Annotated in this window: 190 protein-coding genes, 2 pseudogenes, 2 riboswitches and 1 other annotated feature (1 of these 195 cut by a window edge); of the genes and pseudogenes, 30 read left to right on the top strand and 162 right to left on the bottom strand. The window is 49.6% G+C overall.

Going from position 1 to position 212,593, the window contains the following annotated elements:
- Nucleotides 1-1,203, top strand: a 1,203-nt coding sequence (locus A3848_RS26070; protein WP_143192462.1) for an IS1182 family transposase, incomplete at its 5' end; no start/stop codon positions are given.
- 219 nt (nucleotides 1,204-1,422) lie between these two features.
- On the opposite strand, the gene A3848_RS26065 is transcribed toward A3848_RS26070, so the two are convergent.
- The 5 genes from A3848_RS26065 to A3848_RS26045 all read right to left on the bottom strand — a co-directional run bounded on the left by A3848_RS26065 (nucleotide 1,423) and on the right by A3848_RS26045 (nucleotide 7,986).
- Nucleotides 1,423-2,532 carry a GerAB/ArcD/ProY family transporter gene (locus A3848_RS26065; protein ID WP_074087785.1) on the bottom strand — a complete coding sequence of 370 codons (1,110 nt, stop codon included), beginning with the start codon at nucleotides 2,530-2,532 and terminating at the stop codon, nucleotides 1,423-1,425.
- A gap of 27 nt (nucleotides 2,533-2,559) precedes the next feature.
- Nucleotides 2,560-3,738 (bottom strand): Ger(x)C family spore germination protein, encoded by a 1,179-nt coding sequence (locus A3848_RS26060; RefSeq protein WP_074087783.1) that lies wholly within the window; start codon nucleotides 3,736-3,738, stop codon nucleotides 2,560-2,562.
- A 9-nt stretch (nucleotides 3,739-3,747) separates the two neighbouring features.
- The gene (locus A3848_RS26055) at nucleotides 3,748-5,265 is read right to left on the bottom strand and encodes a spore germination protein (protein WP_074087781.1); all 1,518 of its coding nucleotides are present in this window, start codon (nucleotides 5,263-5,265) and stop codon (nucleotides 3,748-3,750) included.
- 344 nt (nucleotides 5,266-5,609) lie between these two features.
- A complete protein-coding gene (locus tag A3848_RS26050) occupies nucleotides 5,610-7,316 on the bottom strand; it encodes a GMC family oxidoreductase N-terminal domain-containing protein (protein ID WP_074087838.1) in 1,707 nt (568 codons plus the stop codon).
- Nucleotides 7,317-7,326: 10 nt separating this feature from the next.
- Nucleotides 7,327-7,986 carry a hypothetical protein gene (locus A3848_RS26045; protein WP_074087780.1) on the bottom strand — a complete coding sequence of 220 codons (660 nt, stop codon included), beginning with the start codon at nucleotides 7,984-7,986 and terminating at the stop codon, nucleotides 7,327-7,329.
- 1,394 nt (nucleotides 7,987-9,380) lie between these two features.
- Between A3848_RS26045 and A3848_RS26035 the strand changes: the two genes are divergently transcribed.
- On the top strand, nucleotides 9,381-9,740 hold the full coding sequence (locus tag A3848_RS26035) for a winged helix-turn-helix transcriptional regulator (RefSeq protein WP_074087776.1): 360 nt from the start codon (nucleotides 9,381-9,383) through the stop codon (nucleotides 9,738-9,740).
- An 88-nt stretch (nucleotides 9,741-9,828) separates the two neighbouring features.
- Here A3848_RS26035 and A3848_RS26030 read toward each other — a convergent pair whose 3' ends face one another.
- The 8 genes from A3848_RS26030 to A3848_RS25995 form a co-directional block, all read right to left on the bottom strand.
- On the bottom strand, nucleotides 9,829-10,392 hold the full coding sequence (locus A3848_RS26030; protein WP_074087774.1) for an NAD(P)H-dependent oxidoreductase: 564 nt from the start codon (nucleotides 10,390-10,392) through the stop codon (nucleotides 9,829-9,831).
- 142 nt (nucleotides 10,393-10,534) lie between these two features.
- Nucleotides 10,535-11,722, bottom strand: coding sequence for an MFS transporter (locus tag A3848_RS26025; protein ID WP_074087772.1), 1,188 nt, complete (start codon nucleotides 11,720-11,722; stop codon nucleotides 10,535-10,537).
- Nucleotides 11,723-12,185: 463 nt separating this feature from the next.
- The gene (locus A3848_RS26020; protein WP_074087770.1) at nucleotides 12,186-12,416 is read right to left on the bottom strand and encodes a hypothetical protein; all 231 of its coding nucleotides are present in this window, start codon (nucleotides 12,414-12,416) and stop codon (nucleotides 12,186-12,188) included.
- Between the two features lie 462 nt (nucleotides 12,417-12,878).
- Nucleotides 12,879-14,321, bottom strand: coding sequence for an amino acid permease (locus tag A3848_RS26015; RefSeq protein ID WP_074087768.1), 1,443 nt, complete (start codon nucleotides 14,319-14,321; stop codon nucleotides 12,879-12,881).
- 223 nt (nucleotides 14,322-14,544) lie between these two features.
- Nucleotides 14,545-19,992 (bottom strand): diguanylate cyclase, encoded by a 5,448-nt coding sequence (locus A3848_RS26010; protein ID WP_074087766.1) that lies wholly within the window; start codon nucleotides 19,990-19,992, stop codon nucleotides 14,545-14,547.
- A 13-nt stretch (nucleotides 19,993-20,005) separates the two neighbouring features.
- Nucleotides 20,006-21,172 carry a small-conductance mechanosensitive channel gene (locus A3848_RS26005; protein WP_074087764.1) on the bottom strand — a complete coding sequence of 389 codons (1,167 nt, stop codon included), beginning with the start codon at nucleotides 21,170-21,172 and terminating at the stop codon, nucleotides 20,006-20,008.
- Between the two features lie 213 nt (nucleotides 21,173-21,385).
- Complete coding sequence (locus tag A3848_RS26000) at nucleotides 21,386-21,952, bottom strand: heme-degrading domain-containing protein (protein ID WP_083609558.1); 567 nt, start codon at nucleotides 21,950-21,952, stop codon at nucleotides 21,386-21,388.
- Nucleotides 21,953-21,963: 11 nt separating this feature from the next.
- Complete coding sequence (locus A3848_RS25995) at nucleotides 21,964-23,052, bottom strand: winged helix DNA-binding domain-containing protein (protein ID WP_074087763.1); 1,089 nt, start codon at nucleotides 23,050-23,052, stop codon at nucleotides 21,964-21,966.
- A 297-nt stretch (nucleotides 23,053-23,349) separates the two neighbouring features.
- Between A3848_RS25995 and A3848_RS25990 the strand changes: the two genes are divergently transcribed.
- Nucleotides 23,350-23,784, top strand: a complete 435-nt coding sequence (locus A3848_RS25990) for a VOC family protein (protein ID WP_074087761.1) — start codon at nucleotides 23,350-23,352, stop codon at nucleotides 23,782-23,784.
- Between the two features lie 186 nt (nucleotides 23,785-23,970).
- Nucleotides 23,971-24,375: a CBS domain-containing protein gene (locus A3848_RS25985; RefSeq protein ID WP_074087760.1), complete on the top strand. Its 405-nt coding sequence runs from the start codon at nucleotides 23,971-23,973 to the stop codon at nucleotides 24,373-24,375.
- Nucleotides 24,376-24,464: 89 nt separating this feature from the next.
- Here the strand turns inward: A3848_RS25985 and A3848_RS25980 are convergent, their stop codons facing one another.
- From A3848_RS25980 to A3848_RS25925, 12 genes are all read right to left on the bottom strand, one after another.
- The gene (locus A3848_RS25980) at nucleotides 24,465-24,752 is read right to left on the bottom strand and encodes an STAS domain-containing protein (protein WP_244169763.1); all 288 of its coding nucleotides are present in this window, start codon (nucleotides 24,750-24,752) and stop codon (nucleotides 24,465-24,467) included.
- Nucleotides 24,745-26,730 (bottom strand): methyl-accepting chemotaxis protein, encoded by a 1,986-nt coding sequence (locus A3848_RS25975; RefSeq protein ID WP_178382082.1) that lies wholly within the window; start codon nucleotides 26,728-26,730, stop codon nucleotides 24,745-24,747. Before A3848_RS25975 ends, A3848_RS25980 begins: the two co-directional genes overlap by 8 nt.
- Before the next feature lie 45 nt (nucleotides 26,731-26,775).
- Entirely contained in the window at nucleotides 26,776-27,168 is a 393-nt protein-coding gene (locus A3848_RS25970) for an ATP-binding protein (RefSeq protein ID WP_074087833.1), read from the bottom strand.
- A gap of 15 nt (nucleotides 27,169-27,183) precedes the next feature.
- Complete coding sequence (locus A3848_RS25965; protein ID WP_074087757.1) at nucleotides 27,184-28,614, bottom strand: SpoIIE family protein phosphatase; 1,431 nt, start codon at nucleotides 28,612-28,614, stop codon at nucleotides 27,184-27,186.
- 185 nt (nucleotides 28,615-28,799) lie between these two features.
- Complete coding sequence (gene map, locus A3848_RS25960) at nucleotides 28,800-29,546, bottom strand: type I methionyl aminopeptidase (RefSeq protein ID WP_074087755.1); 747 nt, start codon at nucleotides 29,544-29,546, stop codon at nucleotides 28,800-28,802.
- Between the two features lie 242 nt (nucleotides 29,547-29,788).
- On the bottom strand, nucleotides 29,789-31,513 hold the full coding sequence (gene cysI, locus A3848_RS25955) for an assimilatory sulfite reductase (NADPH) hemoprotein subunit (RefSeq protein ID WP_074087753.1): 1,725 nt from the start codon (nucleotides 31,511-31,513) through the stop codon (nucleotides 29,789-29,791).
- Nucleotides 31,514-31,552: 39 nt separating this feature from the next.
- Nucleotides 31,553-33,424 carry an assimilatory sulfite reductase (NADPH) flavoprotein subunit gene (locus A3848_RS25950; protein WP_074087832.1) on the bottom strand — a complete coding sequence of 624 codons (1,872 nt, stop codon included), beginning with the start codon at nucleotides 33,422-33,424 and terminating at the stop codon, nucleotides 31,553-31,555.
- A 313-nt stretch (nucleotides 33,425-33,737) separates the two neighbouring features.
- Entirely contained in the window at nucleotides 33,738-34,223 is a 486-nt protein-coding gene (gene lspA, locus A3848_RS25945; protein WP_256702553.1) for a signal peptidase II, read from the bottom strand.
- Nucleotides 34,224-34,493: 270 nt separating this feature from the next.
- Entirely contained in the window at nucleotides 34,494-35,468 is a 975-nt protein-coding gene (locus tag A3848_RS25940; protein WP_074087751.1) for an aldo/keto reductase, read from the bottom strand.
- 84 nt (nucleotides 35,469-35,552) lie between these two features.
- Entirely contained in the window at nucleotides 35,553-38,810 is a 3,258-nt protein-coding gene (locus A3848_RS25935; RefSeq protein WP_074087750.1) for an ATP-binding protein, read from the bottom strand.
- On the bottom strand, nucleotides 38,788-39,168 hold the full coding sequence (locus A3848_RS25930; protein WP_074087748.1) for a response regulator transcription factor: 381 nt from the start codon (nucleotides 39,166-39,168) through the stop codon (nucleotides 38,788-38,790). The genes A3848_RS25935 and A3848_RS25930 overlap by 23 nt, the downstream gene beginning before the upstream one ends.
- A gap of 47 nt (nucleotides 39,169-39,215) precedes the next feature.
- A complete protein-coding gene (locus tag A3848_RS25925) occupies nucleotides 39,216-40,853 on the bottom strand; it encodes a diguanylate cyclase (RefSeq protein WP_074087747.1) in 1,638 nt (545 codons plus the stop codon).
- Between the two features lie 238 nt (nucleotides 40,854-41,091).
- On the opposite strand from A3848_RS25925, the gene A3848_RS25920 reads away from it, so the two are divergent.
- The gene (locus A3848_RS25920; protein WP_074087745.1) at nucleotides 41,092-41,361 is read left to right on the top strand and encodes an ACT domain-containing protein; all 270 of its coding nucleotides are present in this window, start codon (nucleotides 41,092-41,094) and stop codon (nucleotides 41,359-41,361) included.
- A 49-nt stretch (nucleotides 41,362-41,410) separates the two neighbouring features.
- On the top strand, nucleotides 41,411-42,766 hold the full coding sequence (locus tag A3848_RS25915; RefSeq protein ID WP_244169765.1) for a PFL family protein: 1,356 nt from the start codon (nucleotides 41,411-41,413) through the stop codon (nucleotides 42,764-42,766).
- Between the two features lie 162 nt (nucleotides 42,767-42,928).
- Here the strand turns inward: A3848_RS25915 and A3848_RS25910 are convergent, their stop codons facing one another.
- From A3848_RS25910 to A3848_RS25900, 3 genes are all read right to left on the bottom strand, one after another.
- A complete protein-coding gene (locus A3848_RS25910) occupies nucleotides 42,929-43,822 on the bottom strand; it encodes a sigma-70 family RNA polymerase sigma factor (RefSeq protein ID WP_074087828.1) in 894 nt (297 codons plus the stop codon).
- 87 nt (nucleotides 43,823-43,909) lie between these two features.
- Nucleotides 43,910-44,356: a carboxymuconolactone decarboxylase family protein gene (locus A3848_RS25905; protein ID WP_074087741.1), complete on the bottom strand. Its 447-nt coding sequence runs from the start codon at nucleotides 44,354-44,356 to the stop codon at nucleotides 43,910-43,912.
- Between the two features lie 436 nt (nucleotides 44,357-44,792).
- Nucleotides 44,793-46,256, bottom strand: a complete 1,464-nt coding sequence (locus tag A3848_RS25900; RefSeq protein WP_371916102.1) for an MFS transporter — start codon at nucleotides 46,254-46,256, stop codon at nucleotides 44,793-44,795.
- 264 nt (nucleotides 46,257-46,520) lie between these two features.
- On the opposite strand from A3848_RS25900, the gene A3848_RS25895 reads away from it, so the two are divergent.
- Entirely contained in the window at nucleotides 46,521-46,946 is a 426-nt protein-coding gene (locus tag A3848_RS25895; RefSeq protein WP_074087826.1) for a MarR family winged helix-turn-helix transcriptional regulator, read from the top strand.
- A gap of 156 nt (nucleotides 46,947-47,102) precedes the next feature.
- Here the strand turns inward: A3848_RS25895 and A3848_RS25890 are convergent, their stop codons facing one another.
- The 8 genes from A3848_RS25890 to A3848_RS25855 all read right to left on the bottom strand — a co-directional run bounded on the left by A3848_RS25890 (nucleotide 47,103) and on the right by A3848_RS25855 (nucleotide 58,054).
- Nucleotides 47,103-48,779, bottom strand: coding sequence for an extracellular solute-binding protein (locus tag A3848_RS25890; RefSeq protein ID WP_074087738.1), 1,677 nt, complete (start codon nucleotides 48,777-48,779; stop codon nucleotides 47,103-47,105).
- A 5-nt stretch (nucleotides 48,780-48,784) separates the two neighbouring features.
- Complete coding sequence (locus tag A3848_RS25885; protein ID WP_074087736.1) at nucleotides 48,785-50,182, bottom strand: response regulator transcription factor; 1,398 nt, start codon at nucleotides 50,180-50,182, stop codon at nucleotides 48,785-48,787.
- Nucleotides 50,175-51,920, bottom strand: coding sequence for a sensor histidine kinase (locus A3848_RS25880; RefSeq protein WP_074087825.1), 1,746 nt, complete (start codon nucleotides 51,918-51,920; stop codon nucleotides 50,175-50,177). The genes A3848_RS25885 and A3848_RS25880 overlap by 8 nt, the downstream gene beginning before the upstream one ends.
- A gap of 135 nt (nucleotides 51,921-52,055) precedes the next feature.
- Nucleotides 52,056-53,891 carry a type 2 periplasmic-binding domain-containing protein gene (locus A3848_RS25875; protein ID WP_074087735.1) on the bottom strand — a complete coding sequence of 612 codons (1,836 nt, stop codon included), beginning with the start codon at nucleotides 53,889-53,891 and terminating at the stop codon, nucleotides 52,056-52,058.
- A gap of 107 nt (nucleotides 53,892-53,998) precedes the next feature.
- Complete coding sequence (locus A3848_RS25870; protein ID WP_074087733.1) at nucleotides 53,999-54,892, bottom strand: carbohydrate ABC transporter permease; 894 nt, start codon at nucleotides 54,890-54,892, stop codon at nucleotides 53,999-54,001.
- A 15-nt stretch (nucleotides 54,893-54,907) separates the two neighbouring features.
- Nucleotides 54,908-55,867, bottom strand: coding sequence for an ABC transporter permease (locus tag A3848_RS25865; RefSeq protein WP_074087732.1), 960 nt, complete (start codon nucleotides 55,865-55,867; stop codon nucleotides 54,908-54,910).
- A gap of 282 nt (nucleotides 55,868-56,149) precedes the next feature.
- The gene (locus tag A3848_RS25860) at nucleotides 56,150-57,058 is read right to left on the bottom strand and encodes a fumarylacetoacetate hydrolase family protein (protein WP_074087729.1); all 909 of its coding nucleotides are present in this window, start codon (nucleotides 57,056-57,058) and stop codon (nucleotides 56,150-56,152) included.
- A 120-nt stretch (nucleotides 57,059-57,178) separates the two neighbouring features.
- On the bottom strand, nucleotides 57,179-58,054 hold the full coding sequence (locus A3848_RS25855) for an SMP-30/gluconolactonase/LRE family protein (protein WP_083612381.1): 876 nt from the start codon (nucleotides 58,052-58,054) through the stop codon (nucleotides 57,179-57,181).
- A gap of 175 nt (nucleotides 58,055-58,229) precedes the next feature.
- Between A3848_RS25855 and A3848_RS25850 the strand changes: the two genes are divergently transcribed.
- Nucleotides 58,230-58,856 (top strand): GyrI-like domain-containing protein, encoded by a 627-nt coding sequence (locus A3848_RS25850; RefSeq protein ID WP_074087727.1) that lies wholly within the window; start codon nucleotides 58,230-58,232, stop codon nucleotides 58,854-58,856.
- Nucleotides 58,857-58,903: 47 nt separating this feature from the next.
- On the opposite strand, the gene A3848_RS25845 is transcribed toward A3848_RS25850, so the two are convergent.
- From A3848_RS25845 to A3848_RS25800, 10 genes are all read right to left on the bottom strand, one after another.
- The gene (locus A3848_RS25845) at nucleotides 58,904-60,376 is read right to left on the bottom strand and encodes an MDR family MFS transporter (protein WP_083606839.1); all 1,473 of its coding nucleotides are present in this window, start codon (nucleotides 60,374-60,376) and stop codon (nucleotides 58,904-58,906) included.
- Between the two features lie 104 nt (nucleotides 60,377-60,480).
- Nucleotides 60,481-61,149, bottom strand: coding sequence for a hypothetical protein (locus A3848_RS25840; protein ID WP_074087724.1), 669 nt, complete (start codon nucleotides 61,147-61,149; stop codon nucleotides 60,481-60,483).
- Complete coding sequence (locus A3848_RS25835) at nucleotides 61,142-61,828, bottom strand: hypothetical protein (protein ID WP_074087723.1); 687 nt, start codon at nucleotides 61,826-61,828, stop codon at nucleotides 61,142-61,144. The genes A3848_RS25840 and A3848_RS25835 overlap by 8 nt, the downstream gene beginning before the upstream one ends.
- A 230-nt stretch (nucleotides 61,829-62,058) precedes the next feature.
- Entirely contained in the window at nucleotides 62,059-62,673 is a 615-nt protein-coding gene (locus A3848_RS25830) for a 50S ribosomal protein L25 (protein ID WP_074087721.1), read from the bottom strand.
- Nucleotides 62,674-62,930: 257 nt separating this feature from the next.
- Nucleotides 62,931-63,896: an ABC transporter ATP-binding protein gene (locus A3848_RS25825; protein WP_074087719.1), complete on the bottom strand. Its 966-nt coding sequence runs from the start codon at nucleotides 63,894-63,896 to the stop codon at nucleotides 62,931-62,933.
- Nucleotides 63,889-64,872 carry an ABC transporter ATP-binding protein gene (locus A3848_RS25820; protein ID WP_074087717.1) on the bottom strand — a complete coding sequence of 328 codons (984 nt, stop codon included), beginning with the start codon at nucleotides 64,870-64,872 and terminating at the stop codon, nucleotides 63,889-63,891. Before A3848_RS25820 ends, A3848_RS25825 begins: the two co-directional genes overlap by 8 nt.
- A gap of 14 nt (nucleotides 64,873-64,886) precedes the next feature.
- Nucleotides 64,887-65,792, bottom strand: coding sequence for an oligopeptide ABC transporter permease (gene opp4C, locus A3848_RS25815; RefSeq protein WP_074087822.1), 906 nt, complete (start codon nucleotides 65,790-65,792; stop codon nucleotides 64,887-64,889).
- A gap of 34 nt (nucleotides 65,793-65,826) precedes the next feature.
- Entirely contained in the window at nucleotides 65,827-66,780 is a 954-nt protein-coding gene (locus A3848_RS25810; RefSeq protein WP_074087715.1) for an ABC transporter permease, read from the bottom strand.
- A 61-nt stretch (nucleotides 66,781-66,841) separates the two neighbouring features.
- Entirely contained in the window at nucleotides 66,842-68,602 is a 1,761-nt protein-coding gene (locus A3848_RS25805; protein WP_074087713.1) for an ABC transporter substrate-binding protein, read from the bottom strand.
- A gap of 236 nt (nucleotides 68,603-68,838) precedes the next feature.
- Complete coding sequence (locus A3848_RS25800) at nucleotides 68,839-69,741, bottom strand: ArsR/SmtB family transcription factor (RefSeq protein WP_074087711.1); 903 nt, start codon at nucleotides 69,739-69,741, stop codon at nucleotides 68,839-68,841.
- Nucleotides 69,742-69,950: 209 nt separating this feature from the next.
- On the opposite strand from A3848_RS25800, the gene A3848_RS25795 reads away from it, so the two are divergent.
- The 3 genes and pseudogenes from A3848_RS25795 to A3848_RS25785 all read left to right on the top strand — a co-directional run bounded on the left by A3848_RS25795 (nucleotide 69,951) and on the right by A3848_RS25785 (nucleotide 72,410).
- Nucleotides 69,951-70,229 (top strand): GNAT family N-acetyltransferase, encoded by a 279-nt coding sequence (locus tag A3848_RS25795; RefSeq protein WP_074087710.1) that lies wholly within the window; start codon nucleotides 69,951-69,953, stop codon nucleotides 70,227-70,229.
- Between the two features lie 50 nt (nucleotides 70,230-70,279).
- On the top strand, nucleotides 70,280-71,131 hold the full coding sequence (locus A3848_RS25790) for a GNAT family N-acetyltransferase (RefSeq protein ID WP_178382081.1): 852 nt from the start codon (nucleotides 70,280-70,282) through the stop codon (nucleotides 71,129-71,131).
- A 208-nt stretch (nucleotides 71,132-71,339) separates the two neighbouring features.
- Nucleotides 71,340-72,410, top strand: a pseudogene (locus tag A3848_RS25785) (SDR family oxidoreductase).
- A gap of 66 nt (nucleotides 72,411-72,476) precedes the next feature.
- On the opposite strand, the gene A3848_RS25780 reads toward A3848_RS25785, so the two are convergent.
- The 5 genes from A3848_RS25780 to A3848_RS25760 all read right to left on the bottom strand — a co-directional run bounded on the left by A3848_RS25780 (nucleotide 72,477) and on the right by A3848_RS25760 (nucleotide 75,697).
- Nucleotides 72,477-72,845 (bottom strand): winged helix-turn-helix transcriptional regulator, encoded by a 369-nt coding sequence (locus A3848_RS25780; protein ID WP_074087707.1) that lies wholly within the window; start codon nucleotides 72,843-72,845, stop codon nucleotides 72,477-72,479.
- An 83-nt stretch (nucleotides 72,846-72,928) separates the two neighbouring features.
- On the bottom strand, nucleotides 72,929-73,705 hold the full coding sequence (locus A3848_RS25775) for a hypothetical protein (RefSeq protein WP_074087706.1): 777 nt from the start codon (nucleotides 73,703-73,705) through the stop codon (nucleotides 72,929-72,931).
- Nucleotides 73,706-73,707: 2 nt separating this feature from the next.
- Nucleotides 73,708-74,160, bottom strand: a complete 453-nt coding sequence (locus A3848_RS25770) for a flavodoxin (protein WP_074087704.1) — start codon at nucleotides 74,158-74,160, stop codon at nucleotides 73,708-73,710.
- 200 nt (nucleotides 74,161-74,360) lie between these two features.
- Nucleotides 74,361-74,732, bottom strand: coding sequence for a VOC family protein (locus tag A3848_RS25765; RefSeq protein ID WP_074087702.1), 372 nt, complete (start codon nucleotides 74,730-74,732; stop codon nucleotides 74,361-74,363).
- 98 nt (nucleotides 74,733-74,830) lie between these two features.
- Nucleotides 74,831-75,697 carry a helix-turn-helix domain-containing protein gene (locus A3848_RS25760; protein WP_074087701.1) on the bottom strand — a complete coding sequence of 289 codons (867 nt, stop codon included), beginning with the start codon at nucleotides 75,695-75,697 and terminating at the stop codon, nucleotides 74,831-74,833.
- Nucleotides 75,698-75,963: 266 nt separating this feature from the next.
- Here A3848_RS25760 and A3848_RS25755 point away from each other — a divergent pair, with 266 nt between their 5' ends.
- Nucleotides 75,964-76,827 (top strand): class I SAM-dependent methyltransferase, encoded by an 864-nt coding sequence (locus A3848_RS25755; RefSeq protein WP_074087700.1) that lies wholly within the window; start codon nucleotides 75,964-75,966, stop codon nucleotides 76,825-76,827.
- A gap of 12 nt (nucleotides 76,828-76,839) precedes the next feature.
- Nucleotides 76,840-77,577: an RluA family pseudouridine synthase gene (locus A3848_RS25750; RefSeq protein ID WP_074087820.1), complete on the top strand. Its 738-nt coding sequence runs from the start codon at nucleotides 76,840-76,842 to the stop codon at nucleotides 77,575-77,577.
- 260 nt (nucleotides 77,578-77,837) lie between these two features.
- Here the strand turns inward: A3848_RS25750 and A3848_RS25745 are convergent, their stop codons facing one another.
- From A3848_RS25745 to A3848_RS25710, 8 genes are all read right to left on the bottom strand, one after another.
- The gene (locus tag A3848_RS25745; protein ID WP_074087699.1) at nucleotides 77,838-78,299 is read right to left on the bottom strand and encodes a MarR family winged helix-turn-helix transcriptional regulator; all 462 of its coding nucleotides are present in this window, start codon (nucleotides 78,297-78,299) and stop codon (nucleotides 77,838-77,840) included.
- Between the two features lie 348 nt (nucleotides 78,300-78,647).
- Nucleotides 78,648-81,089 carry a DNA gyrase subunit A gene (gyrA, locus tag A3848_RS25740; protein WP_074087698.1) on the bottom strand — a complete coding sequence of 814 codons (2,442 nt, stop codon included), beginning with the start codon at nucleotides 81,087-81,089 and terminating at the stop codon, nucleotides 78,648-78,650.
- A gap of 454 nt (nucleotides 81,090-81,543) precedes the next feature.
- Entirely contained in the window at nucleotides 81,544-83,526 is a 1,983-nt protein-coding gene (gene parE / locus A3848_RS25735; protein ID WP_074087697.1) for a DNA topoisomerase IV subunit B, read from the bottom strand.
- A 65-nt stretch (nucleotides 83,527-83,591) separates the two neighbouring features.
- Nucleotides 83,592-84,581 (bottom strand): ABC transporter permease, encoded by a 990-nt coding sequence (locus tag A3848_RS25730; protein WP_074087696.1) that lies wholly within the window; start codon nucleotides 84,579-84,581, stop codon nucleotides 83,592-83,594.
- Complete coding sequence (locus tag A3848_RS25725; RefSeq protein WP_074087695.1) at nucleotides 84,574-85,554, bottom strand: ABC transporter ATP-binding protein; 981 nt, start codon at nucleotides 85,552-85,554, stop codon at nucleotides 84,574-84,576. The genes A3848_RS25730 and A3848_RS25725 overlap by 8 nt, the downstream gene beginning before the upstream one ends.
- A gap of 52 nt (nucleotides 85,555-85,606) precedes the next feature.
- On the bottom strand, nucleotides 85,607-86,512 hold the full coding sequence (locus tag A3848_RS25720; RefSeq protein WP_074087694.1) for a GDSL-type esterase/lipase family protein: 906 nt from the start codon (nucleotides 86,510-86,512) through the stop codon (nucleotides 85,607-85,609).
- 324 nt (nucleotides 86,513-86,836) lie between these two features.
- Nucleotides 86,837-87,601: a CAP domain-containing protein gene (locus A3848_RS25715; protein ID WP_074087693.1), complete on the bottom strand. Its 765-nt coding sequence runs from the start codon at nucleotides 87,599-87,601 to the stop codon at nucleotides 86,837-86,839.
- 286 nt (nucleotides 87,602-87,887) lie between these two features.
- A complete protein-coding gene (locus tag A3848_RS25710) occupies nucleotides 87,888-89,849 on the bottom strand; it encodes a WG repeat-containing protein (RefSeq protein ID WP_074087692.1) in 1,962 nt (653 codons plus the stop codon).
- A 124-nt stretch (nucleotides 89,850-89,973) separates the two neighbouring features.
- A riboswitch (purine riboswitch) is annotated at nucleotides 89,974-90,073 on the top strand.
- Between the two features lie 56 nt (nucleotides 90,074-90,129).
- Here A3848_RS25710 and ade point away from each other — a divergent pair.
- Both ade and A3848_RS25700 read left to right on the top strand, forming a co-directional pair.
- On the top strand, nucleotides 90,130-91,884 hold the full coding sequence (ade, locus tag A3848_RS25705) for an adenine deaminase (protein WP_074087691.1): 1,755 nt from the start codon (nucleotides 90,130-90,132) through the stop codon (nucleotides 91,882-91,884).
- A 50-nt stretch (nucleotides 91,885-91,934) separates the two neighbouring features.
- Nucleotides 91,935-92,750 carry a GNAT family protein gene (locus tag A3848_RS25700; RefSeq protein ID WP_083612377.1) on the top strand — a complete coding sequence of 272 codons (816 nt, stop codon included), beginning with the start codon at nucleotides 91,935-91,937 and terminating at the stop codon, nucleotides 92,748-92,750.
- Between the two features lie 330 nt (nucleotides 92,751-93,080).
- On the opposite strand, the gene mglC is transcribed toward A3848_RS25700, so the two are convergent.
- From mglC to A3848_RS25655, 9 genes are all read right to left on the bottom strand, one after another.
- The gene (gene mglC / locus A3848_RS25695; RefSeq protein ID WP_074087690.1) at nucleotides 93,081-94,088 is read right to left on the bottom strand and encodes a galactose/methyl galactoside ABC transporter permease MglC; all 1,008 of its coding nucleotides are present in this window, start codon (nucleotides 94,086-94,088) and stop codon (nucleotides 93,081-93,083) included.
- Between the two features lie 14 nt (nucleotides 94,089-94,102).
- Entirely contained in the window at nucleotides 94,103-95,614 is a 1,512-nt protein-coding gene (locus tag A3848_RS25690; RefSeq protein ID WP_074087689.1) for a sugar ABC transporter ATP-binding protein, read from the bottom strand.
- A 124-nt stretch (nucleotides 95,615-95,738) separates the two neighbouring features.
- Entirely contained in the window at nucleotides 95,739-96,815 is a 1,077-nt protein-coding gene (locus A3848_RS25685; RefSeq protein WP_143186237.1) for a galactose ABC transporter substrate-binding protein, read from the bottom strand.
- Nucleotides 96,816-96,956: 141 nt separating this feature from the next.
- Nucleotides 96,957-97,973 (bottom strand): substrate-binding domain-containing protein, encoded by a 1,017-nt coding sequence (locus A3848_RS25680; RefSeq protein ID WP_074087687.1) that lies wholly within the window; start codon nucleotides 97,971-97,973, stop codon nucleotides 96,957-96,959.
- Nucleotides 97,970-99,793, bottom strand: a complete 1,824-nt coding sequence (locus A3848_RS25675) for a sensor histidine kinase (RefSeq protein ID WP_083612375.1) — start codon at nucleotides 99,791-99,793, stop codon at nucleotides 97,970-97,972. The genes A3848_RS25680 and A3848_RS25675 overlap by 4 nt, the downstream gene beginning before the upstream one ends.
- 3 nt (nucleotides 99,794-99,796) lie before the next feature.
- Entirely contained in the window at nucleotides 99,797-101,446 is a 1,650-nt protein-coding gene (locus A3848_RS25670; RefSeq protein WP_074087686.1) for a response regulator, read from the bottom strand.
- A gap of 200 nt (nucleotides 101,447-101,646) precedes the next feature.
- Nucleotides 101,647-102,111: a GNAT family N-acetyltransferase gene (locus A3848_RS25665; protein WP_074087685.1), complete on the bottom strand. Its 465-nt coding sequence runs from the start codon at nucleotides 102,109-102,111 to the stop codon at nucleotides 101,647-101,649.
- Complete coding sequence (gene purT / locus A3848_RS25660) at nucleotides 102,101-103,291, bottom strand: formate-dependent phosphoribosylglycinamide formyltransferase (RefSeq protein ID WP_074087684.1); 1,191 nt, start codon at nucleotides 103,289-103,291, stop codon at nucleotides 102,101-102,103. Before purT ends, A3848_RS25665 begins: the two co-directional genes overlap by 11 nt.
- Nucleotides 103,292-103,438: 147 nt before the next feature.
- Nucleotides 103,439-107,119, bottom strand: coding sequence for a dynamin family protein (locus A3848_RS25655; RefSeq protein ID WP_143192460.1), 3,681 nt, complete (start codon nucleotides 107,117-107,119; stop codon nucleotides 103,439-103,441).
- A 251-nt stretch (nucleotides 107,120-107,370) separates the two neighbouring features.
- Here A3848_RS25655 and A3848_RS25650 point away from each other — a divergent pair, with 251 nt between their 5' ends.
- Both A3848_RS25650 and A3848_RS25645 read left to right on the top strand, forming a co-directional pair.
- Entirely contained in the window at nucleotides 107,371-107,796 is a 426-nt protein-coding gene (locus tag A3848_RS25650; protein ID WP_074087683.1) for an SRPBCC family protein, read from the top strand.
- Nucleotides 107,797-107,799: 3 nt separating this feature from the next.
- Entirely contained in the window at nucleotides 107,800-108,132 is a 333-nt protein-coding gene (locus tag A3848_RS25645; protein WP_074087682.1) for an ArsR/SmtB family transcription factor, read from the top strand.
- Nucleotides 108,133-108,243: 111 nt separating this feature from the next.
- On the opposite strand, the gene A3848_RS25640 is transcribed toward A3848_RS25645, so the two are convergent.
- The 9 genes from A3848_RS25640 to A3848_RS25595 form a co-directional block, all read right to left on the bottom strand.
- Nucleotides 108,244-108,510 (bottom strand): hypothetical protein, encoded by a 267-nt coding sequence (locus A3848_RS25640; RefSeq protein WP_020432793.1) that lies wholly within the window; start codon nucleotides 108,508-108,510, stop codon nucleotides 108,244-108,246.
- A 32-nt stretch (nucleotides 108,511-108,542) separates the two neighbouring features.
- Complete coding sequence (nth, locus tag A3848_RS25635; RefSeq protein ID WP_074087681.1) at nucleotides 108,543-109,226, bottom strand: endonuclease III; 684 nt, start codon at nucleotides 109,224-109,226, stop codon at nucleotides 108,543-108,545.
- A 211-nt stretch (nucleotides 109,227-109,437) separates the two neighbouring features.
- Nucleotides 109,438-112,191: an S-layer homology domain-containing protein gene (locus A3848_RS25630; protein ID WP_178382080.1), complete on the bottom strand. Its 2,754-nt coding sequence runs from the start codon at nucleotides 112,189-112,191 to the stop codon at nucleotides 109,438-109,440.
- 81 nt (nucleotides 112,192-112,272) lie between these two features.
- Nucleotides 112,273-112,932, bottom strand: a complete 660-nt coding sequence (locus tag A3848_RS25625) for a GerMN domain-containing protein (RefSeq protein ID WP_074087679.1) — start codon at nucleotides 112,930-112,932, stop codon at nucleotides 112,273-112,275.
- Between the two features lie 111 nt (nucleotides 112,933-113,043).
- Entirely contained in the window at nucleotides 113,044-114,483 is a 1,440-nt protein-coding gene (locus A3848_RS25620; protein WP_074087678.1) for an N-acetylmuramoyl-L-alanine amidase family protein, read from the bottom strand.
- Nucleotides 114,484-114,645: 162 nt separating this feature from the next.
- Nucleotides 114,646-116,241, bottom strand: coding sequence for an N-acetylmuramoyl-L-alanine amidase family protein (locus A3848_RS25615; RefSeq protein ID WP_074087677.1), 1,596 nt, complete (start codon nucleotides 116,239-116,241; stop codon nucleotides 114,646-114,648).
- Nucleotides 116,242-116,418: 177 nt separating this feature from the next.
- A complete protein-coding gene (leuD, locus tag A3848_RS25610; protein ID WP_074087676.1) occupies nucleotides 116,419-117,021 on the bottom strand; it encodes a 3-isopropylmalate dehydratase small subunit in 603 nt (200 codons plus the stop codon).
- Nucleotides 117,022-117,048: 27 nt separating this feature from the next.
- Nucleotides 117,049-118,473, bottom strand: a complete 1,425-nt coding sequence (leuC, locus tag A3848_RS25605) for a 3-isopropylmalate dehydratase large subunit (RefSeq protein ID WP_074087675.1) — start codon at nucleotides 118,471-118,473, stop codon at nucleotides 117,049-117,051.
- A gap of 484 nt (nucleotides 118,474-118,957) precedes the next feature.
- Complete coding sequence (locus A3848_RS25595; protein ID WP_083612373.1) at nucleotides 118,958-119,359, bottom strand: hypothetical protein; 402 nt, start codon at nucleotides 119,357-119,359, stop codon at nucleotides 118,958-118,960.
- A gap of 601 nt (nucleotides 119,360-119,960) precedes the next feature.
- Between A3848_RS25595 and A3848_RS25590 the strand changes: the two genes are divergently transcribed.
- The 6 genes from A3848_RS25590 (at nucleotide 119,961) to proC (ending at nucleotide 126,702) form a co-directional block, all read left to right on the top strand.
- Nucleotides 119,961-120,914 carry a hypothetical protein gene (locus A3848_RS25590; RefSeq protein WP_074087674.1) on the top strand — a complete coding sequence of 318 codons (954 nt, stop codon included), beginning with the start codon at nucleotides 119,961-119,963 and terminating at the stop codon, nucleotides 120,912-120,914.
- Between the two features lie 416 nt (nucleotides 120,915-121,330).
- Complete coding sequence (locus A3848_RS25585; RefSeq protein ID WP_178382079.1) at nucleotides 121,331-121,762, top strand: hypothetical protein; 432 nt, start codon at nucleotides 121,331-121,333, stop codon at nucleotides 121,760-121,762.
- A 133-nt stretch (nucleotides 121,763-121,895) separates the two neighbouring features.
- Complete coding sequence (locus tag A3848_RS25580) at nucleotides 121,896-122,807, top strand: LysR family transcriptional regulator (RefSeq protein WP_074087672.1); 912 nt, start codon at nucleotides 121,896-121,898, stop codon at nucleotides 122,805-122,807.
- A gap of 531 nt (nucleotides 122,808-123,338) precedes the next feature.
- Nucleotides 123,339-124,442 (top strand): glutamate 5-kinase, encoded by a 1,104-nt coding sequence (proB, locus tag A3848_RS25575; protein ID WP_074087671.1) that lies wholly within the window; start codon nucleotides 123,339-123,341, stop codon nucleotides 124,440-124,442.
- 68 nt (nucleotides 124,443-124,510) lie between these two features.
- A complete protein-coding gene (locus A3848_RS25570) occupies nucleotides 124,511-125,758 on the top strand; it encodes a glutamate-5-semialdehyde dehydrogenase (RefSeq protein ID WP_074087670.1) in 1,248 nt (415 codons plus the stop codon).
- A 77-nt stretch (nucleotides 125,759-125,835) separates the two neighbouring features.
- Complete coding sequence (gene proC / locus A3848_RS25565) at nucleotides 125,836-126,702, top strand: pyrroline-5-carboxylate reductase (RefSeq protein ID WP_074087669.1); 867 nt, start codon at nucleotides 125,836-125,838, stop codon at nucleotides 126,700-126,702.
- Nucleotides 126,703-126,838: 136 nt separating this feature from the next.
- Here the strand turns inward: proC and A3848_RS25560 are convergent, their stop codons facing one another.
- The 23 genes and pseudogenes from A3848_RS25560 to A3848_RS25455 form a co-directional block, all read right to left on the bottom strand.
- Nucleotides 126,839-127,606, bottom strand: coding sequence for a DnaD domain protein (locus A3848_RS25560; protein WP_074087668.1), 768 nt, complete (start codon nucleotides 127,604-127,606; stop codon nucleotides 126,839-126,841).
- Nucleotides 127,607-127,626: 20 nt separating this feature from the next.
- Entirely contained in the window at nucleotides 127,627-128,922 is a 1,296-nt protein-coding gene (gene asnS / locus A3848_RS25555; protein WP_074087667.1) for an asparagine--tRNA ligase, read from the bottom strand.
- A gap of 21 nt (nucleotides 128,923-128,943) precedes the next feature.
- The gene (locus tag A3848_RS25550; RefSeq protein ID WP_074087666.1) at nucleotides 128,944-130,152 is read right to left on the bottom strand and encodes an acetate/propionate family kinase; all 1,209 of its coding nucleotides are present in this window, start codon (nucleotides 130,150-130,152) and stop codon (nucleotides 128,944-128,946) included.
- Nucleotides 130,149-131,021 carry a 3-hydroxyacyl-CoA dehydrogenase family protein gene (locus A3848_RS25545; protein WP_074087665.1) on the bottom strand — a complete coding sequence of 291 codons (873 nt, stop codon included), beginning with the start codon at nucleotides 131,019-131,021 and terminating at the stop codon, nucleotides 130,149-130,151. Before A3848_RS25545 ends, A3848_RS25550 begins: the two co-directional genes overlap by 4 nt.
- A 132-nt stretch (nucleotides 131,022-131,153) precedes the next feature.
- The gene (locus A3848_RS25540) at nucleotides 131,154-132,656 is read right to left on the bottom strand and encodes an AAA family ATPase (RefSeq protein WP_074087664.1); all 1,503 of its coding nucleotides are present in this window, start codon (nucleotides 132,654-132,656) and stop codon (nucleotides 131,154-131,156) included.
- Nucleotides 132,649-133,191, bottom strand: a complete 543-nt coding sequence (locus A3848_RS25535; RefSeq protein WP_074087663.1) for a hypothetical protein — start codon at nucleotides 133,189-133,191, stop codon at nucleotides 132,649-132,651. The genes A3848_RS25540 and A3848_RS25535 overlap by 8 nt, the downstream gene beginning before the upstream one ends.
- A gap of 471 nt (nucleotides 133,192-133,662) precedes the next feature.
- Complete coding sequence (locus A3848_RS25530) at nucleotides 133,663-134,181, bottom strand: cell wall elongation regulator TseB-like domain-containing protein (protein ID WP_074087662.1); 519 nt, start codon at nucleotides 134,179-134,181, stop codon at nucleotides 133,663-133,665.
- A 46-nt stretch (nucleotides 134,182-134,227) separates the two neighbouring features.
- A complete protein-coding gene (locus A3848_RS25525) occupies nucleotides 134,228-135,529 on the bottom strand; it encodes an amidohydrolase (RefSeq protein WP_074087661.1) in 1,302 nt (433 codons plus the stop codon).
- Nucleotides 135,516-136,169: a redox-sensing transcriptional repressor Rex gene (locus A3848_RS25520; RefSeq protein WP_074087660.1), complete on the bottom strand. Its 654-nt coding sequence runs from the start codon at nucleotides 136,167-136,169 to the stop codon at nucleotides 135,516-135,518. Before A3848_RS25520 ends, A3848_RS25525 begins: the two co-directional genes overlap by 14 nt.
- Before the next feature lie 186 nt (nucleotides 136,170-136,355).
- Entirely contained in the window at nucleotides 136,356-139,217 is a 2,862-nt protein-coding gene (gene dinG, locus A3848_RS25515; RefSeq protein ID WP_074087659.1) for an ATP-dependent DNA helicase DinG, read from the bottom strand.
- A 116-nt stretch (nucleotides 139,218-139,333) separates the two neighbouring features.
- Nucleotides 139,334-139,975 carry a tetratricopeptide repeat protein gene (locus tag A3848_RS25510; RefSeq protein WP_074087812.1) on the bottom strand — a complete coding sequence of 214 codons (642 nt, stop codon included), beginning with the start codon at nucleotides 139,973-139,975 and terminating at the stop codon, nucleotides 139,334-139,336.
- A 107-nt stretch (nucleotides 139,976-140,082) separates the two neighbouring features.
- The gene (gene panD / locus A3848_RS25505; protein WP_074087658.1) at nucleotides 140,083-140,466 is read right to left on the bottom strand and encodes an aspartate 1-decarboxylase; all 384 of its coding nucleotides are present in this window, start codon (nucleotides 140,464-140,466) and stop codon (nucleotides 140,083-140,085) included.
- Nucleotides 140,459-141,349 (bottom strand): pantoate--beta-alanine ligase, encoded by an 891-nt coding sequence (gene panC, locus A3848_RS25500; RefSeq protein WP_074087657.1) that lies wholly within the window; start codon nucleotides 141,347-141,349, stop codon nucleotides 140,459-140,461. The genes panD and panC overlap by 8 nt, the downstream gene beginning before the upstream one ends.
- A gap of 1 nt (nucleotide 141,350) precedes the next feature.
- A complete protein-coding gene (panB, locus tag A3848_RS25495) occupies nucleotides 141,351-142,217 on the bottom strand; it encodes a 3-methyl-2-oxobutanoate hydroxymethyltransferase (RefSeq protein WP_074087656.1) in 867 nt (288 codons plus the stop codon).
- 423 nt (nucleotides 142,218-142,640) lie between these two features.
- Nucleotides 142,641-143,441 (bottom strand): biotin--[acetyl-CoA-carboxylase] ligase, encoded by an 801-nt coding sequence (locus A3848_RS25490; protein ID WP_074087655.1) that lies wholly within the window; start codon nucleotides 143,439-143,441, stop codon nucleotides 142,641-142,643.
- On the bottom strand, nucleotides 143,431-143,925 hold the full coding sequence (locus tag A3848_RS33160) for an HD domain-containing protein (protein WP_256702552.1): 495 nt from the start codon (nucleotides 143,923-143,925) through the stop codon (nucleotides 143,431-143,433). Before A3848_RS33160 ends, A3848_RS25490 begins: the two co-directional genes overlap by 11 nt.
- A gap of 90 nt (nucleotides 143,926-144,015) precedes the next feature.
- Nucleotides 144,016-144,822 (bottom strand): annotated as a pseudogene (locus tag A3848_RS33490) (CCA tRNA nucleotidyltransferase); the annotation flags it as partial.
- 41 nt (nucleotides 144,823-144,863) lie between these two features.
- Nucleotides 144,864-146,021 (bottom strand): N-acetyl-alpha-D-glucosaminyl L-malate synthase BshA, encoded by a 1,158-nt coding sequence (gene bshA, locus A3848_RS25480; RefSeq protein WP_074087653.1) that lies wholly within the window; start codon nucleotides 146,019-146,021, stop codon nucleotides 144,864-144,866.
- Nucleotides 146,022-146,108: 87 nt separating this feature from the next.
- Nucleotides 146,109-146,828, bottom strand: coding sequence for a bacillithiol biosynthesis deacetylase BshB1 (gene bshB1 / locus A3848_RS25475; RefSeq protein ID WP_074087652.1), 720 nt, complete (start codon nucleotides 146,826-146,828; stop codon nucleotides 146,109-146,111).
- Entirely contained in the window at nucleotides 146,825-147,247 is a 423-nt protein-coding gene (gene mgsA / locus A3848_RS25470) for a methylglyoxal synthase (protein WP_074087651.1), read from the bottom strand. The genes bshB1 and mgsA overlap by 4 nt, the downstream gene beginning before the upstream one ends.
- Nucleotides 147,248-147,262: 15 nt before the next feature.
- Nucleotides 147,263-148,066 (bottom strand): 4-hydroxy-tetrahydrodipicolinate reductase, encoded by an 804-nt coding sequence (dapB, locus tag A3848_RS25465; protein WP_074087650.1) that lies wholly within the window; start codon nucleotides 148,064-148,066, stop codon nucleotides 147,263-147,265.
- A gap of 37 nt (nucleotides 148,067-148,103) precedes the next feature.
- Nucleotides 148,104-148,625, bottom strand: coding sequence for a tetratricopeptide repeat protein (locus tag A3848_RS25460; protein WP_074087649.1), 522 nt, complete (start codon nucleotides 148,623-148,625; stop codon nucleotides 148,104-148,106).
- A 59-nt stretch (nucleotides 148,626-148,684) separates the two neighbouring features.
- Complete coding sequence (locus A3848_RS25455) at nucleotides 148,685-149,014, bottom strand: nucleotide pyrophosphohydrolase (protein WP_074087648.1); 330 nt, start codon at nucleotides 149,012-149,014, stop codon at nucleotides 148,685-148,687.
- Nucleotides 149,015-149,221: 207 nt separating this feature from the next.
- On the opposite strand from A3848_RS25455, the gene A3848_RS25450 reads away from it, so the two are divergent.
- A complete protein-coding gene (locus A3848_RS25450) occupies nucleotides 149,222-150,097 on the top strand; it encodes a YitT family protein (protein WP_074087647.1) in 876 nt (291 codons plus the stop codon).
- A 94-nt stretch (nucleotides 150,098-150,191) separates the two neighbouring features.
- Here the strand turns inward: A3848_RS25450 and A3848_RS25445 are convergent, their stop codons facing one another.
- From A3848_RS25445 to A3848_RS25350, 20 genes are all read right to left on the bottom strand, one after another.
- Nucleotides 150,192-151,229, bottom strand: coding sequence for a glycosyl hydrolase family 18 protein (locus A3848_RS25445; protein ID WP_074087646.1), 1,038 nt, complete (start codon nucleotides 151,227-151,229; stop codon nucleotides 150,192-150,194).
- A gap of 37 nt (nucleotides 151,230-151,266) precedes the next feature.
- Entirely contained in the window at nucleotides 151,267-152,571 is a 1,305-nt protein-coding gene (locus A3848_RS25440) for a 6-phospho-beta-glucosidase (RefSeq protein WP_074087645.1), read from the bottom strand.
- Nucleotides 152,561-153,550 (bottom strand): N-acetylglucosamine kinase, encoded by a 990-nt coding sequence (locus A3848_RS25435; protein WP_074087644.1) that lies wholly within the window; start codon nucleotides 153,548-153,550, stop codon nucleotides 152,561-152,563. The genes A3848_RS25440 and A3848_RS25435 overlap by 11 nt, the downstream gene beginning before the upstream one ends.
- Before the next feature lie 21 nt (nucleotides 153,551-153,571).
- Nucleotides 153,572-154,636, bottom strand: a complete 1,065-nt coding sequence (locus A3848_RS25430) for a LacI family DNA-binding transcriptional regulator (protein WP_074087643.1) — start codon at nucleotides 154,634-154,636, stop codon at nucleotides 153,572-153,574.
- A gap of 47 nt (nucleotides 154,637-154,683) precedes the next feature.
- Nucleotides 154,684-155,619 (bottom strand): carbohydrate ABC transporter permease, encoded by a 936-nt coding sequence (locus tag A3848_RS25425; protein WP_167374673.1) that lies wholly within the window; start codon nucleotides 155,617-155,619, stop codon nucleotides 154,684-154,686.
- A 13-nt stretch (nucleotides 155,620-155,632) separates the two neighbouring features.
- The gene (locus tag A3848_RS25420; RefSeq protein WP_083612371.1) at nucleotides 155,633-156,535 is read right to left on the bottom strand and encodes a carbohydrate ABC transporter permease; all 903 of its coding nucleotides are present in this window, start codon (nucleotides 156,533-156,535) and stop codon (nucleotides 155,633-155,635) included.
- Nucleotides 156,536-156,558: 23 nt separating this feature from the next.
- Entirely contained in the window at nucleotides 156,559-157,914 is a 1,356-nt protein-coding gene (locus tag A3848_RS25415; protein WP_074087642.1) for an extracellular solute-binding protein, read from the bottom strand.
- 270 nt (nucleotides 157,915-158,184) lie between these two features.
- Complete coding sequence (locus A3848_RS25410; protein ID WP_074087641.1) at nucleotides 158,185-159,078, bottom strand: sporulation protein YpjB; 894 nt, start codon at nucleotides 159,076-159,078, stop codon at nucleotides 158,185-158,187.
- A gap of 56 nt (nucleotides 159,079-159,134) precedes the next feature.
- Complete coding sequence (locus A3848_RS25405; RefSeq protein WP_074087640.1) at nucleotides 159,135-159,782, bottom strand: DUF1405 domain-containing protein; 648 nt, start codon at nucleotides 159,780-159,782, stop codon at nucleotides 159,135-159,137.
- Between the two features lie 93 nt (nucleotides 159,783-159,875).
- Nucleotides 159,876-160,751: a menaquinol-cytochrome c reductase cytochrome b/c subunit gene (locus tag A3848_RS25400; RefSeq protein ID WP_074087639.1), complete on the bottom strand. Its 876-nt coding sequence runs from the start codon at nucleotides 160,749-160,751 to the stop codon at nucleotides 159,876-159,878.
- A gap of 30 nt (nucleotides 160,752-160,781) precedes the next feature.
- Nucleotides 160,782-161,453, bottom strand: coding sequence for a menaquinol-cytochrome c reductase cytochrome b subunit (qcrB, locus tag A3848_RS25395; protein ID WP_020427667.1), 672 nt, complete (start codon nucleotides 161,451-161,453; stop codon nucleotides 160,782-160,784).
- Between the two features lie 5 nt (nucleotides 161,454-161,458).
- A complete protein-coding gene (locus tag A3848_RS25390) occupies nucleotides 161,459-162,013 on the bottom strand; it encodes a Rieske (2Fe-2S) protein (protein WP_074087638.1) in 555 nt (184 codons plus the stop codon).
- 224 nt (nucleotides 162,014-162,237) lie between these two features.
- Nucleotides 162,238-162,657, bottom strand: coding sequence for a DUF2487 family protein (locus A3848_RS25385; RefSeq protein ID WP_074087637.1), 420 nt, complete (start codon nucleotides 162,655-162,657; stop codon nucleotides 162,238-162,240).
- A 192-nt stretch (nucleotides 162,658-162,849) separates the two neighbouring features.
- Nucleotides 162,850-163,029, bottom strand: coding sequence for an IDEAL domain-containing protein (locus A3848_RS25380; RefSeq protein ID WP_020427670.1), 180 nt, complete (start codon nucleotides 163,027-163,029; stop codon nucleotides 162,850-162,852).
- A gap of 18 nt (nucleotides 163,030-163,047) precedes the next feature.
- Nucleotides 163,048-163,554, bottom strand: coding sequence for a gamma carbonic anhydrase family protein (locus A3848_RS25375; RefSeq protein ID WP_074087636.1), 507 nt, complete (start codon nucleotides 163,552-163,554; stop codon nucleotides 163,048-163,050).
- 107 nt (nucleotides 163,555-163,661) lie between these two features.
- Complete coding sequence (locus A3848_RS25370) at nucleotides 163,662-164,747, bottom strand: hypothetical protein (protein WP_074087808.1); 1,086 nt, start codon at nucleotides 164,745-164,747, stop codon at nucleotides 163,662-163,664.
- A gap of 90 nt (nucleotides 164,748-164,837) precedes the next feature.
- Nucleotides 164,838-165,425, bottom strand: a complete 588-nt coding sequence (locus tag A3848_RS25365; RefSeq protein WP_074087635.1) for a histidine phosphatase family protein — start codon at nucleotides 165,423-165,425, stop codon at nucleotides 164,838-164,840.
- A gap of 156 nt (nucleotides 165,426-165,581) precedes the next feature.
- Nucleotides 165,582-166,028 carry a hypothetical protein gene (locus tag A3848_RS25360; RefSeq protein WP_143192073.1) on the bottom strand — a complete coding sequence of 149 codons (447 nt, stop codon included), beginning with the start codon at nucleotides 166,026-166,028 and terminating at the stop codon, nucleotides 165,582-165,584.
- A gap of 152 nt (nucleotides 166,029-166,180) precedes the next feature.
- A complete protein-coding gene (locus A3848_RS25355; protein WP_074087633.1) occupies nucleotides 166,181-166,768 on the bottom strand; it encodes an RNA polymerase sigma factor in 588 nt (195 codons plus the stop codon).
- 639 nt (nucleotides 166,769-167,407) lie between these two features.
- On the bottom strand, nucleotides 167,408-167,980 hold the full coding sequence (locus A3848_RS25350; RefSeq protein ID WP_074087632.1) for a TetR/AcrR family transcriptional regulator: 573 nt from the start codon (nucleotides 167,978-167,980) through the stop codon (nucleotides 167,408-167,410).
- Between the two features lie 209 nt (nucleotides 167,981-168,189).
- On the opposite strand from A3848_RS25350, the gene A3848_RS25345 reads away from it, so the two are divergent.
- A complete protein-coding gene (locus tag A3848_RS25345) occupies nucleotides 168,190-169,131 on the top strand; it encodes a ketopantoate reductase family protein (protein ID WP_074087631.1) in 942 nt (313 codons plus the stop codon).
- A 105-nt stretch (nucleotides 169,132-169,236) separates the two neighbouring features.
- On the opposite strand, the gene A3848_RS25340 is transcribed toward A3848_RS25345, so the two are convergent.
- The 39 genes from A3848_RS25340 to A3848_RS25155 all read right to left on the bottom strand — a co-directional run bounded on the left by A3848_RS25340 (nucleotide 169,237) and on the right by A3848_RS25155 (nucleotide 203,762).
- The gene (locus tag A3848_RS25340) at nucleotides 169,237-170,331 is read right to left on the bottom strand and encodes a prephenate dehydrogenase (protein WP_074087630.1); all 1,095 of its coding nucleotides are present in this window, start codon (nucleotides 170,329-170,331) and stop codon (nucleotides 169,237-169,239) included.
- Between the two features lie 48 nt (nucleotides 170,332-170,379).
- Entirely contained in the window at nucleotides 170,380-171,477 is a 1,098-nt protein-coding gene (gene hisC, locus A3848_RS25335; RefSeq protein ID WP_074087629.1) for a histidinol-phosphate transaminase, read from the bottom strand.
- A 55-nt stretch (nucleotides 171,478-171,532) separates the two neighbouring features.
- Nucleotides 171,533-172,354, bottom strand: coding sequence for a tryptophan synthase subunit alpha (trpA, locus tag A3848_RS25330; RefSeq protein WP_074087628.1), 822 nt, complete (start codon nucleotides 172,352-172,354; stop codon nucleotides 171,533-171,535).
- Nucleotides 172,354-173,550 (bottom strand): tryptophan synthase subunit beta, encoded by a 1,197-nt coding sequence (gene trpB, locus A3848_RS25325; RefSeq protein WP_074087627.1) that lies wholly within the window; start codon nucleotides 173,548-173,550, stop codon nucleotides 172,354-172,356. The genes trpA and trpB overlap by 1 nt, the downstream gene beginning before the upstream one ends.
- Nucleotides 173,547-174,227, bottom strand: coding sequence for a phosphoribosylanthranilate isomerase (locus tag A3848_RS25320; RefSeq protein WP_074087626.1), 681 nt, complete (start codon nucleotides 174,225-174,227; stop codon nucleotides 173,547-173,549). The genes trpB and A3848_RS25320 overlap by 4 nt, the downstream gene beginning before the upstream one ends.
- The gene (gene trpC / locus A3848_RS25315) at nucleotides 174,220-175,050 is read right to left on the bottom strand and encodes an indole-3-glycerol phosphate synthase TrpC (protein WP_074087625.1); all 831 of its coding nucleotides are present in this window, start codon (nucleotides 175,048-175,050) and stop codon (nucleotides 174,220-174,222) included. Before trpC ends, A3848_RS25320 begins: the two co-directional genes overlap by 8 nt.
- Nucleotides 175,040-176,080, bottom strand: a complete 1,041-nt coding sequence (gene trpD, locus A3848_RS25310; RefSeq protein WP_074087624.1) for an anthranilate phosphoribosyltransferase — start codon at nucleotides 176,078-176,080, stop codon at nucleotides 175,040-175,042. The genes trpC and trpD overlap by 11 nt, the downstream gene beginning before the upstream one ends.
- A gap of 53 nt (nucleotides 176,081-176,133) precedes the next feature.
- Nucleotides 176,134-177,687 carry an anthranilate synthase component I gene (gene trpE, locus A3848_RS25305; RefSeq protein WP_074087623.1) on the bottom strand — a complete coding sequence of 518 codons (1,554 nt, stop codon included), beginning with the start codon at nucleotides 177,685-177,687 and terminating at the stop codon, nucleotides 176,134-176,136.
- 356 nt (nucleotides 177,688-178,043) lie between these two features.
- On the bottom strand, nucleotides 178,044-178,403 hold the full coding sequence (aroH, locus tag A3848_RS25300) for a chorismate mutase (protein ID WP_074087622.1): 360 nt from the start codon (nucleotides 178,401-178,403) through the stop codon (nucleotides 178,044-178,046).
- On the bottom strand, nucleotides 178,397-179,503 hold the full coding sequence (gene aroB / locus A3848_RS25295; RefSeq protein ID WP_371916101.1) for a 3-dehydroquinate synthase: 1,107 nt from the start codon (nucleotides 179,501-179,503) through the stop codon (nucleotides 178,397-178,399). Before aroB ends, aroH begins: the two co-directional genes overlap by 7 nt.
- Nucleotides 179,503-180,672 (bottom strand): chorismate synthase, encoded by a 1,170-nt coding sequence (aroC, locus tag A3848_RS25290; RefSeq protein ID WP_074087621.1) that lies wholly within the window; start codon nucleotides 180,670-180,672, stop codon nucleotides 179,503-179,505. Before aroC ends, aroB begins: the two co-directional genes overlap by 1 nt.
- 197 nt (nucleotides 180,673-180,869) lie before the next feature.
- Nucleotides 180,870-181,031 carry a hypothetical protein gene (locus tag A3848_RS32485; protein ID WP_167374672.1) on the bottom strand — a complete coding sequence of 54 codons (162 nt, stop codon included), beginning with the start codon at nucleotides 181,029-181,031 and terminating at the stop codon, nucleotides 180,870-180,872.
- 117 nt (nucleotides 181,032-181,148) lie between these two features.
- A complete protein-coding gene (locus A3848_RS25285) occupies nucleotides 181,149-181,952 on the bottom strand; it encodes a CheR family methyltransferase (protein ID WP_074087620.1) in 804 nt (267 codons plus the stop codon).
- Between the two features lie 26 nt (nucleotides 181,953-181,978).
- Nucleotides 181,979-182,422: a nucleoside-diphosphate kinase gene (ndk, locus tag A3848_RS25280; RefSeq protein ID WP_074087619.1), complete on the bottom strand. Its 444-nt coding sequence runs from the start codon at nucleotides 182,420-182,422 to the stop codon at nucleotides 181,979-181,981.
- Between the two features lie 105 nt (nucleotides 182,423-182,527).
- Complete coding sequence (locus A3848_RS25275; RefSeq protein WP_074087618.1) at nucleotides 182,528-183,496, bottom strand: polyprenyl synthetase family protein; 969 nt, start codon at nucleotides 183,494-183,496, stop codon at nucleotides 182,528-182,530.
- Nucleotides 183,493-184,353 carry a menaquinone biosynthetic enzyme MqnA/MqnD family protein gene (locus tag A3848_RS25270; protein WP_074087617.1) on the bottom strand — a complete coding sequence of 287 codons (861 nt, stop codon included), beginning with the start codon at nucleotides 184,351-184,353 and terminating at the stop codon, nucleotides 183,493-183,495. The genes A3848_RS25275 and A3848_RS25270 overlap by 4 nt, the downstream gene beginning before the upstream one ends.
- Nucleotides 184,350-184,958 carry a UbiX family flavin prenyltransferase gene (locus tag A3848_RS25265; protein WP_074087616.1) on the bottom strand — a complete coding sequence of 203 codons (609 nt, stop codon included), beginning with the start codon at nucleotides 184,956-184,958 and terminating at the stop codon, nucleotides 184,350-184,352. Before A3848_RS25265 ends, A3848_RS25270 begins: the two co-directional genes overlap by 4 nt.
- Entirely contained in the window at nucleotides 184,955-185,830 is an 876-nt protein-coding gene (locus A3848_RS25260; RefSeq protein WP_074087615.1) for a UbiA-like polyprenyltransferase, read from the bottom strand. Before A3848_RS25260 ends, A3848_RS25265 begins: the two co-directional genes overlap by 4 nt.
- Nucleotides 185,823-186,575, bottom strand: a complete 753-nt coding sequence (locus A3848_RS25255; protein ID WP_074087614.1) for a demethylmenaquinone methyltransferase — start codon at nucleotides 186,573-186,575, stop codon at nucleotides 185,823-185,825. The genes A3848_RS25260 and A3848_RS25255 overlap by 8 nt, the downstream gene beginning before the upstream one ends.
- Nucleotides 186,576-186,578: 3 nt before the next feature.
- Nucleotides 186,579-187,448, bottom strand: a complete 870-nt coding sequence (locus A3848_RS25250; RefSeq protein ID WP_074087613.1) for a heptaprenyl diphosphate synthase component 1 — start codon at nucleotides 187,446-187,448, stop codon at nucleotides 186,579-186,581.
- 112 nt (nucleotides 187,449-187,560) lie between these two features.
- Nucleotides 187,561-188,100, bottom strand: coding sequence for a hypothetical protein (locus A3848_RS25245; protein ID WP_074087612.1), 540 nt, complete (start codon nucleotides 188,098-188,100; stop codon nucleotides 187,561-187,563).
- Nucleotides 188,101-188,210: 110 nt separating this feature from the next.
- The gene (gene mtrB, locus A3848_RS25240) at nucleotides 188,211-188,459 is read right to left on the bottom strand and encodes a trp RNA-binding attenuation protein MtrB (protein WP_025709321.1); all 249 of its coding nucleotides are present in this window, start codon (nucleotides 188,457-188,459) and stop codon (nucleotides 188,211-188,213) included.
- A 114-nt stretch (nucleotides 188,460-188,573) separates the two neighbouring features.
- Nucleotides 188,574-188,846, bottom strand: coding sequence for an HU family DNA-binding protein (locus A3848_RS25235; protein WP_019909963.1), 273 nt, complete (start codon nucleotides 188,844-188,846; stop codon nucleotides 188,574-188,576).
- Nucleotides 188,847-189,224: 378 nt separating this feature from the next.
- Nucleotides 189,225-190,703, bottom strand: coding sequence for a stage IV sporulation protein A (gene spoIVA / locus A3848_RS25230; protein WP_074087611.1), 1,479 nt, complete (start codon nucleotides 190,701-190,703; stop codon nucleotides 189,225-189,227).
- Nucleotides 190,704-191,081: 378 nt separating this feature from the next.
- Nucleotides 191,082-191,774, bottom strand: a complete 693-nt coding sequence (locus tag A3848_RS25225; RefSeq protein ID WP_256702550.1) for a DUF3939 domain-containing protein — start codon at nucleotides 191,772-191,774, stop codon at nucleotides 191,082-191,084.
- Between the two features lie 104 nt (nucleotides 191,775-191,878).
- The gene (locus A3848_RS25220) at nucleotides 191,879-192,247 is read right to left on the bottom strand and encodes a 2Fe-2S iron-sulfur cluster-binding protein (protein ID WP_074087609.1); all 369 of its coding nucleotides are present in this window, start codon (nucleotides 192,245-192,247) and stop codon (nucleotides 191,879-191,881) included.
- A gap of 89 nt (nucleotides 192,248-192,336) precedes the next feature.
- The gene (locus tag A3848_RS25215; RefSeq protein WP_074087608.1) at nucleotides 192,337-192,516 is read right to left on the bottom strand and encodes a DUF2768 family protein; all 180 of its coding nucleotides are present in this window, start codon (nucleotides 192,514-192,516) and stop codon (nucleotides 192,337-192,339) included.
- 196 nt (nucleotides 192,517-192,712) lie between these two features.
- Nucleotides 192,713-192,988 carry a stage VI sporulation protein F gene (locus A3848_RS25210; RefSeq protein WP_074087607.1) on the bottom strand — a complete coding sequence of 92 codons (276 nt, stop codon included), beginning with the start codon at nucleotides 192,986-192,988 and terminating at the stop codon, nucleotides 192,713-192,715.
- Nucleotides 192,989-193,056: 68 nt separating this feature from the next.
- Nucleotides 193,057-194,097: an NAD(P)H-dependent glycerol-3-phosphate dehydrogenase gene (locus tag A3848_RS25205; RefSeq protein ID WP_074087606.1), complete on the bottom strand. Its 1,041-nt coding sequence runs from the start codon at nucleotides 194,095-194,097 to the stop codon at nucleotides 193,057-193,059.
- Complete coding sequence (gene plsY, locus A3848_RS25200) at nucleotides 194,090-194,707, bottom strand: glycerol-3-phosphate 1-O-acyltransferase PlsY (RefSeq protein WP_074087605.1); 618 nt, start codon at nucleotides 194,705-194,707, stop codon at nucleotides 194,090-194,092. The genes A3848_RS25205 and plsY overlap by 8 nt, the downstream gene beginning before the upstream one ends.
- 11 nt (nucleotides 194,708-194,718) lie before the next feature.
- Nucleotides 194,719-196,044: a ribosome biogenesis GTPase Der gene (gene der, locus A3848_RS25195; RefSeq protein WP_074087604.1), complete on the bottom strand. Its 1,326-nt coding sequence runs from the start codon at nucleotides 196,042-196,044 to the stop codon at nucleotides 194,719-194,721.
- Between the two features lie 174 nt (nucleotides 196,045-196,218).
- The gene (gene rpsA, locus A3848_RS25190) at nucleotides 196,219-197,556 is read right to left on the bottom strand and encodes a 30S ribosomal protein S1 (RefSeq protein WP_244169760.1); all 1,338 of its coding nucleotides are present in this window, start codon (nucleotides 197,554-197,556) and stop codon (nucleotides 196,219-196,221) included.
- Nucleotides 197,557-197,721: 165 nt separating this feature from the next.
- The gene (locus tag A3848_RS25185; protein WP_074087603.1) at nucleotides 197,722-198,309 is read right to left on the bottom strand and encodes a lysophospholipid acyltransferase family protein; all 588 of its coding nucleotides are present in this window, start codon (nucleotides 198,307-198,309) and stop codon (nucleotides 197,722-197,724) included.
- Nucleotides 198,306-199,016 (bottom strand): (d)CMP kinase, encoded by a 711-nt coding sequence (gene cmk, locus A3848_RS25180; RefSeq protein WP_074087602.1) that lies wholly within the window; start codon nucleotides 199,014-199,016, stop codon nucleotides 198,306-198,308. The genes A3848_RS25185 and cmk overlap by 4 nt, the downstream gene beginning before the upstream one ends.
- Before the next feature lie 183 nt (nucleotides 199,017-199,199).
- Nucleotides 199,200-199,853 (bottom strand): flagellar brake protein, encoded by a 654-nt coding sequence (locus A3848_RS25175; RefSeq protein WP_074087601.1) that lies wholly within the window; start codon nucleotides 199,851-199,853, stop codon nucleotides 199,200-199,202.
- A gap of 162 nt (nucleotides 199,854-200,015) precedes the next feature.
- Nucleotides 200,016-201,374: a germination protein YpeB gene (gene ypeB, locus A3848_RS25170; protein ID WP_074087600.1), complete on the bottom strand. Its 1,359-nt coding sequence runs from the start codon at nucleotides 201,372-201,374 to the stop codon at nucleotides 200,016-200,018.
- Between the two features lie 333 nt (nucleotides 201,375-201,707).
- The gene (gene prsW / locus A3848_RS25165) at nucleotides 201,708-202,403 is read right to left on the bottom strand and encodes a glutamic-type intramembrane protease PrsW (protein WP_074087599.1); all 696 of its coding nucleotides are present in this window, start codon (nucleotides 202,401-202,403) and stop codon (nucleotides 201,708-201,710) included.
- A gap of 96 nt (nucleotides 202,404-202,499) precedes the next feature.
- Nucleotides 202,500-203,114, bottom strand: a complete 615-nt coding sequence (locus A3848_RS25160; protein ID WP_074087598.1) for a genetic competence negative regulator — start codon at nucleotides 203,112-203,114, stop codon at nucleotides 202,500-202,502.
- Between the two features lie 231 nt (nucleotides 203,115-203,345).
- A complete protein-coding gene (locus tag A3848_RS25155) occupies nucleotides 203,346-203,762 on the bottom strand; it encodes a hypothetical protein (protein ID WP_074087597.1) in 417 nt (138 codons plus the stop codon).
- Between the two features lie 85 nt (nucleotides 203,763-203,847).
- On the opposite strand from A3848_RS25155, the gene A3848_RS25150 reads away from it, so the two are divergent.
- Nucleotides 203,848-204,786 (top strand): polysaccharide deacetylase family protein, encoded by a 939-nt coding sequence (locus tag A3848_RS25150; protein WP_074087596.1) that lies wholly within the window; start codon nucleotides 203,848-203,850, stop codon nucleotides 204,784-204,786.
- Between the two features lie 110 nt (nucleotides 204,787-204,896).
- Here A3848_RS25150 and A3848_RS25145 read toward each other — a convergent pair whose 3' ends face one another.
- The 3 genes from A3848_RS25145 to A3848_RS25135 all read right to left on the bottom strand — a co-directional run bounded on the left by A3848_RS25145 (nucleotide 204,897) and on the right by A3848_RS25135 (nucleotide 206,712).
- Nucleotides 204,897-205,682, bottom strand: a complete 786-nt coding sequence (locus A3848_RS25145) for a metallophosphoesterase (RefSeq protein WP_178382077.1) — start codon at nucleotides 205,680-205,682, stop codon at nucleotides 204,897-204,899.
- A gap of 62 nt (nucleotides 205,683-205,744) precedes the next feature.
- Entirely contained in the window at nucleotides 205,745-206,122 is a 378-nt protein-coding gene (locus tag A3848_RS25140) for a hypothetical protein (protein WP_074087594.1), read from the bottom strand.
- The gene (locus A3848_RS25135; protein ID WP_074087593.1) at nucleotides 206,119-206,712 is read right to left on the bottom strand and encodes a CPBP family intramembrane glutamic endopeptidase; all 594 of its coding nucleotides are present in this window, start codon (nucleotides 206,710-206,712) and stop codon (nucleotides 206,119-206,121) included. The genes A3848_RS25140 and A3848_RS25135 overlap by 4 nt, the downstream gene beginning before the upstream one ends.
- A gap of 65 nt (nucleotides 206,713-206,777) precedes the next feature.
- On the opposite strand from A3848_RS25135, the gene A3848_RS25130 reads away from it, so the two are divergent.
- The 4 genes from A3848_RS25130 to A3848_RS25115 form a co-directional block, all read left to right on the top strand.
- Nucleotides 206,778-207,683 (top strand): hypothetical protein, encoded by a 906-nt coding sequence (locus A3848_RS25130; RefSeq protein WP_074087592.1) that lies wholly within the window; start codon nucleotides 206,778-206,780, stop codon nucleotides 207,681-207,683.
- Nucleotides 207,684-207,795: 112 nt separating this feature from the next.
- Nucleotides 207,796-208,024, top strand: a binding site (T-box leader).
- Between the two features lie 243 nt (nucleotides 208,025-208,267).
- On the top strand, nucleotides 208,268-209,860 hold the full coding sequence (gene serA, locus A3848_RS25125; RefSeq protein WP_074087591.1) for a phosphoglycerate dehydrogenase: 1,593 nt from the start codon (nucleotides 208,268-208,270) through the stop codon (nucleotides 209,858-209,860).
- A gap of 288 nt (nucleotides 209,861-210,148) precedes the next feature.
- The gene (locus tag A3848_RS25120) at nucleotides 210,149-211,399 is read left to right on the top strand and encodes a methyl-accepting chemotaxis protein (RefSeq protein ID WP_074087804.1); all 1,251 of its coding nucleotides are present in this window, start codon (nucleotides 210,149-210,151) and stop codon (nucleotides 211,397-211,399) included.
- 498 nt (nucleotides 211,400-211,897) lie between these two features.
- Nucleotides 211,898-211,991, top strand: a riboswitch (cyclic di-GMP riboswitch).
- Between the two features lie 138 nt (nucleotides 211,992-212,129).
- Nucleotides 212,130-212,593 carry the 5' end (the start) of a thiamine pyrophosphate-binding protein gene (locus A3848_RS25115; protein ID WP_371916014.1) on the top strand. 1,150 nt of this gene lie beyond the right edge of the window, so 464 of the gene's 1,614 nt are visible here — the first part of the coding sequence; its start codon is at nucleotides 212,130-212,132; its stop codon lies beyond the right edge, outside the window.

The raw sequence follows: 212,593 nt of genomic DNA, 5'->3' as shown, positions 1-212,593 counted from the left end.
CTTCAATTTCTTGCGGACGAAAAATACATTTCCCTAGAGCATTACTTCGTGGATGGCACCAAGATCGAGGCCAACGCGAATCGTTACACCTTTGTGTGGGGCAAAGCGGTTAGTAAGCATAAGGCCAAACTCCAAGAAAAGGTACATGCTTTGTTTGTCGACATTGAGGCCGCAGAGAAACGAGAAGAACAGGAACACCGTGGCCAGGACCTGAACGAACTCGGCGAGTCCGCCGAGATTGACAGTGCGAAACTGGAACAAATGACTCAGGCGCTGGAGTCGCAACTGCTGGAGAAGCCTAAAGACAAATCCTTAAAGAAAGCTGTTCGGAAGCTTCGTAAAGACCTGCTTCCAAGGCTTGTTAAATACGAACACTACCAGAAGCTGCTCGGGGACCGAAACAGCTTTAGTAAGACCGATCCGGATGCCACCTTCATGCGGATGAAGGAAGATCACATGCGAAACGGTCAACTCAAACCCGGATACAACGTACAGATTGGGACCGAAAATCAGTTTATTTTGGCGTACAGTCTACACCAAAGACCCACCGATACCCGCTGTTTGCAACCGCATTTGGAAAAGGCAAGGCAGATCCTGGGGGAGCATCCGAAGGTGGTGATTGCGGATGCAGGCTACGGCAGTGAAGAGAACTATGCATATTTGGAAAATGAACACGTAAAGGCCGTAGTCAAATATAGCAGCTACCACAACGAAAAAAGCAAAGCGTGGAAAGAGAATATCGGAAAGATAGAGAACTGGACGTACGACAAAGCCAAGGATACATGGAAGTGCCCAGCCGGACAAACACTGCATTTCCGGAAAGAAAGCAAGGAAGTGCTGGAGAGTGGCTATGAAATTCGAAAACGTCATTACCGCAGCCAGAGCTGTGAAGGCTGCCCATTGAAGGAACGTTGTACAAAAGCCGCAGGAAACCGTGAAGTCGTCGTTAGTCTGGAACGAATACGGTACCAGAACCAGGCTCGTGAGATTCTACGGAGTGATGAAGGTTACGCCTTGGCCGTGCGCCGGATGACGGAACCGGAGAGTGTGTTTGGACAACTGAAGAACAACCGGGGCTTCCGACGATTTCTGCTTCGCGGCATCGAAAAAGTGACGCTTGAAGTCGGGTGGCTTTCACTTGCCCATAATCTGCTGAAGCAAGCCACCCATGACCAAAAACGCAAAGCAGCGATCCTCCAATAACGGGAGAATCGCTGCTTTGCTCACTTTTTGTGGTCTTAAGAATGAAGAAAGCTGTCTAAATCATAGAAAACCCACTTATGGGACAGCCCCGTTTTTTATCTATAATCTTTGCACCGAGTATTGTGATTCTACTTCCTATACCCCCACCGATGAACTGTCTTTAGGCTATACGTATAATTTGTACGGCGGTCCTGCCAAATCTCCTCTGAACATACGGTCTTAAGCATGATCTGCAGCAGCCGGCCGTTTCTTTTGTCTCCATTTACCTACTACAAGCAAGAGCAAGGGCAGGCCGAGCATATTCACTGGCATGGCAAACGGCACCCAGTAACGCTGCAAATAATTTGAAGTCGCCTCCGTTACATCTTGGGGAATTAACGCAAATACAAACATCACCGGTGCAATGAACCAAATCAGATTCCTCCAGTTGCGGACATGCAAAAATTGGGCAGTACCATAGCTCATCAGGAAGAGCATCACAGCAAATTTGACAAATACGCTGGCAAGCCATACGACGACCGGAATCGCATCGAAATTATCGATAAAGCCGAACAGTGATATTTTTTTGGTCATTTCGAAAAAAGGGTACCACGTGTTAGAGGAAAGATTGACCCCTAAAGTGAAGATCACCATCAGCGTTGTTATCAGTACAAAGAATACCGAGGTCAAGACGGCCCCGAACGCGTACACCGCCCCCTTACGCGGCTGGGTCAAAAATGCGGCAAACATAAGGTATTCAACAGAATGACCGAGGTAGGAGGCTGGTGCCAGCGCTCCACCCAGTATTCCCGTCATTCCGCTATCCGCATAGACCGGGAGGATGTTCCTCCATTGAATATTGTTGGCGCTAGCGATCAGGACAAGGCTGATCATGAGCAAGATGATCGGCCCCAGAACCTCGCCACAGCGGGCAATGCCTTCAATTCCGCCGGCATAGGTTGCATAGACAATCACGATGATCATCAGAAGCATGACTGCTTCTTTCGGTGTTCCGTGAAGCAGCATGACTTGGACCAAATCGGAGAATTGGCGGAGAATAATGGGGGTGATTGTATACCATTGAATCAAGTATATTACGATTACAGCTTTGCCGATCCATCTCCCAAGAATTATATGACTGTATTCGAAAAAAGTCTGTCCGGGGTAAAGCTTCGCGGCTTGCGTCGCCAAGAGTGCGATCAGCGAAGCGATACCTCCGGCAACGACAACGGAAATCCACGCATCCTGTTTTGCCTGTAGGCTTGGGGTGACCGTCATGACCAATGTCATCCCGAGATCCATGATAAGGATGATCCAGAAAACCTGTAGACCCGTCAATTTCATCTTCATCGCAAGCAACCCCTTTTCCAGTTGAGATTAGTCCCTTTTTTCTTTATGTGCGGGGGAGTGCGTTTTGCCCGTTCGTTCGATCTTGATGTGGGCATCGACAGTCACGGGAACCTCAGGAAAAATATCAAGCCATTTATCTCCCATTTTTCCCCATGCATACGGATGCTCGATGTGGATGTTCTCTCCGATGCCGAGGATATCCGACTTGAGCACTTTTTGTACATGCGTTATCATGCTCTCTGCCTCGCTTTGAATTTGATTCGACAACAAGGTTTCGACACGTTTCATATGATTCACTTTGCTCAGGTCCAGCTCCGTATCGTTATCGACCGCCCGGACGGAGGCATGTAACGACACCTTTACTTTGGGGAGGTCATTCTTGATTACCGAGTGCATTTTCATGCTGCTATGCAACAGTTCAACACCTACGGTCCCTCCGTATTGTTCGTTCTCAGGTTCCATTTGCACACTAAACCTCAAATGGTGTGTCTTTCCTGTCCACCAACGTAATAGTTTTACTTCATCGGATGACAGGTATCCGGATAATTGATTTCTATGGTAAACTGCAGCCCGGTCAATCGTGAACGTTTCCTTATCAGTGCCTTTATGAATGACCCTTATGGCAGCGGTAACCGGTGATCTGTCTTGTGAGGACAGGGCATTCAAGAATTCGTCCATTTTGACAGGAAAGCTTAATTTGCTGGATTGAATTTTGTTGATGCCGATACCCGGAATGAGTTCAAGCTGATAAGGGGTGTTCAAAATTTCTTTGGCTGTCCCTCCATAAGTTGTTAGCACATAGCTATTGGAGCGGCTCTCAGGGAATCTGGTAAATGTATCCACTACCTTATTGATACCATGCCGGGCGAAATGTTCTCCGAAAATGATGACGCCTCTATGCCCGAAATAAATGGTACGAGACAGTTGCTGCTGCAATTTCCCTGTCACTTCCGATGAGTTCTTCCCGTTGGCCGAGATGACGATGACTGATTTCTTGCCTCTCCCCCCGGACTGTACGGCACTGGGGATTCCCGTTGGAAGGGCGATCTGAAGGGTTATTTCGAGCTGTCCATCATCTGTAAGATCAATTCCGCTTGCCATGACCAAAGCGAGATCGTCCATTTCATTGCGGTCCCAGCAGCCGGTCGTCAATCCGAGAATAACGAAAATAACCAGGAACCTGAATGTCCGGAGTATTCTGGTCATTTGCTCCTTTCACTCCATTCTTCGCTGTGTTTGCTGTTGACGCCTCCGCATTACCCGCCATGGGGCACGGATCAAAGTATCCGTTAGTCCTGTGGGGTTAAATGGTGCAATTGGTGTCATATAGGGAACACCGAAGGATTTCAGGGTTACCAGATGGATCAAGATACAAATCAAGCCAATCCCAACTCCATACAGGCCGAAGCTTGCAGCGAGAAGCATAAGCGGAAACCGTATAATACTGATCGCCTGGCTCATGCCCGGGTTCGGGATGAGAAAGGAAGCAATACCTGTAACGGATACGACGATGATCTGGGGAGCGGAAATAATACCTGCCTGAACCGCAGCCTGTCCAATGACAAGTGCGCCCACAATGCTGATCGTCTGGCCTACTGGACGGGGAAGGCGGATTCCTGCTTCGCGCAGCGCCTCAAAGGTAATTTCCATGATCAATCCTTCCGCTATTGCCGGAAAAGGAACAACTTCCCGCGCCGCTGCAAGGCTGAGGGCCAAGCTTGTCGGGATCATTTCCTGATGGAAGGTCGTTACGGCAATATATAAGGAGGGGAGCGCCATCGCTAAAAAAGCGAATAAATATCTGAGCCATCGCAGCATCGTAACGTATATGAAATTAGTATAATAGTCCTCGGCTGACTGAAACCCGAACCAGAATGTGATCGGGAGAACAAGTACCATCGGCGAGCCGTCAATGAGGACCGCTATTTTACCTTCGATCAGTGAACCTGAAACCAAATCGGGCCGTTGAGTCGCCTGCATCAGGGGAAACGGTGAGTAGGGATGATCGCTAATCAATTCCTCGATATATCCGGATTCCAGTACGCTGTCCATATCGATGCTGGATATCCGTTTTTTCACATCTTCAACTACGCTTTGTTCTGCTAGATTATCAATATATACAATCATTACGTCAGTCTGAGAAAGTCTTCCTACACAGAGCTTTTCCGTCTTTAGCAGGGGCGTCCGGAGTCGATGGCGAATGAGGGCAATGTTGATATCGAGCTTCTCATTAAAACCGTATCGAGGACCGCGAATGACTGCTTCCGTTGCCGGTTCCTCAAGCGGACGATGCAGCTTGTCGCTTAGCCCAAAGGTGAACGCCTCTGAGGAAGATTGGGCGAATAACACGACTTCTCCCCTAACGATGCTTTGAACGATTTCATTCATGTTCGTGACGATACGGGGTTGTACAATGGAAGCCAATTTGAAATTCAGTATTTCATAGAGCTGACGGGGGTTGTCAATAGATACGGCCTCCGGCTGCATCAAAGGCTCCAAAAAACCGGCATCCCAAAGCTGATCGTCAACTAAAACCTTCAAATAAACCACCATACCGGGAATGGAGCCTAACATATGTAGTTTGCGCACGACCAGATCGGAGCAATTAGCAAACAATTGAGTGATGGTAGACTCATTGTCATCCAACTTGCCGGAAATCTTCGATTCAATTGTTTTTTCTAATTCTTTCAGCCTGTTTTCGAAAGGACCAGATACTCTTTTTTTCGCTTTCATATGCCACCCCTTTCAAGATATAACATCCCCCATCCATTATTGGATTATTCGGAATTAAATACCATGAGTGAGAGGCAAGTTGAAACGGCTTATACAACATATAAATTCTTATATTTCGAAAAAGGGGCTATCCCTTCTGCTTTTTCCAAAGCTTTTGAGATAGTCCCTTAGTGGGGGCTCCATTGAGGTATATTTTCCCTGCCGCCGTGCATACTTCATGCATAACAAAAGAATGCATATGGAAGGGGTGCAAGAACAATGAAAGTGCTCGGAAAAGCAGCCGCCTTTTTGCTTATTATCGCTTTATCAGGAGCCGTCCTGTATTATGCCACCGCAATGGGTGGTTAGCTGAAATACTTAGTGACAATCTTCTCTGCCGTCCGGGTAGCCAGCGCTTGTGTCGTGAGAGTAGGGTTAGGGCCGCCGATGCCATTGAAGTGCACACTGTTGTCGGCTATGAACAGGCGCCTCACTTGATAAGCCTCACAGTTCGTATCGGTGACATATCCCATCCGCATCGTGCTTTCGAGATGGATCATGGAGCCAAAGGGAGTATCTGAGCGGATAATCTTTCTGGCACCGGCTTGCTTCAGCGTTTCCGAAGCGTATCTCGCCAGTTGATCCCTCTTCTTCAGTGTCTTCGGGCTAGGAGTATAATGTATGATCGGAATCGGACCGTTCTCGTCTTTCAGGAGTGGATCGACCTGTACCCTGTTACGATAGAGTGTCTCGTCATCCGTAAGAATCAGCATGCTCATCGTCCGGGAATAGTTCATCATCAGCTCTTTGAGCTGAGGACCAACGACACGGCCGTGAATATCCCACGGCGCTCCCGGCTCCGGCGGATTAAGAGCGTCATATCCCGCTTCACTGAACCCATAGGTCAAGAAGGCCATTAGACCAGGGCTTAGGCAAGAGACTTGAAAAATCCCGGTTCCCGGAATATCGACCCTGGCCCCCGAAGTATGGCCGACATACGGATAGACCGCTGGCTGTCCAATAGTGCGCATCAGATCCTTTTCATCAAAAACGCCTGCAACCCAGTCAAAGCAATGATTGGTTAGTCCTCTTCCCACCCATTCGTTAAAGGGTAGCCCCGAATTCAGCCAGAGACGCGGAGATTCGATGCAGCCAGCGGCCATAACAACCGTTCTAGCCGTTAACTCGCCGATTTCTCCCGTCCACGTATCCCGAAACTGCACACCAGTTGCGCGAAGTCCTTCTTTCGGATCTTGCGCCGTCAAGAGCTTGATCACGAAGGAGTTCGGCCGGATTGCAACGTTTCCGGTTTTGAGAGCGAGTGGAACGTAGCTGACAAGGGTGCTCCTTTTGGCGATCTTATCCACAGAAGGCCCGGATGAGCAACCATTGACACAATTCCCCTTCAAGGTACATCCTTCCATGTTGGACAGTTGCTCAAGCGAGTAATTGGGGTCCATCAGATGCTCGTTGGTGGGAAGAATGGCATTCGGATTGGGACGGTAACCCGGGGTCGTGACATTCAGCGTCGGATTCAGCTGCCAGCCTGACCTTTTGGCACCGTAGAAAAAAAGCTCTTCCTTGGGCGTTGTAGGCGCGAACTGGACCGGCAGCGTGGCTTCGGCCTTTTCGTAATAAGGAATCAGCTCCCGATAGCTGATCGGCCAAATATTGTCGACCGCAAGGGGGAAAGCGCGCGGTGACTGCGACCAATAAAGCTGGGTCGTTCCCCCTACCCCAGATAGCTGCCAGATGTCACCTTTCTGGCGCATGACCCGGTGCCACGGTGTGCGGCGGCGGTCGGCAGGCCCAAAACGGAATACGCCGGACACAAAATCATTCATATTGTTTTCATATGCATTGAAGATCTTCTTGTATATCCCTACATCCAAATCCTTATACTCGGAGCTCCACTCTCCGCCCCGCTCGCTGTTCGGATTCGCCCATTGTTTGTTTCCGTACCATGGTCCGGCTTCCAATACCAGCACTTTCAAGCCTGCCTCCCCAAGTTCCTTCGCTGCAACGGCACCTCCACCGCCTGATCCGATCACGATGACGTCCGCATCGAACATTGTTTCTGCACTATTCAATGGTGGATTCCCCTCCCTTGCGTTGGATGGTCAGCATATATCCAATGAGCGCCCGGTATCCCGGCACAACTCCAGGATATTCCGCCTGCTTCCATGAGACCGGGAAATATTCCAGCCTTCGTTCGGTCGGTGTCCTAAGCCGGGTCGTTCCGTATGCCGACCACTCCGAATAGTTGCCAAACATCGTTTGCCGGTTAAGAAAGTCAATCATATACCGGGTAAACCCCAAATCGTTCCGGTATGGAGAAGGCAAAACCCCTGGGTCAATAATCCCTTGCTCCAGCATAGCAAGAACACGAATCCGGTCAGCCGGGGATATTGCGCTGAATGGTCCGCTTTCCCAAAGCAGGTGATTGGGGGGATACTGCAGCTGTCCCAAGGCGGCTAAATGGAGGGCACCAGCATTAAGCAATCCTGCGGTGGAACAGGACAATGGAATGTCCGTCAAACCCAATCCCAATACAAGAGACAGGCTGTGGTCCAGCTCCCAGATCATATACTCGTGTATGCACAAATCAGCTGCTCCTGCAGTCAGCTCCAGCGGATATATGGCAGACACTGGTGAATCAGGTATGATTGCCTCAACAAGTGCTCGAAATGTTGCAAGGGTATGGGAATCGACTGTTGCAGCATAGATTGCAGACGGATGCATACTAATTCCCCCTTTAGTGACAGGTATTGGTCATTGAACTAAAACCCGCATCACCAATATCTATTCGCCTGGAGGACTTCTCAGACGCTGCCCGGCAACAAAATCTGCACGTAAGCAAATTCAAAAAAAAACTACTACAGCAAGATTAACTAGCAGGTTTCCAGTCTTTTGTCGAAGGTATATAGGTCAGAATTTACCCCAGGAGATGACCTTCATGCTTGAGAAAAATAGATTGGGTGCCGCGCTCAGAGTTTACTTCAGACCTGAGTTTAAAAATGGTCCACACTGTGAATCTAAATTGCGGAGAACCCATACCGCATGGGAGAAAAGATTATCACAAGAGACGGAATCATCCATGCATGGAGCATGGCTTATGCTTGTAAAAATCCAGACTGTGCACACGCAGGCGTTGCGTATAAATCTGCTGAAGCTGAGATGCTTAGCTTGAAGCATTCCTCGTATGGATATGACGTGCCAGCTCTCGTTGGGGAACTACGCTTTAAGCAACATCGAACGGTTCGGAAGTTGCCGAAGCAGTGAACGAACAAGGCATTCCAACGGGTGAAAGACATGCTCAAAATTTGTACGAACTGCTAAGGGATATGTGGCAGCCGTTCGAGCTCTGCTCCTTGAAGATGGAGATCCACCATTGGGGCTTCCTGGATTAATTATTTATGAACGTGCACAAGCCATACAAGCTTCCTTACAAAGATGCTTGAGGAAAAAAAGAGCTTAATTTACTTCAAGGTGTTGTCAGATTATTCAGTAAAAATTGAAGAATTAAAACCTAGTCATACAGCCGTTTCGCGGCTAGTGAAACCCTTGGAACATATCGCTAGCCTACTCACTCCTGAGGAAGACAAAAGTAGTGAGACGGCTGAGTGGTAACTGTCCCTGCTACTGGAATGGGTGAAACAAACCTATACGCATCAGAGTGACGAGCTAATGGTTAACAATTTACTTAACTTTTCCAGAGGGTTTTGGAAAGGCTTTTTCACTTGTTATGACCATTACTACATTCCAAGAACGAACAATGACTTAGAGCAATTCTTTCGACGGACGAAGGCTAGTCACCGTCGTATTACGGGACTTCTATTTAGTTAAAGGAAGGACAGTTAAACCCAGTTCAGACATTGTCATAGAGGGTTATTTAGATACATTCTCCATTGTGAATCGAATATCTGAAGAAGTAACAAAAAGGTTATCTTTACTGAACTAACCGGTTCCTGTTTTGGCCATCACTCGCCCACCGCGTTCGCGCTGCCATCGTTCCGGTCCCATTTCATTTCTAAAATTTATTATAGCGATTTACATCCTTTCAATAAGATTGCATAATGATGTATTATAAAGTATGCATATTTATATCATATACTTACCAAAAGGAGAGTGTACTTGTGCGCGAAACCTATATTCCAACTGGCGTGAAACTAAAAGAAACTGGCTTTGGATACACGTTGTCCTTAATAGGCGGTAAATATAAAATGATCATTATGTATTGGCTGTCTGAAAATAAGGTAATGCGGTTTAATGAGCTGAAGCGATGTATCGGTACCATTTCCTTTAAAACGCAAAGCATCATGTTAAAAGAGCTGGAGGCAGATGGGCTTATCATACGCAAGGAATTTCCCCAAATACCTCCAAAAGTTGAATATTCATTATCTGAAAGTGGTCTTTCTCTCATTCCATTGTTAAATATGATGTGCGAGTGGGGAGAGAAAAACAGTTTGCCAGCTCTGGAGGCTGTACAGCGGTAGGCAAAGTTGTTTTGTTTATATTACAAAGAAGTATCTCCTGAACAGGGAAATACTTCTTTTTTTATAGCAGTCTTAATAAAGCTAACTATTACAGATTGTCAAGAAAACTCAAATAATTTAGTGTGCTTTTTTCCAATTCGCTTACAGACGGCTCATTTTCTGTATCAGGCACATTTTCACCAGTCTCGTTTTCCGTACCATAATACGCAAAGAACGAACGGTAATTTGCATTGCAGTATAAGAAGGTAGTTTCAAAAGGAGATAATAAATAATCAAGTACATAGTGATATCTTCCATCTTCACTATAATCTTCTTTTTTACTTCCGGCAGATACAGCTAAAGCAGCTTTGCGATTCTTTAATTTATCTCCTCCATTTGAACCATGAGCCCACCCATAAGTTAAAACATCGTCAAGCCATTTTTTAAGGAGAGGCGGACAATTAAACCAATATATAGGGAACTGCAAAATAAGATTACCATGTGATTCAACCAATTTTTGTTCTTTTTTCACGTCTATGCTTCCATCAGGGTAAGCCTTATGCAATTCGTGAACAGTATACTTTTCAGGATGTTTTTTGAGTTCTTCTACCCATCGCTTATTAATTACGGATGTTTCTATGCTCGGGTGTGTCACGACAACAAGAGTTTTCAAAGATTTGTCCTCCTTATTTCTTATATAGCCTCTCGGCACTCGCCGACACGAAAATTCGTATTGCCGGTTAATCAACTGGATCGCTTGAGCGATTTTGTGCGCTTTGGATTTTGCAGTTGGCTAAGCACTAACCTTTTAGATATTAGTTTCTTCCTATAGCTTTACTAAGTTCTAATGGAGCTTTGGAGCCGGTTACTCGTAAATATACCATAACGGTTGTTGCAGCGATGGCAACAACCGCAGCTCCAATCCAGCTAATCGAAGCTAAGGAAGCTTGTTCCACTACAACGCCTCCAATTCCTGCACCAGCACCCATAGCAAGCTGTAAAACTGAACTATTCATACTCACCATAATGCCTGAAGCCGCCGGAGCAAGCGTCATTAAGTGATATTGCTGAGTTGGACTTGTTGACCAAGCGGAGAGAGCCCAAAATATGAGCACAAGGAAAACGATAGCAGACGAGTGGGCTGATAATGACAGTAGAACTAAGGCTACTACATGCAGTACCATACTGACAAATAAAGTACGAGGGAATCCCCATTTATCCGTACTATAGCCGCCAAGCTTTGAGCCGAATAAGCTGGCAATCCCGAAAGCGAATAAAGCAATGATAACTGTTTTACTGTTCATCCCTGTAACCGACAGTAGGAAGGGAGAAATGTAGGTGTAGACAATAGAATAACCAGAAATCCATAAGAAAGTGATCATTAGGGCTACAATTATTTTCGGTTGCTTAATTAAAGCAAGCTGTTTGCGTAAGGGAACCGACTCGTCGCCATTTGAGCGTGGGATGACTAAGAGTATAACGATCATCGCAAGAATACTAAGTGCACCGATTCCTCCGAAGATCAATCTCCAATCATAAGCGGAAGCAATAACTCTGCCTAGCGGAACACCGATAATCAACGAGGTGCTAAAGCCCATAAGGATTGTTGCAATTGCACTTCCTTGTTTATCAGGTGGAGTCATCTTGGTAGCGACAGTAAAGGAGGTTACAACGAATACTCCCATGCTTAGTGCAAGAATAACGCGTGAGACTATAAGAAATTCAAAGCCAGGTAAAACTACGGCGATACTATTTCCAATCACAAATACGCCAAGTGAATAAACTAAAAGCTTGCGCTGCTCCATTCGTGCTGTAAATGCGATAAGGAAAGGTGTTCCAAAAGCATAGGCGAGTGAAAAAACAGTAATGAGCTGACCAGCAGCAGCGACAGAGACATTAACGTCTCTTGCAACTGTGTCGAGAATCCCTGCTATGATATACTCGGATGTTCCAAGCAAGAAGCTAACAGCGGCTAATAAGTAAACTTTCCAGGCATTAGACATATAATTATCCCTCTTTCTTAAGTTTCTATATTTCCGGGTGTATAGAAATTTATTTATTTCGTTCTTTGAGTATAAAGATTGCACTCTAACTATGTAAGTACGCACATTTAGTACAGGTACTGTCATAAAGGTAAGTGTCACCCTGAGCATATACACTAAATTTTATTAACACCATTATGCTTATTAAACTCCCTCGGGGGAACTATAGTTCAACATCGTAAGGGCTGCCGCGTGGCAGCCCTTCGCTCAGCTAACGGAGTATAGTTTATTAATCTAAGATTGTTGTTGAAGTGATAAAAGTTCTTACCTAAGCACTGACGGTTGCTGTCCCGGCATACCGATTGCTGAATCCATACTTTAAGAATCTCAAAACCAATGAAAAGGGACCCCGGTTCAAAATTCATTTATTCGCGACAAAAAAACGTGGACACTCATGAGGTGTCCACGTTTCTCATTGGAATTTTTAAACACGGATTACTTGGTACTTAGGGTTGATGACTTCAGTTGGGCAATTCACATTGACTTGCAATACCATCTCTTGCGGCAGCTTATGAACAACCGTCATGAACGCGAATACCCCCTCTGGCTCGCCTTGATCGGCGACCCCTGTATCCAGTTTATTACCTTTAGAATCCGTAAGGTAGAACGGCAGATTATCAGCGTTAGGATTACCAAAATTTATGAACGTGCACAAGCCATACAAGCTTCCTTACAAAGATGCTTGAGGAAAAAAAGAGCTTAATTTACTTCAAGGTGTTGTCAGATTATTCAGTAAAAATTGAAGAATTAAAACCTAGTCATACAGCCGTTTCGCGGCTAGTGAAACCCTTGGAACATATCGCTAGCCTACTCACTCCTGAGGAAGACAAAAGTAGTGAGACGGCTGAGTGGTAACTGTCCCTGCTACTGGAATGGGTGAAACAGACCTATACGCATCAGAGTGACGAGCTAATGGTTAACAATTTACTTAACTTTTCCAGAGGGTTTGGAAAGGCTTTTTCACTTGTTACGACCATTAAAAATTTAATCGCAATAGCGCAGGCTACCTCAACGACTTAGAGCAAAATGGAATTCACTTATACGGTGGTTAATTTTGCTGTCGTAGAAAAAAAGGAATCCCGTAAGCTGAACTAACCGCTCTGAGGATCCCCCTTCCCTATTCATTCATAGTATCCTGCTCTTTTTTCCCTTCCAGCTCCTCTGCCGCCTCCATCTGGGCCCTTATCGCTGGCACCTGAAAAGGCTGTCTCCGAAATCCGGTCGGTTCCCTGGCCTTCCGCATGACTCCAAGCGCATAAATCCCGGAAAATAACACAACAAACATCACACCCGCCGCGAGTCCTCCGCCTTGTCCCGGGATCAGCGGCATACTGGCAAGAATCGCTACCAGACTTACGATCGCAATCCATGAGGTGTAAGGATATCCGCGCAGCCCATGCTGCCCGGTCAGTGGACTGCCATGACGCTTGCGCAGCCGGTAATGGCTGGCCATGATGATTACATAGGAGAACAGCAACGAAAAGCCGCCTGAGCTGACCAGAAAGAGATAGACCCCCTGCGGCAGCAGCATTCCCATCCAGAGTCCTGCCAGCATCGCGGCCCCGGAGATCAGGATACCTCTAAAGGGAATGTCCGCACGGTCCCGCATCCATTCGGGAGTATGCCCCTCCTCAGCCAAAGAACGGAGCATTCGGCCCAGACCAAATACCGAAGCCAGCATCGTAGACAAAATGGCAGATACCAGCACGATATTCATCACGGTCCCGGTCCACCCCAATCCGTATAGGCTTAGTGCAGATACGAATGGACTAATCTGTTCAGATACCCGTGCCGGGGGCAACAGCAGGAACAGAGCGGTTATTGCTGCCAAATACAATCCGACCAGGAGCACGATGGTATACCGGATCGCCCGTGGAATAGTGATTCCCGGATTGCCCGTCTCCGATGCCGCCAGACCGAGCACCTCAAAGCCTGCATAAGTGAACATCACCATCAGCATGCTCCCCGCGATTCCGGCAATCCCTCCAGGCATCAAGCTCTGCCCGCGGGCAACGCCAAGACCTACCGGACCTGCACCTCTTGTACCCAAGCCCACAATTAAAGCAACGGCAATCAGCACAAACGCCACAATGGCGAGCAACTTAAATGCGGCGAGTCCGCTCTCCAGCTTGCTCAGCCGTTTTGCACCCAGCAGGTTAAGCAGGGTCACCCCCACGATAATCCCCGATCCGAGGAGTGCAAGCGGCAAGGCGGGAAACCAGCCCCGCAGCAGAATGGACACTGCCGTAGCTTCACTGGACATCGCAAGCACAAGTCCTGTCCAGTAGACCCAGCCTACCGTGAATCCTGCGCCGCGGCCAAAAGCCTGTTCCGTATAGGTTCGAAAGGACCCCGCAACCGGATTAGCTACCGTCATCTCCGACAATGCGGACAAAATAAAATAGACAAGAATCCCTCCAATTACATAGGACAGCAGCACAGACGGTCCTGCCGCACGGATTGCCACCGACGATCCCAGGAAAAAGGAGCCGCCGACCACCGTCCCCAGTGCAAGCATTGTCAATCCCCACACCGATAATCCTTTATTCCCCTGCCCCATACTGCTGCCTCCTCGCGTTTTACGGAGAGTATCTGCAATATGCGGGAATTTACCCATGGAAACAAGTAGAAACGGCTACGCCATCCTTATAAGGACGGCATCCGTTTCAGCGAGAAAGAGAAGGATCATCTATAGCGTGAAACATATACATTTTTATCTTTTTAAAAAGGCCGCTCCGGTAACGGTTAACCCGTCTCCGGCACGGCCAATATTGTTACAACTTTTATAGATTGGCGGCTCCCTCTGGCTCCTGAAACAGGGTAACGCAGTTTCTGCCATTGGCTTTGGACTGATACAGCGCATCATCACTAAGCTTGTAGAGATCGCCTTCGCGGATAAAGTCCACATGAATTGTAGCCACACCAATAGAAACGGTAATGATTCCATAATCCGTACTCAGCGCATGCTCGATTCCCAGATCAGCAATGCTTCTTCTGATGTTCTCGGCATATTCCCTGGACTGCTGAGGGGTGAAACCGCTGACTATGATCCCGAACTCTTCCCCGCCCAGCCGAAACGCGAATCCACCCGCACGTTCGGACAGCTCTTGCAGCAGTCTCCCGACTCTGCGCAATACAGTATCACCCTCAAAATGCCCATAGGTGTCATTATATTTCTTGAAATAATCAATATCGAGCATCATATAGGTCAGATATTGTTGAGCCGCTGCAGCTTTTTCCACTTCAATCACTAGGAGCTTATTAAAATATCTGCGGTTATAGAGACCTGTAAGCTCATCGGTGATGGATATCTTTTCAATCAGCTGAATGTACTTATTCAACTCTTCATTATTCAGCTCCAGCTCCTTGGTCCGCTCAGCTACCAGCTCCTCCAGATGCTCTTTATGCCTTAGAAGCTCCTGCTCCGCCTTCTTCCGTTCAGTGATGTCCTTGACGGTACCCTGAATGGCCGGCTGGTTCATATAATTGATCCGTGTGACCTTGTGGATCACTATGACCTCACGGTTCTGGTCTTTGTGAATCAATTTAGTCTCATATTCAAATGGAACCGGTTTCCCTTCAACCCTTCTGGCATAATAATGCAACACCTTATCCCGTTCAGGAAGACTCACGAATTTCTCAAAAGGCTGCCCCACCATTTCTTCCGCTACATAACCGAGCATCTGTGCCAAAGCCCCATTGACATATTTGCATATTTTGTCTTGGGTAATAAAGACGCCGTCCTGCAAATTGTAAACCAGTTCCCGGTACTTTTCCTCTGAGCGCTCAAGCTCGGAATACAGAGTGGCATTTTCCAGCGAGAAGACCATTTCCCGTGACAGCAAATTAATAATCTTCATCCGTTGCTCAGTAAATACACTTGTCATCAGGTTGTTTTCAAGATAAATGACTGCAATGGTCTTGTTCTGGTTGATCAGCGGCATGCAGACCATCGATTTAGGGCGGTGTTTGACAATATAGGGATCATTTACGAACGGCGTTTCAGAGAACGCATCATTGTAGATCACACTCTCGCTGCTTTCCTCTACCTGCTTCAGGATAGAATATGGCAAATGGTCGTACCTTGTCCGGTCATGCACCGCTACCGTAATCCGGTCTTCAACCGGCCGGTATTCCCCTTCGACGAGCAGATTGGTTTTGGAGGTCATCACGATGCAGCCTCTTTGCGCTCCTGCATTCTTTATGACGATTTGCATCAGCGCTTCCAGCAGATTGTTCAGCTCGATTTCCTTGGAGATGGCCTGTGAAGCCAGAATCATAGAGTTCAGATCCAGACTTTCTGTGTAATCCGTTATCGTGCGGCCGCTCATGAACTCTTTGGCATTAATTCTTGTGATCATATCCGGGTATCTTTCATTGAGAAAGGCAATTTTACCTTTCGCACCCCATACGGAATAATAATACTCCGACTGTCTCAGCAAGTAACCGGCGAACTCCTTGAAGTCCTTATGATAATAAAAGCGGGCAGCCAGCTCATTACTGAGTGCCTTGTACCGTACAAACCCTCCCTGATCGCTGGCCTCGATCGCCATATCATAATACTGTCCAGCTTCATCGTCACGTCCTGCCATTCTGGCCCATTCAGCCTTCATCAGCACCTCATGCTGTCGGAAGGTTTCGGGAGCATGCTTGGCCCATTTGAGCACCCGGCGATACTCCTTGCGCATTCTGGCTTTGGCTTGCCTCTTCCGCTTAGTGCCCAAATCTTTATAGGCATAGGCCAAATTCAAGAACGTATAGAGGGCGAACTCTTCCATAAAAGCTGATCCGGCAAGCGTGCCGATGATCGGGTATGCTTTGTCGATATAGGTCAGAGACTCGGTGTAGTTCTCATAGGTAAACAGCAGTTTCATTTTATAAATATAGTAGATTGCGATCCCGGAGTAATACTTGGCTGCCTCCAGCTCCTCCAGATAGGCCGCTTCACTGAAGTCTGCACTGTCAAAGGATAAGCGGTCCTGCAGCTCGCCCGATAGATTCAGCAGGTATTGCCGGGACAATTGTGCGGTGGCTAAGGACTCCTTGTATTTCGTGTTCTCGATCATGGCAATCATTCTTAAGCTCTCCTGCAGATTCGTGGGAATATCCATCCCGGGATTCCAGAGGTTCACATAGTAGCAGGAATGGGCCAGATAGAGTAAATCTCCTGTGCGCAGACTCGCCTCAATGGAGGTAGTGTACCACTCATGCAGCGTATCCCAAGGTTCGGTCCAGGTATGACAGAATAGCGTATATAGCACATACGCCGCGCCTTTCCATTGCAGATCGTTGAACTTGTCATTGATTCGAATACCTAGACGGCCATAATCAAAAGCTCCCTTGGAATCTCCGAACCCGGACAGCAGCATCGCATAACCGATGAACGCGAGCGCTGACTCTGGAGCATTGCCGTGCTTCAAGGTAAGTCCCACCTTCTTCAGAACAACCAGCCCGAACAGCGAAGTTTCTCCGGAAATAAAGGCTGGAGGAATAAAGTTGATCAATAGCCGCATCACCAGCTTCATTTCCGGGTCTTTCATCTCTTCGGCTTCAAAAATATGATCAACCGTTTTTCCCCGCAGCGCGGTTTTAATCCTCACGAGCTCCTTAAGAACGGATGCCATGCCTACCCGGGCAGGAATATGAACGCCCAGTGTAGATAACCCCAGCCTTCCAGAGGCTATGGACTCTTTCATCATTCCCAGGTACATGTAATGATTGGCCTGCATTTCATAGATTTGGGCGAGGGCCAATCTGTCTCTGGTATGCCTGATCAGGACCCCACATGCCGAATCAGCTGCTTCAACCTGATGAGTAAGATATCCGCATTCCGCATATAGCTGGTAAATCTCAGCCGCACGCGTCCCGTCCTCTTCCCAGGATGTCTCTCCCATCAGCCCGATATTCGCTTCCAGCAGCCGGAAAGCCGAGTCATAGCCGAAGGCTGCCTTGGCCTTGCGCGCGGCTCTTAGATTAATCCTGACCACTTTATCGACTTCCGCCTTGCCGGACAGCCTGTCTAGCCCTTTATTCAGGTGTGCGGCAATATCAACGATAATCCCTTCGATCTCCCCGTGACTCAGGCGTTCAAGCAGCAAACGGCCGATGGCCAGATGCAGAGCGGCCCGTTCCTCTTCGTCAAGCATCTGGTAAAACGACTGCTGAATCCGGTCATGTGCAAATTTGAATCGGATATCCAGATTCTGCAATGCCTCTTCTTCCGGTGCCGACAGGAAGCTGGACATCCGGGCGTACCGGTAGTCCTCGGGTAAGATAAACTCTTTTTCCACAGCTGTGGCTATGGCATGAGCAACCACCTCAAGCGGTTCATCAGCAATCAGGGCCAATATCCCAAAATCAAATACATTACCCACTGCTGCGCTAAGCATCAGTATTCTCCGCACATTCTGCGGAAGCTCCTGCTGCTTCAGCATCAGGAAGTCGACCACGCTCTCGTTCACCGGCAAGCTGACAATCCGCTGCGTCTGCCAGGCCCATAATCCTTCCGACTCGTCAAAGTACAAATACCCATTCCTGTACAAATCCTTGAGAATTTCTTTTACAAAAAAAACATTTCCTTTGGTCCGCTTATAAATTACTTCGGAAAGTTCCTGAACCCGGGAGGGTGTAGTGAACAACGTATCGGATACCAGACTGCCAACCTGTGCCTCAGTTAAGGAGTTTAGGATTATGCTTCCAACCTCACGACTAACTTCAATCGCGGAGATCGTACTGATCAGCGGATGCCCCTCATAAATTTCATTCTGCCGGTAAGAGCAGACAATAAGAACCTTTTGCAGCTGATGACCCAGCAGCAGCTTCTCGATCAGCTGCAGACTGGAATAATCCGCCCACTGCACATCATCCAGAAACAGCACTAAGGGTTTCTCGTTATGCGTAATTCCTTCGATGAACTTGGCAAAGGTAAGATAGAACCGGTTGGTTTCTTCTGCCGGATTCAGCGATTCCATCTCCGGCTGAATGCCAATCCAGGTGTCCAGTTCAGGAATCAGACCGGCAATCAGATTGCCATTCCCATCAAGAGCCTTGGCTAATGCCTCCTTGAGATAGGCCTTGTGATTCTCATCAGGACTATCCATCAACTGGCTGATTAATCGCCGAAACGCCTGAATAATGGCACTGTAAGGGATATTCTGGTTATACTGATCGAACTTTCCTTCTGCAAAAAGTCCCTTCTCCTGACTTATGTACTTGTGCAGCTCATGGACCAGTGCGGTTTTACCCACCCCGGCTTCTCCGGTGACCAGCATCAGTTGTGTACTGCCCTTGACACTTCTGCGGAACGAATCCACGAGACGTCCAAGCTCCTGATCGCGTCCATATAACCGCTGCGGAATCCGAAAGATATTCAGCCGGTCTTCTGCGCCAACTACGAAGTTCTCCTGGCCAGCCAGACATTTCTTCAAGTCCGCTTTAATTCCATATGCGCTGCGGTACCGGTCCTCCGAAGACTTTTCCATTAGCTTCATTATTACTGCTGACAGACTGCTTGAGACCCTTCCCCCAGTTGCCTTATATGGAGGAACTGCTTCTTTGGCAATAATGGAGTAGATCTGCTCCAGCATCTCTCCCGCATCATAAGGCTTCTTGCCCGTCATCATCTCATAGAGGACTATGCCCAAGGAATAATAATCACTTCGGTAGTCCACATTGCGGTTCATTCTGCCGGTCTGCTCGGGTGATATGTACAGCAAGCTGCCTTCCAGTACACCATTGTTCTGAAAATCCCGCTTCTCCCTGGACAGCTTCACGGCTAGGTCGAAATCAATAATTTGTACAATATTCTGATCCCTGTTCCAAATGATATTGGAAGGCTTGATATCCTTGTGGATGACATTCCGCTCGTGAATCGCCCCCAGAATATCTACGATCCGAACCGCCAGCTGTATCAGTACCTCTGGCTCCGGCTGATCCTCTGCCATGATTCTTTTGAGCGAACGTCCGTGAATATCCTCCAGCACCATAATGTAGGAGTTATTCTGCTCCTCCAGCCTGTATGGCTTGATGACACCGCTCGTGTTCTCGCTCAGCTCCTTGAGCAGCTTGTACTCCTGCTTGAACCTCATCACTGCTTCCGTTCCGGCATATTCCGGCTTAAGTACTTTCAGAATGACCGATTCACCCGTTACGGAATCGATACTTCTGTATACGGATTTTATATATTGATCAGAAATCGTCTCCAGTACCTCATATCGGTCAAACACAACCATACCCACTCCACCTTTAGCTCTGTTCTCCCGTCACTTCAATATCCGCATCAAACTTAAAGATATAGGCAGCAATCAGCCAAATAATCCAGCAGTTCAGCCCAAAAAAGAGATATCCGAAATACCCCAGGACGGGCATCTCTGAGAATATATGAAATTTGTCCAAATAAGGTACCGAGTACTTCCAGTAGTTAGGATTGGTTGGCATAGAATCATGGAACCACTCGCTGCCGAAATTCCAGAACTCCCAAAAGAATCCGTTAAACAGTGTGGCAAGCCCAATCAGAATGACACTGGACCAGTCCCCGTTCTTAACCGGAGTAAAAGGCGTCCAGAATCCCACAAGTGCCATTGCCGCGGAGAGCATCGGGACAAGTGCCACCCACAACACCCAGAACAGCAAATATGGATAATAACCCATCCCAAAAGCCAATATCAGCCCTATCACATAGTAGATGATCAGAAAAATCCGGGAGACGTTGAATTTCGGACCATACCGATAGCGGTTCCTGAACGCGCTAAAAGTCTTAAGTAACAGGTACCATTCAAAGATTGCCGGAAGCACCGTCGTATACGACAGTGAGAACCAGAACACATTGCCAAAGTTCGAGAACACCTCATTATTCGGATAATACCAGTTCTCAATCACAAAGAAATTAAGATATTCAAAAGCAAACCAGCTGAAGCAGGACACTACAGCCAGCAGCTGCATCACATGCGGTTTGCGCGATATGATCGAAGCGCCTTTATTTCTTTTATACACCAATCCGTCTAGAATTAATATGAATGACCACCATAATGGTACAAAAGTGTAGTATTCGAACGAAATGAACAGCTTGACCCGGGCCCACATTAGGAACCAGCTGATGGCAAGCACTGGCAGGCTCCACCAGAACCAGACCGGAAAAGGAGTTACCCCTTCTTTCGGTACGGGTGTTTCGCGGACCTTTTTGAAGCCAAACCACCGGGGAAAAACCAGAATCAATGTAATCAGCAGCGCGACAATGCAGGCCAGGGAAAAGTACAGCAGGCTGAAACCAGGGTCTGCCTCTACTTTTTGAGCGGGAAAATCGCCATACCCCGGCAGCTGCCCCTTCCACTTGACTAGGCTCCCAATCAAGGGAAGCAGAAAGATCAGAGCAAAAGTCAGGATCAGGAAGAACGTTTTATTTTTTTTAAACATGGCGGTAACCCCTCTTATAGTTGAAAAGTCGAATTTTGTGATGAACGAAACTATTCGATATCAGTCCAGATTATTCCTGCTTTGTTTATAACCATTCCCACCATTTTCGTACCAGCCTGGAAGCTCACAAGCAAAAGGCGCTCACACGGCCAGGGATATGGCTGTGGAACGCCCGTTTAATATGGAAATAATGTAATTTATTATCAGAATAGATTAATCCTGCTCCGCCTTAAGAAAGGGTTCAAGAACACTGACTATCATCTCATGATCTTCCTCACCAGATAATCCGGAGACCGAAATCGTTCCGACCTGACCTGCGTTCCTGATATATACAGGGAAGCATCCGCCCTCAGCGGCATACTCCATCGGATCAACGAAGGCATTGTCCTGAATCGTAGTGTTCCATGATTTATATAGCACATGCATATAGTATGAGCAGTGGCCGAAATGGTTGGCTGTGTTTATTTTGCGGGCAATCCAGCGGTCGTTGTTCGGACCTGTGTCATTCATTTTGGCATGGAACAGAACTTGGCCATTCTTGCGGATATCCACCACGATTAGCTTATCCATTGCCACAGCTCTCTCCACAATGGCATTGCCCAGCCGGATGGCTGTCTGATTTGTAAATGTGCTGAATTGCAAATTCCGCTCCTGCTGCAAAAGCTGTTCCAATAATAAAGTATAATCTTCCAAGGTCCACACTTCCTCTTCGTTGGGTTGCTGATAGCCAAGCGTAAGATCAAAATCAGAGCTGAAGATGATAGCTTTCGCTGAATTCACTCATTACTCCTCTATCTTGTTATTGTAAGGACAGGAAGTCCTAGAAAAGAAGCATACCGCTCAGCGGCCAACATCAGCCTCTCTTCTTGGTCCTGTGCCAGCTTGGTAAAGGGACTGAATTTCAGGTCAACCCCTTTGGTCTTGACGGTTCGTTTCCATGTGCCGATGATCTGCCCGCCTGCGGCAATCGTCGGAAGAAACACACCATTATTACCCGGTACGATAAGCGGGGCGGTCTCAGGCTCAAGCACAGCACTGCGGTCGCCATAGCCGAGAATATATTCATCGAAGCCGGGAAGCAAATGAATCTCAGAGGCTGTTGACATGTGTCCTCCGGATGAAGCTGGACTCCAGTACTCCGTGCCAGAGAATACACCGGTCTCAAGTTTGCTCTTCACTGCGTCCAGCCCGGCTCTGGCTTCTGTTAGCGTTAATCCGGCCCACCAGGCAAAATCTTGTACGGTAGCCGGTCCATGGGCTGTGAAATAGCGCAAAGCCAGCTCGGAGAGCGATTCCTCGAAGGACAGCTCCCGGGAATGCTCCACCCACTGGTCTAGCAGCACAAAGGTTTGCTGTTTCCCGCTGCGCGGACCAAAGCAGATCAGCCCATTATAAGCACTATGCCACAAAATATGATAACCGCGCTGCCCTCCGGTGCGGATACCTTCTGCCTCAAGCAGGGCAAGCACATCCGGCCGCCGTAGACTTCCGCCATTCTTAAGTGCGTTATAGATGATTTTCCTGGCGCGTCCCAGGGTCTTCTCATCCAGTTCCAGCTGCTCCATTCTCCGCACAGCCTGCCTTAAGAGACGCGGAGCACATAGCTGAAGCAGCCATTTCACATCCTCCGGCGGCACGAAATGAATCGTTCCCCGCAGCGTCCAGGTTAGCGCAATCTTTCGCTCTGCTACTGCCCGTTCAACCTGGGCCAGCGTGGCGGAAGGCGTCCGGAGGCCAATCGCCCACACAGCCTGCAGATAATCCTGGGCCTGCAGAGCCCCTAATCTCCGGACAACCTCCTCCGGCTCCATAGAGACAGAGCTGTGAATAAACTGATTAGCCAGTCTTCGGTCCGCGATGTCCGTATTCACGATTTCCATCCTCCTTTGCCTCAGGTCCTAACATCAGTTCCCATACTTTCCTCCAGTATATTGAAACCATCCGCAGGTTGTCCATCTGAAGACAGAAAGGCGCCCATATCTAATGATATACAGATCATCCGCGAGGCACTAATCCACGTAATCTCACAGTGAGTCCTTCCAGCGACCTTGGTTCCCACTCTGTTCCGGCGGCAAAGACTGTGCACTGCTCGTATATTTCTAAATGGACAAGTACATGATACAATGTGGAAATATTGCGTTTGCCTTTACAATAACCACTTTAGAGGAGTGAAGCCTGTGGCAATTAATGTGTACTTCAATTTTAACGGAAACGCACGTGAAGCTGTAGAGTTTTATGCAACAGTGTTTGGAACAGAGCCCCCGCAGATCATGACTTTTGGTGAGGCACCTCCGGACCCTTCCCACCCTCTTCCCGAGGAAGCCAAGCATCTGGTCATGCACGCCATGATGTTCATTGACGGAAGTCCAGTGATGTTCTCGGATGTCTTCCCCGGTATGCCTTATACTGAAGGAAATAATATAAATCTCACCCTGATGAATGCTGATACCGGCAAAATCAAAGCATGGTACGACAAGCTCAAAGAAGGCGGTACTGTTATCATGGAACTACAGGAGACCTTCTGGAGCAAATGTTACGGCAGTCTGAAGGACAAATTCGGGATCATCTGGCAGCTAAGCCATGAAGACGGCCAAAGCGGCGACAACGCTTAACCTCCCGCCCCGGTCATCCAAATACTGTTAAGGATATAGTTCTCTGAGCCATTTGGGAGATGCTGTATCCTTTTTTCATGCAGATTAAAGTATCACGAATACCATTTTTTTATGCGCTTTCAGCCCAATCTGTGTTTTAATAAGTATACCGCTATCGGCAAATTCCGCTGTAAAGGAGCCTCACTAATGGAAATATCCGCTTTTTTGCTGCCCAAGGACCAGGTATCGTATATTACCTCCTCCATTACCATGCTGGAGGCCCTGGTACAACTGGAGAATCATTATTATTCTGCCATCCCCATTATTGATGGAGAAGGTAAATATGTGGGAACCTTATCCGAAGGGGACTTGCTGTGGAAGCTGAAGGATACGGCAGGATTAAGCTTTGAGAACATGCGGGATGTGACCGTAGGCGATATTCAGCGTCATGTTCACAACGAAAGTGTCGGGATTCACGCACAGATGGAGGATATGCTAACGCTGGCTGCAGATCAGAATTTTGTTCCGGTTGTCGATGACAAAGGCATCTTCCTGGGCATTATCCGCCGGAAGGACATTATTGAATATTACACCCGGAATATTACCGATTAGCAGACATTCATGTACGCCATGATACACAAGCAGCGGCTGTGCAGTCCCGGGTGGGACCGCACAGCCGCTGCTTGTGTGAATAGCTTTTCTTAGAGAATCTCAAACACATGGGTCAGACGGGTAAGTTCGAATATCTTCCGCACATTGGCATTCAGCGACTGGAGCTTGATTGTGCCGCCGTTCTCCACACACTTCTTGTAGGAGCTGACGATTACTCCAAGCCCGGTGCTATCGATAAAGGCACATGTACTGAAATCAAGAACAAAGCTGTAGGTCCCCTTATCAATATATTCCTTAACCTTTTCTCTGAAGTCGCTGGCTTCTTCCACGGAGAACATCTCCGGCATTTCGATGGTAATCTCGCTCAAGCTATTCACCCCTGATTATAAATTTCTCTACGAGCGTTTCCAGTTCATACGCCATGGCACTTACTTCCTGGGCAGAGGCCGCAAAGTTTGTGACCGTTGCCGCCTGTTCTTCTGTAGCACTTGATACATTCTCACTATTGATTGCCGCCACTTCCGAAATGGTCCCCATCGAATCAATCAGTCTGATAATCTGATCTGAGGTAGCTACCTCGTCCCGGGTAATATCCAGAATCTCGCGGACACTGCCTGTAATAAGCTCCACGGAATTGATAATATGCACGAAAACGTGATCCGTCTCAGTCACTTCGCGAACACCACCTTCAACCGCCTCTGAAGCACCTCTCATGGAGGCTACAGCCTGGGTAATCCGTGTGACCATATCATTCACCAGAACTGAAATTTCACTGGCCTGCCTGTGGGTTTCATCGGAGAGCTTCCGCACTTCTTCAGCTACCACACTGAAGCCCCTGCCGTCCTCACCGGCTCTAGCGGCTTCAATGGCTGCATTCAGGGCCAGCAGGTTGGTCTGACCGGCGATAGCGTTAATCGTACCGATAATTGATGATACCTTGCCTGAGAGTTCACTCACCTCCTGCAGCTGATCTTCGGTTTCCTGTGTGCTGCTGCTGATAATGTTCATGGCTTCGACCGTATTCATGACCTGTTTTCTTCCGCGCTGGGCCGCCTGATTGGTCAGATCGGCATTACCGGAAGTAGCAGACGCCTTACTCTGGGCCAGCTGCACCAGACTGGAGAGCTGTACAAGAACCTGGGAGGCATTGATTACGGACTGATTGTTATTCTCTGCGCCGGCGGCAATCTCCTGAGTACTCGAGCTGATCTCCTGAATCGATGCGCTAATCTCCTCCGACGAGGCCGCCATTTCTTCCGACATGGAAGTCAAGGAGATCGAGCCTGCCCTTACTTTCTCGATGATGGCATCCTGTTTGTCAATCATCGTATTAAATGCCTCACTCAGTTCCTGCAGCTCGTCTCCTGTGCGGATAGAGGTATGTACAGTCAGGTCCCCTTCTCCCGCAAGAGACATCGCCTTCTCCAGCCTGATAATCGGATTGACAATGCTGCGGGTGGTGAAAAAATAAGCCACAAGCAGGGCGATTACTATACAGGCTAGAGTGATAATAATAGTCATGTTGCGGATATTAATCGCTGGAGCCATATAATCCTGAACATTGGCGGTAGTGGCCACTATCCAGTTTCCGGCAGGCTGAAAGGATACATACTTATGAACACCTTCATAAGTGTAGAACCCGTCGGCAGCCTTGCCGTTTTTCATAACCTGAAAGATTGCACTAAGTTCCTTATTACTGTTACCGTCAAGCGTCTCCTTCAGAATCTTCTCCTTCTTGGGATGATATATAATCAGGCCAGTGCGGTCGACCATATATCCATAGCCGCTGTCTCCAACCTTGACCTTGGCTACTGGAGCGGTAAGGTTATCGAACAGAACAGTTCCGATCAGCACCCCTGTAATTTGTCCATTCTGCTCCAGCGGGCGGGCAATAGCCACAATATTATGACCGCTTTCTTCAGAGACGAGAACTTCGCTCTCTGTTTCTTTTCCCTGCAGGGCTTGTTTGAAATATTCCCGGTCCTTAACACTAAGATCCGGATTCACAGAGCTGCTGGTCAGCAATACCTGTCCGTCATTGCCGGCTATGATGATAGATTCCAGCAGCTTCGCATGATCCTTCTGTAAGCCGGAGATATAAGAATACGCCAGGCTTTTCGCTGTCTTGCCTGCCGGATTACCCGCAAAGCTTGCCAGCGTATCATTTTGGCCGGCAATCCCAAGATAATTACTTACGGCCGTTAGCTCCGAATCGACAGATTGGGCAGTTGAGGCAGTGGTATCGCGCAATTCCTCCTCGATCGTTTTTTGCAGCGCATTAGAGGCTTGATTATACGAAATGATACCCGAAATGGACAAAGGCACACTAATAATCAAAAATAGCAGAATACTCATTTTAACTTTTAGACTTAACTTCACGGGATTCTCTCCTTCTTCTGTCTACGAGGGATTTACGCATTTGCTGATGTACATCGTGTTGTGAATCATATCCACTTGATCGGAGAAGCAGCGGATCAGGTACAGACCTCTCCCGCCTTCATCAAGCAGCTCGTCACTGCTGATCATGTCCGGGAATACCAATGTACCTGCTCCTTCCCCGGAGTCTTCCACCTGAAGTTCAAGCTGCTCGCCGCTCAGCAAATACCGGATAATAATCGGCTTGCTAGCATCGCTATGATTACCGTGGTAATAAGCATTGGTAATGGCTTCGATCAGAATCAGCCGAATGTCAAACGCATAAGCCTCCAGATGAAGCTCTTCTATAATTCCGTCAATAATTCGCTGATGCTGCTCCAAACCATGGATTCGAATTTCCTTCTGAACAGCTCTCATAATCCGCTCCTTCATTCACTTAATAGATAGGCTCAGCCAGGTGCAGTCATCCTGTAATGAAGCTCCCGCAATCCGGTCGGTCAGATATTCGTAGCTGCCGCTCAGTTCCTGGCTGTCAAAGAGAAGATCCATCCCGTCGCTGTAAAAGCAAAAACGGTCTCCCGATTGAAAGGATATGGATTTCTCCTCAAATTCACTGTCTCCGAACATGCCTAGCGGCGCGCCTTTGACGGTAATGCATTGGCCCTCCCGGTCCTTGGGCACATAGATGAATTCATTGATCCCTGCACCCGCTGCCTTCAGCAAGCCGGTTCCAAAATCCAGACAAAAGCAGCAGCCCGCAATATAATCCTCGCCCAGATGCAGTATAGCTTTCTGGTTCAATTCCTTCATGACCTGCAGCGGATCATCAGTAACCTCCATACAATCCGCAAACAACACCCTAAGGGCAGAGATGTTCAGTGCGGCGGTGATTCCCTTGCCCGTCACATCACCAATCATTCCAACTACCCTTTCCTCATCAATCTTATGAAAAATGAAGAAATCGCCACTCAGTGTCCGGGCCGGAATATACAGCTTCTCCAGTTCTGCCTTGTCCTCCAGCGGAAAAACTACTGCATGCCGGTGATCCTGCAGCTTGACTGCCCGCTCCACTTCCTTTTTGCTCTCCGTGATGTCCCTCAGCACCAGCTGTAACGCCTTTTCTTCCTCATAAATGATCGGTACACCTGAAATCTCAACATCGAAAATACGGTTATCATGCCGGATGAACCGCTGTTCGAAGCGAAATCTCTCCTTGGCGATGGAGCCCCAGGTCATAAGCTTGTTATATTTGGCGCTCCTTATGTATTGCTCGCTAAAAAAGGACTCTATTCTCTGTCCAATCAGCTCCTGTTTCTTTTTACCGAACATTTTTTCGGTTTGTTTGTTGGCAAACAGGATGGTGCCTCCGCTATAGACCATGATGGCTTCGGGACAGAGCTCAACCAGATCCCTGTATCTCTCTTCACTCTCACGAAGCCGCTGCTCCGAACGAACCCGCTCGCTGATGTCATGAACAACCATGTAGATACTTGACCTCCCGAGCATGGACATCATGCCGGTATGAATCTCCACATCAATTACCTGCCCCCCCGCGAGCAGATGCCTGTCCATAAAGACCCTGTTAGCCCCATGTTCGTCACCAGGCATTCCTTGTACAATGAAATCTTCCAATCCGGCATACGGGTCGGCCTGCAGATCCGTAATATGAAGTTTCCGAAAAATACGGATAGGGTAGCCGTAGAATTCACAGGCTGCCCTGTTGGCATCGGTAATCGATCCGTCTACCGGATTCACCAGCAAAGTAATCAGATGGTTGTTTTCATAAATGCAGCCATAATGGTCCATGCACTGCTCGGGGCTGGGTGCCCTGTGCAGATTTTTGCAATGTTTATCTACTGCCATTCTTCGTCCTCTATTCTGATTCAGCTTTGAAACCTTACCATTATATGCATTTAATTTTCATTCAGCCGTGAATTCCGACACACACACAGCAAAAAAAACTATCAGAAGCTCGATCCGTGTCAAAAAAACAAAAACCCGGACGTTTCCTTACAAGAAGGAGAACGCCCGGGTTCGGGTATGGCAGTTTACAGTTCAGTCAGGATAATTGTGCCCTGCGGAGTGATGGCCAGTGTATGCTCATACTGGGCTGACAGGCCGCCATCAATGGTGCGGGCCGTCCACCCGTCCGCATCTACTTTCGTACGGTAGCTTCCGGTATTCAGCATCGGCTCAATGGTAAATACCATGCCTTCTTTAATTCTTGGTCCTTTCCCTGCGGGTCCATAGTGAGGTACCTCAGGCGCTTCATGCATTTCAGAACCAATGCCGTGACCAATGAAATCACGTACGACCGAGAAGCCGTTCGACTCGGCATAGACCTGTATCGCATGGGCAACATCCCCGATCCGGTTACCGGCGACCGCTTGCTCAATACCTTTGAACAATGACTCTTTGGTCGTATTCAGCAGTTTCTCCGCCTGTTCGCTAATATTGCCGATGGCGTAGGACCAAGCCGAATCTGCCAGCCAGCCATTCAGGTTCACAACCATATCAATGGTTACGATATCGCCGTCTTTCAACTCCTCATGCTTCGGAAATCCATGGCAGATCACATCATTTACAGATGCGCAGGTCGCGTAAGGATAGCCGTGATAGCCTTTTTGCTCCGGGGTAGCTCCTTGGGAGAGAATGAATTTCTCTGCAAACTGGTCAATTTCCCAGGTTGTGATTCCGGGCTTAATGATTTGGGCGATTTGCCGGTGGCATTCCGCAAGAATTTTGCCGGCTGCCCGCATTTTCTCGATCTCTTCCATCGTTTTCATGATGATCATTCGTTTCGCCTCTTCTGTACAGAACACATTACTTACAATAATGGCTCTTGGTTATAGTTTGGTCGTTCTTCTCTATATTATGAAAGATATTCGCCGAAAATCCAAATTTAATCTGAATTCACAAGCAGAAACGGCAATAGAAGGATAATTTAATGCGTGAAGCATATAAATTCTTATATTTTCAAAAAAAGAAACGAACCCTGCCTTCTTAAAGAAGGAAACGGGTTCGTTAAGTTCATGAATCAGTCGTGGAAATGAAGTCCAGAGGTAACCGCCTTGACGTATCCGCTGCGGATTACAAAATCCCCAAAGTGCTCGCCGCTTTGGCGCTCCCTGGCGTATTGATGGAGGATTGGTTCAAGCGTTGCCAGAATTTCCTGTTCATCGATATTTTCCTTATACAGTTTATTCAGACGGTCGCCGGTAAAACCTGCTCCCAGATACATATTATATCTGCCCGGAGCCTTCCCGATGAACGAGATCTCCCCCAACGCCGGTCTGGCGCAGCCATTCGGGCAGCCCGTCATGCGGATCACAATTTCTTCCTCCCGAAGTCCTGCTTCGTCAATGATCAGCTCCAGCTTATCCAGCAGCAGCGGCAGATAACGCTCTGCCTCGGCCATGGCCAATCCGCACGTCGGCAGCGCTACACAGGACATCGAGCTGCGCCGCAGAGCCGAATGATGCGCACCCTCTGTCAATCCATACTGCTTGGCGAGTTCCGTAACCTTACGTTTCTTCGAACTGCTGACATTGCCTATAATCAGATTCTGATTGGGGGTCAGCCGGAAGTCTCCGTCATGGATTTTGGCGATTTCCCGCAGGCCTGTCATGAGCTTGCTGCTCTCCGTGTCATGAATCCGTCCACTCTGGATATATAGCGTCAGGTTCCATCTGCCGTTTACACCTTTCACCCAGCCGTAACGGTCACCGTTATGGTCGAAGTGAAAGCCCCTTGCCGGTTCAAGCTCCCACCCTAACCGGTTCTGCAATTCACCGGTAAACCATTCCAGACCATGACGGTCAATGGTGTATTTGAAACGGGCATTTTTGCGGACCGAGCGGTTGCCGAAGTCGCGCTGAATCGTAACGGTTTTCTCCGCCAGATCAATCATTTGCTCCGGCCGGCAGAAGCCTATTACCCGTCCAAGCTGCGGATACGTACTTGTATCCCCATGAGTCATCCCCATGCCGCCGCCAACCGTTACATCGAATCCTGCCAGCTTGCCGTTTTCCAGAATTGCGATAAAGCCAAGATCCTGGGAGAATACATCCACATCATTGGATGGAGGGACCGCGATGCCGATTTTGAACTTGCGGGGCAGATAGACCGGGCCGTAGATCGGTTCGACTTCTGCTCCGTCTTTGCTGTCCACTACCTTTTCACCGTCCAGCCAAATTTCATGGTAGGCAGGGGTACGCGGTGCCAAATGATCGCTGATCTTGCGTGCCCACTCATAGACCTCGGCATGAACTTCGGACTGGTACGGATTGGGACCGCTCATCACATTGCGGTTAACGTCACCGCAAGCAGCGAGGGTCGTCATCAGCGTATCGTTGATAGTCTTGATGGTCTTTTTCAAATTCCATTTGAGCACTCCGTGCATTTGAAAGGCCTGTCTTGTCGTCAGCCGCAAGGTACCATTGCCGTATTTGTGTGCCAGTTCGTCCATGACCAGCCATTGTGCCGGGGTAGCCACACCACCAGGTGCGACCACACGCAGCATGAACTGAAAGGCCGGCTCCAGCTTCGAGCGTTCCCGTTCACTGCGCAAATCCCGGTCATCCTGCATGTAGCTGCCGTGGAACTTAAGCAACCGGTTATCATCCTCAGGCAGACCTCCGGTGATCGGGTTCTTCAACGTCTCCACAAGGGCTCCCCGCAAATAATTGCTCTCGAGCTTAATATGTTCAACATCACTAGGCGGGCCGCCGATGGGCTTCACCACTGATTCATTATTCGCCATTGCTGCAAGTCTCCTCCCGCATTCACTGTATGTTAATGTTTAGTACACATCGCGCTGGTAACGCTGCTCCTGCTGCAGATTGTCCAGATAGGCTGCTGCTGCTTCGGGGCTTAGTCCGCCTTCCTCCTGAATAACGCTGATCAGCGCTGCGTGGACGTCGTGGGCCATATGCTTTTCATCCCCGCAGACATATACATGGGCGCCTTCCTGCAGCCAGGCATAGAGCTCTTGACTATGCTCCAGAATGCGGTGCTGCACATAGACTTTCTCTTCTGTATCCCGGGAGAAGGCCACATCCAGCTTATTCAGCACGCCGTCCTTCAGCATCCGCTGCCAGTCTGTCTGGTAGAGGAAGTCTGTCACAAAATGACGGTCTCCGTAGAACAGCCATGTCTTGCCTTCTGCACCTTGCTCTTCGCGTTCCTCGAGGAACGAGCGGAACGGTGCGACTCCTGTACCGGGTCCGATCATGATCACTGGCACATCGGGATTTGCCGGAAGCTTGAAATTCGGATTGTTCTGGATGTATATCGGCAAAGTGTCTCCTGGCTGCACACGCTCCGCGCAGTGAACCGAGCAGACACCATAGCGTTCTCGTCCATGGGACTCATAGCGTACCGCCCGCACGGTAAAGTGAACCTCCTCGGGATTGGCATTATAGCTGCTGGCGATGGAGTATAGTCTTGCCGGCAGCTTGCGCAGGATGGTTACGAAGCTGCGGGCGGGTACATCCCATGGCGCGAAATCTTGAATCAGGTCGAGCAGATCGCGACCCTGGATATATTCTTTCAACTGCTTGGAACGGTCCGGCAGCAGCAGTTCATGCAGCGCGGGAGCCGCTGACAGCTTCGCTGCCTGCTCCAGCAGCGGTTTGGTCAGGACGGTTATTTCATAATGGCGGAGAAGCGCTTCATGAAGGGTGCCCTCCTCACCTTTTTTGTTCAGGGGGACGGCTTCCCCGGTGTTCCAGCCCATGGCGGTAATGATCTCTTCTACCAGCCGGGGATGATTCTCGGGATAGACTCCCAGCGAGTCACCAGGTTCGAAGGTCATGTTAGAACCTGCCAGCGACAGCTCCAGATGGCGGGTTTCACGATCCGAGCCGCGTCCGTTCAGATTCAGATTCTCCAGCACCTCTGCCTGGAACGGATGATTGCGGGAATATGCCGATTGCAGCGATTCCGCGTGTTCGGCCGCAAGGACAGCCTCTTCAGCAATAGCGGGGGCACTCTGGGCACCGTTAAGGGCGGTAATCACTTGTTCTATCCAATCAGCGACCGGCTCGTCATAGTCCAGATCGCAATCTGCACGGGGGCTTAGACGCTGGCCGCCCAGCTCTTCCAGCTTCTGGTCGAAATCCTTGCCCGTCTGGCAGAAGTATTCATAAGAGGTATCCCCGAGTGCCAGCACCGAATACCGTAAATGATTCAATTGGGGCGCTCTTTTGCTATAGAGAAATTCGTGAAGCGAACGCGCATTATCCGGTGGTTCACCTTCACCATGCGTGCTGACCAGAATCAGCAGGTTCTCTACTTTCTTCAGTGCATTCGGCTTAAAGCTGTTCATCGCAGATACGGTGACCTCGAATCCCTGCTCCTTCAGCTTGCCTGACAGGCTGGAAGCGAGACGCTGGCAATTGCCAGTCTGTGATCCGAAGAGTACGGTGATATCGCGGGAAAAGGACGGCTGGGCAATCGCAGCTGAAGCAGCTGAAGCAATTGCAGCACCCGGAACGGGTGTTACAGGCACAGCCGGCGCAGTAGTGGAGTCAACGGATATGCCCTGCAGTGTTATTGCGGATATATAGCCGCCGAGCCAAATCTGCTGTGTCTGCGTCAGTGACGGCAGAAGGCGGTTTAGAAGATCAACCTGTTCCTCGGTAAAAGGACTGTTCGTAACATGTAATTGCAACACTATCGACCTCTCCTCGCATGAAATCTGCTTCCCTCTTAACAACATAAATTCAGGCTATCACAATTATATGAAACGATCAACGAGACACCAGGCTGCTAAATTTACACTTATAATCCAATAAATTCAATAAAACGCAGAAAAGCCGCTTAAATCAGAGTAAAAAGCTCTGATTTAACCAGCTTCATTACATTTTATGATAACTTCTATTAGATAAAATGATAATTAATAATCGATAAAGCAGCAAGAATTTCACAAAACCTGCCTAATGATATGCCGGATGGTCATTCCAAGGACATTCAGCCCGAAGGTCTTACCTTTTTAAAGAAAAACGCTTCAGCGGTTTCTTGAGCAGATGTACCAAAACCAGCAGCCCCCCGGCGTTGATCGCCAAGTCTGCAAGGTTCAGAATGCCGCCACGGCTGCCGAAGACCAGAAAATCCGTTACCTGATGGTAAATGACACGATCCATGGCGTTGCCGATTGCCCCGCCTACCAAAAAACCGCTCGCCGCTTCCAGTAAAGGCCCCCTCAGTTCTCCCTTTCGTCTGTAATAGAACACCGCAGCAACAAAGGCTACCGCAACAATGGCGAAATACGGGCCGAATCCCTGAAAAGAGCTGAACGCTGCACCACTGTTCTCGTAATACGTAAACTGCAGATGCCCGCTCCACACAGGAATGGTTTCCCCCAGCTGCATCTTGGAGCGTACTGCCCACTTGGCGGCCTGATCCGCTATAACGACCAATATGGATATTAAGTAAAAAAGCGTAATGGCCACCCCCTCTGCACTCGGCAAAAATAGCGATACTGTTCATTCTTACTGTTCAGCTTATCACAGGAAGACCCTGGATTCATCCTTGCCAGCCTCCGCAAAACAATCTGGACTTTGAGGCGACGCCCGGTGATTACTACGCCCACGGCTACACCCGCTTTTTTTAAGGACAGCGCTGCCTTAGCGAGAAAAATAAAAAAACGCGGGAATATCCCAAAGGATGCTCCCGCGCTGTCCAGCTCCAGTATTAAACTTACGGCAGCCGGTTTCCTATATTGATTCCCGCCGGAGCATTTACCAGGCGTAGGCTTCCGGTGCCGGACGGCCCGGTCCCGGGAAAATCTCGTCCAGCTTCTTCAGCGTATCTGCATCGAGCACGATCTCGGTGACTCTCAGCGAGTCTTCGAACTGTTCAATCGTCCGTGGCCCGATAATCGGTGCGGTAACGGCAGGATTGGCCAGTACCCAGGCCAGCGCCACTTGGTCTTCATGCTCCCCAAGCTCCTTACAGAGCGCGGAGAATTGCTCCAACTGGCTCCGGTGCTGCTCCAGCTTGGCCGAACGGGCGCTGCGCACACCACTTTTGGACAGCGCATTGCGTCCCAGCAGGCCGCCAGCCAGCGGACTCCATGGGATCACTCCCAGACCCAGCTCCTGCGAGGCTGGAAGGACCTCCAGCTCCGGCGTCCGCTCCAGCAGGTTGTACAGATGCTGCTCGGAGACAAGCCCCAGGAAATGGCGTTCTTTGGCCTTTGCCTGGGCAGCGGCAATATGCCAGCCCGCAAAGTTGCTGGACCCGATGTAATCGGCTTTGCCCTGGGAGACCAGAATTTCAAATGCGCCCCACAACTCGTCCCAGGAGACATTCCGGTCAATATGATGCATTTGATACAGTTCAATGTGATCCGTCTGCAGACGTTTCAGTGAGCCTTCGAAATGACGTCTGATCTTGTATGCTGACAAACCTGCACCTGAATTGGGGCCGTCCTGCTCGTCGAACATGTCACCGTAGACTTTGGTAGCCAGAACAACCTTCTCGCGCCGGCCGCCTCCCTGCTGAAACCATCGGCCGATAATTTCTTCCGTCCAGCCGCGACGGTCATTGCCGCCGTATACATTGGCTGTATCAAAAAAGTTGATGCCCGCATCCAAGGCAGCGTCCATAATTCTGAAGGCTTCCTTTTCCTCGGTTTCCGGGCCAAAATTCATGGTACCCAGACATAGTTGGCTGACCTTCAAACCGGATTTTCCCAAATAACTGTATTTCACTCGCATTTCCTCCCTTGCATTCCTGATTGGTTGTCTGCTGCAAGATCACTATATACCTTAGAGTCTACTGTAAGGCAAGCCATATTAGCAGTCATTATCCGGAAAGAGGACTTCTCCCGACTTCAGCTGTATCTCCACAATTTCCTGTAGTGTGTTCGATAGCTCTCCCGGCGGATACGGCTTCGTCAGATATGTCTTCACGTTCTCAAGCATACTCTTATCCGTCTTGTCCAGCGCCGAGGAGATCACAATCGGCACCTGTTCGGTCCGGGGATCATTTTTGAGCATACGGATCAGATCCCAACCGTCCAGCTCCACTCCCAGCATCAGATCTACGACAATAGCCACAAAAGATGACTTCAGCGCCTGGTCGAATGCTTTTTGGGGATGGTAATGATGGGTGACCCGGAAGCCCTTGCCCTTCAGCTCTTCCGAGAGCAGCAGGGACAGGCTGTAATCATCTTCAACAATCATTACATTAGGCTTCTGTTCCTTATCAGCGCCCCACTTGGCAGACTCCTCCACATGCCCGCTGTCTTCTGCCAACTCCATAGGCAAGCTGAACCAAACGGTAGTGCCTTCACCCTCCACTGACTCGATGCCGATGGTCCCTTTGTGCTTTTCAATAATTTCCTTGCAGATCGCAAGCCCTAGTCCGGTTCCTCCGATCCGCTTGGACGCGCTGTTATCCACTCTTCTGAATTTCTGGAACAGCTGGCCAATCTGATTCTTGGGAATACCCAGCCCCTGATCGTGGACCCGCACTATAATCCGGTTCGGTTCATTGTGGAGCAGTACTTTGACTTCATGGCTTCCCGGTGAAAATTTGATGGCATTGCTAAGCAGGTTGGTAAGCACCTGAATGATCTTGTCTTTGTCAACAGCCACCTCATCTTGCACTGCATCGTCTTCCAAAAGGATATGGTGAGTACTGCTGAGCTTGTATTGGTCAATAACGCCGAGCACAATTTCACTGAGATGTGCCGGTTCGACATTATACTGCTGTGTCCCCGATTCCATTCGCTGCAGATCCAGAAAGTCATTAATCAGCTCGGTCAAACGTTTCGCTTCCTTGTGAATTGTCTCCAGATATTTCAGCTGCTTCTCCGGCTTCATGGTTTTGGACAGCAGCAGCTCCGTGAAGCCAAGAACACTGGACAGCGGAGTCCGCAGTTCATGGCTGACTGTGCTGACCAGCTCGGACTTCATCAGGTCAAGCTCATATTCACGTGTGATATCGCGGTGTACGAACAGCGTCCCGATCCGGTCTTCACGGCGGAGGACCGGAATTGCATAGACATCGACATGCTGAATCTCCTCGGTGCCCAGTGAATATTTCATTGTGCTGGAATCCATGGCCGATTCGGACATCGCATGCTCGTAGAATTGCCGTAGCTCTGCAGATTCATTGGACTTGCCGGTGAATGCTTCCAGCCAATCCTCCGCAGGAACCAGCGAACCCTCGGTCCAATCGCTATAGCGGAACAGCTCACTGAGCGCCTTGTTGATATGCTGCATTACGCCTTCGGTATTGACGAACTGGATACCCTCATTTACATTGTTGACGATATCCCGGTTCAGCTTGCGTCCATGTTCGATTTCCTCATACATCATGAGCCGCTCGATCGCCAGCGCCACCCGGCTCATCAGCCCCTGGATCTCGCTGAGTTCTTCTTCGGTAAAGGTACGGCCGATCCGGCTGCCGCAGAAGACCGCCAGAATCTCATTACTGCTGCCCACTACCGAAGTGTATAAATCATAACAGTAGACTTCGTCAGGAGAGATGCCCTGTTCCCGCGGCGAGCCTACTCTTTGGATAATATAGGATTGCTCTTCTCCCAGGCGGTGCAGAATCTCGGAATGGTGATGATCGAGGTACCGCTCCACATTCGCTTGCGGCACGCCTTTGACAACGGTAATCTTATCCTGAACAAGCAGGAACAGACTGGAATCAAAGTCATAGATCTGATTCATGAACCCGCTGAATTTCTCGGCGAATTCCTGTTTGTCCAGCGTGTAGGTAAGCTCATGATTCAACCGGTTATAACGCTCCAGCATGAAGGTAGTCTGCTCCGTATTCTGGAGGGTAACCGCCAGCTGCTGCTGCACACTTTTCAGGGAGGTGATGTTGTTCGCGATGAGGATATATTGGTAAACCTTGCCCTCATCGTTCAAATAAGGCATGACCGTCATATGGAGCCATACGGACTCCTGGCCATCCTTCACCAGAACTTCAATTTCCCCGCTCCAGTTTCCGCCGGTGGATAATTTACTGATAATCTGCTCCATCTGGGAGGAAGTCATATTCAGCAGTTCGAATAGCCGGAAAGGGTAGCCTATAATCTCGGCATTTCTGTAGCCTGTATAGCTGCTAAGATTGTTATTCGCATAAGTGAACAGCCCTTTATCCGACAGAATGCCGACAGCCGAGGTCTGATCGAGCGCCTTCATCATGCTTTCAATTTCGCTTAATGAACGCTCCAGCTTGAACTGCTGGTCCTGAAGCTCATCCTGCTGGGCATATAGCTCCTCGTTCTGCATCGTTAATTCTTCTTCCTTGTCCTGGATGCTGTGGGCCATGTTCAGGAATGCCTCGTACAAGCGTCCAATCTCATCCTGCTTTTCCAGTTTTCCGAGCAGAACCGTCTCCCCCGCAGCAAGTGAATGGGTAGCCTCCTCCAGCCGGACAATCGGATCAATCAGAATCTTCAACCCCCGCCAGATCATTAAGGTAAAGAAGAGCAACAAAAAGGCACTGATGCCGAAGGCCGCAACGGTATAGCTGTCAGCTCGAAGGATAGAACGGTCTGCCATATCACTTAGCTGCTGATCTGAGCTCTCCTTGAAGGCCTTCGTATAGGCGAGAAAATCATTCAAGGACTTCGTGCTGCCGCTCTGCGAAAGGGTTCGGATCCCTTCATAGTCATCATTTCCGACCAGTCGCATCACCTTTGGCAGCGTTTGACTCTTGTAATTCGTATAAAAAGCGGATAAAGCCTCCCGATACTCCGCCTCTTCCGGTGACAGATTCAGCCCGGCGTATTGATTCAGAATACCATCCAGATTCTCAAGTGCCGTATTCAGCAGACCCAGTTCGTTGGTGCTCTTCAAGGCGATATACCCTCTGGCCCGGAAAAACACTTCATTCAGCGTCCCGGCCAGTTCATCTATGATATTCGCTTTGGTCTGCAGGACCTCCCGTTCCGACTTCAGTCTGCTCTGCTGGGTATTAATAAAAAAGAAGAGGACACTCACTGTCAGGACAATGAGCACGAACAACAGCGTAATAATCTGGTAATATTTCGTTTTGATGCTGGTATTAGAGCGCTTCGTTGTTCTCACTGAGAATGCCCTCCACAATCTGCAGGAGCTCCATGGGGCTGAAGGGTTTCGGCATAAAATAGCGGGCGCCGGCCTCGCGGGCTTTACTGCGGTCGTTCTCCTGCGCCTTGGCGGTCAGCATCAGGATGGGCATGGCGTTTTTTTGTTCTTTTTCCAGCGCCTCGAGAACTTCAATTCCAGTCATCTCGGGCATCATATAATCCAGAATGACCAGATCATACAGCTCCTCCGACAGCTTGGTCAGCGCTTCTGTGCCATTCTCGGCGGTATGGATCTCTACATTCTCCAGATCCTCCAGCGTGTCTTCAATCAGCATGCGCAAGACCTCTTCATCATCGACTACAAGTACTTTTTGCATTCAATCCTCACCCTTCTGTTCCTCCTGATGTTGTGTTGGCTTCTGTTCTAGAACAGAAATCTGTGGGCCAACCGCTCTATACGGGTCAGCAGCTCCGGCAGATGAAATGGCTTCACTACATAATCATCGGCTCCCATCTGCAAAGCATGAATAATATCGCGCTGGTTATTCCTTCCTGTCAGCATGATTACCAGAATATTCACTTCAGGGTAGTTGCTGCGAATCCGCTCCAGAACCTCCAGACCATCCAGCTCCGGCATGATTCCATCCAGCAAAATAATATATTTGCCGCCTTGCGCATACCAGTCCGATTCCAGAAACAGCGGACCGCTGGCATAGCTGCTGACCTTCACAGAGTCGATACCAGCCGGGTCCCAGGATGCAAAATGATGAGTCACAATCCGCCGGATCAGCGCATCGTCGTCCACAACAATCACATTCAGCAGAGATTCGGCTTTGCCTGTGTCCAGCTTGTCCGTATACAGGGTGGTCCGATTCCGTCCCGTATTCTTGCTGACGTAAAGTGCCTGGTCCGCTTCCCCGATCAGCCTGTCCGGTTCATTTACTACCTCACGAACCTCCGTAATACCACCCGAGAAGGTCACTTGAAACTCCTCTTTTTTCGCGGTAAAGGTTCTTGCGGCAAGCTGCTGCTGGATCCGGTCCACGACCAGTAATGCAGAACCTGCATCCGTGTTTGGCATGAACAAGGCAAATTCTTCCCCTCCGAAGCGGCAAAAGGTATCTTCTACCCGAATCGAATGGCGCACGACCTCCGAAAAGGTCTGTAGTACTTCATCCCCGATCAGGTGGCCGTAGGTGTCATTCACCAGCTTGAAAAAATCAAGGTCCATAAGGGCCAATGAAAATATCCGGCCGGTCCGGCGGAAGTCCGACACCAGCTGCTTCATGGTCTGGTTGAAATATCTGCGGTTGAATGCTCCGGTCAGCTCATCTACGATAATCGATTCCTGCCATTCCCGCTTCAGGTCAAATCGGTTCTTAATCAGCACCAGGAATAAATCGATATCCAGCGGCTTCGGCATATAATCCATCACGCCCAGTGAGTAGGCATACATCTGAATATCCTTGGCGTGCTCACCACTGACGATAATAATGGGAATCCGCTCTTTCTTCGCCTTGCCGATGATTTGCTTCAGCACATCAATCCCGCTTTGGTCCGGGAGCAGAACATCGAGCAGAATCAGATCCGGTTTGCCCTCATAAAATATCTTCAATCCGCGTTCCGCGGATAAGGCAATACTTACATAATAGGACTGCTTCTCCAGGGATTCCCGCAAAAAAGCAACCAGTTCTACATCGTCATCAATGATCAGAATTTCTTGCTGGATCGGCATGCCGTGAATATGCCCGGACTCCTGCGAACGGGAGCCAAGCAGCCCATCGTGTGCATCCATATCGTCGCCAAAAAGCTCCAGCAGGGGGTATAGATAATCTCCCCATTCCTCTTCCGGCCAGCAGCGGTGGATATCCTCCGAGAAATAGAGCAGTGTGCTGTCTGCCAGCTTCTCGACTTTGATAAGGCCTACTGTTCCGGCGGTCCCTTTCAAGTTATGGAGGAAGCGGTAAATATCCTTTTCACTTACGAATTCCTGTGCAGACCATGTTTGGAGGGTTTGTCTGGTACGCTGCTCTACCAGCTCTTTGTATTTTCTCGTTGTCATCATAACTCCTTCGAGCTGCTAATATAGTACAAGCCAGTAACCATAGCTTCTTAACTCTGTCAACTGTATTCTATGTAAAATGGAGCTTAAGATCAAATCTGTAATCAGATGGACAAAAAAACTTCGGTTGTCGATTCCCCTTTCCTTTGCCATAATAATTGAAACGGTTCATTCCGTTAAAGCGGCGGATGGACAAAGCACTAGAAAAATATTAACTAAATAATAGGAGGCTTTTTCATTGAAGGGGATTATCACAGTACTGGGTAAAGACAAAGTTGGTATTATCGCTAAGGTATGCACCTATCTCGCAGGCCACAATTTGAACATTCTGGACATTTCACAGACGATTGTACAGGATTATTTCAATATGATGATGATCGTGGATATTTCCGCGCCCAGCAAATCTTTTGAAGAGATTGTGGAAGATCTGCAGCATGTGGGCGAAGAGATCGGTGTGGAAATCAAGCTCCAGCATGAAGATATCTTCAATATTATGCACCGGATTTAGACGGCTGAAGATAATAGATGTGACTATAATTTAAGGAGTTAAACCTATGATTTCAATTGGCGAAGTGCAGGAAACGAATAAAATGATCCGGGAAATGAATCTGGATGTCCGTACGATTACAATGGGGATCAGTCTCATGGACTGCGCCCACACGGATATGCGCGTGTTCAACCAAAATGTCTACGACAAAATCACCCGCTCCGCTGAGAAGCTGGTTAAGACCGGTGAGGATCTGGAACGGCAATTCGGGGTACCCATCGTCAACAAGCGGATTTCGGTGACCCCGATCTCCATCGCCGCTGGTGCAATTCATACCGACACCTATGTGCCGGTGGCCGAAATTCTGGACAAGGCGGCAAAAGAGGTCGGTGTAAACTTCATCGGCGGCTTCTCCGCACTGGTCCAGAAGGGCTGTACCAAAGGTGACCGGATTCTGATCGACAGTATCCCTGAAGCGCTGGCAGTTACGGAAAGAGTCTGCTCCTCCGTGAATGTCGGCTCCTCGCGCAGCGGGATCAATATGGACGCAGTGAAGCTGATGGGCGATATTATTCTTCAGACTGCAGAACGTACCAAGGACCGCGATTCCATCGGTTGTGCCAAGCTGGTGGTCTTCTGCAATGCGGTTGAGGACAACCCGTTCATGGCGGGTGCGTTCCACGGGGTCGGTGAACGCGAATGTGTAATCAACGTAGGTGTCAGCGGTCCGGGTGTAATCAAGCGGGCACTGGAGGAAGTGAAGGGCCATGACTTCGAGACTCTTTGCGAGACGATCAAGCGGACCGCCTTCAAGGTTACCCGTGTGGGTCAGCTGGTAGCCCAGGAAGCATCCAAACGGCTGAACGTACCTTTTGGCATAATCGATCTGTCGCTGGCACCCACTCCGCTGATCGGTGATTCTATTGCTGAGATCTTCCAGGTCATGGGGCTGGAGGAAGCGGGGGCACCCGGCACAACAGCCGCGCTCGCCATTCTGAATGACAATGTCAAGAAAGGCGGCGTTATGGCTTCCTCCTATGTGGGAGGACTCAGTGGCGCCTTTATCCCGGTCAGTGAAGACCACGGCATGATTCAGGCGGTGCAGCGCGGGGCGCTGACGCTGGAGAAGCTGGAAGCAATGACCTGCGTCTGCTCGGTCGGGCTCGATATGATTGCTATTCCTGGCAGCACAAGCAAAGAAACTATCGCAGGAATCATTGCGGACGAAGCCGCTATCGGCATGGTTAACAACAAGACTACAGCGGTCCGCGTGATTCCGGTCATCGGTAAGGAAGTCGGCGAAATGGTTGAATTCGGCGGGCTGCTCGGCTATGCGCCAGTTATGGCCGTGAACCAATTCGACTGCTCGGGGTTCGTGAACCGGGGCGGCCGTATCCCCGCTCCGATACACAGCTTCAAGAATTAGATCCATGAAGAAGCGCCGCCTGCCCGGGTAACGGGGAGACGGCGCTTTTTTTTGACCTGACGATTATGGAGAAGCCTCCAATGCTCATGCTCATAGCAAGGTCTCTATGAACATTGAGTTAAAAACATAAACGGCTTGTGCGTAGCCCTGTTAATATGCGGTTCAAGGCGTCACATGACCCAGCTTGCTGGCAGCCATCATCAGATATAATTCCTGAATCTGTTCTCCACTCTTGTCCAGTGCCAGGCAGAGTACTGCTCTAACCACTCCCTGCTGCTTGAACACAAGATTCTGCTCACCGTTGATCCAGTCCATTGCAATTTCCCATTCGCGCATCTGTTTCAGTACCCGCCGTGAGGTCAGAAGAGCCAGCACGCCCTTACGTCCTGCCATAGGCCTAAGAATGGTATGCACTTCCTGTCCGCCTCCATCGCCGATAAGTACAGGCTGCTCAGCCAGCAGCTCAAGCATTCCGCCAACATCATATGCAGTAAATGCCTCTGTGAACCTGCGCAGCAGCTGTTCTCTTGAAGCATCATTGCCGGCAGCCGGTTGCAGTGCCGAAGACGGTCTGGCTTGAAGCGTCCGCTTCGCCCGGCTAAAGATTTGCCGGCAGTTGCTCTCAGATTTGCCGACCATTTCTGCTATGGCATCATATTCGTACTGAAAAGCCTCCCTCAGCACAAACACAGCTCTTTCGGTTGGGGTTAGACGCTCCAGCAGCACCAGAAAAGCATAAGACAGCGTATCCTTCCGTTCCGCCGACGCTTCAGGCCCGTCATCCGCCTCACTTACCGGCTCCGGCAGCCACTCGCCAACATATGTCTCCCTGCGGCTGCGCGCCGAGCCAAGCATATTCAGGCAGCGGTTAGTGATCCCCTTGGCCACATAGGCCTTCATATTTTGAATACCGCCGGGTTCCCGGCGCTGCAGCTCTGCAAAGCAGTCCTGTACGGCATCCTCCGCATCCGCAACAGTTCCGAGCATTCTATAAGCAATCGAGAAGGCGTAACGATAATAACTGCGGTACAGCTCCTCCATGCGGCTCCCCGCCATTGTCTCCGTACCCGTTCGAATACCCGCCTTGCTTCCCCGGTCTTTCACTGCTGTCCCTCCTGTGCTTAATGACTCGCCACTCCTATTTTAATTAAAACAACCGGGATACATTCCGGTAGAAATCGCGATCCGGTTCCAGTTGTTGATCGTATTGATCGCCAGAATCCAGTCCACATATTCCTCCTGGCTGAAATGTTCCATAACCTTGTCGTACAGTGCCACGGGAACCCCCCCTTGACTGATAAGGGTAACAGCCTCAGCAAACTCAAGCAGCACCTTTTCCTTTTCTGTAAACAGCGGAACTTCATGCCATACACTAAGCAGCAAAATATGGTCTGCATAATCGCCCAGCTTCATTAAGTCCTTGGCGTGCATATCCAGACAGAAGGCGCAGCCGTTGATCTGGGAGACCCTGATTTTCACTAATTCATATAATACCTTATCCTGGATCCGCCCGCCCGCATGCTGCTCCATGGCCATCATTGCCCGAAAGGCCTGTTCATTTGCCGCTCTGTAATTAAATCTTAAACTCATTCTAATCGCCTCCATAATGTGTGTACATAATGAAGACAATGTGGCGTGGTGATTTGTGACAAACCGCTCCAAACACATAAAAATCAACCATGTAGTGCCCTAGCGGTGCTTTCAAAAATCCACTATATAAATTAAACTAGCAATTTTTCTGTTTTGGGATTGGCCGTGACTCCAGAGAATGTTTGGACTTCCGGCCGCTGTTGTCTGCAGATTTCTTGATTGTATACCGTTTATAACGGGTGAAATCCGCAGACAAAGGCGGTCGCTATCGCTCCTCCAGTTCCAAACTTCTCTTCCGCCACTTCTCCCTCAATAGGTGAGCCTGAGCTAGCGTACTAGGAAAAGCCTCCCGGCCTGACTCAGGCTGGAAGGCTTTTGCTTAAATATGGCTTACGAAATGAGCATCCCTGTACTGCAGTATCAGGCTGCCAGAATATCAGACCGCGGCATTCTTTGCCCTTTTGGCTTTTTTGATCGTGATCATCCGCCAGCCAGTCAGCAGAGCCGAAACTAGACAGATAGCCGACGAAGTCATGAATACGACATGCATGCCAGAGAGGAAAATATCCGGACGGTCCGGAATCAGGCCGGTTACCCGGTAGCCCGCTTTATTGCTCATTACATGAAAGAGTAGGGTCGTAGCAATGGTGATCCCGACTACCATCCCCACATTACGGACCAGTGAGTTGACACTGCCTGCCGATCCCAGCTGGGTTCGCGGCACTTTGGACATGACCAGCGAGTTGTTGGGCGACTGGAACAGACCACTGCCGATTCCTAGCATGGCGATCCACACACCCACCAGGGCTACCGCGCTTCCGTCATGCAGACGGGCCAGGCCGAATTGAGCGATGACCATCACAATCAGTCCGGCGAAGGTTAGGAACTCTGAGCCGATTTTATCAGACAAGGCCCCGCTCAGCGGAGCTACAACGACCATGGAAATCGGGAACAGCATGAGCAGGAAGCCGGCATAGAATGGTGACAGGTTCAGCATGTTCTGTGCATAGAACGGGGCAATAATGTTAAAGCAGAAGTTCGCCACGAATACCAGAAACGCACACAGGATGCTGAGTGAAAATAAGGGGTTCTTGAACAGCGACAGCTGTAGGAGCGGCTGGGTCCGGCGCAGCTCCACAATAATAAACACAATAAAGGCTGCGGCTGCGGCAATCAACGCCGATAGAATCCGGCTGTCCCCATATCCTAGCTGCTGTCCAAGCAGCAGACCGGCGAACAGGGTCACTATGAATATAGCGAACAGCAGGCTTCCGGGAAGATCAATTCTGGATTTCACCCGGACCAGGTCCTTCGGAAGAACCTTCCACCCGAGCACAATAGCGATTAGGCCAATCGGAACGTTCACCCAGAAAATATATTCCCAGCCCAATGCGGAGACGATAATGCCGCCCAGGCTGGGACCTGCTATACTGCCGAGCGAAACGAAGGTCCCGATCAACCCAAGCGCTTTGCCCCGCTCCGTGGCCGGGAAAATGTCTGTGACAATTCCCTGGCTGTTGGCCATGGTCATTGAAGCGCCAATCGCTTGAATGACCCGGGATGCAATCAGAAACGGCAGACTTGCACTCAGGCCGCAGAGCAGTGATCCGATGATGAAGATAACGGTTCCGGTCTTGAAAATCCGGATCTTGCCGGCGATATCCCCCAGCTTTCCAAAGAACAATATGGCTGCGCAAATCGCCATCAAATAGCCGGTTGTAACCCACTCGACCTGTGCCATCGGCAGCTGCAGCTCCTTTACGAGCACTGGCAAGGCAATATTTACAATGCTTCCGTCAAGTGTGGACATAAAGGTGAACAAGTTCAGAACGATTAAAATGATCCAGCGTTTCTTCTGAACCGCCGCATCCTCCTGATAGGTTGCACTGATTGTACTCAAATTTAACACCCTCTTCGAACATTTTTCGCATATAGTTGCGTCCGCAACGAATAGATCTTTCCCAGTGTACTCCAATTTAGTTGCATGCGCAACTATATTAATGTACTATCAAGTGGAAACGGCTTCGCCGTCCTTTTAAGGGACGGAATCCGTTTCAGCGAGAAATAGAAGGATGATTTATAGCGTGAAACTTATAAATCCTTATATTTTTGAGTTGAGTCTGCTGACAGCAGGATTTTGACCAAAGAGGGGTGCAGGTTGAATATGAAAAGAGAACCCATCGGCAAGCTGATCTCCCAGCTTCATCGCCAGCACCAAAAGTGGCTGGTCAAAGAACTGTTGCCTTATGGCATCGGCAGCGGCGGGCAGCACAGCTTCTTGAAGCTGATTCTGAGCCATCCGGGCATCACACAGGATCAAATGACAAGTGAAATGAAATTCGATAAAGCCACTACCGCCCGCTCAGTGAAGATGCTTGAGGAAGCCGGATACATTGAGCGCAGAACCGATCCCAAAGACCGGCGTTCGTCCCTGCTCTATCCGACAGCCAAGGCATTGGAGTTCGCCCCGGTTCTGCAATCGGTTCTGGCAGAGCTAAACCGCAAGCTTACCCTCGACTTCACTGCGGATGAGGTAGACCAGCTTGTTATTTTACTGCAAAAGGTCTATAAAAATTCAGAGAACCTGTGAACGAAAGTGCAAGCAACGTAAGCGCCGCATCATGAGTATAGCTACAGGCCGGAGTCCTCCTCAAGGGGACTCCGGCCTGTGTCTCTGCTATATGGGAAATCATACTTCAGTGTTCAGTTCTTCCAACGTCATTTAACGGACTGGTGCCGAATGTCGCTACTGGCTCGTGTAAGTGGTGCCCGCAAGCTTCGTAACCTCTTGGGTTATGTCCTCTCCGCCCATTCGTTTCCACTTGGCTACAAAGAGGTCAAAATCACTGAGAGGCGAATCACCCACGATGATATTCAGGAAGGTTTCGCTCTCCAGCTTCTGCAGTTCAGGCCACTTGCTCCGCATATGCAGTGTACTTCCGTAAAAGACACTGCGTACTCTCTCGATCGCTGTCGTAGACAATACTGCGACTCCGTATTTGTAGGCATTTGCCGCTTTCCAGCCCTCCAGATTTTTTTTGGGCTGCTCCTCCTCTGCAAGCCAGTGCTCATAGAGCACTCTGGTGTCAGGGTCCAGTGAATCCGGATCGATCTTGCCGTGAACCGCCTGCTGCACATCCGCATAATGCTTCTCGATAGCGTCTGCATAATCAATCAGCAGATCGAACGGGTAATACGCCCGAGGCTGAATGCCGGTCTGCGCCGAGAAATCATCCAGGCTCCGAACCGCCTCCTCATTCGGATCTCTTCTACGCTCCAGCCGGGTGAAGGCATTCAGCAGCTTCACTACGGCTTCAGGATGCTCATAACCCTTGCGGACAACCAGATAGCGGTCGGTGACCGGAGCCATATGGGTCACGAATTTGCCGGATGCATCAAGCGGGGCGGCATAGGCCCGCCACTCCGCCTTGGTATCCGCAGCAACAGCCTCCGACAGCGGATAGTAAGGCATCCACCACGGGCCGAAGAACATCCCCGATTTACCGGAAATGATCGGTTCCTGCGTTTCCTTATACAAGGCAAAGTCAGGATCAATGAGTCCCCGCTTGTACCAGTCAGCCAGCTTGCCCAGTGCCTCCTTGGTCTCCGGGGTAATCGAACCATAAACAATATGACCCTGGCTGTCCTTGATCCAATTGGTGGGAAAGGCATGAAATGCGCTGAATAGGGCATCTAATCCGTTGACATGGGGTTTTGTGCCGTACACGATATTGTTATAGGCGCTTAACCCTACGGTGTCCCGCTTGCCGTTTCCGTCCGGGTCTTTCTCGATAAATGCCTTGGCAATGGCTTCAATATCCGCAAAGGTACGCGGAGCCGGCAGCTCCACCTTGTCCAGCCAATCCTGACGGACCCACAGCAGGGACGGCGAATCCGCGTTAATTGCCACGTTGGGCAGACCGTACAGCCTGCCGTTCCGGGAGGCATCCCGAAGCGCTTCACCTTGGGTGGAATCATACATATCCTTGATCAGCTCGGAAGCATACTCCTTGTAGGTTTCGGTCAGATCCGCAATCATATCGCTGTCCATCAGCGTTTTGAGCTGGTCCCTGTCGACCACCATCGCGTCCGGTAGATCGTTGCTGTCGATCGCCAGCTGTACTTTTTGCGTAAAAGTTTCTTCACCCTTCGCTTCCCAGGAATGAATGACCTTAATATTCGTCAGACTCTCCAAATAACGTGAAATCGGGTTATTGTCGTTGCTGTCTCCCGTATTAAGCCGGGAATCGGGCACTTTGAAACCTATCCGCATCATTACCGGATTCTCGTATCTCCCGTAAGCAGCCGCATCTGGATGATTTGCCGGATTTGCAGCACTTGCTGAGCCGGCAACCGGCATACTGCCTCCCCGGCAAGCCGTCAGGGAGAGCAGAGCCGCGGTTGCAAGAACATATTTCACCATTCTCCTCACCTCTCCATCCCCTCCGCACGATATTCGCTTGGCAGCTTACCGACATGTTCACGGAACAGCCTGCTGAAGTAGCGGTCATCCTCAAATCCAGATTTGCCTGCGATTTCACAAACCGGATAATGGGTCTCCAGCAGAAGAGTTTTGGCCAATTCCAGACGCATGCTCCGCAGGCTCTCGCCAAAGGTCTCCCCGGCAAAACGGGCAAAACACTGGCTGAAGTAGCCTCTGCTCATATTGATCTCGGCGGCAACATCCCCTTGGTTGATTTTATCTCCTGCATGGGTTCTCATGAAGCGGACTGCACGAATCAGACAGAACATGACCTCTTTGCTCAGTCCGAGCTCAAGCATCCGCCGCTGGACACACCCGGAGAACTGCCGGAGCCAGTTTTTCCATTGATACCAGTTCAAGTTCCCGGCAACAGATATTTCCAGTTGTTCTGATTCTTCTGCCTTCAGGATCAGTCGGCTCCAGTCCTGGAGCAGCGACTGACTGAATGCTGTAATGTGTTCATGCCCCGGCTGAAGCTGCTGCACCCTGGAGGTGAACACTTCCCAAGCTTCGTGGTCCAGCGTCCATCTCAGATTCAGCCCTTCAGCCAAAATCTCTTCTCCGGCGGGATGCCGCTCACCGGCCATTCGCTTCAGTTCACCAAAGTTCAGTCGGGCAGGCTCCTCCGCCCCGCTATAGTAAAAAAGCGCTTGCCGCAGCGTCTTGCCCAGCACATCTTCAACTTCCTGAAGCTGCCGGTCTCTCAGCCCGCTAACCAGCGCCGCCCGCCACCGTCCGCCTAGTTTCCTTGTGAATTCCAGACAGGCTTCATCCACAGTAAAACGGCTGAGCAGCGGGGTCATCCACATGTCCTGAATAGGGATTAGCGGATTATTCTTCGTTACTGCAAGCTGAAACAGTTCTTCTTCACTGCCACCCTGCAGCCGTGGAAGATAGATCAGCGCCAGGTCAGCAGCCACCACCCGGCCCTCTCCACGTGCCAGCAGCTCCCTCGTGCTGTCTTCCCATTTCACACGCTCAACCAGCCGGCGGATGGTCTCATCGGCATTCTCCACCTCCAGCAGGGTTTTGACAATGTAATCAACGGCTCCGAGGCGCAGTGCCTCCTGCACATAATTAAATTCATGATGGCAGGTCAGCACCACACAGCGAATAGCCGGAAAGCGCTGGCGCACTTGCCGGATCAGCTCAAAGCCGGACATACCGGGCATGGTCAGATCGACAAATAAAAGGTCTGTCTCCTGCTCCAGGAGCAGTGACAGTGCGGCGTTGCCGTCACCGGCTTCGCCGACGATCACCACCCCGAAGGACGACCAGTCAATCAGCGAGATAAAGCCTTTGCGCACCAGGCGCTCGTCATCGACTACAACAGCTTTAATCATCGAAGTCCTCCTTGCCTTTAATGGGAATGATAATGGAGATGATGGTTCCTTCCCCTACTGCACTGTGAATCTGTAGGGTCATCCGCTCTCCGTAATACGTCCTCAACATACGCATGACGTAGGAGAAGCCAATCCCAAGCCCGCGCTTGCCAACTTCACCGTCAGCCAGCAGCTCCCCGATCTGGACCTCATCCATACCTGTTCCGTTATCCCTGACACACAGCTGTACTTCCCCCGGACCATGGGCCGTAATAATGACATCTACCCTGCCGTTGTCGCTGAGTCCATGATAGATCGAATTTTCAACCAGAGGCTGGAGCAGAAAGCGCGGAACCGCTGCACTCAGCACCGCTTCTTCTGCCAGCACATTGAATTCAAACTCATAATCATAACGGATTCGCTGCAACTCCATATAATTGCGGATCGCTTCAATCTCCTCGCCAATCGTAACGATAATACTCTGTTTGCCAAGATTATAATGGAGCACCTTCACCAGCAGCGTAACCAGCTTGTCGATCTCCTTCTGGCCGTTCAGCCGTGCAAGCCATTGCACTGTATTCAGTGTGTTATGGAGAAAATGAGGGTTGATCTGGCTCAGCAGCTTCTCGATTTCAAATTGGCTTTTCTGCTTCTCATTGCGGGCTACAGCCAGGATCAGCTCGTTGACCTGATCCTTCATCTGCTGAAAGTTCGTCAGCACGAAGTCGAACTCCTCTACATTAGTGAAGGCTACCGGAGCCGTTACATTCTCTGCCATACGGATAATTTCGAGGTTCACCTTACGTAATGGGCCATAGATCCTTCTCCAGATCAGCCAAGCCAGCATTCCGGCAAACAGCAGCGTTAACAGGGCGAGCAGAATCATTTTGTAGAACCAGGTATAAATTTCGCTGTTAAATACTGATTTCTTAACGACAGCTACAAGCTTCCACCCTTGCGGACTCTCGTAACGGAACAGATGATAGCCGTCAAGCTCCTCATGGGCAGCCCCTGTGCTTGTGCCGGCAGCATCCACAACCCGTGCAGGCACTTGGCCGTCAATGATATTCGTAGCCGTGCCATCCTGGTTGACGAGCAGATGTTTCACCTGCATCCCGTAAGCCTGCGGATTAAAAATTTTGCGCAGCAGACTGTAGTTCGTCTCCAGATAAACATACAGATCATGCTGGCCGTTCACCCGGACGATTCTCCGCTCCGAAAACACAACATTGTCGCCAACCGCATACATCGTCCCATGGGGCCCGTAATAATCAGCCCCGTTGTAACGCATAAAGGATGGGAGCCGGCTGATATCAAAATTCCGCCGTGTGCTCATATTGGTGAACAGCACCGGGTCCTCGCTGCCCGGCATAATATAGGCCGTCAGACCGATGTAGGGATTGGTGAAGTTCACGAGATTAATCTTCTCATTGATGGAATTCATGATCTGGGATTTGCGGTAGATCTGCTTCTCCTCCAGAAAGGACGACATCTCTGCTACGATTTGACCGTCCAGCGCAAACTGCTTGGAGGCGAAATCCAGATTATCGATGGCATTCTCCAGGCTGAGCGCTTCCTGCCGCAGACTTGCGCTGATGCCGCTGCCGATTTTGCCGGAAAGAATGGAATAGATTGAAGTATACGAGACCATTCCGACAATAAGCAGCGGCAGCAGAGTTCCGACCAACAGGTAGATCACTAAGGTCGTCCGCAGGGAATGGCTTGCCGGAGCATGCCTTCCCCCGTTCTTTTTGAGCATCCGCACGTCCTTTTTCTCCTCCAATGAAAGCGTTTTATCCAATACTGATAGAATACCAGATTTACGCTAACTCGAACAGAATAAGGCAGAGCAGCTTCATCACCGCCCTGCCTTGCTCCTAGTTGTCAGAATGGCTTATTTTACACTTTTACGGGCCTCAAACAGTTCCTGTGCTTTCTTGACGGAGAAGTCCATCACATCGGCATACCCTAGGCCGTTCACCTTGTCATGCATTTCTTTGTTCAGTTTGTCGAATTCAGCCTGGTTCTTGGCAAAGACCATTTTCCAGGAAATTTGCTGAATCACCGTACCGATTTGCTTATTCTTCTGTTCCAAAGTTTTATCCATCGTCAACGGTTCTTTCCCGGTGAAGCCCTGAGGGGCAACGGCAAGCAGATTATTTTTCTCAAAATATTCCTTCGCCGTCAGCACGCCCATCTTTGCTCTCCAGTCACTGTCCAGCTTCGACGGGTTGCGTTCCAGGGATGTTTTCCACAAATTGTGGTCATATGGCTCGCTGGTCTGCGGATTCACCATGGCCGGAACCACGAATGAGAAGTTCATCTGATTCGAGCCGTAGTAGTAGTCCCCGCCGCCATATTCATCCGGAACCTTGGTGTTCTGCTGATCAGCGTATGCCTTCCAGCCAAAGTCAGTAACGACCGGTTTGCCGCTGCTGTCGATATCCCAGGTCAGTCCCTTCGGTCCATTCGGTACCGCCGTTCCGCTGCCTGCTGAGATCATTGCGCCTTCCGGTGTATACATCCAGTTGATAAATTCCATAATCCGCGCCGGGTCCTTGGCCTTCGCACCGATGGAGATGATCCCGTTACCGCCGTATACATTGAAGCCTGTGGAATACATCAGCTCATCCTTGAACGGTACAAGAGCGAAGCCCTTGCCTTCCGCCGTTCTTTCCGGTGTATTGTAGTTGGCAGCACCCAGCCACGGGAACCAGGAGAAGAGCAGACGGCCATCCTTGTACTTGGCAACCACATCATCAAATTTCTGTGTCAGCGAATCGGGATCAAGCAGTCCCATCTGATTGGCCTCAAAATACAGCTTGAGCGATTTCATATACCAGCTGTCGTCGGAGAGAAAATCATAATACTTCTCTTCATCCGCTTTGACATATAGGGCAGTGTCAGGAATTTCATCATAGCCCATCATATTGGCGAACTGTTTCGCCAGTGTCATTTTATAATTGCCGTCCCAGTCGGACCAGAGTGAGAACGCATAGGTTTTTTTACCCAGCTCATTCTTGGGTTCCAGCTCCTGCATCTTCTTCAGCACCGGCAGATAATCCTCGATCTTGCTGATTTCCGGAGCTCCGATTTGCTGATAGAGATCCCAGCGCAGGTCCGGTCCCCAAGTCATATCCTTGCCCTCGGAAGGTCCAGACGGGTTCGTCGCCACACTGTTTCCCATCCCGTAGACCGCGCTGCCTCCGCCAAAAGCGACCTTTGCTTTCTCAATGGCTTTGGGAAATTGCTTCGCAATATCCGGGGCGTACTTGTCGAGCAGCCCGTCTTTGGTCCAATCCAGCAGCAGGTTGCCCTTGATGGCATTCGGATAGTGGTTCTTGTCATCCCCGAAGATGATAATATCGCCGAGATCACCGGAAGCCATCATTGCTGAGATTTTGGTGTCACCGCCAGTCAGATTGGAGGCTACGATTTCCAGCTCAATATTGAACTTGTCTTTGATCAATTTGGCGAACCAGCCGGTCTGCGGGCCTGCATAGTTAGCTGTGGTCGAGAATACCGTCAGCTTCAGCGGCTTGGAATGGTCGGGTGCCCCGTCACTAGGCGCTGTCGTTTCCGCTGCAGCATTGGTTGCTTCAGCCGTAGGCTTATCAGTAGCCTTCGCTGTGTTCGTCTTGCCCGAATTCCCGTTCCCTCCGCCGCAGGATGCCAGAACCAGCACCAGAACCATGCTCAGCAGAAGAAGCGGCAGCTTATTTAATCTCATTGCGTCATACCCCCTAATGAATTGGTAAAAGGTGAAGAGTGCTCCTAAGTTAAAGCTCCGCCTGCCGGCAGAGCCGAACTCCAGCCATACCTGCTTTTACGGACCGGTCAGCCCTTGACGGCGCCGATCATGATGCCTTTGACAAAAAAACGCTGGAAAAACGGATATACAATCAGAATGGGCAGCACAACGATCATCGTCACCGTCATCCGCACAGAGGTTGGCGTCTGCATGTTCTGCACACTGGCCGCCATATCCGGGGAACTTCGGATGAGTGCGGCCAGCGAGCTGGACTCATTCAGGTATCTCCAGAGCAGGAACTGCAGCGTGAAATATTTGGTGTCCGTCATCAGGAATGCCGTATCAATGAAGGAGTTCCACTGGTTGACCGCCGAGAAAATCGTAATGGTTGCCAGAATCGGGGTGGTCAGCGGAACGATAATACTCCAGAAGGACCGCAGATACCCTGCGCCGTCCATGGCTGCCGACTCCTCCAGCGAGGGAGGAATCGCCTCGACGAAGGTTTTGACAAGAATGATGTTGAACGGAGTAATGATCGTCGGCAAAATATAGGCCAGATAGTTGTTGGTTAAATGCAGGTTGTGCATCGTAATATACCAGGGAATCAGCCCTGCGCTGAAATACATGGTGACGACGACGCTGCGGTACCAGACCTGCCGGCCCCACATCTCCTTCTTCGTGAACAGATAACCGAGAAAGGCGGAGGCGCCCACCGTGAGCAAGGTACCCACTACAGTCCGGTAGACCGAGACCAGCGCCGCGTGGCTGAGCCCGCTGATCCGCAGCACCTTAGAATAGTTGTCGAAATGGATCTGCTGCGGATAGAACTTGATGTAACCCGCCGCGCTGAGATCATTGGAGCTGATGGTGTTAATGAACAGGTAATAGAAGGGATAGATGCAGCTCAGGGTGAACAATCCAAAGAGCACATAGATGATTCCCTGGAACAGGACATCGCCGGGTTTTAGCTTTTTACGCAACTGGAATCACCGTCCTTAAATAATCGATTCATCGCGCACAACCTTAGACAGCGTGTTAGCCGCAAACAGCAGAATGACACTGACGACCGACTTCAACATGCTGACTGCTGTGGCAAACGGAAAATTGTTGGCAAACGCGATATTGTACACGTACAAATCCAGCACCTCTATCGCATCCTTGTTCATGGCGTTCTGGAAGGCAAAATACTGCTCCATGCCGTTGTTGACAAAGTTCCCGATGGAGAGCAGCAGCAGTACGAAGAACGTCGGAATGAGGCCGGGAACGGTGATATGCCAGATTTTGCGGAACCGGCTGGCCCCGTCTACTTCTGCCGCTTCATACAGCTCCTGGTCGATGCCGGCAATGGCCGCCAGATAGAGAATAGCTCCCCAGCCCAGGGACTTCCACCAATACCAGGCAATCATCGTCACCCAAATATGCGAGCTGGAGGCCAGAAAATTGAATTCCTCATTCACGAAGCCCAGCTGTATCAGAATGTGGTTCACCACTCCGTTGTCGACCGAGAACAGTGAGAAGGCCAGGGCATAGACCAGAATCCAGCTGATAAAATTCGGTATCGTCGTCAGCGTCTGCACGAACTTGCGGTACCAGCCTGCCCGTATCTCCGTAAGGAGAATAGCGAAAATAACCGGAAAGACGGAAGTCACCAGCCCGAGTGAACTCATGGCTACCGTATTCTTCAGTACGCGCAGCACCTCTGCTGTCTGGGTAGGATTGGCAACTATGGTCCTGAACCACTTCAGCCCTACATACGGTGTGTCCGACAGCGGAATACCGGGGATGAAATCATAAAAGGCGTAGATCCACCCGCTAACCGGCAGATAATAGAAAACAAAGGTCACTACAAGAAAAGGAAGCGCCATAAGAAACAGTTTGTATTTATTCTGCAGCTTCCTGCGGGATGGCCGGACCGGACCCACACCGCGGAGCAGCTCGCCTGAAGGTACCCCCATATCAAATCTCCTCTACCCGGATTTTTGTTTACGCTTTCATCTTAGTTCATAACGAATCTTCGCCGGGAGAGAGCGCCGGTAGGCCTTCTGCGAGAGCGGTAATACAGTTCCGGACCATTTTCACAGGTCAGTGGACCAATTTCCCGTTACATTTATTGCTGTCAAAAAAAAGGAACCGGCCATCTGCAAGCTCTGCAAATGAACAGTTCCTTCTTATTTACCTCCTATATCCATGCGAACGCGAGGGTGCAGCGCTTGTCTCTCTGCATCGCCTCTCCCCACTTAAGCCTTGTCAGCAATCATGCGGTTCGTTAGACTCCCTAGCTTCTCGATCTCCACCGTAACCTCGTCACCCGGCTGCAGGTAAATCTGCTGCTCCGGCGGATATCCCATCACAACACCTTCCGGGGTTCCTGTAAGAATGATATCCCCTGGCGTAAGCGTCATACACCCGGAGATATAGCTGATGATCTGCTGGCAATTGAAGATCATATCCGAGGTATTGGAGTCCTGCCGGACCTCCCCGTTCACCGAGCTTCTAATGCGCAGTAAACCGGGGTTCTCCACCTCGTCTTTCGTTACCACATAAGGCCCAGCTGGAGCAAACCGGTCGCACGATTTGCCTGCAAGCCACTGGCTGGTGCGCGTCTGCAGATCACGTGCGGACAGGTCATTTGCAGCAAAATAACCAAACACCACATCAAGCGCCTCTTCTTCACTTACGTTCTTGGCTGTCCGACCGATCACAATGCCCAGCTCAGCTTCATAATCGACCTTCTGCGTGGTGCCCGGAAGCGGAACTTCCATGCCGTGTCCGGCCAGGCTATTCGTAAATTTGCTGAAAAGAATCGGATATTCCGGCAGCGGCATTCCGGTCTCTTCGGCATGTCTGCGGTAGTTCAACCCGATACAAATGATTTTGCCGGGATCTGCCACACAAGGCGCGAATTCAAGCGAGTCTTCCTCTTTATAAAAGGCGCCTTCGCCCTGGACAGGCAGATTACCCACGAATTCGCGCAAACGGCCGAGCGCTGCCTCTCCTCCGTCCAGCAGTTCTCTTAGCGTTGCCGGAACAGCTTCTGCAGCCCGCTCTGGCACCGAATGCAATGCCGCCGCCACATCCAGGATGCCTTCTGCCTGTTTTACACCGAGACGCAGCGTTCCTGATTCCCAAAAATTCAATAGCTGCATATCCGTCCCTCCCCCAAATTCAGAATATCGTTCCAAGCTCAGTTCATCTTACACGTATGTATCCCCGGCTTCATGCTTCATCAGCAGGAGAGCCGGACGGACGGCTTCCCGCTGTGCATCTCAGCCTGCAAAACGGTTGCCCTTTAATCCCTTCACGCCCGTGTCCGCCTTGAACAATCCGCCGGCTAAGGGCCAGCGTTGCAGTTCCTCAGCACTCATGCCAACCCGGGCAGTGGTAATATAGAGCTCGTCCAGATGTTCACCTCCGAAAACACACGAGGTCACGAACGGTGCGGGCACTTCGATCTTCCCGATCTGCTCCCCGGTGTGCGGATTCCAACGTGAGACACAGCTGCCGTTCCAATGGGCAACCCAGATCATTCCCTCGCTGTCAATGGTCATTCCATCCGGTCCGCCTGCGCCTTCCGGGAACTCCACCACAGTTCTGCGTCCGGTTACAGTGCCATTCTGCAGATCATAATCCATTACATCGACTCTCCGGGTCAAGGTATCAATGTAATACATCAGACCGCGGCTATCGTCCCAGGCCATGCCATTGGAAATTCCGATACCAGACAGCACCTTACGCACTTCGCCTTCCGGCTCCATCACATATAAGCTTCCCGCATCCCGTTTGTCCTCCATACTCATGGAGCCGAACCACAACCTGCCCTTGCTGTCGCATTTGGCATCGTTTAACCGGTTCCCGGATAGCTCTGTCTCCACCGAAGCCAGTAATTTCAGAGACCCATCTTCTTGAAATTTGTAGATCCCGTCCTGCAAGGCGACTACCCAGCCGCCACCAACGGATGGAACCGCCGCACTGATCATTTGCGTGAAGGTATAGATCTTCTCATTCAGCGTCCGGGAATCAACAATCCGCAGCTGCTTCCCTTCAATATTTACCCATAACAACTCTCCTGCCTCAGGGTCCCAATGGGCACCCTCGCCAAGCTCCGCTTGGGCGTCCAGCACCAGTTCAGCCTGTATGATCAATGGATATCCTCCTCATTCACTCCAGAATATGACACTTCCTTTTCCATTCTACCTTCACTGAGTTTAATTATCCACTTTCAATGAATATGACAGACACCTGTCCAGTTAGGCATGGTATTCTGAAGGCAATCATAAATCATAGCGGCCAACCGCTATATACTACGGAGGGATATCCATGAAATACGAGTGGAAAAAACAAGAAAAAGCGTTCTATTTGCCCCCATCAGAACCTACGCTGATAACGGTGCCCGCCTATCCATACTTCATGCTGTCAGGTGAAGGCAATCCTAACAGTGAAGCGTTCGCTGAGGCGGTTGGAGTGCTGTATTCCCTATCTTATGCCATCAAGATGCTGCCCAAGAAAGGTCCGGCACCCGAAGGCTACCATGAATATAGCATCTTCCCCCTGGAAGGTGTATGGGATCTCAGTGAACAAGGACGCTTGAAGGCAGGACTCGACAAGGACGAGCTGGTCTACACCATAATGATCCGGCAGCCGGACTTTGTCACACCTGCCCTTGCTGCCGAAATTGTGGATAAGGTTAAGCGCACGAAGCCGCAGCCGTTACTGGATAGGGCCACCTTCGGGAGCTACGAAGACGGTCTTTGTGTACAAATGCTGCATTCGGGACCCTACGATGATGAGCCGGCGAGCTTCAGCAAGATGGAGCAATATTGCGTGCAGCAAGGACTTCGGCGGATCTCCAAGACCCACCGGGAAATATATCTCTCGGATGCCCGCAGAACGCAGCCGGAGAAGCTGAAGACTGTCCTGCGTTTTCTGGTTTCACGGGAGGAGTAGCAGCCTGGTATAAGAGCGTTCTCCGAAGGTTATCTTCGCAGGCAGTCTCAGTGTCCGGAAGGTACCTTCCCTTCCGCTGAAGCATCCATTCTCTGGCGGCCCATGAAGCATGCCGCCAGCAGCGCCAGCAGGGCTGGTATGACAGCCCAGGCGAAAGTGGTAGTAATGGAGAAAGACAGACCCTTAGTAATTTTGTCCAGAATTTCCGGTTGAATCTGAGCCCGGGTCTCCGGGGACAGCAGCGCATGCGGGTCCTTAAAATTGAGTGGGCCGCCTGAGGGATCTCCTCCGCTCCACCACCCTATATCAGTTAACAGCTTCGAGCTTAGATAATGGCTTTGAATGATCCCGAAGGTCGTAATTCCAATGGTCATGCCGAGCGAACGAATAAAGTTCATGGTCGCGCTGGCCGAACCGCGCTGCTGCGGTGTCAGGCCATGGATCGCTGCTGTTCCGAGCACCGAGAAGGATGCCCCGACACCGAGTCCAATGAGGATCATGTACAGCGTCAGGAGGAGGCGCGAGGCATCCGGTGCAAGCGTTGCTACAAGTCCAGTACCCAGTACAAGCAGGGCCAGTGTCGGCACCATCAGGCTGCGGTAGCTGGTTTTGGCCATCAGGAAACCGCCAGTTGAGGCTGTGATGACCGAGGCAACCATCATCGGCAGCAGCACCAGCCCTGAATTCGTAGCCGATCCGCCAAGCACGCCTTGGATGAAGATGGGGATATAGACCGAGGCGGCGATAAAGGCCGCACCGCTGAATAAGGCGCACAGAATACTGGTGGCATACAGTCTTTGCCGAAACAGGGCAAAAGAAATAATAGGCTCCTTTGCCTTCGTCTCTGTGAACAGAAACAGCACCGTCAGGACGGCAAACGCTGCGAATAAGCCCAGAATCAGCCCGGAGCTCCAGGCGTATTCTTTGCCGCCCAGCTCCAGCGCGAACATTAAGCTGATCACTGCACCAAGCAGTGTTCCTGCACCCAGCCAGTCAATGGGCTGCTTCGAATGCTCCACCGATTCCCGGTAGAAGCCCACGACCATAACCAAAGCAACCAATCCCAGCGGCAAGTTGATGTAGAAGACCCACTGCCAGGCAATATGATCCGTAATATAAGCCCCAAGCAGGGGACCGAAGATACTGGAAAGACCGAACACCGCTCCAAAAGCGCCGCCAAGCTTACCGCGTGCCTCCAGCGGGACCGCATCGAACATAATGGCAAAGGCAATCGGCACCAGCGCGCCGCCACCTATTCCCTGAATGGCCCGGTAAGCAGCCAGTTGGGTAATTGTCTCCGCAGTACCACATAACGCCGAGCCGGCCATAAATACAATAATTCCAAAGATAAAAAACTTTTTGCGGCCGTACATATCCGACAGCTTGCCGAAAATGGGCATTCCCGCCATTTCGGCAACCAGGTACGCCGAGGTGACCCAGACAAATTTGTCCATCCCGCCCAGCTCGCCGACAATGTTGCCCATCGCCGTGGCGACAATCGTGCTGTCCATAGAAGCCATAAGTATACCTAACAGCAAACCGGCAATGACAATGCCCAGATTGGGTGTTTTTGAAGCTGAGCTCACAGGTTCCACTCCTTATCCCTTGATTCTAATTGATTACTTTACAGCTTCACTTGATTCCTTACTGTAGCATTCCTATGAATGTCCAGAGAATCCCGGTATTCCACTATGTCAATTTCACAGCCGGTACCAATGACAACATTTCCGCCTCTGACTGTTCCTGCTGTCGTCCCCTGCAGTTCCACCTGATCTCCTTCGATCAGGCCCGCGGTAAACCGCAGACTTCCCGGATGTCCCGGACGAATCAGCTTCCCGCCAAGACTGCGTTTGATCTTGATGCTTCCGCCTCCGACTTCGGCTGCCCTGCTAGGACCGAACAGCGATATTTCCAATGTCTCTGCGCTTAGCACTCCTTGTACCTGGAGTGCACCGCTGATGTGCATGTCCTCTGCATCGCAATCGCCTGAGACGCTAAGATTTCCAGTGAATTTAATGCCTTCCACGTGAATACTTGCAGCCTTGATATCCCCTTGTCCACGCATGGATTCACCCTCAATACCACCCTTTACGGCACATTCACCAGTAAGCTTCATACTCTCCATAACCAGTCTGCCATTGACCTCGGTTTCGCCCATCAGCGTCATTTTCCGGCAATCCACATCACCATTAAATGTACATTCCCCGGTCACCTTCACGTCCAGGAAGTATCCACCCGCTGAGGTTGAATTCCCCAGTACTTTCAGATTCGTCCGCTCTTCTGTATCATTCACCGGTCTTCACCTCCATCCCTACTGTGGCTCCAGGGTGTACAGTTAATCCTTCACGGTATTCCACCCGGCCGATGCTGCAGCCTTCTCCGATAATCACTATAGCCCCTCTTACCACATCCGCTGTCGTATACTCCAAATCAATAAAATCACCATCTATTACACTCGTCTGAAGCTCTGCCCTGAGCTTTGGTATAACGCCACCCGCAAGCTTACTCCAGACCCCCGAGCCCGCCTTGCGGACCACCAGGCTCTCTACCCCTATCTTCTTCACTCGGGTCTGCCCTTGCAGCGCAAGCTCCACATGCTCTGCGCTAAGGAAGCCGCTGATGGTAACTGAACCCTCAACCGTGAAATTCCGCAGCTCACAGTCTCCTTTGATACCGATGACCCCGCTCAATGTACAGTTTTCTCCTCGCAGGCCGCCATCCATTTTCAGGAGCCCGTCATGCTTCATCGTTCCCATCTGCAGGCCTCCGCCTACTTTGAGATCACCATTCGTCTCCATTTCATCTACGGTAAGGCTTCCCCCCAGCCTCATGAGGCCGTTCCCCTTGAAAGTTCGGGCGCGCACCGGACCACCGATCCGGCTCACTCCCTCCAGATTAACATGATGGTACGTTCCTCCAGCTGCCCCGCCTATCCCGGCAATCACTAAATCTGCCGCCGTTGCCTGATCCATAACCTGACCCCCTCTAATGATTGACCGAATGCCTCATATCCCCATCCTGTACTTCCGATTGTATTCCACAACAATACAGCGGACCTCCGCCCTCAGGAGGATTTCCGCTCATTCTTCCAGACTATTCTATGGCCCCTTGCCAACAAAAAGGAGCAGACAGCTCCTTGGTAAGGATATGTCTGCTCCTGTTAGTTACGTATATTTATACGCCCATGTAACTGTGATTAGAGTTATTCCACTGTCTTCGCTTCCTCGGAAGCTACAGCAGCTGCCGGGGTATCCGAATCTGTATCAGCAGGTTCTTCCAGTGCTACCGGAGGTGCAATACGGATAATCAGCGTATCTTCGGGAGTGAGCACTTCCCAGCCCTCATGCTTCGGCAGATCCGAGACCAGCAATTGGTCCCCAATGTCGAGGCCGGTGATATCCACTTCAAATGTCGCGGTCAGCTTGTCCGGCAAGGTGCGGATATCCAGTTCATACAGCTCTACCTGCTGAATACCGCCGCTCTTCACGCCTACAGGATCTCCGCTGAAGTGAAAAGCAACCTTGGTGACCAGTTCAGCCTTCATATCAATCTGGTGAAGATCCACATGCAGCAGCTTGCGGGACAACGGCTGGCGCTGCACTTCCTGGATCACCACGTTTTTGGAGCCGGAATCCGGGAGTTCTACCTTAAGGATGGCCCGGGGGTTTTTGCCGAGTATTTCGTTCAATGTCTTCGCATCTGCTGTAAAGGACTGGCTATCTGAACCTGCACCGTAGACGACAACCGGTACAAAGCCTTTGCTCCGCTGTGAAGAGGTCGAGCCGGATCTTTCAGTCAAACGTACTGTGGTATTCATGATATTCCTCCTAAAATTTTTTTAGCGCAACACCCGCGATTCAGCTTCGGAAAAACTGCCTCGGAAGCATACGCCAAGTTTTGTCAGCTTAGCTGCATTGAGTAGTTCTTGGCACAAAATAAAAAAAGACCCATTAGATATGCAGGTCTAATTAGTCTCTTATTAACCATATATGCCTACATTGGAATCAGTATAGCACTGCGTACCTGGCAAGTCAAAATAGGGTATTATTCAATTTTAATCCATTTTCATCTAAACTAAACCAAATGACATGCCACAAAATGTCCGCCTCCGGCGTCACGGAAAACAGGGGTTTGCGCCTTACAGACCTCCACGGCAAACGGGCAACGGGTATGAAATTTGCAGCCGGAAGGCGGATTCGCCGGACTTGGAATATCACCTTTCAGCACGATCCGTTCCCGTTTCAGTCTAGGAATCGGCACAGGCACTGCAGATAGCAACGCCTTAGTATACGGATGCAGCGGGCTGTGGAACAGCTCGTCCCGGGAAGCGGTCTCCACCATGGAACCAAGGTACATCACGCCGATCCGGGAGCATAAATGCTCGACCACACTCAGATCATGGGAGATGAACAAGTAGGCCATTCCCTTGCTTCTTTGCAGCTTGCTGAACAGATTGATAATCTGGGCTTGAATTGACACATCTAGCGCCGAAACCGGCTCGTCGGCAATGATTAGATCCGGGTTCAGAATGAGTGCCCGGGCGATGCCAATCCGCTGGCGCTGCCCTCCGGAGAATTCATGCGGGAAGCGGTCGATGTGGTAAGCGGACAAGCCGCAGGCATCGAGTGATTCCAGCACCAGCTCCCGCACCTCATGCCTGGAGCATAATCCATGGTCCAGCAGGGCTTCACCGATCGCATCACCCACCCGTACACGCGGATTAAGCGCGCTATAAGGGTCCTGGAAAATCAGCTGCATTTGTGGCCGAAGCAGACGAAGCTCTGCAGAGGAGAGGCTGTGGATATCCTGACCTTTGAACTTCACTTCACCCGCTGTCTTTTCGGTCAGACGCAGAATTGTCCGTCCTACTGTGCTTTTGCCGCTGCCTGATTCACCGACCAGTCCGAAGGTTTCACCAGGTTGAAGGGTAAGACTGATGTCATCCACGGCCTTCACCTGTCCGACCGTGCGGTTCAGCAGCCCTTCTGTAACCGGAAAATATTTTTTCAGATGATTAACTTCAAGTAACGCCTCAGACATGGACTTCCGCCTCCTCATACAGCCAGCAGGCTGCCTTCTGTCCGCCGTCCAGCTCCTTAAGCTGCGGCTGCCGGCTGCGGCAGACGGGCAGACACTGCTCGCAGCGGTCATGGAAATAACAGGAGGGCTCGAGCTCCAGCGGATTCGGCACCTGGCCCGGAATCGAATACAGCTCCTCCAAACGCTGACCCACCACCGGTTTGGATTTCAGCAGCCCCTTTGTATAGGGATGTTTGGGATTGTTGAACAGCTCCACGACTCCACCCTCTTCAACGACTTTGCCGGAATACATCACGATCACGTAATCGGCCATTTCGGCTACAACGCCGAGATCGTGGGTAATGAGCAGAATAGACATCCCTCCGTTTGCTTTAAATTCCCGCAGCATATCGAGAATCTGCGCCTGGATGGTCACATCAAGCGCTGTGGTCGGCTCATCGGCAATCAGCAGCTTCGGGTTACAGGAGATGGCAATGGCAATCATAATCCGCTGAAGCATGCCACCGCTTAATTCATGGGGATAGCTGTCAGCGATTTGATCCGGGCGCGCAATGCCAACTTGCGTGATCAGCTCTATGGCCCGGAGACGTGCTTGTTTCTTGTTCAGCTTCAGATGCACCATCAGCGGCTCCATGATCTGCTCCCCGATCTTCATCACGGGATTCAGCGATGACATTGGCTCCTGAAAGATCATGGCAATCTCATTGCCCCGGATCGCCCGCAGGGTATTCGGGTCCATCCCCAGCAAATCTTCACCCGCAAAATCGATCTTCCCTCCAGCCACCTTCCCGCCTGGCGCTTCCACAAGACCCATTATCGACATAGCGGTTACACTCTTGCCACAGCCGGATTCACCAACAATGCATACCGTTTCTCCTTCTCGGACCTGAAAGCTTACATGATCAACGGCAGCTACTTTCCCTTCTTCTGTATAGAAAACGGTACTGAGACCTTCTATATTCATTAAATGCTTCATCAGCAGCTGGCCACCTACCTTTTCTGTTTGGGATCAAGCACGTCTCTGAGGCCGTCACCAAATATATTAATGGCAATCACTGTGGCAAAAATGGACAGTCCAGGAGGAATCCACAGCCACGGATGATCCTGAAAATCAATCATATTGTTCGTTGCATCAATCATGTTGCCCCAGGTCGGCGTAGGCGGCATGACGCCCAGCCCGAAAAAGCTTAGCACTGATTCGCTTAATATCGCTCCGCCGATGTTGAGTGTAGCCATGACGATCAGCAGCGGAACTACATTCGGCAGCAGATGATGGAACAGCTTCCGGCTGTCCCGCAGGCCCAGCACTACCGCCGCCTGCATAAATTCGCGTTCCCGCAGGCTGAGCATTTGCCCCCGCACCATCCGGGCAAGTCCCGGCCAATTCACAATGCTGAGCATCAGCATGACGATATACATCCGGTAATCCGCCCTAACCTTCCATTCCGAGAGCAGCGCCCCGAAGATAAAAAGCAGCGGCAGACTGGGAATCGTCATCAGCAGATCGGCGATCCGCATAATCACCTGATCCGCGATACCGCGGTAATAACCGGCTATTGCTCCGAGCAGAGCGCCAATAAACACGGACAGCACCATTGAAGCCAAACCAACCGTGAGCGAAATCCGTCCGGCCTGCATCACCCGCGTGAGAATGTCCCTTCCAAGTGCATCTGTTCCCAGTAAATGCTGCAGATTGGGCGCCTTGTTCATCAGGGTCATATTAATTTTGTTATCCGTATATGGTGAAAAGAACGGCCCGATGAAACATAAGACAAACATAAACACAACCACTCCAAAACCTGCAACCGCCAGCTTGTTCTTCATCAGCCTCTTCAGTGACTGTCTGAACAGTGAGGACTTCTGCCTCGGTACCCGTGATTCGCGCAGCTCGGTCATCCTGCTGTTAGCTTCCAAAATGGTATCCTCCTCCCTATAACCGGACGCGCGGATCGGCAACCCGGTACAAAATGTCCGAGAGCAGCGTTCCGATGACGGTCAGAATGGCAATAAACATGGTAAAGCCCATTAGCAGCGGATAATCACGGAGCCCGAAGGACTTCATATACAGCTGGCCGATTCCCGGCCAGTTGAAGATTTGCTCGATAATCAGCGAGCCGCCGAACAGTGCCGGGAGCTCGAAGCCGACTAGTGTAATCGCCGGCAGCAGAGCATTGCGCAGGGCATGGGTAAACAGCACCTTCCGCTCCTTCAGCCCTTTGGCCCGCGCTGTGCGGATATAATCCTGCTTCAGCACATCAATCATATTGCTGCGGAAGTAACGGGTTAGCGAGCCCAAGCCGAGCAAGGTCATCACCACAACCGGGAGTGCCATATGCCGCACCACTTCCTTCAGATATGCCAGCCCCGTGGCATTGCTGCCCGTTGTAATCATCCCGCCCGGCGGGAGCCACTTCAGATCCACAGCCAGAATCTTGATCAGGAATAAGCCGATAAAAAAGGACGGAAGCGACATTGCGGCAAAGATAGCCACCATCACCAGCGTATCGAACCAGGAATACTGCTTATAGGCCGAGATTACCCCCACAATGACCGCAATCACCCAAGTTAGAAAAGTGGACACGGCGGCCAGCAAAAAAGAATTCCAAATATAATCGTTGAACAACTGAAGTACCGGCTTCTGCTGGGCAAGCGAATACCCGAAATCCCCGTGAAAAGCATTGTTCATCCAGATGCCGTAGCGTTCAAGCATCGGCTTGTTGAGGCCGTAGATTTCCCGCAGTTCTGCCTTGCGTTCCGCAGTCAGCTTAATATTTCCTGTAATGAAATCCCCGGGTGTAGAGGCATAGAGACAGAAGATCAGCAGCGAGGCCGCAAACAGAATAACGAGCATGTACAGCAGTCTTTTCGTCAGATAGGTACTCATGACCCGCTCCTTATGGATCGTCCCCTGCCCATGACAGCTGAAGCAGGGGACGAATGTGTAATTATTTCAGCGTCCACTCCGGCAGGCTTCCGGCAAGCCCGATGAACGGGCTGACCGTCAGATTCTGGATGCGTCCATTGTAGGCATAGACTGTTTTTTTGTAGCTGGTGAACAGAATCGGGAGCTCATCATTGAAAAGCTGGTACAGCTCCTTGTATACGGCCTTGCGCTGTTCAATATCCGTTGTAGCAAGCGCTTTGTTGTACAGTTCAAGGAATTTCGGATTATCATAATCGGTGATTTCCCCGTCAAAGAACTGCATGAACCCGTCCGCCGGATCGGTCAGCATACTGGTCGAGAAGGATACCAGATCATAGTCTCCGCCTTCCACCTTGGACACCAGTGAGTTGAAGTCTGCAAAGACCTCCGGCTGGAATTCAATGCCAAGTGCTTCAAAATTCTCCTTGGCTACAGCGATGAAAATATCGGTGTTCTTGCTTTTCGAGCCGAGATAATGGATGGACAGCGGCTTGCCGCCTTTTTCGCGAATTCCATTTGCACCTACGGTCCAGCCGGCTGCATCCAGCAGTTGTTTGGCTTTTTCCGGATCATATTTGTAAGGATTAATGCCTTCCTCGGTATAGGCCCAGGAGATTGGCGAAGCCGGAATATTGGCAATGGCGCCTGCTCCCTGCTGGGCATCAACATAAATGCTCTGACGATCAAGCCCGTACATAATCGCCTGTCTGACCTCTTTATCCTTAAGCTGCTCATGCTTGAGGTTGACTTGCATGTAACCATAAGTGCTTGGTGTATAAGGAATGATGTTCACAAATCCAAGTGCTCTCAGCTTCTCAATATTCTCTTCCGAGGCACTGAAAGAGGCATAATCAACCTCTCCGGTCTCCAGGAACTGCCAGACATCGCCTTCCGATGTTTTGTAGATGAAATGCTCCGTCTTAGGTTTGCCTTTGAAATAATTCTCATTGGCCGTAAGGCGTACTTCCTGCCCAGGCAGGAATTTCTCCAGCTTGTAAGGTCCGTCGCCAAGCGGGTGCTCATGCAGCTTCTTGATATAGTCCAATTGGCCGAACTTATAGTCCTTGCCATAGTAAGCCTTGGACAGCACGTTAGAGCCGAGTGTCACCAGCGCCGTCGCATTCGGCTTCTCCAATGTCACAGAGATCGTCTGCGGATCAATGACCTTGATGCCTTCGACTGTTTTGGCCGTGCCCTCTTTATAGGCTTTGCCGCCCTTCACATTCAGGGAAGGCAATGAGGAGCCGCCGTCATAGGCTTTGTCGTATTGAATCGTCCAGGTAAAGGCTACATCATCTGCTGTTAGCGGCGAACCATCGCTGAACTTCAAGTTTTTTCTTAAGTGGAAGGTGTATGTAAGCTGATCATCCGATACATCCCAGCTCTCGGCAAGCTCAGGCGTTGGGACCCCTTTGTCATCCACAGTTACCAGGGAAGCATACAGCAGGGAGGATACATTGCCGTCATAGCCGCTCTCCTGAAAATAAGGTGTAAATGCCCCGCTGGGATCCGTAAGGCCAACGATAATCGTATCTGTGCGGTTCTGGGCTACAGCCGGAAGCTTGGTTAAATCCGTTGCCGTAAAAGGTTCGCTTAGCGCACCCGCTGATACTGGCGCCGGGGATGCTGTCGCCTCCGTTCCAGCCGTCCCGCCCGAGTCAGCTGTTGCAGACGCCGGGACATTCCCCGACGCTGTATTGCTGTTGTTATTGTCCGAGCAGGCCGCAAGCAGCATTGAACCTGTAATCAGCAGCGTGGACAATACAAGCGTACTTTTTCTCATAATAAATCATCTCTTTTCTCACCAAATTTTAATACTCACAATTCCTACCCACTAAGTATGTTTAAGACCGATAGTTCACATTATAGGAATTTATTGTGGTTCTGTAAAGAGAGAACTAAATATTTTTTCTTCACAAACAGAATTTATGCGAAAACCTGCAAAACAAAAAGCCAAAGCATTCTCTCCCCTAAGAGATCACTTTGACTTGGTGTAATACCGCTCAAACGGCGTTAAGTTTATTTTAAATATTCGAACAGCTGCTCATTCATCCGGTGAATTCCTTCCAGACGCAGACTGTAGGCGGTAACGTTCTCCCCCTCGATATAGGCATTCAGCAGGCCCGCACAGCGCAGGCTGAAGATATGGTCATGCACAATCCCCTTGGAGATTCCGGCTTGCTTGGCGATTTCGGTAAAGGTTCTGCGTCCGCCGCCCAGCGACTGTAGAATCTTCAGACGGCTTTTTTCACCCAGACTGCGCAAAGTTCTGTACATAAAAGGTGAAATCTCTTCGTCTGTTACCGAGACTCTCGCCGCATAATGGCAAATTGTCAGTGGACCGAAGCTGTAAATAATATTGGCAGGCTGAAAATGGAACTGCGGGATCAGCACCAGCTTGCGCAATCCGTCCACCGGAAGAAAATAAAATCCGTTCGTTGTCCTGTTCACAAAATCAGAAACAGCACTCTTGTCCAGCTCCAGGCTTCGTTCGTCCGCGTGCTGACGCAGTCTGCCGCTGATCTCCGGACTGCAGTCCCTGAAATATTGCCTGTTCCACTCAGACAGCAGAAAATGCATCCGGCTGCGGAATTGATCCATTTGCACCGGGAACACGCTGACGTATTCTGCAAGTGTCTCGTACATCTCTCCTACCGGCAAATGCTGCAACCATTCCAGCACCTGATCTACGCTCTCCTTCACCGGACATTGGTGAATCAGCAGATTCAGCAGCTTCCAGTCATTACCGAGGCCTGTCTCGTCCAAAGCGGACAGCAGTTCCGGGCTAAGCCTGCCTCCCACATCAGCAGACCATGAGGCACCCAGATCCATCTTCTTATTGGATTTCTTGCATATAAACGTATGTATACTGCATACCAGTTCAAAAACCGGCTCAAACTGAACCTCAACCTCATACTCCATGGCCATTCCCCCTGATGCAACTTCTATTCATCACAGCGTTAGTGTAATCTTATGGTATTTTACAGAGCATGCGCAAGTTATATAGATTATCTGACCCTTAGAGATATATAGGTGTAACCTAATTACATACATCTGCATGTCCATATCCTCGCTTTTTCCAGATCACGGTAGTAAAATATAGTCACAATAACCTGATTGGAGTGAAGAATATGGGACAGATTGAACAGGGAGAAGGACGTTTTTATATTGCTGGTGACGGTAAGGACCTTGCCGAGATTACATACAGAACGGAAGAGGCCACAGGGAATTGGGTGATTGACCATACCTTTGTCTCCGAAGATCTGCGGGGCCAAGGTGCCGGTGAGAAGCTAGTGCGTGCGGTTGTGGATAAAGCCCGCGCCGAACAGGTTAAGATTGTACCCCAGTGCCCTTATGCTGCACATCAATTCAAGATACATGCGGAATACGGGGATGTTCTCAGCAGCTGAACCCGGTTATTGAGACCATTGCGGGATTAAATTTTCAGGAGGATATGCGTTTGACTACAGCTGATACATTAAGGGATATAGAGCAATTGCAGCAACGTTGCGAGCAATATGAAGGGATCAGCCTGAAGCTCAATTGGGACATGCTGCGTATGTCTCCAGAATCCGGGGGAGCCGAATGGCTGGTAACTTATGAGGAAGAAGAACTAATTGGTTTTATAGGGCTGTACGGTTTCGCCGGCGAAATGGAAATCTGCGGAATGGTGCGGCCGGGATTCCGGCGCAGAGGCATTTTCACCTCGCTATGGGTACGGGCACAGAGCATCATCAAACGTAGTAATATCAGAACACTGCTGCTCAATGCCCCGGCAAGTTCGGCCTCGGCAGCCGGTTATCTGAAGACCCTGCCCCTGGTATTCAACCATGCGGAATATCAGATGAAATGGGATGGGGCTGCTGTACCGCAAGGTTCCGTCGAAGCCAGTTCAGCTGCAGGAACCATAGTCCTGCGGCCTGCACGCCAGGAAGATGCTGATATTCTGGTCGAGCTGGACTGCGGAGGATTCGATATGTCGCGGGAGGACGCCGCAGAGATGTACACACTGCAGATGAATGACAATCAGCAGGAACACATCGTGATTGAAATGAATGGACAGCCCGCCGGCAAGATGCGGCTATGGACGGAGGACAACGAAACCTGGATCTACGGGTTTACGGTGGACAAAAAGCTGCGTGGACTGGGTATAGGCCGGAGCGCGCTTTTGCAGACGATTGAACGGGAACGGCACAATTACAACGGTGTGAATCTGGAAGTGGCTCTCGACAATCCTAATGCACTGAAGCTGTATGAAAGCTGCGGCTTCGTCATTCTGAACAAACAGGATTATTTCCGCTATATCGGCTAAAGCATATCACAATCTGAACAGCACCTTTTCTTTTGGCACAGTGCCTTAAGGAAGGGTGCTTTTACGTATGACCTTTGGTATCCGCACAATCATAGAAGGAGTCATTGTTACTTACAGGTGCCTATATAACCTCAAAGTGCGTACTATCCGCTCCCCTGTCCAGCAGACATAATGAGGGCATACACAAGTTGAAGGAGAGAACCCGCTTATGAGACTAGATGACGCTGGAATACGTAAAACCGCACTGGTTGTTGGTGCAAACGGAGTGATCGGACGCAATCTGATCGAATACCTGGTAACCCTGCCTGAATGGGATATTATCGGAATTTCACGCCGGGGCGGAGAAGATACAAGCCGTGTGCGCTACATCGCGGCCGATTTGCTGAGTCCTGAGGACTCACGACGTAGGCTTGAGGCCCTGCCGGAGGTGACGCATATCTTTTACGCCGCCTATCAGGAGCGACCAACCTGGGCGGAGCTGGTCCCTCCGAATCTGGCCATGCTGGTGAATGTTGTTGAGGCCATTGAGCCCCGTGCCCATCATCTGCAGCACATCAGCCTGATGCAGGGCTATAAGGTGTATGGAGCCCATTTGGGACCCTTCAAAACCCCTGCCCGGGAGACAGATGCCAATCATATGCCGCCAGAATTCAATATCGATCAACAGAACTTCCTGGAGAAGCAGCAGTTGGGCAAATCCTGAACCTGGTCGGCGATCCGGCCGTCTGTGGTCTGCGGCTTCGCTCTCGGCAACCCGATGAATCTGGCAATGGTCATCGCTGTCTATGCCTCCCTCTCGAAGGAGCTGGGACTTCCGCTCCGGTTCCCCGGAAAGCCGGGTGCCTACCATAGTCTGCTGGAAATGACGGATGCAGGCCTGCTTGCCCAGGCAACCGTATGGGCGGCGACAGACACCCGCTGCGCCAATCAGGCCTTCAACATTACAAATGGCGACCTGTTCCGCTGGGATGAACTCTGGCCGAAGATTGCGGCTTTTTTCGGGCTCGATACCGCACCGCCGCTGCCCATGTCTCTCTCGGTAGTGATGGAGGACAAGGAACAGCTGTGGAATGACATGGTAGAGAAATACGGGCTGGAGCCGAACAGCTACCAGGACGTTTCGTCATGGGGATTCGGAGATTTTGTCTTCTCCTGGGACTATGATTTTTTTGCCGATGGAAGCAAGGCACGGCGGTTCGGATTCCATGAATTCATCGATACCGAAGCGATGTTCATGCGTATCTTTGCAGATTTCCGCAGCCGTAAAATCATCCCGTAACCTCCAAATTCATTAAGCCCTAAACAGCGTGAAAAGCCTGACCCCATCCTTCCGGGTCAGGCTTCTTTATTCTTTCGTTTGCGGCTGGGCCAGTACAGCGGCTTGATCACCGTAGACCCGCTCAATATGGGTATCGCCCCACCTGCACATCAGGTGCAGAATTTCCTTGAGGCTCCAGCCGTAATCGGTCAGCTCATACTCGACTCTGGGCGGCACTACATTGAATATAGTCCGCTGGATAACGCCGTCCTCTTCCAACTCTCTCAGCTGCTGGGTCAGCACCTTCTGGGTAATAACAGGCATCAGGCTCATGAACTCACCGTTGCGTTTCTTGCCGAAGGTAAGAAAAAATAGGATCACCGGCTTCCACTTGCCGCCGATTACCTCAAGCGTGGCCTCCACAGCGGTGTTATATGTTTTGATTGGTTCCGGCATGGTTTTGAACACCCCCTGTTCTTAACCATATCGCCTTGGCCGTCTGCTTGCAAGCGCAGGCTATACTGCAGGCAGACTCACGCTCACATCAACCCATACCCCCGGTGAACCAGTTCTTCCTGTTCGCTTCTGCGCACTCCGTATTTCAGCAGCTTCCCTGCAGACTCCTCCCGCCCCAGGAATACGGACAATAACCGCACATAATCCATGGATTCCTGGAGCGGGATTCCCGCACCATCAAATATATGCCGGCGGCTGTCCAGGAGAGAATAGACCTCCACCTTCTCGGCCGGCATCCCATAAGCCTGATGGCAGAACACATTAGCCATATGCAAAAATCCGGTGATTACGTCTTCATTTCCGTTCACCATAAATTTCTGGATGCTGAGGCAGCGTCCTGGAACTATAGAGTGCCAAGCCAGCTGAAAAATCATCGCCAGCTCGATATCAAGCACTGGTACCGGTACATGCCACTGCTCATAGAGCAGCACCGGGACCTCCAGCAGATGATTCACACTAACGATCCGCATCAGTTCGTCGGCGACGGCTGTCTTGACCTCCCAATAGTGCAGCAACGATGGAAAAGCATCCCCTTTGGGCGGCCAGCGCCGCTCCAGCAGGAACTGAATCGGCGTTTCCCTGCGCACCTCGGGCTGCAGACTGTAGAAGTCATTCAGCGTATGCCCAACCGCATACTGCACCTGCTGCCTCCAGCGCGGCAGCCCGGTGGATGGCCCGCTGCCGGAAATTTCCGCTCCTCCCAGCATAATATGCTCCATACGAAAATCATTCAACCGGCTGTATTGCAGGGCATATGCATCGCGTTTCCCTGCTGTCCTGCTTCCCGCCGCGCCGCCCATTCCTAAGATACCGCCGCGCAGGTTTCGATAAATTGGCGGCCAAAGCTGCGGCAGACTTCTTTTTCCGCTGCGTTAGGCCCGTATTCAATCTTCAGACTTTCCTGAATAATTTCTGCTCCGCGCCCCCTCAGCTTCTCCTCAATCTGATTCACCGCACCGCAGTAAATTTCATAGCCCGTATCTCCGCTTCCGAAGGCTGCAGCCTTGCAGGCTGTCAAATCCAGGTCATCCATCTCTTCATAGAAATCCAGGAATTCATCCGGCAGCTCGCCATCTCCCCAGGTATATGCCCCCAGTAGTACAGCCTCATAGGCTTTGATCTCATCCGCATTGCAGTCGGTGACCGATTTCAGAACAGCCTCACCTCCGGCCTGGCGTATCCCCTCCACAATCAGTTCAGCTATTTCTTCCGTGTTGCCAGTCAAACTGGCATATGCTACAAGCACCTTAGCCATGTATGGTTTCCTCCCAAAGTAAACACAATGTTATACGATTATTACAAGTTAAAATTCAAACCAAGTATTACTTCCTTCATTCTATTTGATAATGATTCTCATTGTCAATATTAAGCACGCAAAAAAAAGGCCCTCCGGTTCCCTTACCGGATAGAGCCCGCGTTCAACGCTTCGATCATATGCTTTTCACAAGTGGTACGTCATGCGCAATAAGCGCCTTCCAGCAGGGTAATCCCGTTGCCGTCCGGATCACGGAAGTTCATTTCTTTTCCCCCATACTCCATGGTGGCCGGCGGCTGACAATCCAGACCCCGGGCTTTCAGCTGCTCATAGGTCTCGTCCAGACTACTGCAGGAGAACACCAGATTAACAACTCCAGTGGTGTGCTTGCCCCATTTGTTCTCATCCCAGATAATCAGCCCTGGCAGACCCCGGTCAAAACCGATCTTCGCGCCGTCATAATTGCCAAATCCCTCAAAAGGAACCGGAACCCCCAGCAGTTCAGCATAAAATTTGGCCAAAGCGGCCGTATCCTTGGTATACAGGTTAATGCCTTCAAAAGAAGAAATCATCGGTTCGCACTCCTTTAAGATTATTATCCAGCTGCACATTGGCCCGCTGACAACAGTGTACCCGCTGCTGCCATTTTTGTATTGCAAAAAAACGACATCTACCTCCGCGCATAAGCCAAAGCCTCCAGCGGCGTTCTGCCGGCAAACTTCTTGAAGCTGTTGATCATATGCGACTGGTGGCTGTAACGGTAATCGTATACCATATCCTGCATCGCCCTTGCTGGCGGAGGTGAACGATATAAATCAAGCCATACATTTTGAAAGCGGACCAGATCTGCTGTCTTTTTCGGAGAAAGGCCGATGTATTCGCGGAAAAGCCTCTCCAGTTGACGGCTGCTTACCCCAGCAGTGCTCTCAAGCGCTCTGGCATCAACGACACCTCTCTGCTTAAGAATACTGTAGACGGCGTTCAGCAAGCTATCCCGGCTATGCACGGTCCGTTCCAGACGCTTAAACAGATACTCTTCCGCCACAGTGATACGTTCTGCGTAGGTAAGGGAAGCGCCCAGCCTGTAACCCAGTTCTCTGCGAAAAGAAGCGAAATATTGCTCCACCGGAACATGAACATTAAGAACATCCCTGAGGTGATCATCCGCGAACAAATGCACGGCCCAGAAATGAAAACGGATAGCGAAATACACTCTGCCGGTTGACTCCGTGGCTTGTCCCACTTCAAACGGCGCATCATTGATCCCGCAAAAAAAGCCTTCAGATTCTCCCGTACGCTCATCCCATTCCCAAATAATATCCATGCACGTATCCGGGATAATCACTTCCGGCTCCGGAGATAAAGAAATTGACTCGCCAATTAGGGCGGTCTTTGGTAAGAGTCCACTTGTCTCTGGCAGGGCTGCAGTTCCCCAGAAGCAGCGGATATATGACCGCAATGCCTTGCAGGGCATTACCTCACCGGCTCCGGCAGGTTTTGCCGTAATCGGATAATACAGCTGGGAAAGGTCAAACATCCGATTCCGCCTCCATTCATTTAATTCTTTGATCATACACAATCATTGCCAGTAGCGCCAGAATGACAGCTATCTATATTCCGCTGCGAATTTTTTTATCTGCGATATCGTCCTCCCTGATCTCTTCAATTATTGGAATTATTATACATAAATGAGTATTGGGGCAAAATAAGAATAGTCGCAGCTTTGCAACCATTTAGATTGTAGCTGCAAGGCAAAATGTTGTACAATAAAGGCTAAATGACTTTTTGAAGGATGGATTAATCATGTATATAGCAAGTGATTGGAAGGACTACGAAGTAATCGACACTGGCGGCGGAGAAAAGCTGGAGCGTTGGGGAGATATCATCCTGCGCCGTCCGGACCCGCAAATCATCTGGCCGCTGGCGAATGAGACGGCGAAATGGCGCGATGTGCATGGACATTATCACCGCAGCTCCGCCGGAGGCGGACAGTGGGAAATGAAGAAGACTATTCCTGACGATTGGAAAATCAGCTACGGGAAGCTGAATTTCCACCTGCGTCCCACCAACTTCAAGCATACCGGACTATTCCCCGAACAGGCAGCCAACTGGCGCTGGATGATGGACAAGATCGCTGAAGCGGGCCGTCCGATTTCCGTGCTCAATCTTTTTGCCTACACCGGCGGGGCTACTGTTGCTGCCGCCAGCGCAGGAGCTTCTGTCGTTCACGTGGATGCTGCCAAAGGCATGGTCCAATGGGCAAAAGAAAATGTACAGCTGTCCGGCCTGGCAGAACGTCCGGTCCGGTTCATTACCGACGATGTCTTCAAATTCGTTCAGCGCGAGCAGCGCCGCGGCAGTAAATATGATGCGATCATCATGGACCCGCCTTCTTATGGCAGAGGCCCGGGCGGTGAGATGTGGAAATTGGAGGCAAGCCTGTATCCGTTTCTGGAGAGCTGCATGGAGATTATGAGCGACAGACCGCTGTTCATGCTAATTAACTCCTACACGACCGGTATTTCTCCAACCGTACTGCGCAACATGCTCTCGATGACGATGGGCAAACGCTACGGCGGCAAGCTGACCTCCGGTGAAATCGGCCTGCCGATTACTGCCTCCGGTATGAACCTGCCTTGCGGTATTCTGGGCCGCTGGGAGGCGTAAACCATGTCAGAAATGACACCTGGTACGATAGACGAATCCGGCAGCGGAAGCTCCCGGTTCGAGATCCTCTTCGAAGACAATCATCTGCTTGGCATCGTGAAGCCTGTCAATATTCCGGTGCAGGAGGACGCAACAGGTGATCCTGATCTGCTAAGCCTGCTCAAGGAGGACGTGAAGGAGCGCTTCAACAAACCGGGCAATGTATATATGGGCCTGGTTCACCGGCTGGACCGTCCGGTTGGAGGAGCCATGATCTTCGCCAAGACCTCCAAAGCTGCTTCACGGTTGTCCGAGAGTGTCCGCTCCCACAGCTTCCATAAAGTCTATCTGACCGTGGTTCACGGCAAGCCTCCAGCTGCGAAGGGCCGCCTGGTCCATACACTGCTCAAGGATGCCAAGACCAATACAGTGACGATTGTACGCCAGGGGACACCCGGCGGCAAGGAAGCTATTCTGGACTATACGGTGCTCGGCAGTGCCGAAGGCTACAGTCTGCTGAAGATCGACCTGCTCACCGGACGTTCCCACCAGATCCGTGTACAGCTCAGCGGTATTCGCTGTCCCCTGTATGGTGATCAGAAATACGGGGCCGCTGTGAACAAGCCCGGCCAGCAGATTGCTCTGTGGTCCGCACTTGTCGGCTTCCCCCACCCCGTCACCAAAGAAGAAGTTGAATTGATCTCTCTGCCTCCGCAGACTCATCCCTGGAGCTTGTGGTCGCAGCATACACAAAAGCAGGCCATCCGGTAACGGAGGCCTGCTTTTTGTATGTGATATAGGCATTATATGGCTGATTGCCCGCTTTTATCATGTAAAAAAGACATAGGAGTTATGTACGGATAATCACCTGAAATAGGCTTGATGAAGGGGCATTAAGCGTTCTACAGCCCGTTAGTCTAGCAGAGTACGCTAAAGCGAAATTATAGGCTGTACGTTCCGTAGCGGTCAGGAGAAGTGGGGCAGCAACCATTTTGGAAAAAGAGCTTTCGGTTTTCTAAAACCCTGACTGGTCAGGGGGTTGAGCCCTCGGGTGCCGGTGTTGGTGCCGATGTTGATGTTGGTGTTGGTGTCACCACCATCTTCCCCATCAGATACAGGAGGAGCTGCTGATTATGGGAAGAGATGGGGTCCAGCGCCTCAGCAAAAAAATCACTGCGGATCTGAAGTCCGCGTTCGGTCTCTTTCTTGCCCGTCTTCGTAATACTTACCCATACGATTCGCCGGTCAGCAGCATCACGCTCCCGGACAATCAGACCATGCTTCTCCATCCGGTCCAGTAGCATCGTTACTGCTGCAGGGCTGGTCGCCAGATGCGGAGCCAGATCAGAAGGCTTCATCGCGTCACGTTCCTGCAGTAATTCCAGTACAGTGAGTTGGGCGTCTGTAAGTGTAGGGGCAAGCTTGCTGTCCATATGTAACTTATAATCCTTTAATATTTTATGCCAGATCTTACTGAATTCAGTGGAGTGCACACGTATTCCTTCCTTTCTTGAAATATAAGAATTTATATGTTTCACACAATAAATTATCCTTATATTTCTCGCTGTAACGGATACCGTCGTGATAAGGACAGCGAAGCCGTTTCTACTTGATCAATAAGGATGGTATCTTTTCGGGTCGCCATATCTACATTTTCGCGAGAAAAATTCCATTTCCTGCAAAAGGGAAAAATAAATAACCCAAAGCCATACAGAAATGCATCCTTTGAACTAAGATTAACGTACGGTATATCTATCATAAAACGGTGTCCCTATTCTCCACAAGGAGATTCGGGACACCGTTTATTTCTTCATAACTTGCAGTCATTATGAAGCCTATACCTATTTAATTGCCGGGAAAAGGCTTATAATCTCGTCCTTTTTCTCAACAGACACCAGCTGCTTGCCTATCGAACGCCGTTCGCCGAGCGGAGCCGATTCAGAGGAGAAGGTATACATTGAGCCATCACGGGTTAATGCCACCAGTTCAAGTGGTTCGCGGCAATAGAAGGCACCTGAAATTCTGCTGCCGTTCGGACGGACTCGCTTGCCCTCTTTGAATTCAAAGGTCGGCAACCCTTTTCCGCCACGGCTCTGAGACGGGTAATCCAGCAGCAGGGTACGTTTGGCATAGCCAATTTCGGTTACCGACAGGATTTCGCCTTCATCTTCACTGACCCAGAAACAAGAGACCACTTCGTCTCCTTCACGCAATTGAATTCCCCTTACACCACTAGCCACACGGCCCATAGGGTTCACTTCGCTCTCGCGGAAACGGATGCTCATACCCTCACGAGTCACCAGCACGATCTCCTTGTCACCGCTGCTCAGGGCCACTGTGATGATCTCATCCCCATCAGCCACTTTGCATGCCGCAACAGCCCCTGAACGGCTCGTGGAGTATTCCTTGAGCTCGGTACGCTTGACCTGCCCCTTACGGGTGATGAAGACCAGGCTGGCCTGAGTATCCTCCATATTGCCGACTGGGAGAATGGTGACAATTCCATCGCCTTTAGCAAGAGCTATCACGTTCACAATCGCTGTTCCGGGGTCCTTCCACTTGAACTCCGGTATCTGATGCACCGGCAGCAGGAAATACTGCCCTTTGCGGGTGAACACAAGCAGGCTGTCCCGGGTATTGAGGTCCATCAGCTTGATGATATGGTCGCCTTCCTTCACGCCCGAAGCATGCCGTTCACCGCCTGAACGTGTGAAGGATGGCATACCGGTACGCTTGATGTACCCGTCAGCCGAAAGAGCAACAAGGACATCCTCGGCGTTCACGAGCACTTCAAGGCTGACCTTAAGCTCCTCGACTTCACCCTGAATGAGGGAGCGGCGGTCTATACCGTATTTGTCGCGGATTTCAATAAGCTCTTTCCGGATTACAGCGATCAATTTCTTATCACTGTCCAGAATCCCCTGAAGCACAGCGATACGCGCGTGCATCTCGTCCAGCTCCTTCTGGAGTGAATGAATCTCCAGATTGGTTAGTCTGTACAATTGCAAGGTGAGAATGGAGTCTGCCTGTCTTTCGCTGAAACCGAACATCCAGACCAGATTATTCTGGGCATCCTGGCGGTTCTTCGACGCCTTGATGGCGGCGATGACCTCATCCAGAATATTCAGGGCTTTAACCAGTCCTTCCAGCACATGGGCACGGTCTTCTGCTTTTTCCAGATCGAACCGCGTGCGATGGGTAACCACCTCGCGCTGGTGGGCAATATAAGCCTCCAGGATGGCTTTTAGACCAAGCTGCTGCGGAGACTTGTTGACAATAGCCACCATGTTGAAATTATAAGTGATCTGAAGATCTGTTTTTTTGAGCAGATAGGCTAGGATCCCCTGGGCATCCGCTTCCTTCTTCAGCTCGACTACGATCCGCAGGCCATCACGTCCGCTCTCATCTCGGACTTCTGCGATGCCTTCGATCTTTTTCTCCAGCCGGATATTCTCCATTGAAGTGACCAGCCGGGATTTGACGATCTGGAACGGTACCTCGGTAATCACAATCTGCTGCTTCCCGCCCCGGAGCGTTTCAATCTCCGTCTTCGAGCGCAAATAGATGCGCCCTTTCCCGGTGCGGTAAGCATCCATAATGCCGTCGCCGCCCATAATCGTGCCGCCTGTCGGAAAATCAGGGCCTTTGATAAAGGTCATGATATCCTCCAGTTCAATATCCGGCTTCTGCATGACTGCGATGCACGCGTCAATTACCTCGCGCAAATTATGCGGTGGAATTTCCGTCGCAAAGCCAGCTGAAATGCCGCTGGTCCCATTGACCAGCAGATTCGGATAACGGGAGGGCACAACGACTGGCTCTTTGGCCGTGTTGTCAAAGTTATCCTTGAACAGCACCGTACGCTTCTCGATATCGCGCATCATCTCCATCGCGATCGGTGACAGCCGCGCTTCTGTATAACGCATCGCTGCTGCCGGGTCATCGTCCATCGAGCCCCAGTTCCCGTGTCCGTCTATTAGCACATGGCCCATCTTCCAGGGCTGTGCCATCCGCACCATACCTTCGTAGATGGAAGAGTCACCATGGGGATGATAATTCCCCATAACGTCCCCTACCGTTTTGGCAGACTTGCGGTACGGCTTGTCCGGGGTATTACCGGAATCGTACATGGCATACAGAATCCGGCGCTGTACAGGCTTCAGCCCGTCACGGACATCCGGAATCGCCCGGTCCTGAATAATATATTTGGAATACCGGCCAAAGCGGTCACCGACGACCTCTTCCAGAAAAGCCGGCAAAAACTGTTCTGATAAACTGCTCATTCGCTCACCTTCTGTTCCTCAATCTGTCCGCATTTTAATGATTGGTGATACCTGGCGGCTACGCTGCTGGAAATTCTTCAGGTTTATTGCCTGAAATGTTCAAAGGTAAAACTGGGCTGATTGGTGTCCGGCGTAACTACGGAGAATGTTTGGACTTACGGCCGCTGTTGTCTGCAGATTTCTTGATTTATACCGATGTTATCGGTTGAAATCTGCAGACAAAGGCGGACGCTAGCGCTCCTCCAGTTCCAAACTTCCCCTCCGTTACTTTCCACCCCATAAGCTTCGCTTTACTCTGTAGAACCTGGCAAAGACAAAACCAGAGAATGTTCCCTTTTGCTTCGCATAAAAGGATCACCAAAAAATAAAAACAGCGGAAGTAATCGTCACTTACCGCTATACATAACCCATCCCGCGCAAATCGCAGCACCTCGTAGATATCCTGCCGCTCTTGCTATTCCTCAATCTCAGTGAAATCGACGTTCTCCACAATCCAGCGCTTGCGCGGGTCGACCTTGTCTCCCATCAGAGTGGATACGCGGCGCTCCGCCTTAGCAGCATCCTCAATCTGCACCTGGAGCAAATTGCGTGACTCCGGATTCATCGTGGTCTCCCAGAGCTGATCCGGGTTCATTTCACCAAGTCCTTTGTAGCGCTGCAGCTCGAAATTCTTGCCGAATTCCTTCAGGTAGTTCGCCAGCTCCTCGTCGCTCCAGGCATAACGCACGGTCTCAAGCTTGCCCGATTTGCGCGTCAGCTTGTACAGCGGCGGCTGGGCGATAAAGACTTTGCCGGCATCAATGAGCGGCTTCATATACCGGTAGAAAAAGGTCAGCAGCAGCACCTGTATATGCGCACCGTCGGTATCGGCATCGGTCATGATAATAATCTTGGAATAATTGCTGTCTTCTACGGCAAATTCCGGTCCGATTCCCGCACCGATGGTGGAAATGATCGCCTTGAATTCGTCGTTCTTAAGCACATCCAGCAGCTTGGCCTTCTCCGAGTTCATTGGTTTGCCCTTCAGCGGCAGGATCGCCTGAATCTTGGAATCCCGTCCCTGCTTGGCAGAACCACCTGCAGAATCGCCTTCGACGATGAACAGTTCAGTACGTGTTACATCTTTGGACTGTGCAGGCGACAGCTTGCCGCCAAGGTTCGAGCTTTCACTGCGTTTCTTGCCGCTGCGGATTTCATCGCGGGCCTTACGCGCAGCTTCCCGCGCCTTGGAGGCCTGGATCGACTTCTTCAGGAGGCTCTGTGCCACCTGCGGATTTTCTTCCAGAAAACGCGCCATATTCTCGGATACAATATAATCTACTGCACTGCGGGCAGACGCGCTTCCGAGCTGATCCTTCGTCTGGCCGACGAACTCCACCTCGGACATCTTGACACTGATAACCGCCATCATGCCTTCGCGCAAATCGTTACCCTCGAGGTTCTTATCCTTTTCCTTGAGCAGCTGTGTCCGGCGGGCATAATCATTCAGAACCCGGGTATAGGCTGTCTTGAAGCCTGTCTCATGCGTGCCGCCGCTGCGGGTAGGAATCGAGTTAACGAAGGAAGCAATAGTTTCGGTATACCCGGCATTGTACTGCAGGGCCACTTCAACCTCAATTTCGTCTTTTTCCGAGCTGAAATGAATTACATCATGCAGTACGTCCTTGCCCTCGTTAAGGAATTGTACGAACTGGCTGGCCCCGCCTTCATAAAAATATTCATCCTGCCGGCCACTGCGTTCATCCGTCAGATTAATGCGCAGCCCGGAGTTCAGAAAGGCGATCTCCTGCACCCGTTCCGCCAGCGTATCATAGTTCAGGGCAATACCGTTTGGAAAGACACGAATATCCGGCTTGAAGGTGATCTTCGATCCGGTCTTATTGGTATTCCCCAAAACCTCAAGTCCGGTCACTGGCTCACCGACATGTTCTTTGCCGCTTTTGTCCACCCAATATTCAAAGCGCTGCCGGTGAATCTTGCCATCCCGGTATATTTCTACTTCCAGCCACTCGGACAAGGCATTGGTTACTGAAGCTCCCACGCCGTGCAGACCGCCGGATTTCTTGTAGCCTGAGCCTCCGAATTTGCCACCCGCGTGCAGAATCGTAAATACCACCTGCGGTGTGGGTACTCCTGTCTTGTGCATTCCAGTCGGAATTCCGCGTCCATTGTCGATTACGGTCACCGAACCGTCCTTGCGGAGTGTAATATCAATTTTCGAGCAAAATTTGGCCAAATGCTCATCTACGGCGTTATCAACGATTTCCCATACCAGATGGTGCAGTCCCGAGGCACTCGTACTGCCAATATACATGCCGGGCCGTTTGCGTACTGCAACCAGACCTTCGAGCACCTGAATGTCGTCAGCATCGTATCCAGTCCGGGCGGTATCGCCGTTCTTGGAGACTTTTGCAAACATATCGATCTGTTCGAGCATTCATGCTCCTCCTTCTTTCTCTATCTGCGAAATGCAAACAAACGTTTTGGTTCACTTTGTACATTCTAATTCAAAATATCCCGTTTCGTAAAGACGGCGAATGAAATGATCACCGAAAGAATTCCCCAAACGGCCAGCACCCCCATAGAAAAGGACAGTGTCATCCCCTCAATAGGGGCGGGCGAACCGGATAAATAACCAGTCAAGCCCAGGTTGACCATAAATAAATATTTGGCCGTAGTCCATGCTGAAGCCATATTTGTCAATATGGTGCCGGCAATCAGTGCCGCCATCATCACTACAATACTCGCGGCTGTGCTTCGCACGAGCACTGATACCATAAAAGCCAGGAGCGCAACAACTACACTCACGAACCAGATCAATCCGCCCTGCATCAGCAAATATTTCCATTGCGGCACCGCATGCACGCTAGACATATCCACTGTATCTCCATTCAGCTGAAACCCCGTAAAGACAGGGACATTAAATCCTTTATACCCAAAGGCAAGACCCGAAACGAGATAGCTGATCAGAAAAGTTGAGAGCACGATCAGCGAGACAAACATCAGCAGCGCCGCCATTTTGCTGAACAGCACTTTCCAGCGCTTCACCGGCCGGGTCAGCAGCATTTTGATGGTTCCGGTGGTCCGCTCTCCAGAGACCAAATCGGAGGCTACAGCCATAATCAGCAGCGGAATAAACAAGGATACCGAATTGTCCAGAAACTCACGGGTGAAGGTTACTCCGCTAGGCTCATTCGGATTCACATCGTGATCCAGATAATATTGCAGCTGCTGGACAAATATTTTCCGGTAAGATTTCCACTCCTCAGGGATCCGGTCACTGCCGAGTGAATTCTGATTATCTGTGATTTGCTGCTGAACCTCCAGCCTCCAGTCCGAGTTGAACTTATCCCGGCTGCGCTCGGCAATCCGCATCTGTGCATAGGTAAACATAGGCACAAGTACAAGCAGAATAAGCAGAATAATGTAGAAGCGCTTCTTTTTAATAATCTTCAGGCACTCATTGCGGATCAGCGGTATTAGGCTAGTCAATAGTTTCACCTTCCGTTAACTTCAAGAATAGCTGTTCCAGTGTAGGGTTGATTTTATGCACGGCCCGGACTTCCACCTCATCTGTAACAAGTACGGCTACAATCTCCGGAATCAAATCCTCTTCCATCACAGTGATCAGGGAATTCGCCCCCATGCCGGCAATAACGGAATCATCCAGGGTCACTTCATCCAGCTCCAGTATTGAAATATCCGGGCGGCCGCCAAGGAGGTTCTTTGCTCTGCTTAACGGATCCAGCTCCCATAGCACATATGGCGAGCTCTGGGCAACCAGATCATCGACTCCGCCCACGGCGAGCACCCGACCTTTGCTGATAATGGCTACCCGGTCGCAGAGCAGCTGAATTTCGCTCAGCAGATGGCTGGAGACAAATACGGCAAGACCTTCATCGGCCAGCCGCCGGATGAACTCACGCAGTTCCTTGATTCCTTTGGGATCCAGCCCGTTCGTGGGTTCGTCCAGAATCAGAAGCCGGGGGCGTCCAAGGAGTGCCTGGGCAATACCCAGCCGCTGGCGCATGCCAAGGGAATACGTACTTACCTTATCGTGTATCCTCTGATCCAGCCGGACAATATCGACTACCTCGGCGATACGGTCTTTACCTACTCCCGGCTGCATCCGGGCAAAATGCTGCAGATTTTCCCATCCGGTCAGATAGGTGTAGACCTCTGGATTCTCTACAATGGAACCAACATATTGCAGCGCTTTTTCGGGCTCACGGTTTACGTTGTAGCCACATACGGTGATTTTCCCTTCGCTGGGGCGGATCAAATCTACCAGCATGCGGATAGTCGTCGTTTTGCCGGCCCCATTCGGACCGAGAAAACCAAATATTTCACCTTCACGCACATCAAAGGTTACATCATCAATAATCCATTTGCGCCCTATCTTTTTACGGACACCGTCGACAGACAGCACTACCGTACCGGAGCCGTCTCTTGGGTTTGATGTCATCCTTGCAGCTCCCTTCTGTTGATTTTTTTGCCCTGCTGACAACTGTCCCGGCTTATTGCAATGCCTGTATGACCCGCTCACTGATCCGCTGGTAACCGTTGCCATTCGGGTGAAAATGATCGCTCGACAGATACTTGTCCAGATGCCGGTTGAACAAATCAAAGGTGGGAACAAGCGTCATGTTGCTATGCTTATTAATAATATCCATCGCTGCGTTATTCCAGGCCGTTACCGCTTGATTACCAGGCACGAGCAGCTCAGGAACATCTCCAAATGGATTATAGAGCCCCAGATAGTAGATCTGCGCCTCAGGATTAATCTCTGAAATACGTTCGAGAATGGTATTAAGCCGTTTCGCCGCTTCAGGCAATGCTGCCAGCAGGGAATCAGGAGATATTTTATCATTCCCTTCTGCGATACCCGCACCTGTACTTACACCTGTACCTTCCTCCATGCTTCCAGCTTTCTGACCTTCCGTATCCGGTACCGCAATCTGCTGGCCTTCACTGCCGCTTCCCAAAAGGTCAGCCCCTCTGAAAAGGTCATTCCCGCCTATGGACACCAGTATCACGTTAGACTGGCGAAGCGCATATTTCACGCCTTCCTGCTGCAGCTTGCTCTGCAGACCTGCTGTTGTCAGACCGTTGATCCCCATATTGCCGATCAGACTTGTCTTGCTTCCTTTTGCTGTCAAGCCGTCTAACGTGCGCTTCACATACCCGCTGCCTTCATTATCGCCTGTTCCTTTGGCCAGTGAATCGCCTAATGCCACTATTCTGATCGTTTCTCCGGCAGCAGAGACTGGAGCAGCGGTCTGCTCCGGTAGAATAGTTAGTGTGGCTGCTCCTTTTGGGTACAGCACATCTTTTACCGCATACACAAACCCGACGAGTAAAATGATTGTAGCCGCTATGGAAATCAAGCTGACTGCGCGCCAGGTCCATTTGGAATCGTTCAAAGCTATCCCTCCGTGTGCCGTTCTATTCTGTATTGTTCCACATTTTACAAACTTCTTAACTATGTAGATAAACATAATTCTTCTATGTTCAATTTGCAAATACTGAATGCAAGCGGAAACGGATACCCCCCTTCAAAGGACGGTACCCGTTTCAGCGTAGAAATATAACCATGATTGATACCTTAATACATATTAATCCTAATATTCTTAAAAAAACCGCTCCCCGGCTGCGCCGGAGAACGGTTAAATGCTGATACAGCTGCGGTTTCTCTTGGGATTGAAAGAGGAACCGTTATACCTTGCAGGGATTGAAGCTTTTGAAGCTTACTTGCCGATGAACTCTTGTACCCAGTAGTTATTGTCAAAACCAACGCCGATATAATTGAAATTCGCACTAAGAATGTTGGCCCGGTGCCCGGTGCTGTTCATCCAAGCGGTCATGACTTCCTGAGGTGTTTTTTGTCCCATAGCGATATTTTCACCTGCATACTGATAAGTCACGCCGAAAGAAGACATCATGTCAAAGGGTGATCCATACGTTGGAGACGTGTGGGAAAAGTAATTGTTCGAACGCATATCTGTTGCCTTGGCTGCCGCTACCTTGTTAAGGCTGGCTAGTGCTGCTACAGGCGCAAGTCCAGCTGCTGCGCGTTCCTTATTGACCAATGTTACGATCTGCTGGGTAAATGCAGCAGTTCCGGACGTATCTGCCACTATTGGCGCAGCTGTTGCTACAGGTTTGGCTGTTGCTACGGGTTTAGCCGTTGGTGCTGGTGTTGCCACAGGCGTTACGGGCTGAACCGCAGGCGCTGGTGTTGCGGCAGGCTTCGCTGTAGCTGTTGGAGCTGCTGCTGCCGGATTTGTAACAACAGGCTGAAGCTTCGTAAAAGTTACCGTGGAACCGTCCAACGAAAATCCGTTTGTGCTGTATTGTTTCAGATATTCCATGAATTGTGCAAAGTTAGTGGTCTTTATGGTCATCGTCTGAGTTTCCGATGCTGCATTTGCTTGTAATGGAAGAGAGATGCTAAGCGCCATAACAGCCGCTACACTTCCACCAATCACTGCTCTTAAAGTCTTGCTCTTCATTCTGCCATCTCCTTGTTCTTGTTGTAGTGTGGTCTTCTGCCAAGAGTCGCTGAATCAAATATTACAAAGTTGTAATTTGTTCCTTAGTCATTGTAACACAAATCTATTTGCTGTGCGCTTCTAAATTCTGGGGATTAGTAGAGTTCAGACCGCTTGTCCCGTCTAGCGGCAGACTGTATAAGGCTTGTATTCCGCGAAAAAAAACGGCAACACCGCTCCTTCTGGAACGGCAGCCGTATATTTTGTTAAATTTTCTTACATTATATACCGGGACAGGGAGCTCCTCTTAGTGAAAAGACTGCCAGAACTCCCCCTCGGTTGAGATGAGTCCCATAATCTCCGCATAAGGAATACGGAACGTAGGAAATCCGGCAGCATACGGCGCAATTTCATAAGGGGCAAAATACAGATATAGTGCCTCTTCATCCACGTAAAACGGCTGGTCTGCGGTAATGCCCTTATAGGTATTGGGAAATACATAGGAGTACTGGGGATCATTCGCAATCTGCTTACCGACAATATCACTAAGCTTCTGCACATATTTACTGCCCGGTTTGAACAAATCGCCGAGCCTATAAAATTTACCGTTTCGCAGATTGATATGCGTATAGATTTTTGTCGGCATCCCGTGTGCTGCTCCGAATGGGAAGCGATACCCGTTCAGCTCCAGGACCAGGAGATTTTTACGGAAGAAGGATACGTTAAAATCACCGGTATAGCTGAAATCCTGAGCCGCACCGCCTGTCCCTGCACCCTCAGCCAGAGAAAGGCTGCGCAGCTTGTCGTTCACTCCTCTGGACACATCCGTAATAGCAATGCCTTCCACCACGGGATAATAGACCAGATAGTCTTTGTTCGGCTTATATTTTTTCTCCAGTACGGAATATGGCGGCCGAAGCGGAATCACACTGTTTTGTCTCCATACCTGTTTGCCGCTGCGGTCATAATAAGACGTGCGCAGATCTACATCCGCCCGGATCAGACTGCCGCTGAAGGACAGAGTGCCAGCACCAGGGATAACGGGGGGCTGGGCGGCCTTTTGGCCGCTTTTATCGATAAAATAAGTCTCTTTGGCATCATATACGGACGCCAGGCTATTCTGATAATTGTTCACACCGAGCAGGGGATGATTGCTGAGGATCCTTCCAGTTACCGCATCTGCGATAACATAACGAGACCCGATGTAAGGCCGGGCAGCATCCAGGGGGGTTCCGAGTGCAACGCGATCCTCGCCAAGCTGCAGCACCTCGTAATAGGTGGCCGGGATGATCTGTTGTCCCTTCATATCAATCAGCCCGTAGGCATTACCGTAATCAGCTGCTGTATTGATGACCGCTCTTCCCCCGGAAAAAGGCAGTGCAGCGGTAAATTGCGGCTGTATTGCAATCGTTCCATCCGTGCGGAGATAGCCGTATTTGCCGTTCTCTTCTGCCTGAAACGCCAGCAGACCGTCCCCCGGATACCCCACAAACGGATAGTGATAAGAATGCAATACTGCTCCCTGCGGATCGATCAGTGCAAATTCTCCATCCTTGATTTTGACGAGTGCCGTTCCACCCATAAAATCACCAGCATCCTCATATACGGCAGGCAGTACCTCTTTGCCCTGAGCATCCCAGTAGCCATAGCGGGAAGTACCTGTGGTGCTCTGTCTGGAAAAAAGCGCCCGTCCTTCATGCAGCGAATTCAAATAGTCTGCGCGGGCGGAAGTGACCTCTTTGCCTTTTTCATCAATCAGGGTATACCCTTTCGCATCGGAGACTACAGCCCGGCCCTCGGAAAAGGGGGCAATAAAGGAATAGACGGGTTTTACCTTCTCCTTTCCGGTGCCGTCAATCAGCCCGCTTCTGTCTTTACGCTGCACTATAGCCAGACCGTTCGGCTGAAAATCCTCGGCATAATCGTATCTGGGCTCAATGGCTGTCCGGCCTTCATTATTAATGTACCCCCACAGTGTGCCCTCTTTCAGCTTGAAAGGCGCAGGGTGCAGCAGATCAGCCCTCAGCGCGCTCTCCTCTACTTCTGGGAGTACAATCTGCGGTTCGGGAGGTTTACGGAAATAGTCCACCCGGTACAATCCCTCTATTGCGGGGATCGTTACGAACAGCTCGTCATCTGCCCGGATAAAATCCTCATCCTGCTGGGGAATGCACTCGTTCCAGCCGATTCCGTCCCACCGCCATACTTCAGTCTGGACGAGGCCGTTGTCCCAGCCTTTACCCAGCTCATTCAATTTGATCCTCAGCATCCATTCGCTCCCCTTTACCATAACCTTATACCTACAGGATATGGGCAGGGGCGGATTTATGTGCCTAAGCAGGTAGGGTTCTATATAACATGTGGTGTGATCTTGAAATTCATGGCGACCTCGCATACTATAGACATAACATTTTTGTATAACTTCGGCGATAAGGGCCGGGGGTCTCTACCAGGAACCGTAAAATCCTGATTACAAAAAAATGCCGGTGTGCATTTTTTTGTGATCAGGATTTTTGGCATACCTTAACACAGATAAGGAAGTGAAACCTATGAGTAACAGTACGAAGTCCCTGCTCACAAGACGTATTCAGGTGGCAGGCAAGCAAATCCCGGCGGACCTTGTAATCAAAGGCGGAACCATAGTCAATGTATTCACTGGTGAGCTAATGGAGGGCGATATTGCCATTGTGGATGGATATATTGCAGGAATCGGCTCCTATGAAGGCAAACGGACGGCAGACGCCTCCGGAAAATGGATTATTCCCGGCCTGATCGACGGGCATGTACACATTGAGAGCTCCATGCTGACTCCCAAGGAATTTGCCAAAGTGGTGTTGCAGCATGGAGTGACAGCAGTAGTCACCGATCCGCACGAAATCGGCAGCGTGGCCGGGGTAGAGGGTATTAAATACATGCTGGAGCGCTCCAGAGACCTGCCGGTGGATATTTACGTCATGCTCCCCTCTTGTGTGCCGGCAACGAAGTTCGAGAGCTGTGCAGCCCGGCTGGAGGCCGCTGACCTGAGCCCGCTGTATGCCGACCCCATGGTGCTGGGACTCGCAGAAGTAATGGATTTCCCCGCGCTGGCAGGGCCTGACACTGGGATGCTGGATAAGCTGGCCGGTGCACTTGACCAAGGGAAACGGATCGACGGGCATGCTGCCGGGATTGCCCGGGAAGACCTCAACATCTTCCGTGCAGCCGGCATCCGGACAGATCATGAATGTGTCCATGCGGAGGAGGCCAAACAACGCCTTGACCTGGGCCTGTATCTAATGATCCGTGAAGGAACCGCCGCCAAGGATCTGGAAGCCCTTTTGCCCGCCGTCACTGCAAAGAATGCGAGACGCTGCCTTTTCGTGACCGACGATAAATTAATCGATGATCTGCTGGAAGAAGGCAGCGTGGACCATAACATCCGGCTCGCCATCCGCAGAGGCCTTGATCCCATCACAGCCATCCAGATGGCAACGCTGAACACAGCGGAATGCTTCGGGCTTCAAGACAGGGGCGCCATTGGACCAGGATACCGGGCGGATCTGGTGCTGCTGGATGATCTGAATTCACTCTCCATCTCACAGGTCTTTAAACAAGGCGAATGTGTTGTTGACAATGGCGGGCTTGTTACAGGAGCTTTCACAGAAAATACAGCGGCTGAGGTTCAAAGTTCAATTGCCGAGAGCTGCCGCCTGGCCAATGTGGATATCGGTGATCTGACCATCCCTCTAGAGTCCGGCAACTGCTATGTTATCGGGATTATTCCGAATTCCATCGTAACCCGTCACCTCAAGGAACAGGTTCAGATTCGAGATGGCTGCTTCGCCCCTTCCGTTCAGCAGGATCTGCTCAAATTAGCTGTAGTGGAAAGACACAACCGTACCGGGAATATCGGTCTGGGTATCGTAAAAGGCTTTCAGTTCTCCAAAGGTGCCATCGCGGCAAGCGTAGCTCATGATTCGCATAACATCATCGCCGCCGGAGTCTCGGATCTGGAGCTGCTCACCGCCATCCGTCACATCGAAGCTATGAACGGCGGACTGACTGTAGTATCCGGTGACAAAATTCTCGCCTCCCTGCCGCTTCCGGTAGCAGGACTCTTATCCGAGCAGGGGTATGAACAGGTCTATGCCGAGATGAAGCAGCTGTACGCCGCCCTTCGTGAGATCGGTGCACCGGATCACTTCAATCCTTTCCTGACCTTATCCTTCCTGGCCCTGCCGGTCATTCCTGCGCTCAAGCTGACAGACCGGGGTTTATTCGACTTCGCCTCTTATTCGCATATCGGGATTGAGGTAATAGACTAGGGCATGTTTGCTTAGATATTAAGAATTAATTTGGAAGGAGTGAATATAACTTGCCATTCCCTGTTGTCACCAGAGAGCTTGCTGAACGGATCGAAAAATCAGAAATTGATTATATGGTTTCCAGAGTAGAAGCCTTACGTGAACGAGCGGGCAACCCTGAAGGAGCCGAGATAGAGAAATTTGGTAATACAACGGCGATATATGTTAAAACAATGCCATGGGGGGCTTTTAATACCGTTAAAGGCATCACACTTGATGATATAGACCAAGTGGATGAAATTATTCATTTTTATCATGAACGTGACAGACCTTGCCAATTTGAAATTATCCCTTCTAAGTCCAGCCCTGAGCTACTTCAGTATTTATCCAGTAAAGGTTTTTATCAAAACACGTTCCATACATCTATGTATGGTATTCCAAATGAGGTTTATCCGGACTATCCATCCAATATATTCATTCGTGAAATAAATGAAGACGAATTCGAACTATATGGTAAGTTACATTGTTTGGGAAGCGGTTTAGCGGAAAGTGGTTCAAAGTACGTTGCAGCAAATAATAAAGTATTATTCAATCGCTCCGGATGGCGTATTTTCCTTGGATTCGTAAATGAAATTCCTGCCGGGGTTGCGGTAATGTATATCCATAGCGGGATTGCATCCTTGACCTTTGCCGCCACGCTTCCTGAGTTTAGAGGACAGGGTCTGCAATCAGCATTTTTAGGTAAGCGCATGTACGAAGCAGCATTACAAAAATGCGAGTTAGTTGTAGGTCAATGTGCGTATACTTCGACAAGCCAGAACAATATGGAAAGAGCAGGAATGAGAATTGGCTACATCAGAGCTAATTGGGTGAAGAAAGGAACTTGATGCTGCTTTTCACGCCTTAATCACCTCACTGGCATCATGTTCCAATAGACTCCCTCAGCACTACAAAAAAAGCGTTTGCCGGATACCCAGCAAACGCTTTTTATACTGCCCCTCCCCCTCGCGAAGCGGGGAGGGAAACTACCTAAGGTGATGTAAGTGGCGGAGGGGAGGTTTGGAGCTGTAGGAGCGAATGCGTCCGCCTTTAGGTTTGGATTTCTACCGCGACCAGCGGTTTAAATCAGGAAATCCAAATCTAACAGCGGCCGAAAGCCCAAACACTCACCGTAGCCACGCCCCAATCACCTTAAGTAGTTATTGTTGTTGTTTCGCTTACTTCTTCGACGAATATTTCCGCATATCAAACGATACCGCCGCAATAATGATCAGACCTTTGATAATCAATTGGTAGTAAGGGCTGATGCCGATAAAGGTTAGACCGTAGTTGATCAGGGTGAAGATTATTACACCGACGAGAACGCCCGGCACCGTACCGATACCGCCTGTAGTGGATACGCCGCCGACTACGCAAGCCGCGATGGCATCAAGCTCGTACATGTTACCGTAGTTGTTTGTTGCGCCGCCTGTTCTGGCAGCCTCAAGCACACCAGCCAGACCGTACAGGGCACCAGCAATAGCGTAGATGTAGATCAGGTTCTTGGATACGTTGATCCCGGATACCTTGGCAGCCTGCATGTTGCCGCCGATAGCGTACATGTTTTTGCCCAGCTTGGTTTTGTTGAAGAGCACCCATACAATGGCGGCGACTACAAGGGCTATGATGACAATGTACGGAATAGAATATTTTCCTTCACCTATAAAACCGGAGCCTATTTTGGTGAAGTCAGGACGCAGACCGCCGATCGGCTGCGATTGGTTCGGGTCCATATCAAAGTACAGAGAGTTCAAACCGTATACAATCAGCATCGTACCAAGTGTAGCGATGAATGGTGGAACATTTAGCTTGGAGACGATAATCCCGTTAATGAGACCACAGAGCAGACCGGCAACAATAGCGATTAGGATTGGAAGCCATACCTGCACCTGCGGAAGATCAGGGAAGAACCGGCGAGAATAATCCGGAATTTGCAGCATCGAAGCGGAGATAACCGCCGTGAACCCTACAACACGTCCTGCGGATAAGTCCGTACCGGCTGTGATCAGAATAAAGGCCACACCCAGAGCGATAATTACACGTGTGGAGGATTGAATCAGGACGTCACGCAGCGTATTGATGGACATAAAGCTTGGCTCATAGATGATAATACCCATGATCAGCAGTACGAGTACGATATAGATCGCGTTTTGAGTGACAAAGGATTGAGCTTTTTTAACGTTCATTAGTAGTTTCCCCCTTAATGCTGTGCAGCGAGACGCATAACTTCGGTTTCCGTAGCCTGCTCGCCTTCTAGTATTCCTGTCAGCTTGCCTTCAGACATAACCATTACGCGGTCGGACATTCCGAGCAGTTCCGGCATTTCCGAAGAGATCATGATGATGCTTTTGCCTTGCTTCGCCAAATCGGCGATGATCGAATAGATTTCGAATTTGGCCCCGACGTCAATCCCGCGGGTTGGTTCATCCAGCAGCAGTACCTCAGGCTCGGTAAGCAGCCATCTGGCGAGCAGCACCTTTTGCTGATTCCCCCCCGATAAATTCATAATCTGCGTTTTCGTGGTGGGTGTCTTGGTACGCAGCTTTTCAATCATCTTATCGACTTCAACCTTTTTCTTCTTGCCGTCAAGCAGCAGATATGGCGTCTGGTAACGGTCCAGATTGGCAATAGCCCCATTCTCATGAACGGACAGCACCGGGAAAATACCTGTTACCCGGCGTTCCTCGGTAAGTAGTGCCAACCCGTGTTTTTTGGCGTCCTGCGGCGACTGAATATTAACCTTCTTGCCAGCAATGGAAATGCTTCCGGATTTTATTGCACGAAGTCCGAACAGAGCCTCGATAACCTCCGTACGCTGTGCGCCGACCAGACCGCCGACACCCAGAATCTCACCGCGTCTGAGCTCAAAGGATACATCCTTGAACGATCTCGGTTCTGGCGATGTAAGCCCTTCCACTTTCAGGAAAACCTCACCGGGAACGTTGGAGCGTTCAGGGAACCGGTTCGTGAGGTCGCGGCCGACCATTCTGGAAATAATCAGATCTGTTGTCAGCTCTGCTGAAGGCCAGGTACCGATTTTTTTGCCGTCACGCATGATCGTCACTTCGTCAGAAATCTCGAGGATTTCCTCCATTTTATGGGATATATAAATAATGGACACGCCTCTTTTTTGCAGATCCCGGATAATCCGGAACAAATGCTCCACTTCCACACTGGTCAGCGAGGAGGTAGGTTCATCCATTACAATAACGCGTGAATGAAAAGAGACGGCTTTCGCGATTTCGATAGATTGGATTTTGGATACAGACAGTTTGCCTACCAGGGTTTCGGGATTCAGATCGATATCCAGATCCTTGAAAAGGTTTTCAGTGTCAGTAAACATTTTCTTGTGGTCAATGAACTGAATCGGTCCGAACCCTTTCGTCGGAAAACGCCCCAGCCAGATATTCTCCATCACATTGCGGAACGGCACAGGATGCAGCTCCTGGTGTATCATAGAGATTCCGTGACCCAAAGCATCATTGGAGTTGGTGATATTAGCCTTTTCACCATCCAGAAAAATCTCACCGGCATCCGGTGAATAGATCCCAAACAGACATTTCATGAGTGTAGACTTGCCTGCGCCGTTTTCACCCATCAGTGCATGGACCGAACCCGGCCTAACCTTCAGGCTGACGCCGTCCAGCGCCTTTACACCGGGAAATTCTTTGGTAATATTGTTCATTTCCAGCAAAAATTCAGTTTTTGCCATGTTGTTACGCCCCCTACGCTATTTTTCTTTTTCCATGAGAGGCACAGCGGTTCCCTTCTGCTTCCTACCCGTAAGGAATTCCGGGGAGCAGTTTTCCACTCCCCGGCTTTATTTGTATTAAGCTTTATTTCGCGTCAGCTACATTATCTTTAGTGATTTTTTTGTAGGAAATCCATACGTATTGGTTGTCTGTGATGTTAAAGCCCACATTTTCTTTGGTAGGCGTTTCACCTTTGGCCAGCAATGCAGCCAATGTGATTGCAGCTTTACCTTGGTTGTTGGCATCATTCAGCACCGTACCAAGCATGGTTCCGTCTTGCAGCGCTTGAACAGCTGGAGCCGTCGCATCTACCCCTACAACCGGCATATACTTGTTGCCAGTGAAGTATCCCGCAGCTTTCAGAGCTTCAATCGCACCGAGGGCCATATCATCGTTGTTGGCAAGAACGGCTTCAATCTTGTCACCGTGGGAGCCGAGGAAGGCTGCCATTTTTTCTTGTCCTTTTACACGATCCCACATGGCTGTGTCTTCAGCCAGTTTCTCTACCTTGATGCCGGCATCTTCGATGGCCTGGATGGAGTAGGTGGTACGCAGCTCGGCATCCTGGTGTCCAGGTTCGCCTTTCAGCATTACATATTGGAGCACGCCGTCTTTGTTCTTATCAGCTTCTGGATGAGCCTTCCAGTAGTCTACAATCAGCTGGCCGGACATCGTACCGGACTCTTCAGCCTTAGCGCCTACGTAGTATACTTTATCCCATTTCTTCATATCTTCTGGAAGCGGTTCGCGGTTCAGGAATACTACCGGAATATTTGCTGTTTTGGCTTTATCGATAATTACGCCTGCTGCTGTGCGGTCAACCGGGTTGATCAGCATGCCGTCGTATTTCTTTGTGATGAAAAGGTCCACCTTGTCGTTCTGTGTAGGCTGTGAGTTTTGGCTGTCTACGATGTCTACAGTAGCGATGCCTTTGGCAGCTGTGTCAATGGCATTGCGGACACCGGTCATGAACGTATCGTCAAATTTGTAGATAGCCACGCCGACCTTTGGAGTCTTACCAGCAGCACCGGAGTTTGCACTGTTGGTAGCTTTTGCAGCGTTGCCTGTATTGTCAGTCTTAGCATTATTGTTGCCGCCGCAGCCTGCGAGAGCTGCACCCAGCAAAGCACTGGCTAGTAAAACGGAAGTGATTTTTTTCATAATTATTTGACCTCCTGATATATGTTTCTTTTTAGTTGTGCCCAGTATGTCCCGGGTACATCCTTATTATGCCCGACGTGAAAGCGGTTGCGAATATAAAATCCTACTCATTTTTATAAAAATTCTAATGATGTGAGCCTTCTACCGGACAAAGGGAAATAATAACTTCTGGTTCTCCGGCCATAACATGTTCTCCAGGTCGATCAGCTTCGTGCCGGTATCCACACGTTCAGGCACTTCAATGCCTTCAGAGGCTTCTACGGCATATTTGACGGCTAAATATCCGTTGCTGAAGGGATTCTGGATGACGGTGGCCTGAACCGTCCCATTCTGCAGCAGCTCCATCATGGACGGAGAGCTGTCAAAGGCGACCATCTTCAACTGGCTGAAGCCCAGCTCCTGAATCACATTGCCTGCACCCTGTGAAGCCGTTTCATTCAGGGTGGCAATGCCCCGGAGATCAGGATGGTTCAACAGCATATCCCGGGTCAGTTGTTCAGCGTCGCTAGTATTGGATGAAGTATAGGAAATCTGAACGACCTCAATATTGGGAAACCGGGCAGCATAGTTCAGAAAACCCATCTCCCGTTCGTTCGCATCCCGTGCACCATAATCAATCGATCCGGATGAGCCCTGGTGTCCGGTGGAATTTGTGAAATTGATGATGCCGATCTCCCCGTAGCCATTTAAAAGCTCAATCAGCCTTTCTGCAGATTTCTGCCCGGCTTCATAGCCGTTTGAGCCCACATAGGTTTTGACCTTGGCTGAACCTACCTCCGCATCTACCGAAATTACAGGAATCTTATAATATTCGGCCTGGTCCACCACCTGCGCGAGCCCCATATAACTGCTGGCTGCAAGTATAATTACATCAGCCTTCTGCTTGATGGACTCCTCTACCATCGAGATTTGCTCGTCGATGTCGCTCTCCGAATCCGGCGCTTTGAACGTCAGCTTCACATTGAACTCCTTGGCTGCGGCCTCCGCACCCAGCTTCACGGTGTTCCAGTAGTCGCCTTTGTTCATTTTTACAATCATATGGACGTTGTGTGTTTTAGTTGTACTGATGTATGCCGGAGAAGTACCCAGGCAGGAAGTGACCGTAAACCCCAACACTAAGCACACCAGTAAAACAACCCCTAAGCGTAAGTTTCTCATTGTACGGATTCCTCCTTTCCTTCTTCTGGCCCCTCCTGGGCCCGGACCGCAGGAAAGATGACCGTAACTGTTGTCCCTTCTTCAATCTCACTCTCAAAGGTGAGTCCGTATTCCCGTCCATAGACAAGACCGATCCGTTCGTTCACGTTCCGGACTCCTACACCTGATCCGCTGCTGGTTTTACCGCCGCTCAGAATCGTTTTCAGTGTCTCCTGATTCATGCCAAGCCCGTTGTCACTGATCCGGATAACAATCATCCCCTCCTGCAGCTCTGCAGTAATAGTAATCAGTCCTTCATCGGGCATCATTTCAATGCCATGGTAGAGGGCATTCTCCACAATCGGCTGCAGAATCAGCTTGATCGTCTGGTACGTCAGAACCTCGTCCTGTGCCTTAATCTCATAGCGGAATTTGTTTTTGAAGCGGAAGCTCTGAATGACCAGGTAATGCCGGATATGATCCAGCTCCTCCTGCATGGTAATCATATTTTTCCCTTTACTGAGACTGATGCGGAAAAATTTCGACAGGGATTGGATCATCGTCACCACTTCATCCGTTTTGCCTCTTTCCGCCAGCCGGATGACCGAATTCAGTGTGTTATATAAAAAATGGGGGTTAATCTGCGATTGCAGCACCTCCAGCTCACCCTTTCGCTTGGTTTCCTGCTCATAGATAATCTGGTCCATGAGTTGCCTGATCCGCTGCAGCATCATGTTAAAGCGCCGGGACAGCTGTTCAACCTCATAAGCACCGCTGACGTCAATCGGTGTGTTCAGATCCCCTTCTCCAACCAGCTTGACCGTCCGTTCCAGCTTGCGGATGGGACTGGCAATCAGCCAGGACAAGAAGATAGATAACACGATTACACCTAGGATAACGAAACCCAAAAACCAGATCAAAAAATGGTTCAGGTCGCGCTTGGTCGTCACAATCTCATCGTAATAGGCCACACCGACGATCTTCCAGCCTGTCTGGGCCAGTGTGCGTACTGTGATAAAACGTTTCTCCCCGGTAGATTCATCCAGATAGCTGCGGTATTCATACGCCAGCACCGGCTCTACATTCTCGTACTTCAGCCCGGCATAAATCAGCTGCTGCTGTGGATGGTAAACAATGTTGCCCTGCCGATCAAGAATGTAAGCATACCCTCTGTTACCCAACTTTACCTGTCGGCTGAGCTGATCAATCGTACGGAAATTGAAGTCGATCAGCAGAACACCCGTTTTGGTAAGCCCGTTTTCTTTGTATTCAATCATCTTGCTGATGGAGACCACCCAGGTATAACGCCCCTTGAACAAATTCTGTATATGTGGAGCAGAGTAGGAAATCTCAGAGCTTTTGATAGCCGAAGTGAACCAGCTTTGACTTTGCAGCTGGGTGTTGAGCCGCATATTCTGGCCCGGTGTGCCGACCACATATTTACCTTTAGGGGTGAACACCGCTACAGAAACGAGATCTTCACGGCTGCTCATCAGCGTATCCATCCGCTCCCCTAGCAGGGAAGAATCAATAGAAGGACTGGCTGTAATCTGCTTCTCCGCTGTTTCAAAAATACTTCCCATCCCTTTGACATACAGCTCCAGGTTATAATTCACCTGCTCAATAATCTGCTGCATGTTCATATTGGCATTCTTTTCGGCGGTTGCAGCAAATTTGTTGTACAGCATAAAACTAACGATCACTGCAATAAGGACAGTGACCGCCGTAAAGGTTAACGTAATAATGAGCTGGATACTCCGCAGCTTGGAGGACAAACGAAGCTTGCCCCGCTTGCGCGGCTGCGGGCGAAGCGGAAAAAAATAGGCCTTCGGCTTGTTCATAGCTTATCCTCCCCGTGAGCTGTTTTTGTACTCTTTTGGCGATTGACCATATTTCTTGCGGAAGCAAAAGCTGAAATAGTTGGGGTCGGCAAAGCCGATTCTTTCGGCAATTTCAAACGCCTTAAGCTCTGTCGAACGCAGCAGCTCTTTGGCCGCTTCCAGACGGATCTGCAGCAGGTAGCTGACAAAGGTCATCTTCATTTCTTTCTTAAAAATGCTGCTGAAGTAGCCGGTGCTGATGTGCAAATGCTGGCAGACTCTGCCGATAGAAATATCGGATTCCTCATAATGGCTGCGGATATAATCCTTGGCCTGGTCGATTAGTTGCTTGTAGCTGGACTGCCGCTCCGAGGCAATGGAATCCATGAGCCGGCTGCACACACCGATAATCCATTCCCTGGCCTCACCCATATTGTTGAATTTCTGAATCTCTGTCAGGGAGGAAAATCCCAAGCCGTTAAAATCGCTCATCTCACTGCCCGATTCCTTGGCTACCCGAAGTATCGTGGTGATGATCTCCAGCAGAAAAATCTGATATTCCTGCGTGCTCACCAGTGCCGCATCCAATCCGCCAAACAGCTCGTCCACTACCTCTCTCAATTCCTGGAGGGTACCCAGCTTGATCGTACGGATCAGCGACTGCTGGGTCAGCTCGTCATAAGCCAGCATACGCCCAACCCGGGATTCTACGTCTTCAATCCAGATCACTCTATTATTTCCAAGAATCAGACGATAATCCAGCGCCTGCAACGCATCGTTGAAAGAATGGGACAAGAGAGCTGGTGAATGGCAGGCCGTACCTGAGCCCGCTGTCACAGTAAGCTTAAGAAAACGCTGCACATTCTGGCGAATTTCTTCGAGAATAGCATAGGTTCGGCTGGTAATCACAGCTTCATCCCTGTCTTCGCTGACCGAGAGCAGCACCACATCATCGCGGTAGATGAATACTTTGCCGAAGCCATGCTTTTGGCAGATTTCTTCAGCAATATTCAGTACGGCAAAGAGCTGAAGATTACGTTCACCCGTATCTCTGAGCGATACAGGCCGTTTGGTTGCCACGGTCTCTTCTCCGCCCTCGCGGATATAATCCACACGGATCACGGAAGCCTGAAACCGCGCACCGCTTAATTCTATACCGTATTCAGCGCTCTTTTCAGCAATCTCTGCAGCTGGGAGCCTGCGGGAGACCAGAGAGGAGAGAAACTGCTCACGGAGCACCGGCAGACTTTTGCGGTAATGCTCGCTGAGTACAAACACATTCTCTTTCTCGGCAATCTCCGCCTCTATCGTTACCCTTACCTTAAGCAGAACGTCAATCAGCTCCTGTGCAGAAAACGGTTTCAAAATATATTCATCTATTTGCAGCTTGATTGCCTTCTGGGCGTATTCGAATTCATCATATCCGGTCAAGATAATTATCTTCGTATTGGGGTGACGGCTACGGATCCATTCCGCCAGCTGCAGCCCGTTCATAAATGGCATCTGGATATCGGTTACGACTACGTCCGGCAGCAGCCGGTCAATGGAGTCCGCGGCTTCCCGCCCGTTCTCTGCCTGATCCACAACCTCAAACCCGTAGTGCTCCCAGTCGATTTGCGCGATAATCCCTTCTCTTACATCTTCTTCGTCTTCGGCTAGAATCAATTTATACATTTTTCATCCCTCTTTGGATCAGGTTTAGGTCATTCTACACCCATTCTATCTGATTCGAACGACTCAATCTATGGTTAAGTTAAGGAAGGTGGATTGGCGAAGGCAATACATAGAATGCGTATGTGTATGGAGAAATAGAACATATGGGCAAAAAAAACCATCCCGCTTGAACCGGGATGGGGATGATTGGTGCGTATGGTCTATAGCAATGATTTGTTGAATCGGTAGCCGGTGGTTTTCTCAAATCCGATATGACGGTAGAAAGCATGTGCCGGCGCACGTTCCACCCGATTACCGCTTCTCAGGAAAAGCTGGCAGCATCCCTGCTGGCGTGCCCAGTCTTCTGCTGAGGCCACCAGTCTTTTGCCAAGTCCGTTGCCCCTAAGCTCCTCTGCTACGATCAGTGCGGTAATCTCCATAATACAGTCTGCATGCTTGTAATAGGATCTTACCTTCCGTAGTCCAACCATTCCCACAACTTCATTATCCAGTTCTGCAACGAGAGTGCAGTGGAACGGATCATTCTCCATGTCTTCCATTCTTTCTTTCATCACGCTAAGCGTTGTCGGATAGCCGAATTCCCGCAGAAGGGCTGTCACTCTCTCCAGATCATTCAAGCCGCATTTGCGAATTTGCAGTACCTGCTCCTGAGTACTACTGTTCATCCTCAATTACCTCCACTTTTAGCATAGACGCCGCCTGCTTGGCTGTCGTCCGCGCGATTTCCACATCTTCCGCTGCACTTAACGCTACGGCCATCCGCCGTCCAGGGCGGATCTCCGGTTTGCCGAACACACGGACCTGTGTACGGGGAAGCGCCAGCGCTTCGCCAATACCGGTTACCCTAAAAGCTTGTCCGGCTGTTTCTGCCTTCAATGTTGCTGATGCGCCCGGTGACAGCAATTGCACCGAGTCGAGCGGAAATCCAAGAATGGCTCTGACATGCAGAGCAAATTCCGATAAATCCTGTGTAATCATAGTAACCATGCCTGTATCATGCGGTCTCGGTGAGACTTCGCTGAATAATACACCATGATCCGTAAGAAACAGCTCCACGCCAAAAATCCCATACCCGCCAAGCTGGTCTGTAACTGCGCGGGCGATTTCTTGAGCCTCAGCCCACTCGGCTGCATTCATCTGATGAGGCTGCCAGGACTCCACATAGTCGCCGTCCTTCTGAATATGGCCGATCGGAGGGCAGAATAGCGTACCGCTGACCGAACGTACAGTTAAGAGTGTGATCTCACTCTCGAAGGTCACGAAGGCTTCTACAATAACCCGGGTTCCTTTGGCACGTGCACCTTCCAGTGCCGTATTCCAGCAATGCTCGGCATCCTCAGGCTTCTTGCATACGCTTTGTCCTTTGCCGGACGAACTCATGATCGGCTTAATCACACACGGGGTGCCCAGGATCTCTACGGCCTGACGCAGCTCGTCCAGACTATCCGCGAAACGGTAGGCTGCAGTTGGCAGGCCCAGTTCCTCGGCGGCCAGACGGCGAATGCCTTCCCGGTCCATTGTCAGCCGCGCTGCACGTGCTGTAGGAACTACAAAGAATCCTTCTTGTTCCAGCTCCTGCAGTGCATGTGTGGCAATGGCTTCGATCTCCGGAACAATCAGATCCGGCTTTTCTTCACGAATCAGTTTTTTTAGTGCTTCCGCGTCAAGCATATCAATAACATGGGAACGATGGGCCACCCCCATCGCCGGTGCATCTTCATAACGATCCACAGCTACGGTCTCTACGCCAAGGCGCTGAGCTTCGATAATGACTTCCTTGCCCAATTCCCCGCTGCCCAGGAGCAGCAGCTTACGGCTCTGGGCTGAAAAAGGAGCTCCCCACATTGTCGATTCCAACCTCTTTCGCCAATTTGATTGCTGCGTTCTATGTTTCTGTAAACGACGCAATGCAAACTGTAAATTTTCAGGCTCCTTTATTTTCTTCCATCATCCGTCAGAATGCAAGTGTTCTTCGACATTTTCCTACAAACTTCACAGATCGTTGTCCACGATATCGCCTAAAGCTTGTTCAAGTTCCAGCAATTCACTGCTGAGAAGACTCCAGTGCTCTGCAGAATCACCCCCTCTCAGGAGCTCTGTGATCGCTGCTTCCCGCTCGGACAGATTCTCACTCAGCTCCTTCACTACCTGGGACAAAGCGGCATCCATACGTTCTGCATAGAAATCCAGCAAAAAGCTTTCCTGTTCTTCAACAGCCCCTGCCACGGATTCCTTCATCCCAGGCTCGGCCCCTGCTCTAACCTCATTGCGGCCGGTCCCTTCGAAGAAGTGGCGGGGGGATTTGAAGCGGCTCCACAGTGCCGTCCAGTCGAGCGGCTCCAGCCTGACTTCCAGCTTGGCCGGAGCAGACCAAGACTCCCTATCATTCTGAAGAAAGTGTAGCTCTTCCGGAGGTATGGATAGCTCTTCAGCGGCAGCTGCTGCCGCTGAGTGCACCAGACGGCGCCCGGCAGCCTCCAACCGGAGCGTGGTGGCCCACAGCTCCTGCTCCAGCTCTCGCTGAGTCGTCCGTTCCAGTTCTCTTCCACAAGCTGTAAAGATGTCTTTGAGATGACCGCCGTCTTCACGGAGCAGAGAGGGATGGAACGATTCCTGAAAGAAACGCCCAAAGGAGAAAGAGATCCGCTGGCGGACATGATACAGCAATTCCTCACCTTCCCTGCGCAAATCCCGGCGCGGCCGCTCCTCGGCGGCCAATAGACCCAACCGCCGCTCTGCCTGACTCCGCTGCTCCTGCAGTTCCCTCATTTGCACTTCACGCTGCCCCGCCGCCTGACGTGCCTTTTCCTGCCACTCTTCCGTCCGGCGCCGGATGGTGCCGAGGCTGTCTCTGGCCCCTGCCAGTGACAGCTTTGGCAGTTCCCCGCCCGCGAAATGTGCAAGTGCCTGCTCGAAGCTGCTGAACCGGGAAGCTTCATAGATCTCCCGGTTATTTGCCGTTTTCCCTTCTAGTGCAAGCAGGCTCGAGAGGGAATACATCTGTGGTGCATTCAGACCGCCGGCGCGCAGATTCTGCGCAACATGCTGCTGAACCTCCTGTAGCTCTTCTTCATCCGAGGCCAGATCAGAGGCATTGATGATGAAGAACATTTTATCCAGCGCAAAGCTGTCTTTGATCCGGCCCAGCTGGGCCAGCAGGCCCCTGTCCGCCTTGGAGAACGCATGATTGTAATAGGTCACAAAACATATCGCATCGGCATTCTTCATGTAACCAAAGGTTACTCCGGTATGACGCGCATGCAGTGAATCCGCCCCAGGGGTATCGACCAGTACGATACCGCCGGCTGTCAGGGGACAGTCGTAATAGAGATCTATTCCCTGAATGAAGCAGGCCCGTGTCTCTTCGGCGACCAGCTGGCGGTATTCCTGCAGATCGACCGTGCGTACGGTTCCAAGCAAGGGTTCTGCTTCCTGCCAGCCCGCCGCTGCCGCCCGCAGAAATCCGGCATGCGGCAGTGCAGAAGGATGGAGCCCGCTCACCTGGAGATTCCCAGCGCTCGTAGTCCAGTTCTCCGGCTGCGGCGCGTCAAGCTGCAGCACACTGAAGGAATGGAGGATATCCTCCCAGAAATCCTCCATGCTCTTCATGGTGACCACCGCGCTGGCGTGACGGAAGTCCCCTTCCGGCGCCAAAATGCGGTTCACCGCCGCTGTGGCGGGATGCGGAGACACAGGCAGCACATCTTCGCCCAGTAAAGCATTGGCGAAGGAGGACTTGCCGGCGCTGAACGCTCCGAACAGCGCCAGGGTGAACCGGCCGCCGGCGAGATCCGCCGCCCGCGCCGTCAGGCTGCGCGCTGCCGATGCCATGGCCGGCTCGCTGCGCAGCAGCTCCGCCGCAGCGTCCAGCACCGCTGCAGCCTTCCCGAGCCGGCGGCGTCCGCCCGCCGGCGATGCCGTACCCGCCGCAAGCCCTGCGGCGGGGCTTCCAGCCGCTGCGCCCTGCGGCGGCCGGGTCTCCCGCGGCGCGGCGCCGGGCGCGCCCGCCTGCGGGGTAACCCTCACCTCCGGCAGCGTGCCGGGGGTGAGGGTGCGGCGCTGCGGCAGCAGCGCCGCGAGCTCTGCCGCGCGGGCGTCCGCCGCGAGGTCAAGGGCGGCCAGCGCGCTGAGTGCGCGCGCCTGCCGCTGCAGGGCTGCCTCGCGGCGCGACACATCCGCGAGCCGCTCGTCCAGGAGCGGCGGCAGCTTCGCCAGCAGCTCATCGCCGACGCCTAGCGCAGCGCGGCGGAACTGGCTTTTCATTTCAGCCGCAAGTGCGCGGCAGAAATTGAGCAGCGCTTCGCCGCTGAAGCCGGTTCCCGGCTTGACGGCAGCCGCCAGCACCCCGGGGCTGAACGCCGGGAACGCCTGCTTAAGTGCCGTCTCCGCCGCCTCGTCCCAGACTCCGAGGTCTTCTCCCCACTGCCGCACCAGCTGGAGCAGATGCCATTCCAGCTGGGCGGCAATCTCCCGTCCCTGCAGCACATGCCAGGCGGCCAGCCGTTTCTGTTGTTCCTTCTCCCGTTTCGCAGCCGTGAAGAGCAGTCCCTTGCGGAAGCCGGGACTGACGCTTTCGGCATAGGCCCCGGCAGATTCCCGGACCTCTGCCGGCATCAGGCTGCTGTTGCCCAGCAGTGCATCCAGACGGGTTCGCAGCTGCTGGCGCGCTTCTTCAGCCAGCCCCAGAGCCTTTGCCCGCTCATCCGCGCATTCGAGGAGCTCACGCTCCACGTAATCCCGCTCCTCCGCTGTTCCTGCATCCTCAAGAAGATGCTCCCGTTCCTCCCGCTGTCCTTCTCTGTAGGCTGTCAGGGCTGCATCTGCGGTATGATAAAGGGAACGGGACAGACTGTACTGAAGCAGTTCATCCCGTTGCTCCAGGAGTTTCTCAATCAGATTCAACAGATCCTTCCACTGGTTCAATGGATGCTCCTGAACCTTGAGTGAAGTAAAGAGAATTCCCGCCGGCTGAATCCCCCATTGACCGAAAGCGCTTACTAATTGCTTCCGGTACACTTCAATGGTAATTTCCTGTTCACGGTGCTTGTCAATCTGATTAATGATAAGATACAAGGGTTTGCCCCATTCACTCAGTGTTTTGGCAAAGGCCAGATTATTCTCGGACTGCACATGATTATAATCCATCACATAAAACACAACATCCGCCAAATGGAGTGCGGAATGTGTTGCCGCCTGATGCCCGTTGTCGGTGGAATCCACCCCCGGTGTATCCATTAGAACTCCATAACTCCCCAGCAGCGGTACGTTCTCCCATACCGATATGGCGGCGTATTCGCCCCCTCTGCGGCAAAAATCCTGCAGTAGTTCCGGTGTTGTCTCCCATGGGGCCGGTTGGGTTCCGGCTTCTCTAGTTGGCGGATACAGCAGAACACGAGGGGTTCCACTGCGGATGGATACGATATTCGCACTGGTTGGAACCGGTCCGGAAGGCAGTACAGGCCTACCGCACAGTTGATTAATCATACTCGATTTCCCTGCCGAGAAATGCCCGCAAAAGGCAAAGGTCAGCTCACCCGCAGCAGCTTTTAACTCCAAATCCGAGATAATTTGTTCTGCAGCCGGATCGCCCCATTGTTTCATAAGCTTGCTGAGCTCAGAATAGGACGGTTTCTTCAAGATTTCTTTCTCCATTTTGGCCCGTTCCGCTCCCACGTTTACTCCCACCTTCGCTGCTTCGTGTATCGTTTGTCTACCAAGAATAGAATAATTACATTTTATCACCAGTTTGCCACAATTCAAATCAGAACTATTTACAAATTCCCCTATAATCCCTCACGAATCTCACAAATCCAGGTATTTCTTTACAAGCTTGTTGAAGTTCTCAATGGCTATTGAAATACAACACCTTATGGTGTTACAATCAATTACGAAACCAAAAGGTGTTACAAAACAGGAGGTAACTTATGCACAGTGAAAAGACATTGCCCGAAATTCGCAAAACTGTAGTTCTTAAAGCTCCCATTGAAAAAGTATGGACAGCTGTGTCCACTTCCGAGGGGATTGCGGCCTGGTGGATGGACAATACATTCGAACCGGTCCTGGGTAAGGAGTTTATCCTGCGTTCAGGCCAATTTGGTGATTCTCCTTGCACAGTAACTGAACTTACCCCGCCTCACCGGCTGGGTTTTGATTGGGGCAAAGACTGGCATCTGGAGTTTGAATTAAAAGAGCTGGACAATCAGCAAACAGAGTTCACCCTGATTCACTCGGGATGGGATGAAACAAAGGCTACCGAGTTCGGACAACCTCATTCGATGATCCACGGCATTATGGACGGTGGATGGGAAGGTATTGTCAACAAAAGTCTCGTTCGTTATACAGAGGCTTAAGCGGTGGCTGCCCCAGCAATCAAGCATGATGTATTTCAAGCGATCGCCGATCCCACCCGCAGAAGCGTGTTACAGCTGCTTGCCCGTAATGATATGCCGATTGTGGCCATATCGGAGAACTTCCCTCTTTCGCGTACAGCCATTAACAAACATCTGCATATTTTATCTGATGCTGGTCTTGTCAGCTCCAGACGGATTGGCAGGGAGACAAGGTATTCACTTCACCCGGAGCCTCTTGCAGAACTAAAAGACTGGCTTGCCTTCTTCGAGACCTATTGGGAAGACAGACTGTCGCTGCTAAAAGAATTCGTTGAGAATGACACGAACCCGCAATAAGAGCAAAATCAGCAGAAGTTGTTTTCTTTGCATACCAAAAAGCCGGCCCTTGGGCCGGCTTTCTCACATCCGATTTGGGTGACTCTTGCTTATGAAATCAAGCTGAGTGGCTTAAGCAGTTTCCAGAACTGGCAACAGAATTTCAAATACCTTGCCATGCTGTAGAATGGTCAGGCCACGGGATTTATCTCTCATCACAACTACTTCAGGTTTTTGGGACATACGTTCCAGGTAATGCTCAGGTACATCGCCGGAGTGGCTGATCGTGATGCCTTCCACTTCCTGTTCTTCGTTTTCCTCAAGCGGACTTTCCACTACACGTTCAAAAATATCGGAGAACGCTTCAAAATTATCGGTATATACAGAAATGCACTTCATCTCTATCCCATCCTCTTCTTCATCTCTAACTCTTAATTACTTGTTTCCGTATGATTCTTAGCTTTCCTAATTACAGTAGTTTTCATACGTTTCTTACCCTCCCGGCACACATCCAAGAGCGGGCACACCTGACATTTGGGATTCTGTGCCTTGCAGTGATAGCGTCCAAAAAAGATCAGCCGGTGATGCGTGAGTGTCCACTCGTCACGCGGCACCGCCTTCATCAGCTTCTTCTCCACTTCCAGCACAGAATCTTTCCAGCCAGCAAGGGCAAGCCTTTTGGCCACCCGCTCTACATGCGTATCCACCGCAATGGCCGGAACTCCAAAAGCGTTGGATACTACCACATTAGCAGTCTTGCGCCCCACACCCGGCAAGGTTATTAACAAATCATGTGCCTGAGGCACCTCTCCACCATACCGCTCAATCAGGATTGAGCAGAGACTTTGAATATGCTTCGCTTTGTTGTGGTACAAACCGATGCGCCGGATGTCGCTCTCCAGTTCCTCTATGGGTACTGAAACATAGTCGAGCGGGGCTTTATACTTTTGGAACAGGTCCTCGGTTACTTTATTCACTGTTGCGTCCGTACATTGGGCTGAGAGCAGCACGGCTATCGTCAACTCAAATGCGTTGCTGTGGTTCAGCTCACAATGCGCATCAGGGAACAACTCTCCGATGGTATCCAGGATGTGGCGGACCTCTGCAACTTTCATAGTGTCCCCTCCACGGAGTGTTACCTCTCACCGCCTGCAGTGAGTGTAACTTCTCAATTGTAAAGAAATATAAGCAAAGTATGTATTGTAACGTACACGTTCATACATTATTAACGAACACATCACCAGCTGTATATTTCAAAAAAAACGTCTTGATGCAGGCAAAACGCCTGAATCAAGACGGTGTTTCACACGGAAAATCACCAAGCACTTATTGTTTCACTATCTCAACAAGAATATTATTATTGAAATACATTATAATATTATCATTTTCTTTGAGAGATTGCACGGATAAAGTCGTGTCACCTTGATGAATATATACATTTGCACCCAGCGCAAAGCGGTAATTGTTATCGTCAAGACTTGCGCGTTTTACCAAAATCTCATTCGTTCCGCTCTCGTATCGCGAGAAGGCATGTGACTGCTGGCTCAATACACGAATAATAGTGGACCCATCGGAGTCCTTGCGCACTTCCACACGATCTGCAGTAGTAAGTGAGCCGAGCGTAGTTGCAGTAGACCCGTCACGGATAATCTTGACCCCACCAGTCGCCGTGATGGTCTGAGTACCCGCTTTGTAATCCTTCACAGTTAATGTTCCTGTGCTAGCATTCACAGCTGTCAACTGACCCGTACTAAGCTTAACCGCTTGGAGAGAGAGCGGTGTGCTGCCATTAAATGAGGCATTCACAAAGTCTCCAACCTTCAAATCACTGATCTTAATGCTTTGTCCAGTGTCGCCTGTCATTGGCAGTGTCAGGGTGTACAATTCGGATGTCACTCCCGACCATTTTACTCCCAGCTTGTTTGCGGCTGCATCCAGGGTAATAATCTCGAACTGGACAGAAGAGTTCACCCGCAGAACTGAAACCACGTTCTGGTTACCGGCAAGTACGGCAGTTACCGCACTGTTAAGAGCCACATCGGTGATTGCTAAATTAGAGCGGCCATAGATGTCCACGGACTGCGGATATGGCAGTGTCAGGAGCTGTCCATTGGAAAGCTTTATCGTCATTGTTTTATTGGTTGTACTCACAGCGGTCAGTGTACCATCATATTTGCTGCTCGTCTCCACAGAAATGGCTCGCTGTCCAGCAGCCACAACATCTACTTTGCGGCCTTCGGTCAGTGCATATCCCATATTAGTTAACGAAGTATTCGCCACTCCATCTGAAGCGAGCTTTGTAGTGGTATCGAGCTTCACCAGATGGGCTTTGCCACTACTGTCCATAACCGTCAGCAGTTGGGTTTTCACACTATAATCAACCACTGTCGCACCAGTGAATTGATCAATTTGGCGGCTCAGAACTTCAATTTTCGTCACCTGGTCACTGCTGTTCAAAGTGATCTGCACATTATCTCCGGCAGAGGCGTCGGCGATCAGATCACCAATGACAGGAGTGGTAACACCTGGAATGACGATGGCTGGCGTTGATCCAAGGAGCTTCACTTCACGCGTGCCATCGGATTTTTTGTAGACCACTGTGGAGCTGGTCAGTTCAGTGATCGCCCCCTGCACGGTGCGTTCTACCCCTGAAGTCACATCTACGGACCGGATCATATTATCCTTAACAGAATATTTGACCGAAGCCCCCACCTTGAGATCGGCTGGCAGCAGCACCGAGCTTTGAGAGCTGAACAGGGTGGTGCCATCCTCCCATTTGAAGGATTCCGTTGCCCCATCAGCTGTTTTGAATGTAATGCTCTTGGCTGTAGTATCGACGCTTTGAATGGTTCCGGTGGCTGTTTTGTTCACAATACCCGAGGTTACCTGTACCTTAACCAGCTTGCCTGCACCACTATAGGTCTCCCGAAGCAGGGAAACTTTGCTGGCAGCGGTAATGGAGGCAGGGGTAATTACTGCCCCGTTCACATCCACAAAGGAGGTGCTTCCATCATAGCTGTACTGATCATATCCGGTTGGAGAATCCAGCCAGATTGTACCCGGTGTGATTTTGGCAAATACGCCTTCAATGGTCTGAACCTGCTGAGCTGGATCTGTTACTTCTACATAAGCGGCATTATAGGTAGCACCGATAACAGTCACTTTGGTATAAGGCTTGATATCACTGAAATTGATTCTAGTTTCTGAAGTGCTGGTAAAATAGGCGGTACTGTAAGTCAAATCGAATACAGTTGTTCTCCCGTTATTGTATAGTGTCAGCTTGCCGTTCTGAAGGGCACTGATGTTGCCTTTGACGGTATTATCGTATTCCAATGTATTGTGAGCTTCTGCACGGCTGAAGAAAGTAGCCAGCTGCGCACGGGTCACAGCACCTTGCGGGTCAAACCGGTTACCGTCCAGACCATTGGCTAGACCCAGATCCACTGCGGTCTTAATGTATCCCCGTTTGTTCGCAGTAACTTTGGCGTCATCGGCAAACCCGGTCGGTTGACTGGATACAGCAGCAGCATCCGCATTTTTGCCTAGTGCCCGGATTAGAAGCTCGGCTACCCATTCTCGGCTGGCCTTGCGTTCCCCCCAGGAGGTCTTCAGATTATCGGCAGCCATTTCCACCGTCTTGTCCAGCAACCCCTGCTGGAAAGCAAGGACTACATATGGCTTATAGTAATTGGTTACTTTGAAATCTGTCGGAAGCACAACATCGGTACCGGTATTCACATTGCCCTGCAACTTCATGAAACGGAGTGCCATGAGCACCGCCTCCTGCTGGGTAACGGAATCCCCCGGACGGAACAGACCGTTGTTCCCTACAACAATCCCTTGAGAGGCCAACTTATAAATATGTTTTTCGGCCCAAAAGCCGCTTTTCACGTCAGTAAAAATTCCTGCTGCCGCTGCCGGAGCAGTTACATTAGTCACTGCTGAGGTTGTCACCGGTGCAGCCGTGTCGGCAAACGCGGAAGCTGCTCCGCCAAGCACCATCGTGCCGGCCAGAATTACGGTTGCCGCTTTGCTGGAATAAGTATGAATAGAACGTTTTGACCTTTTTTGCCCGGACAATAGGTTATTCCCCTCTCTGTGGATCATATAAAATACTAGTAAATCATTTCTCCGGTTAACCGGATTATTCCTGCATCTTCCTTACAAACCGCTGTTTTCTCTGGTCATTGGATGTTCGAGATCCACATGGCCCATGAGACTTTCAACTTTTTCGCCATCTACAAGAACCTCTATACTCTTCACTTCTTTAAATTGAAACAGGGTCTCAGCCAGTGCGCTAATGGCAAAAGCCTCACCGCCAGCACCAAGCTGGGCTTCATCCGGTTTATGAATGTCCATCGTAATCTGGCCGTCCGCAAATTTAAGCGATTTAAGTTCAATTTTACCCCATAAAGGAATCTGGTCAGGGTTGGTGCTGCTCTGCAGGGCTTTGTAAGCTTCGCTGTACTTCTCCACATCATTTGCATAGCTTATGTCAGCTTTAGCGGGGACCAGCTCCATTTGCTGAGGATCAGTGAAATACACGGATATGTTCAGACTCTTTTTGTCGGGTGCAGTGGGCTGCTCTGTCGCTGCAGGCGAAGGAGTAGCAGGTTCTGCGGTCGGCTGAGCGGTTGCAGTGGCTATAACGTCCTCGCCGCCCCCGTTGGTGCTTTTAGCAGTACTGCCAGCGCCGTTCACGACCGTTGTGGAATCTTGTCCAGCGTTATCAGCCGGTGCTGCTGCAGGTTTATCGCCGCATCCAGCGATCACAAGCAAAAGCAAAGCTGAAATACCTGCATAGGTCCATTTCTTGTTCATCAACAATTACCCCCTCTGGATGAATATGGGCAGACAGGGCCGCAAAGCCTTTTTGACCTGATGCTACGGCCGAAGCTGACTTTGCGGCCCTGCTCTGCCGCTTGACTGCTGCTATAATTTGAGATATTCCTTAATACCGGCGACAATCCCTGCAGCTACTTTATTCTGCAGATCCTCAGTGAACAACAGGGATTCATCGCCTTTATTGCTCAGGTAACCGACTTCTAGCAGTACGGCAGGCATAGTCGTTTCACGTATGACGTGAAAGTTCCCATACCGGACACCCCGGTCACTTAATCCGGTTGCCTGGACAAGATACTTATGCATTACGTTCGCCAGCGCCTTGCTGGCATCCCGTTGAAAATAGGTTTCCGATCCACTTGATACTGATGAAGCACTGCTGTTGGCATGTACAGAAATAAAGAGGTCCGCTTTGAGATTATTGGCCATGCCTGCCCGATCCTTGAGTTCCAGGAATGTATCATCACTCCGGGTTAGCACGACATCGATGTTATTTTCCTGCTTCAGCAACGCAGCAGCCTTCAGTATCACTGCCAGATTAAAGTTCTTCTCATATTTTCCAGTTACCCCGATTGCGCCTGAATCCTTGGCTCCATGGCCTGCATCCAGCACGACAAGCTTACGTCCGCTATTGCCGGGCAATGTCGCAGTGTCATTTGTGCTTTGTGCATTCAGATCAATAACGACAAGCTTGGAGGTATCTCCTGACACATCAACACTATAGTTTTTGGCTTGATTCAGATCAATTACAAAACGAACCGTATACGGATTAGTGCTGTATAACGAGTAGCGAACGCCCGATACATCCGGATAATTAGTTACATCAAGTTTGCCGTTCAAATTCGGGTCAAGAACCTGGCCTGTCCCGAATGCATCCGAGAATGTGGCGTTTGGCAAATCAATCACGATCCGATCAGGTCCGGATACCTTGGACACCTTCGGCTGGGAACTTCCATCCATTGCAATGCTCAGCCTGTTCTCGCTAAAGCTGACGCCATTAACCATGGTTAAATCGGCCGTCGGATCTGTCGGAGGTACGACTACACCGCTCCCGCCGTCTACCGTACTTCCCCCTGAATCATTGTTACTCTCAGGTATTTCCGGGGTAATAAGATTTACAACCTTGGCTGTGTTATCCCATTTGACCGTAAGGCCGAACTGTTCTCCGATGAACCGGATCGGCACCAGTGTCGTGTCGCTCCTGAGCAGCGGTGCTGTTGTTAGAATCATGGTCTTGTCATCTACGGATGCCGCTGTCTGATCCACAATCAGCTTAATAGTCTTGCCCTGTTGTTCAATCGTAACCGTCTTGCTCTTCTGATCCCAGTCCACCTTATATCCAAGGTTTTCGGCAATCATCCTAAGCGGTACCATGATAGAGTTGTTTACATTCTCAACAGAAACGTCCTGTCCTGCGGTGAGCTCCTTGTCATCCAGAAAAATCTTGCTGGTCCCGGAGGCGGCATGTCCTTGCTCCGGCAGAACCAGTACAAAGAGCAGCAGCAACAGCATAAAAGCAAATTTCTTCATTCTTCACCTCTAAGAATCTAGTATTCCGCCTAAAAAAGCGTTCATGCTGACAATCCGACTGACAACCTTCGACAATCATTAGACTCCGGCTGCCCATAAAAGTTGCGAATATCTGCCATACTAAAACACATTTCCTTACCTCAATTTAGCGGGGCGGCCACTCTACAATCCGAGATACTCCTTGATTCCGGCAACGATTTCCCGGGCCAGATTATCCTGTAACAGATCACTGTAAAGCGCCGATTCGTTACCTGGATTGGTAAGATAGCCTGCCTCCAGTAATACAGCAGGCATACTCGTTTCTCTAGTAACATGAAGACTTTTATTTCTTACCCCATTATCTTTAAAGCCCGTTCCAGCTACCAGATGCTTATGCATGATCTGAGCGAGAGGCAAGCTTTCCGTCCGTGAATAATAAGTCTCACTGCCATTGACCTTGTCTTTGTTCGGATAATCAGCAGGTAAAGAATTGGCGTGCACGGAAATAAACAAATTAGCCTTTGCCGCTTCCGCAATCACTACACGGTCCTGCAGTCCAAGTGTGCTGTCCGTGGTTCGCGTGTAGACAACGGTAACCAGTCCCTCCTGATTCAGCAGTGCTCCTACCTTTTGAATCACAGCGAGGTTAAAGTTTTTCTCCAGTTTGCCCGTCAAGCTGACGGCACCGGATTGCGACCCGCCATGCCCTGCGTCAAGGGCGACTATCGGCTTCCCGGTGATTCCGGTTCCTCCTGTAGTCGGGGTTCCAATACTCCCAGTATTCAAATCAATGGTTACTAGCCCTGTGCTGTCATCCGTACTGACTTTATACGGCTGGCTGCCAACGGTTTGTATAACAAATCTGACAGTGGGCGGGCTTACACTGAATAGTGCATATCTCACATCGGTAATCAGCGGATAGCCGCTTACATCGAGCTTGCCCTGTGGACTCCCGCTGGTGGAAACACCAGGAAAGCTCCCGACAAAATCGGATGCAAATGCAGCGCCGGGAAAATCTATGATGATGCGGTCCGGACTGCTAATCTTGGTCACAGAAGGCTTGGCTCCCCCAGCCGCTGCGATGATTAACCTGTTCTCGCTGAATACAGCGCCCATTACCTGAGGCGTAGTAGCCACGGTACCCGCGCTTCCCGGAATAGGGGTAGGTGTAGGTGCAATCACTCCGGTTACAATATCTCCGCCTGTCCCTTGACCGTCTGTAGGGACGGGGCTTGCTTGTGATGTTGGTGTTGGCGCTGGAATTGATGTCGGTGCTGGAATTGGTGTTGCAGTCGGCTGTGGAACGCTTGAACTGCCTGGTTCGCCAGTTATTCCGCCACTCAAATAGACCGTTTTGTCACTGTTGTCCCATCCAACCTTAAGGCCAAACTGCTCGCTGACAAAACGGATAGGCACCAGCACTGTGCCACGGGTTTGTTTCGGTGCTGCATTCAGCGGCAGAGACACTCCATCAGCTTCGGCTGTTTTGCTGCCTACAGCCAGTTGGACGCTTTTCCCATCCTGCTGTACGGTGACTTTATGTGACTTCTGCTCCCACAGCACCTCAAATCCCAAATTCTCAACCACCACACGGATAGGAATCATAACGCTTCCATTTACGTTTTCCAGGTTAATTCCCTTGGGAAGCTCTAACTCCTTGTTGTCCATTACAATTCTGCCCGTGCTGTTCCCGGCAGCAGCGGCATCATGGCCGGCGAATGATAGCAGTAGCAGTGGCAGCAGCAATAGAAATAGCACCCGTTGTCCGGCTTTTCTCATCCTTTCCTCTCCTTCTGGCAAATGATAAATACATAGATAAGATTAAGACGACAGAAAACTCCAAAAGTTGCCTACTCCGGCAATGAATATATCGATTATAGCAAAAAAACTTCTATTTCCGACACCCGGAAATAGAAGTTTTGTGTAAATATTGTAAAGTTTTCGTATTGACTTCTCTTAAGAAAACAGCTTAGCCGCGTGGCGCTCCTCATAGGCCGCGATTTCATCCGCATGTTGAAGCGTAAGCCCGATATCATCCAGTCCCTGCAGCAGGAACTGGCGGCGGTGCTCATCCAGCTCAAACGTAATACTAAGGCCGTAATCATCACTAAGTTGGTTATTTTCCAGATCCACCGTCAAATGATAACCTTCATGCTCTGCCGTACGTTTAAACAACTCATCTACCTGTGCTTCCGAGAGCTTAATCGGCAGAATACCGTTTTTGAAGCAGTTGTTATAGAAAATATCCGCATACGAAGGTGCAATCACGACTCTGAAGCCGTAATCCATAATCGCCCAAGGTGCGTGCTCACGTGAGGAGCCGCAGCCGAAATTGGCCCGGGAGATCAGAACCGAAGCCCCTTTATAGCGGGGTTTGTTCATTTCAAATGCCGCATTATCATTTCCAGCTTCATCAAAACGCCATTCGTAGAACAGAAATTGTCCAAACCCCGTACGTTCGATCCGTTTCAAAAATTGCTTAGGGATAATAGCATCCGTATCTACATTTACCCGGTCCACCGGGGCAACGATTCCGGTTAATTTCTTGAATTCATCCATGATTATATCCTCCTGCTCTCTCAAGTTCTATGCGTTGACGGCTTCCGTCTTGTAGTTCCAGTCACGGACATCAGTAAAGTGACCCTTGATCGCAGCCGCAGCCGCCATAGCAGGAGAAACCAGATGCGTGCGTCCGCCGCGTCCCTGACGTCCTTCAAAGTTACGGTTCGAGGTAGATGCGCAGCGCTGTCCAGGCTGCAGAACATCCGGGTTCATAGCCAGGCACATACTGCAGCCGGCATCCCGCCATTCGAATCCTGCTTCTGTGAATACTTTATCGAGCCCTTCCTTCTCGGCCTGAAGCTTCACGCGTCCAGATCCCGGAACCACTATTGCAGTAACCTGATTAGACACTTTATGTCCCTTTGCTACCTCAGCGGCAGCCCGCAAATCTTCAATGCGTCCATTCGTGCAAGATCCGATGAAGACATAATCGATGCCGATTTCGGAAATCGGTGTTCCTGGCACCAAATCCATATACTCAAGCGCTTTTTCAGCGGCTTTGCGTTCATTTTCTGTTGTGAAATCTGCCGGATTCGGCACAGTGGAGCTGATATCCGTACCCATACCCGGGCTGGTTCCCCAGGTTACCTGCGGAATCAAAGTCTCTACATCGAATTCAACAATCGTATCGTACTCTGCACCTTCGTCGCTGACAAACCCTTTCCAGGTTTCAACGGCAGCTTCATAAGCTTCACCCTGCGGCACGTATTGGCGTCCGCGCAGGTAGTTGAAGGTAGTTTCATCCGGCGCAATCAGACCGGCTCTTGCCCCGCCTTCGATCGACATGTTGCAGACGGTCATGCGCTCTTCCATCGACAGTTCGCGAATCGCTTCGCCTGTATATTCGATAACATAGCCAGTAGCAAAATCCGTACCGTATTTGGCAATCACACCGAGGATCATATCCTTGGCAGTAACACCGGGATTGCGTCTGCCGGTGAAGCGGACTTCCATCGTTTTGGCCTTCGATTGCTGCAGGCACTGGGTGGCCAGCACATGCTCTACTTCACTGGTACCGATTCCGAAAGCCAACGCGCCGAATGCCCCGTGTGTGGAGGTATGGCTATCGCCGCAGACGATGGTTTTACCAGGATGAGTCAATCCGATTTCCGGACCCATTACATGCACTACACCTTGGTCAATATCATTCAGATCGAACAGTCTTACACCAAAGTCACGACAGTTCTGCGACAGGGTATCAATCTGCTGCTTGGAAATAGGATCCGTGATATTGTAGCGGTCCTTGGTAGGCACGTTATGATCCATAGTTGCAAAAGTAAGACCCGGACGGCGAACCTGGCGGCCGCTGAGACGAAGACCTTCAAAGGCCTGCGGGGAAGTAACTTCATGCACCAGATGCAGATCGATGTAAATGATACTTGGCTTGCCTTCCTCCTGATGGATTACGTGATTGTCCCAAATCTTTTCAAACATTGTCTTGTTGCCCATGTTTTCACCTCATATAGTAGAATCGTTCATTGGAAGAGAAAGTGGAGTCTCTCTTGAATGCTCTAAATATAACATCGCCACGTTTATAATTCCAAGATATGATTTCTATAAAAGCCATAGGTGGAGCCTATAAGTCTGGATAAGAATAGAGGAATATTGATGAATTCCTTCCGCTTCCGCCACATAATTGATATGCAACTGATCCCTGACCGATCCCACCTTAAGCTGCAGCAGGTCAGAAACGCGTAGGCTGCTGTGAATGCCCATGCAGAAGAAAATATTATTTCGAAAGCTGCTCACCTTCAGATAATTTCATATCTGGATTATGCCAGCAATGTCCCGGATCGGCGGTACCTCGTTCATAAAACCACCTCGGATTGAACAGCAACCAATAAACCCACCACGGCACAAAAAAGGACACTCCAAGAAAAAAATTAAGGAATGCCCATCATTTTAGTAATAAACTTACCAGCTCAATTTTCAATTAATTATTTTTCGGATGATCAATATTACCTACTTGTTGATTTAGCAGACTTACTAATTCCTTTGAATTATTACTCATTCCGTCTTCAACATTCTGATTCTTTTTAGAATTGAAAAGTAGCTGCGAATTGTTTTCTGTACTTGTAGACTCGTTCTCAGCTTGTTTTATTTCACTCAATAGAACCTTTGAACCGTCTGAATTAACAATGTACTGTCTAATATAAGCGCCTTCCTTTGCTGTAACCAGGTGCCCTTTTTTTTCTACCGGTTTGTCTTTCTTTTCTTCTTCTTTCTTTTCATTTGTTTGTACGAGTAGCGTAGATTCAAACAAATCTTTATTCCTTGATAGATTGTTGCGTTGGTTACTATAATAATCGCTAGGACTAGAATTGTTAATACGCATGCTTCCACATCCTCTTCCAATAGATTTTATTTATCATTAAATATCGGTATCTTTTATTGAGAAATGAATGCAAACTGGATTTTTTCCCCAAATCACCTTCTCAGGCGCTCTCGGAGACACCTTATCTCCATTTCACTCTTCCTTCGGATAAAATATAGAAGAACAGTTTACACCCCATATTCGCAAACACTTGGGAAAATGAATACCGTACACCACCAAACCCATTATTAAAGGTTGCCAGCATACCTCTTCTTGCGTTCATTTATCCGTGAGCACATCGGATATAAGCTCCTGTAGCCGGAAGCGATACGGCTTATTACAGGCCATGATTCAACTTAGCGAGTCAAGTCCTTTTCTGCACAAGGCAGATAGGTTATATGTGAAGCACCCTTGTGTACTGAGCCAAGTGGTACTTGGCCGTCGTAACGCCCATAGAGGCGCTTGTCACTGATTTCAAAATATTCAGTGTATGCTGCTGGCATACTACGGATTTGAGCGGAGAGTCAATGTGTGCTGTGGACATGGAGCGGACATGAATATTTTGGATTAATATTTCTCATGAATTAATGCCAAAATACCTTTAAAAAATGGGGTGACTATTATGTCAGATGAAGATTTTCAATGGGGACCAGCTATTCAAAAGGGGGCTGAAGCGGCTGAGGTTGCATTTGGCCAAGGTATTGGCGCCGCAATTGCAACACAGTTGGCAGCAACTTTATTCGATAAAGGCGGTGAGGATAAATTTGCTGATGCAATAAAGGACTTGAAAGTTAGTATTCATGAAATGATTGACCAAGCATTTTTGGATCAAGATGTAGCTCAATTAGTTGGCTTAGGAGCAAATTTAAAAGCATACCTTGTTACTTATGCTTACAATCCAAATAAGGCAGATCACGAATTGATTGCTGGTGTTCATCTGTTGCTTCCAGGCTTACTAAATGCAATTGCGAAAAAAAATTCTTTTGAAGCATTGACTGCATTGGTTTACGGTGTCAATGTTTTTATTCAAACACTCATTGCACGGTCAATAGAATTTCCGACATATAGAAGTGAAGCGAAATCTAATTTGATTTATTACTCTGACTTAATTGAAAAAAAGTGTGAAGCTTTCAGAAATCAAATTAATGATACTGTAAGTCCTCCAGAAACAGAAACTTTGATTTGGAATATATTTGAGGTTAAAGACGCATTACTTCAAATCAAATCAGAAAGACCTTTTCAACCCGTCACCTATGCAAACGGATTTACCTACAAATTACAAGTTTACTTTTTGGATCTGCATATCCCTCACATGCGTGAAGAAACGGGGCAACAGGTCTATCCTTTTAGAGGAATAAGGAACTCACAGGATTTAATTGGTGGTGCGGCGTACAGACAATTTACACTTGAAGATATTAAAGGGACAAATTCATATCTTGAAATTGAGAAGAATCGAAGGGAGATTATGCAAAAAAGAATTGATAATTTGAATTTTTTATTAGAACCTACCAGTAAAGCAATTTCAAAATGGAGAGAAATATCAAAAGCAGCTACAGAACCAGTACCAACAAATTAAGATAAGAAAGAGCAGTGTAATCAATCAAATTTCACTGCTCTTTCTCCCCTAATCCTCCAGTAGGATCATCAGACCCAGCATACCTGCCAGTCTATAAATGGCCATTGACTTAAATTCGTCGGTAATGTCGGTTACTGAATCCCAGTTCCTCAGCCGGTTCCGTGTTCATCACATCATCATCATTGATGCATCTTATACGGACAAGCTTTCTGCTGCCGGGTCCCCTGCAATACCTAGTATATCAAAGGGTTTTTGCCTGATATATTCTATAAAAGCCATAGGCTTGACCTATAAGCAGCAAGATGGCCCCTCGTATTTATTTAATTTTGTCCAAGCACTCTATCATCCCCTCTCATAAGCTGTGTCAACTACATGAGAGGACTGGTGAATAACAAATGAGCATTCAGTTTTTAGATATGCGGATTTCCCAGGACAGTGTTACGGATCAGCCGGGCGCTTCACTATCTTCTTCTTCATCCCCCTATATTTTTGGTGATATTGGGTTGCAGACGGCTGGTATTGCCCCTGGTAATGTAAGTTTGGTGCGTGTGACGCTTAATGCCTATGCCCGTCTGACTATGGCTATCTCGTCCAACCCTACGATCGTTCCTGATGCCACTTTTACAATCCTCCGAAATTCGATCCCTATCTTTACTACGGTCTATCAAAAGCCAGCGTCTCAATCGATGACGGAGCTGACGTATGAGATGGCCGGTATTACAGCTGTTGATTTCCCTCCCTCTGCCGATGTGCTCGCAGGTCAAATCCGATATATCATAAGCGTGACTACAAATTATGGTGTCACTTTGGGAGCTAGATGCTTCTCTGGAATTGCAGTTGCAGGCTAATGGATACCATTGGGGTTGAGCATCGGCTATCCTACTTCCGGTAATCCTTTTTGGCAATACCACTTATATTAATAACAATATTTATAGGTTATACTTATAAGTAACAATCTATTTAAAGGTGTGGAATCTGTTTATGGAACTCAGACAGCTGCAATATGCATTACAGATAGCAGCAGAACGTAACTTTTCCCGTGCTGCAGACAAGCTGCATATCGCTCAGCCTTCACTCAGCCAGCAGCTTTCGAAGCTGGAGAAGGAGCTGGGCGTTCTTCTTTTTCAGCGGAATACCAGCTCAGTGGAACTTACTCATGCCGGGGAGAAATTTGTGGAGCAGGCGCAGACGATTATTGATGCTGTAGAGCTATTACGGCAGGAGATGTCGGATATCTCCCAGTTGCGGACCGGACATGTAGTTGTAGGGAGCATGCCCATCACCGGTGCGCATTTGCTGCCGCATGTGCTGCCTGTGTTCAAAAGGAAATTCGCCGAGGTTGAAATCACGCTGCTCGAAGACTCCTCCATGAATCTGGAAAAACTCACGGCCAGCGGTCAAACGGACTTAAGCCTGCTTTCCTTGCCTCTGGAGATCCCGACACTCGCTTACGAAGTGCTGGGTGAAGAGCGGATCGATCTGGCCGTCCCGCCAGAGCACCCGTTCGCTTCAAGGAGTGCAGCTGGGATTCGCACCTCTCTGGAGGAGCTTAAGGATGAGCCATTCATTGTTCTAAAAGAAGGCCAGGGCTTTCGTAAAATGACTGTCGAATTATGCCGGGGAGCCGGATTTGAGCCGCGTATCGTATTTGAGAGTAATAATATGGAGACCGTTCAATCACTCGTCGCTACCGGAATGGGAGTAACGCTCGTCCCCCATTTTATCGCCAGGGCACCACGCAGTGAGTTCGTTCCCGTCTATTTACCCCTGGCCGAGCCGGTACCCAGCCGTACATTGGTGGTTGCCTACCGGCGCGGACGCTATTTATCCAAAGCAGCAGAAGCCTTTATAGAGACCTTCAAAACAACCGTCAAAGATCTTTCCGATGAGTAGCCAACCAGCAATCAGCGTATGCATTCTTATGAAAAGAGCCTTCCGGCCTCATAAATGAGCCGGGAAGGCTCGTCCACAGTCTATATACTCAAATTATGCTAATTCATGAGGCGGTTCTGATCATCCGTCCAATGGGCTGTGCTTTCGTCAACCTTGTTAATGTCTTCACTGGTAAAAAATATTACGCTCGCGCACTTTGCAAACCCGACATTTGCGTGTTATTCTAAATGACAAATAGTGAAACGTGCAGACGGGACCAGTACGAATAGGCGATTATCCGTGATCAGAGAGTAAATTCCGGCAGGCTGGGAGAATTTACCGCGGTTGTCCTTTCCGAATCCTACCCCCGAGCGGCCTGCCCTTGCAGGACGGAAACTCCCGTTATGAGAATGAAGTCGGATGAACCCTCATCAATGAAGGTGGTACCGCGGAAGTTAACCAAGCTTTCGTCCTTTGCTAAGTCTAAGGATGGGGGCTTTTTGTCGTTTTCAGCGTGACATAGATGTAAATTTGAGAAGGAAGTGAACCACATTGACAACACGAATCGTGGTCAAAATCGGCAGCAGCTCGCTCACCGGACCTGAGGGTGGATTGAACCGTGAAGCAGTAGCTTTCTTTGCTGCCGAAATTGCCGGACTGCGCAAAGCCGGGTGTGAAGTACTGCTAGTTACCTCCGGTGCCGTAGCCGCCGGATTCCGGGGCATCGGCTATCCGTCGCGGCCCAAGCTGCTGCATGAGAAGCAAGCTGCCGCTGCGGTCGGCCAGGTGATGCTGATGCAGGCCTATCAGGAAGCCTTTGCGGAGCACGGCATTCCCACTGCGCAGATTCTGCTGACCCGAACCGACTTTTGCAGCCGGAGGGCAATGAACAACGCAGTGATGACGGTAGAGGAGCTTCTGCGGCAAGGAGCTGTTCCCGTATTTAATGAAAATGATACCGTTTCGGTAGATGAGTTGAAATTCGGCGATAACGATACCTTATCAGCCCTGGTGGCAAATCTGCTAAAAGCCTCCCATCTCCTCGTGTTAACCGATATGGATGGCTTATACAGTGGTGATCCCCGCAAGAATCCGGCGGCCATACGCTATGAGCGTGTGGAGGAGATTACCCCCGAGATTTATGCCTTTGCCGGAGGCGCGGGCTCCAGTGTCGGCACTGGCGGCATGCGTTCCAAGATCGATGCTGCCAAAATCGCCACTCGAGGCGGAGTCCCCGTCTTCATAGGCAGAGCAACCGAGCCCGGAGATTTGAAGTTGGCTGCCGATGGCAACGGAAAAGGCACTTACTTTGCAACGACCCTTTCTTCCTTACCCGTGAAGAAACAGTGGCTCGGCTTCATGTCCACTCCTCTTGGTTCTCTGTATGTGGATGAAGGTGCGGTGGAAGCACTTCTCCATGGCGGGCATAGCCTGCTGCCAGTTGGTGTAAAACGGATTGAAGGGAATTTTCATTCAGGGGATGTTGTGGAAGTCCTTGGACCTGACGCCAAGCTGCTTGGGCGGGGAATTGTGAACTATGACGACACCCAGCTCCGCAGTATTCAGGGACTGCCAAGCGGTCAGATCGTGCCGATGCTGGGTGAAGTCCACCGGCTGGAGGTTATTCACCGTGATGAATGGATTACCTTGCGTTAACAGCTCGAAGCGTTTTCCGAACCTGATTCCAGGGTGTAAAACTTAAAAAACTTTTAGGAGGTTGTAACATGAGTGAGGTTGTAAACAAAGCAGCATTAGCCAAAGAAACGGCCGGTGTGCTAGCCAGTCTGAGCACCGGCCAAAAAAATGAGGCCTTGCTGGTTATGGCCGAAGCCTTGATCCGTGAAGCTCCCGCGATCATTGCTGCTAATAGCGAAGATTTGGAGCGAGGGCGGCTGGGCGGTACTCCGGAATCAATGCTTGACCGGCTGGCACTGGATGTCGGACGGATCACGAGCATCGCAGAAGGACTCCGGCAAATAGCCGAACTGCCTGATCCAATCGGTGACAATCTGGAAACCATCGAACGTCCAAATGGACTGTTTATTGAGAAAATCCGTGTACCGCTGGGTGTCATTGGCATTATCTACGAGGCACGTCCTAATGTAACGGTAGATGCAGCGGGTTTATGCCTAAAAACAGGGAATGCCGTAGTCCTGCGCGGCGGCTCCTCTGCTCTGTCTTCCAACCGTAAAATCATCGAGGTGCTGCACCGTGCACTTATCGAAACAGCCATCCCAAGCCAAGCACTGCAATTAATCGAAGATCCGAACCGTTCCTCGGTAGATGAGATGCTGAAGCTGAACGGACTGCTTGATGTAATCATTCCGCGCGGTGGGAGTGCGCTGATTCAGAATGTCGTGCTTAATGCCACCGTGCCCGTCATTGAAACAGGAGCAGGCATATGCCATACTTATGTGGATGCCAGTGCTGATCGGGAAATGGCCTTGTCGATCAGTCTGAACGCCAAGGCCCAGCGTCCCTCCGTGTGCAACTCCATGGAGACGCTGCTGGTTCACCGGGATTTTGCTGCAAAGCATCTCCTTGCTGTGGCGGAAGCATTCCGCGAAATCCCTGTCGAGCTGCGCGGCTGTCCAGAAACGGTTGCTAGGATTCCTTGGGCATTGCCGGTATCCAACGAGGATTTCGCTACGGAGTACAATGACTATATTCTTAATATCAAAATCGTCGGCGGGCTGGATGAAGCGCTGCAGCATATCGCTGAGTTCAGCACCCGGCATTCCGAATGCATCGTAACGGCGGATGCGGGTAACGCGGAACGTTTCCTTCAAGAAGTGGATGCTGCCGCTGTCTATCATAACGCCTCAACGCGCTTCACGGATGGCTTCGAGTTCGGATTTGGGGCAGAGATTGGCATCAGCACCCAAAAGCTGCATGCACGCGGCCCGATGGGACTGCCGGCACTGACTTCAACCAAATACAAAATTCACGGCTCCGGACAAATCCGGGGATAAACCTATGCTGCCGAAGCTAGTTTTTTATAGGACTACCAACGAAGTATAACCTCAAAACTATTAGGAGGGTTTAAGTCATGTGTCAGCAACCTGCAATACCATTAATTAATCACAACATTGTTTTTTACGGCGCTGGCTCGATGGCGGAAGCGATTGTGCGCGGCATGATTACCCGTAATGTGGTGGATTCCGGCAATATCGTGATGCTGAACCGCAGCAGCAGTGAACGCCTTAGCGAGCTCCGCAGCCGTTATGGAGTGCTTGGCAGTAACGAACCTGAACAAAAAAATGAATATTTGCGCACGGCTCCGGTTATCGTGCTCGCTATGAAGCCCAAGGATGCTGCCGAAGCTTTGCGTGGTTTAGGGCCTCTTCTCTCTTCTGACCAGCTGGTGATTTCCGTCATCGCAGGGATGACTATCCGTACAATGCAAGGCCTGCTTGGGAAGCCACAGCCGATTGTGCGTACCATGCCTAATACCTCCAGCTCCATCGGACTGGGAGCAACCGGCATTGCCTTTTCTAAGGAAGTTAATGAGCCAAGCCGCCGGACCGCGCTCAACATCTTTGAAGCGGTTGGATTAACTTCTGTGATCGATGAAGAACGCATGGAAACCCTCACTGGAATTTCGGGTAGTGGTCCGGCGTACATTTATTACATGATGGAGGCCATGATTGCAGCAGGAATACGCGGAGGTCTCCCGGCTGAACAGAGCAGAGAGCTGACCGTTCAGACTGTCCTTGGTGCTGCCCGGATGGTGCAGCAGACCGGTGAAGAACCAGCCGCCTTGCGTAAAAAAGTCACCTCACCCAATGGATCCACACAGGCTGCTCTAGAGGTGCTTGAAAAGGGAGATTTCTTCGAGACCGTGATTTCCGCTGTTAACCGCTGCGCCGAGCGCTCCCGCGAAATGGGAGTAGCACTGGAAAAAGAGCTTTCATAAATTCACGTCTTCAAAACAAAAACAACCGTACTTCAGATGGCTAACCAGCCAACTGAAGTACGGTTGTTTCTATGTTAGGAAGGACGTTGAACGTCTCCCGTCCTTTAAGGACAAGAAACTTCAGCTGATCCTCTTTTCACCTGCCGCCGCTGCGGAACTTCTGGGAGTAGGCCTTAACATCCTGGGCATTCTTTACCCGGTTGCGGGCCCATTCCAGCAGTATACGGTCAATATAGCGGAAATGAACTTTTCCGGCGAATACAGACTCTTTCAGAGCGAGAAGAATCAATTCCTCCGGGTACTTATCCTGATCTACCCAGCCGGAAATGGTTTCACATTCCATCGGGGAAAGCGGACGGCCAAATTCCTTCTCAAAAATTGTGAACAGACTGCGGCTCTCCTCCGCATCCCTGCCCGCAGGAGTAGCCGGACTCCCGTAGCCTCCATCCGGAGCAGCAGTCCCTGTATGATGTGCAGACGCCCGAAGACTGGGTGCGCTGCTTACAGGTTTGCTTCTCTCCTTTACGGATTCTTGAGCAAGTACCGACAGAAACGCACCTAGCTTATCATACAAGCCTGAGAAGTTATAGCGTTCATAGTGGATATCTCTCAGCTCGTCGTTGTCCTCATCAATGCTGATGAAGCCTTCCTTCATAAGCTTTTGCAGTTCTCCCGCTATTGCTGATATACTGCGTCCGGTTACTGTCTGAAGCTCCTCCAGGGAAGGAAATTCAATCCCCTCCACCTGGCGGAAAGACAGCAAATGAATAAGCAGCATCGCTTCACTGCCGGTCAGGTTCAGCTTCCGGTAATACTTCAAGAGTGCGTAAGGAATGACGGCCATCCCGTTTTGGAGGCCAAAAGACACGCCTTCGCCCCAGGTACTCCATCCTTTGCCTTCCATGCGCAGCCCCCTTTGATTGCCTATGGGTATAGACGGTACAATGTACGAGGGAACGGAATCGTTTCCCGTACATGGTCCAGACCGCAAATCCAGGCTACCGTCCGTTCAAGGCCAAGGCCAAAACCGGAGTGTGGCACAGAACCATAGGTGCGCAGATCCATGTACCATTTGTAAGTATCCATTGAAAGATTATGTTCCTTGAAGCGCTCCTCCATCAAAGCCGGATCGTCGATACGCTGTGATCCGCCGATAATCTCCCCATAGCCTTCAGGTGCAATCATATCTGCGCAGAGGACAACCTCTGGACGTTCAGGATCCGGCTTCATATAGAATGCCTTGAAGGAGGCCGGATAATGCGTAATGAACACCGGTTTATCGTTGGCTTCCGCAATCGCCGTTTCGTGCGGCGCCCCGAAGTCATCGCCCCAGGCAATCTCATGTCCATTATCATTCAGGAATTTTATTGCATCATCATAGGTGATACGCGGGAACGGAGCTTTGATATTTTCCAGCTTGGACACATCGCGGCCAACCGCTTCCAGCTCCGCACGGCAGTTAGTTAGCACGGACTGTACGATAAAGCTGATAAATTCTTCTTGAACCTTCAAGCTTTCTTCGTGATCCGTGAATGCCATTTCCGGCTCAATCATCCAGAACTCGATCAAATGACGGCGGGTTTTGGATTTCTCTGCACGGAAAGTCGGACCGAAGGAATACACACGGCCAAGTGCCATCGCCGCAGCTTCCATGTATAACTGTCCGCTCTGCGTAAGATAGGCGTCTTCATCAAAATATTTGGTGTGGAACAAGTTCGTTGTACCTTCTGCCGACGTTGGCGTCAGGATCGGCGGATCCACCTTCGTGAACCCGTTCTGGTTGAAAAATTGCTGAATCGCCCGGATAATCTCCGCACGAATCACGAGCACTGCCCGCTGCTTCGCGGAACGAAGCCAGAGATGACGGTGATCCATCAGGAAATCGACGCCATGCTCCTTCGGGGTAATTGGATAATTCTCTGTAAGATGCAATACTTCTATACCCGTTACAGTCATCTCAAATCCAGATTGACTACGGGGCTCCTCACGGATGATTCCGGTCACATACAATGAGCTTTCCTGGGTGAGGCTCTTGGCATCGTCCCAGACCTGCTCCGGCACTTCCGATTTCACCACAACGCCCTGGATATAGCCTGTACCATCCCGAAGCTGCAGGAACTGAATTTTACCGCTGGAGCGCTTATTGTTCACCCAACAGCCGATCACAACAGTTTCCCCAACATGCTCATTCACGTTCTTGATTACACTCTTGTTAGCCATCCCAACTGATCTCTCCTCTGTTTAGCCGTTAATTCCTTGCACAATACGATAAGTATCGCGTGCAATGACAAGCTCTTCGTTTGTCGGAACCACGAGCACCTGCACCTTGGACTCTACCGTAGAGATACGGCGCGGATCACCGGAGCGGACCTTGTTAGCTTCAGCATCCAGTTCAATTCCAAGGAACGTAAGGTTATTCAGCACTTTGGCACGCAGCACGGCGGCATTCTCGCCGACACCGGCAGTAAATACGATCACATCTACTCCGTTCATCGCTGCCGCGTAAGAACCGATATACTTCCGCAGACGGTACTCATACATATCAAAAGCAAGCGTAGAGTTCGGCTCGCCTTTTTCCGCACCATCAATAATATCACGCATGTCACTGCTGATGCCAGAAATAGCCAAAAGTCCGCTGTGCTTGTTCAGCATCGAATTCACTTCGCCCACGGACAGTTCTTCCTTGTTCATTACATAAGGAACGATTGCCGGGTCAAGGTCGCCGCTGCGGGTACCCATCATGAGACCTTCAAGCGGTGTCATCCCCATTGAAGTATCAATCGACAGTCCGCCGTCAACGGCAGTCACGCTCGCACCGTTACCGATGTGGCAAGTAATGATCTTAAGGTCTTCAAGCGGACGCTCCAGGTATTCAGCCGCAGCCTTGCTCACGAAATCATGGGAGGTACCGTGTGCGCCGTAGCGGCGAACCTTGTATTTATTGTACAGCACTCTAGGAATGGCATACATATAAGCTTTCTCAGGCATGGTCTGATGGAAAGCAGTATCAAAAACAACCGCCTGCGGCACACCGGGCATATTCACTTCGGTAGCCGTAATCCCCATCATTGCTGCCGGATTGTGCAGCGGTGCAAGGTCGAACAATTGACGGATCTTGGTTTTGGCATCGGCATCCACCAGCGCGGAAGCCTTGAAGAATTCGCCCCCGTGAACTACACGGTGTCCAACTGCGTTGATCTCATCGATCGAAGAAATAACCCCGTGCTCTTTGTCCGTCAGACAAGCAAGCACTTTACGGATCGCTGTATTGTGCTCAAGAATTTCACTGACTTCTGTTACTTCCTGTTTGCCTGTTGGCTTGTGGTTCAGAATGGAGGAGTCCATCCCGATGCGTTCTACCAGACCTTTGGCAAGTACAGATTCATCCGTCATATTGTACAGCTGGTATTTCAAAGAAGAACTGCCTGAGTTAATAACTAGAATATTCATACACGGTCACCATCCTTGTCGTACTTGAAGAAGCCTTCGCCCGATTTCATGCCCAGTTGTCCTGCACGCACCATTTTCTTAAGAATAGTGGATGGACGGTATTTCAGTTCACCGTACTCACGGAACATATTCTCCAGAGCGGCCAGAACGGAATCCAGACCGAAACGGTCAGCCATTTCAAGCGGCCCGTGCTGGAACTGATAGCCAATACGCATAGCATCGTCAATATCCTCTGGGGAAGCGACACCTTCCTGCAGGACATGCATAGCTTCGTTAATGAACAGGCAAATGAGGCGTGAAGATACAAACCCTGGGGATTCGTAAATCATAACGCCTTTTTTCTCAACAATTTCATCAACAAAAGCTTTGGTATCTTCAAAAGTGCTGTCAGAGGTTTTCAGTCCGCGCACAATCTCAACGAGATCTACCTTAGCTACAGGATGTATGAAATGCATGCCGATGACGCGTTCCGGGTACATTGTAGAGCTGGCAAGCTCAGTCAAGCTGAGTGTAGACGTGTTGCTGGCCAGAATAATGTGGCTCGGACACACCTGATCGAGCTGATTGAATACCTTTTGCTTGGCGTCCAGGTCCTCAGTAATGGTCTCAATGACCATATCACAGGAGCTGAGTTCAGCGAAATGCGTTACTTTTTCAATACGGCTGAGAATCAGCTTCTTTTCAGCTTGGGTAATTGCCCATTTCTCCAGCTGTTTGTCGAGACTCGTCTCGATCATTGCATAAGAATAGTCCAGTCTTTCTGCGGTTTTCTCCACAAGCATAACATCCAGGCCCTTGGCTGCCAGCATTTCAGCAATCCCTTGACCCATTGTGCCACCACCGATGACACCGATTTTTTTAAAATTCATGTAAAAGTCTCCATCCTTTCAGGTATCTATACTTTTGTATTGTACCTTGTCTGTCGTAAAAAATATGTAGCCCGACATATAATAATATCTTAGCATGTCTGAAAAGTAAAAAAAAATAACCGGCATAAAGAATTATGCCGGTAAAAGGACGCTGTCACGAAATTGACAACGAAATTGCTCTCCGGAGAGAACTTCTTCTTTCATTAAAATGTCAAGGGAGTAATCAAACACATTTCGCTGCTTCCCGAGAAGCTCATGAGTACGCACCATTAATTCATCCAGTATTTTACTGTTTTCCTTCATTAACTCTTCTGTGGTAACCATTTGCAGATTGGCAATCCCTAGGGACGTCAGTCCTGATTTCATCATCGTCTCAACAATATTGAGCGCCTGGTCGAAGTCTCCGCGTGATCCGGTGCTTCTTCCGCCGTAGTACATTTCTTCTGCTACCGCTCCGCCCAGGGCAATCATAATCTGGTTCTCCAAGTAGTCCTTAGTGTACAGGTACTGTTCGGTCTGAGGATTATGCCGTACATAACCTAGGGCTTGCCCACGCGGCGTAAGCGTTACCTGGCTGACACTTCCCGGACGAAGCATCTCAGCCATAATTGCATGTCCCAGTTCGTGGATCGCCACCCGTTTCTTCTCTTCGTGGTTCGTCTCACGGTCTGTCTTCTCGCCCATCATCACCTTGTCGATCGCCATTGACAGATGCCGTTGCTCCACTTCTGTCAGGTTCTCACGCATCATGTAGATCGCTGCTTCGTTCATCACGCTCTCAAGCTGGGCGCCGGAGAAGCCATAGGCCTCTTCTGCAATCTTGTCCAGATTAACCTCTTCATGCAGCGGTTTGTTCTGGGCATGCAGATCGAGAATGGATCTGCGGCCTTTCTTGTCCGGCATGTCCACCTGGATATGACGGTCGAATCGGCCGGGACGCAGCAACGCTGAATCGAGCATTTCCTTGCGGTTTGTTGCCGCGACCAGCAGAATACGCGGCGTTTCATTGTTGTAAATTCCATCCATCTCAGTCAGGAGCTGATTGAGCGTCTGATCATACTCACGCTGCTGTCCGCCTTCGCGTTTACCGCCGATGACGTCGATTTCATCGATGAAAATAATTGCACTCTGTTTATTTTCCTTCAAGGCACGCGTCCGTGCATCCTTAAACAAATCGCGTACGCGTCCGGCACCGACACCGACATACATCTCGACGAACTCACTGCCCGATGCGGCTACAAATACAGAATTTGTATAATGGGCTGCTGCTTTGGCCATTAGCGTCTTCCCCGTTCCCGGAGGGCCTGTCAGCAGAATCCCCTTGAGCGGGCGGATACCGAATTTACTAATTTCCTCATGGCGGATCAGGAAATCCAGCGCTTCACGCAGCTCCTGCTTGGCATTGTCCTGTCCCCCGATTTCTTCAAAAGTCAGCTTCGAAGGGCCGTTCTTCTTTCGTTTTTTGTCTCCACCGGCATTCACGGTTAGTCCGCCGCGCAGGTGGGCAATAAGAAGCAATGCGCCAACCATGCCAGCTGCAATGATAACCGGAAAAATATTGATGCCGATAAAAGCCATAAAAATCACCAGTACAGGAACAAATCCGATTAATACCTCTTTCCAGAACTTAGGCATTATTCCACACCCCCATCGTTGCCGCTACGCGAGGCAAAATAATGAATTTGCTTTCCTTACCATCGCTAAGGCTCACATATACGTTACTGTCATCGATTTCGGTCGTTGCGATCACACTGCTGTATTTGGAATTCTGAGATTTCAATTCATCCAGCTTCGCAGGTATTAATGTATATTTACGGCTCTCCATCGCTTCGGCAACCGAGAACATCGCTTTATCCCAATATTCATCCAAAAGCTGGCTGGAATGCTGCTCAACATCCAGCTTAAGAGTCCGGCCGTCTATAACTGATCTGCCCTCAGTATTCACATACTGTACCAGCTCACGTAATTTTGTGCCTGGCTTCAAATCAAGTTTCAAAGTAACCTCATTGCGTTTAATAGAGATATGGGAATCATTCACTCCCTCATATGCAGATACAATCTTCTGAAGCGGTTCCTGCACGGCGAACTCACGATAGGAATACCAGCCGCCAAATAAAAGCGCAGCAGACAGCAGAGACGTTAGCAGTACAGGCATTAGGCGTAGTTTCAAGAAACGTCCTCCTCTCAAAGATAAGAAAACAAAGTGAATAAATTATATTAAACTTACAAAATAGCGTGTCTAGCGCTCTTCCGAGACAGGCCTGCTATTAAGCATGCCTTAATACAAATAGTAGTATATCACAGGTGTATATACGATTTCGAAGAAAAGTGTGAATATATTTAAAATTTTCAGTACTAATTTTTGGGCGAACTGACAGCTCTTTTCCCCTTATATCGTCAGCAAAGACCGCAACGTTTAGCGCTGCGGTCTTTTTCATGTCCTTGGATCTTGTCTAATTATGCATCGAGCCACATTCAAACCTTTATCTTAAGTATATACTTGCTGATATATCCCATTTCAGTATTCTAGGGTCAACTGATTAATATCAAGTGACACGAGCATAACATTTTCCACATACAAACAAGCGGGCAGACAGAATATGGTCCACCCGCTATTGTCTTTTCCCTTGAACTAATGGCATTAGCGGCTGGGCAAGCTGTAGCCGTCTCCAATCGCGCTGCCATCCGCGAAACGATAAAACTTGTAATAATACCGGCCTTCCAGCTTGTAAAATAGCTGCCAGGCATATTCTCCGTTGTACACCCCGGGCAGAAGCCGCTCAATGCTGCTTCCGGGGAGGTCTGACGCAATGATAGACCGGATCTTCTGCTCAGATGTGCCTTTGGACACCTCTTCCACGTATACACCGTTGTCTCCTCCGGCAGGTTTGCCGTCGAGCGTAAAGCGTACCCATACCATAAGGTCCGTTCCAGCTGCATTTCGTCCTGTAAGTACCCAGTATACCGAATTTTCGTCCCATACGGACTTCTGTGCTTTGGTTACCTCGGTCAATCCTGCCCTTGCTTCAGCAACCTCTCTGGCTGCACTGCGTTCGTTCCACTGGTCTTTCATCACATAAGCATAGAACTGGCTTAGTCCGAACAGAAGGAGCAGAACCAGGAGTATCCCCAGCAGAAGCCATTTTCTTCTTTTCTTCAAAGTTGCAGCTCCCTTTCCTCTGGATGCTTCATAGATCCTGTTCTTTTTACCGTTTCAGCAGGCTTTCAAAGGTTTCCTGTGCTTTGCGGCGGATTCGTTCCTCATCTAAAGTCAGGCACTGTCCATTCTTCACAACCTGCTTACCATTCACCCATACATGCTCGACATCCTTAGCACTCGCTGAATACACGGCATGGGAGAGCAGGTCTGTATGAGGCAGGAAGTGCGGCTGGTCAATATCCAGGGCAATGAAATCAGCCTTCATTCCCGGAGCCAGCCGGCCTGTGTTGTCCAGGAAAATCGACTGTGCGCCGTATTCGGTCGCCATCAGCAATGCTTCCGGTGCAGGTACTGCTGTTGGATCTCCGCTCACACCTTTGTGGATCAGAGCAGCCAGGCGCATCTCCTCGAACATATCCAGATTATTATTGCTTGCCGCACCGTCAGTGCCCAGCGATACCTTGACTCCTGCACGCAACAGCTCCGGTACCCGTGCTACACCGCTTGCGAGCTTCAAGTTACTGCCAGGATTATGGGATACCCCTACGTTGTAACGTGCTAGAATCTCTATTTCTTCATCATTCAAATGAACCCCGTGAGCCACGAGGGCCGGGCGCGTGAACATCCCCAGCTTCTCCAGATGCGCTACCGGACGCAGGCCGTAATCTGCGGCATTCTGCTCGACCTCCCGCCGGGTTTCGGACATGTGTGTATGCATAGGCAGGTTCAGATCATGGGCAGCCTGTACAAATTTCACGAAAAATTCAGGAGGACAGGTGTAAGGGGCATGCGGGGAAATCATCGTTGTGATCCTTCCATCCGCCTTTCCATGCCAATTCCGCGCAAAGGCTATCGCCTCCGCCAGCTTATGGTTCTGCACATCCTCAGGACAGAGGCCGATAACCCCGCGCATAAGCACGGCACGCATTCCCGACTGCTCTGAAACCTCAGCAACCCTGTCCATATGGTCATACATATCCAGGAAGGTGGTTGTGCCTCCCTTCAGCATTTCCAGTACAGACAAAGAGGTTCCCCAGTAGACATCGTCACTAGTGAATTTTTCTTCCATGGGCCACATCTTCTCCTGCAGCCAGTTCTGAAGAACCATGTCATCCCCATATCCGCGGAGCAGAGACATGGCGGTGTGGCCATGGGTGTTGACCAGACCCGGCATGAACAGCAGACGGCTGCCGTCAACGATCTGTGTCCCTTCTTCAATAACAGGTTTGACTTCTCCTATGTATGTGATGAGATCATTTTCTATAGTCATATAGCCGCTTAGAACCGGACTTTCCGTACCCGGAACCAGAAATCGCCCATTTACAATTACTGTCTTATTGCTGTTCATCTTCCACTTCGTCCTTTCCATCGTGCAAATAATAGGCCAGACTCTGCAAATCGGTAGTAAAATCAGCGGCGTGAATCCGGATGTTGGACGGCGTCTTCAAGATTACGGGTGCAAAATTAAGGATCGCCTCAATGCCTGAATCCACCAGAATATCTGCAACATTCTGTGCTTCACTATCCGGTACAGTGATAATACCGATGCGGATGCCCTGCTCGCGGATCGTGCTTCCCAGCTCTTCCATGGGCTGGACAATGAGTGAGTTGATTTTCTGCCCGACCTTGGGAGCATAGGAATCAAAAACAGCAGTGATTTTCATCGTGTCCTTCAAGTAAGCATTGTAATTTGAGAGAGCGTGGCCGAGATTACCTGCACCCACCAATGCCACGTTGATTTGCTGGTCAAGCTTCAAGATATGGCGGATTTTCTCAATCAGGTATGACACATCATAGCCAATACCTTTTCTGCCGAAATCCCCGAAATAGGCCAAATCCTTGCGGATTTGCGCCGGATTCAGATCCAGCTTTTGTCCCAGCTCCTGGGAAGATACGGTGGAGATTTCACGCTTCAGGAGATCATTCAGGAAGCGCAGGTACACTGGAAGTCTGCGTACCACGGCCTCCGATATTTTATCCGATTTCATATTTTCTCCTCCTAAAAGTTTTGTGAGCAATGCATCATAGTATTACTTCGTACAAAACTCACTTCGTAAGCATATGCCAAGTTTTGTGAGCATAAGTACAATCCATTCCCTGGTATCTCAGCACGAACCGGATACCAGGAGAACAGAGCTTCGTTGTTCCTTGACTATATTTGAAATGATTGCAGGTTAAGATACGCTGCCGTCTTCAAGCCATTCCGCAATTCGCGGAACCATCTGATCCGTCAGCATATGCTCCATTTTGGGTCCAGGCAGCGAGTAGAGGAAATACTTTCCGTAATAAGATTCGATAACCCTGGTATCATATACTATAACAATACCCCGGTCCTGGGCAGTACGCACCAGCCGGCCGAAACCCTGTTTGAAGCGGATAACCGCCTGGGGAACCGACAGCTTCATAAACGGGTTCTTTTTCTGTGCCTGAAGCAGCTCTGCCTTAGCCTCCGCAAGCGGATGGTTCGGTGGTTGAAAAGGCAGTCTGACAATGGCCAGACAGGTCAAAGCCTCGCCGGGAATATCCACACCTTCCCAGAAGCTGCTTGTTCCGAGCAATACAGAGGCGGAGCTGTCCTGAAAACGCCGGATCAGCTTACTCCGGCTGCCGCCTTCCACTCCCTGCCCCAGTACCGTAATGTCCTCGGAGACAAGCGCCTCCTTTAGAGGATCATAGACTTGGCGCAGCATTTTATAGGAAGTGAAGAGCACAAGCATCCGGCCCCGTGTAGCCACAGCAGCCTCCGCCAATGAATGCACCAGCTTATCGACAAAACGGGCATCGCCCACACTGCCTTTGACACTGGGGAAATCACGCGGTATGACCAGAAGTGCCTGTTCACGGTACTTAAACGGAGATGGGAGCAGTGCTGTCATCAGCCTTCCCTGTTCTGCAGACTCGCCCAGTCCCAGATTATCAATCATAAATTGAAAGGACTTATCTACGGACAAAGTAGCTGAAGTAAGGACTATGCTTTTCTTTTTATCAAAAAAGAGTTCCTTGAGCTGGGCACTGACATCGACTGGTACGGCATACAACTGCAGTGACTTCCCTCTATAGTTGCCGCTACCTTCCATCCAGTAGACGATATTCTCGTCATTCAGGTTCATGAAAAAACGCACTTGCTCACGGATGGAGGCCAAGTCCTTGAATAACCCCCCGATATCCGTTACCAGACTATCCGATGATGATTGGCTCTCCGATTCGCGCATTTCACTGAGCATCTTGTCGCCCTTGCGAATAATATCACTTAGACTAAGATGAAGTGTGTTCTCAAGCGCAGTTAGTTCTTCCCAGTCCTTGGGCCTCTTGCCCGGCAGAAGTCGGGTAACCAGTTGTCCGGCTTCTCCCGCAGCGGCGTCACTGCGTTCCGGCAGCAGGGCAAACAGCTTGTCACTAAGCGTGTCCCATGATTCCTTAACCGTAAGCAGATCCGGGTAGATTCTGTCGATCACACCGCTCCATTCTGCCGCCTGTTCACTGCCTGATGACTGCAGCGTTTGACGCAGAGCCGGCAACTGGCCGCTCCGGCTGTCTTTATAGAGACGCGTAAGCGTATGGGCGACGGTGAAGTATTTCATTTGCATGCCCAGGTGCTTGCCTGCAATATCCTCCAAATGATGGGCCTCGTCGATGACGAGGTGCTCATACGCCGGGAGCAGCTGATGCCCGGCCTTGACGTCCGCGAAGAGCTTGGAATGATTGGTCACTACGACATCCGCTATCCCGGCTTCGTGCTTGGCCCGGTGATAATAGCACTTGCGGAACCAGGGGCAGGAACGTCCAAGGCAGGAATCCGTATCACTGGCTACGGTCTCCCAGAAATCACCGCCGCGACCGTTCAGATTCAGCTCCTCATCATCACCCGACTGAGTCTGGGTCAGCCATACAATCATTTGTGCCGCAGTAAGCGCTTCTTCCCGCGGACTTGTAAAGTCCTTTTTGTTTATTTTATGTTCAAACTTCCGCAGACACAAATAGTGTCCTCTCCCCTTGAAGATTGCAGCCTTAAACGGGAACGGCACGACACTCGTCAACAGAGGGATGTCGCGCTCACGCAGCTGGTCTTGAAGGTTGATGGTATGTGTGCTCACCATTACCTTCTGGTCTGAGCGCACACTGTGGTAAATGGCCGGAAGCAGATAGCCCAGCGACTTGCCGGTACCCGTTCCCGCCTCGATCAAGAGATGCTTGTCACCCTCTAGTGCAGCCATGACCTCGTGAATCATAATCTCCTGGGCTTCACGGCTCTCGTATTGGGGTAAAGTCTCCTTCAGCCGCTGGGTCACCTCTTCCATATATTCCTCAAAGGTAATATTCTGCAGAGGATTGCCAGTTCCCTCCTCACGGGGAGGAGATAGCTCCGACCAATCCCCCACAGCCAGCGCAAGCTGACGGTAAAAGGTTAGCTCCCCTTCAGGCTGGAAGGTCTCCATTTCACGTTCACGGAGCAGCCCGTCGAAATACCAGGCCAGATCACTGTCCTCATCGGCAAACAGCTCATTCAGACGCTGAATGGTCAGTAGAGGCAGGCTATACAGTTCCTCCAGGCATTTCAACAGTACGAGAGCGGTGGCAAGCGCGTCGCTGTCCGCCTGATGCGGACGGTCATGCGTCAGGCTAAAATAGGTACTTACCGCTCCAAGCTGGTACGTGGTCAATGACGGAAAGCATATTTTAAGAAAATCAATCGTATCCAGAATCCGGCCCTGGAACGGCAAATAGCCGCACCGGTCGAGCGCATTCTGCAGAAAATGAAAATCAAAAGCCACATTGTGTCCAACCAGAACGACATCGTCGAGCATAGGGACAAGCTCCATCATCATTTCATCCAGTTCAGGTGCATCTTGCACATCACTGTCTGTAATACCGGTCAATCCTGTAATAAACGGGGGGATCGGTGTTCCGGGCTTAACGTAGGAACCATACACCCGTGAAATAGACCGGTCTTCTTCTATAATGGCAAGGCCAACCTGGATGATCTCACCCACGGATTGGGTTCCCGTAGTTTCAAAATCAAGCACGGCAAATTTCATTATAAGTTCTATTCCCTTTCACTTGAGACTCCTTATCAGCATAACAGATGTTACGAAAAAAGGCGATGCACACCCCTTGGTTAGCGGGATGCATCGCTTAAATGGAGGAATAAGGGTTATAAAAGCGAAACCAGCTGGTGCCCAAATTGCAGCTTGCCTCCACGCCTGCGGCAGACCTCCAAATTGACGCCGGGTTCAGCGAGCAGGGGATCATGCTGTAAGGAGAGGTTGAAGAGCTCCTGAGCCTCACTATAGCGTTCCTGAGAGGCTCTGATGCAGCCGAGTGCATTGTAGATCATGGCTTTTAGCTTCTTCTCACGGATCAGAGCCAGCATGTGATGCAAATGACCCCAGGAAACGTCTAATTCCCCCTCCTGGAGATAGGCCATTGCCAAATAGAGGCGTGCTGCCAGACTGTCCGGATACCTGGTGATGACATCCTTGAATTGTTCGATACATTTCCTGTACATAAGCAGCTTGTAGTAGCCCTGTCCACGGACAAAGGAGTCCATAACAAGCTCAGGTGCCTCTGCCTGTGGCATTTCCTCATCGGAAGGCAGAGAAAAATCAGCATTTTGACGAAAATCACTCAGCTTCTCGGCAAAGGACAGCCATTCATCCATTACCTCGTCACTAAGTCTGTGCAGCATGTTGTACTTGCATAAAAGATCATTCCGGCGGGCACCCTCCGCAGTAGGGAAGTCGGCGGTGATTTCCTGAAGCATCTTGTTCATCTCAGCAAATAAATGTTGAAACACGGGACATCCCACCCTTACTGAAAATGAAATCAGCTTAAGCTTGCCTGCCTTCATTTTTCACAAGTACGGGCCTCTTCATCCCTGGCATTCATTGCATGACTTAAGCTTCAGGCAATGGTTGCATGCAGCTCATGATCTGTCAGTTTAACCGGCTTATTATCGGTGTCCACGAATACAACCGTCGGTTTATGGGCGGCCAGTTCTTCAGAGGACAGCATAGCGTAGGAGATGATGATCACTGTATCTCCCGGCTGCACCAGCCGGGCTGCTGCTCCGTTCAGACAAATAACGCCGCTGCCCCGGGGTCCGGGAATGACATACGTTTCCAGGCGGGAACCGTTATTATTGTCAACAATCTGTACTTTTTCATTTTCGAGTAGGTCAGCTGCTTCCATCAGGTTCTCGTCAATGGTGATGCTGCCCACATAATTCAGATTGGCTTCCGTTACGGTAGCACGGTGGATTTTGGATTTCATCATATGTCTAAACAAGAGCGTGTACCTCCTTGGGAATAAAAACATTATTGTCGATCAGCCTTGTTCTGCCGAACTTCACTGCGAGCGCCATGATAACCTCTCCCTCTGCATTGCTGAGCGGTGACCCGTCTTCCAACGCTTCGAGGTCCGGAAAGGACAGGATTTCCACATAATCAATGACGGCGAGCGGCGATGAAGAAATAATCGATACCAGCAGCTTGCGTGCTTCATCCACTGTTCTGACGGTTCCTTCTTCCAGCGCCTTGCGGGTATCACGGAGTGAGCGGGACAGAACCAGGGCCTGATTGCGCTCCTCACTGCTGAGGTAAACATTCCGTGAGCTAAGCGCAAGTCCATCCCCTTCCCGGACGATCGGACAGGCGACTATTTCCACATTCATATTGAGATCAGATACCATCCGGCGCAAAACAGCAACCTGCTGGGCATCCTTGAGTCCGAAGAAGGCATAATCCGGCTGCACCATGTTGAACAGCTTGCTTACTACTGTGGTTACACCGTCAAAATGTCCAGGGCGGGAAGCCCCGCACAGCTGGGTCGTTAGCGAGTCCACCGATACCTTGGTACGTATAGGCTGAGGGTACATCTCTTCCACAGAAGGTATGAACACGATATCGGCACCCTCACGCTCTGCAAGCTCCAGATCACGGCATTCGTCGCGCGGATAAGAAGAGAAATCCTCATTCGGCCCAAATTGCAGCGGATTGACAAAAATGCTCATCACAACCGTGTTACTCATTTCACCCGCTTTACGGATCAGGCTGGCATGTCCTTCGTGGAGATAGCCCATCGTCGGCACAAAGCCTATCGGTGTATGTCCTCCCATCCGCATATAATCCAGCGCCTCGCGCAACTGTAGAACCGTTCTGACTACTCTCATCTTATTTCTCTCCTTTTCCGGCCGCGCCGTATAAAGACTCCAGCACATGCTCTTCTGCGTTAAAAACATGACTTTCCGCCGGGAAGGAACGGTCCTTCACTTCCTGGACATAGCTGCTGATCCCTTCACGGATCAAATTGCCAACATCGGCATAGGTTTTGACAAAACGTTTCTCCCGGTATGGAGAGGCGTAACGCAACAGGTCATGGAAAACCAGCACCTGTCCATCGCAATAACGGCCTGCTCCAATCCCAATGGTCGGGATGCTGACGGCCTTGGAGATGGCTTCAGCCACTTCTTCGGTCACCAGCTCAAGGACGATCCCAAACACACCGGCAGCTTCAAGCGCCTTCGCTTGCTCCATCAGCCGCTGGGCATCTTTGGCGTCCTTACCTTGAATACGGTAGCCGCCAATCATATTTACAGACTGCGGGGTGAGGCCGATATGGCCAAGCACCGGAACACCGGCAGCTACGACGGCGGATACCGTATCGCAGATTTCCAGTCCGCCCTCCATTTTGACGGCATGTGCCCGTCCTTCCTGCATCAGTCTACGAACACTGCGCAAGGTTTCATCGATGCTGCCGTGATAGGTCATAAACGGCATATCCGCTACAATAAAAGTATGCTGGGCCCCCCGGGTGACCGAGCGGGTGTGGTACACCATATCTTCTATAGTCACCGGTAAGGTGGTGTCATATCCAAGAACTACATTCCCCAAAGAATCGCCGACCAGTATCAGGTCTATCCCCGCTTCCTCAGCCAGCAGGGCTGAGGGATAATCATAAGCAGTCAGCATGCTCAGCGGAACGCCGTCCGTTTTCATTTTTTTCATTTTCACAATATTTAACGCATGTTTGTCAGCCATAGGCTCCCATTCCCCTTTTCGCAGTTAATTACGCGTAAACGCGCAAACAAAAAAACCTTTTAGCATAGTCCGCTAAAAAGGTCCGATGGGCAAAAAAGAGTCACTCGCGATCGTCCCTTCTGTCTCGGTCCTTACGGCTCAGAGCAGAATCCAACGTAACCGTGAAATACAGTTATGAAGGTGAATCTAACAGTAAATCCCCTGATATAAAAGGTTTCTTCCCGAGTACAGCCCGAAAATCGATACCGTCTCTGTCCTTATTATAACAAAATCTTCAAGCAAGTAAACCATGAAGAAACAGTTTGCTGGTCCTTTGAAAAAAACGCATTCTGTTTCACCAGAAAGTTAAAGACCATTTAGGGCGTAGAACCAATACATTTTTTATCTTCAAAAAGAGATGACAAGGAATGGAACCTCGTCATCTCAGATCATTTCAATCTCACCCGAGAGCACACTCATAACAGCACCCGTCCTATCCTTAAGGAGCAGCCCGCCATTATCATCGAGCCCCACCGCCAGAGCCTCACAGCGTCCTTCCGGGGTATTATAACAGACCTGGCGTCCCAGTGTGACGGACATGGACTCCCACAACTCCCTGATGGGCTTAAATCCCTGTTCACTGTAAAGAATATATAAGTACTCCAGCTCAGTCAGAACAGCCTCAGTGAGCACTGTACGGTCAACAGGGATACCTCCGCCTTCAATCAACAGAGAGGTGCCGATGCTCTTCAATTCCTGGGGATAATCCTCTTCCGTCAAATTAACGGCAATGCCTATTCCGGCAATGCAGTAATGCAGACCGCCTTCCCGAAGAGAGGATTCCAGCAGGATGCCACAGATTTTGCGCCCGCCCGCGAGCAAGTCATTGGGCCATTTAATCCCCGCCTGTACACCAGTAACCTCACGGATAGCTGTGCAGACGGCAACTCCTGCCAGCAGTGTAAGCTGAGGAGTTAGTGACAATGGTAGCTCTGGACGAAGCACAATGCTGATCCAAATGCCTTTACCGCGGGGGGAATGCCATTTCCGGCCCATCCGCCCCCTGCCGCCGGTCTGTTCTTCAGCCCGGACGGATGTACCTTCGGGAGCACCGTTCTCGGCAAGCTTCTTGGCTTCTTCCTGAGTGGACACTACCTCTTCCAGCAGCTGAACACGATCCAGCCAACTGCATGCAAAAGTGTCCCGCCCGGCCCAAGGCAGCCGGAGCCTCTCATTACTGTTCATTACTATCCATCCTTTTTGCTTCCAAAAGCAATAATCGATTGTCATTAGGAATGTCACCTGCCGCTGCAGCCATGAGCAGCCGCTGCAACAGCTCTCCCAGCCACGGACCCGGGCGCTTATGTAGTACCGTTGCCAGCTCCCTGCCCGTCACTGCCAGCTCCGCCAAGGTATGAAGCGGCATCCCAGCGGTCCAGGACCGCAGAGCGGGGATGTCCGGCGCGTCAGGCCGCTGCGCGGCGAAGTCGCCTGGGGCAAGCGCGTTAGGCCGTTGCGGGGCGAAAGCGCCTGGAGCAGGCGCGTTAGGCCGCTGCGCGGCAGGGGCGCCTGGAGCAGGCGCACCAAGAGCAAGGCCAGGCGCTGCGGCCTCCGGCAGCGCCGCAAGCAGCGTCAGCCACCCTTCGGCGGCTGACTGGCCGTGGGCCAGCACGGCGGCGATCCAGCGCCGCCGCAGGGCCTCCGTGCCGCCGGGTTCCCCAGGCGACACCTCCGCAAGCGCTGCGTCCCACGCTTCGCGGACGCGCAGCACCCCGGCGACGGCGCTGCGCGTCGCCCCCGGGAACGTCCATGCCCGCAGCAGCTCGTCGGCCTCGGAGGCCGACCGCTTCAGGGCATGCAGGAGGAGCGCCCACCGCAGGTGGGCGTCCTGCAGGTCCCCGATCCCGGCCGTCAGGGCGGCGGCTGCCGCCATGTCGCTGCCGGTCCAGGGGAACGGCGCCTTGCCGCGCGGCAGCAGCCCACTGCGCGCCAGCAGACCGAGGCCGCGCTGTGGATGCGGGCCGAGGACGATGCGTTCAAGCTCCGCGCGAACGCGCTCCACAGCAATGTGCGCCAGCTTGTCACGCTGGCGCAGGAGACCCCGCCAAGTATTCTTGGCGACCCGGAAATCAAGCACTGATGCGAAGCGGACGCAGCGCAGCATGCGAAGCGCGTCTTCATCGAAGCGTTCCTCTGCATCACCTACACAGCGGATCAGGCGTCGTACCGAATCTTCTGCTCCGCCATAAGGATCAACTCTAATTCCATCAAGACCACAGCACATCGCATTGATTGTAAAATCACGCCGGCGGAGATCCTCATTCACATCTCTTACAAATAAGACGTGCTCCGGACGGCGGTGGTCGGCATACCCGCTCTCCGTCCGGTACGTCGTCACTTCAAAGCTCCAGCCATCCTGAAGAATGGTAATGGTACCATGAGCAAGTCCAGTTGGGACACAGCGCGGAAAAATTTCCATGACCTCTCCGGGAAGTGCTGAAGTCGTCAGATCGATATCATGCACCGGCCGCCCCAGAAGCTCATCACGGATACAGCCGCCAACGAAGTATGCCTCATGACCATGCTCAAGCAGGGCCGATAACACTACATTTGCCGCTTGGGCCATTCCGGAAGGCGCCATTGTCCAGTCCATATTGCAAGCACTCCCTAACTCTGGATTGTATCCAATCCGCGCACTTTGCGCCCTAGCACCCTATAATAGATATCCTCATATTGATTAGTGATCACATCTCTGCTGAAGTCATTACAGGACCGTTCCAGACAAGCCTGTCTGAACTGCTCCTCCATGCGGGAATCGGACAACAGCTTAACTGCATATTTTGCCATTGCGGCTGTATCTCCGATAGGTGCCAGAAATCCGGTCTTCCCATGCTGGATCAGTTCAGGAATGCCTCCAGCCTCCGAACCGATAGTCGGCACGCCGCAAGCCATCGCTTCGAGAGCCACCAGACCAAAGCTTTCCTTCTCCGAAGGCAGCAGCAGCAGATCAGCCAAGGAGATTACCTGCGCGATCTCATCCTGCTTGCCGAGAAAACGAACCTTGTCTTCCAGTCCCATTTCACAGATTTTAGCCTGGATTTTGGGCAGCTCGGGTCCTTCCCCAACCAGCAGCAGGCGTGACGGCAGCTCCTGATTGACCTTGGCAAAAATATCCACCACATCCGATACCCGTTTGACCGGCCGGAAGTTGCTGATGTGCATCAGAATTTTCTCATCAGGTGCGGCGAAATCCTCCCGCAGATCGGTCACATCCCGGGGATAATACACACGTTTGTCAACAAAGTTATAAGTCAGGTCGATATCACGGGTGATATCGAGTACCTTGCGGGTCTCCTTGATAAGGTCCTGCGAAACAGCCGTCACCGCGTCACTCTCGTTAATACCCAGACGGATCAGGTCCTTCAGCGATTCATCCTGTCCAAGTACCGTAATATCGGTCCCGTGCAGGGTAGTCACTACCTTGATATCATTGCCCAGCATTTGCTTGGCCAGATAGGCGCAAACCGCGTGGGGCACCGCATAATGGACATGGAATAAGTCCAGCCCTACCATCTTGGCCACCTGGGCCATCTTGGTCGCAAGCGCCAGATCATAAGGAGGGTAACGGAAGACGTAATAATCGTTGACCTCTACCTCATGATAAAAGATATTCTTCTGAAACGTTCCTAGCCGGAACGGGATACTATGTGTTATAAAATGGACCTCATGACCCTTTTCGGCCAAAAGCTTGCCCAGTTCGGTTGCCACAACACCCGAGCCGCCAAGAGACGGATAACAGGTGATGCCTATTTTTAGCCGGTCCATCGCTCCGTCCCCTTCATAAGACTTGAGTTCATTACTTCGTGTAATGATATGAATTTATTATAGTGGTTTATGACCATTTTAGAAAGGTTATTGATTCAACCGCTGCCTGAGGGGTGAACTGAACAGATCTACAGCATACGGCACTTTGCTGGCGAACCCCTCCGCATAAGGAATCAACCTCCGCTGTCCAAGCAGCATATCCCTGGAGCGTACACGTTCAATATAGCCTTCCGTTAAGGGAGTGGAGACAACATCCTCTCCCGGGGTTTTCTCAAACTGAGACCGGTAGCAGGACAGTGCCTGCTCTTTAAGACCGTACTGCTCAGTCACATCAACAATAAGATCAGTACGCCCCAAATCATTAATGAAATAAAAATACAGCTGTGGAGCAGGCACTGCAGGCTTGTCCGGCATATACTTCCGAAGCTTGGCATTGAACACTGCTTCTTCCACCAGCTTGCTGCAGGCAATATGATCCGGGTGCCGGTCTTCCCAATAAGGTGCAAACACAATGTCCGGGGCAAATCTGCGGATTTCCAGTGTCACTGCCGCCAGATGCTCTTCTGTCAGGTACAACCCACGGTCGGGAAGACCCAAATTCGTGCGCACAGAAACCCCGAGTACATCCGCAGCCTGCTGTGCCTCGGTTTTGCGGCGTTCCACATTTCCGTTCGATGACATTTCCGCAGCGGTCAAATCACATAACCCAACCTGGAGTCCGGCGGCAGTATGTTTGGCAATAGTCCCCGCCATGCCGATTTCTGCATCGTCTGCATGCGCACCGAACACAAGAATGTCCAGCTTCATTCATCCACACCCGGCTTGTATTTATGTACAAGCTCACGCCAGGCGAAATCGCCGCGGTCAATCGCTTTGACCAGAATCTCAGCTGTCGCGATATTGGTTGCCACCGGAATGCCGTATACATCACACAGGCGAAGCAGGGCAGTAATATCGGGTTCATGCGGCTGCGCCATCAGCGGATCCCGAAGAAAAATAATCAGATCCAGCTCATCCGTAGCTACCATCGCACCGATCTGCTGATCCCCGCCAAGCGGCCCTGACATATAGCGGTGAATAGATAGCTTTGTAACTTCCATAATACGTTGACCGGTAGTTCCGGTAGAAAATAACTCATGCCCTACAAACACATGTTCATAAGCAGTCACAAAATTAACCATTTCATCTTTCTTCCGGTCATGCGCAATAAATGCTATTTTCAACATGATGATATCCCCCGTCTATTCAATAAAGTGCTCAAAACCATAAATCAAACCGGTGTAGCCCATCACCTTCTGGACCCCCATCTTGACCCCGGGCATATAGCCTGCCCGTTCATAGGAATCATGACGGATTTTGAGCGATTGCCCATACCCGCCAAAAACCACCTCTTCTTGTGCAAAAACACCCGGAAGCCGTAAGCTGTGTATACGAAAGCCGTTGTAATAGCCCCCCCGTGCGCCTTCGATTACTTCCTCTTCTTTAGGATTCCCCTGACGAAGTTCCTCCCTTGCTTCAGAAATCATCTCTGCGGTTTTGATCGCCGTACCTGAAGGTGCATCCAGTTTCTGGTCTCCATGGGTTTCGATAATTTCCAGATGCGGAAAATATTTGGACGCCTGAGCGGCAAATTTCATTAACAGAATCGCTCCGATTGAGAAGTTTGGCGCGATAAGTCCCCCAATCCCCCGATCCTGGCATTGCTTGTCCAGCTCGGAAATCTGCTCCGTGGTAAATCCGGTAGTACCGATAACCGGACGCACCCCATATTTAATAGCAAGTGCAGTATGGGTATAAGCCGATTGCGGCGTGGTGAAATCAACGAGAACCTCTCCGCCGCTCTCCGCCAGGGCAGCTTCCAAATCAGCTACAACCTTAACTCCGCACTCTTCCAGCCCAGCCAAACGGCCGGCGTCGCTGCCGCTAGCTGAACGGTCTACGGCTGCCGCAAGCTCCAGCTCTTCATCCTGCAGCACCAGCTTAATAACCTCTTTGCCCATTCTGCCTCCTGCCCCGGAGACGATAACCCTGATCTTGTCACTCACCCTTATTCCTCCTCGCTATGACTGGTTGATAATTATCTTATCCCATATACTTTTGCAATGATTTCTGAAGGTCTTTCATAAGCTGCCGCAGCCCGGAATCATCCGGATGCAGGGACATGACTTCTTTAAGTGCGGCAATCGCCTGCACATGCTCATTCATCCGGCTGTGTGCGATGGCTAGCCATACATATGCATCCCCGTACAAAGGGTCAAGAACAATCGCTTCCTTCAATAAGGTAATCGGGTGATACGGGTTATTAGTCCCCGTAATATCATCCTCAAGCAGCCTTTTGGCCTTCCGGACAAGCTGCAAGGCCTGCAAATGCTGAAGGTGAAGCCCATACTCCGGTTTTCCTCTATCCAGATTTAACGCCGCCCGTGCATGCTCCAGCGCTTTTTCAAGCATGCCGCTGCGGGCATACGTAATAGAGCAGCGGTATCTGACCTCGGCATCATCCGGGCTGGCTGCAATAGCCGCTTCGAACAATGTGATTGCCTCTGCAAAATCACTGCGGAGAATTGATCGGTATGCCGCTTTAACATAATCGTTATGATCCATTTGCCCACCATCCTCACGGCTAAATCCCGTTCGTTTGGTACAGCATATGTTATAAAAGCCTAATCGGTGTTTTTTAGTGTCCACCGTCCTGCATCACGGGTATTGAACTTGTGCATCACTTTATTGTGGGCCTCGGTTAGATCAATTCCCAGTGAATTGGCGAAGCAAACCGTAATAAACAGAATATCTCCCAGCTCAAGCTCGATCGAGTTATCCGCTTCATCTGTCTTTTTGGGTTTCTCGCCAAACTGATGGTTGACTTCCCGGGCAAGCTCGCCCACCTCCTCTGACATCCGGGCCAGCATGGACAGCGGGCTGAAGTAACCTTCTTTAAATTGTGAGATATAAGCGTCAACCTCACGCTGTATGTCACCAAGACTTTTATCCATAAATTGTTTCTTCGCCCCCCTGTATGTTCTTGCCTTCTGTTTGCCCCTATGTTATCGTAAAGACGTTTTGAAGACAAATCTTTTTTGGCAACTGCACATTTTTCAAGGCCCCGGACATTCGGTGAATGCTATAGCCACATGAAAAGCAACCAATAAAAGAAGTTTACCAATACATTATGCCCATAACAGGGCCAGGCGAGGGATTACATGAATTCATCATCCAAAGTAGCTTCCACCATTGTCAAAACAGCAGCACCAATCATGCTGGGAGCGGCTGTATATGCATTTGGCCTGCTCTACTTTATCGTACCCAATAAATTGATGGAGGGCGGTGTAACCGGGATAACCATCCTTCTTAACTATGCTTTCAACATCCCCATCTTTTTAACTACCCTGCTGCTTAACCTCCCGCTCTTTCTACTGGGCTGGAAGGTTCTTGGCGGACGGCAAATTGCCTATACAGGCGTTGGAATCGGCGCATTGTCGTTTTTCCTCTGGCTGTTCGAGCGGATGATTGACGCAGGCTGGATTGTCACCTTCAGCACCGAGCATGACTTTATTCTTGCTTCATTATATGCGGGGGTTACGCTCGGGCTGGGACTCGGCATCGTTTTCCGTTTTGGTGGCACAACAGGCGGAGTCGATATCGTAGCACGAATTCTGGGACGTAAATTCGGATGGAGCATGGGGCAGATTATCCTGGCAGTTGATGTAATCATTATCGGCGCTTCCCTGCTCTATATTCCCCGTGAAAAAATTCTATACACCCTGGTAGCGGTCTTCATCTCTTCGCGAATGATTGATTTCATCCAGGAGGGTGCCTATGCCGCCAAAGCCTTCACGATCATCAGTGACGATGCTCCGCAAATCGCTGATCTGATTACAGCAGAAATGGACCGTGGCGTAACACTGATCCCAGCCATAGGCGCATATTCCAAACAGGCCAAATACATGGTCTACTGCGTAGTCTCCCGTCAGGAGATCCGCCGGCTAAGCCAATTGGTTAAATCCGTTGATCCCAAAGCGTTTGTCATTATCAGTGATGTCCATGATGTACACGGAGAAGGATTCCGCGAAACCTAAACTACATATCATCCAAAAAAATTGGCTATCCCCTCCAGTCTGTTCAGACCTTCCGGGATAGCCATTACTTTTACGTTGTTTCTCTACCGACCGCTTATTTTAAACCGGCTGCTATTGCTTTCCAAAACCTCTCATCTTCCTCCCCCATTGCATAAACAGAGACACCTGCAAGGCCATATGAAAGTGTATAATGAGTTTTGGTCTTGATGCTTGTTTCGTCTTCGTACCAGACGACATGTTTTGAGCCGTCTTTCGCTGTATATTTGAAAGTCATGGATCCAGATGCACTATCTCTTACTGGCTTGCCCTTGGTGCTCGAGATCAGCTGAGGGATATTTTTCCATGGGACCAAACGGTTGCTGCTATTGGTTTTATCCGAAAGATTCCAATCATTCCCATAAGCCGGAATACCCATCAGTACTTTTTCTGAAGGCACATAAGTGATAGCAAATTGAAGAGCTTCAGTAATCCATGGCTTACTCGCTACCGAACCTGGATCTGCCCATACACCATGCTCATCATAGGTCATCACCTGAATGATATCTGCATAAGTGCCAAGAGACTCATAATCGAAAGCACCGGTCCAGTCATCAGTAGGATCATCGACCGACTTAGCAGGCACAGAAACCATCGTCAGCAATCCCTGTCCCTTCATTGTACTGGCAACGTCCCTAACAAAAATGGTCATTGCATCGCGGTCGCTTGGCAAAACGGCTTCAAAATCAATGTTTATGCCTTTATAGTGATTCGTCTTTACTAAAGAAAGCATATTGGTAATCAGTTTTTGCTTTATTGCGGCATTCGTCAGCACTTGGTGAGCTGCATTGCTATCCCAGTCCGTTGATCCATAATTTGAAACCAAAGCGTAAGGGAGAACACCAACGGAGTTGGCATAATCTACTGCCTGGGCAGGAACGCCTCCAACAATGTTGCCACTGGCATCGGTATTGAATGTATCCGTTGAAATTTGATTCAAGTAACTGTGATAATCGGTAAGGGCCGTGGATGAATCGTTCGTGTAGTAGCCCAAGATAATAGTGGAAGATGCACTGGCTTTACTTGCTGTTCCGGTACATAGAGTTATGATGAGTGCAGCAGCTGCGAACAAACTAACTAGTCCTTTGGATTTCAATTGACTTCTCCTCCTTCGTTTGATTAAATCCACCCTTCTAACTTTGGAAAAACCGTGGTAAGAACGCTTTATTCTGCTCTAGCATCTCCTTCAACAAGCTATCGGCAACATTTACCGAGGGAACGAGCGGATGATGACCCAATGCCTGAAGCGCTAAACTTCGGTCCCCATGTACAGCTGCTTCAATAGCAAGTTGTTCATAGGTTTTTACAGCTAGTATCAGTCCTTTTACAGAAACCGGAACACGGGATACAGGTAAAGGTATCGGTCCCTGCTTGGTAACCACACAATTAACTTCAATACAAGCATCAGCCGGTAAAAAGTCCAACGTTCTGCCGTTCGCCACGTTTAACGTTTGAATATCGCGTGTGTCATTATAGAGTGATTTCATCAGATTTACAGCGGCCTCAGAATAATAAGTACCTCCTCGCTTCGCAAGCTGTTCGGGCTTCTCCGCCAAGTCTGGATCTTTGTACAGTTCAAACAACTCGTCTTCCAGACGTTTCACAATCTCCGCACGGGTCCCCTCTTTAGCTGAGGAAGTTAATTGTTCCTCTAGCATTTCCTTTGTTAAATAGTAATATTTCAAATAATAGGACGGAATAGCACCTAATCCATGAATGAAGTCAGCATTCCATTCGGATTGCGGCACATTTTTCGCTGAGTACCCTTCGCGGAGATCGAAAAGTTGTTCTAGCTTAGATTCCCCGTTGATACTTACCTGGGTTACCCAATGCAAATGATTTAAGCCAACGAACTCCGCATAAATCTGCTCTGCCGGAACCTCGAATAATTCAGACAGCCATTTGTAGACTCCTGTTGGGGCATTGCACAAGCCAATCGTCTTGATGCTTGAATATTTATGAATAGCTTCAGTGACCATACCTGCAGGATTCGTGAAATTGAGCAGCCAAGCACCCGGACACAGCTCCTCCATATCTTTGCAGATATCAAGTAAAACAGGGATGGTCCGCAAGGCTTTCATCATGCCCCCGGGCCCTGTTGTTTCTTGTCCAATCACACCAAATTTCAGCGGAATCCTCTCATCCCAGATTCGGGCTTCTAGAAGGCCAACACGCATCTGAGTCGATACAAAGCTCGCCCCATCCAATGCTTCACGCCGATTGAGCGTTAAGTGAACATCAAGGGGCAACCCTGATTTTTTAACCATACGTTTTGCCAGATTGCCCACAATCTCGAGCTTGTGTTTGCCCGCCTCAATATCTACCAGCCAGATTTCGGATACAGGCAGCTGCGCATGATTGAGAATAATTCCTTCAATTAATTCCGGGGTATAGGAGGACCCCCCGCCAATCACAGCAATTTTTAATCTATTTTCCATTGCAGACAACTCCTTTGATGTCAGCTATTTCATCTAACTTTTCATAAATCGAAGATGTGATCGTTATTCCGTCTTTCTCCATCGCAAGCAAAATTGAACCCACCACCGGTTCCACTGTCAAAAGCTTCAACTGGCAACCCGGTGCAACTTCAAGGACCTCTTTGGAAATATAAGGATGGATGAACTCACTGCTGCCTTTTGTCAATACGCTTCCGGCCAGCACGAGATCGAAGTTCTCCCCTTGCAACTGTAAACGTTCTATAACAGCCCTAGCCGATAAGCCTAATTCAGTACCTTGTCTTTGCAAAATCTGAATAGCAGCATTGTCCTCCCTTGCTGCCGCATCGAAGATCAGCTTCGTCAAGTCAGATGGAATACGCTTATGATGGTCAAGAAAACTATGAAACATCTCTGCTACTGAACCATAACCCAGGGCCTGAGGGATTAAACCCGTCAGCAGGGTGGGCATACCGCGCCCTTCCCAGGCGCGAATCACGGTCCGGAACGCTTCAATGGAAAGCTCCTCACCCCCTCCAAAATCACCAAATGAGTACCCAAATCCGCCACACTGAACCGTCTCACCTTGCTTGCCAATCCCCGCTGCATTCATACCGGTCCCGCATACAAGTACAGCTCCATATGACTTAGTCGTTCCCGCACGCATGGCGATAATGGTATCACATACAATATGGAAATCAGGAAAGCCAAATTGCTGAATCATTGGCGTTAATACCCTATAATCCGCTTCCCGGTCTGCCCCTGCCAAACCGAACCAAGCTACTCTTATATCTGCAGGTTGAAGATGTACATGATTCAAAGCCTGGAATACGGCAGCTTTAATATTTGCATTTGCTATATCTGCGTTAATCTGATGATTGCCTGGGCCACTAGTACCACTTGCCAGCCAGCGCCCGGACTCATCCGTAATGATAGCGTAAGTTTTCGTGCCGCCAGCATCCACACCCAAGTAGTAGTTCAATTGATCTCACCCCTACGACTATTATTGCTTTTCTCTATGTTTGTAGTTAGCTGTTGTTTGTCTAATCAGTAACTCGGGCTGTAGAAGCACAGAACTGTTTCGCTTCGAACCTTCGATGAGTTTCAGCAAAAGCCGAACTGCCTCTTTCCCCATTTGCTCCGTAGGCTGCCGCACAGTTGTTAATTGCGGATGGATTTCAGAGGCAAATACCTGATCGTCATAACCTATAATAGAAATGTCATCTGGTATGCGGTAGCCATGGGCACGGAAGGCATCCATGACCCCAAGTGCCAATGCATCATCCCCGGCAAACACAGCCGTTGGAAGGATTCCTTGTTGTATCCATCCCATCGCTATCTCATAACCGCAGCGAATACCGAAATCGGTATGGGCTACAATGCATGGAGCTACCCCTGCTTGTTCCAATGCCTCTGCAAATCCACGCTTTCTCTCCCTGACACTGAGAAAATGCTCCGGTCCGCTGACATGAGCAATATGAGTATGACCTAAGTCAAGCAAATGCTTGGTCGCTTTATAACCTCCGGCATAATTATCCACATTCACTGTTAGAGCCTTTGAACTCTCTAAGTGATTATCAATAATAACGAACGGAATTTTCTTACGCTTCAGCTCCAAAATAACTTGTTTCTCGTTCAAAGGAGAGAGCACAATAATGCCGTCCACACGATCCTCTTGAAACAAAAAGCTATTTTGTTTTCCGGCCTCTTCCTCTTTAGGCGAGGATACCGACAGCGCCAAGAGGTAACCATTCTCCTCCAAGTGTTCATTTACAGAATGTACGATACCATCGAATACCGTATCATTTAATGTAATCAGCGTAAGTCCGATTAAACCCGTTGTTCCCCGTGCCAAACTGCGTGCTGCTGAGTTAGGTCGGTAATCCAGTTCTTTGATAGCCTGCAATACTTTCTGGCGATTTTCTTCACGAACAGTGGGCACATTATTCAGCACTCTGGATACAGTAACAAGCGAAACCCCTGACTTCTCCACGATATCTAAAATACTGATCTTTTTAATCGTAATCAATCTCCCTGTTTCAGCGGTTTCATTGATGAAATCTGACATCAGCCGCTGCGTTTATATAAACGTTTATATTTAAAACCTCCTTAAGTTTACTCTTTTATTCCCCCATCTGACAAGCCGCTAACGATGTATTTGAACAAAAATAGGGAAAGAATTACAGGTGGCAGCGAAGCAACAAATCCTCCGGCAGTCATCAAGCCCCAGTCTATGCTGTGTTTTCCAATAAATTCTCGCACGGCAATGGGCAACGTCTTGGACGCATAGGTCTGGGTAAACGCACTCGCAAAAATAAATTCATCCCAGGCATTTAAAAAAGTGAAAATTGCTGTAGCAGCAACGCCAGGCAGTGCCAGTGGCAAAATGATTTTATGCATGGTTTTTATTTTACTGCACCCATCCATATAAGCAGCTTCTTCCATCTCTTTGGAGATGGATTGGAAATACCCGGTCATTAGCCAGATTGCAAAGGGTAGGCCCGTTGCGATATAAGCAATCACCAATGACCATGTTGTATCTAAGAGAGGTTTTGTATGCAGGATAACCATAGATGTAAATGGAATCGAAATCGAGATGCCCTCTCTCATCATAATATATAAGGGAACTATGATACTGATGGATGGTAACAGCTGCATGGCTAATATTACAAAGAGTAACGTTACCCGGAACGGGAATTTAATTCGCGCTAACGCATAAGAAGCAAATAGGCCAACAAAAATCGTAACCGCGGTGGTCCATAAGGAGACTGTTATACTATTCTCCAAAGCTTGAATAAAGTCATTCCCTATATCGCCTTGAAACAATTTCAAATAGTTCTGAATCGTCGGCAGATCAGGGAATAGATGCCCTGAAATAATCTCCTGGGTCTGGCTGATGGAAGAAGTAATCAAATACAGAAAGGGTAGAAGGGTAAATATCGTTAGTAGTAAGAGGCCAATCCATAAATAGAAAGGAGGGATAAGCTCACTCGGACTGACTTTAAATATACGAATCCTCCACGGATGGGCCGTTTTCGCTGCTCTCCTCAACACTGTTCCCCCTTTATTGTTCTTTCTGCTGTCTTTTCAACAGCACCATATAGATGGTAATTAATATTAGGATGAAAATCGTGGAAATCCAGGCCATCGCCGAAGCCCTGCCCAAGTAAAAATATCGGAAGGCAAAATTATAGGTTAAATAGCTAACCGAAGTATTCGGATTCGCCGTAAAAACCGTTAAAATATCATAAACCCTAAATGCACCAATCACTCGCAACACCAATGCAATCAGCAGAGAAGGCTTAATCTGAGGCAGGGTCACATGCCATACTTTTCTCCAAAAACCGGCTCCGTCAATCGCAACAGCCTCATATAAGGAGGCCGGAATGGATTGCATACCCGCTAACAGCAGCAAGGTCATCAATGGCGTCATTTTCCAAATATCCGATATGGCCGCAAAAAACACAACATTGGTGGAGCTAGAGAGCCAAACCGGATTCGTACCAGCTTCCAGCAGATGCAATTGATGCAGGATGTTATTCAAAGCACCATAACCAGGTTGATAGATAGAATTCCACAGCAAGCCGTTAACTAACGTAAGCATAGCCCAAGGTATAATAATGATGCCTCTAAAGAACGATCTCCCAGTGAAGGTTTGGTTCAGCAGGAGGGCACAGATGAAACCGATAGCCAATTCCGCCAGCACAGAGAAGCCGGTGAAATAACTTGTATTTTTCATTGAAATCCAAAAGTCATTCAGCACCGAAATATCAACATAGTTCCTTAGACCAACGTACTCAATAGCCGAACCATCCATTAAATTATATTTAAAAAAGCTCCAAACAAATGATTGCATGATCGGAAGGATAAATATTCGTAACAAGAGATAAAGCGTAGGTGCCAACAAGAGAATTGCAAAGAGGATATCTTTACGTTCCTTCTTTGAAACCGTTAAAATTTTCTGCACTTGCTTCCCCTCCAGACCCGGCTTTACTTAGCAGCTTTTTGTATTGCATCGTCGATTAGCCTTGAAGCTTCCTTCAGTGATTGCTCCGGTGTTTGGTGCTTCATCAACCCAGAGTAAACCTGACTTGATAAAATATCTGCCCATTCCACATACCCAGGAGCATTCGGACGATTGTGCCCATATTGAAATTCCGGCATAATTTTTGCCAATGTTTTCGTCTTATCAGCTTTAATGATCTCTTGGTCAGAATAAAGTTCTTCCAGTGAAGGGTAAGTACCCGTAATCGAATAAAATGGAATCTGAAACTCTCTTGAGCCTATCCAATGTAAGAACGCTAGCGCTGCTTGCTTCTTTTTACTGGACTTCATAATTGCAATCCCTTCTGAGCCTGTCACTGAAGAAGAAACAATACTTCCTTGTCCAGGTAATAAACCCACATCACTTTGGTTCACAACTTTGGATTTAGTCGGATCATTTAGGTCAGGATACATGTTCTCCCAGTTGCTCATCATCGCAATCTTACCTGCCATGAAAGCATTCTTAACATCTTCTTCTGTCCATTGCATACTTGCAGGATCAACTGTTTTATCCGTATTTATTAAGTCAGACATATATTGCAGCGCTTGAATGGATTCCTTGGAGTTAACAATAAGCTTACCGTCATCCCCAATCATATTCCCGCCAAAAGCGTATACCATGCCCACATAATCACAAATTAGGCTCTCTGCTTGTTTCCATGACCAGCCAGAAGCGTAAACGCCGTTGGTTGTAAGCTTTTTGGACACTTCTCTAAATTCATCCCAGGTTTTCGGTGGAGCTTCATAACCTGCCTTTTTCAGCAAATCCTTATTCCAGTAAAAGTGTTTAGTGCTTGAATAGTAAGGAATACCAATCAGATGATTATCAAACATGGCGGATGAGAGCGAGGATTTCGTGTACTTCTTTTGTACATCTTCTGGAACTATATTCGTTAAATCTTCAGCAATATTCCCTTTGAAGAATTGACCTGCCCAAATGGTGTCCATTTCAAAAACATCAATATCAGAGGAGTTAGATAAAGCAGCTGTAGTAATTTTTCCATACAGAGAATTATAGTCCACGGCAAGCTCATTCACTTTAATTCCTGTTTCATCTGTGAATTGTTTAAATATCTTTCCAATTTTCCCATCCGTATCGACAACAAGAACGTTGATCTCCTGACCTTTTAACGAAGGGTCATTAACCTTATCCCAACTGAGCTTAGATGAATCAGATCCTGATGTTTTAGCATTGGACGGAGTGTTAGTACCATCCGTTTTGGTTGGAACGGCGCTACAGGCTGATAAAAAAACAGTAACCATTAAAAATGAAACAATACTTCTCAGCTTAAGATTCTTCAAATATACCCCTCCTTGTTTGTTGAGCATTCTGCGATCTTATTCACTCAAAAGTATAAACGTTTATACTTTATAGCTACATAGTAACCCCTTTTATTGGTAGTGTCAACCACCTTAATGTCAAATAACCTGACTCGAAAAAAATTTCATATGTATGATTATTAATCTTCTTTTGAAATTACATCACTTTTATAGTTAAAGTAGAAAAAAAGAGTACAGACGATCCCCGCCTGCACTCTTTTTATATTTATTACTTTTAGTTCTCCACATTGTCTAAACCGGCTTCCACTCCTGGCTTTCACCGCGGTATTTACGGTAACCGGCATATAGAAGCGATGATAAAATAAACATAGCCACGAGCATTCCCCAAATTCCATATTCCTTCGATGCTAACGGTAGCGACAAAGCAGGTTCATCCCTTTCTTTGCCGAACAGTACTCTGGCAGCATCCTGCCCGTAAGAGATAATCTCCAGTAGCCGTGCGCGGCCCACAGGCTGTGAGGCAGAAGGAATTCCGGCGGCGTAGGACAGCCATGAATCAAACGCATTGACCGTTTCCGGGGGCCGGGAAATGATGATCGCAGGACGGATGTTATCGTACCTGCTCTGCAGACGTTCTAGTGCAGCTTGCCAGCTTTTGAGATCATTCGCTGCGGCACTCCGCTCCATATCGTTAAGATCCTCGCGGATCAGCTTATAATATTGCAGCCACATCGGCTGACGCGGATGGTTTAGACTGTTGGCAGCAAGCCGGAGCTTTGCTGCGGCAGCTTCCCATTTCTCCGGATCAACCTGCGCTGCGGCAAGTGCCGCCTTTAAGTCAATAATAACATCTGACAACGCATTGATCCCTTCCACAGAAGTCAGGCCCTCAAAAGATGACGATACAAAAATCTGTGAAACCTTCCCGCTTTCCTGTCTAGCCTTCACCACGTCGCCTTCCAGCACATAACCATATAAAGCCTCGGCCGCTTCATCCAGCCGCTGGGCAGCATTCTTAGCAGTGAGCGCCGGCGCATAACTTCCTGCAGCATCTCCTGATTGAACAGAAAGACTGCCGTCCCTCCCCTGCATTGCTGCTTCCGCATTAACGGTCCCAGCATTCATGCCGGCCAGCAGCCAGCACAACATCAATCCAGTCAGCACCCTATATGTCCTGCACGGCATGAGACATCCCTCCTACCCCTAAATGTATGGCAGGAGGACAAGAGTTAGAACATCTTTCAGCCCCTGACCGGAGGCCTGTCCAGCCGTTTAGACTTCCTGGATCTGCCTCCGAATATCCAGGCTGCAGCAGTACTAAGAAAGGTTAAAGCGATAGTGTAATATTGTACTCCGATTACGTTATCTTCGAGCACATTCGGCAGCCACGGGAACACACCTTCCGAATAATCCACCATATCGTTGGCAAAAGCCCATAGCAGTGCCAGCGGCAGCATTCTGCGGAAGGAGAAGAACCGGGCGTAGATCAGTGCCTCAACCGCCATGCCGGTATGCGAAACGACCAGCATCCAATCCTTCAGGCTTATTGTATCTCCCTGAACCCCTCCGGCAAAGATGATACTGACAGCCCATATGCCATATTTGACCGAGGTAACAACAGCCAGAGCTTCTATTAGCTCACGGACGAGCATTCCTTTGATCCCTTTGGGTGGAAAAAGCAGCAACAGCAAAGCGAGTGTAAAGAACAAGCTTGCCGTCGGACTGTCCGGAACGAACGGAAGCAGCCACGAAGGATAATTTTCTGCCGTGAATTCCAATTGATTACCATACCATATGTATCCATAAATGGTTCCGAGGAAATTCACAATGAAGAGCAGCCACATGACTCCCCGGTGTTTAAATAATTTCTCAAACCAGTGAACCGGCATATACAATCTTAACCTCCCGAATGTGGCAGCTTGGTATGAATGCATACAAAAACCCGACCGCAGGCTCGATCAGGTTTGTGCGTTATCATTATTTTACTGTTCGCTTTTTTGTTTGGCAAGCCAGCCCGCCAGACTATCGATATCCTGCTCGCTAAGACCTGCTGACATCGCAGTATCATACATTGGAGGCATCTGCCCCTGGCCATTCTTAATAATGGCGAGGATGGCTTCCTTATCATGGGTGTCTCCCACGCCTCTCAGTGACGGCGGCCCTCCGCCCCCCTTCATATCAACCGCATGACAGGAGATACAGGTAGCCTGCTTGTATAATGCCATCGCTGGATCGTCCTTGTCGACGATAGCAATTTCTTTCGTCTGGACAGCGCTGGTGGTCGGTAACCCCTTCGCCCTGTTCTCAGCCGCTTTTTCCTCACGCTGTACATCCTCGGGAATCTGGCCGGTTTCAGCCATTTCATGCTTGTATTCCGTCCAGGCCGTATTGGTCAGATAAATGATTGCAGCCAGGGAAAGGAACATCAGCGAGGAGGCTATAGGACGGCGGTAGAAGCGGCGTTCCCGGCCCGTATCCAGAAAAGGAGCCAGCAGCAGCGAACCAAAGGCTACCCCTGTCACACCAAGCGTTCCCAGAACGATATAATCGCCAGAAGCATAGGGCAGCTTCAAATACTGGTACAGAAACAGGAAATACCAGTCGGGAATCGGAATGACTGTAGCACTGGCATTTGCCGGAAACCCTAATGGAGCCGGTTCAGAAATCGTCAGGACAAGTATGCCTACTAGCACCACTACGCCTACCATCCATTCCTTAAGCAGAAAGTTAGGGATAAAGGCTTCCGATTTGCCGGGGTAAGCCGTGTAATCCGGTGGTGTGATGAAGCCATTGCCTCTCCGTACCCGGGAATCTCCCACATAAACAATCTTTTCTTTGGAGTTGTCTCCGTGAGCCATTGCATTTCCTCCTTTAGCTGTGGTCAGGGCTCAGAGCGGACCAGAAATACCCTGTCTGCGGATCATAATAAAGTGTCCGACGAGCAGAATAAGCAGGACCGCCGGGAGGAAGAATACATGGAGGGCAAAAAAACGGGTCAGCGTTTCCGCTCCAACGATGGTTCCGCCCTGCATCAGCTCCTTCAGCACCGGCCCCATGACCGGTACGGAATTGGCAATCTCCAGTGTAACCTTGGTAGCGAAATAAGCTTTATTGTCCCAAGGCAGCAGATAGCCGGTAAGACCGAGGCCCAGCATCACGAAAAAAATCAGCATCCCCACTACCCAGTTCATCTCACGCGGCGCTTTGTAGGAACCGGTAAAGAATACCCGCATCGTGTGCAGGAACATCATAACAATAACGAGGCTCGCCCCCCAGTGGTGCATACCGCGCACAATTTGACCAAAAGCTACTTTGGTCTGCAAATATTCCACACTGGCATAAGCATTGATAATATCGGGCACGTAATACATGGTGAGAAACATACCTGATAAAATTTGAATAACCGTAATGAAAAAAGTGAGTCCTCCAAAGCAATACACAAAGGCAGAGAAATGATGGGCCGGATTGACGTGTTCAGGAACCTCGTGGTCGGCAACATCTCGCCAGATCGGCGTAATATCCAGACGTTCATCAATCCAGTTGTAGACATTCTTAAACATCAGATCTACGCCTCCTTTTTAACCTCGGTATTGGGAACGATCTCGCCCAGATAGACCCAATCCCCATCTATTTTGGTTTTGTACTGGTCAAGGGGCTTGGGCGCAACGGCAAGGTTTTTGCCCAGCTTCGTATATCTCGCTCCATGGCAGGGGCAATGATATTCATCCGGATAGGCCTTGTCATTATTCCAGCCCACCGTGCAGCCGAGATGCTTGCAGACGGGTGAAAGCGCATAAATATCTCCGTTTTCGTCTTTTCGGATCCACGCTGTCAGTGTAGCTGTGCTGGCGTACCATCCATCCTGCTGTGCGAGTTCGAAGGTAAACTCCTGAGGAACATCGGTGATCTTGGCTGCTTCCGCAACTTTAATGAATTCACCCGCACCCTTTTTATGTAATACCGGATCTACCGCGAAACGGATCATTGGCAGAATCGCACCTGCACCCATAAATGCGGTTGCCCCACCAAGCGTATACGTTAAAAACTGCCTCCGGGACATCTCTTTCCGGGTGGGAGGTCCTTGCGGGAATGATTCATGCTCCTCATTATGGCTGCTCATATGGTGTGTAACCCCCTTTTCACATTTGAGAAGGCACCTGCAGTGTAGATTAAAAGCAAATTTCTGTTAATAATACGTTTTCAATGATAATTATCACATGACATAAGTTCAATCTAATCATAGCCCAGCTACTAAAACCCGTCAAGAATATTGTCTAAATTGTGACGATGACATTTTATCGTTTTCGCATGAATTGTTGATTTTTCGTCACATTTACCCCAGTTTTATTTAAGCCACAATGCTGCGATTTCGTCTCTGACATAGCTTCCAAATGCTTTACTCTGAGACACACTAATGTCAGGCGGAGAAAGAACTAAATCGCTTTCATAAATTTCAGAGGTAGTCAGTGGAATATCTGCACTGAGCACAACCACATACTGGAAGCTACTGGATTTGACTTTCCGGCAAATCTCGTTTACATAAGCCAAACTTTCAGCTCCTGTATACTGTATAGCCGGGTAAGTGACAACACGCCCCTGAAACGGTTTTTCAGCAAGGTCCAGAAAGTCCCGCAGTCTCTCGAGAGCTTCAGCCACTTCAGGCGGGCTCTCCGTGCCCCTAAGTCCTGTAAACGGGATTATACAGGTATCAAAAAACCTGCGGTTTTCCGACCAGCTATCCACAGTAAAGTCACTGAATTTCATTACAGCTCACCCCTTTTCTAAGGTTTACACTTTTTGCTATAAATATCATAGTAACTAGTAGAAACGGCTTACCGTACTATAAGGAACGGTATCCGTTTCAGTGAGAAATAGAAGGATGATTAATAGCGTAAGCCATATAAACCCTTATATTCCAAAAAAAGAAATGCGCCAGGCGCATTTCCCGTAATTTTTTCATGCCAAACTTTTCAGTTCCTCCGTTAGATTGCGGAACGCCGTCTTATCTCCGGCAGCCAGCGCCGTGTCGATCTCCCGGTACAAGATGTCGGTACGACGCTTTCGCAGTGCTTCATCCCACACCATTTCTGCCGCAAGTCCTAGCATCACTTCATAGGTAGCCTTCATTTTGTCCATTCGATACACCTCCGCTGTTTAGATCCTTCCATATTCTTTTGCTTTTAGTACATAACTCTCGCTTGTGCGGACCATCCGCTGCAGATCCTGTTCCGTTAATTCACGGACCACTTTGGCAGGTGAACCTAATGACAGAGTATAGGGTGGTATGATTTTGTTTTCGGTTACAATTGATCCGGCTCCTATTAAAGCATATTCACCAATCTCTGCACCGTTCAATACAATTGCACCCATTCCAATTAATGTGCCTCTGCCTATCCTGCATCCATGGATAATCGCAGAGTGACCCACCGATATGTCATCACCCAGCACCAGCGGCAGCCCATCAGCCACATGCCCCACAGTCCCGTCCTGGATATTGCAGCGATCCCCAATGATTACCGGGGCCAAATCCCCGCGTAATACCGCGTTGAACCAGACACTCGACTGACGCCCTATCCTAACGTCACCGACAAGCTTCGCACCTTCCGCCACATATACAGATTCGTCAAGCTGCGGTATGTAATTCCCATAAGCAATCCGCATTCTACTCCCCCTAGTGCGCGTTCAACACTAACTCAAAATTCGAACCGCCCGCTTCTGCTAAAAAAGCCTATGTCACTTCCCCAAGTCTACAGTTGCACTCGGACTATCTACTGCAGCTGCTTAGGCACAGCCGCCTCCATCCCCCATGGGGTCATCATCACAGCCGGACCCTCAGGTGTCTCACCCAGCCGAAGCATCCCCAAATGAAGCAGCATCCGAAGGATACGCTGTTCCAGAATTGAAGCGGCATCATCATAATAAAAGGGTTTGACTAACCAGCCGAGACCTTCAACAAGTGAAGCCACAGTGACCCATTTCCCTGCACTTACACTTATCCAGTATATGAGGGAGGGCAGATTTGGTATAGCGCCTTTATACAGTTTTAACCAAAAGGCGTATATCTGCATCAGCTTTTCAGATTTCTCCTGCTCCAGTAGTGTTTCCCCCGCCAATGTAAGCCTCAGCCGAAAGCCTTCCTCGGAAGTATAGCGGCGGTGGCGGGCGTAATCAACCATAAGCGCAAGTCTAGGAGGATAATGCTCACAGGCTCTTCCATAGCCGAATTTCCAGCCGCCTTTACCCAAGAGAGGCTCGGGAATCTGGATAGCGTTCATCACACCCTGCTGGTATCTCTTGTGCATCGCACCCTCTTGGTTTAGCTCCGGCTCGTTCTCCCTGACATAACGCATAAAGAGCAGCAGATCTTCTGCCAGCATCTCTCCTTCGCTCCGGTAGATTGCAGGCTCGCTTATTGGTGAAATTTGTTCCCTGATATATTCACCCATACGTTCGCGGAAACGCAACTTCAGATCCTGTGGAACCCGGAACAAATACCTGCTTTGCTGGGAAGCACCTCTGAAGAGCCAACCGGCATTTTTGAACCTGGCCACCATCTCGCGGTATCCTCCGTTTTTGCCAGGGTCCGTATCGAAGGACGCCTGCCTTGCAGCTGCGAGCAAATCCTCAAGACTGAACTGGCTGCGTTCGTCGAACAGCAGGGTATTCAGAAACCGCAGTTCCTCTGGAGCACACTCCCGAATGTGGGACTCCATGAATTGGCGGCTTCCCAGTGTGATCAATATACTCTGAATCAAATCATGTTTGGAATTTCGTTTGCAATCACATTGGTAGCGTCCCGCAATGGCGGTAAGCTGACCAATGTCCGCAAAGTTAAGCATATCCGCCAGATTCATCATTTATCGCCTCACCGTTTTACTACCATTATGGGAAATACAGCCCTTTTTATTCCTGATTGCACAAAAAAAATAACCCGAAGGGTCGGGTTAATGCTGGTTTTGAAGAATATGACGGGTACAATTGTATAGCAGCGGATTCCATTCCATCTCTTTCTTCTCCAGAATGGTTAGCGATAGATTCCCCAGACGCTCAGAATATTTGTCTTTGTACAAGGCAATGTAGAGCTGCGCTAAAAAACCTCCATGCGAGATGACAAGGATATTTTTCTCCGGATAACGCTCAGCAATCTCCTCCATAAAAGCAAGGGCTCGCGCCTGGAGCTGATCATCCGTTTCTTGTCCAAGAGACAACTGGTTCCAATCCTTGCCCCATTTCTCTTCACGCTGTACAGCAGTCATCCCCTCAACCTGGCCATAGGCACGTTCACGGATGCGATCATCCGGTTCCAGCATTGGAATTCCCAGCTTGGCTGCCACAATTCTTCCAGTCTCTGCTGCACGGGAAAGACTGCTGGTGATACAGAAATCCCAACGGTACGTTTCCTGCAGAAGCCGGTCTCCCAGCATCTCAGCCTGCCCCCGGCCTTCGTCGTTAAGCGGAATGTCGCTTTGTCCTTGTATTCTGCCTTCCGCATTCCAATCGGTCAGCCCGTGGCGTATTAAGCCGATCAGCATCACCTATCACCCTGCCCTTCCATTTATGTTTGCTTAATAATGTAACACGAATGAAAACAAATGTCTTCTTTTTGAAGTAGGATGATGTATAGCTAAAATCAAATAAATCCTTGAATATAAAAAAAGCCCCCTTTACCCTGGAGTAAAGTGAGCTTTTTATTGTCTGCGGTAACGATTCAAACGATACAGTAAAAAAATCGACAGGCCTATACCCAGCATGGAGAGCACCATCCAATATTGCGGGTGCGTTGGCCCCATGCTTACCACTAGCGGTTCAATGATGCCTCCGCCCGATTCAGAGGCAGGATATGAGGAGGACCAATCCAAGGACAAACCAGCTACGCCGGTCTCCACAATCCCGCTCTGTGCCTCTGAAGTATTGGCGGGTATTCTGAACATTGTAAAATACAGAAAACTGGATATAAAAACAGCCAAGAAACAGGCAATCCAAAGACTTAGCCTACGGCGGAAAACGGCAGAATTCCCGGCAGATTTACCATCTCCCGGCAACAGCCAGGGACTTTCCAGATAAATCCGCTCCATCACCCGAAGATTCACAGCCTCCGCACGTTCTTCGCTGACTTCAATCTGTGTTTCTAGCATAAGCTGGCTGCTCTCCTGCCACAACGCCCATTCAGCGGAACAGTAGGAACAATTCGCAATATGCCTTTCAAGCTTGAACCGCCTGGGATCCGTGGGGGGAGCGTCCCACAACAGCGGAATGGAATCCTGCGCTTCCCTGCAATTCATAGGCCTTACACCCTCTCAGCCTGCTCTTCTGGTTCAGGCTCATAAAAATAGGATTCGAGTTGAAGCTTCACACTGCTCCGGGCACGGAACAATAATGATTTCACGGAGCTGACACTCTGATCCAGAATCACAGCTATTTCCTGGTAGTCCATTTGATCATATTCCCGCAGTATCAGCGCAGACCGCTGCTTCTCCGGAAGATTATTAATCGCTTCCCGTACCAGATTCATTCGTTCTTTACGAAGGGCAGCCTGTTCCGGAGCCACTTCAATGGGGGCGACCGGGGTATATCCGCTTTCTTCGAGAGATATATTTCCGGCACGATTCTTGCGAAGCTCACTGAGCACAGTATTACGGGCAATGGTGTACAGCCACGTCGAGAATGATGCATCTACTTCACGGAAGGAATGCAAGCTCCGGAACGCCTTATAGAAGGTTTCCGAGCACAGATCCTCAGCAAGAAGCTCCATATGGGAATTCTTAAGCATATGGTAGACAAAAGCCAATATTTTACGTTGATAGCGCCGCATTAATTCTGAATATATCTCTGTATTTCCTTGCTTGATTAGCTGGATCAACTGGGAATCCGTCATGGTGAGTTCGGCCCTCCTCGCCCTTGCACGTGTAATCCCGTCCGGTCCATAATTCTTATACCGGCCGAGGTTCAAAAAGTTGCGGTAATTGCTCAAATTTTGCTCTGTATAAACGCAATACTTCCTATGTATATTCATGTACCCAAAAAATAAGGCATGTTGTAAGTGGATACAGAAACAAAAATACACATCCATTAATTTCCGGGCAGCCAAATACCGGGTCGCTTGCTGAACACTGGAAATCTATAAACATACTTAACCTAGTATATCATACAATCTGGAAGGATGACATTAATAGACTTTTAGCGTCGAATTACGTTGGAGATGCGCTGCCATCAAATTGAGGATGACCACCGTTTAGCGTGTACAGTCTTTGTAATTACCTGGTGTTGAAAACTGCCTCTGAAGATTATTTTATTATCTTTGAATAAAGGGTTGACAAAATGTAAACGGATACATATAATAAAAGTACAGTATGGTTTCTCTCCACTCCTATCCAAATACTACACGGTTCCAAGAAATTGTGAACTGTAACCGCTTATTATGTAAGCGGTCTTTTTTTTGTCTATTTTTAGCAGCCATTAGCGTAAAAAGATAGATTTTTCTAATTTCCGCCCCGTGCCGGTTCAAATCCTGTATTTAAGACCGTCCGATTAATCCAAACAAGAGCAGCCGGTTAAGCTCTACCATTTTATCCTTGTAATTTTCAGTTTTCGCCCAGGACGATTGGATCGCCCCAAACACTGTTAATAATTCCAATATGGTTTCCATAGAAACAGAAGCATCAATAACCCCTTCCTTTTTCCCCACCCCGATGAACTCCTCTATGATTTCGACTCTGATCCGGTTTGTGTTTTCATTGTACAGACTAGACAACACCTGATCCCCAACTGCGCCCGGGGAAGTGAGTAATTGATAATCCTGATCGGCACAAATCTCCAAAGCCTGGAGCATTTTATCTTTAAAATTTATATTTTGGCCCAGAAGTTCCTTGGCCTTGCGGACGGTATTCTGCATTAGGACATTCGCACATTCCCTGACTACCCCTTCTTTGTTGCCGAAATAGTTATATAGTGACACAGAGGATACGCCGGATTCAGCGGCAATGTCTTTTATACTGACGTCAATGAAGCCTTTTTCCTGGAAAAGCTTCAGGGCGGCTGCAACGATCGCATCTTTCTTGATTTGTGTTCTGATTTCAAATTTGTTCATACCGCTTCACTCACATCCCACGTTTTTTTAATACATTTAATAATATCATGATTCGCTTAGTTTTGAAATATCGCGAGAGATATTTCAAAACTTATTGACAAACGGTTTGGGTAAGGGCTAGAATCGAGCTGTATTAATTTTTAAATATGAATACGAATATTTAAAAACTTATATGCAGAATAGGTTACATGATACGGAGGGACTATTTTATGAGAATATTGGTGTATGGGGCCGGAGTTTTGGGAAGTTATTTAGCCCATGTGCTGGTGCGCGGAGGCAACAATGTGACCATGCTGGCCAGAGGAGGGCGGCTGGATGAATTGCAAAAGAACGGGAATGTCATCCGGCATTATTTCCAATTCCGTACCACGGCTGATAAGGTAAATGTGGTCAGTGAATTGCAGCCAGAGGATATCTACGACCTTGTTTTTGTAGTGATGAAATATCCGGATTTCCAAGCGGTACTGCCTGCTCTTGCAGCGAACCATAGCAGTCATATAGTCCTCGTAGGGAATAATGCCAGCCCCTCAGAGATGCGCGATTATCTGGAAACCCACAGTTCGGTGAAGAAACAGGTTGCCTTCGGGTTTCAGTTGAGTGCTGGCTGGAGGGAGAACGGCCGGGTGAACTGCGTACGCGCTCCAAAGGTGCAAATGACCATTGGCGGTTTAGGTGAGGAGCTTTCTTGGCGGGCGGTGATTGACCAAGCTTTTGTGAACACGAAATATAAATTAGTCTACCATAACCATATGGATGAATGGCTGAAAAGCCACTTTGTGATGATCCTGCCTCTGAATTTCATTGCCCCTTCTTATAATGGGGACTTACGCAAGGCTATAAAAGACAACATGCTGCTTCATCATGTCATAGCTGCTGTAGATGAGGGCCATCAAGTCTTGGAGAAGCTCGGATATACTGTTGCACCTGCGAGTCAAATCAAATTGGCCCGGGAACAACGGAAAATGTTCTATATCCTGCTGAAGCTTATGCTGTCCACCCCTGTCGGCAAAATTCTCCTGGGCGATAAAGCAGTGTCCGCTGACGAGATGTCTGCATTATATCAAGCCTTCAATGATTTAAAGAGCAGAGCGAACATTCCCACACCTCATTGGAATACGCTCGAAAATTATTCTCCGCTCCCGCAGAGGTAAACCCTTCCGCAACAAAAACCCCCTTCAAGCTCACTCTTCCACATACTGATGTATGGGTTTGAAGGAGTGACTGCTTGAAGGGGATATTATCCAGCCTTACTGGCCTTATACGTACACGGTATAATCGTGATGCTGCAGCAGAATCTTCGCCCGCTCCATATCATTCTCCTGGCGGAAGGACAGGCGCATAATGCCCGGAACATCCTCCCGGCTCTCGATAATCTGAACATTGCTAAGGTTGATGCCCTGATCACCAAGCTCCGTAGCGATCCGTCCGATAATCCCGGGATGATCGGGAACATCGATATGCAGATCGAACAACGGAGTAATCATTCCTTTGCGCCGTTCCGGCAGTTGGCTGCGGAAACCACCTGCTTCAAGGAATGCTTCTTCAATGCCTTCCCCATCCGCATTCTCCAGCAATTGAACGAATGACGAAACCTCATCATTCCAATCCCTCAGCAGCCGAAGCATAACTGAGCGGTTGTTCAGCAGAATATCACGCCAGATGATTGGATCACTGGACGCAATTCTTGTAATATCACGGAAGCCCCCTGCCGCCAAAGTGCTGTACAGGGAATCAGTATCGTCATATGCGCGGATCTGATTCACCAGCGCAACTGCAATAATATGCGGCAAATGGCTGATGGCCCCGACAATCTCGTCATGGCGCTCGGGATTAAGCCGGACAATCTGCGCTTTGGTATGTAGAAGCAAAGCTTCAAGGGCCTGATACGCTTCCTCCGGCACTCCCGGCGGTGGTGTCAGGACATAATAGGCATTCTCGAACAACAGTGAAGATGCAGCCTCCACACCGGAACGTTCCGACCCGGCCATTGGATGCCCGCCAATAAAATGCACCCCGGGCAGGTCCAGTGAAACCGCACAGGCGGCAATCGTGGCCTTGGTGCTGCCAACATCTGTAATGATACAACCTGGCTTCAAAGGAAGCTTACTAAGCCGTTGCAAGTAATCTTCCAGCATGCCTACAGGCACGCACAAAAAAATGAAATCAGCGTCCAGCGCCGCTTCCTCAAGAGAAAGTGTGGCTTGATCGACCACGCCTCTGCTGACGTACTTTTTTGCCGATTCAGGACGGTGGGCATGGCCCGTAACGGTCAGACCCTCCTTGCCTTTGAAGCAAAGGGCCAGTGAGCCTCCGATCAGACCGACACCGAAAATTGCTATTTTTGTCGTCATGTTCTTTGAACTACCCGCCTTCTGTAGATTCGTCTTGTCAGTTGGTCCTTAGACCTGTACTCCCTGCTCCTGGAGCGCCTGTTCCAGCGCAGTAATGAACGCCTTATTCTGTTCCGCCGAACCGACGGTGACACGAATATAGGTAGGGTACAGCTTTTGTCCTGCTCTGACAATGATCCCCTGTCGCAGCAATGCATCAAAAACACCATCAGCCGGTTTCCGTACATCCACCATAATGAAATTCCCATGTGCCGGGAAGAATGCAAGGTCCAGCCGTTTGAATTCAGCTTGAAGCTGTACGATACCTGCACTGTTAAGACGGCGGCACTCCTGTACATACTCCTGATCAGCCAGTGCAGCCAATGCTCCGACCTGAGCCAGACGTGTAGTATTAAACGGCTCCCGAACCTTGTTAATCAACGAAATAATCGTCGGACTCGCCACCCCATAGCCGATACGCAGTGCAGCCAGGCCATAAATCTTGGAGAATGTCCGGAGTACAACCAGGTTCGGATAGGATTCAAGCAGCTTGATTCCATTGGAATACGAAAGATCGGTCACATATTCAAAATATGCCTCATCCAGAACAACCATCACCCCTGCCGGTACAGCATTCAGGAAAGTGACAAGCGCTTCCTCCGGTACAATCGTTCCAGTTGGATTATTGGGATTGCAGATCCAGATAATTTTGGTGCGCTCTGTAATGCGGGCCAGCATGGCGTCCAAATCATGTGTACCATTTACCAGAGGCACTTCAATGGAGATGGCGCCTTCAATATCAGCATTGCTTTTATATACGGAAAAGGTCTGATCTGCCATAATCGTCTCGTCTCCCGGCAGGAAAAACGCACGGGCAATCAAGGCGATAATCTCATCGGAGCCGCAGCCAAAGATGATATTATTGCTACGAACACCAAGATGATCAGCCAGTGCAGCGGTCAATTCGGCCGCCGAGCCGTCAGGATAGAGATTCAGATGATCAAGCTCTGCCATGATCGCTGCTCTTGCACTTGGTGAGGAACCATACGGGTTCTCGTTCGAAGCCAGCTTAATGACATCGTTTAAACCAAGCTCTTTCTTTACTTCCTCAATAGGCTTTCCCGGTTTGTACACAGGAAGGTTAACGATATTCGGTTTCGGGTTCATGAAAGGTCCTCGCTCTCCATAAATATTACAACGGGTACAGGTCTGCCAGCAGACGTTATGGTTTCAATTGTGCCACAAATTCACGAATTTGCAACAGGCCTTCACTTCGGGTAGCCGGATTATCCAGAAGCGGTATGACATCCTCGACCTTGCGGACAATAGCACTGCCTACTACTACTCCATCGCAGATGCGGGCAAACCGCGCCACCTGCTCGGCGGTCGATATACCAAAACCTACCGCCACAGGAAGATCAGTAGCTTGACGGACAGATGCTATGAACTCATCCACTCCGGTATGAAAAGAAGAACGTTCTCCTGTGACTCCAAGCGAGGAAACGCAGTAGACGAAACCACTGGCCCCGGAGACAATCCGGGCAATCCGTTCGCTGGAGGTAGGTGCTACAAGCGGAATCAGATTTACTCCGGCAGTCCGGCTCCGCTCACGCATGTCCGCTGACTCTTCAACCGGGAGATCAGGAATAATCAGACCACTGATCTCATGGGCATCAAGCAGAGAGAAAAAGTTGTCCAGTCCCATTTGCATGACCGGATTGTAATAAGTAAAAAGGATAAATGGCAGCTTGCTTCCAGCCTGGCGTGCTTTTAACGCGGTTTCCATGCAGGTGCGAAGATGTATATTGCCGCGCAGCGCTCTGGAAGAGGCCCGCTGGATCACCGGACCGTCCGCCAGCGGATCAGAATAAGGCACACCCAGCTCCAGGATATCTGCGCCTGCCGCTTCCAGCTCAGCGATGATCGCAAGCGTCGTCTCCAGATCCGGATCGCCTACAGTCAAGAAAGGAATTAGTGCCGTCCGGCCCTCCTCTTTCAGCTTACGGAAGGTCAAATCCATCCGGTTCGTTGTTTCGGTTGTCATCACTTACCCGCTCCTTCTGTGTAGGCCATGATCGACTCAACGTCTTTATCGCCGCGTCCCGACAAACAGATCACCACGATATCGTCCTTGGTCAGAGTCGGTCCGAGCTTCGTTACATGCGCGATAGCATGGGCAGATTCAAGAGCCGGAATAATACCTTCTGTTACGCAAAGCAGCTTGAGGGCTTCCAGGGCTTCATCATCCGTAACCGGCACATATTGCGCCCGATGAACATCCTTAAGATAGGAATGCTCAGGGCCTACTCCCGGATAGTCCAGTCCGGCCGAGATCGAATGTGCCTCCTGTACCTGTCCATGTTCATCCTGAAGCAAATAACTAAGTGAACCCTGGAACACCCCTTGGGTACCTTTACTCATGGTAGCCGCATGGAACGGAGTATCAACGCCTTTGCCGGCAGCTTCCACCCCGATCATCCCCACCTGCTCATCCTCCATGAACGGGTAGAACATACCGATCGCGTTGCTGCCTCCTCCTACTGCCGCTACCAGAAGATCCGGCAGCCTTCCTTCGGCCTCCAGAATCTGCCTCCGCGTCTCATCGCCGATAATCCGCTGGAAATTGCGGACCATCATCGGGTATGGATGAGGGCCTACAGCAGAACCCAGCACGTAGAAGGTGTCCTCAACGTTGCTCACCCAGTAGCGAAGCGCTTCATTCCCAGCGTCCTTGAGTGTCCGCGAACCAGAGGTCACAGGAATGACTTCTGCCCCTAGCAGCTTCATACGGAACACGTTCAAAGCCTGACGGCGAGTGTCCTCTTCACCCATGAACACCTTGCATTCCATCCCTAGCAGAGCCGCTACTGTGGCCGTGGCAACCCCATGCTGGCCTGCTCCGGTCTCGGCGATCACTTTGGTTTTACCCATCAATTTGGCAAGGATGCCCTGGCCAATTGCATTGTTGATTTTGTGTGCTCCGGTATGGTTAAGGTCTTCACGTTTTAAATATATTTTAGCCTCTCCCAGATGCTTACTGAGGCGCTCAGCATAATATAGAGGGGTCTCACGTCCGGAGTATTGCTTGAGCAGATAATCTACTTCCTTCTGAAAAGCCGGATCTGCGGAAAACCTGTTGTAGGCCTCCTCCAGCTCGATCAGTGCATTCATCAACGTTTCAGGAACGAAGCGGCCTCCAAAAGAACCAAAACGTCCATTCTTGTCCGGTACTTGTATCATGATTGCTTCACCCTTTCCACAAAAGCTGTTATTTTAACGATGTCCTTCAATCCATCGCTCTCTACTCCGCTTGAAACATCCACACCATATGGAGCATAGCCATTCAACAGTTCACGCACATTATCCGGATGCAGTCCGCCGGCTACAAATAAGGGCAGACCATATTCAGAAGCTGTCTGTTGATACGCTGGAATCCTCTCCCACTCAAACGTTCGACCCAAGCCGCCGCTACCGGCCGGGTCATATGTATCCAGCAGCAGGGCATCTATCGCACCGGAATATTGCTGCAAAGTATGAGGGCCGTTCCCGGCAGAGTTAGCTTCACTATCAGCTACAGAAAGAGCCTTCCATACCTGCACCTGTGGAAAAGCTGCTTTGACGGCCCGGCAATAGTCTGCACTCTCCTGGCCATGCAGCTGAACAACATCAAGTGGCACCGTAGAAAGTATTGAGGCTAGCTCATCAAGTGAAGGATTCACAAACACTCCAGCCGCAAGGGGGGGCTTCCCGTTCTCCCATCCAGCAAGTTCAGCGATGAGCTCTGATGCATGCTCAGGACTGACCTTGCGGCGGCTCTCAGCAAACACAAATCCCACATAATCCAGAGGTAATCGCTTCATAGATTTTAGCACTTCAACGTCCTGAAGTCCACAGATTTTTACCACCGCCTCAGCCATGTGCGGCACGTTCCTTTCCTTCCGGCAGCGAACCCAGCAGTTCGTTCACTGCTTGTTCCACATCAGGCTGGCGCATCAGATACTCTCCTACCAGAACACCGATCGCTCCTGTAATCTTCAGATAATCGATATCAGCAGGTCCGGCTATTCCACTCTCGCTGATCACAGGAACTGTGGCGGGAAGAAGAGCAGCAAGTTCCGCTGTTGTGGCTAATGCGGTTTCGAATGTTCGCAAATTCCGGTTGTTGATGCCTAGCAGAACCCCCGGATGTTCTACCTTTCCGGTCGCCAGAACCATTTCCAATTCGCTCCGGTCATGAACCTCAATCAGTATATCAAGTCCCAACTCCGCCGCTATGTCGGTGAAGGAAATTAGTTGTTCTGGTGTCAGAATCGCTGCTATCAGCAATATGGCATCCGCCCCCAGGAGACGCGCTTCGTAGATCTGACGTTCGTCAATGATGAAATCCTTGCGCAGCAGTGGAAGATTTACGGCTTCCCTTGCCTGCTGAAGATATGCGCTGCTGCCCTGAAAATAGTCTTTATCCGTAAGGACTGATAAACAATCCGCTCCTCCTGCTGCATAGCCCTGAGCTATGGATACCGGATCGAAATCCGCCCGGATCAGTCCTTTGGAAGGCGAAGCCTTCTTCACCTCGGCAATCAGCCCCATAGATCGGTTCCGCGATTTCGTAAGCGCGTTGCGGAACCCTCTCGTTGGTGGCAGTACTGCAATCTGCCGCTTGGCCTCTTCTATAGAGAACGTCTTACTTAAGGCTTCTACTTCCTTGACTTTGGTGGCGACAATCCGTTCAAGATACATAATCAAGCTCCTTCGTCATGGCTTTAAGCTGCTCCAGCTTCAGCAGCGCAGCACCGGAATCCACTACAGTTCTAGCCTTATCTACACCTTCTTTTAACGTATCTGCAAGTCCAGCCACATAAATGCAGGCACCTGCATTGGCAAGAACAATATCACGGTATGGATTCAGTCCGCCTTGCAGCACTCCGGTGATTATAGCCGCATTCTCCGCCGCGTCACCGCCAAGCACATCCTCCAGCGGATGCGTGCTTAATCCCAGTTCCTGTGGATTAATCTCATAAGTGGTTACCACACCATTCTTCAGTTCGGACACCTGGGTGGGTGCTGAAATACTGATCTCATCCAGACCATCCAGACTGCTCACTATCATCGCTCGTTTGGACCCCAGCTCTTTCAGGACATTAGCTACAATTTCTGTTTTGTCCCGGTCGTAGATACCCATCAGCTGACGGTCAGCCCCTGCCGGATTGGTGAGCGGCCCCAACATATTGAACACCGTGCGGAACCCGAGTTCTTTTCGGGGGGCTGCGGCATGCTTCATCGATGGATGATAGATTTGGGCAAACAGGAAACAAATACCTATACTTTCCAAACACTGAACGGCCTGATCTGCATTTAGATGAATATTGACTCCAAGCGCCTCAAGCACATCGGCGCTGCCCGCTCTGCCCGATGCGGAACGGTTTCCGTGCTTGGCTACTCGGACGGAAGCTGCGGAAGATATTATCGCCGAGGCCGTGGATATATTGAACTTATGAATGCCGGAGCCCCCGGTTCCGCACGTATCCAGAAGCTGTGAGCGTTCTGTAAGCACATGTGTGCTGAATCCCCGCATCGCTTCCGCGAAGCCGGTGATCTCTTCAACCGTTTCCCCCTTGATCCGCAGCGCGGTCAGCAGAGAGCCTATCTGTACCGGTGAGGCCGATCCTTCCATAATTGTACCCATAATCTCGCGCGCCTGCACGCGGTTCAGATTCCGGCCCTCGATCAGAGCGGCTATTCCTGCTTGAATCAATTGGCTTGCATCCATCGTTATCTCCTCCTCATCATTATCCTTTAGATTCTATATTGGGTCATCCCTGATTAAGGGGTATATTCATACATGTAATCCTGGTTGATAACCTGCTTTTCTTTGATCTCTGACGGGAACATCGCCTCGGCCATCCGAATGGCCTTCAGCATCCCTTTAGCTTTGTTGACCGTCTCTTCATATTCCTTCTCCGGTACAGAATCCCAGACAATTCCCGCCCCAGCCTGAACATAAGCACGTCCTTTACGGAAAATAATGGTACGGATTGTGATACAGGAGTCCATGTTTCCGGAAAATCCAAGATACCCTATAGCTCCGGCGTATGCACCTCTTGCTTCCTGTTCCAGCTCTGCGATAATTTCCATCGCCCGCAGCTTCGGCGCACCGGAAACCGTGCCTGCCGGCAGACATGAGAGGAAAGCATCGAAGAAATTCTTACCCTCGTCAAGCGTGCCTGACACATTGGAGACCATATGCATCACATGCGAGTATTTCTCTATTTCCATGAAGGAATCGCATTTCACCGTACCAAATTTTGAAACCCTCCCGAGGTCATTACGGCCGAGATCCACCAGCATCAGGTGTTCCGCCCGTTCCTTCTCATCCTCAAGCAGTTCAGCGGTCAGGGCCCGGTCCTGTGCTTCATTCTCCCCGCGGGGCCGCGTTCCGGCAATCGGACGGGTCTCTACACGGTTTCCATCGACTTTGACCAAGGCCTCGGGTGAAGTGCCCACGATAATTTCCTCATCCATTTTCAGATAATACATATAAGGCGAAGGGTTGAGCGTACGCAGCATCCGGTAGACATGCAGGGGTGATACTTCAGTTTCAATATGCAGCCGCTGGGACAGCACTACCTGAAAAATATCCCCGGCCCGGATGTATTCCTTCGCCTGTTCCACATTGCTGATATATTGTTCTTTGGTAAGATTAGAATGAATCTCACCAAGTTCGATGTCGTGGGGAATGCTGCGCCGGTTAACGTTCTCTTTGGGACCTTCCTTCTGCAGCTCTTCAGCCATATCCTCTAAGCGGCGGCTCAGCTCCTCATATCCGGCTCGGATATCGGAGTCTGTATCGCCATCCTTGATGTGCAGGTTTCCCACCAGCAGAATTTGCTGCTTCACATGATCGAACACAATAATACGGTCGCAGAACATGAACCGGATATCATCCATGTTCAAATCGTCCACTGCATGGGACGACAGCTTTTCATAATACTGCAGCAAATCATATCCGAAGAATCCAATAGCACCGCCGGTAAAAGGAGGCATCCCTTCCAGCTTGGGACTGCGGTAGGAGCGAAGCAGTGCTTTCAGTTCTTCAACAGGTTTGCCGAGCACCTGTCTCTTCTCTCCGCCGACCTCAACATGGATCACGCCCTTTTTACCGGAAATCATCAGGAAGGGCTCACTGCCGATAAAAGAATACCGCGCCCACTGGATCCCGCCCTCTACACTTTCCAGCAAAAATGCCCGGTCCTGCTCGGCAAAACGCGAGAATAACCGGATGGGTGTCTCCATATCGGCGAGCAGCCTTTTCACTACAGGAATCAAATTATATTCCCGCGACAGAGACAGCACTTCTTCTACTTTTGGATGGGTCACTTGGGATACCTCCTTGGGATGTTGGTTTATATTGTCCGAAATACAGAAAAACCTCTACCGAAGTAGAGGTTTGTGTAAGTAAGTATATGAAAAAGCGCAAAGGACCGGCATAAAACCATCTGAATGGTTGCACTACTCTCATTAATGAATACAACTATAGTGCAAAATTAGCACCAAAGGGTACCCCAAAAAGAGATCTGCAAACAACGGTATGCCTGTACTCAACTAAAATCCTGCACTCTGCTCAACTATACTCATCTCATCTAAACTAAACTCTGCTTCACTCGGCTAACTACACTATACATGATGACTTTGGTCTATGGCAACCCCGTACAGATAATTTGTTACTTCTTCTGTTAGAGATCCGGACGGAGCCTCTGGGCTTCATTTAGATAGACATGGCGGATATCCCGTTGTGACTTGTCCGTGTTCACCTGTACCATCAACCGGATGCACATAGGCAGGCCGCCTTTGACGGGTATTTCCACGGAGCACATCAAAGGCACCAGATCCCAGCCTTCAATTTCACGAATAGCACGTGCCGGAAAGGTAGCATCCAGATCACCGGTGACAGTAATCCATACACTACAGATATCTTCCGCAATGACATCATTACGCTCTACAATTTCGCGCAGCAGTACAACCGTTTCACGCAAAATCTCATTTTCCTCATTATTGGATACGGTCGTTGCACCGCGAATGCCCCGGTTCACCATGGGCTTCCCTCCTCCTTAAGCTGCGAGATAACCTCACGGACGGCACTTTGCTGCACATCATTTACGATACTGACAACGCCGATTGAATCCGGTACGATAAAAGTCATCTTGCCTTCCTTGAATTTCTTATCATGCATCATTGCTTCCATTAATTCATCCTCGCTGTACTCCGCAGGTAGCCTTACAGGCAGCCCCAGTGCGGACAACATCGAAATAGTATCCTCATAAATGGCTTGATCCCGGCCTAGCTTGGCAGCTAAAAGCGCAGATCCGGCCATTCCGATAGCGATGGCTTCACCGTGGAGAAATACTCCATATCCACCTACCGCTTCTATAGCGTGCCCGATCGTATGTCCTAGATTCAGAATCGCTCTTTGCCCATGCTCGCGCTCGTCATTACCAACAACTTCAGCCTTGATTGCACACCCTCGTTCCAGAGCGTAACCCAGCGCATCTGCATTTAGAGCGAGGAGCGCAGAAGCATGCTCACGGCACCAGTAAGCAAACTCACGGTCCAGAATCAGACCATGCTTCACCACTTCGGCTAAACCGGAAGAGACTTGGCGCGGCGGTAGTGTACTCAGGGTATCCAGATCATAGACTACCATCGTGGGCTGATAAAAAGCTCCGATCATGTTTTTCGCCAGGGGATGGTTAACCGCTACCTTCCCACCCACACTGCTGTCGTGAGCCAGAATGGTAGTAGGAATCTGAACGAACCCTATTCCCCGCATGTAGGATGCGGCGACAAAGCCCGCCAAATCCCCAACTACGCCGCCACCCAGTGCAAGTACCGCCGAACTGCGGTCCAGACCGGCCTGAATTGCCGTAGTAATAACATCTTCATACACAGCCAGGGATTTGGACGCTTCACCAGCTTCAATAACGTGGCTAACTACAGAATATCCCTGTTCCCGCAGGGCGGCCTCCACCACCGGAAGGTAACGTGGAGCCACTTCACTGTCACTGACAACGAGCAGTGGACTTCGGAGCGGGAATCCAGCCTGAACACATTGCCGCCCGATGTCCCGAAGGAGTCCGCTGCCAATATGGATCGGATAGGAACGTTCACCTAAGTCTACCGTAATACTGCGCACCATCAGTAGCTCTCCAGTTGCGCCTGGTAGCTATTATAATTGGCTCTGATTTCCTCGATGGAATCGCCGCCAAACTTATCCAGAAATGCCTTGGCGATTTCCCAGGCAACCACATTCTCAAGAACTACACAAGCAGCTGGTACAGCACAAGCATCGGAACGTTCCACCTGGGCAGTGAATGGCTCTTTGGTATCAATATCTACACTCTGCAGCGGCTTATACAGCGTCGGAATGGGCTTCATGACTCCGCGGACCACAACCGGCATACCGTTAGTCATTCCGCCTTCAAAGCCGCCCAGACGATTGCTTGCCCGGTAGTATCCCCGGGAAGCTTCATACATGATCTCATCATGAACCTGGGAGCCCCGCAGCTTGCCTGCTTCAAAGCCAATGCCGATTTCAACACCTTTGAAGGCATTGATGGACATTACTGCTCCCGCTATGGCACTATCCAGCTTACGGTCATTGTGCACATAGCTGCCCAGACCGACAGGTAGGCCCTCGACGATACATTCCACAATACCGCCAATGGAGTCGCCTTCCTCCTTGATCTTGTCTATGTAAGCTTCCATCTTCTGCTCAGTCTCTTTATCCACCACTCTCACAGAAGAAGCTTCAGTCTGCTCAATCAACTCATCAATAGGCAGATCATTGGCAGGCGCCTCAATCTCACCGATACGGATGACCTGTCCTGCGATCTTTACTCCGAACGCTGCGAGCAGCTGACGGGCCACTGCCCCAACAGCTACTCTTGCTGCCGTTTCGCGGGCACTGGAGCGCTCCAGAACATTACGCAGGTCAGTCAGGTTATACTTCAATCCGCCGTTCAGGTCCGCATGTCCAGGACGAGGACGGTTGACGCGTCGCTTCTCTTCATCGCTGCCAGGGATAGGTTCGATATTCATAATATTCTTCCAGTGAGTCCAATCCTTATTCTCAACCACCAGAGCCACCGGGGCACCTGTTGTATTACCATGGCGCACACCGCCGACGATTTCTGCAGTATCCTTCTCAATCTGCATCCGGCGTCCACGCCCGTACCCTTTTTGCCGCCGCTGCAGTTGAAAATTGAGCTCTTCAAAATTAAGTGTCAAATTGCTGGGCAGTCCTTCAATAATGGCTGTTAGCTGGGGGCCGTGCGTTTCCCCCGCTGTTAAATAGCGTAAACTCATGCTGCGTTCCCCCTTCACACTTTTAAACTGTAAACCGCTAAAATGTTAAATGTCTTTGCTCATTATAGTATAGGGAATCCGCTTTGACAAGAAAGGGATACGTCCGGCATACCCTCTGTCAGCACGAAAAAGAACAGCGCCGTCCCCACTCTTGCGAGTAAAGACGACGCTGTATTCTAACCTGACCGGCCCCTGTATCAGCTGCCGATTTTGCGGACGGACGGCATACATGCTGACTTGCCCTCTTCGAGCATGAGCAGACTTTGCAGCTGCCGCTCTTCGACACCAAGAATTTGCCCGCATTCACGGACGGTCAGGAAGCCGCGTCTGTAGGCATCAATGACCTTGCTTTTATCCATTGGAATGAACGACCTTTCGTATGGCGCACGTAATCATTTCTACTATCCAGTATCACTGAAACCATGCGAAAGTATACGTATTCATAATGAAAGCCTAACCTGGCCGTTACAGCGGGTTTATTTCTTGCGGTAAAAGAACGTCTCCGTCGACTCGAATCCGTATTGTGCCGGTGTGAAAATCTGTTCTGTACTGCCCACGAATAAATATCCGCCCGGGCGCAGGCTTGCCGAGAACTTGTGGTACAGCTTGTTTTTGGCCTCTTCCGTAAAATAAATCATAACATTGCGGCAGATAATCAAATCGAAGCCTTCATCAAACTTGTCCAGCAGCAGGTTCTGCTTGCGGAAGTCTATATTTTTTTTGAGACCTTCACTGACCTTGAACACAGGCCCTTCCGGTGTGAAATAGCGGCCGGCGACATCCTTCGGCACATCCTTCAGCGAACGCTCCAGATAAATGCCCTGCTTTGCTTTGGCCAGCGCACCGTCATCAATGTCCGTCGCCAGAATTCCAGTCTGGGCCAGAATATTTTTATCCGATAGGATCATGGCCAATGTGTAAGGCTCTTCACCAGTTGAGCAAGCGGCACTCCATAGTTTCAGTCTGCGGCCCGAACGCTGCAGCTCAGGCAGAATGGTATCCCGCAGAACCTCCCAGCGGTTAGGATTGCGCCAGAATTCCGAGACATTGATGGTCATACGGTCCAGAAATTCATAGAACAGTGCTTTATCCTTCATCATTGCTGCAAAGAAATCACTAAAAGACGGATAGCCATTCTTCGTACGCAACGTGGTCAGACGACGTTTCATCTGCGCTTCCTTGTACTGGGCCAGATCAATACCGGTGCTCTGCTTGACATTATGAATAAAACCAGAGTAATCCCGGTCTTCTGCAGTTGATGTTTCTTCTCGTTCAGCCATTCATTTCCCCTGCCTCCCGCCTGAAACTACATCCAGGCTGCGATGTCTTTAGTATAATCTGCCAGCTCAGCCGGAGCAAAGAAGTTGGCAATTTCACGCTTTGCGCTTTCCGGTGAATCCGAACCATGAATCAGGTTCAGAGGGGTATGACTGGCAAAATCCCCACGGATCGTACCCGGCAGAGCTTCCCCAACCTTGGTTTTACCGATCATGATACGGGATAACGCTACTACATCATCGCCTTCCCATACCATGGCGAATACAGGCCCAGAGGTGATAAAACGTACCAATTCAGGAAAAAAGTCTTTCCCTTCATGTTCTGCATAATGCTTCTTCGCCTGCTCTTCCGTAACGGAAATCAGCTTGCCGGCAACCAGCTTAAATCCCTTATCCTCCAGTCGGGCCACAATTCGCCCGATCAGTCCGCGTTGTACTCCATCCGGCTTAATCATCAGATACGTTTGCTCCATAGAGTCACTCTCCATTTTCTGTTATTCCGAAAAAAAATTAGCTGTTTTTTTGATAGTATCAGAAAGCACGCCATCTGTGAACGCTTAATATTTTTAGCATTTCAATTAGTAAGCTCTGCCTGTCACAAAAAAAGCGATATCCTTCAGGTTGCGCTTTGTTCTGTTGCTTGGAAGTTGATCCAGCGCCACAAGAGCCTTGGAAATGTAGCGGGATGCCAGCTCTTCCGCTCTGGATATGCCTTCGCCTGACAGAATCAGATCTATGGCGCGTCCGACACCGCTATGTCCTTCACGGATAGATGCCAGTTCTGTAAGCAGTGCACCGCGAATCCGATGGTCCTCCAGGCTGTATATCACCGGCAGGGTGATATTGCCCTGCCGCATATCACTGCCCGGCGGTTTGCCAATTTGCTTTTCCGTCCCGGAAAGATCGAGCAGATCGTCACGGATCTGGAACGCCATACCAACGTTATATCCGTAATCGTAGAGCAGTTTAGCCGTATCCGGCTCGGCATCGGCGGCTAAAGCCCCCAGCTGGCAGCTGATGGCAATCAGCAGGGCAGTCTTGCGGCGGATGCGCCGGAGATAATGGCGTACACTCTGCTCGCTGTTGAAGAAGTCACGGATCTGCTCCATCTCTCCGATAGACATTTCCACCATCGCTCTGGAGAGGATTTGGTGTATTCTCGGATTACTCAACTCTGAGGTCATCACTAGCGCTTTCGCATAAATGTAGTCCCCGGTGTACATGGCAATTTTGTCGCCCCATTTTGCTTTGACTGTCAGTTCCCCGCGCCGCAGCTCTGCATCATCAATCACATCATCATGTACGAGCGAAGCGCTGTGGATCAGCTCCAGAGGAATGGCAACCCGTTTCAGCTTCTCCAGATCATATTGTCCGAATTTGCCGCCCATCAGCACAAAGACAGGGCGCAGCCTTTTGCCGCCTGCCTTCAACAGATGCAGGGATGTCTCTGCCAGCAGTTCATCGTCGCCCTGCACGCTGCGGTAGAGTTCCTTTTCAATCTGATCCATATCTTTGTTCAGCAGTCCAAACATTTGAATTCGTTTCATTCTTTCACCCGTGTCAGCAGATTATGGCTCCAAATCTCCATCTTCACTTCCCGCGGCAATAAGCCCAGCTCATAGGCGTAACGGAAATAGAGACTCAGACCCTCCTGTTGCCTTTCCCCAAAGTCATAACTCAAATTACGGAAGTAACCGTCCCAAAAGGCTGCTGTCCCCCCGATAGCTGTGCATGCCTCACGGATAATGGGTGCGAGGTTCCGCTGGCCGAGTGTCTTACTCTCCACAAAGGCTTCGGCTATTTCAGCAATCGCCTTAGGCCTCGTTTCGGCTGCCTCCCGGTTAACAGCCCAGACGGCAAAGGTCATGCCCAGTCCGGTCCATTCCTTCCACAGCTCTCCAAGATCCGTAACGATATAGCCCTGATCCTGCCAAGAAGCCCTGATTGCATTGTCGCCAATGAGCAGGCTGGCATCAGCCTGTGCCATCATCTTGTCCAGATCAGGGACAGCACTAATATATTCCGGCTTGCCGCCCATCGCTTTCTGCAGCAGGATTTTTAGCAAATTGACCGATGTAGCGGAGGTGTTAGTAACGGCAATTGTTCCCGAAGCAATCTGCGCAATCGGCACCCGTGAGAACAGCAGGATGGATTTTACTGGACCATCAGAACTTACAGACAGATCCGGCAGCAGCAGCAGACGTTCGCTTGCGGCTGCATATGCGAAGGATGAGAGTGCTCCTACTTGGATGTTTCCGCTGGCCATACCCTGATTAAGAATGGCTGGTACCTCACTCACCATCTCTGCGGGGAAGCTTAACCTCGATGGGTGAAAATTATGAAATACCGGCCATGAGTTCGTATAGCTGATTTTACCGATAACGGTAGGTTTCGGATGACTCATCCTTCATCCCCCCATCTGCGAAATAATGAATGCTCAATGTTCAAGCTGTCGAGCACCTTGCCCACCATAAAGTTAATCAGATCCTCTATGGTTGTGGGGCCATAATAAAATGCGGGCATCGCTGGAATCATTTTCACCCCAAGGCGGGACAGCTTCAGCATATTTTCCAGATGTATCGCATGCAGAGGTGTTTCCCGGGGTACAAGTACAAGTGGACGCCCTTCCTTCAGCATGACATCTGCAGCCCGGGTCATCAAATTATCAGAACTGCCCTGAGCTACAGCAGACAGTGTTCCCATGGAACAAGGCATAATAATCATGGCTTCGGTTCGGAAGGAGCCACTGGCAATAGAAGCGCCGATATCGGCAATCGGGTGATAATGCAGAGAACCGGGACAGTCTCCGAACTGTTCGTTCAGAAACCCTTCCCGGTCTGAGGCGGCAAAGCCGAGCTCTTCCTTAAATACACGCCACCCGGCGTTGCTTACCACCAAATGGACCGAGTGCCCCAGCGAAAGCAGGACCTTGGTCAACTGGACGCCATAAATTCCACCGCTCGCTCCCGTAATGCCCACGACAAAGTTTTTCGCTTTAAGCTCATTCATTTGTAAAACTGCACCACCAAGTCAATCAGAGTAAATGAAAATACTACGATGCTCAGTACACCATTCATGGTGAAGAATGCCGTCTGCAACCGGCTAAGGTCGCTCGGAGACACAATAAGATGCTCATAAAATAGAATAATGTAGGCAATAAGCATCCCTGCTACATACCACCAGCTTAAGTCGGTAATGAACAGCAGCGACACAAAACCAGCACCCGTAAGAATATGAAACACCTTCGCAATGGTCAGTGCTCTGGGTACGCCGAAACGGACAGGAATAGAGTACAGTCCTTCGTTCTTATCAAATTCAACATCCTGACAGGAGTAAATGATATCAAATCCAGCGGTCCAGAATACAATCGTGAAATAGAATACCATGGAAGTCCAATCCACTGTACCGGTAACGGCAACCCAGCCCCCAAGAGGAGCCAGAGCGATCGTCAGGCCTAGAATCAGATGGCATGCCCAGGTGAAACGCTTGGTGAACGAATAAAAAACAAGAAGGAATACGGCGATAGGCAGCAGCTTGGCCGACAAAGGATTCAGCTTGAATGCGGCCCAGAACAGCAAAAAGAATGAGAACGCAATAAACAGGGTCACCTCGCCAACCTTGAGCAGCCCGGCAGGAATGGCTCTTCCGGCTGTACGGGGATTTTTGGCGTCACTAATCCGGTCAATTAACCGGTTCAGTCCCATAGCTGCACTGCGTGCGCCGAACATTGCAATAACAATCCAGCCGATTTGCCCCCAGGAAGGCAAGACCCCGAACATCACTACCGAACCAAGCAACGCGCCCATGAAGGCGAAGGGTAAAGCAAATACGGTATGTTCAAATTTAATCATTTGTAAAAAAATGCCGATTTTCTTAAGCATTACAATTCTCCTTGAGCCCAATATGTAGTGCAGCGATGCCTCCGGTCAAGGGGAAGGATTCCACTTTTTGCAGTCCGGTTTCACGGAAAATCACTTCTAGTTGTTTTCTGTCCGGGAACAAGGCGAGTGATTCAGGAAGCCATTTGTATTGTTCATATCTCTTCGCAAAGAGTTTGCCAAGGAGTGGAAGAACACGCTGGAAATAAAAATAATAGATGCCTTTGAACGGCTGCTTCATCGGTTTGGACAATTCCAGACATACTACCATGCCTCCCGGTTTTACCACACGTTTCATTTCGTTCAAGACCTGAACCGGATCTGGAACATTGCGGAGTCCAAAGCCTATCGTTGCATAGTCAAACGAGTTATCGCCGAAAGGAAGCTCCATGGCATTGCCCTGTACCAGTGAAATCTGGTTCTGAAGATGACGCGCTTCCACTTTACGCCGGCCCACTTCCAGCATCCCTGCACTAAAATCAAGCCCCATAACAGAACCGTTCCCGCTGGCTTCTGCGAGCGCGATGCTCCAGTCACAGGTGCCGCAGCACAGATCAACTGCAGAGTCTCCGGGCTTCATCCCCATCTTACGCATGGTGAACTTACGCCAAGCCTTGTGCCTGCGGAAGCTCAATATATCATTCATCAAATCATATTTACCAGCAATGCTCTCAAAGACGGAATGCACAAACTGTTCCTTGGGTTTGGTGCCTTGATCACTGAGTGTGGTCGTTTTCTCTATTGTCATTCCCTAACCCTCCACGGCAGCTTGACCGGAAATTTTCATATGCAGAAGAAGGCGGTCAAGCGCAGCACTGAGTTCGCTGAACAGGCTTTCGTCCTTGACACCCTGCAGCAACCCCTGAATGGACTGGACCGACCCATGCAGCTTGTCCGTCAGCAACGAGTCACATTTGTATTTCATCTTGAGCTTTTTCCAATCCTTAAGGTCTATATCTTTCTCGAGCAGCCGCCGCCGTTCATCTTCTGCAGCAGACTCCAATACCTTCAAGTAGCAATAGCCATCCACAGCATTTTCCGTATCATCCCCACGGCGTAACTCCAGCAGGACGGTCTCATATTGGCTAAACTCGGCAAGCAGTCTCTCCCACAACTCTTTAAACGGTTCCTCAATCATCGGTGTAAAAGAAAGAAACAGCCTCATATTGAGCTGTACCGTGTGTCGCAAATATTGTTCCGCGGAAAGGATCATGGATTTCATCTTGCTGTACAGATTGGCCTTCATCACGTTAACATCCGCAACGGCCGTACTTAAAATACCCACCATTTCAATCTGCTCACGCTTGGCCAGCAGATGATAAAACCAGCTGCTGAAGTAATCACCGGCCAGTACCTTAAGCTGCCTGGATCGCATGAGGTCTCTGTCAGGCTCCTCCTGTGTACGATCAATCGACTCATGGGTATCCAGCCCCAGCTGAACCAGTCCGGTTACGAGCGTGAACAGTTCTACGCCCTTCAGATCGGCAGGTGAACCGTGACTTAAAAAAATATATAACAAATGACCACGCCCGTCTGAAAACGGCGGCAAATCCGTATGCCGCTGAATCATGTCGTAGTCTGTGTAAGGTTTAGCCAGTTGCGGTATGCGGTACGGTTTCATTTCAGCCTCCGGAGCCATTGACGTTATGACAATCTTTGTTCACAATCTTGTCTATTATATCACATGTTTTTTGGTCACGCACTGTGGGCCCGTCTAGTTTATTTTACCCAGATCAGGGATAAATGAACTGCCTCTTCCATAGCTCACTCTCGCTGATACGCAGCCCGCTCTTAAGGGATTCCGGCAGTGGACGGCCTGCGGCTGTCTGGAGAGCTTCCTGCAGTCCGGGTGACCATTCGTTGCGCCGGATATCTCCAGCGAGCAGTAGACGACGGCTCTCAAGCCATTTGTCCTCGGCAACAATCCGAAGCAGCAACTGATCCACATTTACTGTCTCCTGAAAGGCAAAAGAAATGGCCAAGGCCATATTCTGATAAATTTCCTGCGGTTCAGATTCATTGCCAGTCACCTTCAGATCCAGAGAGAGAACTCTTCCCTTCCAACCCACACGGTCAATGGAGAGGGTAAGAGGAAGCTCCCCAAGTAAATCTACAAGGTTATTGCTCCCCAGAACCGTGCCCTCTTCGCCGAAGACCTCCACTGCTCCGTATTTATGCTGTAAGGAAGGCTCAAGCGAGGCCAGCTGCGGAAGAAGAAGCACGGTAGCCGCAGATATGATCAATGCTGTTCCAATTAGCCAGCTCCTGTTCATGACAAGCCCCCTTATCATTCATAGTTGCCGCCTCCTGGAACGAATATTCGGGAATTGAGACATGGCTATCTTTAGTTATATTTTGAAAAAAAGCAGGCTATGCCTGCTTTTCAGCTTTCACTTTCCAATTGTCCGTGTTTGCTCCATATTTCGGCTTTGCCGCGGATTTTCATAGCTGAGGTATGATCCGTGAATTGGGCAATGAGCACTTCGCCCTTGTCCAGCTTTTCTGTATGATGAAACCGTGTATCCAATCCTCGGGTAAGCCCAATAACCTGTACACCGTTCTCTTTGGCTTTGATTACAATGTAGTCGCTGCCTGCCGGGGCGGGATTTACGCCATTATTCTTTTCGGTCATGTAGAACCCTCCTAAAAGTTTTTGTGAGCATATACCCTTTCAACAACAAATGCCGCCTTGGAGGGCGGCATCGTTATTACTCAGAAAGACTATGGGATAGATATGTAGAAATCTCTATTTGATTCCGTCTTTAAGAGCTTTACCCGGTTTAAATGCCGGCACCTTGCTCGAAGGAATTTCGATTTCTTCACCAGTCTGCGGGTTACGGCCTTTACGTGCGGAACGTTCGCGCACTTCAAAGTTTCCGAATCCAACCAGCTGTACTTTATCTCCGCTTTGCAGAGCTCCTGTGATCGCTTCAAAAACGGCATCTACCGCTTTAGTAGCATCTTTCTTGGGAAGTTCAGTTGCTTCTGTAACTACGTTGATCAAATCTGATTTGTTCATGTCTTCTCACCTCCCTGGGCAAATTTCCGGTATCATACACTGTTTCCGTTTCAACGCAAAATATACGTGATAATCCCGTTATGACTAGATATCGGCGCTACTCTTCCTAGAAGCGCAACAAACTTATAGTAATACAGCCCACTAAGAATTTCAAGGCGTTAGTCAAAAAAGGAGAAGAAAGTAGCATATTTGTTCTCTAAATGCTTAATTCTCTTAATTATTTCAAGTAGAAACGGCTACGCTATCCTTAAAAGGATGGTATCCGTTTCAGGGAGAAAGATAAGGATTATTTATTGCGCGAAGCTATAGATTCTTATCTTTGCACAAAAAACAGAGCAGGATTTCTCCCGCTCTGTTCACTTTGAGCCCAATGATTTTTTACAGAATGATCGCAATCAGTCCACCAGAGCCTTCATTGATGATCCGGCCCAGTGTTTCCTGCAGCTTATAGCGGGCGTTATCCGGCATCATAGCGATTTTCCCTTGAATGCCTTCACGCACGATGGAGTGCAGCGACCGGCCAAAAATATCGGATTCCCATATCTTAATCGGATCGTTCTCGAAATCCTGCATCAGATAGCGCACCAGCTCTTCACTCTGCTTCTCTGTACCGATAATCGGCGAGAATTCAGATTCAACATCCACCCGAATCATATGAATGGATGGGGCTGTTGCCTTCAGCCGGACTCCGAAGCGCGAGCCTTGGCGAATCAGTTCTGGCTCATCCAGCGCCATTTCGGCGAGTGATGGAGCAGCGATCCCATAGCCTGTGGTTTTTACCATTTCCAGCGCTTCCGAGAAGCGGTCATATTCACGTTTGGCATGTGAGAAATCCTGCATCAGCTGCAGAAGGTGGTCTTTCCCGCGGATTTCAACACCTACAATCTCCATCAGAACCTGGTCATAGAGTTCCTCAGGCGCATACAAGTCGATCTCCGCCACACCCTGACCCATATTCATGCCGCTGAGTCCGGCCCTGTCAATGAAGTCATATTCCGTGAACTGTGCCACCAGCCGGTCAACATCACGCAACCGGCGGATATCCTTCACCGTATCACGGACAGAATTCTCGTAACTGGTGCGCAGCCAGTGGTTCTCGCCAAGTACCATTACCCAGCTTGGAAGATTCACATTCACCTCGTGAACCGGGAATTCATAAAGGACTTCACGCAGGACGCCTGTTACATCATCTTCCGTCATATTCGCTGCACTGAGCGTCATGACCGGAATATCATATTTGGCGGCCAGCTCACTGCGGAGCTGCTGCGCTTCATCACTGCGCGGCCGGGTCGAGTTGATCACCAGTACAAACGGCTTGCCAACCTCTTTCAGCTCAGCGATTACACGCTCTTCGGAATCCACATAGGAGTGACGCGGAATTTCAGCTATGGTACCATCTGTAGTCACCACTACACCCAGTGTGGAATGCTCCTGAATGACCTTGCGGGTGCCAATTTCCGCTGCTTCCTGAAAAGGAATCGGCTCCTCAAACCAAGGAGTGGAAATCATCCGAGGACCGTTTTCATCCTCATAGCCTTTAGCACCTTCAACCGCATACCCTACACAATCTACCAGCCGGACATTGACCTCCAGCCCTTCCGCCACCTTGATCTGCACCGCATTGTTCGGCACAAATTTCGGCTCTGTTGTCATGATTGTTTTCCCTGCCGCGCTTTGCGGAAGCTCATCCACCGCTCTAACCCGATCCGCCTCATTCGTAATGTTTGGCAAGACGATCGTTTCCATAAAGCGTTTGATGAATGTTGATTTCCCTGTGCGAACCGCACCGACGACGCCAAGATAAATGTCTCCGCCGGTACGCTCGGCAATGTCCTTGAAAATATCCACTTTTTCCAAAAGAGATCCCCTCCTCATATTACTCCGAAGAAAAAATGCCTGAAGAGCATCGACTTCGCGTTCCGCCGGCTTTTCTGACCTTTGCAGGACACCCACCGGACTGACATTGTCCGCCATGGAGCCTAGCTGCTGACTTAAGGGCGGAACCTGCATTGCCCCACGCTTAACTCCGAATGCTCGGACATGCATTTGGACTAGTATCATCATATGTATCCAGAACGGATTTATGACCCGCTACCCGCGCAATTTAAATCGGAATTTCGTAAAAATCAGCCACTGCGCCTGCAGAGCGTCATGACGCCCGGAAGCCTTCTCAGCTAGCATATGAGGGAAAGTAGAGGGATAGAACTCTTTTTGGAAGAGAGCCTGTTAGTGTCTTTAGAGTAACGGAGACTGGGGGACTGGCTGACCGCCCACCCAGAAATAAGGCAAGGATTTGACAGGTACATAATAAGAAGCCTGCTCCAGTAGAAGACGAAGGTCCGTATTATCTTTAGGAGAAGTGGAATTTTGGTGTATCACCGACTGAATATCAACACCGTAATCTACATATACAGTGCCGTTCTTATCCATGAAAAATGGCAGCGGCTGGCCGGAATAGATGCTGCTCAGCGTGATCAAATCCGTGCCCGCCTGCCGGGCATCAATCGCGAACAAACCCGGATAGATCTCCTCCCCTGCCGGGAGGCTTCCTCCATGAGCAGACTTATACCGGTTGATAAGGCGCTGGACATCATTCACCTTTTGAACAGTAACCAAGTCCATCATTTTTACCTCTGGATCGCTCTCTTCATTCAATATAAGAAAGTAGGCGCTGCCACCCTTCTCAAAGGCTGCTGCCGGAATTTCATCCAGATATCCCGTTTGCTGCAGCTTCTCCAGATCAATCAAAAATTTCTCATATCTCGGTGTGGCCTCATCTGCATTAAGTATGGGCAGTAATCCTTCTTTTTGCTGGTAATCATTCACTGCTGCCTGCACCCGCATTACGCTTCCGCGGTAGCTGCTTCCCGCCTTCTCCTTCTCAGGATACATACAGCCAGCAAGCGAGCATACCCAAAGAATGGACACCGCCCATAGAACTCCTCTTATGTTGGATCTATACTTCTTGTCCCGCCTTATGCAGCTCTCCATGCCCGTATCCCTCCGTTTCTTACGGTTGTCGTAAAAGAGTGCTACCAGAGTTCATCTTCTTCCCCGCGACGGGCAGCTTCAAGCTTGCGCCTTACAGCTGCTTTGAGCGGGTCCTCGGGAGTATATACGCTCAAATCATTCCATACCGCCGCTTGACAGGCCAGACGAATACCCTCGTCCAGCAGACCGCCCAGTTTTCGCTGCTCGGCATCACCGGGAGGCCTTAGCCCAGATGTATATTCTTCGGTAACCTTAACTTTACACATCAGACAGCCGGCCTTTCCACCGCAACGGGTAGTAATGGAGACCCCTGCTTTACGTGATGCCTCCAGCAGAGAAGTTCCATGCGTGACAACAGCTGTTCGGCCTTCCGGCTGAAACGTGACAGTCCATCCCTTTTGCCGTTTCATGATGCAGCTTCCTTCCTTCACATGATGTTATGTTAATGAATCCACCTGAAAATCCTGACAGTCGCGCAGCTTCAACTGAATGTAAATGCTTACATAATCGAAGCAGCTCCACCCAGCAAGCCTATAATCATAATGACAAAAGCGATTACAGACAAAATACCCCTTAAAAACCCTTTGGTCTTACTGCGGGCAAAGGTAATCAGAAACACGGACAATCCCATGATCAGGATTGCGATAAGGGACAACCACATTTTCGTCATCGGGTCCATATCCAGCGCTCCCCCATTCGGCTAATTTGGATTGCGAATATTATAGCATGAAACTCTACCCATTTCTGCAAGAAGAAATGGCTGGAAATGACAACCTGGCTATGAGATATCCTTATTATTTCAACCGAAATAAGAGCAGAGATTCACGGAATTTGGAGGATTCCGGAACTTCTGCTCTTTGGTTTGAAGCGCCAACCTATTTTTTCATCATCATTTTCATTAAAGACTCCATTGTGCCTGAATTCGCGCCGCCTTTTTTGACAGCATTGATAATATCCTGCACAGTAGCTTCACTAACTGGTACCTTGGCCATTGCTGACACCTGTTTGATCAACTGGCGGAGCTGGGCTTCATTCTGCGTTGTTCCCGGCTTGACCGTACTGGCCAGCTTCTTCACGGCGCCTTCCGTAATGTTCTTTCCCGCTTTTTTGTTAATAGCGTTCAAAGCATCCTTGGAAAAATCTCTGCTCATTCTTCATCCCTCCTCCGTCAATCCCCATTTACAACATATGAGAATTTCCGGCAAAAGGTGAACGTTCCTCAGGAATGCCATTGCTCCCAAGTTTCCTGGGATATAGCTTCCATTTCTGTCTTGCGGTCTCTGCCCATTAAGGCTTCTACCGCCTTACGTGGGGATCTGCCTTTGAACAACACATGGTAAATCTGATCCGTAATTGGCATTTGCACTTTAAGCTTAAGCGAAATCGCAAAGGCTGCTTCCGTGGTACGAATACCTTCGACCACCATACCCATGGATTCTAGCACCTCCGCAAGAGGTTTACCCTGACCCAACATTGAGCCCGCCCGCCAGTTGCGGCTGTGCTTGCTCGTAGCTGTTACAACCAGGTCGCCGAGCCCTGCCAGGCCGGAGAACGTAAGGGGATTTGCACCAAGCTCAACGCCAACACGGGAGATTTCAGCCAGTCCACGGGTAAGCAGCGCGGCCTTGGCATTGTCTCCGAAGCCCAGACCGTCAGACAAGCCTGCACCTAGTGCAATAATATTCTTCAACGCTCCGGCCAACTCAACGCCAACCTGGTCCCGGTTCGTATATACCCGGAAATCATTATTGATGAAAAGCTCCTGAGCAGCGGCTGCGCGACCTTCATCTGGCGAAGCCACAACGACTGTGGTCGGACATAGACGGACAACCTCTTCCGCGTGACTAGGACCTGAGAGAACCACAATCTCACCTTCATTACAGCCAAGCTCCTCAGAGATTACTGTAGACATCCGTTTCATCGTTTCTGTCTCGAAGCCTTTGGTGGCATGAATACAGAGCATTTCTTTCTTCCAGAAGGGTTTCAGCGCATGTGTAACCTGACGCATCCCAGAGGAAGGCGCAACAATAACTACCGCCCTGGAATCCTTAACGGCAGTTTCCATATCCGTAGTGGCAATAATATTCACAGGCAGCGTAATTTCGGGAAGATAATGCTGGTTTGTATGTGAATGATTGATCTCGTCAGCTTGTTCAGGTTTCCGTGTCCACAGATAAACTTCCGAGTGGTTAGCCGCCAGCACAGATGCCAGCGCAGTTCCCCAACTGCCCGCGACCAGCACGGTTACTTTATCAGACAACCCGGTTCCCCTCCTTGACTTTTGAACCAATTTTATTCTCCCGCCCCTGGCTGATCTTCACGATATTACTCCGGTGCCGCCAAAAAGCGAAGAGGGCAATAATAAGACTTCCCCATAATTCAGGTGCCGTAAAATCGGTAAAAATTAAAATCACCGGGGTCAGCGCCACGAACAGAAGAGATCCCAGAGATACATATTTGGTAATCACAATTGCCACAATGGCAACTATACCGGCGATCAGCGCAGGCCAAAAACAAAGCGTAGCCATGACGCCTATGGTAGTCGCAATTCCTTTTCCTCCACGAAAATGAAAGTATAGGGGCCAGTTGTGTCCAATAATGGCTGCGATCCCGCAGGCAACAGCGACCCATGTCCCCCAGCCACCGGCCCAGGTTCCAAGCCAGACTGCCGCAATTCCTTTCAATACGTCCAGTACCAGAACAAGAATCGCCGGCCCTTTCCCCATCACCCGCAATGTATTGGTAGCACCGGCATTTCCACTGCCATATTGCCGGATATCCACACCCTTGAGCAGGCGGACCAAAAGCACACTGAAGCTGACAGAGCCAAGCAAATAACTTACTACGATAACCAGAAGTTCAAACGCCACTGTTTTCTCCCCTAACCTTCGTTCTCGGATTTGCGCCGTGTAAAGAGTCGGATTGGTGTGCCCTCGAAATTGAACGCTGCGCGGATCTTGTTCTCCAGATACCGTTCATAGGAGAAGTGCATCAGCGAAGGATCATTTACAAACACCACTATTGTCGGCGGCTTCACAGCTACCTGGGTTACATAGTTGATGCGCAGGCGACGACCTTTATCCGTTGGCGGAGGATTGATGGCGACCGCATCAGACACCACATCGTTGACAAGATGCGTAGTAATCCGCAGCGCATGCTGTTGAGCCACGTGCTGAACCACCGGAAGCAGCTTCTGGAGACGCTGTTTCGTGAGTGCAGATAAAAAGACAACAGGCGCATAGCTCATAAACAGGAAGTGATCGCGGATGTTGGTCTCAAAGTTCTGCATCGTCTTGTCGTCCTTCTCGACGGCATCCCATTTGTTAACCACAAAAATCGAAGCCTTACCTGCATCATGGGCATAACCTGCAATATGCTTGTCCTGGTCGATGATGCCTTCCTCACCGTTGATGACTACAAGCACAACATCAGCTCTCTCAATCGCACGCATAGCCCGCATCACACTGTATTTCTCAGTTGTTTCATAGACCTTGCCGCGTTTGCGCATCCCCGCAGTATCAATCAGCACATATCTCTGCCCATCGCGTTCGAACGGTGTATCAATGGCATCCCTAGTCGTACCGGCAACGTCGCTGACAATTACACGTTCTTCGCCCAAAATGGCATTTACGAGAGAAGATTTGCCTACATTCGGACGACCGATGAGAGCTACACGAATAACATCCTCATCATATTCCTCTTCGGTCAGCTCTGGCAGACGCTCGGTTACCGCATCGAGCAGATCCCCGATACCTGTACCATGGCTGCCTGAGATCCCGATGGGATCGCCAATTCCAAGGCTGTAAAATTCATAAATATCCTCTGTACGCTTCATGTTGTCAACTTTATTAATAGCTAAGACAATCGGCTTTCCGGAACGGAAGAGAATTTGTGCTACCTCTTCATCCGAATTGGTTAGACCGGTTTTTGCCTCGCACATAAAGACGATGACATCTGCTTCTTCAATGGCCAGTTCCGCTTGAACGCGGATGGACTTCAGAATAGCATCCTCACCGTCAATTTCAATTCCTCCGGTATCAATGACACTGAAGGATTTGCCGTTCCAATCGGAAACGCCATATATCCGGTCACGTGTGATCCCCGGTTTATCTTCTACAATGGCCAGTCTATCGCCAATCAGCCTGTTAAAAATCGTCGATTTACCGACGTTAGGCCTCCCAACAATGGCCACAACGGGTCTTGCCATATTCATTCCTCCTGTCATCCTTACGCTACTCATCATAGCAAAAAACGCTTCAATTGGCTAACATACTTACTGCTAATCTTTCCATTTAAGCGGTCTATAAAACATAATCGGCGAACCCCCGTATCGAGGGTTCGCCGATTACTATACCCATATATATGTGTAAATACGAAGGGATTAGTTATTGCCCTTGAATTTGTCCAGCTTGTCGCCGAAACGTTCAGCCAAAGTAAAGCTGAGGCCTTCATTGCTGAGCGACACGTTAGGGTTGTTCAGCACTTCTTTAGGCGCTCTGTCTCTGCTGTTGCTGCGTTCTGGTCTAGCCGTAGGAGCCGGAGCTTCTTCGGTTTCCTTGATGCTGAGGCTTACACGCTTCTCAGATGGGTTGAAGTCCAGAACTTTCACCTGCACTTCTTGTCCTTCCTTAAGCACTTCATGCGGAGTACCGATGTGCTTGTGGGAAATTTGCGAGATGTGTACAAGACCTTCTACACCTGGAAGAAGTTCAACAAACGCACCGAAGTTCACAAGGCGTTTAACTTCGCCTGTTACCACGTCACCAATGTTGATTTTTCCGGCTGCAGAATCCCAAGGTCCAGGAGCAGCTGCTTTGATGCTGAGGCTGATTTTTCCTTTTTCAGGGTCAACCTTAAGTACTTTAACCTTAACTTTTTCGCCTTCGGATACAACGTCGGAAGGTTTCTCAACATGGTTCCAGGCAATCTCGGATACGTGAACCAGACCATCAACGCCGCCTACATCAACAAATGCGCCGAATTGAGTCAGGCGTTGCACTGTACCTTCGATGATTTGTCCTTCGGACAGCTCAGACATAATTTTCTGTTTATTGGCTTCGAATTCTTCTTCCAGAACTTCTTTGGCAGAAAGAATAACCTTGCTGTTCTCACGGTCCAGTTCTTTCACTTTCACACGCAATGTGCGGCCTTTGTAGTCGCTGAAATCTTCAACGAAGTGACGTTCAACCATGGAAGCTGGAATAAATCCGCGCGCGCCAACATCAGCCACGAGGCCGCCTTTGACAACGTCAGCTACAGTAACTTCGAAAGCTTCTTGGGAAGCAAAATACTTTTCGAGATCTTCCCATGATTTTTCGCTGTCAACTGCACGTTTGGAAAGCACCAGGCTTTCCTTGTTGTCGTTGATGCTGACAACCTTGCATTCCACTTCTTGTCCAACTTCAACCGCTGCTGCAGCGTTGTCCAGTTGTACAGAAGACAATTCGCGAATAGGAATAACGCCGTCGTATTTATATCCAATGCTTACATAAGCTTGGTTATCTTCGATTTTGACGATTGTTCCTTTCACGGTATCGCCTTTTTTCAGAGAAATGATTTCCAAACCTTCTTGGCTAGTCACTTCTTCTTCGTTACTTGCAACTGCTTCTGTAGCACCGTTGTTCTCTTCTGCTGCGGCTTCCACAGTTTCCGTTGCTTCTACGGCTTCATTGTTGTCAACGTTGGCCGCAGTTTCCTGATTTCTAGTTTCTTCAGACATGTGATTACCCTCCTCGATTCAAAACCCCATTTATTTAAACCCGCGTAGAGCAGAGTTCAAAACAAGCAATGCAGATATCACTTACACTTTCACGTTAGTATGTTCCAAAAATTAGCGGTTATGCCGTTATTCTAATCAGCGGAACATCCGTACGTCTGCCTGCACTTAATTCACTGTAGGCTTACCGGTCTTTGCCATCTCATGTATGCGTCCCATAATAACATCAGTGACTTCTTCAAGAGATTCGCTGCCCGCCCCGGCAAATGAACTGAGATCGATGGGAGCCCCATAAATAACGGTCATCCGGCGAAAAGGCTTGTAAGAACCGATAATAGCGGCAGGAACAACCGCTGCACCGCTGCGAAGCGCAAAACTTGCTGCGCCCTTTTTTGCCACACCGGAGTCAGAGTTTCGTGTCCCTTCCGGAAAGATGCCCATAACATTTCCGCTGCGAAGCGTATTAAGGGCCGTTTTGATGGATTCTTTGCTCACGCCGCCACGTTTGACAGGAAAAGCGCCCAGTTTGTTAATGAGCCAGCCTAGCACAGGAACCTTGAATAGCTCTGCTTTGGCCATATACTTGACCTGACGATTCAGCTTGATCCCAATAGTCATCGGATCCAGCAAGCTGATATGATTGGCACACAGCAACACTCCGCCTTCCTCCGGCACATTCTCTTTCCCAATGATCTTAAGCGGAAACAAAATGGCGTAAATCAAGCGAAGTAATCCACGGCAAATGACATAAATCATAAATGATTTCTCTCCCCGTCCACATAAGATCTGCAGCGGGATACAATTGCTTCCACGGCTTGATGGATATCCATATGCGTCGTATCTAAAAGAATAGCATCCTCTGCACGGCGCAGCGGTGAAATCTCCCGTCCTTCATCCAGACGGTCCCGCGCGGCAATATCGCATTCAAGCTGCTGGAGCGTCACTGTTTCCGCATCTTTCAGTTCCTTGTAGCGGCGTAGAGCCCGTTCTTCCACACTCGCCGTCATAAAAATCTTCACTTCGGCGTCCGGCAGCACGGTCGTACCGATATCGCGGCCATCCATCACTACTCCCTTGCGGAGCGCCATCTGGCGCTGCAAATGGCTCAGCCTGGTTCTTACGCCCTCGATCTTCGAATACTGCGACACTTGGCCGCTAACCTGAAGACTTCGGATATGCGGAGTCACGTCCTCCCCATTGATCAGCACCTTCTGCACATCCGGTTCCGGGATCAGTTCGATCACCATATCGCGGACTCTTTGATCCACCTGAAGATTATCTTCAGCCGGTATGCCTTCACGGATCATATACCAGGTAATCGCCCGGTACATCGCTCCAGTATCGACATAAATGTAAGAGAGCTTCTGGGCTACCAATCGGGCTACAGTGCTCTTGCCTGCCCCGGCAGGTCCGTCGATGGCGACGTTAATTCTGTCGTAAGTATGTGTACCCTGCCTATCCAACGGGGCATTCCTCCTCAAACACTCTTTCAGTCAAGAAAAAACAAGCTTGCTGGTATTATCAAGAAAAAAGCAGGCATTGCCTGCGACTTATAAAATTATACCACAGTTTAACCCCCAGTGCAAAATGACACTGAGGTATTTGTATAGAAAAAAGTGTCTGTTTATACCTTTTTCCCGCCCATCTCAACGGTTGCGGAAATCGAACTGGCGCTCAAAGCAGTACCGGATAATTTTTTGCCGCTCTGAATCAGTAATCGCTGCGAACTTCACCATCACCAGATTACGCCCTGTTTCCAATGTCTTGATCCGGACGATCTCACCTTCAAAGTTCACATGCTCTGTGCTTCCGTTCCGGTAAGGAACAAGCAGCCAGCAGAACAGCTTTCCTCCCACTTCGGGGTGCACTTTGGAGTCGCTCAGGAAAGAGGTCCCTCCCCCTCCGATATCTTCAGTACGAACTAAGTAGCGGCTGCCCAGCGAGTCTTTCACAGCAAGCTCAAGCTCTGCGTTTACACGTAAGAAGCTTCGGCGCTGGATCTTGAAGATGGATTCGACTGCCGGCTTTCGTATACGTACCATGCGGATCACTTCTTCCTTGAAGCCGACCACATGTGTATTAAAGTAATTTTTGACACCGCCCTCCGACAAGAAATATACGGACAGCTCGTCCCCGATAAAAAGCCTTTTCAGCCTCCCGTTATTTTCTTGAATGGGAATTTCAATCAAAAAAGCCTCGTCTTCCGTCTCTGCTATTCTCGATCTATATTCCACTTCTGCCTCTCCAGCATCGCTTGAAGCAACCTGTATGTATAGATATTCGTTGATTTTGGGATACAAGCCTGTCACCGCCACATGATTAGTATTTATTCTAGAATTAATTATAGCATGGAGATTTATTGCCCGGTGAGAAATATTATTCTGATTTTGAAATGACAAAAAGGTGCATTTCCACATGGGAACTGCACCTATCAGGCAAGATATTGCCTTTCGGCTGAAAGATTATTTACCCTGTGCGCCAGAGGATTTTCTGACTTCTTCAACAGCTTCCTCGTGACCGTCATCAGCGTTTAAGTAAATCCGGTACTGTGAGCCGTTGATTTTGCCTCCGAACTCATAGGTCAGTACCTCTTCGGCATCCTCATTCTTAATCCAGGCCAGCCGGTTGTAGAGTTCCTTATATTCCGGATTAAGCATTTTTCTGGCTTCAGCCAAAGTCAGACCCGGCTTGGAGATCACCCGCTTCTCCTGACGCTCACGCACATAATCACTTGCCTGAAATCCTGTCGGTTCCCCGGTATCCAATCCAACGCGAACTGTCATTTTTTCCGGGTAGATCAGGATGCCGTTTCGGCTGGTGACGAAGGTTAAGTTGCCCATATTATCGTAACGGTCCGCACTGACAGCAGTCATATCCGGATATCCTTTATCCTTAAGGAATTCCCCGGCTTTGGTAACAGCCTGATTCATCGACACCTTGGCAGGACCCACGTTCCGGTTATCATTGTAGGAGATCAGTAGCCCGCCCTCTACAGTAAAATCCATACTAACCGGCTCTTTATGATCCTTACTTGTTACTACAGCAGTATAGGACGCCCACTCGGTTCCCTTGCCGTTTTCCCTAACATCTACAGTCGGATTCCCACCGATGTCCGCAAATTTGACGGCTTTGCGTTTCACATCTTCCACGGTAACCGGTTTGCCGCCCAGCTTCTTCACAGAGCGTTTATTATAAATGCTGGCCACAGAAGGCCCATAATCGAGCTCAGGATAAGCGGCTACCCGTTTGTCTACTGTTTTGAATCCATCGATAATCGTGTTGTCCTCAGCCTTATCCTCTGTTGCCAGCGCAGATTCAACATCCATCCAACGCAGCCTGTTCGTGATTACCTTGTTCTGAACCTCCTGCAGATCCTTGGAAATTTCACCAGAGTTCTTATATAGCGCTTTTAAATTCCCCATTTCATTGTCCGAAAGAGGTTTTTTAGTAAAATCACGCACAGCCGCCTTGTAAGAGAAGTTGGAGATTTTGGACAAAAACTCTTCAGTCTCACTGAATGGAAGCAGGGTAAGGGGCAATTGATTGATCTCATTCTGCGCTTCACTGGTCAGCCTCCAGACATTCACAAGCCCCTTGCGGTGCATGCCACTTGAAGTATGGTTGACCGCCAGGGTATTCCCAAGCTCACCGTGAAGCTGTTCCATGTGATAAGAGAGATCATGAAAAGCTCGCTGGTATTGGTTCTCCGCTTTGATTAGAATCGAGTTCTTCTCCTGATTCTCCTGATACCCCCACACTAACGCACCAATCAGCAACAGTGTGGTAATCGGGAACATTAAGGCACTTAATCTTTTGTACATAGGCCTACAAGACTCCTTTCAGTTGCTTATTGCCGTTAGTTTGACAATAACTGAGAAGTCTTATGCACCCAAATGATCTGATATCAAAAAAGAGAATTCTTTCAAAAGGCTACTAAGCCCGCTCCTCAATTTCAAAACCGCTGCTGCAGTTGCACAGACATTGTTTGAATCCGGTCTGAATAACTCCCTGCTCTTTATTTCCTCTTAAGATGTAGCTTTCTCCACACTGCTTGCATACAATCCTAATTTTTACACGCAAAAAAAGACACCTCGCTCCTTTCTGGAATCCCTTGCTAACGGAACTACCTTTCAGGATAAGTGTGTCCATCTCTACTAGAGATTAATCTCTTCTTCACGCTTCAGGAACCGGAACGGGGAACGGCTGTTGGCCCGTGCCACCTTGCCCATGCCTCCATACCATAATACAGCCATCAGTGGCACAATAAACCAGATCCAGGTATTAGTCATGGTAGTCAGGATAAAGTCATATATCCCGTGCCACAGCCAAGGCAGAAGCAGGGACATGATTAATATCCCTCTTGTTTTGACACCACCTGAGAACTTGGCCCTGCCCATGTGGTAACCCATAATGACGCCGAACATAGCATGCCCCGATACCGGAAGCAGCGCCCGCATAAACATGGAACCGATTGAAGCGTGGCTGTACCAGGCATACATTACATTCTCCAAAGTTGCGAAGCCGAGCGAAATCGCTACGGCATATAGTATTCCATCGTATGGCTCGTCAAATTCGGTATGATTGTAGATCATATGGTACAGCACAAACCACTTCAGGCATTCTTCCACGCCGGAGGATATCAAAAAAGCATCTGCATAGGGCCCGCCGTCCAGTCCAAGCACAAGGCCCCTTTGGATGATCATAATAGGAAAAACAATCAAAATCCCCAGCAGAAACACCTTCAGAACCATAAAAAGCGGCTCTTGGTCATACTTGTCCTTTAGATAGAAAAAAGTCAGCAGCGCAAGTCCAGGTGCCACTGCTGACGAAATGACCGATAACAAAAGCACCGATTATCCTCCCTGCGCTCTATGACTTTATGTCTTCATATACAGAATTCGATAAGTAAAGGAAGGGCCAAAGATGACTTTGTTCCCTCCACACCGTCATTGCTGGCGTTTGAAATGAGTGCAGATCAATTCAATCGCATTCTCTGGCATAACCGTCTTACCGTATTCGGCCAGAACAGCTTCAGTTACTGGCGACGAATCCCCGAACTCGGAGAGAACTCCTACAAGCCCGGACAATGCAGTTTCCTCAAATTCCTTCGGATCGAAGTAGAGATACCATATATCATTATAAGAATACAGCTTTCCTTGAGAAGTAATATTGCCGAGGAGCACATGAGCCGCTTCAACCAAAGCCTCAAAGTCGCGGAATGCATATACAATGGAGTCGCTTTGTTCTAGAGTAACTTCCATTTCGTAAATCTCTTCGGGCATATCTTCTTCACCGGACGCACCGTACTGATGGTGATCATATTTTCCTCTAGTCACTATAACGACCATACCTTGCGCGGGCAATGCGAATACTTCCACGGCAAGCGGACCGGTAGCGTCAAAACCGAGTTCACTGTACGCCTGATCCATCATTTCCGTAAACAAGTCATGCACCTTGGGAACTTCCTGCCACATATCTTCCTTCTGGATGCCCCGCTCGCTCAGGTCGTCAAAAGTGAGGAAAATCCGTATCTTATCTTGACTTAATCGCTCTATTCTCATGACAGGATCCTCCTTTTGCAAGCTCATTTATTATAATGTATGATGAGTCCCGAGTAATGAGCCAAAAATGGTTACTATGTATGTATGTTATCATTTTGGCACAGCAAATGCACGTAAATAAAAAATTATTTCTTTCCAAATATAAAGAGTTTTATACCACTCTTATTTGAAAAAAAGAATCATTTTGCGGATGACTAGTCCCCAAAATGATTCTGCATCAGCTTTTTGCGTTTACAATCCCGGTATGGAGCTATGTGTATCCTTAAGAATCTGCTCTACTTCATGTTTCACCTCAGGATTGCTGCGGATGAAATCCTTCAGCATTTTGAGATTGGCTTCTTTGGATTTAACCGCAGACTCCCCCTTGTGTTCGTTATTACTATGGGAGACATGTGTGGTGTTATCAGTATGACTGCCAGCATTTGTGTTTCCAGTTGCTGTATTTCCAGCTGTAGCGTTACCAGAAGCTGTACTGCCAAAACCAGTCATGGCCATGCCCATGATTTTGTCCTTTGCTTTTTCACCCGCCCCATTCATCTGACCGTTCGGCTGAAGCAGACTGGATATCATGGCTCCGCGTTTTTTGGACATAATCATACTAATTGCAGCACCCATCAGTACTCCTGTCAAAAATGACGAAGTATTCATATCTCTAACCTCCTTGTATGGTAAAATCATGCTTAGTGTTCGCGGAAAGAATCCAGCTCATACAGCCAAACCAAAAGAAAGCGAGATGAAAAAAGTGGTTAAAGCAACATCAGCGCTGCTGCTGTCCGTCTTACTGCTGTCTGCGTGCAGTAACAGCGGCAATGGTAATGCAGGGCCAGATACGACAGCGCAGCCTACAGCGGCTACAACCCAAGCAGCACCGGAACCTACTGCGCAGGCAAGCACCAGTGCTGCAGCAAGCATGACCCCTGAAACGGTACCATCAGAGGCTCCATCGGCAAGCTCAACGCCGCAGTCGTCAGCAGATAATGGAACTGACACCAGTAAAACAACAGTTGACAATGCTGCTGCAGAGATACCGCTGCTCTATCACATGAACAAAAATTATGACATTATTCCGAACAAGGATGGCATAAGCAAAAAAGTGGTACTGCTAACCTTTGATGATGGCCCAAAGAATGCAGATATGATTAATCCACTAATGGATACGCTCGACAAGCACCATGCCAAAGCCATTTTCTTCGTGAACGGGTACCGGGTTAAAGAACATCCTGAGCTTCTCAAGCTCATTCAGACCCGGGGTGGCATTATCGGCAATCACAGCTGGGACCATATCGTACTGAAGGATAAATCCTATGCTGAGGTGAAAAAGCAAATTGAGGATGTTCAGGATATCGTCAAAAAGGTTACTGGCGAAACCCCACAGTTTTTCCGTCCCCCCCATGGCGCAGGCGGTGATGTCGGCAAGAAGATTGCAGCCGAGAACGGCCTGCTCTATATGACCTGGTCTGTAGGTTCACTGGATTGGGAAATGAAAGAGAAGGACACCGGCAAAACTGCGAAACTGATCAAGAACGTCACAGACCAGCTTCACTCCGGCAGCAACATCCTGATGCACGAACTTCCTTGGACTGTAGAAGCACTGGACACTCTATTGACTACACTTGAAGGCAAAGGCTACAGCTTCGTCGATCCACGCAGCATTGAGCTGAAGATGCGTTAAGCTATTAATACAGCGATGGATGTAACAAAAAAAGGTATTCCTTGCCTAATACGCAAGGAATACCTTTTTAGCATAACTGGAAATTAATTTACACTTGTAGCCTGCTTTTGTTAGTCAGCCATTGTATCTCGGCTTGCGCCTCTGCGAAGCGTGAGAATATGCATCTCAGATGGACTCCCCCAGCGCAGGGGAAGATGGGCTGTGCCAAAACCACGGCTAATCAGCATTTTGGCTTCGGTTTTAGAACCGTCTTTTCTCGGAAGCACAAAATGACCTGCGTTATACACCTGATAGAATGGATCAACATGACGGTGGCCGACAAAAGGTAGCACTACCTGGCCTCCGTGCGTATGACCGGCCAGCACCAAATCCGCAGGAATCTCCGATTGCTGCGACAGCCATAACGGATCATGTACAAGAATGATTCTGCAGAGTGAAGCATCCGGAGCCGCTAGTGGTGTTAATGGTTGATAGGCCTTTTTACCCCCCTTCCGCGGAAAGTCCACACCTGTCAGCAGCAGTCTGCTCCCATTTTTTTCAATTGTGATGCTCTCGTCCTGTAACAAAATCGCTCCGCTCCCGCGTATGATGTTGTCCACCAGCGAAATATTCGCCCTGTAATCATGATTGCCATGCACAGCATAGACCGGTGCCAGTCCAGCCACCAGTGTCATATTATCGCAGAGACGGTTTAAGGAGCCGCCTTTTTCCGTCAGGTCCCCTCCAAGGAAAACGGCATCTACTTTCCCCTTCAGTGGATTTAGCAGCTTTATCGGAAGGCGCCTCCGGTGAATATCTGATATAAAAAGAATGCGGAAGCCTTCCAAAGCCTCCGGCAAAGCTTCAAGAAATATTTCCTCGGCAATAATCCGGTTTCTGAATGCTGCCACCAACATCATAGCTATAAACACTGCAAGTAGCAGCATAATGATTGACAGAATGTCCAGCAGCAAGGAGGTTACCATAATGTATTCAAGTCCGGGGCTCCAATAAGTCCCCAATACAAAAGGAAAATCAGAAGAAGCAAAAATATTACAATTAGTGAATTGATGAACATTTTGCTAAAACGCAGCCGCTCCGACGGATAACTTTCCGCACGTGAAGGTGTAGAGCTTTCCTCATCCACTGGTCTTTCTTCCCGTTTCACTTTTTTTCCGGGTTGAGCTAAGGAGTGGCGGTTTTTTCTTGACAGGGTTCCCGCAACTGCTGCAGGAGAATCGTTAATGATTGGCGGGACTGATAAGGTCCGCGATCCAGTTCTCTTTCTGACAACAGCAGGCTGTTCAGCTTTATTTGGTTTTTTACGGGACTTCACCCGGCTAAGTTCCTCGCTCATGACTCCCTCCTGTAACGGATCACAAGACCCGAGAACACATCAATGATAAAGTGGCATAGAATGGGTGCCCAAAGTGTTCCTGTGTGTATGTATATATATCCCAGCCCGTAGCTGCTGAGGAATACCCACCCTGTAGGAATCCAGTGCCGCAAATAGCGCACATGAATTACGGCAAATAAAATACTTGTCCAATAAGGCCCAAATGAATGCTGAACTGCTCCCCGGAACAACAGCTCCTCGCAAACCGATACAATGGCTGCGATGACAAGGATATGCCACACTGGCCTTTTACCAAAGAGCAGCTCGTTAATTCCCCCATCATCCATGCTGTCTTCTGGAACAATATGGGTTAGCAAGAAGTCTACCACCAGCATAATTGCAGCCAGTCCAAGCCCCCAAAACACAAATTGTGCGTTTTCCGGAAAATTTAATATGTGAATGGGGTTTCTTTTCTGTAATAATATCCATATCAAACCGATAATTAAGGTAAGACCCTGAGTGATATACAAATTAACTAAAAGAAGCTTATCGGTTAACTGCTGAGGATCGGCTTTTTTAATCCTGATTTCGCCAAATTTGAATTTTTTCATTGTAACCTGCCTGTTCTATATTGTTTTTACATAAGATAATTTCCCTAGAAGAAGGAGCATTAATTATGAACAGCCGTACCTCCCGCACTCAAATGTTATACACACTAGGTTTTCTGCTTTTTCTGATATCCGCATTCGCCGCTTTTTTTACGGGAGTGAAGGTTGGGGCAGACAAAACAGAAGCCAAATACGAACACCTCAATAATAAAGATACCGCAGAGGAATACTCCGGCTCCTACCAGCAGCAGGATCTTGTTACGTTCTATCATAACGTATTTTTGCCCTATCGGGAATTCAAGCGCAATTGGAACAGCCAGCTGGACAACCTGGCACGCAGCACAGATGCGCGTGAGAATGCAGCAACCCTGAAGAATCTGAGCATTCTCGCAGACAAGCAGTATGACAAGGTCACTCAGGATTCGATCTTCACGGGCTCTCCTATGCTCTATGAATCCCAATTAAATATTTTGAAGAGCCTGACTTTGTTCTCCCAGGCCTCCAGTAAAGTCAATGCAGGTGCATCAGGGACTGAAACAGCCAAGGTGCTAAAAAGCGATAAATTCACAGCCAGTGCTGTAAAATTCGGATTGCTCGCTCAAAAAAACTTCTATGACTCCATGCTCAAATGGGGCTCAAAAGACAACAGCAAAATCCCTTCGGAAGCCGCTGAGCTAAAGACTCTCTCTTTTATCCAGTGGAAGAAAATGCCTCTCCTGCTTAAGAACGCATCCATAGCTGATATGATGTTGAACCGCTCCATCTATGCAGGCTATGACCCACAGGATATTACGGCCAAAATTGACGATATGATCTATTCTGGTACGGCTAGTTCACTGAATCTAAAGGATATTCAATCCGCCGTCACCCTGTTAATTTCCACAGGAGCGGTGCAGGAACAAGATTTCATGAAGTGGCGTGAACAGTATTACGGCAAGGAAACCATGCCACAGCTCCCGTTTTTTTATGAGTAGAACCAGCTATTGCATCATAACGAAAAATGAGAGCCACTTCAAGGCGGCTCATCTTCAACTAGACTATTGACACATCTGGCATTGCCATGTTACATTATGAAAAATTAATCAAGCAAAACCGATGATGGAACAAAGATTCTGCAAGTCTTCAGAGAGCCGGTGGGTGGTGTAAACCGGTGACGGACAGAACTCTTTAGCGCTCCTGAGATATTGTGTCGAACCTTACAGTAGGCACAATCGGATCATCTCCGTTACCAGTGTGGCCTTTGCGGGCCAATGAGGCTGCTTCTTCATACGTTGCAGTGAATTAGGGTGGTACCACGACAACTCTCGTCCCTTACTACGGCAGTAGTATGGGGTTGAGAGTTTTTTTGTTATTTAATTTCCAGTTCCAGGCCATTATATGGGCCCTCTTTTCAGGATTTTCCGGTCTGCTGCACACTCTTTCTTTTATGCGACAGCGCGTTCCCCCGTTATTCTGACATATTTTTCACTAGTTATTTTGGCTTCTGGTACTGTGGACTGCCTCTTCAGGGCATCCTTGGGCATATATAGCTTTCCAAATTTAAGGAGGACAAGAAACCATGTTTAAAGTACTAGTATCGGATCCGATCAGCGATTTGGGCATTCAGCAATTAATGGACGCAAGTGATGTAACTGTAGACAAAAAGACTGGACTTAGCGAAGACGAGCTTATCGCCATCATTGGCGAATATGATGGCCTGCTTGTACGCAGCCAGACAACTGTAACTGAGAAGATTATTGCTGCGGGCACCAACTTGAAGGTCATTGGCCGCGCTGGAGTCGGCGTTGACAATATCAAGCTTGAGGCTGCCACACAGCGTGGTGTCGTTGTTATCAACGCCCCGGACGGCAATACAATCACAACCTGCGAGCATGCTTTTGCTATGATGATGGCACTGGCCCGTCATATTCCGCAGGCTTACGCCAAAACGATCTCTGGTGTGTGGGACAAGAAAACATTCCTCGGGGTAGAGCTGCGCGGCAAAACGCTGGGTGTTCTCGGTATGGGCCGGATCGGGAGCGAAGTAGCCAAGCGTGCCAAAGCCTTTGGCATGAACATTCTTGCCTATGACCCCTTCCTGACCGCTGACCGTGCGGAAAAGCTGGAAGTGAAGCTGGCTTCAGTAGACGATATCGTACGCGGCGCGGATTTCATCACTGTGCATACTCCGCTCACTCCGGAAACCCGCCACATGATTTCTGGGCCGCAGTTCGAAGTCATGAAAAAAGGCATGCGTATCATCAACTGTGCACGTGGCGGGGTAATAGATGAAATGGCGCTGGTTGAAGCCATCAACAGCGGCATTGTAGCCGGAGCAGCCTTTGACGTATTCGAAAAGGAACCGCCGCAAGCCGATCATCCATTCCTCTCCCACCCCAAAATCATCGTAACGCCTCATCTTGGCGCTTCCACCGTAGAAGCCCAGGAGAACGTTGCTATAGATGTATCGGAGCAGGTGCTGCATATTCTGCGCAACGAGCCGTTCATTAACGCTGTGAACATCCCTCCTGTTGCGCCAAGTGTGATGAACAAGCTTCAGCCTTACTTCACACTCGGCGAAAAGCTGGGCAGCTTCGCAACACAGCTTACCGATGGCGCGATCAGAGAAATCCAAGTAGAATATGCAGGTGACCTATCCGATGTAGATACACAGCCACTGACCCGCTATATCGTCAAGGGCGTACTTTCCCGTCACTTTGGGACAGATGTGAATATCGTCAATTCGATGCATTTGGCCAAAACCCGTGATGTGAATGTAATTGTGACTAAGGCTTCCAAAACCAAGGGATTTACCAACCTTATCACCGTCACCCTGAAGGCAGATCCTGACGAAGAACGTCTGGTTGCGGGAACGCTGCTGCAGGGCTACGGAGAACGGATCGTGCAGGTCAACAAGTTCCCGGTCGATATTGCTCCGGAAGGCCATCAGATTGTAATTTCGCATAACGACAAACCGGGTATCATCGGTGCTGTCGGTACACTGCTTGGGGAGAACGATGTCAATATCGCCTCCATGCAGGTAGGACGTAAAATCGTTGGCGGCGCTGCGATCATGCTGCTCACCGTCGATAAGGCGGTTCCTCAAGCCGTTCTGGTTAAACTGGCAGGACTGCCGGAAATCAATACCGCGGAAGAAATTGTGTTACTGTAAAAAAGTAGTCCTGAACAAACGCTCTTTGGAGAGCGGGCATCCGCCTGCTGTTCCAATGAGCGTTTTTCTATATCGGATGTCACATCCTCTGAGCCTGAAGCACTAGTGAAAAGTATCTTCTCCAAATTGAACAAAACCACCATGCTATGTATGAAGATATTCACACAAAATTCATGCCCGAAAGACCTATTTGAGCATTTTTATGTCAATTCTTACAATAGACCTCTCCCTCTGAAAACGCCTATAATATTATAATACACAACATTATTTTAGGGGGAACTTTTTATGATGGACTGGATGAACAAGCTTCCGTTAAAACAGAGAATTAGAGCCGGTTGTTACTTGGTTGCCGCTTTATTCGCTGTCCCTGTACTAATCACACTTGTAGTGATGGGCAAGATGATTATCGGCATTATAATGGTTGCGGTATTGGCTGCACTGACCTTCCCACTCGCACGCTTCATTGAGAGAACGCTTACATCTTCATTCGATGATATCTCTAACGTAACCCATACGATTGCCAAAGGTGACTTTACAACCCGGGCAGATGAGAACGGTTCCATGGGGGAAGTCAGCCGCTCCTTCAATACAATGATCGATAAGCTGAAGAAAATACTAACCGAAGCGTCTCAGATTACCCGCCATGTCATGGATGCCAGCCGCGGAATCGAGGACAAAAATCAGAATCTGAAAATCGTAATGGCGCAGGTCTCCTCCTCTTCCAATGAACTGGCTCTCGGCGCAAATGAAATATCCGTGGACATCGCCGATATGACCGATTCCATCAAAGACATTGAAACCAAGGTTTCGAATTACACAAGCTCTACCAAAGAAATGAACAGACGTTCCATACATACGCTAGAATTAGTTGAGAAAGGCCGCCAATCCGTTGATACTCAAGCAGAAGGCATGCGCAAGAATATACAAGCTACCCAGAAGGTCGCCGATACGATTGAAGCACTATCACATAATGCCCGGGGGATCACGATGATCACCAAAACCATTACAGAAATCGCCGAGCAGACCAACCTGCTCTCACTCAATGCATCGATCGAAGCAGCACGCGCCGGTGAACATGGTCGTGGTTTCGCTGTTGTAGCCCAGGAAGTCCGCAAGCTTGCTGAGGAATCTACAGCCTCCACCAAAGAAGTATTCGGTCTGGTACGCAGTATTGAGAACGATATCAAGGAAGCGATTGAGAATATTGCCATCAATGAGGAAGTCGTCCAAGTTCAAAATGAAATGATCATTGAAACCGCGAATATTTTCGCCCAGATTGTGCAAAGCGTTCAGTACATCACCGAGCAAATTGCTTCTTTCTCGTCTGAGAGTGATCTCATGCTGGAGAGCGCGTTAAAAATTTCTGGAGCTATCGAAAATATCTCTGCGATTACAGAAGAAACTGCGGCCGGAACCCAAGAGGTATCCGCAGCAATGAACGAACAAATAAATGCCCTGCAGTCTGTTGCTGAAGAAACAGAGAAAATGACGCAAGCAGTATTCCAACTCCAGAAAACGATCCATATTTTCAAATTTTAATCTCCATTTTCATAGACCGTTTCATATGAAGCGGTCTTTTTTTGTTCACAAAATAATCAATGTTATTTTATGAAAATTCAGTTTTTTGGCAGCAGCAAGTACCGTTATTTCTTTTGCACTTCTCTCCGCTATTTTTAATGGAAATAATAAAATGAATTCAATTGGATCTGAAGGGTGTTTCGTTCATTAGCCTTATTAATCCAGATAAATAATGGGTACACCCCATTATTCCAATCAAATCATCCATTTCCATACAAAGGAATAGTTCAATATACCTGATATATTTCTGTTTCAATGTTTCTTCACAATTTGTATTATTAAGACTTTTTTGCATTAAATTTTTTTTGGATTCGCCCTGTTTTCCAACTCAACTGGACCATTTCTTGCAATTGACATTGTTCGTTAATTTCGTCAAAAACTGAGCTTTTCAGCACAAATATATTGACAAGAGAGGAGCTAGAAATATATTGTAAAGTAAAAATATGCATTTTTTCCAATACATCATAACGGCAAAATTCACCGAAAGGGAATGACGCAAAGCCATGGATCTACAGTCTCATTTTTATGGGACCATGACAGCCAGGTTGCTGAACAACCGAAGCTCTGGGGAAACCTCGTTCTATACGGTTATTCATTGCAGCCGACCTGTACTCTCGTGAGTGCAGGTTTTCTATTTCTGCTAAAAAAAAACATTGGGTGGGTGGATTATCTGAAAACAGTCGCAGATTATATGGCTGAGGCACTACGAAACCTCGGCGTAACACATTCCTTTGGTATCATCGGCAAGTCTATTTGTCCCGTAGTTCTTAAGATGGTCGATTACGGGATTGAATTTATTCCTGGCAGACATGAGTCCAGCTCCGGGTTCGAAGCAGCAGGCTATGCTCTCAAAACCGGCAGGCTGGGTGTAGCTTTTGGGACTTCAGGTCCAGGCGGAACCAATCTTCTTACTGCTGCAGCACATGCTAAAGCGAACAACCTGCCTGTGCTGTTCATTACAGGTCATCAATCTATTAAGGAGCTGGGAATTCCCCAGTGCCAGGATTCTTCGTCATATCTGGCTGACCTGGCGGACATGTTCAGACCGGCTACACTCTTCAGTAAACTGGTGGAGCGAGGTGATCATTTCAGCACCTTATTTAACCATGCTATTTCTATTGCTTTGGGCGGACAGCGCGGGCCGGTCCATTTATG

It is taken from the genome of Paenibacillus sp. P32E (assembly GCF_001909085.1).
GTDB lineage: Bacteria > Bacillota > Bacilli > Paenibacillales > Paenibacillaceae > Paenibacillus_AQ > Paenibacillus_AQ helianthi.
This window is presented reverse-complemented; position numbering and strand designations above follow the sequence as displayed.

Bases quoted from the DNA above. Each gene is read 5' to 3' on its own strand.
- A3848_RS25585 (WP_178382079.1), top strand. From the start codon at position 121,331: ATGCGGATTTCCCAGGACAGTGTTACGGATCAGCCGGGCGCTTCACTA.
- A3848_RS25220 (WP_074087609.1), bottom strand. From the start codon at position 192,247: ATGAAACGGCAAAAGGGATGGACTGTCACGTTTCAGCCGGAAGGCCGA.
- trpC (WP_074087625.1), bottom strand. From the start codon at position 175,050: ATGTATCTTGAACGGATTGTCGCCACCAAAGTCAAGGAAGTAGAAGCC.
- dinG (WP_074087659.1), bottom strand. From the start codon at position 139,217: ATGAAATTTGCCGTGCTTGATTTTGAAACTACGGGAACCCAATCCGTG.
- trpB (WP_074087627.1), bottom strand. From the start codon at position 173,550: ATGATACAAGTACCGGACAAGAATGGACGTTTTGGTTCTTTTGGAGGC.
- cysI (WP_074087753.1), bottom strand. From the start codon at position 31,513: ATGGCGAATAATGAATCAGTGGTGAAGCCCATCGGCGGCCCGCCTAGT.
- A3848_RS25650 (WP_074087683.1), top strand. From the start codon at position 107,371: ATGCACAGTGAAAAGACATTGCCCGAAATTCGCAAAACTGTAGTTCTT.
- A3848_RS25215 (WP_074087608.1), bottom strand. From the start codon at position 192,516: ATGGACCCGATGACGAAAATGTGGTTGTCCCTTATCGCAATCCTGATC.
- A3848_RS25875 (WP_074087735.1), bottom strand. From the start codon at position 53,891: ATGAGATTAAATAAGCTGCCGCTTCTTCTGCTGAGCATGGTTCTGGTG.
- A3848_RS25775 (WP_074087706.1), bottom strand. From the start codon at position 73,705: ATGGGCGGCGCGGCGGGAAGCAGGACAGCAGGGAAACGCGATGCATAT.
- A3848_RS25895 (WP_074087826.1), top strand. From the start codon at position 46,521: ATGAAAAGAGAACCCATCGGCAAGCTGATCTCCCAGCTTCATCGCCAG.
- qcrB (WP_020427667.1), bottom strand. From the start codon at position 161,453: ATGTTTAAGAATGTCTACAACTGGATTGATGAACGTCTGGATATTACG.
- A3848_RS25640 (WP_020432793.1), bottom strand. From the start codon at position 108,510: ATGAAGTGCATTTCTGTATATACCGATAATTTTGAAGCGTTCTCCGAT.
- A3848_RS26055 (WP_074087781.1), bottom strand. From the start codon at position 5,265: ATGAAAGCGAAAAAAAGAGTATCTGGTCCTTTCGAAAACAGGCTGAAA.
- A3848_RS25885 (WP_074087736.1), bottom strand. From the start codon at position 50,182: ATGATTAAAGCTGTTGTAGTCGATGACGAGCGCCTGGTGCGCAAAGGC.
- A3848_RS25120 (WP_074087804.1), top strand. From the start codon at position 210,149: ATGGACTGGATGAACAAGCTTCCGTTAAAACAGAGAATTAGAGCCGGT.
- A3848_RS25890 (WP_074087738.1), bottom strand. From the start codon at position 48,779: ATGGTGAAATATGTTCTTGCAACCGCGGCTCTGCTCTCCCTGACGGCT.
- A3848_RS26045 (WP_074087780.1), bottom strand. From the start codon at position 7,986: ATGCATCCGTCTGCAATCTATGCTGCAACAGTCGATTCCCATACCCTT.
- ndk (WP_074087619.1), bottom strand. From the start codon at position 182,422: ATGGAGCAAACGTATCTGATGATTAAGCCGGATGGAGTACAACGCGGA.
- proC (WP_074087669.1), top strand. From the start codon at position 125,836: ATGTGTCAGCAACCTGCAATACCATTAATTAATCACAACATTGTTTTT.
- A3848_RS25850 (WP_074087727.1), top strand. From the start codon at position 58,230: ATGAAATACGAGTGGAAAAAACAAGAAAAAGCGTTCTATTTGCCCCCA.
- A3848_RS26065 (WP_074087785.1), bottom strand. From the start codon at position 2,532: ATGAAGATGAAATTGACGGGTCTACAGGTTTTCTGGATCATCCTTATC.
- leuC (WP_074087675.1), bottom strand. From the start codon at position 118,473: ATGGGCAACAAGACAATGTTTGAAAAGATTTGGGACAATCACGTAATC.
- hisC (WP_074087629.1), bottom strand. From the start codon at position 171,477: ATGAACCCGAAACCGAATATCGTTAACCTTCCTGTGTACAAACCGGGA.
- A3848_RS25540 (WP_074087664.1), bottom strand. From the start codon at position 132,656: ATGCCTAAGTTCTGGAAAGAGGTATTAATCGGATTTGTTCCTGTACTG.
- A3848_RS25385 (WP_074087637.1), bottom strand. From the start codon at position 162,657: ATGAAATTCAGTGACTTTACTGTGGATAGCTGGTCGGAAAACCGCAGG.
- A3848_RS25715 (WP_074087693.1), bottom strand. From the start codon at position 87,601: ATGAAGAGCAAGACTTTAAGAGCAGTGATTGGTGGAAGTGTAGCGGCT.
- A3848_RS25210 (WP_074087607.1), bottom strand. From the start codon at position 192,988: ATGAGCAGAGATTTTTCCAAGGATGCTTTGAACGCTATTAACAAAAAA.
- A3848_RS26060 (WP_074087783.1), bottom strand. From the start codon at position 3,738: ATGACCAGAATACTCCGGACATTCAGGTTCCTGGTTATTTTCGTTATT.
- A3848_RS25830 (WP_074087721.1), bottom strand. From the start codon at position 62,673: ATGAATACCACAGTACGTTTGACTGAAAGATCCGGCTCGACCTCTTCA.
- A3848_RS25375 (WP_074087636.1), bottom strand. From the start codon at position 163,554: ATGCGGATTGCTTATGGGAATTACATACCGCAGCTTGACGAATCTGTA.
- A3848_RS25925 (WP_074087747.1), bottom strand. From the start codon at position 40,853: ATGACAACGAGAAAATACAAAGAGCTGGTAGAGCAGCGTACCAGACAA.
- ade (WP_074087691.1), top strand. From the start codon at position 90,130: ATGAGTAACAGTACGAAGTCCCTGCTCACAAGACGTATTCAGGTGGCA.
- A3848_RS26005 (WP_074087764.1), bottom strand. From the start codon at position 21,172: ATGTTTAAAAAAAATAAAACGTTCTTCCTGATCCTGACTTTTGCTCTG.
- mgsA (WP_074087651.1), bottom strand. From the start codon at position 147,247: ATGTTGAAAATAGCATTTATTGCGCATGACCGGAAGAAAGATGAAATG.
- map (WP_074087755.1), bottom strand. From the start codon at position 29,546: ATGATCATCATGAAAACGATGGAAGAGATCGAGAAAATGCGGGCAGCC.
- A3848_RS25150 (WP_074087596.1), top strand. From the start codon at position 203,848: ATGAAAAAAGTGGTTAAAGCAACATCAGCGCTGCTGCTGTCCGTCTTA.
- A3848_RS25975 (WP_178382082.1), bottom strand. From the start codon at position 26,730: ATGAGTATTCTGCTATTTTTGATTATTAGTGTGCCTTTGTCCATTTCG.
- trpA (WP_074087628.1), bottom strand. From the start codon at position 172,354: ATGACAACCGAAACAACGAACCGGATGGATTTGACCTTCCGTAAGCTG.
- A3848_RS25770 (WP_074087704.1), bottom strand. From the start codon at position 74,160: ATGGCTAAGGTGCTTGTAGCATATGCCAGTTTGACTGGCAACACGGAA.
- A3848_RS25835 (WP_074087723.1), bottom strand. From the start codon at position 61,828: ATGGATCAGGCAACGGCGGCAGATTTAGTGATTGCCGGGATAGGCGGG.
- A3848_RS25285 (WP_074087620.1), bottom strand. From the start codon at position 181,952: ATGGCTGAACGAGAAGAAACATCAACTGCAGAAGACCGGGATTACTCT.
- A3848_RS25360 (WP_143192073.1), bottom strand. From the start codon at position 166,028: ATGCTAGAAACACAGATTGAAGTCAGCGAAGAACGTGCGGAGGCTGTG.
- A3848_RS25595 (WP_083612373.1), bottom strand. From the start codon at position 119,359: ATGCGTATTAACAATTCTAGTCCTAGCGATTATTATAGTAACCAACGC.
- nth (WP_074087681.1), bottom strand. From the start codon at position 109,226: ATGAAAGTTGCAGAGGTCCGCCACATCCTGGATACCATCGGAGAGTTG.
- A3848_RS25345 (WP_074087631.1), top strand. From the start codon at position 168,190: ATGAGAATATTGGTGTATGGGGCCGGAGTTTTGGGAAGTTATTTAGCC.
- A3848_RS25140 (WP_074087594.1), bottom strand. From the start codon at position 206,122: ATGAGCGAGGAACTTAGCCGGGTGAAGTCCCGTAAAAAACCAAATAAA.
- A3848_RS25135 (WP_074087593.1), bottom strand. From the start codon at position 206,712: ATGAAAAAATTCAAATTTGGCGAAATCAGGATTAAAAAAGCCGATCCT.
- rpsA (WP_244169760.1), bottom strand. From the start codon at position 197,556: ATGTCTGAAGAAACTAGAAATCAGGAAACTGCGGCCAACGTTGACAAC.
- A3848_RS25570 (WP_074087670.1), top strand. From the start codon at position 124,511: ATGAGTGAGGTTGTAAACAAAGCAGCATTAGCCAAAGAAACGGCCGGT.
- A3848_RS25755 (WP_074087700.1), top strand. From the start codon at position 75,964: ATGTATATAGCAAGTGATTGGAAGGACTACGAAGTAATCGACACTGGC.
- A3848_RS25160 (WP_074087598.1), bottom strand. From the start codon at position 203,114: ATGAGAATAGAGCGATTAAGTCAAGATAAGATACGGATTTTCCTCACT.
- aroH (WP_074087622.1), bottom strand. From the start codon at position 178,403: ATGGTGAACCGGGGCATTCGCGGTGCAACGACCGTATCCAATAATGAG.
- A3848_RS25675 (WP_083612375.1), bottom strand. From the start codon at position 99,793: ATGAACAAGCCGAAGGCCTATTTTTTTCCGCTTCGCCCGCAGCCGCGC.
- aroC (WP_074087621.1), bottom strand. From the start codon at position 180,672: ATGAGTTTACGCTATTTAACAGCGGGGGAAACGCACGGCCCCCAGCTA.
- A3848_RS25665 (WP_074087685.1), bottom strand. From the start codon at position 102,111: ATGAACAGTAGTACTCAGGAGCAGGTACTGCAAATTCGCAAATGCGGC.
- serA (WP_074087591.1), top strand. From the start codon at position 208,268: ATGTTTAAAGTACTAGTATCGGATCCGATCAGCGATTTGGGCATTCAG.
- A3848_RS25580 (WP_074087672.1), top strand. From the start codon at position 121,896: ATGGAACTCAGACAGCTGCAATATGCATTACAGATAGCAGCAGAACGT.
- A3848_RS25130 (WP_074087592.1), top strand. From the start codon at position 206,778: ATGAACAGCCGTACCTCCCGCACTCAAATGTTATACACACTAGGTTTT.
- panB (WP_074087656.1), bottom strand. From the start codon at position 142,217: ATGGCTGACAAACATGCGTTAAATATTGTGAAAATGAAAAAAATGAAA.
- A3848_RS25615 (WP_074087677.1), bottom strand. From the start codon at position 116,241: ATGAGAAAAGCCGGACAACGGGTGCTATTTCTATTGCTGCTGCCACTG.
- A3848_RS26050 (WP_074087838.1), bottom strand. From the start codon at position 7,316: ATGTTCGATGCGGACGTCATCGTGATCGGATCAGGCGGTGGAGGTGCC.
- parE (WP_074087697.1), bottom strand. From the start codon at position 83,526: ATGCTCGAACAGATCGATATGTTTGCAAAAGTCTCCAAGAACGGCGAT.
- A3848_RS25320 (WP_074087626.1), bottom strand. From the start codon at position 174,227: ATGGCTGAGGCGGTGGTAAAAATCTGTGGACTTCAGGACGTTGAAGTG.
- aroB (WP_371916101.1), bottom strand. From the start codon at position 179,503: ATGGTGCGCAGTATTACGGTAGACTTAGGTGAACGTTCCTATCCGATC.
- A3848_RS25250 (WP_074087613.1), bottom strand. From the start codon at position 187,448: ATGAAACCGTACCGCATACCGCAACTGGCTAAACCTTACACAGACTAC.
- gyrA (WP_074087698.1), bottom strand. From the start codon at position 81,089: ATGAGCAGTTTATCAGAACAGTTTTTGCCGGCTTTTCTGGAAGAGGTC.
- A3848_RS25455 (WP_074087648.1), bottom strand. From the start codon at position 149,014: ATGGATAAAAGTCTTGGTGACATACAGCGTGAGGTTGACGCTTATATC.
- A3848_RS26015 (WP_074087768.1), bottom strand. From the start codon at position 14,321: ATGGGGCAGGGGAATAAAGGATTATCGGTGTGGGGATTGACAATGCTT.
- A3848_RS25340 (WP_074087630.1), bottom strand. From the start codon at position 170,331: ATGACGACAAAAATAGCAATTTTCGGTGTCGGTCTGATCGGAGGCTCA.
- A3848_RS25235 (WP_019909963.1), bottom strand. From the start codon at position 188,846: ATGAACAAATCAGATTTGATCAACGTAGTTACAGAAGCAACTGAACTT.
- A3848_RS25795 (WP_074087710.1), top strand. From the start codon at position 69,951: ATGGGACAGATTGAACAGGGAGAAGGACGTTTTTATATTGCTGGTGAC.
- A3848_RS25350 (WP_074087632.1), bottom strand. From the start codon at position 167,980: ATGAACAAATTTGAAATCAGAACACAAATCAAGAAAGATGCGATCGTT.
- asnS (WP_074087667.1), bottom strand. From the start codon at position 128,922: ATGGCTAACAAGAGTGTAATCAAGAACGTGAATGAGCATGTTGGGGAA.
- A3848_RS25710 (WP_074087692.1), bottom strand. From the start codon at position 89,849: ATGCTGAGGATCAAATTGAATGAGCTGGGTAAAGGCTGGGACAACGGC.
- A3848_RS25970 (WP_074087833.1), bottom strand. From the start codon at position 27,168: ATGAGAGCTGTTCAGAAGGAAATTCGAATCCATGGTTTGGAGCAGCAT.
- A3848_RS32485 (WP_167374672.1), bottom strand. From the start codon at position 181,031: ATGGATAAAAGCAAGGTCATTGATGCCTACAGACGCGGCTTCCTGACC.
- A3848_RS25155 (WP_074087597.1), bottom strand. From the start codon at position 203,762: ATGAATACTTCGTCATTTTTGACAGGAGTACTGATGGGTGCTGCAATT.
- A3848_RS25380 (WP_020427670.1), bottom strand. From the start codon at position 163,029: ATGGACAAAATGAAGGCTACCTATGAAGTGATGCTAGGACTTGCGGCA.
- A3848_RS25800 (WP_074087711.1), bottom strand. From the start codon at position 69,741: ATGGAGTATGAGGTTGAGGTTCAGTTTGAGCCGGTTTTTGAACTGGTA.
- A3848_RS25545 (WP_074087665.1), bottom strand. From the start codon at position 131,021: ATGAATTTTAAAAAAATCGGTGTCATCGGTGGTGGCACAATGGGTCAA.
- A3848_RS25860 (WP_074087729.1), bottom strand. From the start codon at position 57,058: ATGCAGCTATTGAATTTTTGGGAATCAGGAACGCTGCGTCTCGGTGTA.
- A3848_RS25905 (WP_074087741.1), bottom strand. From the start codon at position 44,356: ATGAGTTTAAGATTTAATTACAGAGCGGCAAATGAACAGGCCTTTCGG.
- A3848_RS25450 (WP_074087647.1), top strand. From the start codon at position 149,222: ATGAATTCATCATCCAAAGTAGCTTCCACCATTGTCAAAACAGCAGCA.
- A3848_RS25825 (WP_074087719.1), bottom strand. From the start codon at position 63,896: ATGTCTGAGGCGTTACTTGAAGTTAATCATCTGAAAAAATATTTTCCG.
- A3848_RS25390 (WP_074087638.1), bottom strand. From the start codon at position 162,013: ATGAGCAGCCATAATGAGGAGCATGAATCATTCCCGCAAGGACCTCCC.
- A3848_RS25780 (WP_074087707.1), bottom strand. From the start codon at position 72,845: ATGCCGGAACCAATCAAAACATATAACACCGCTGTGGAGGCCACGCTT.
- A3848_RS25760 (WP_074087701.1), bottom strand. From the start codon at position 75,697: ATGTTTGACCTTTCCCAGCTGTATTATCCGATTACGGCAAAACCTGCC.
- mtrB (WP_025709321.1), bottom strand. From the start codon at position 188,459: ATGACCGAAAAGAATAATGGCGTAAATCCCGCCCCGGCAGGCAGCGAC.
- A3848_RS25685 (WP_143186237.1), bottom strand. From the start codon at position 96,815: ATGAAAAAAATCACTTCCGTTTTACTAGCCAGTGCTTTGCTGGGTGCA.
- A3848_RS25275 (WP_074087618.1), bottom strand. From the start codon at position 183,496: ATGAAACGAATTCAAATGTTTGGACTGCTGAACAAAGATATGGATCAG.
- purT (WP_074087684.1), bottom strand. From the start codon at position 103,291: ATGTGGGGAGCTCCTTTTTCAGCCCAGAGCCGTAAGCTGCTGCTCCTG.
- A3848_RS25620 (WP_074087678.1), bottom strand. From the start codon at position 114,483: ATGAAGAAATTTGCTTTTATGCTGTTGCTGCTGCTCTTTGTACTGGTT.
- A3848_RS25145 (WP_178382077.1), bottom strand. From the start codon at position 205,682: ATGTTGGTGGCAGCATTCAGAAACCGGATTATTGCCGAGGAAATATTT.
- A3848_RS25690 (WP_074087689.1), bottom strand. From the start codon at position 95,614: ATGGCAAAAACTGAATTTTTGCTGGAAATGAACAATATTACCAAAGAA.
- A3848_RS25910 (WP_074087828.1), bottom strand. From the start codon at position 43,822: ATGGCGGGGAGCCGCATGGAGGAGCTGTACCGCAGTTATTATCGTTAC.
- A3848_RS25265 (WP_074087616.1), bottom strand. From the start codon at position 184,958: ATGAATGAGCTTAAAGCGAAAAACTTTGTCGTGGGCATTACGGGAGCG.
- A3848_RS25490 (WP_074087655.1), bottom strand. From the start codon at position 143,441: ATGAACAGTAATGAGAGGCTCCGGCTGCCTTGGGCCGGGCGGGACACT.
- A3848_RS25255 (WP_074087614.1), bottom strand. From the start codon at position 186,575: ATGACAATAGAGAAAACGACCACACTCAGTGATCAAGGCACCAAACCC.
- A3848_RS25625 (WP_074087679.1), bottom strand. From the start codon at position 112,932: ATGAACAAGAAATGGACCTATGCAGGTATTTCAGCTTTGCTTTTGCTT.
- panC (WP_074087657.1), bottom strand. From the start codon at position 141,349: ATGAGAGTAGTCAGAACGGTTCTACAGTTGCGCGAGGCGCTGGATTAT.
- A3848_RS25560 (WP_074087668.1), bottom strand. From the start codon at position 127,606: ATGGAAGGCAAAGGATGGAGTACCTGGGGCGAAGGCGTGTCTTTTGGC.
- A3848_RS25440 (WP_074087645.1), bottom strand. From the start codon at position 152,571: ATGGAAAATAGATTAAAAATTGCTGTGATTGGCGGGGGGTCCTCCTAT.
- A3848_RS25865 (WP_074087732.1), bottom strand. From the start codon at position 55,867: ATGGGGGTACCTTCAGGCGAGCTGCTCCGCGGTGTGGGTCCGGTCCGG.
- A3848_RS25750 (WP_074087820.1), top strand. From the start codon at position 76,840: ATGACACCTGGTACGATAGACGAATCCGGCAGCGGAAGCTCCCGGTTC.
- A3848_RS25810 (WP_074087715.1), bottom strand. From the start codon at position 66,780: ATGAGTACCTATCTGACGAAAAGACTGCTGTACATGCTCGTTATTCTG.
- opp4C (WP_074087822.1), bottom strand. From the start codon at position 65,792: ATGACCGAGCTGCGCGAATCACGGGTACCGAGGCAGAAGTCCTCACTG.
- leuD (WP_074087676.1), bottom strand. From the start codon at position 117,021: ATGGATGAATTCAAGAAATTAACCGGAATCGTTGCCCCGGTGGACCGG.
- A3848_RS25410 (WP_074087641.1), bottom strand. From the start codon at position 159,078: ATGCCGTGCAGGACATATAGGGTGCTGACTGGATTGATGTTGTGCTGG.
- A3848_RS25725 (WP_074087695.1), bottom strand. From the start codon at position 85,554: ATGACATCAAACCCAAGAGACGGCTCCGGTACGGTAGTGCTGTCTGTC.
- A3848_RS25930 (WP_074087748.1), bottom strand. From the start codon at position 39,168: ATGCAAAAAGTACTTGTAGTCGATGATGAAGAGGTCTTGCGCATGCTG.
- A3848_RS25185 (WP_074087603.1), bottom strand. From the start codon at position 198,309: ATGATTTATGTCATTTGCCGTGGATTACTTCGCTTGATTTACGCCATT.
- A3848_RS25520 (WP_074087660.1), bottom strand. From the start codon at position 136,169: ATGAAATCGGATAAAATATCGGAGGCCGTGGTACGCAGACTTCCAGTG.
- bshA (WP_074087653.1), bottom strand. From the start codon at position 146,021: ATGGACCGGCTAAAAATAGGCATCACCTGTTATCCGTCTCTTGGCGGC.
- trpD (WP_074087624.1), bottom strand. From the start codon at position 176,080: ATGGATGCAAGCCAATTGATTCAAGCAGGAATAGCCGCTCTGATCGAG.
- A3848_RS25880 (WP_074087825.1), bottom strand. From the start codon at position 51,920: ATGCTCAAAAAGAACGGGGGAAGGCATGCTCCGGCAAGCCATTCCCTG.
- A3848_RS25370 (WP_074087808.1), bottom strand. From the start codon at position 164,747: ATGAATCTGGCGGATATGCTTAACTTTGCGGACATTGGTCAGCTTACC.
- A3848_RS25985 (WP_074087760.1), top strand. From the start codon at position 23,971: ATGGAAATATCCGCTTTTTTGCTGCCCAAGGACCAGGTATCGTATATT.
- A3848_RS25430 (WP_074087643.1), bottom strand. From the start codon at position 154,636: ATGTCAGATTTCATCAATGAAACCGCTGAAACAGGGAGATTGATTACG.
- der (WP_074087604.1), bottom strand. From the start codon at position 196,044: ATGGCAAGACCCGTTGTGGCCATTGTTGGGAGGCCTAACGTCGGTAAA.
- A3848_RS25550 (WP_074087666.1), bottom strand. From the start codon at position 130,152: ATGAATATTCTAGTTATTAACTCAGGCAGTTCTTCTTTGAAATACCAG.
- A3848_RS26025 (WP_074087772.1), bottom strand. From the start codon at position 11,722: ATGTCTAATGCCTGGAAAGTTTACTTATTAGCCGCTGTTAGCTTCTTG.
- A3848_RS25270 (WP_074087617.1), bottom strand. From the start codon at position 184,353: ATGAGTCATCCGAAACCTACCGTTATCGGTAAAATCAGCTATACGAAC.
- A3848_RS25590 (WP_074087674.1), top strand. From the start codon at position 119,961: ATGTCAGATGAAGATTTTCAATGGGGACCAGCTATTCAAAAGGGGGCT.
- bshB1 (WP_074087652.1), bottom strand. From the start codon at position 146,828: ATGAAGCTGGACATTCTTGTGTTCGGTGCGCATGCAGACGATGCAGAA.
- A3848_RS25995 (WP_074087763.1), bottom strand. From the start codon at position 23,052: ATGGAAATCGTGAATACGGACATCGCGGACCGAAGACTGGCTAATCAG.
- A3848_RS25820 (WP_074087717.1), bottom strand. From the start codon at position 64,872: ATGAAGCATTTAATGAATATAGAAGGTCTCAGTACCGTTTTCTATACA.
- A3848_RS25765 (WP_074087702.1), bottom strand. From the start codon at position 74,732: ATGATTTCTTCTTTTGAAGGCATTAACCTGTATACCAAGGATACGGCC.
- A3848_RS25355 (WP_074087633.1), bottom strand. From the start codon at position 166,768: ATGACGGATTCCCAGTTGATCCAGCTAATCAAGCAAGGAAATACAGAG.
- A3848_RS25460 (WP_074087649.1), bottom strand. From the start codon at position 148,625: ATGGATCATAACGATTATGTTAAAGCGGCATACCGATCAATTCTCCGC.
- mglC (WP_074087690.1), bottom strand. From the start codon at position 94,088: ATGAACGTTAAAAAAGCTCAATCCTTTGTCACTCAAAACGCGATCTAT.
- A3848_RS25680 (WP_074087687.1), bottom strand. From the start codon at position 97,973: ATGAGAAACTTACGCTTAGGGGTTGTTTTACTGGTGTGCTTAGTGTTG.
- A3848_RS25400 (WP_074087639.1), bottom strand. From the start codon at position 160,751: ATGGCTCACGGAGACAACTCCAAAGAAAAGATTGTTTATGTGGGAGAT.
- A3848_RS25965 (WP_074087757.1), bottom strand. From the start codon at position 28,614: ATGGCAGTAGATAAACATTGCAAAAATCTGCACAGGGCACCCAGCCCC.
- A3848_RS25365 (WP_074087635.1), bottom strand. From the start codon at position 165,425: ATGCTGATCGGCTTAATACGCCACGGGCTGACCGATTGGAATGCGGAA.
- ypeB (WP_074087600.1), bottom strand. From the start codon at position 201,374: ATGTACAAAAGATTAAGTGCCTTAATGTTCCCGATTACCACACTGTTG.
- A3848_RS25245 (WP_074087612.1), bottom strand. From the start codon at position 188,100: ATGAACAGGAGCTGGCTAATTGGAACAGCATTGATCATATCTGCGGCT.
- A3848_RS25260 (WP_074087615.1), bottom strand. From the start codon at position 185,830: ATGCTTAAGAAAATCGGCATTTTTTTACAAATGATTAAATTTGAACAT.
- A3848_RS25405 (WP_074087640.1), bottom strand. From the start codon at position 159,782: ATGCCGGTTCACTGGTTTGAGAAATTATTTAAACACCGGGGAGTCATG.
- A3848_RS25805 (WP_074087713.1), bottom strand. From the start codon at position 68,602: ATGAGAAAAAGTACGCTTGTATTGTCCACGCTGCTGATTACAGGTTCA.
- A3848_RS26010 (WP_074087766.1), bottom strand. From the start codon at position 19,992: ATGGTTGTGTTTGACCGATATGAGGTACTGGAGACGATTTCTGATCAA.
- A3848_RS25670 (WP_074087686.1), bottom strand. From the start codon at position 101,446: ATGTATAAATTGATTCTAGCCGAAGACGAAGAAGATGTAAGAGAAGGG.
- A3848_RS25525 (WP_074087661.1), bottom strand. From the start codon at position 135,529: ATGAACAGCAATAAGACAGTAATTGTAAATGGGCGATTTCTGGTTCCG.
- A3848_RS25845 (WP_083606839.1), bottom strand. From the start codon at position 60,376: ATGGCTTCTATGGACAGCACGATTGTCGCCACGGCGATGGGCAACATT.